Source organism: Shewanella sp. 10N.286.48.B5, from assembly GCF_002874355.2.
GTDB lineage: Bacteria > Pseudomonadota > Gammaproteobacteria > Enterobacterales > Shewanellaceae > Shewanella.
On the sequence record NZ_MCVG02000001.1, the window covers coordinates 634,388 to 865,073 of the forward strand.

Annotated in this window: 181 protein-coding genes, 7 tRNA genes, 1 other RNA gene and 2 pseudogenes (1 of these 191 only partly in view); 112 read left to right on the top strand and 79 right to left on the bottom strand. The window is 41.7% G+C overall.

Annotated features, from left to right (window positions below; translation table 11 throughout):
* Positions 1 to 58: 58 nt before the first annotated feature.
* The gene (locus BCU57_RS02795; RefSeq protein ID WP_102439653.1) at positions 59 to 556 is read left to right on the top strand and encodes a GNAT family N-acetyltransferase; all 498 of its coding nucleotides are present in this window, start codon (positions 59 to 61) and stop codon (positions 554 to 556) included.
* 80 nt (positions 557 to 636) lie between these two features.
* Here the strand turns inward: BCU57_RS02795 and dapD are convergent, their stop codons facing one another.
* From dapD to map, 3 genes are read right to left on the bottom strand one after another with little or no spacing between them, the layout of a single operon-like run.
* A complete protein-coding gene (gene dapD / locus BCU57_RS02800; RefSeq protein WP_076542908.1) occupies positions 637 to 1,461 on the bottom strand; it encodes a 2,3,4,5-tetrahydropyridine-2,6-dicarboxylate N-succinyltransferase in 825 nt (274 codons plus the stop codon).
* 18 nt (positions 1,462 to 1,479) lie between these two features.
* Complete coding sequence (gene glnD / locus BCU57_RS02805) at positions 1,480 to 4,059, bottom strand: bifunctional uridylyltransferase/uridylyl-removing protein GlnD (RefSeq protein WP_102439652.1); 2,580 nt, start codon at positions 4,057 to 4,059, stop codon at positions 1,480 to 1,482.
* Positions 4,060 to 4,081: 22 nt separating this feature from the next.
* A complete protein-coding gene (map, locus tag BCU57_RS02810; RefSeq protein WP_076542906.1) occupies positions 4,082 to 4,873 on the bottom strand; it encodes a type I methionyl aminopeptidase in 792 nt (263 codons plus the stop codon).
* A gap of 329 nt (positions 4,874 to 5,202) precedes the next feature.
* On the opposite strand from map, the gene rpsB reads away from it, so the two are divergent.
* From rpsB to tilS, 17 genes are all read left to right on the top strand, one after another.
* A complete protein-coding gene (gene rpsB / locus BCU57_RS02815; RefSeq protein WP_076542905.1) occupies positions 5,203 to 5,931 on the top strand; it encodes a 30S ribosomal protein S2 in 729 nt (242 codons plus the stop codon).
* Between the two features lie 115 nt (positions 5,932 to 6,046).
* A complete protein-coding gene (gene tsf, locus BCU57_RS02820) occupies positions 6,047 to 6,898 on the top strand; it encodes a translation elongation factor Ts (protein ID WP_076542904.1) in 852 nt (283 codons plus the stop codon).
* Positions 6,899 to 6,965: 67 nt separating this feature from the next.
* Positions 6,966 to 7,703 (top strand): UMP kinase, encoded by a 738-nt coding sequence (gene pyrH, locus BCU57_RS02825; RefSeq protein WP_076542903.1) that lies wholly within the window; start codon positions 6,966 to 6,968, stop codon positions 7,701 to 7,703.
* Between the two features lie 109 nt (positions 7,704 to 7,812).
* Positions 7,813 to 8,370, top strand: coding sequence for a ribosome recycling factor (gene frr / locus BCU57_RS02830; RefSeq protein ID WP_076542902.1), 558 nt, complete (start codon positions 7,813 to 7,815; stop codon positions 8,368 to 8,370).
* A gap of 83 nt (positions 8,371 to 8,453) precedes the next feature.
* Positions 8,454 to 9,278 carry an isoprenyl transferase gene (locus BCU57_RS02835; protein ID WP_102439651.1) on the top strand — a complete coding sequence of 275 codons (825 nt, stop codon included), beginning with the start codon at positions 8,454 to 8,456 and terminating at the stop codon, positions 9,276 to 9,278.
* 20 nt (positions 9,279 to 9,298) lie between these two features.
* Entirely contained in the window at positions 9,299 to 10,156 is an 858-nt protein-coding gene (locus tag BCU57_RS02840; RefSeq protein WP_102439650.1) for a phosphatidate cytidylyltransferase, read from the top strand.
* Positions 10,157 to 10,160: 4 nt separating this feature from the next.
* Positions 10,161 to 11,351, top strand: a complete 1,191-nt coding sequence (ispC, locus tag BCU57_RS02845) for a 1-deoxy-D-xylulose-5-phosphate reductoisomerase (protein WP_102439649.1) — start codon at positions 10,161 to 10,163, stop codon at positions 11,349 to 11,351.
* Positions 11,352 to 11,365: 14 nt separating this feature from the next.
* On the top strand, positions 11,366 to 12,736 hold the full coding sequence (gene rseP, locus BCU57_RS02850) for a sigma E protease regulator RseP (protein ID WP_102439648.1): 1,371 nt from the start codon (positions 11,366 to 11,368) through the stop codon (positions 12,734 to 12,736).
* A 30-nt stretch (positions 12,737 to 12,766) separates the two neighbouring features.
* Positions 12,767 to 15,250 carry an outer membrane protein assembly factor BamA gene (gene bamA / locus BCU57_RS02855; protein WP_102439647.1) on the top strand — a complete coding sequence of 828 codons (2,484 nt, stop codon included), beginning with the start codon at positions 12,767 to 12,769 and terminating at the stop codon, positions 15,248 to 15,250.
* Positions 15,251 to 15,306: 56 nt separating this feature from the next.
* On the top strand, positions 15,307 to 15,804 hold the full coding sequence (locus tag BCU57_RS02860; protein WP_102439646.1) for an OmpH family outer membrane protein: 498 nt from the start codon (positions 15,307 to 15,309) through the stop codon (positions 15,802 to 15,804).
* The gene (gene lpxD, locus BCU57_RS02865; RefSeq protein ID WP_102439645.1) at positions 15,804 to 16,823 is read left to right on the top strand and encodes a UDP-3-O-(3-hydroxymyristoyl)glucosamine N-acyltransferase; all 1,020 of its coding nucleotides are present in this window, start codon (positions 15,804 to 15,806) and stop codon (positions 16,821 to 16,823) included. The genes BCU57_RS02860 and lpxD overlap by 1 nt, the downstream gene beginning before the upstream one ends.
* 35 nt (positions 16,824 to 16,858) lie before the next feature.
* On the top strand, positions 16,859 to 17,320 hold the full coding sequence (gene fabZ / locus BCU57_RS02870; protein ID WP_076542894.1) for a 3-hydroxyacyl-ACP dehydratase FabZ: 462 nt from the start codon (positions 16,859 to 16,861) through the stop codon (positions 17,318 to 17,320).
* Positions 17,317 to 18,087, top strand: coding sequence for an acyl-ACP--UDP-N-acetylglucosamine O-acyltransferase (gene lpxA / locus BCU57_RS02875; protein ID WP_102439644.1), 771 nt, complete (start codon positions 17,317 to 17,319; stop codon positions 18,085 to 18,087). The genes fabZ and lpxA overlap by 4 nt, the downstream gene beginning before the upstream one ends.
* Before the next feature lie 8 nt (positions 18,088 to 18,095).
* Entirely contained in the window at positions 18,096 to 19,238 is a 1,143-nt protein-coding gene (lpxB, locus tag BCU57_RS02880) for a lipid-A-disaccharide synthase (protein ID WP_102439643.1), read from the top strand.
* Positions 19,239 to 19,326: 88 nt separating this feature from the next.
* Complete coding sequence (gene rnhB, locus BCU57_RS02885; RefSeq protein ID WP_241903560.1) at positions 19,327 to 19,953, top strand: ribonuclease HII; 627 nt, start codon at positions 19,327 to 19,329, stop codon at positions 19,951 to 19,953.
* Between the two features lie 186 nt (positions 19,954 to 20,139).
* A complete protein-coding gene (dnaE, locus tag BCU57_RS02890; protein ID WP_102439641.1) occupies positions 20,140 to 23,616 on the top strand; it encodes a DNA polymerase III subunit alpha in 3,477 nt (1,158 codons plus the stop codon).
* A 64-nt stretch (positions 23,617 to 23,680) separates the two neighbouring features.
* Positions 23,681 to 25,054: a tRNA lysidine(34) synthetase TilS gene (tilS, locus tag BCU57_RS02895; protein ID WP_102439640.1), complete on the top strand. Its 1,374-nt coding sequence runs from the start codon at positions 23,681 to 23,683 to the stop codon at positions 25,052 to 25,054.
* Here tilS and BCU57_RS02900 read toward each other — a convergent pair.
* A complete protein-coding gene (locus BCU57_RS02900) occupies positions 25,031 to 25,423 on the bottom strand; it encodes a GGDEF domain-containing protein (protein ID WP_347232001.1) in 393 nt (130 codons plus the stop codon). The two genes, tilS and BCU57_RS02900, sit on opposite strands and share 24 nt — an antisense overlap.
* Before the next feature lie 12 nt (positions 25,424 to 25,435).
* A complete protein-coding gene (locus BCU57_RS02905) occupies positions 25,436 to 25,927 on the bottom strand; it encodes a hypothetical protein (RefSeq protein ID WP_241903558.1) in 492 nt (163 codons plus the stop codon).
* 180 nt (positions 25,928 to 26,107) lie between these two features.
* Between BCU57_RS02905 and BCU57_RS02910 the strand changes: the two genes are divergently transcribed.
* Together BCU57_RS02910 and BCU57_RS02915 are read left to right on the top strand one after the other, a co-directional pair.
* On the top strand, positions 26,108 to 28,060 hold the full coding sequence (locus tag BCU57_RS02910) for a monovalent cation:proton antiporter-2 (CPA2) family protein (protein WP_102439639.1): 1,953 nt from the start codon (positions 26,108 to 26,110) through the stop codon (positions 28,058 to 28,060).
* A 165-nt stretch (positions 28,061 to 28,225) separates the two neighbouring features.
* A complete protein-coding gene (locus BCU57_RS02915) occupies positions 28,226 to 31,456 on the top strand; it encodes a DEAD/DEAH box helicase (protein WP_102439638.1) in 3,231 nt (1,076 codons plus the stop codon).
* Positions 31,457 to 31,492: 36 nt separating this feature from the next.
* Here BCU57_RS02915 and BCU57_RS02920 read toward each other — a convergent pair whose 3' ends face one another.
* The 6 genes from BCU57_RS02920 to BCU57_RS02945 all read right to left on the bottom strand — a co-directional run bounded on the left by BCU57_RS02920 (position 31,493) and on the right by BCU57_RS02945 (position 39,177).
* A complete protein-coding gene (locus tag BCU57_RS02920) occupies positions 31,493 to 32,710 on the bottom strand; it encodes a CDP-glycerol glycerophosphotransferase family protein (protein ID WP_241903557.1) in 1,218 nt (405 codons plus the stop codon).
* A gap of 63 nt (positions 32,711 to 32,773) precedes the next feature.
* Positions 32,774 to 33,178, bottom strand: coding sequence for a glycerol-3-phosphate cytidylyltransferase (tagD, locus tag BCU57_RS02925; RefSeq protein WP_102439637.1), 405 nt, complete (start codon positions 33,176 to 33,178; stop codon positions 32,774 to 32,776).
* Positions 33,179 to 33,232: 54 nt separating this feature from the next.
* The gene (locus tag BCU57_RS02930; protein ID WP_102439636.1) at positions 33,233 to 34,627 is read right to left on the bottom strand and encodes a sugar phosphate nucleotidyltransferase; all 1,395 of its coding nucleotides are present in this window, start codon (positions 34,625 to 34,627) and stop codon (positions 33,233 to 33,235) included.
* Between the two features lie 8 nt (positions 34,628 to 34,635).
* Positions 34,636 to 36,564 carry a WecB/TagA/CpsF family glycosyltransferase gene (locus BCU57_RS02935; protein ID WP_102439635.1) on the bottom strand — a complete coding sequence of 643 codons (1,929 nt, stop codon included), beginning with the start codon at positions 36,562 to 36,564 and terminating at the stop codon, positions 34,636 to 34,638.
* A gap of 218 nt (positions 36,565 to 36,782) precedes the next feature.
* Positions 36,783 to 37,841 carry a glycosyltransferase family 2 protein gene (locus BCU57_RS02940; protein WP_102439634.1) on the bottom strand — a complete coding sequence of 353 codons (1,059 nt, stop codon included), beginning with the start codon at positions 37,839 to 37,841 and terminating at the stop codon, positions 36,783 to 36,785.
* Between the two features lie 10 nt (positions 37,842 to 37,851).
* Complete coding sequence (locus tag BCU57_RS02945) at positions 37,852 to 39,177, bottom strand: oligosaccharide flippase family protein (RefSeq protein ID WP_102439633.1); 1,326 nt, start codon at positions 39,175 to 39,177, stop codon at positions 37,852 to 37,854.
* Positions 39,178 to 39,554: 377 nt separating this feature from the next.
* Between BCU57_RS02945 and BCU57_RS02950 the strand changes: the two genes are divergently transcribed.
* Both BCU57_RS02950 and BCU57_RS02955 read left to right on the top strand, forming a co-directional pair.
* The gene (locus BCU57_RS02950) at positions 39,555 to 39,932 is read left to right on the top strand and encodes a hypothetical protein (RefSeq protein ID WP_102439632.1); all 378 of its coding nucleotides are present in this window, start codon (positions 39,555 to 39,557) and stop codon (positions 39,930 to 39,932) included.
* A 471-nt stretch (positions 39,933 to 40,403) separates the two neighbouring features.
* A complete protein-coding gene (locus tag BCU57_RS02955) occupies positions 40,404 to 41,060 on the top strand; it encodes an NAD(P)H-dependent oxidoreductase (RefSeq protein ID WP_102439631.1) in 657 nt (218 codons plus the stop codon).
* A gap of 65 nt (positions 41,061 to 41,125) precedes the next feature.
* On the opposite strand, the gene BCU57_RS02960 is transcribed toward BCU57_RS02955, so the two are convergent.
* The 4 genes from BCU57_RS02960 to BCU57_RS02975 are packed head-to-tail and all read right to left on the bottom strand — an operon-like array spanning position 41,126 to position 45,586.
* Positions 41,126 to 42,406 (bottom strand): capsular biosynthesis protein, encoded by a 1,281-nt coding sequence (locus BCU57_RS02960; protein WP_102439630.1) that lies wholly within the window; start codon positions 42,404 to 42,406, stop codon positions 41,126 to 41,128.
* Positions 42,361 to 43,932 (bottom strand): GumC family protein, encoded by a 1,572-nt coding sequence (locus BCU57_RS02965; protein WP_241903556.1) that lies wholly within the window; start codon positions 43,930 to 43,932, stop codon positions 42,361 to 42,363. Before BCU57_RS02965 ends, BCU57_RS02960 begins: the two co-directional genes overlap by 46 nt.
* 10 nt (positions 43,933 to 43,942) lie before the next feature.
* Positions 43,943 to 45,151: a polysaccharide biosynthesis/export family protein gene (locus BCU57_RS02970; protein WP_102439629.1), complete on the bottom strand. Its 1,209-nt coding sequence runs from the start codon at positions 45,149 to 45,151 to the stop codon at positions 43,943 to 43,945.
* A gap of 39 nt (positions 45,152 to 45,190) precedes the next feature.
* Positions 45,191 to 45,586 carry an STAS domain-containing protein gene (locus BCU57_RS02975; RefSeq protein ID WP_076542877.1) on the bottom strand — a complete coding sequence of 132 codons (396 nt, stop codon included), beginning with the start codon at positions 45,584 to 45,586 and terminating at the stop codon, positions 45,191 to 45,193.
* Positions 45,587 to 46,137: 551 nt separating this feature from the next.
* Between BCU57_RS02975 and BCU57_RS02980 the strand changes: the two genes are divergently transcribed.
* Positions 46,138 to 46,476 (top strand): cytosolic protein, encoded by a 339-nt coding sequence (locus BCU57_RS02980; protein WP_102439628.1) that lies wholly within the window; start codon positions 46,138 to 46,140, stop codon positions 46,474 to 46,476.
* A gap of 126 nt (positions 46,477 to 46,602) precedes the next feature.
* On the opposite strand, the gene BCU57_RS02985 is transcribed toward BCU57_RS02980, so the two are convergent.
* Together BCU57_RS02985 and BCU57_RS02990 are read right to left on the bottom strand one after the other, a co-directional pair.
* Positions 46,603 to 46,995, bottom strand: coding sequence for an ATP-binding protein (locus BCU57_RS02985; protein ID WP_102439627.1), 393 nt, complete (start codon positions 46,993 to 46,995; stop codon positions 46,603 to 46,605).
* Between the two features lie 143 nt (positions 46,996 to 47,138).
* Complete coding sequence (locus BCU57_RS02990; RefSeq protein WP_102439626.1) at positions 47,139 to 48,323, bottom strand: SpoIIE family protein phosphatase; 1,185 nt, start codon at positions 48,321 to 48,323, stop codon at positions 47,139 to 47,141.
* 253 nt (positions 48,324 to 48,576) lie between these two features.
* On the opposite strand from BCU57_RS02990, the gene BCU57_RS02995 reads away from it, so the two are divergent.
* A complete protein-coding gene (locus tag BCU57_RS02995) occupies positions 48,577 to 52,101 on the top strand; it encodes a PAS domain S-box protein (protein ID WP_102439625.1) in 3,525 nt (1,174 codons plus the stop codon).
* Positions 52,102 to 52,120: 19 nt separating this feature from the next.
* A complete protein-coding gene (locus BCU57_RS03000; protein WP_102439624.1) occupies positions 52,121 to 53,623 on the top strand; it encodes a sigma-54-dependent transcriptional regulator in 1,503 nt (500 codons plus the stop codon).
* A gap of 107 nt (positions 53,624 to 53,730) precedes the next feature.
* On the opposite strand, the gene BCU57_RS03005 is transcribed toward BCU57_RS03000, so the two are convergent.
* Entirely contained in the window at positions 53,731 to 55,200 is a 1,470-nt protein-coding gene (locus tag BCU57_RS03005; RefSeq protein WP_102439623.1) for a capsule assembly Wzi family protein, read from the bottom strand.
* A 305-nt stretch (positions 55,201 to 55,505) separates the two neighbouring features.
* Between BCU57_RS03005 and BCU57_RS03010 the strand changes: the two genes are divergently transcribed.
* Complete coding sequence (locus BCU57_RS03010) at positions 55,506 to 56,093, top strand: tRNA-uridine aminocarboxypropyltransferase (protein WP_157936446.1); 588 nt, start codon at positions 55,506 to 55,508, stop codon at positions 56,091 to 56,093.
* 625 nt (positions 56,094 to 56,718) lie between these two features.
* Here BCU57_RS03010 and BCU57_RS03015 read toward each other — a convergent pair.
* From BCU57_RS03015 to BCU57_RS03100, 18 genes are all read right to left on the bottom strand, one after another.
* Positions 56,719 to 57,084 carry a hypothetical protein gene (locus BCU57_RS03015; RefSeq protein ID WP_102439621.1) on the bottom strand — a complete coding sequence of 122 codons (366 nt, stop codon included), beginning with the start codon at positions 57,082 to 57,084 and terminating at the stop codon, positions 56,719 to 56,721.
* 140 nt (positions 57,085 to 57,224) lie between these two features.
* Entirely contained in the window at positions 57,225 to 57,860 is a 636-nt protein-coding gene (locus tag BCU57_RS03020; RefSeq protein ID WP_241903555.1) for a DUF5677 domain-containing protein, read from the bottom strand.
* A 51-nt stretch (positions 57,861 to 57,911) separates the two neighbouring features.
* Positions 57,912 to 58,376 carry a hypothetical protein gene (locus BCU57_RS03025; protein WP_102439620.1) on the bottom strand — a complete coding sequence of 155 codons (465 nt, stop codon included), beginning with the start codon at positions 58,374 to 58,376 and terminating at the stop codon, positions 57,912 to 57,914.
* A gap of 500 nt (positions 58,377 to 58,876) precedes the next feature.
* The gene (locus BCU57_RS03030; protein ID WP_102439773.1) at positions 58,877 to 61,042 is read right to left on the bottom strand and encodes an AAA family ATPase; all 2,166 of its coding nucleotides are present in this window, start codon (positions 61,040 to 61,042) and stop codon (positions 58,877 to 58,879) included.
* Positions 61,039 to 61,476 carry a VPA1267 family protein gene (locus tag BCU57_RS03035; protein ID WP_102439774.1) on the bottom strand — a complete coding sequence of 146 codons (438 nt, stop codon included), beginning with the start codon at positions 61,474 to 61,476 and terminating at the stop codon, positions 61,039 to 61,041. The genes BCU57_RS03030 and BCU57_RS03035 overlap by 4 nt, the downstream gene beginning before the upstream one ends.
* Positions 61,476 to 62,153 carry a gamma-mobile-trio protein GmtX gene (gene gmtX / locus BCU57_RS03040; RefSeq protein WP_102439775.1) on the bottom strand — a complete coding sequence of 226 codons (678 nt, stop codon included), beginning with the start codon at positions 62,151 to 62,153 and terminating at the stop codon, positions 61,476 to 61,478. Before gmtX ends, BCU57_RS03035 begins: the two co-directional genes overlap by 1 nt.
* Complete coding sequence (locus BCU57_RS03045; protein ID WP_102439776.1) at positions 62,153 to 64,828, bottom strand: integrase family protein; 2,676 nt, start codon at positions 64,826 to 64,828, stop codon at positions 62,153 to 62,155. Before BCU57_RS03045 ends, gmtX begins: the two co-directional genes overlap by 1 nt.
* Positions 64,828 to 66,285: a gamma-mobile-trio recombinase GmtY gene (gene gmtY, locus BCU57_RS03050; protein WP_102439777.1), complete on the bottom strand. Its 1,458-nt coding sequence runs from the start codon at positions 66,283 to 66,285 to the stop codon at positions 64,828 to 64,830. The genes BCU57_RS03045 and gmtY overlap by 1 nt, the downstream gene beginning before the upstream one ends.
* A gap of 175 nt (positions 66,286 to 66,460) precedes the next feature.
* Positions 66,461 to 69,112: a glycoside hydrolase family 3 C-terminal domain-containing protein gene (locus BCU57_RS03055; RefSeq protein ID WP_241903566.1), complete on the bottom strand. Its 2,652-nt coding sequence runs from the start codon at positions 69,110 to 69,112 to the stop codon at positions 66,461 to 66,463.
* A gap of 133 nt (positions 69,113 to 69,245) precedes the next feature.
* Positions 69,246 to 70,031: a DUF6445 family protein gene (locus tag BCU57_RS03060; RefSeq protein ID WP_241900944.1), complete on the bottom strand. Its 786-nt coding sequence runs from the start codon at positions 70,029 to 70,031 to the stop codon at positions 69,246 to 69,248.
* A 45-nt stretch (positions 70,032 to 70,076) separates the two neighbouring features.
* A complete protein-coding gene (locus BCU57_RS03065) occupies positions 70,077 to 71,573 on the bottom strand; it encodes a tryptophan halogenase family protein (protein WP_102439778.1) in 1,497 nt (498 codons plus the stop codon).
* Positions 71,574 to 71,655: 82 nt separating this feature from the next.
* Entirely contained in the window at positions 71,656 to 72,612 is a 957-nt protein-coding gene (locus tag BCU57_RS03070) for a cupin-like domain-containing protein (RefSeq protein WP_413211445.1), read from the bottom strand.
* Positions 72,613 to 72,757: 145 nt separating this feature from the next.
* A complete protein-coding gene (locus BCU57_RS03075) occupies positions 72,758 to 73,483 on the bottom strand; it encodes a SapC family protein (protein ID WP_102439780.1) in 726 nt (241 codons plus the stop codon).
* Between the two features lie 69 nt (positions 73,484 to 73,552).
* Entirely contained in the window at positions 73,553 to 75,178 is a 1,626-nt protein-coding gene (locus tag BCU57_RS03080) for a tryptophan halogenase family protein (RefSeq protein WP_102439781.1), read from the bottom strand.
* Positions 75,179 to 75,400: 222 nt separating this feature from the next.
* Positions 75,401 to 78,424, bottom strand: coding sequence for a TonB-dependent receptor (locus tag BCU57_RS03085; protein WP_102439782.1), 3,024 nt, complete (start codon positions 78,422 to 78,424; stop codon positions 75,401 to 75,403).
* Between the two features lie 716 nt (positions 78,425 to 79,140).
* A complete protein-coding gene (locus tag BCU57_RS03090) occupies positions 79,141 to 80,145 on the bottom strand; it encodes a LacI family DNA-binding transcriptional regulator (RefSeq protein ID WP_102439783.1) in 1,005 nt (334 codons plus the stop codon).
* A 247-nt stretch (positions 80,146 to 80,392) separates the two neighbouring features.
* Complete coding sequence (locus tag BCU57_RS03095; protein ID WP_102439784.1) at positions 80,393 to 81,712, bottom strand: glycoside-pentoside-hexuronide (GPH):cation symporter; 1,320 nt, start codon at positions 81,710 to 81,712, stop codon at positions 80,393 to 80,395.
* A 104-nt stretch (positions 81,713 to 81,816) separates the two neighbouring features.
* Entirely contained in the window at positions 81,817 to 83,148 is a 1,332-nt protein-coding gene (locus tag BCU57_RS03100; RefSeq protein ID WP_102439785.1) for a GH1 family beta-glucosidase, read from the bottom strand.
* Positions 83,149 to 83,431: 283 nt separating this feature from the next.
* Between BCU57_RS03100 and BCU57_RS03105 the strand changes: the two genes are divergently transcribed.
* The 5 genes from BCU57_RS03105 (at position 83,432) to mak (ending at position 91,934) form a co-directional block, all read left to right on the top strand.
* Positions 83,432 to 84,718 (top strand): sugar MFS transporter, encoded by a 1,287-nt coding sequence (locus BCU57_RS03105; RefSeq protein WP_102439786.1) that lies wholly within the window; start codon positions 83,432 to 83,434, stop codon positions 84,716 to 84,718.
* Positions 84,719 to 84,794: 76 nt separating this feature from the next.
* The gene (locus BCU57_RS03110; RefSeq protein ID WP_102439787.1) at positions 84,795 to 87,455 is read left to right on the top strand and encodes a glycoside hydrolase family 3 protein; all 2,661 of its coding nucleotides are present in this window, start codon (positions 84,795 to 84,797) and stop codon (positions 87,453 to 87,455) included.
* Positions 87,456 to 87,626: 171 nt separating this feature from the next.
* The gene (locus BCU57_RS03115; RefSeq protein WP_102439788.1) at positions 87,627 to 89,777 is read left to right on the top strand and encodes a glycoside hydrolase family 16 protein; all 2,151 of its coding nucleotides are present in this window, start codon (positions 87,627 to 87,629) and stop codon (positions 89,775 to 89,777) included.
* A gap of 338 nt (positions 89,778 to 90,115) precedes the next feature.
* Positions 90,116 to 90,901, top strand: a complete 786-nt coding sequence (gene cysQ / locus BCU57_RS03120; protein WP_102439796.1) for a 3'(2'),5'-bisphosphate nucleotidase CysQ — start codon at positions 90,116 to 90,118, stop codon at positions 90,899 to 90,901.
* Between the two features lie 127 nt (positions 90,902 to 91,028).
* A complete protein-coding gene (gene mak, locus BCU57_RS03125) occupies positions 91,029 to 91,934 on the top strand; it encodes a fructokinase (protein ID WP_102439789.1) in 906 nt (301 codons plus the stop codon).
* Between the two features lie 80 nt (positions 91,935 to 92,014).
* On the opposite strand, the gene BCU57_RS03130 is transcribed toward mak, so the two are convergent.
* Entirely contained in the window at positions 92,015 to 92,869 is an 855-nt protein-coding gene (locus BCU57_RS03130; RefSeq protein WP_102439790.1) for a PA4780 family RIO1-like protein kinase, read from the bottom strand.
* A gap of 257 nt (positions 92,870 to 93,126) precedes the next feature.
* Between BCU57_RS03130 and BCU57_RS03135 the strand changes: the two genes are divergently transcribed.
* On the top strand, positions 93,127 to 93,606 hold the full coding sequence (locus tag BCU57_RS03135; protein WP_157936449.1) for a GNAT family N-acetyltransferase: 480 nt from the start codon (positions 93,127 to 93,129) through the stop codon (positions 93,604 to 93,606).
* A gap of 16 nt (positions 93,607 to 93,622) precedes the next feature.
* Here the strand turns inward: BCU57_RS03135 and BCU57_RS03140 are convergent, their stop codons facing one another.
* Positions 93,623 to 94,282: a class I SAM-dependent methyltransferase gene (locus tag BCU57_RS03140; RefSeq protein ID WP_102439792.1), complete on the bottom strand. Its 660-nt coding sequence runs from the start codon at positions 94,280 to 94,282 to the stop codon at positions 93,623 to 93,625.
* A gap of 192 nt (positions 94,283 to 94,474) precedes the next feature.
* Here BCU57_RS03140 and BCU57_RS03145 point away from each other — a divergent pair, with 192 nt between their 5' ends.
* The 4 genes from BCU57_RS03145 to BCU57_RS03160 all read left to right on the top strand — a co-directional run bounded on the left by BCU57_RS03145 (position 94,475) and on the right by BCU57_RS03160 (position 99,568).
* Complete coding sequence (locus tag BCU57_RS03145; protein WP_102439793.1) at positions 94,475 to 94,753, top strand: hypothetical protein; 279 nt, start codon at positions 94,475 to 94,477, stop codon at positions 94,751 to 94,753.
* Positions 94,754 to 96,486: 1,733 nt separating this feature from the next.
* Positions 96,487 to 97,722, top strand: coding sequence for a hypothetical protein (locus tag BCU57_RS03150; RefSeq protein WP_102437752.1), 1,236 nt, complete (start codon positions 96,487 to 96,489; stop codon positions 97,720 to 97,722).
* Between the two features lie 360 nt (positions 97,723 to 98,082).
* Positions 98,083 to 98,883: an ElyC/SanA/YdcF family protein gene (locus BCU57_RS03155; RefSeq protein WP_102437750.1), complete on the top strand. Its 801-nt coding sequence runs from the start codon at positions 98,083 to 98,085 to the stop codon at positions 98,881 to 98,883.
* On the top strand, positions 98,876 to 99,568 hold the full coding sequence (locus tag BCU57_RS03160; protein WP_102437749.1) for a DUF2982 domain-containing protein: 693 nt from the start codon (positions 98,876 to 98,878) through the stop codon (positions 99,566 to 99,568). The genes BCU57_RS03155 and BCU57_RS03160 overlap by 8 nt, the downstream gene beginning before the upstream one ends.
* A gap of 170 nt (positions 99,569 to 99,738) precedes the next feature.
* Here the strand turns inward: BCU57_RS03160 and BCU57_RS03165 are convergent, their stop codons facing one another.
* From BCU57_RS03165 to galE, 3 genes are all read right to left on the bottom strand, one after another.
* Entirely contained in the window at positions 99,739 to 100,167 is a 429-nt protein-coding gene (locus BCU57_RS03165) for a bactofilin family protein (protein ID WP_102437747.1), read from the bottom strand.
* 196 nt (positions 100,168 to 100,363) lie between these two features.
* Positions 100,364 to 100,858 (bottom strand): ferredoxin-type protein NapF, encoded by a 495-nt coding sequence (gene napF / locus BCU57_RS03170; RefSeq protein WP_102437745.1) that lies wholly within the window; start codon positions 100,856 to 100,858, stop codon positions 100,364 to 100,366.
* 119 nt (positions 100,859 to 100,977) lie between these two features.
* A complete protein-coding gene (gene galE / locus BCU57_RS03175; RefSeq protein WP_102437743.1) occupies positions 100,978 to 101,991 on the bottom strand; it encodes a UDP-glucose 4-epimerase GalE in 1,014 nt (337 codons plus the stop codon).
* A 407-nt stretch (positions 101,992 to 102,398) separates the two neighbouring features.
* Here galE and phhA point away from each other — a divergent pair, with 407 nt between their 5' ends.
* The 6 genes from phhA (at position 102,399) to BCU57_RS03205 (ending at position 108,044) form a co-directional block, all read left to right on the top strand.
* Positions 102,399 to 103,202, top strand: coding sequence for a phenylalanine 4-monooxygenase (gene phhA / locus BCU57_RS03180; RefSeq protein ID WP_102437741.1), 804 nt, complete (start codon positions 102,399 to 102,401; stop codon positions 103,200 to 103,202).
* A gap of 82 nt (positions 103,203 to 103,284) precedes the next feature.
* Positions 103,285 to 103,623, top strand: coding sequence for a 4a-hydroxytetrahydrobiopterin dehydratase (locus tag BCU57_RS03185; RefSeq protein WP_102437739.1), 339 nt, complete (start codon positions 103,285 to 103,287; stop codon positions 103,621 to 103,623).
* A 203-nt stretch (positions 103,624 to 103,826) separates the two neighbouring features.
* Positions 103,827 to 105,365 carry a transcriptional regulator TyrR gene (gene tyrR, locus BCU57_RS03190; RefSeq protein WP_102437737.1) on the top strand — a complete coding sequence of 513 codons (1,539 nt, stop codon included), beginning with the start codon at positions 103,827 to 103,829 and terminating at the stop codon, positions 105,363 to 105,365.
* A 362-nt stretch (positions 105,366 to 105,727) separates the two neighbouring features.
* Positions 105,728 to 106,714, top strand: coding sequence for a fumarylacetoacetate hydrolase family protein (locus BCU57_RS03195; RefSeq protein ID WP_102437735.1), 987 nt, complete (start codon positions 105,728 to 105,730; stop codon positions 106,712 to 106,714).
* A 95-nt stretch (positions 106,715 to 106,809) separates the two neighbouring features.
* Positions 106,810 to 107,460 carry a maleylacetoacetate isomerase gene (maiA, locus tag BCU57_RS03200; RefSeq protein WP_102437733.1) on the top strand — a complete coding sequence of 217 codons (651 nt, stop codon included), beginning with the start codon at positions 106,810 to 106,812 and terminating at the stop codon, positions 107,458 to 107,460.
* 32 nt (positions 107,461 to 107,492) lie between these two features.
* Positions 107,493 to 108,044, top strand: coding sequence for a nucleotidyltransferase family protein (locus tag BCU57_RS03205; RefSeq protein WP_102437731.1), 552 nt, complete (start codon positions 107,493 to 107,495; stop codon positions 108,042 to 108,044).
* Between the two features lie 100 nt (positions 108,045 to 108,144).
* Here BCU57_RS03205 and BCU57_RS03210 read toward each other — a convergent pair whose 3' ends face one another.
* A complete protein-coding gene (locus tag BCU57_RS03210; protein ID WP_241903501.1) occupies positions 108,145 to 108,390 on the bottom strand; it encodes a hypothetical protein in 246 nt (81 codons plus the stop codon).
* A 39-nt stretch (positions 108,391 to 108,429) separates the two neighbouring features.
* Positions 108,430 to 109,512 carry a hypothetical protein gene (locus BCU57_RS03215; protein WP_241903500.1) on the bottom strand — a complete coding sequence of 361 codons (1,083 nt, stop codon included), beginning with the start codon at positions 109,510 to 109,512 and terminating at the stop codon, positions 108,430 to 108,432.
* Positions 109,513 to 109,953: 441 nt separating this feature from the next.
* On the opposite strand from BCU57_RS03215, the gene ompW reads away from it, so the two are divergent.
* Positions 109,954 to 110,598, top strand: a complete 645-nt coding sequence (gene ompW, locus BCU57_RS03220) for an outer membrane protein OmpW (protein WP_102437727.1) — start codon at positions 109,954 to 109,956, stop codon at positions 110,596 to 110,598.
* 75 nt (positions 110,599 to 110,673) lie between these two features.
* Here ompW and BCU57_RS03225 read toward each other — a convergent pair whose 3' ends face one another.
* Positions 110,674 to 111,414 (bottom strand): SDR family NAD(P)-dependent oxidoreductase, encoded by a 741-nt coding sequence (locus tag BCU57_RS03225; RefSeq protein WP_102437725.1) that lies wholly within the window; start codon positions 111,412 to 111,414, stop codon positions 110,674 to 110,676.
* A 126-nt stretch (positions 111,415 to 111,540) separates the two neighbouring features.
* On the opposite strand from BCU57_RS03225, the gene BCU57_RS03230 reads away from it, so the two are divergent.
* The 19 genes from BCU57_RS03230 (at position 111,541) to BCU57_RS03320 (ending at position 133,097) form a co-directional block, all read left to right on the top strand.
* Positions 111,541 to 111,951 carry a YbaY family lipoprotein gene (locus tag BCU57_RS03230; RefSeq protein WP_102437723.1) on the top strand — a complete coding sequence of 137 codons (411 nt, stop codon included), beginning with the start codon at positions 111,541 to 111,543 and terminating at the stop codon, positions 111,949 to 111,951.
* A 49-nt stretch (positions 111,952 to 112,000) separates the two neighbouring features.
* A complete protein-coding gene (gene metA, locus BCU57_RS03235; protein ID WP_102437721.1) occupies positions 112,001 to 112,945 on the top strand; it encodes a homoserine O-acetyltransferase MetA in 945 nt (314 codons plus the stop codon).
* A 385-nt stretch (positions 112,946 to 113,330) separates the two neighbouring features.
* Positions 113,331 to 114,533, top strand: a complete 1,203-nt coding sequence (locus tag BCU57_RS03240) for a thiolase family protein (protein WP_102437719.1) — start codon at positions 113,331 to 113,333, stop codon at positions 114,531 to 114,533.
* Positions 114,534 to 114,743: 210 nt separating this feature from the next.
* Positions 114,744 to 116,237 (top strand): CoA-acylating methylmalonate-semialdehyde dehydrogenase, encoded by a 1,494-nt coding sequence (locus tag BCU57_RS03245; protein ID WP_102437717.1) that lies wholly within the window; start codon positions 114,744 to 114,746, stop codon positions 116,235 to 116,237.
* Positions 116,238 to 116,479: 242 nt separating this feature from the next.
* A complete protein-coding gene (locus BCU57_RS03250) occupies positions 116,480 to 117,637 on the top strand; it encodes an acyl-CoA dehydrogenase family protein (RefSeq protein WP_102437715.1) in 1,158 nt (385 codons plus the stop codon).
* A gap of 141 nt (positions 117,638 to 117,778) precedes the next feature.
* Complete coding sequence (locus BCU57_RS03255) at positions 117,779 to 118,894, top strand: enoyl-CoA hydratase/isomerase family protein (protein ID WP_102437713.1); 1,116 nt, start codon at positions 117,779 to 117,781, stop codon at positions 118,892 to 118,894.
* A gap of 72 nt (positions 118,895 to 118,966) precedes the next feature.
* Positions 118,967 to 119,875 (top strand): 3-hydroxyisobutyrate dehydrogenase, encoded by a 909-nt coding sequence (gene mmsB, locus BCU57_RS03260; protein WP_102437711.1) that lies wholly within the window; start codon positions 118,967 to 118,969, stop codon positions 119,873 to 119,875.
* Positions 119,876 to 119,962: 87 nt separating this feature from the next.
* Positions 119,963 to 120,721 carry an SDR family oxidoreductase gene (locus tag BCU57_RS03265; protein WP_076539852.1) on the top strand — a complete coding sequence of 253 codons (759 nt, stop codon included), beginning with the start codon at positions 119,963 to 119,965 and terminating at the stop codon, positions 120,719 to 120,721.
* Between the two features lie 352 nt (positions 120,722 to 121,073).
* A complete protein-coding gene (locus BCU57_RS03270; RefSeq protein WP_102437762.1) occupies positions 121,074 to 121,274 on the top strand; it encodes a hypothetical protein in 201 nt (66 codons plus the stop codon).
* Positions 121,275 to 121,464: 190 nt separating this feature from the next.
* A complete protein-coding gene (locus BCU57_RS03275; RefSeq protein ID WP_241903499.1) occupies positions 121,465 to 122,415 on the top strand; it encodes a M14 family metallocarboxypeptidase in 951 nt (316 codons plus the stop codon).
* Between the two features lie 121 nt (positions 122,416 to 122,536).
* Positions 122,537 to 122,881, top strand: coding sequence for a hypothetical protein (locus tag BCU57_RS03280; protein WP_102437760.1), 345 nt, complete (start codon positions 122,537 to 122,539; stop codon positions 122,879 to 122,881).
* A gap of 166 nt (positions 122,882 to 123,047) precedes the next feature.
* Positions 123,048 to 124,640: an ABC-F family ATPase gene (locus BCU57_RS03285; RefSeq protein WP_102437707.1), complete on the top strand. Its 1,593-nt coding sequence runs from the start codon at positions 123,048 to 123,050 to the stop codon at positions 124,638 to 124,640.
* Positions 124,641 to 124,830: 190 nt separating this feature from the next.
* A complete protein-coding gene (locus tag BCU57_RS03290; protein ID WP_102437705.1) occupies positions 124,831 to 126,819 on the top strand; it encodes a methyl-accepting chemotaxis protein in 1,989 nt (662 codons plus the stop codon).
* Positions 126,820 to 127,018: 199 nt separating this feature from the next.
* Positions 127,019 to 127,849: a class I SAM-dependent methyltransferase gene (locus BCU57_RS03295; RefSeq protein ID WP_102437703.1), complete on the top strand. Its 831-nt coding sequence runs from the start codon at positions 127,019 to 127,021 to the stop codon at positions 127,847 to 127,849.
* Entirely contained in the window at positions 127,850 to 128,251 is a 402-nt protein-coding gene (locus tag BCU57_RS03300) for a hypothetical protein (protein ID WP_102437701.1), read from the top strand.
* A 311-nt stretch (positions 128,252 to 128,562) separates the two neighbouring features.
* Positions 128,563 to 129,471 (top strand): virulence protein, encoded by a 909-nt coding sequence (locus BCU57_RS03305; RefSeq protein WP_198589917.1) that lies wholly within the window; start codon positions 128,563 to 128,565, stop codon positions 129,469 to 129,471.
* Between the two features lie 5 nt (positions 129,472 to 129,476).
* A complete protein-coding gene (locus BCU57_RS03310) occupies positions 129,477 to 130,391 on the top strand; it encodes an alpha/beta fold hydrolase (protein WP_102437699.1) in 915 nt (304 codons plus the stop codon).
* Positions 130,388 to 131,803, top strand: a complete 1,416-nt coding sequence (locus BCU57_RS03315) for a DUF4056 domain-containing protein (RefSeq protein ID WP_198589253.1) — start codon at positions 130,388 to 130,390, stop codon at positions 131,801 to 131,803. The genes BCU57_RS03310 and BCU57_RS03315 overlap by 4 nt, the downstream gene beginning before the upstream one ends.
* Positions 131,790 to 133,097 (top strand): BamA/TamA family outer membrane protein, encoded by a 1,308-nt coding sequence (locus BCU57_RS03320; protein ID WP_102437697.1) that lies wholly within the window; start codon positions 131,790 to 131,792, stop codon positions 133,095 to 133,097. The genes BCU57_RS03315 and BCU57_RS03320 overlap by 14 nt, the downstream gene beginning before the upstream one ends.
* A 15-nt stretch (positions 133,098 to 133,112) precedes the next feature.
* Here BCU57_RS03320 and BCU57_RS03325 read toward each other — a convergent pair whose 3' ends face one another.
* On the bottom strand, positions 133,113 to 133,661 hold the full coding sequence (locus tag BCU57_RS03325) for a DUF1415 domain-containing protein (RefSeq protein ID WP_102437695.1): 549 nt from the start codon (positions 133,659 to 133,661) through the stop codon (positions 133,113 to 133,115).
* Positions 133,662 to 133,685: 24 nt separating this feature from the next.
* Positions 133,686 to 134,285: a LysE family translocator gene (locus BCU57_RS03330; protein WP_102437693.1), complete on the bottom strand. Its 600-nt coding sequence runs from the start codon at positions 134,283 to 134,285 to the stop codon at positions 133,686 to 133,688.
* A gap of 345 nt (positions 134,286 to 134,630) precedes the next feature.
* Between BCU57_RS03330 and BCU57_RS03335 the strand changes: the two genes are divergently transcribed.
* On the top strand, positions 134,631 to 135,212 hold the full coding sequence (locus BCU57_RS03335; protein WP_102437691.1) for a DUF4136 domain-containing protein: 582 nt from the start codon (positions 134,631 to 134,633) through the stop codon (positions 135,210 to 135,212).
* 153 nt (positions 135,213 to 135,365) lie between these two features.
* Here BCU57_RS03335 and BCU57_RS03340 read toward each other — a convergent pair whose 3' ends face one another.
* Positions 135,366 to 136,184 (bottom strand): DUF2797 domain-containing protein, encoded by an 819-nt coding sequence (locus tag BCU57_RS03340; RefSeq protein ID WP_102437689.1) that lies wholly within the window; start codon positions 136,182 to 136,184, stop codon positions 135,366 to 135,368.
* Between the two features lie 229 nt (positions 136,185 to 136,413).
* On the bottom strand, positions 136,414 to 136,920 hold the full coding sequence (locus BCU57_RS03345; protein ID WP_102437687.1) for a glycine cleavage system protein R: 507 nt from the start codon (positions 136,918 to 136,920) through the stop codon (positions 136,414 to 136,416).
* Between the two features lie 253 nt (positions 136,921 to 137,173).
* Between BCU57_RS03345 and BCU57_RS03350 the strand changes: the two genes are divergently transcribed.
* The 7 genes and pseudogenes from BCU57_RS03350 (at position 137,174) to BCU57_RS03380 (ending at position 146,571) form a co-directional block, all read left to right on the top strand.
* Positions 137,174 to 139,429: an ABC transporter permease subunit gene (locus BCU57_RS03350; RefSeq protein WP_102437685.1), complete on the top strand. Its 2,256-nt coding sequence runs from the start codon at positions 137,174 to 137,176 to the stop codon at positions 139,427 to 139,429.
* A gap of 58 nt (positions 139,430 to 139,487) precedes the next feature.
* Positions 139,488 to 141,146: a phosphate ABC transporter permease PstA gene (gene pstA, locus BCU57_RS03355; RefSeq protein ID WP_102437683.1), complete on the top strand. Its 1,659-nt coding sequence runs from the start codon at positions 139,488 to 139,490 to the stop codon at positions 141,144 to 141,146.
* 28 nt (positions 141,147 to 141,174) lie between these two features.
* The gene (gene pstB / locus BCU57_RS03360; RefSeq protein WP_102437681.1) at positions 141,175 to 141,993 is read left to right on the top strand and encodes a phosphate ABC transporter ATP-binding protein PstB; all 819 of its coding nucleotides are present in this window, start codon (positions 141,175 to 141,177) and stop codon (positions 141,991 to 141,993) included.
* A 77-nt stretch (positions 141,994 to 142,070) separates the two neighbouring features.
* Positions 142,071 to 142,781: a phosphate signaling complex protein PhoU gene (gene phoU / locus BCU57_RS03365; RefSeq protein WP_102437679.1), complete on the top strand. Its 711-nt coding sequence runs from the start codon at positions 142,071 to 142,073 to the stop codon at positions 142,779 to 142,781.
* 208 nt (positions 142,782 to 142,989) lie between these two features.
* Positions 142,990 to 143,553: pseudogene (locus tag BCU57_RS03370) on the top strand (DUF502 domain-containing protein); the annotation flags it as partial.
* 532 nt (positions 143,554 to 144,085) lie between these two features.
* Positions 144,086 to 146,056 (top strand): BCCT family transporter, encoded by a 1,971-nt coding sequence (locus BCU57_RS03375; RefSeq protein WP_102437675.1) that lies wholly within the window; start codon positions 144,086 to 144,088, stop codon positions 146,054 to 146,056.
* 158 nt (positions 146,057 to 146,214) lie between these two features.
* On the top strand, positions 146,215 to 146,571 hold the full coding sequence (locus BCU57_RS03380; protein ID WP_076539886.1) for a YajD family HNH nuclease: 357 nt from the start codon (positions 146,215 to 146,217) through the stop codon (positions 146,569 to 146,571).
* Positions 146,572 to 146,657: 86 nt separating this feature from the next.
* Here the strand turns inward: BCU57_RS03380 and BCU57_RS03385 are convergent, their stop codons facing one another.
* A complete protein-coding gene (locus BCU57_RS03385; RefSeq protein ID WP_102437673.1) occupies positions 146,658 to 146,888 on the bottom strand; it encodes a DUF1289 domain-containing protein in 231 nt (76 codons plus the stop codon).
* A gap of 229 nt (positions 146,889 to 147,117) precedes the next feature.
* Here BCU57_RS03385 and BCU57_RS03390 point away from each other — a divergent pair, with 229 nt between their 5' ends.
* From BCU57_RS03390 to megL, 7 genes are all read left to right on the top strand, one after another.
* Positions 147,118 to 148,410, top strand: a complete 1,293-nt coding sequence (locus BCU57_RS03390) for a chemotaxis protein (protein ID WP_347231995.1) — start codon at positions 147,118 to 147,120, stop codon at positions 148,408 to 148,410.
* Between the two features lie 45 nt (positions 148,411 to 148,455).
* A complete protein-coding gene (locus BCU57_RS03395; RefSeq protein ID WP_413211393.1) occupies positions 148,456 to 149,784 on the top strand; it encodes a methyltransferase in 1,329 nt (442 codons plus the stop codon).
* Positions 149,785 to 150,037: 253 nt separating this feature from the next.
* The gene (locus BCU57_RS03400; RefSeq protein ID WP_076539890.1) at positions 150,038 to 151,087 is read left to right on the top strand and encodes a 3-oxoacyl-ACP synthase III; all 1,050 of its coding nucleotides are present in this window, start codon (positions 150,038 to 150,040) and stop codon (positions 151,085 to 151,087) included.
* A 48-nt stretch (positions 151,088 to 151,135) separates the two neighbouring features.
* The gene (locus BCU57_RS03405) at positions 151,136 to 152,020 is read left to right on the top strand and encodes an alpha/beta fold hydrolase (protein ID WP_102437671.1); all 885 of its coding nucleotides are present in this window, start codon (positions 151,136 to 151,138) and stop codon (positions 152,018 to 152,020) included.
* A gap of 69 nt (positions 152,021 to 152,089) precedes the next feature.
* Entirely contained in the window at positions 152,090 to 153,805 is a 1,716-nt protein-coding gene (oleC, locus tag BCU57_RS03410; protein ID WP_102437669.1) for an olefin beta-lactone synthetase, read from the top strand.
* Positions 153,806 to 153,871: 66 nt separating this feature from the next.
* The gene (oleD, locus tag BCU57_RS03415) at positions 153,872 to 154,921 is read left to right on the top strand and encodes a 2-alkyl-3-oxoalkanoate reductase (RefSeq protein ID WP_102437667.1); all 1,050 of its coding nucleotides are present in this window, start codon (positions 153,872 to 153,874) and stop codon (positions 154,919 to 154,921) included.
* Between the two features lie 400 nt (positions 154,922 to 155,321).
* The gene (gene megL, locus BCU57_RS03420; protein ID WP_102437665.1) at positions 155,322 to 156,491 is read left to right on the top strand and encodes a methionine gamma-lyase; all 1,170 of its coding nucleotides are present in this window, start codon (positions 155,322 to 155,324) and stop codon (positions 156,489 to 156,491) included.
* Between the two features lie 488 nt (positions 156,492 to 156,979).
* Here the strand turns inward: megL and BCU57_RS03425 are convergent.
* The 6 genes from BCU57_RS03425 to BCU57_RS03450 form a co-directional block, all read right to left on the bottom strand.
* Positions 156,980 to 157,056: transfer RNA gene (locus BCU57_RS03425), tRNA-Met, on the bottom strand.
* Positions 157,057 to 157,097: 41 nt separating this feature from the next.
* Positions 157,098 to 157,174: transfer RNA gene (locus tag BCU57_RS03430), tRNA-Met, on the bottom strand.
* A 76-nt stretch (positions 157,175 to 157,250) separates the two neighbouring features.
* Positions 157,251 to 157,327 (bottom strand) — tRNA-Met (locus BCU57_RS03435).
* Positions 157,328 to 157,441: 114 nt separating this feature from the next.
* Positions 157,442 to 157,518, bottom strand: a tRNA-Met gene (locus tag BCU57_RS03440).
* Between the two features lie 110 nt (positions 157,519 to 157,628).
* Positions 157,629 to 157,705: transfer RNA gene (locus BCU57_RS03445), tRNA-Met, on the bottom strand.
* A gap of 152 nt (positions 157,706 to 157,857) precedes the next feature.
* A tRNA-Met gene (locus tag BCU57_RS03450) sits at positions 157,858 to 157,934 on the bottom strand.
* A 300-nt stretch (positions 157,935 to 158,234) separates the two neighbouring features.
* Between BCU57_RS03450 and rlmKL the strand changes: the two genes are divergently transcribed.
* From rlmKL to rmf, 5 genes are all read left to right on the top strand, one after another.
* Complete coding sequence (rlmKL, locus tag BCU57_RS03455; RefSeq protein WP_102437663.1) at positions 158,235 to 160,382, top strand: bifunctional 23S rRNA (guanine(2069)-N(7))-methyltransferase RlmK/23S rRNA (guanine(2445)-N(2))-methyltransferase RlmL; 2,148 nt, start codon at positions 158,235 to 158,237, stop codon at positions 160,380 to 160,382.
* A 17-nt stretch (positions 160,383 to 160,399) separates the two neighbouring features.
* Positions 160,400 to 160,651 carry a glutaredoxin family protein gene (locus BCU57_RS03460; protein WP_102437661.1) on the top strand — a complete coding sequence of 84 codons (252 nt, stop codon included), beginning with the start codon at positions 160,400 to 160,402 and terminating at the stop codon, positions 160,649 to 160,651.
* A complete protein-coding gene (locus tag BCU57_RS03465; protein WP_102437659.1) occupies positions 160,648 to 162,573 on the top strand; it encodes an ABC transporter ATP-binding protein in 1,926 nt (641 codons plus the stop codon). The genes BCU57_RS03460 and BCU57_RS03465 overlap by 4 nt, the downstream gene beginning before the upstream one ends.
* 25 nt (positions 162,574 to 162,598) lie before the next feature.
* Complete coding sequence (locus BCU57_RS03470) at positions 162,599 to 164,500, top strand: DUF3466 family protein (RefSeq protein ID WP_102437657.1); 1,902 nt, start codon at positions 162,599 to 162,601, stop codon at positions 164,498 to 164,500.
* Between the two features lie 179 nt (positions 164,501 to 164,679).
* Positions 164,680 to 164,856: a ribosome modulation factor gene (rmf, locus tag BCU57_RS03475; protein WP_076539913.1), complete on the top strand. Its 177-nt coding sequence runs from the start codon at positions 164,680 to 164,682 to the stop codon at positions 164,854 to 164,856.
* Between the two features lie 128 nt (positions 164,857 to 164,984).
* Here the strand turns inward: rmf and fabA are convergent, their stop codons facing one another.
* Together fabA and BCU57_RS03485 are read right to left on the bottom strand one after the other, a co-directional pair.
* A complete protein-coding gene (fabA, locus tag BCU57_RS03480) occupies positions 164,985 to 165,500 on the bottom strand; it encodes a bifunctional 3-hydroxydecanoyl-ACP dehydratase/trans-2-decenoyl-ACP isomerase (RefSeq protein ID WP_102437655.1) in 516 nt (171 codons plus the stop codon).
* Positions 165,501 to 165,573: 73 nt separating this feature from the next.
* Positions 165,574 to 167,313 carry a S16 family serine protease gene (locus BCU57_RS03485; RefSeq protein WP_102437653.1) on the bottom strand — a complete coding sequence of 580 codons (1,740 nt, stop codon included), beginning with the start codon at positions 167,311 to 167,313 and terminating at the stop codon, positions 165,574 to 165,576.
* Between the two features lie 379 nt (positions 167,314 to 167,692).
* Here BCU57_RS03485 and BCU57_RS03490 point away from each other — a divergent pair.
* From BCU57_RS03490 to BCU57_RS03515, 6 genes are all read left to right on the top strand, one after another.
* Positions 167,693 to 167,783, top strand: a tRNA-Ser gene (locus BCU57_RS03490).
* Positions 167,784 to 167,870: 87 nt separating this feature from the next.
* Positions 167,871 to 169,190, top strand: coding sequence for a tyrosine-type recombinase/integrase (locus BCU57_RS03495; RefSeq protein WP_413211394.1), 1,320 nt, complete (start codon positions 167,871 to 167,873; stop codon positions 169,188 to 169,190).
* 488 nt (positions 169,191 to 169,678) lie between these two features.
* Positions 169,679 to 170,263 carry a hypothetical protein gene (locus BCU57_RS03500; RefSeq protein ID WP_102437060.1) on the top strand — a complete coding sequence of 195 codons (585 nt, stop codon included), beginning with the start codon at positions 169,679 to 169,681 and terminating at the stop codon, positions 170,261 to 170,263.
* Positions 170,264 to 171,101: 838 nt separating this feature from the next.
* The gene (locus BCU57_RS03505; RefSeq protein WP_198589972.1) at positions 171,102 to 171,545 is read left to right on the top strand and encodes a hypothetical protein; all 444 of its coding nucleotides are present in this window, start codon (positions 171,102 to 171,104) and stop codon (positions 171,543 to 171,545) included.
* A 146-nt stretch (positions 171,546 to 171,691) separates the two neighbouring features.
* On the top strand, positions 171,692 to 172,225 hold the full coding sequence (locus BCU57_RS03510) for a hypothetical protein (RefSeq protein WP_102440057.1): 534 nt from the start codon (positions 171,692 to 171,694) through the stop codon (positions 172,223 to 172,225).
* A gap of 154 nt (positions 172,226 to 172,379) precedes the next feature.
* Positions 172,380 to 172,736 carry a hypothetical protein gene (locus BCU57_RS03515; protein ID WP_102440056.1) on the top strand — a complete coding sequence of 119 codons (357 nt, stop codon included), beginning with the start codon at positions 172,380 to 172,382 and terminating at the stop codon, positions 172,734 to 172,736.
* A 628-nt stretch (positions 172,737 to 173,364) separates the two neighbouring features.
* On the opposite strand, the gene BCU57_RS03520 is transcribed toward BCU57_RS03515, so the two are convergent.
* Complete coding sequence (locus BCU57_RS03520; RefSeq protein WP_102519582.1) at positions 173,365 to 173,877, bottom strand: hypothetical protein; 513 nt, start codon at positions 173,875 to 173,877, stop codon at positions 173,365 to 173,367.
* A gap of 158 nt (positions 173,878 to 174,035) precedes the next feature.
* On the opposite strand from BCU57_RS03520, the gene BCU57_RS03525 reads away from it, so the two are divergent.
* The 7 genes from BCU57_RS03525 (at position 174,036) to BCU57_RS03555 (ending at position 182,604) form a co-directional block, all read left to right on the top strand.
* Positions 174,036 to 174,275, top strand: a complete 240-nt coding sequence (locus tag BCU57_RS03525; protein ID WP_102440054.1) for a helix-turn-helix domain-containing protein — start codon at positions 174,036 to 174,038, stop codon at positions 174,273 to 174,275.
* A gap of 229 nt (positions 174,276 to 174,504) precedes the next feature.
* Positions 174,505 to 175,632 (top strand): tyrosine-type recombinase/integrase, encoded by a 1,128-nt coding sequence (locus BCU57_RS03530; RefSeq protein ID WP_102440053.1) that lies wholly within the window; start codon positions 174,505 to 174,507, stop codon positions 175,630 to 175,632.
* The gene (locus BCU57_RS03535; RefSeq protein WP_102440052.1) at positions 175,632 to 177,371 is read left to right on the top strand and encodes a hypothetical protein; all 1,740 of its coding nucleotides are present in this window, start codon (positions 175,632 to 175,634) and stop codon (positions 177,369 to 177,371) included. Before BCU57_RS03530 ends, BCU57_RS03535 begins: the two co-directional genes overlap by 1 nt.
* Positions 177,372 to 179,832: 2,461 nt before the next feature.
* A complete protein-coding gene (locus tag BCU57_RS03540) occupies positions 179,833 to 180,432 on the top strand; it encodes a CPBP family intramembrane glutamic endopeptidase (RefSeq protein WP_157936275.1) in 600 nt (199 codons plus the stop codon).
* A 106-nt stretch (positions 180,433 to 180,538) separates the two neighbouring features.
* Positions 180,539 to 181,036 (top strand): hypothetical protein, encoded by a 498-nt coding sequence (locus BCU57_RS03545; protein WP_157936425.1) that lies wholly within the window; start codon positions 180,539 to 180,541, stop codon positions 181,034 to 181,036.
* A 97-nt stretch (positions 181,037 to 181,133) separates the two neighbouring features.
* Complete coding sequence (locus BCU57_RS03550) at positions 181,134 to 181,871, top strand: hypothetical protein (RefSeq protein WP_102436781.1); 738 nt, start codon at positions 181,134 to 181,136, stop codon at positions 181,869 to 181,871.
* A gap of 124 nt (positions 181,872 to 181,995) precedes the next feature.
* Entirely contained in the window at positions 181,996 to 182,604 is a 609-nt protein-coding gene (locus tag BCU57_RS03555) for a hypothetical protein (RefSeq protein WP_102436783.1), read from the top strand.
* A 630-nt stretch (positions 182,605 to 183,234) separates the two neighbouring features.
* Here BCU57_RS03555 and BCU57_RS03560 read toward each other — a convergent pair.
* The 5 genes and pseudogenes from BCU57_RS03560 to BCU57_RS03580 form a co-directional block, all read right to left on the bottom strand.
* Positions 183,235 to 184,275: pseudogene (locus BCU57_RS03560) on the bottom strand (IS481 family transposase).
* 114 nt (positions 184,276 to 184,389) lie between these two features.
* Complete coding sequence (locus BCU57_RS03565; protein ID WP_102436126.1) at positions 184,390 to 185,331, bottom strand: zinc-binding dehydrogenase; 942 nt, start codon at positions 185,329 to 185,331, stop codon at positions 184,390 to 184,392.
* 68 nt (positions 185,332 to 185,399) lie between these two features.
* Complete coding sequence (locus BCU57_RS03570; RefSeq protein WP_102436124.1) at positions 185,400 to 186,488, bottom strand: alkene reductase; 1,089 nt, start codon at positions 186,486 to 186,488, stop codon at positions 185,400 to 185,402.
* 10 nt (positions 186,489 to 186,498) lie between these two features.
* Entirely contained in the window at positions 186,499 to 187,596 is a 1,098-nt protein-coding gene (locus BCU57_RS03575; RefSeq protein WP_102436128.1) for an alkene reductase, read from the bottom strand.
* 115 nt (positions 187,597 to 187,711) lie between these two features.
* Positions 187,712 to 188,593, bottom strand: coding sequence for a LysR substrate-binding domain-containing protein (locus BCU57_RS03580; protein WP_017062691.1), 882 nt, complete (start codon positions 188,591 to 188,593; stop codon positions 187,712 to 187,714).
* 192 nt (positions 188,594 to 188,785) lie between these two features.
* Here BCU57_RS03580 and BCU57_RS03585 point away from each other — a divergent pair, with 192 nt between their 5' ends.
* Both BCU57_RS03585 and BCU57_RS03590 read left to right on the top strand, forming a co-directional pair.
* Positions 188,786 to 189,952, top strand: a complete 1,167-nt coding sequence (locus tag BCU57_RS03585; protein WP_029235440.1) for an MFS transporter — start codon at positions 188,786 to 188,788, stop codon at positions 189,950 to 189,952.
* Between the two features lie 131 nt (positions 189,953 to 190,083).
* Positions 190,084 to 190,776 (top strand): SDR family oxidoreductase, encoded by a 693-nt coding sequence (locus tag BCU57_RS03590; protein WP_102436122.1) that lies wholly within the window; start codon positions 190,084 to 190,086, stop codon positions 190,774 to 190,776.
* A gap of 954 nt (positions 190,777 to 191,730) precedes the next feature.
* Here the strand turns inward: BCU57_RS03590 and BCU57_RS03595 are convergent.
* The 3 genes from BCU57_RS03595 to BCU57_RS03605 all read right to left on the bottom strand — a co-directional run bounded on the left by BCU57_RS03595 (position 191,731) and on the right by BCU57_RS03605 (position 194,450).
* The gene (locus BCU57_RS03595; protein ID WP_102436120.1) at positions 191,731 to 192,855 is read right to left on the bottom strand and encodes a dipeptidase; all 1,125 of its coding nucleotides are present in this window, start codon (positions 192,853 to 192,855) and stop codon (positions 191,731 to 191,733) included.
* A gap of 425 nt (positions 192,856 to 193,280) precedes the next feature.
* On the bottom strand, positions 193,281 to 193,766 hold the full coding sequence (locus BCU57_RS03600) for a VOC family protein (protein ID WP_102436118.1): 486 nt from the start codon (positions 193,764 to 193,766) through the stop codon (positions 193,281 to 193,283).
* 243 nt (positions 193,767 to 194,009) lie between these two features.
* Positions 194,010 to 194,450, bottom strand: coding sequence for a SirB2 family protein (locus tag BCU57_RS03605; RefSeq protein WP_102436116.1), 441 nt, complete (start codon positions 194,448 to 194,450; stop codon positions 194,010 to 194,012).
* A 670-nt stretch (positions 194,451 to 195,120) separates the two neighbouring features.
* Between BCU57_RS03605 and BCU57_RS03610 the strand changes: the two genes are divergently transcribed.
* From BCU57_RS03610 to secF, 3 genes are all read left to right on the top strand, one after another.
* Positions 195,121 to 195,606 (top strand): hypothetical protein, encoded by a 486-nt coding sequence (locus BCU57_RS03610; RefSeq protein WP_133126421.1) that lies wholly within the window; start codon positions 195,121 to 195,123, stop codon positions 195,604 to 195,606.
* 144 nt (positions 195,607 to 195,750) lie between these two features.
* Positions 195,751 to 197,544, top strand: coding sequence for a protein translocase subunit SecD (gene secD / locus BCU57_RS03615; RefSeq protein WP_102436112.1), 1,794 nt, complete (start codon positions 195,751 to 195,753; stop codon positions 197,542 to 197,544).
* Positions 197,544 to 198,449 carry a protein translocase subunit SecF gene (gene secF, locus BCU57_RS03620; RefSeq protein WP_102436110.1) on the top strand — a complete coding sequence of 302 codons (906 nt, stop codon included), beginning with the start codon at positions 197,544 to 197,546 and terminating at the stop codon, positions 198,447 to 198,449. The genes secD and secF overlap by 1 nt, the downstream gene beginning before the upstream one ends.
* A gap of 117 nt (positions 198,450 to 198,566) precedes the next feature.
* Here the strand turns inward: secF and panP are convergent, their stop codons facing one another.
* From panP to BCU57_RS03655, 7 genes are all read right to left on the bottom strand, one after another.
* Positions 198,567 to 200,216: a pyridoxal-dependent aspartate 1-decarboxylase PanP gene (gene panP / locus BCU57_RS03625; RefSeq protein WP_102436108.1), complete on the bottom strand. Its 1,650-nt coding sequence runs from the start codon at positions 200,214 to 200,216 to the stop codon at positions 198,567 to 198,569.
* Positions 200,217 to 200,348: 132 nt separating this feature from the next.
* Positions 200,349 to 201,509 carry a glycerate kinase gene (locus tag BCU57_RS03630; protein ID WP_102436106.1) on the bottom strand — a complete coding sequence of 387 codons (1,161 nt, stop codon included), beginning with the start codon at positions 201,507 to 201,509 and terminating at the stop codon, positions 200,349 to 200,351.
* A 284-nt stretch (positions 201,510 to 201,793) separates the two neighbouring features.
* Positions 201,794 to 202,369, bottom strand: a complete 576-nt coding sequence (locus BCU57_RS03635; protein ID WP_102436104.1) for a hypothetical protein — start codon at positions 202,367 to 202,369, stop codon at positions 201,794 to 201,796.
* 205 nt (positions 202,370 to 202,574) lie between these two features.
* Positions 202,575 to 204,662 carry an MtrB/PioB family decaheme-associated outer membrane protein gene (locus BCU57_RS03640; protein WP_102436102.1) on the bottom strand — a complete coding sequence of 696 codons (2,088 nt, stop codon included), beginning with the start codon at positions 204,660 to 204,662 and terminating at the stop codon, positions 202,575 to 202,577.
* A gap of 12 nt (positions 204,663 to 204,674) precedes the next feature.
* Positions 204,675 to 205,622, bottom strand: coding sequence for a DmsE family decaheme c-type cytochrome (locus BCU57_RS03645; protein WP_413211446.1), 948 nt, complete (start codon positions 205,620 to 205,622; stop codon positions 204,675 to 204,677).
* 124 nt (positions 205,623 to 205,746) lie between these two features.
* The gene (locus tag BCU57_RS03650) at positions 205,747 to 207,744 is read right to left on the bottom strand and encodes an OmcA/MtrC family decaheme c-type cytochrome (protein WP_102436098.1); all 1,998 of its coding nucleotides are present in this window, start codon (positions 207,742 to 207,744) and stop codon (positions 205,747 to 205,749) included.
* Positions 207,745 to 208,016: 272 nt separating this feature from the next.
* Complete coding sequence (locus tag BCU57_RS03655; RefSeq protein WP_157936420.1) at positions 208,017 to 210,149, bottom strand: OmcA/MtrC family decaheme c-type cytochrome; 2,133 nt, start codon at positions 210,147 to 210,149, stop codon at positions 208,017 to 208,019.
* 811 nt (positions 210,150 to 210,960) lie between these two features.
* On the opposite strand from BCU57_RS03655, the gene ffs reads away from it, so the two are divergent.
* Positions 210,961 to 211,057, top strand: an RNA gene (gene ffs / locus BCU57_RS03660) — signal recognition particle sRNA small type.
* A gap of 143 nt (positions 211,058 to 211,200) precedes the next feature.
* Here ffs and BCU57_RS03665 read toward each other — a convergent pair.
* The 6 genes from BCU57_RS03665 to dinG are packed head-to-tail and all read right to left on the bottom strand — an operon-like array spanning position 211,201 to position 216,742.
* Positions 211,201 to 211,524, bottom strand: coding sequence for a late competence development ComFB family protein (locus tag BCU57_RS03665; protein ID WP_102436094.1), 324 nt, complete (start codon positions 211,522 to 211,524; stop codon positions 211,201 to 211,203).
* 55 nt (positions 211,525 to 211,579) lie between these two features.
* On the bottom strand, positions 211,580 to 212,485 hold the full coding sequence (locus BCU57_RS03670; RefSeq protein WP_102436092.1) for a histone deacetylase: 906 nt from the start codon (positions 212,483 to 212,485) through the stop codon (positions 211,580 to 211,582).
* Entirely contained in the window at positions 212,485 to 213,213 is a 729-nt protein-coding gene (locus BCU57_RS03675) for a DUF2057 domain-containing protein (protein ID WP_102436090.1), read from the bottom strand. Before BCU57_RS03675 ends, BCU57_RS03670 begins: the two co-directional genes overlap by 1 nt.
* Before the next feature lie 9 nt (positions 213,214 to 213,222).
* On the bottom strand, positions 213,223 to 213,888 hold the full coding sequence (locus tag BCU57_RS03680) for a primosomal replication protein (protein WP_102436088.1): 666 nt from the start codon (positions 213,886 to 213,888) through the stop codon (positions 213,223 to 213,225).
* Complete coding sequence (locus tag BCU57_RS03685; RefSeq protein WP_102436086.1) at positions 213,885 to 214,658, bottom strand: TSUP family transporter; 774 nt, start codon at positions 214,656 to 214,658, stop codon at positions 213,885 to 213,887. The genes BCU57_RS03680 and BCU57_RS03685 overlap by 4 nt, the downstream gene beginning before the upstream one ends.
* Before the next feature lie 8 nt (positions 214,659 to 214,666).
* Positions 214,667 to 216,742: an ATP-dependent DNA helicase DinG gene (gene dinG, locus BCU57_RS03690; protein ID WP_102436084.1), complete on the bottom strand. Its 2,076-nt coding sequence runs from the start codon at positions 216,740 to 216,742 to the stop codon at positions 214,667 to 214,669.
* Between the two features lie 108 nt (positions 216,743 to 216,850).
* On the opposite strand from dinG, the gene BCU57_RS03695 reads away from it, so the two are divergent.
* The 11 genes from BCU57_RS03695 to BCU57_RS03745 form a co-directional block, all read left to right on the top strand.
* Positions 216,851 to 219,241, top strand: coding sequence for a DNA polymerase II (locus tag BCU57_RS03695; protein WP_102436082.1), 2,391 nt, complete (start codon positions 216,851 to 216,853; stop codon positions 219,239 to 219,241).
* A gap of 225 nt (positions 219,242 to 219,466) precedes the next feature.
* Complete coding sequence (locus BCU57_RS03700; RefSeq protein ID WP_102436080.1) at positions 219,467 to 220,651, top strand: porin; 1,185 nt, start codon at positions 219,467 to 219,469, stop codon at positions 220,649 to 220,651.
* A gap of 449 nt (positions 220,652 to 221,100) precedes the next feature.
* Positions 221,101 to 223,992 carry a TonB-dependent receptor domain-containing protein gene (locus BCU57_RS03705; RefSeq protein ID WP_102436078.1) on the top strand — a complete coding sequence of 964 codons (2,892 nt, stop codon included), beginning with the start codon at positions 221,101 to 221,103 and terminating at the stop codon, positions 223,990 to 223,992.
* Positions 223,993 to 224,043: 51 nt separating this feature from the next.
* The gene (locus tag BCU57_RS03710) at positions 224,044 to 224,298 is read left to right on the top strand and encodes a hypothetical protein (protein ID WP_102436076.1); all 255 of its coding nucleotides are present in this window, start codon (positions 224,044 to 224,046) and stop codon (positions 224,296 to 224,298) included.
* A gap of 399 nt (positions 224,299 to 224,697) precedes the next feature.
* Positions 224,698 to 225,480, top strand: a complete 783-nt coding sequence (locus tag BCU57_RS03715) for a DUF3450 domain-containing protein (RefSeq protein ID WP_102436074.1) — start codon at positions 224,698 to 224,700, stop codon at positions 225,478 to 225,480.
* Positions 225,480 to 226,835, top strand: a complete 1,356-nt coding sequence (locus BCU57_RS03720) for a MotA/TolQ/ExbB proton channel family protein (protein ID WP_102436071.1) — start codon at positions 225,480 to 225,482, stop codon at positions 226,833 to 226,835. The genes BCU57_RS03715 and BCU57_RS03720 overlap by 1 nt, the downstream gene beginning before the upstream one ends.
* The gene (locus tag BCU57_RS03725; protein WP_076537019.1) at positions 226,835 to 227,362 is read left to right on the top strand and encodes a MotA/TolQ/ExbB proton channel family protein; all 528 of its coding nucleotides are present in this window, start codon (positions 226,835 to 226,837) and stop codon (positions 227,360 to 227,362) included. Before BCU57_RS03720 ends, BCU57_RS03725 begins: the two co-directional genes overlap by 1 nt.
* Before the next feature lie 14 nt (positions 227,363 to 227,376).
* Complete coding sequence (locus tag BCU57_RS03730; RefSeq protein ID WP_076537018.1) at positions 227,377 to 227,781, top strand: ExbD/TolR family protein; 405 nt, start codon at positions 227,377 to 227,379, stop codon at positions 227,779 to 227,781.
* 1 nt (position 227,782) lies between these two features.
* Complete coding sequence (locus tag BCU57_RS03735; RefSeq protein WP_076537016.1) at positions 227,783 to 228,403, top strand: energy transducer TonB; 621 nt, start codon at positions 227,783 to 227,785, stop codon at positions 228,401 to 228,403.
* A complete protein-coding gene (locus tag BCU57_RS03740; RefSeq protein ID WP_102436069.1) occupies positions 228,403 to 229,653 on the top strand; it encodes a tetratricopeptide repeat protein in 1,251 nt (416 codons plus the stop codon). Before BCU57_RS03735 ends, BCU57_RS03740 begins: the two co-directional genes overlap by 1 nt.
* A 202-nt stretch (positions 229,654 to 229,855) precedes the next feature.
* Positions 229,856 to 230,686, top strand: the beginning of a protein-coding gene (locus tag BCU57_RS03745; RefSeq protein ID WP_102440507.1) for a DUF885 domain-containing protein. The gene runs 996 nt beyond the window's last position; the window shows 831 of its 1,827 coding nt (coding positions 1-831); the start codon lies at positions 229,856 to 229,858; the stop codon falls past the right edge of the window.

The following is a 230,686-nucleotide window of genomic DNA, read 5'->3' on the forward strand; positions in this document are numbered from 1 at the left end:
TTATATCAGTAAAACAATAATGTGTAATGATTAAGCATGATATTTACACGGAGCAAGGATGCAGATCAGAAAAGCACAGCGGCATGATGCCACAGTGGCATTTGATATTCGAAACCAAGCAATACTAAGCCAATGCAAAGGGCATTATGATGACGCAATGCTGGTAGCTTGGACGGATGGTGAGCTGCCAATAACATTTGTCGATGCATTTTCGGAGCATGGCTATGTTGCTGTGGTCAATGATGCAGTGGTAGGTGTTGGCATGATTGACGTTAACCATGATGCCGGCAAAAGTTTCGCTGTTGCTACTGGCATGGTCGATGGGATGTTTGTGCACCCCAGTGCTTTTGGTCAAGGTGTTGGCAGGGCGATGTTACAACAACTCGAAACCGTCGCAATTGAAGCAGGCTGTAAAAAATTAATATTGGATGCTTCTTTAAATGCAGCTGATTTTTATCGCGCTTGTGGTTTTAAAGGTGACAAGCATTCAATTTACCATTCCCCAAGAGGCCTTGAACTTGCTTGTATACCAATGGAAAAGTTAATCATTAAATGAGCTAATTAATCATCAGTTGGCAGATTTTACCCATTAAAAAAGGGCTTCAATAGAAGCCCTTTTAATTGGGTGACTAACGATTAATCTACGATACGCAGTAATTCGTTAATACCCACTTTTCCGCGCGTTTTCGCATCAACCTTTTTAACGATAATAGCAGCATATAAGCTGTAAGTGCCGCACTTAGAAGGTAAGTTACCAGAAACAACAACAGAGCCTGCAGGTACACGCCCGTAATGTACTTCACCTGTTTCACGGTCAAAAATACGTGTGCTTTGGCCTATGTATACGCCCATTGAAATAACACTGCCTTCTTCAACAACTACGCCTTCAACGATTTCGCTGCGCGCGCCAATGAAACAGTTATCTTCAATGATAGTAGGACCTGCTTGTAGTGGCTCTAGAACGCCACCAATGCCCACTCCGCCAGATAAATGTACGTTCTTACCAATTTGTGCACAAGAACCCACAGTCGCCCATGTATCGACCATAGTACCTTCGTCAACGAATGCACCTAGGTTGACATAAGAAGGCATTAATACGGTATTTTTACCGATAAATGAGCCTTTACGAACCGTTGCAGGTGGTACAACACGAATTGCTTCTTCTTTGAAACGTTCAGCTGTGTAGTCAGCAAACTTCTGCGGCACTTTATCAAAGTACTTGGTATCACCACCGTCGATAACTTGATTATCAAAGATACGGAAAGAAAGCAGTACCGCTTTCTTTAACCACTGGTGTACATGCCATTCGCCATCAATCTTTTCTGCTACGCGAGCCTGACCTTTGTCTAGCATGCTAATAACAGTTTCGATATCTGCACGAACACTTGGCTCTACCGTGCTAGGTGTGATGTCCTGACGAGCCTCAAATGCAGCTTCTATGCGTTGGCGTAATGCCTCCATTACTTTCTCCCGATTAGTTTATTGTGGTAAAGGTGTTGAAAGCGCTCCTAAGAGGGCTTCAGATAGTTGCGCTTGTTGCGTTTCATTGAGCTCGCTGCCGGCATTATTTTGTAAGATAAAGAAATCTTCGGCGCGCTCTCCAATGGTGGTAATTTTAGCTGATAATAAGGTGATATCGCAGCGATGCAGCACTTCTCCGACGCTGGCTAATAAGCCCGGGAAGTCTAATGCGATTAGTTCCATCATACTTGTATCATGGTTAGTCCCAGGTAGGAAACTTACTTGGGTACGAACATTAAAAGGTTTCATGATCCGTGACAGCTTTCTAAATTTTGACGGTTTAGGTTTTTGTGCTGCTAACGCCTTCTCAAGTGACTTTTTAATCGACTGAATGCGAGAAAGTTGGCTGATTGGTTCGCCATCTTGCTCTAGGATAACGAATGTATCTAAGGCGTAATCATCATTTGATGTCATAACGTTAGCATCATGAACATTAATGTTTTTATTGTCTAACACCGCCATAACAGTGGCAAATAACTTGGGTTTATCTTTGGCGTAAACAAACAGCTCGCTGCCACCACGGGTCGTATGCTTTGAAATAAGCACCAATGGTTTTTGCTTGTCGTGTTTCAACAAGGCTTCTGTATGCCATGAAACCTGATTAGGTTGATGACGTAAAAAGTAATCGTCTTTAAACCTTAGCCATAACGCATCAATATTTTTTTGTTTTACGCCACGTCGTAGCAGCTCTTTTTGCGCTTTTTGTTTGGTTTCTTGGACTCGCTCAGCCACATCAATAGGCTTTTCTTTGCCTCTGGCTAACACGCGCTGAGTTGAAAAATATAAATCCCGCAGTAACGAGCCTTTCCAATTATTCCATGCTTTGTGGTTTGTCGCGCAAATATCGGCCACAGTTAAGCAATATAAATAACTTAAATGCACCGCATCTTGGACTCTATCTGCAAAAAAGGCCACCACATCAGGATCTGAAATATCACGGCGCTGTGCGGTGACTGACATCACTAAATGGTTTTCAACCAACCAAGCCACTAAACGGCCGTCATGATCGTTTAATCCATGAAGCTTACAAAAATCCAGCGCGTCTTTAGAGCCTAACTTACTATGATCGCCGCCTCGTCCTTTAGCAATGTCATGGAATATAGCGCCTAAAACTAATAAGCCTTTTTTAGGCAACTGATTAATTAAAATCGCGCCTAAGGGGAATTCATCTATCTGCTCAGTTTGCGAAAAGCGGTCAATGTTGAGCAGTAAGCGGTGAGTGTGCTCATCAACCGTGTACGCATGAAATAAATCAAACTGCATTTGACCTTCGATGTTACGCCATGCGGGTAAGTATGAAGATAATATGCCGTGTTTATGCATCAAGGATAAAGCTGTTATGCCACGAGGGTGCTTTAAAATACTCATTAAGCATTTTCTGCACTCTGGGTTATCTTGTAGTGGCCCCTTAAGGCCACGTCGTGCTTTACGTAAAAGCCGCAGCGTTGGGGCATAAATGCGTTGGATATTAGAATTTTTGGCCACTAACAAAAATAAATTAATAATTTGTTCAGGTTGTTGCTCAAACAGTTGATTATCGAGCACTTCAATGAAGTGACCACGGCGCTGATAGTTTTCATTGATTGGCTGAATGGTTAACGGTGCAGTTTGATGCAAGGTTGCACGCTTAAATAACTGAAGCAACATCTCATTTAATTCCATTACCCGTCTTACTGTGCGGTAATAGCGTTTCATCATTTGCTCGACCGCGAGCTGAGTCCCATCCTCATAACCCATTGCTGCGGCAACTTGTCTTTGTAAGTCAAACAGCAGCCTATTTTCATCTCTGCCAGCAATCATGTGCAGTGAAAAACGCAGTTGCCAGAGAAAATCCTGACATTCCAGTAACTCGGTTAATTCAATGGGCTCAAGAAAGTCGTAGCCGACTAATTCTTGTAATGACGCGGCGTCAAAGTGGCGCATAGCCACCCATGCTATAGTTTGAATATCGCGTAAGCCACCGGGACATGACTTGATATTGGGTTCTAAATCAAAGGCATTGGCTTTAGCATGTCGATATTGCTGTTCTTGTTTTTTTGCAAGAAAGAATGTGTCAGAAGGCCAAAAATCATGTTCACGAATCGCGTCATATAATTGATCAAATAAGCTTTCGTCACCTGATAACAATCTAGCTTCAAGCAGGTTAGTAGCAGTGCTGATATCGCTAAGGCCAAGCTCAAGGGTTTGCTCAATGGTGCGCACACTGTGACCGATCTCTAAGCCAGAATCCCAAAGGTAAGTGATAAATTGGCTGATAAGCTCTTGGGCTTGCAGGTTCTTGGCTTCGGTTTGGGTCAGGATCAGTAAATCAATATCAGAGTGGGGGTGTAATTCACCGCGGCCGTATCCACCCACCGCAATGAGCGCAATCGTCTGATCATTAGTATAAAACGATTGCCAAGCTTGTTTTAATAGCTCATCAACAAATACACATCGCTCTTTGACGAGTTCAGTTATTGGCTGCTTTTGAGCAAATTGCGCCAATAAGCGCTGGTTTAGATCGACTAGGGTGTTTTTAGCTACCAGCGCAGTGTTCATTGACGTCCTTTTTACCTAAAAATTAAAGCGTTCTTGGGAATTCTTCTTCATTACGTAGTGTGAGTACTTCGACTCCGGTTTTAGTCACTAGCAATGTGTGTTCCCATTGTGCTGATTTTTTACCATCTGAAGTGGTCACTGTCCAGTTATCTTCTTTATCTAAAACCGTTGTGTAGCGTCCAGCATTAATCATTGGCTCGATTGTGAAACACATGCCTTCTTTTAAAACCGTTTTGTCGTTGTTTTTATAATGGACCACTTGTGGCTCTTCGTGAAAGCCTTCACCGATGCCGTGACCACAATAATCTTGCACGATTGAGTATTTGTCTAAACCAGATTTACTGGCTTTAATGAACTTTTCGATAGCAGTGCCAATTTCACCTAACTTAGCACCCGGCTTGACTTTCTTAATGGCTAAATAAAGGCTTTCTTGAGCAATACGAACTAGACGTTTGTCTTTAGGGCTAACATCACCAATTAAAAACATTTTAGAGGTGTCGCCATGAAAGCCATCTTTGATCACTGTGATATCGATATTGAGCACGTCACCGTCTTTTAATATGTAAGGGCCAGGAATACCATGACACACGACTTCATTTACCGAAGTACAGATTGATTTTGGAAAGCCGTGATAGTTCAGCGGTGCAGAGATAGCTCCATGTTCTTCAGTGTATTTAGCACAGATTTCATTCAACTCATCTGTCGTTACTCCCACTTTTACATGTGGGGCTATCATTTCTAACACGTCAGCGGCTAATTTACCTGCTACACGCATTTTTTCGATTTGTTCTGCTGTCTTGATAACTATGCTCATGAATTTTCTCTTACCGTTGTCGCTGTCAAAAAAGCGCATTTAAAATGTGGCAAAATTTGTACTTTTTACCCAGTTATGATATAAAGCGCGCCGTTATGTATAAGTCTTAACGAAACATAAAAGTGAACTAAGCATCAAAGCTTTCTTCACTTATTGCTTCACTAAGAGTAAAATATGGCGGCCATTATACATGTTATAGATGGCAATTTAACTAAATACTAAATCACACACGTATCGACACATTCTTCGGGGTGCTCTTAGTCTATTTTAGGCAAGGGTCGAAGGTATGGGATCCGTGGAGGTCTAACCCCCAAATTAAGGTATATAAAATGACTACTGTTTCAATGCGCGACATGCTTCAAGCTGGTGTTCACTTCGGTCACCAAACTCGTTACTGGAATCCTAAGATGAAGCCTTTCATCTTCGGTGCACGTAATGGTGTTCATATCATCAACCTTGAGCACACTGTACCAATGTTCAACGAAGCTTTAGCTTTCATTAGCAATGTTGCTTCTAAGAAAGGTAAAGTTCTTTTTGTTGGTACTAAGCGCGCTGCTGGCGAAGCTATCAAAGAAGCTGCAATCTCTTGTGACCAGTACTACGTTGATCACCGCTGGTTAGGCGGTATGTTGACTAACTGGAAAACTGTTCGTCAGTCAATCAAACGTCTTAAAGAGCTAGAAAGCCAGTCTGTTGACGGTACTTTCGACAAGCTTACTAAGAAAGAAGCGTTAATGCGTACTCGCGAGCTAGAGAAGTTAGAAAAATCTCTTGGTGGTATCAAAAACATGGGCGGCTTACCTGACGTATTATTCGTTATCGGTGCTGACCACGAGCATATCGCTATTAAAGAAGCTAACAACTTAGGTATCCCAGTTGTTGCTGTTGTTGATACTAACTCTGCTCCAGATGGCGTTAACTACATCGTTCCTGGTAACGATGATGCTATGCGTTCTATCCGTTTGTACACTTCTTCTGTTGCTGCAGCTGCTAACTCAGGCCGTGGTCAAGATTTAGCTGTTCAAGCTGAGCAAGACGGTTTCGTAGAAACTGTTTAATAAGGTTGATGGTTACCATCTCCCTTATTTGCCAATAATTAATTGGTGAACAGGGGCCTTTAGGCCCCTGTTTTATAGATGAAATATTAAACGAATCAAATTTGAGGACTTAACAATGGCAATTACTGCTGCCCAAGTTAAAGAACTTCGTGACCGCACTGGCGCTGGCATGATGGACTGTAAAAAAGCATTGACTGAAACTAACGGTGATATCGAGCTAGCGATTGATAACATGCGTAAGAGCGGTGCTGCAAAAGCTGCTAAAAAAGCAGGTAACATTGCTGCTGAAGGTACAATTCTAATCAAGCAAGCTGAAGGCTACACAGCATTATTAGAAGTTAACTGCCAAACAGATTTCGTTGCTAAAGACGGTAACTTCTTAGCATTTGCTAACGAAGTACTTGAAGTTGCTGCTGCATCTAAAGTAACAATCGAAGAGCTAAAAGCACAGTTTGAAGAAACTCGTGTTGCTTTAGTAGCTAAAATCGGTGAAAACATCAACGTTCGTCGTATCGAGTACATCGATGGCGCTACTCAAGCGACTTACCGTCACGGCGACCGTATCGGTGTTGTTGTAACGGGTGAAGCTGACGCTGAAACACTTAAGCACATCGCAATGCATGTTGCTGCTTCTAAGCCTGAATTCGTTAATCCAACTGACGTACCTGCTGATGTTGTTGCTCGTGAGCAAGCGCTTCAAGTAGAAATCGCGATGAACGAAGGTAAGCCTCAAGAAATCGCTGAGAAGATGGTTATTGGCCGTATGAAGAAGTTTACTGGTGAGATCTCTCTTACTGGTCAAGCTTACATCATGGAGCCTAAGAAAACTGTTGGCGATATTCTTAAAGAGAAAGGCGCAACAGTATCTAACTTCATTCGTTTAGAAGTGGGTGAAGGTATCGAGAAGAAAGAAGAAGATTTCGCTGCAGAAGTTGCTGCACAAATCGCCGCTACTAAAAAAGCGTAATTCAACATCTCTTCATACCCTAAAGCCGCAGCAACCGCTGCGGTTTTGTTATAATTAGGAAAAAGTTATGAGCACCAATCCAAAACCTGCATTTAGACGCGTTCTTTTAAAATTAAGTGGTGAAGCCTTGATGGGCGAAGAAGGCTTCGGTATTGACCCTAAAGTACTTGATCGTATGGCTCAAGAAGTCAAAGAACTGGTTGAGTTAGGTATTCAAGTTGGGGTTGTAATTGGTGGTGGTAATCTATTCCGTGGTGAAGGCTTAGCGCAAGCTGGTATGAATCGTGTTGTTGGCGATCATATGGGCATGTTAGCAACCGTAATGAACGGCCTTGCAATGCGTGATGCACTGCACCGTGCCTATGTAAATGCACGTTTGATGTCAGCCATTCCTTTAAAAGGTGTGTGTGATGACTACAACTGGGCTGAAGCAATCAGTTTATTAAAATCGGGTCGTGTTGTGATTTTTGCAGCGGGTACCGGTAATCCATTCTGTACAACCGATTCAGCAGCCTGCTTACGCGGCATTGAAATTGAAGCTGAAGTTGTACTTAAAGGCACTAAAGTTGATGGTGTTTATTCAGCTGATCCAATGAAGGATCCAGAAGCGGTTAAATACGACACCCTGTGCTTCAACGAAGTGTTAGAAAACGAATTTAAGGTAATGGACTTAGCAGCATTTACGCTAGCCCGTGACCACAACATGCCAATATTAGTATTCAACATGAATAAGCCAGGTGCATTGCGCCGTGTTATCATGGGTGAAGAAGAAGGCACGTATATTAGCGCTAAAAAATCAAGCTAAATCAGGCTTAGAAATTTAACTTGAACGGGTATCGACATAGGGCAACCCGTGTACCATTATCAAGGTGCCGTTCAGGTATTAAGTGTTTGTGACCAAAAGGATATTTAACGTGATTAATACAATTAAAGAAGATGCTCAAGAACGTATGAGCAAATGTGTTGAAGCAACTAAAAACCAAATGGCCAAAGTGCGTACCGGCCGTGCTCACCCAAGTTTACTTGATTCAATTCAGGTTTCTTACTACGGTTCTATGACACCACTTAAGCAAGTTGCTAATATTGGTATCGAAGACTCACGTACGCTAAATGTAACTGTATTTGATGCTACTATGGTGCAAGCTGTAGAAAAAGCGATTATGAGCTCTGATTTAGGCTTAAATCCAATGACTGCCGGCAACTCAATGCGTATTCCATTACCAGCATTGACTGAAGAGCGTCGTAAAGATTTCATCAAAGTGGTTCGTGGTGAAGCTGAAAATGGCCGTGTTGCAGTCCGTAACGTTCGCCGTGATGCTATCAGCGAAATTAAAAAGCTTGAGAAAGCAAAAGAGTGTACTGAAGATGATGTTCGCCGTAGCGAAGATGAAATTCAGAAGTTCACCGATGCTAGCATCAAGAATATTGATGGAATTTTAGCTGTTAAAGAAAAAGAATTGATGGAAGTCTAATTCTCCTCATAGCAAAGCTAGAGTTGAAGCGCCGTGTAAGGTTATACTACACGGCGTTTGTCTATTTGAAAGGGTTGTAATAGATGTCATCCACTGTTGGATTTGAGCCAGAAACACAATTAGATACCGATATTGATTCATCAGAGCAATTGCCTGGGCAATTATCTGATGTGGTTAAACAGTCGTTGCCTAAACATGTTGCCATCATTATGGATGGCAATGGCCGCTGGGCTCAGCAACAAGGTAAACCAAGAGTGTTCGGCCACAAGGCCGGTGTAAAGGCCGTGCGTCGGGCTGTCAGTGTGGCGAGCCAGTTACAAATCGAGTCGTTAACCTTGTTTGCTTTTTCCAGTGAAAATTGGCGTCGTCCTGATAAAGAAGTCAGTTTGCTGATGGAATTGTTTTTCACTGTATTACAGCGCGAAATCAAACTACTGCATAATAATCAAGTGCGTTTAAATATTATCGGTGATATCAGCCGCTTTTCTGCACGTTTACAAAAACAGATACATGAAGCACAACAAAAAACGGCAGGCAATACTGGTTTAGTGCTTAATGTTGCTGCTAACTATGGTGGCCGCTGGGATATTTTACAAGCGACACAAAAGTTAGCGGATAAAGTCGCCCAAGGTGATTTAGCATCCGATGAGTTAACTGAAGATTTATTAAATCAACAACTGTGCATGCACGGACAAAATGAAGTTGATTTGATGATCCGGACAGGCGGTGATTACCGCATCAGTAATTTTATTTTATGGCAGGCTGCATATGCGGAGTTAGTCTTTACTGACACCTTATGGCCAGATTTCAATGAGCAAGCGTTTAAAGATGCCCTTGCTGTATTTGCCAGTAGACAGCGCCGCTTTGGTTTGACAGGCAGTCAAATCGAAGAAATTCGCGCTATATAAAGAATTAAGAGGCTAAACTTTTGTTAAAACAAAGAATTATAACAGTATTATGGTTACTTCCTCTCGTTATAGGGGCCATTTTCTTTCTGCCTGCAGAGTATTTTGCTTGGGTTTTGGTGCCGGTATTCATGATCGGCGCAAAAGAGTGGGGCAGCTTTATTGACCCTGAGTGTAAAGTGACCCAGTGGACATTTACCGTCACAGTCACCGTTATTTTATTAGCGTTAAACTTTATCGTACCTGTGGATGCAATGTGGCTTAAAGGCCAATTACACCCTATTTTTGTCTCTATTATTGCTATTGGTGCTTTTTGGTGGTTTTTAAGCGCACTTTTAGTTATTTCATTTCCTAAAACTGACAGCATATGGAAAAACAGCCCAATGCTGAAGTCGATGTTTGGTCAGCTAACACTTATTCCCTGTTTTGTTGCCCTCATTACGCTCAAATCAATCAGCAGTAATGTTGACCCTTATTTTGGCGGCACCTTAGTCTTTTTAGTCATGTTAGTTGTTTGGGCCGCTGATACAGGTGCTTATTTTGCTGGTCGCGCATTTGGTAAGCATAAATTGATGCCCAATGTTAGCCCTAATAAAACCCTTGAAGGTTTGATTGGTGGCTTATTAGCAACCTTGGTCGTCGCATGTGGGGTGATGTATTACTCACCAGAACAAGAATTAGCTTTAGTGATTACCGTTACGCTGATAACCGCTTTAGCTTCAGCCTTTGGTGATTTATCTGAAAGCATGTTTAAACGTGCTGCTGATATAAAAGATTCAGGTACTATTTTACCAGGCCATGGTGGAGTACTCGATAGAATGGACAGTTTAACGGCTGCACTACCGATCTTCACTCTTATCTACATCGCATTCTGGATTTAATACAATGCAAAATATGGTCATTTTAGGCGCTACTGGCTCCATTGGGTCAAGTACGTTAAGTGTTATTAGCCAAAACCCACAGCAATATGCGGTTTATGGTCTCGTTGCCAATGCCAGCGTCGATAAAATGTTGTCATTATGTATCGAGCATAAACCAGTATATGCACATATGGTCGATGAATCTGCAGCTAAGGCGTTGCAGCAGCGTATACCTGCTAATATTGCCACTAAGGTGACAACAGGTGAGGATGCGTTATTAGGTCTTGTCACGGCTTCTGAAGTTGATACGGTTATGGCCGCGATTGTCGGCGCAGCAGGTCTTGTTTCAACCTTTGCCGCAGTTAAAGCGGGCAAACGGGTATTGCTGGCAAATAAAGAAGCCTTAGTCATGTCTGGCGAATTGTTTATGCAGGCTACAGTGCAAAGTGGCGCGACCCTACTGCCGGTCGATAGTGAGCATAATGCTATTTTTCAGTGCTTACCTGCCGATATTCAAGCCAACCTTGGGCACTGTGATTTAACCGCATCTGGTATTTCGCATATTTTACTGACAGGCTCTGGTGGCCCATTTTTAACCGCCGATTTAGCCGCGCTTCAATCCATGACGCCAGCACAAGCGTGTAATCACCCTAATTGGTCAATGGGACCTAAAATTTCAGTCGATTCAGCCACCATGATGAACAAGGGTCTTGAGTTTATTGAAGCGCGCTGGTTATTCAATACTAAGGCTGAGCAATTGAAAGTGGTTATTCACCCGCAAAGTGTGATTCACTCTATGGTGCAATATCGAGATGGTTCAGTGCTCGCACAAATGGGTAACCCAGATATGCGTACACCTATTGCCCATTGTATGTCTTTTCCTGAAAGAATTAACGCTGGAGTTGAACCTTTGGACTTTTTCAAAGTCCGAGAATTGAGCTTCTGTGAACCTGACTTCAATCGTTTCCCATGTTTAGGCTTAGCAATGCAGGCTTGTGAGCAAGGGCAAGAGGCGACAACAGTACTTAACGCCGCTAACGAAATTGCCGTAGCAGCCTTTTTAGCTGAACAAATCAAGTTCACTGACATCGCTAAAGTTAATGAAGCGTGTTTATTAAAAGTGCCGCAGTCGTCGTTATCGACGATTGAAGATATTGTACAGTTAGATGCACAAGCACGTGCTATTGCTCATGAAGCAATTAAATCAATTAACTAGTTCTTAGGAGAACAATGTTAGATTTTTTATGGAACCTAGGGTCATTTATTGTCGCATTAGGTATTTTGATTACAGTTCATGAATACGGACATTTTTGGGTTGCACGCCGTTGCGGCATAAAAGTCGAACGTTTTTCTATTGGCTTTGGTAAAGCCATTTGGCGCAAGGTTGGTAAAGACGGCACTGAGTACGTTGTGGCGATGATCCCGCTTGGCGGTTATGTCAAAATGCTTGATGAGCGAGTAGAAGAAGTCCCAGAGGAATTACTCGACCAAGCTTTTAATCGAAAAACCGTTTGGCAGCGTATTGCGGTTGTGGCAGCCGGGCCCATGGCCAACTTTTTGTTCGCCATTGTTGCCTTATACCTTATGTACATCATTGGCGTACCTTCTTTAAAGCCTGTTATTGATACCACCAAAGCCAATACTCCTGCGGCGCAGATAAGCATTAAAGAGCCAATGCAAATTTTATCGGTATCTGGTCAAAAAGTCAGAAACTGGGAAGAAGTTAATTTAGCGTTAGTGAGTCATATTGGCGGCGATTCGTTAGAGATCAGTCTTACACCGCTTAATGCGGCCGTCACAGATGCCCAGATTGGTCAATCCCATACGCTTGATATTAGCCAATGGACATTTGACCCCGATAAAGAATCGCCAATTAGTGCAATTGGTTTAGGTATTTATCGCCCAGCCATTGAACCTATAATAGCCTTGATCACCAAAGGTAGCGCGGCAGAATATGCTGGTATGCAGGTTGGCGATGAAATTACTGCCATCAATGGTAAACCATACCGCGATTGGAATGCGTTTGTAGATGTGATACAAAAGTCTGCCGATAAAACGGTGCAGTTAAAAATATTACGTGATAATCAAGCATTAACCCTTAATGTCACCCCGCAAGCACAAACCAATGCTGCAGGCCAAGTGATTGGCATGGTCGGGGTAAGTCCTACTCAAATTGATTGGCCGGAAAGTATGCGCTTCCAGCTTGAGTATGGCATAGTAGATTCCTTCACAGCAGCCGCTGATAAAACATGGCAACTGGTGGTTGTCAGCTTTAAGATGATTGGAAAACTGTTTACCGGCGATGTGTCGGTGAAAAACTTAAGTGGTCCTATTTCTATAGCTCAAGGTGCTGGTACCAGTGCAGACTATGGATTTGTGTACTTTCTTGGGTTTATCGCACTCATCAGTGTGAACTTAGGCATCATTAATTTAATGCCTTTGCCAGTGCTCGATGGGGGACACTTGCTGTATTACTTTATCGAAGTGATTACGGGTAAGCCTGTACCGGAGAAGGTACAGGACATAGGATTCAGGTTTGGCGCAGCGATGCTGTTATTGTTGATGAGTGTTGCACTCTTTAATGATTTTTCCAGACTCTGAGCAGGGAACACAAATAATTAGAAGTGCTCTATGAGATTGAATAAACTTTTTGCCTCGATGATTTTAGTCGGCGCGTCATTTTCAGGCAATGGTATGGCGGAAACTTTCCAACCATTTGAAGTGACCGACATCCAGATTGATGGTTTACAGCGAGTCGCACTTGGTGCTGCCTTGCTAAACCTGCCCGTTAAAGTGGGCGATACGGTAGACCAAGTAAAATTACAGCAAGCCATTAAAAGCTTGTATGCCTCAACCAACTTCGAAACCATCAGTGTTAGCCATGAAGATGGCGTATTGCTTGTTTCCGTTAAAGAGCGTGCCACTATCAGTGCTGTTACCTTTGAAGGTAACAAAGATATTAAAGATGAGCAGTTACAAGAAAGCTTAGACGGCTCAGGTATTAAAATCGGTGAGTCACTTGATAGAACCATGTTGTCAGGCATCGAAAAAGGCCTGCAAGATTTCTATTACGGTGTGGGTAAATACGGCGCGAAAGTTGAAGCAGAAGTCATTAACTTACCTCGTAACCGTGTTGAACTTAAATTTAACTTCACTGAAGGCTTAGCGGCTGAAATTCGCCAAATTAACGTAGTGGGTAATACCGTTTTTTCAGATTCTGAATTAATTGGTTTACTTGAGCTTAAAGATTACGTTGCTTGGTGGGACTTATTTGGTGAGCGCCGTTATCAAAAGCAAAAGCTTGAAGCTGATTTAGAAACGGTAAAAACCTACTATCACAACCAAGGTTATATTCGCTTTGCGGTAACATCAACCCAAGTGGCAATGACCCCTGATAGAAAAGGCTTGTACATCACCATCAATGTTGATGAAGGTGATAAGTACGAGGTCTCTGAAGTTAACTTAACCGGTGATTTAATGGGCCGTGAAGAGTTGATGAAGGCTATCTTGCCGATCAAAGAAGGCGATATGTACAACGGTGGTGATGTTACCTTCACCGAAGAAATGTACAGCAAGTATTTAGGCCGTTTTGGTTATGCTTATCCTGAAGTAAAAACCTATCCAGAAATTAATGACGAAACCAAAGAGGTTGCATTAAACATTAATGTTAACCCTGGTAAACGTGTTTACGTGCGCTCAATTAACTTCAGCGGTAACACAGTTACTAAAGATGAAGTAATGCGTCGTGAACTACGTCAAATGGAAGGTGCGTGGTTAAACTCAGCTCAAGTTGAGCAGTCAAAAGTATTGTTAAACCGTTTAGGTTACTTTGAAACAGTTGATACTGAAACCGTACAAGTACCTGGCAGTGATGACTTAGTGGATGTGGCTTTCAATGTGAAAGAACAGCCATCTGGTTCATTTAACGCCGGTGTGGGTTATGGTACTGAATCAGGCTTAAGTCTGCAGTTTGGTGTACAGCAAAGTAACTTCTTAGGTACGGGTAACCAAGCGGGTATTAACTTAAATACCAATAAGTATTCTAAGAACGTTAACTTCTCTTACACTGACCCGTACTTTACTAAAGATGGTGTGAGCTTAGGCGGCAGTATCTTCTGGAACGAGTTTGATGCAAACGAGGCTAACCTTGAGCGTTATAAGAATAAATCTTATGGCATCGCGGTAAACTCAGGCTTCCCGATAAACGAAAATAACCGTTTAAATGGTGGTATCGGCTATCGTCATAACGCGATTTCAGAAATCTCTGCTTACGAACAAGCATTACGTTTCTATAATGTTTACCGTGAGTCTGATGACCCGAATTCTGATTTAGCCTTTGATAACTTTGAGATAAATGGTGGTTGGTATCGCAGTACATTAAACCGCGGCACCTTCCCAACAGATGGTTCATCGCAGCGCCTAAGTGCGAAAGCAACCATTCCAGGGTCGGATCTGCAGTATTTTAAAACTGACTTTGATACCAACTTTTACTTACCATTAACCCGTAACCACAGCTTTGTGTTACTAACGCGAGCGCGCTTAGGTTATGCCAATGGTTATGGTAAGTTTAATGATAATGATCAAATTTTGCCTTTCTGGGAAAACTATTACTCAGGTGGTAGTAGCTCATTACGTGGCTTTAAGTCTAATTCTGTCGGCCCTCGTTCGTTCTATTTATATCGTGGTAGTGAGCCATGTGCGCCAGATCCATCAGGTGACGGCTGTACACTGCCAGGTGATCCTAACCGAATTCAAGTGAGTTCTGGTCGTTCTATTGGTGGTAATGCCATTGCGACTGCCAGTGTGGAAATGATTGTTCCAACGCCTTTCTTGGATGAGGCTTATTCTAATTCAGTACGTACTAGTTTCTTTGTTGATGCTGGTAACGTATGGGATACCGAGTTTGATTATGACTCGTATAGATACCTTCCAGCGGATGAGTTTGACAAACTGGAAGATTATAGCGACCCAGGTCGGATCCGTGCCTCTTGGGGTATGAGCGTCCAATGGTTATCACCAATGGGACCTATGGTGTTTAGCTTGGCTTGGCCGATTAAAGAGTACGAAGATGATGAAACAGAGATATTTTCGTTCAACATTGGCAAAACGTTCTAAAACAAATACACTCAGCAAGTTTTGCTGATAATAACAAGGAGTCTATTTTGAAAAAGATGTTAAATCGCGCGTTAGTAACAATGGCATTTTTAAGTGCACCTATGATGGCACATGCTGAAAAAATTGCTGTGGTTGATATGGGCGAAGTATTTGAGCAACTGCCTCAACGTGAACAAATTTCACAGTCACTAAAAACTGAGTTTGGTGATCGAGTTGCTGACGTACAAAAAATGCAAGAACAAATGCGTACATTAGTTGAAAAGCAACAACGTGATGGCGCGTTAATGAGCGAAAGTCAAAAAACTGAGCTTGGACGTGAAATGGAATCACTAAAGTCTGATTTCCAATTAAAAGGCAAAGCACTTGATGAAGATATGCGTCGTCGTCAAGGTGAAGAGCAAAACAAGCTTTTAGTTAAAGTACAAGAAGCGATTAATACTATTGCTGCAAAAGAGTCTTATGACATCGTATTGCAACGTGGTGCAGTTATCTACGTTAAGCCAGATGCTGATATCAGTGATAAAGTTGTTCAAGCGTTAAGTAAAGGCAACTAATGAAAACCGTGACTTTAAAAGAGCTTGGTCAGCTATTAGGCGCATCTGTTAAAGGCGACGACACTTTGGTGATCACCAGTGTTGCGACCCTAGAAGATGCCGCCTCAGATCAACTTTCTTTTTTAGCCAATAGTAAATATCGTGCCCAGCTTGAGACCTCTCAAGCGGGTGCGGTGTTATTGAGTGAAAAAGATGCCGAAGATTACAGCGGCAATGCTTTAGTGTTAAAAGACCCATACGTGGGCTTTGCACGGGTAGCACAACTTTTAGATACCACCCCAAAAGTTACCAAAGGTATCCACCCCTCGGCACAAATCGATGCCTCAGCGCAACTGGGCGAGAATGTCGCTATAGGGGCTAATGTTGTCATCGATGCCAATGTCATTATTGGTAATGACGTACAAATTGCTGCAGGTAGTGTTATTGGCGAGCAATCTATCATAGGTTCTGGCTGTATTTTAAAAGCCAATGTGACTTTTTATCATGATGTGATTGTTGGTCAGCAATGTATTTTTCATTCTGGTTGCGTGATTGGTTCTGATGGCTTTGGCTATGCGAACGAGCGCGGTAACTGGATCAAAATCCCACAAACTGGTGGTGTAAGAATTGGCGATAATGTAGAAATTGGCGCCAATACCACAGTAGATCGTGGTGCTTTATCTCATACAGAAATTCATGATGGCGTTATCATCGATAACCAAGTTCAAATTGCCCATAATTGTGTTGTCGGCCAAAATACCGCTATTGCAGGAACCTCATTCCTAGCCGGTAGTGCGACTCTTGGTAAGTACTGTATTATTGGTGGCGGTAGCGGTATCGCAGGCCATTTGAAGGTTGCAGACGGCACCCATGTCTCTGGCAGCACCAATGTGACAAGCGAAATTCGTAAACCAGGTTTGTATTCATCTGCTACAATTGCAATGGATAACAAATCATGGCGTCGCAATACTGTTCGTTTCCGTCATTTAGATGAATTATTTAATCGCGTCAAAGTGATTGAAAAGAAAATACAAGATTAGAAGTCATGGCATGATTGCCATTGCGAGGAATTAGCGTGTCAAACCAATTAAATACCATGGATATTGAAGAGATCCTTCAGTATCTTCCTCATAGATACCCTTTTTTGTTAGTTGACCGTGTTCTAGATTACACCGTAGGTGAGTCTTTACATGCGATTAAAAATGTCACCTTTAATGAGCCTTTTTTCCAAGGTCACTTCCCAGTTAAACCAGTAATGCCTGGTGTATTAATCATTGAAGCGATGGCCCAAGCAACAGGTTTGCTTGCATTTAAAACCATGAGTCCAGATCCATCACCAGATGTCTTATATTTACTTGCTGGTATTGATAAAGCACGTTTTAAGCGGGTGGTATCTCCAGGTGATCAGATTCATTTCCACGTTAAAATGATTAAAGAGCGCCGAGGAATTGGTGTATTTGAAGGACAAGCATTCGTCGATGGCGAGCTAGCCTGTTCAGCCGAAATCATGTGTGCACGCAGAGAGATCAACAAGTGATTGATAAGTTAGCATTCGTTCACCCAGACGCAAAAATTGGTAACAATGTCACGATTGGCCCTTGGAGTTATATTGGCGCTGACGTTGAAATTGGCGACGATACTTGGGTTAGTTCACATGTCGTTATCAAAGGCCCAAGTGTCATTGGTAAAGGCAATCGTTTCTTCCAGTTTTCTTCAATTGGCGAAGAATGCCAAGATAAGAAATATGCTGGTGAGCCAACAACTTTAATCATGGGTGATAATAATATCATTCGTGAAAACGTGACTATTCACCGCGGTACCATTCAAGATAATAGTGAAACCCGTATAGGTTCAAATAACCTACTTATGGCTTATGTGCATATCGCTCATGACTGTGTGTTAGGTGACAATATTATCATGGCAAATAATGCTTCTATTGCAGGCCATGTACATGTTGGTGATTGGGCTATTTTAGGTGGCATGACTGGTGTACATCAGTTTGTACATATTGGTGCCCATGCGTTTACTGCAGGCTCTTCAACCATCTTTCAAGATGTGCCGCCATTTGTGATGGCAGCCGGTAGCCCAGCTATCCCAAGAGGTCTGAACGTTGAAGGTTTGAAGCGCCGAGGTTTCACTAAAGAAACCCAACATGCTATTCGTCGTACCTATAAATCGCTATATCGTAAAAATTTAACGATTGAAGAAGCATTAGCTGAAATTACTGAAGACGCTGAAGCCGATGAATACGTTAAAGGCATGGTTGAATTCATTAATGGTTCATCTCGCGGGATCATTCGATAGTATTGATAATGACAAATAATACCCCTCGTATATTTGCTATGGTCGCCGGAGAAATCTCCGGCGATATTTTAGGCGCAGGCTTAATTAAGTCGCTACAAAATCACTACCCAGATGCGCGCTTTATTGGCATTGGTGGTCCTCAAATGGAGGCTCTTGGTTTCGAGAGCTTTTTTTCGTTTGAAGAGCTTGCCGTTATGGGGATTGTTGAAGTGTTAGCAAGGCTGCCGCGTTTACTTAAAGTGCGCGCCAGTTTGATTGAGCAAATTTGTGCAGCAAAACCTGATTGCTTTATTGGTATTGATGCGCCAGATTTTAACCTTGGGGTTGAACTCAAGTTAAAAAATAAAGGCATAAAAACGGTCCATTATGTGAGTCCGTCGGTCTGGGCTTGGCGTCCAAAACGTATTTTCAAAATCGAAAAAGCCACCAATATGGTGTTGTCGTTATTACCTTTTGAAAAAGCGTTTTATGACAAACATCAGGTGCCATGTACCTTTGTCGGTCATACTTTAGCGGATGATATTCCGCTTGAAAGCGATAAGTTAGCTGCCCGTAAACTGCTGGGTTTAGACCCTAATGCAGAATATTTAGCCATTTTGCCTGGATCTCGCGGTGGTGAGCTAAAACAGTTAGCTGAACCTTTTATTAAAGCGGCGCTGATTGTTAAGCAAGCTTATCCAGATATTAAGTTTGTCACGCCACTGGTTAATAAGGCCCGTAAGGAGCAGTTTATTGCCGCCCTTGAGCTGTATGCACCAGATTTGGTTATCGATTTAATTGAAGGGCAATCAAGGGAAGTCATGGCCGCAGCTGACGCTATTTTACTAGCATCAGGCACTGCAGCACTTGAAGCCATGCTGGTTAAAAGGCCTATAGTGATGTCTTATCGGGTTAATGCGCTGACTTACAAAATTGCTAAACGCATGATGTTAGTTGAGCATTACTCTTTGCCAAACTTGCTCGCGGGCAAAAAGCTTATTCCTGAAATTGTTCAAGATGAGTGTAATCCTGAGAATATTTCAGCTGCAGTGATTGAGCAGTTAAATGCAGATTTTACGCCGCTTAAGCAAGAGTTTGAGCAAATTCATCGCAGTTTACGCTGCAATGCCAGCGATAGAGCTGCTGACGCGGTAATTAACTTACTCGATTAATATCAGTAATTTTTAAAGCCTGATTGAGTGATGTTATTCGCTCAAGCAGGTTTTTTTATGGCAATTTTAGAGGTGATTTGTGAGTCGTATTCCTGCAGTAATAAAGGGTATTACCCCCGAACAAGTTGAATACATTAGCCGCGGCGTGGTCGCGGGTGTTGATGAAGTTGGCCGAGGCCCATTAGTGGGTGATGTGGTTACCGCAGCAGTTATTTTAGACCCTAATAATCCGATATCAGGCTTAAATGACTCAAAAAAATTAACTGAAAAACGCCGTGAATTGCTATTTACTGAAATCAGTGAAAAAGCCTTATGCATTAGTGTCGGCCGTGCATCCCCATTAGAGATTGATGAACTTAACATTCTCCATGCCACCATGCTGGCTATGCAGCGGGCAGTGCAAGGCTTAACTATTACCCCAGAGCGAGTGTTGGTGGATGGGAATCGTAGTCCAGAGTTTGGAATCGTTAGTCATGCCATTATCAAAGGTGATGGCTTGGTGGCAGCAATAAGCGCCGCATCGATTATTGCCAAGGTAACCCGCGACAGGGAAATGGCTGAGCTTGATGCCAGATATCCACAATATGGGTTTGGCAATCATAAAGGTTACCCAACTAAAGCCCATTTTGAAGCATTAGCACAACATGGGGTATTAGCTGAACACCGCAAAAGTTTTAAACCAGTCATGGCAGTACTGGCAAAATCTGAATCTTAAACCGCTTTGGTTATAACAATATAGCATTAGACAGCATCGCCAAGTATTGCCTACGGCATTGGCGCTGTTTAATCGGCTTATTTAGCGATGATAGCCCTAATCTGTTCTATTAAATTTGGGGTTAGTTTGTTAATCTGGCTAGCAGTTTTTTCCTTTTAATCACGCATTTCAAAGATACTATAATCTATGTCCGATCCTCGTTTTGTTCATCTTCGCGTTCACAGTGATTTTTCCATGTCAGATGGCGTGGCAAAAGTTAAACCTATTATTGCCAAAGCCGAAGAGCTTGGAATGGGGGCGCTAGCGATAACAGATCAAAATAACTTTTGTGGTCTGGTAAAGTTTTATGGTGGCTGTCATGGGGCAGGGATCAAGCCGATTGTTGGCGCTGATTTTTGGATGAAAGTCCCAGGTTTTGAAAAAGAGTTTTGCGCCTTAACTATCATCGCCTTAGATAACGACGGTTATCAAAATTTAACCCAGCTCATCAGTGAGGCCTATTTACGTGGCCAAATAGATGGGCGAGTGGTTATCGATCAAGAGTGGCTGATTAAGTTTAATAAAGGCATTTTGATTATTTCTGGGGCGAAAGAAGGCGATGTTGGTAAGGCATTATTAAAAGGTAACCAAACCCAAGTTGATCAGCTGATAAATTTCTATCAAACCCATTTTGAAGATCGTTACTTTTTAGAGCTTTTGCGAACTGGCAGAGCTGATGAAGAACGCTATCTGCACATGGCGGTAAAATTAGCTTCTGATCGCAATCTACCTGTTGTGGCGACCAATCAGGTGGTCTTTTTAAAGGCCGATGATTTTGAATCCCATGAAATACGGGTGGCGATCCATGACGGTTTTACTTTAGCTGATCCTCGCAGACCGAAAAAATACAGTAAAGAACAATACTTACGCACAGAAGAAGAAATGTGTGAGTTATTTGCTGATATTCCATCAGCACTGGCAAACAGTGTGGAAATCGCCAAACGCTGTAATGTGACTATACGTTTACACGAATATTTCTTGCCTAACTTCCCAACGGGCGATTTGACCATTGAAGACTTTCTCGTCGAAGTGTCGGAAAAAGGCCTAGAAGAGCGGCTGGAATTTTTATTCCCTGATGAACAGGTACGTTTAGAAAAGCGTCCCGAGTATGATGAACGCCTAGATATTGAGCTAAAAGTGATTAACCAAATGGGCTTCCCTGGTTACTTCCTTATTGTAATGGAGTTTATTCAATGGGGTAAGGATAACGATATTCCTGTTGGACCGGGTCGTGGATCTGGTGCGGGCTCATTAGTGGCATATGCACTAAAAATTACCGATCTTGACCCACTAGAGTACGACTTACTGTTTGAACGTTTCTTAAACCCAGAACGTGTCTCTATGCCTGATTTCGATGTCGATTTCTGTATGGATAGACGTGATGAAGTTATCGATCACGTTGCTGAATTGTATGGCCGAGATGCGGTATCACAAATTATTACCTTTGGTACCATGGCGGCAAAAGCTGTGGTACGGGACGTTGGCCGTGCACTCGGTCACCCCTATGGTTTTGTTGAACGGTTAACAAAAATGATCCCTGCAGAGCCCGGGATGACTCTGACCAAAGCCTTTGAAGTGGAGCCATCATTACCAGAAGCGTATAACGCTGATGAAGATGTCCGTGAGCTGATTGACATGTGTCGACGACTTGAAGGTGTTACTCGTAATGCCGGTAAGCATGCTGGTGGCGTGGTTATCTCACCGACAGTTATCACTGATTTCTCGCCCCTTTATTGTGATGCTGAAGGCTTAAACCCAGTAACGCAATTCGATAAAAATGATGTAGAAACCGCAGGGCTAGTTAAGTTTGATTTCTTAGGCTTAAGAACCCTGACCATCATTGATTGGGCGCTGCAAATGATTAACCCGCGCCTAGCAAAGCAGGGCAAAGAGCCCGTCAGGATTGAGGCCATTGACTTAACCGATCCTAAGTCGTTTAGATTACTTCAGCGCTATGAAACCACAGCGGTATTCCAGTTAGAATCCCGTGGTATGAAAGATTTGATTAAACGTCTGCAACCCGATTGTTTTGAAGACATGATTGCACTTGTGGCACTGTTTCGCCCAGGCCCATTGCAATCAGGCATGGTAGATAACTTTATTGAGCGTAAGCATGGCCGTGAAGCGGTCTCTTACCCTGATGCAGAATATCAACATGAGTCATTAAAAGAGCTGTTAGAGCCAACCTACGGCATTATTTTGTATCAAGAACAAGTGATGCAGATTGCGCAGGTGCTAGCAGGCTACACCCTAGGTGGCGCGGATATGTTACGCCGTGCAATGGGTAAGAAAAAACCAGAAGAAATGGCAAAGCAGCGCGGCACCTTTAAAGAGGGGGCTATCAATAACGGTGTTGATGGCGACCTGTCGATGAAAATCTTCGATTTGGTTGAAAAATTCGCCGGTTATGGTTTTAACAAATCTCACTCAGCAGCCTATGCACTGGTTTCTTATCAAACCCTATGGCTAAAAACCCATTATCCTGCCGAGTTTATGGCTGCGGTAATGTCAGCGGATATGGATAACACAGACAAAATCGTTATCTTAGTCGATGAGTGCGAACGCATGGGCTTGCCGCTTATTCCACCGGATGTGAATAAAGGGTTATTCAAATTTACCGTTGATGACGATCTTAATATTGTCTACGGTATTGGTGCGATAAAAGGGGTTGGTGACGGCCCGGTTGAATCGATTTTGAATGCCCGCAAAGATGGGCCTTTTATTGATTTATTTGATTTCTGTGCCCGAATCGATCTTAAAAAACTCAATAAACGGGTGATTGAGAAGTTAATTTGTGCAGGGGCATTAGACAGTTTAGGCCCGCACCGCGCGGCGATGATTGCCACATTACCAGAAGCGATTTTAGCTGCGGCGCAGCATAATAAAGCTGAAGCCATTGGCCAAAACGATATGTTTGGCCTACTTAACTCTGAACCAGAAGACAATAAACAAAACTTTGTTGAATGTACTCCTTGGCCTGATAAAGTTTGGCTTGAAGGTGAGCGTGATACTTTAGGTTTATACCTTACAGGTCATCCGATAAATCAATACTTAAAAGAGCTGAAGCAGTACACTTCAGGGCGTTTAAAAGACGTCCATCCGACTGACCGCGGTAAAACCATGAAGGCCGCGGGGCTAGTTATTGCCACTCGAGTGATGGTAACCAAACGTGGCTCAAAAATGGGGCTGGTGACGTTAGATGATAAAAGCTCACGCTTAGAAGTGATGCTATTTACTGAAGCGTTTGAAAAGTTTAATCACTTGCTTGAAAAAGATAAAATTTTGATCTGTGAAGGTGAGGTCAGCTTTGATGATTTTGCTGGTGGCAATCGCATGACTGCCCGCAACATCATTGAAATTGGCGAGGCTCGTAGCCACTTTGCCAATGCAGTGGAAATAAACATTACTGCTGATGACATCAATCAAACTTGGCTTGAGCAATTTGAGCAAGCATTAACGCCATGGAAAAACGGCAGTGTGCCGGTTATCATTAATTATCAGCAGCAACAAGCAGCAGGCCAATTACGCCTTGGTGATGAATGGCGGGTGAATCCAACCGATGAACTGATGCTGGCAATTGAAAGTCTAGTGGGCTCTAAAAACGTCAAAATCGTGTTTAATTAATTTAGCAAACTGGCTTTGGTTTCGGGCTCACATTGCTGAGCCATTTGGGCAATAGAGGCATCCATTGAGCGTAGATATTTGCAAAGCGATACAAGCGCATGCGCTAGTGCTATTAAACGCACAGCCTCAGGTTAAGTTAGTATTAGCTTACAGCGGCGGGGTTGATTCTGAATGCCTTGCCTATGGTTTAAGCCAGTTTGCCCAGCAGCACCCTAATATCCCTTGCTTATTAGTCCATGTTCATCATGGACTTAGTGACAATGCAGAGCATTGGGTCAATCATTGTCTCACTCAGGCTAAGCACTATCAGTTACCCATTCAGATAGAACGTGTAGCGATTAATAAAGCTGCGCGGCAAAGTTTAGAGGCGCTCGCCAGAGATGCCCGCTATAACGTCTTCAAAAAATACCTTAACCAAGGCGATATATTACTCACCGCCCATCATCAAGATGATCAACTGGAAACCTTACTGTTAGCCCTCAAACGTGGTCAAGGGCCCAAGGGCTTAGCGGCCATGGGCGCCATGCAGCCATTTAATCATCAAAGTTGGATTGTTAGGCCGTTACTTGATGTTACTCGCCAGCAAATTGAAGCTTTTGCCAGTGATAACCAACTTAAGCACATTGAAGATGAAAGTAATCAAGATGAGCAATTTGACCGTAACTTTCTGCGCCATGACATCATTCCGAGATTAAAAGCTCGCTGGCCAAGTATTGCCACCACCGCATCACGCAGTGCTAAATTATGCGCTGAGCAGCAGCAAGTGATTGAAGATGAAGTTGATACGCGCTTACCGGCATGGCTTGATACAGCAACACCATTTGAGTTGCCCGCTTTTAAATTACAGCAATTGTCAGACCAAACACCTCAATGGCAAGCCCTGTTGCTGCGGGGCTTTATTCAATCTTTAGGGTTTAATTTGCCGTCTCAATCGCAGCTGGAACAAATTTTACAGCAGCTGATCTATGCCGCTGATGATGCCAAGGTAGATATTTTTTGTGGTGATTACTCAATAAAGCGTTTTGCTGGCAAGGCATTTGTGGTGCCTGTTAGTAATGAAAAGCCAGATGATGTTGAGTTGATTGGCAATATTCAGTCATTGTGTACTGGCAAGCAATTGAGTTTAACCGTGCAGATGAATCAGCTAGCTGACTGCGCTATTGGTTTAACGCAAACGGGAGTAAGACTAAGGTTAGCGACAACGGAGCAAGTGACTATCTCATTTGGCGCCAAAGGCAGTATTCGCTGTCAGCCGCATTTTCGTGATAAAGGCCGTGAGCTTAAAAAAGTTTGGCAGGAGCTAGCCGTGCCACCTTGGCAAAGGCATAAAATACCGCTTATTTTTTACAATGACACCTTAGTTGCCGCCATTGGTTTTTGGGTTGATAAACGCTATCTTGCCAGCCATAACGAGTTAGGCGTTTGTTTGCATACTTAATTTAAAGCCGTTTTTACCCGCGGCTTTTGCTGCATACAACGCCATATCTGCAGTTTCATAAAGTTTGTCTTGGGTTTGTGGTGGTAAAAACTCAGCCACCCCAATACTGCATTGCACCTTAAATGCACTGGTTAATGGGTGGCTATTTATTGCCGCAATAATACGTTCACACAAAGGTGTCATCGTATGTTCTTTTCCTTGGGCTATAATTATAAATTCATCACCACCAATTCGAAATGCTTGGTCAGTATTGCGGATAGCATCATTTAATAAATCAGCAAACTCTTTTAATACCGTATCCCCCAGTTTATGACCATGTTGATCATTGAGGTTTTTAAAGTTATCTAAGTCCAGCACAATCAGAGAAATATCAGCTTGTTTTCAGTTAGCTCTTGCCAGTGCACTCTTAATACTTTGCCGATAATAATAGCGATTACCTAGCCCAGTCAGGGCATCAAACATCGCTTGGTTCGACATCTGCGCATATTGGTAGGCATTATGTAATGGCTGATTGAACAGTTCTTCTAAGGTGTTTAACAATCTTGTTTGACTTGGTGTCAGTGGCGTAGATAAGTAATATTTAATGCTATAGGGCTCACCAAAACCGGTGATCACTCGCTGAATACTGAGTCCCTGGCAACGACCCCAATTCAGTTTTAATTGGTGATTAAGCTGGATGCCGCGGATCGGCAAAACTTGTCCGATGCTTTTGCCATAGCGGGCAAAAACGCTTTCAGGGTCTAAATTTGAGTGTAATTGCTGTAACACTGCCAGTAAATTAAGCCTAGGTTCTTCATCGGTTATTTTATAATAAGCTTCTGATTTACTTATAGTTAACTTCGGGTATGGTTGTGACGTTACTGCGTAGTCCATAGCTATTATCCCAATGATGATTTCAAGTTTCTAATTGTTATTCGTTTGATAAATTTATTAAGCAATAACTATGCCTGTTATTTTTTGTTTACCATTTTCATAAGGTTATTGTTAATTTGCCACTTTGTTAATAGACTGTTTATCTAATCGTTATTTTATTGACTCGGAGAACATGCCTTTATGGAGCACAGTATTTTCATCCATATTCTCTCAATGCTAGTCATTGCGATTGTGGCAATTTCTTTGTTACGCCGAGTTGGGTTACCGCCAATCTTAGCTTATCTGCTAACCGGGGTTTTCAGCGGGCCTAGTGGCTTTCATTGGTTTACTCAAGCGCAAATGCATTCAGTGGCAGAATTGGGTGTGGTGCTGCTGATGTTTAGCCTAGGGTTAGAGTTTTCGGTTCCTAAGCTCTGGTCTATGCGCCGCACAGTATTCGGTTTAGGCAGTGCTCAGGTGACATTCACCGCATTAATTGCCGGTTTAGTCGCCTACTTATTCGGTCAAAATATGGTTGCTGCGGTGGTGATTGGCTCTGCTGTGGCGCTATCATCAACGGCGATTGTGCTAAAACTGGTTAATGATCAAGGCTGGATGCGTCGCCGACATGGCGAGCTCTCTGTCAGTGTGCTGTTATTTCAAGATATTGCCGTGGTACCGCTACTGATTGTATTACCTTTGTTATCTCCTAGCAGTGAAGCCATGGGCGCTGTTGAAATCGCTTGGGGGCTGTTCACTGGTATTTTGGCCTTTTTAGCATTGATGTCATTTGGTAAATGGATTTTACCGCGTATTTTTGATGAAGTAGCCCGCTCTCGCTCTAACGAATTGTTTGTATTATCAACCTTAGTGGTGGTGTTAGTTACTGGGGCGTTTACCCAGTGGCTGGGATTATCCATGGCGTTAGGTGCCTTTATAGCGGGGATGCTGTTAGGGGAAAGTCAGTATCGACGTCAGTTAGAAGCGGATATTAGACCATTTAGAGATTTACTGATGGGACTGTTTTTTATCTCCATCGGTATGCTATTAAATTTTGCTATTGTTGTTGAGTTTTGGTGGCAAATTTTATTAATCCTCATTGCAGTGTTAATGACCAAAATCTTAGTGGTGTTTGGTTTATTAAAGCTTGGGGGCGAGCAATTTAAAGTGGCATTAAGTACGGCTATCAGTTTGGCTCAAGTGGGCGAATTCAGTTTTGTGGTATTAGCCTTGGCGGTTAATTATCAGCTATTAGAAACTCAAATGAGTACCATTTTAGTGATGGTGGCGGTGTTATCCATGTCCATCGCACCTTGGTTAGTCAGGCATTGTGTTGATATTGCGGCAAAAATTGAGGGTAAAACCAATAGTAAAGATCAAATGGATGAAGAATTCATTTTACCCAGCCCTGATGATGGCGACTTGGTATTAATATTAGGTTATGGCCGTGTAGGGCAAACCATTGCGCGTTTTTTAAAAACCGAAGCGGTGCCATTTGTGGTGCTGGACTTAGATCCCAAACGTGTTTCTGAAGCCCGCGCTGCAGGCGAGCCGGTCTATTTTGGTGATGCCTGTAAAATGGGCTTGTTAAAGCAAATTGGTATTCGCCGAGCCAGCATGGTGGTGATCACCTTTGGTGAGTCAAGGCAAGTTGAAGACTGCTTAGCATTATCACGTAAATTAGCCCCTGAAACTAAAATTATTGTTCGCACTACAGATGATGCTGAATTAGAAAATTTAACAGAAGCTGGCGCCACTCAAGTTATTCCAGAAAAGCTCGAAGGCAGTTTAATGCTGGTGTCGCAAGTGCTGTATAAATGTGGCGTGCCGCTACCAAGAATTATTAAACGTTTAGAGTCTGAGCGCCGTAATCACTACCAATATTTACATGGTTTTTTCACTGGCGCCGAAACCGACTTTACCTTGGAACTGCTGCATGCTGTGGCGTTAGATACAGGTGCAGATGCTATCGGCAAGAAACTCACCGATATTGACTGGTCGCAGTTTAGTGTTGAAGCACGAGCTGTTAGACGTAAAGGTGAGGAGATAAGTCCACCGCCGGATGATTGGGTGTTTGAGCGCCGTGACATTGTGATGGTGGTAGGAAAACCCCGTGCAATTGAAGCCATTGAAGAGCACTTATTACAAGGCTAGTTGCAAGGCTAGCATCAATTAGCTTACGCACTCTATGATATTAGCCTTAAAAAAAATAATTAAAGCGCATGTCACGGTAGAATTTTACAGGCATCTTCCATAGAATGGATGGTTACGCTCGTTGTTGTGTAGCCATCTTTTGCTACTGCTCGTATGGAATAATGCATGTCTGCCAAATTGTTTAATCTTCCAATAAAAATTACCTTAGAACTTGTTGCTAAGCTATTTTCATCTACTCAACTGCAAAAGGCGCAGAATTATTTGATTGAAGGGCGGGTACTCGACGTTCACGCCAGTCAAGATAACCACAATGTTGAATCCTATGTGGTAGGAACCGCCACCGAGCCTTATCGTCAAGACATCAGCTTGGTCAATGTCAATCATAAAATCGTGATGAAATCTCATTGTACTTGCCCTGTTGCTAGCAATTGTAAGCACGTTGCCGCAGCGTTACTGGCGTTAGTGGATAAAAAGCCAGTTGAAGAGCAGCGTCTTAGCCAATGGATTTTACAATTAGATAAGCAAGATACCCTCACACAGACCGAAGATGATGAAGATAAAGAACGGATAATCTTTGTGTTATCAAGCGATCATCATGGTATTTTTGTTGAGTTTAAACGCAGTAAATTAAACAAAAAACTGCAGTACAACAAAGGCAGTAAAGTTGCGTTAAATGATGTGAAGTATCATCTGCCATGGTGGATTAACGCTGAAGATAGCCAAATCATCAGCTTATTATTATCGTCTTCAAAAAGTGCCTCAAAAATCTATCTTGAAGGTGAAATTTGCGCACTGGCATTAAATAAGATGATCCAACTTGGCAGTTGCTTTTGGGAAGAAAGCCGCACCCCAATTCAGATGACCCGCGCATTAACCCCAGACTTTATTTGGCAAGAAACTGATACCCGTCATACGCAAATCAGTATGACCATGCCTGAGCTTGAAAACTGGGAGTTTATTGCCACCAATCCACCGATGTTTATGGATTTAGACTATCTAAAGATTGGTCATTTGGATACTGACTTAAGCGTTGAAAAATTAAAGCTATTGCAACAAATGCCGCCAGTGCCATTAGATAAAGTCGACGATATCAGCGATAAAATGTTGCGTCACTTTTCCCCTAAAAGTGTCCCTGTACCCAGTGAAATTGAATTTTATGAAATTGAGCAGCCATTAGTCGCAAAGCTGACTTTTACCATGGTGCAATTAAGCGACAGCGCAGTTATGCAGCCGGTATTACAGCTGCAGTTTGGCTATGGCGATATGCTGTTGTCAGGCAAATTAGCTCGCGAAAAAATCACCTTGATTAAGCAAGGTAAAGTCCAGTATCAAATTCATCGTGATCCTGAGCAAGAAGCGCAAGTGGTGCAGATACTACAAAGCTTGCAATTGCAACTTATTGATAACAGCCTGCTGACTTATAATCATGCCAGTAGCTTTTACAGTTTAGGCTTAATGCCTGATATGGTGAATGAGTGGGCCCAGCTCACCACCTTTGGGGTGATGACCTTAGAAGACTTAGGCTATAACGTAGAGTTTGCCCCAGAGTTTGACCTTAATATTGTTGAAGCCGACATTGAAGTTGACCTTGACGATGATGAAGACAGCGGCTGGTTCTCACTGTCACTTAATGCTGATATTGATGGCCAAAGTGTACCTTTATTAAGTTTAGTTGCCCGTTGGCTGCAGCAAAATGGCGAGCCAGATGACGAGCAGGAGCTCATTCTGCCAGGGCCTAATGGCCGCTTTGTGAAGATTAAAGCCAAAACCATTAAACCGCTTATTTCGGTTATCCAAGAGTTATTCCAGCGTGGTGGTGGCGACCAACTAGAAGTCCCTCGCAATCGGGCTGACTTATTGAATGAGTTATCAGAAAGCGATATTCGGTTACTTAATGGTGAGCGCGTTAGACAGTTAGCCAATAAACTTACCGAGTTTAAAGGCATAGAGTCAGCGCCGCTGCCAGAAGGGCTTAATGCCACCTTACGTGACTATCAAAAGCAAGGTTATGACTGGCTGTGTTTCTTAAAAGAATACCAATTAGGCGGTATTCTTGCAGATGATATGGGGCTAGGTAAAACCCTGCAAACGCTCGCTTTTTTACTTAAAGCGAAACAATCAAAGCAACAAAGCAGCGCAGTTAATCCACGGGCATTTAGGCCCAGTTTAATTGTTTGTCCCACCAGTTTAGTGGGCAACTGGTTTAAAGAAGCACAAAAGTTTACCCCAAGTTTAAAAGTGCTGGTGGTACACGGCAGTAAACGTCAGGCATTACTTGAGCAGATTGCAGATTACGATGTGATTGTGACCACTTATCCTTTGATCTTGCGTGATGAATTGTTCTATAGCGAATACAGCTTTGAGCATATTATTTTAGATGAAGCACAGCAGATTAAAAATGCCCAAGCAAAAGTCACTCAAGCGCTTAAAACCTTCAAAGGCCAATTTAGATTATGCTTATCAGGTACGCCACTTGAAAACCATTTAGGCGAGTTAAAATCACTAATGGATTTTTGTTTACCGGGATTATTAGGTCAGCATAATTACTTTAATAAAGAATTTAGAGGCCCGATTGAAAAGCAAGCTGATACTGAAAAATCGGCGATATTGCTCAATCGTATTGCGCCGTTTTTACTGCGCCGCACCAAAAGCGAAGTAATGTCGGAGCTACCAGAAAAAACCATAATCATTCAAACCTTAGAGTTAGAAAAAGATCAGCGTAATTTATATGAAAGTATCCGTTTAGTGATGGAGAAAAAATTACGTGAATTGTTTGCTAAACAAGGTGTATCAAGCAGTCACATTGAGTTTTTAGATGCATTGCTTAAACTACGCCAAGCCTGTTGTGATCCACGCTTAGTGAAGCTAGAGCAAGCGCAGTACGTCAAAGATAACGCCAAACTCACTTGGTTGACTGAAAATGTACCCGAGATGGTTGAAGAGGGCCGTAAAATCCTTATTTTCAGCCAGTTTACCGGTATGTTGGCGCTAATTGAGCAAGAGTTGATTGATTTAGGCATAAGCTATAGCAAGCTTACAGGGCAAACCCGTAACCGTCAGGTTGAAATTGACGCCTTCCAAGAAGGTGAAATTCCGGTGTTTTTGATTAGCCTAAAAGCGGGCGGCACAGGGCTTAATTTAACCGCCGCCGATACAGTGATCCATTTTGACCCATGGTGGAACCCGGCTGCCGAAAAGCAAGCCACAGATAGGGCGCACCGTATCGGTCAGCTCAACCCTGTATTTGTGTATAAACTGATTGCCCAAGGGACGGTAGAAGAAAAAATTCAAGAGATGCAGCAGCACAAACAAAGCCTAGCTGATAGCATTCTTGCAGGCAGCGCTAAAAGCCAGTGGACAGGTAATGCAGATGATTTACTGTCACTGCTTCGCTAGTCGCTAGTCGCTTGTTAGTAAGTCATTGATGGGGTTTTATTTAGCCTTAACAAATTCATCCAAACAATCAAACACATTGATATGTTGATATTGCCAATAGAGCTGAGATAACTCAGCTCTATTTTTTTTATGCTCAGCTTGCTGACTAGCATCGTTTTTATCCAACGACGTAGCAAGGTAAGCCATAAGTTGGCTAAATTCAGTTATCACCCTACCCGCAGCAGGAATAGACGCTGCATAGTCATAGCATTGGCGGCTGTCAGTACTATATTGCTGCTGATCAAATTGATAAAACACAATATCCGCTTGGCTTTGCAGCATATCGATATACAAAGACGAATAATCGGTAATTAATAGATCAACCTCATTAATAATTTCATAGGTATCTTGCCAATCACTGATATTAATAATGTTAGGGTAATTGGATATATCATTGCCAAGTTGGGCTTCATTAGGGTGAAGCCGTAATAAAAATAGCTGCTTATTAGCAACTAAATAAGCCGATAACAACTCAAAATCAAATGCTTGCAAATAAGGATTCGATTGTTTTTCAGCAAGGGCAGAGGCGTCACGCCATGACGGGGCATAAAGAATAATACTGTCAGCGTGATTAATTTGCTTAAGTTCATCAGCTAAGGAATTTGATTCGGGGTAGTGGCTGTAATAATCAGTGCGCGGATTACCGCAATTGAGCATTTGGTTAAGGTTGATGTTAAAGGCGCTGGCAAAAAGGTTGGCCACTAAATCACTGGGGGCAATCATATGATCAGGCTTTACTTTTTGCTGGTGGTATAAACTTGCAGAGTTAAGCTTTTCGCTCAGGCTTTTAGGGTTATAAATCGTTAATAACGGGCCGTTGTTAATATCATACTCAATACGTTTTAGCGGCGAGCCATGCCATAAATTAACCTTGGTGGCACCTTTAGCAAAATACTGATTAATATCACCAATATAACTAGTATAGAAATAAAACTCAGCGGTTAACGCATGATAAATCCCTTTGGCGCTCCAGCGGTGATACGCCTCATAGCCTTGTTGGTTTAATGCGCTGATAACATCGCCATCGCCACTTATCCAAATCGCGCGGATCGTTTTTGTGCGCTGCCAATGTAAAAACAGGTATTTGCTATTATCGGCAAATTTATTTTTATAACCCCCCATCACTGCTTTGCGCGTTCTTGGCGTTAAGCCAGATAAAAAATATACGCTTTGAGTCATGACATATTTGATGCTATTGGCAATAAATTGGCTCATGCAATGTCTCCTTGACTGTAAATTCCTTTAAATACAAAGTTTAGCACTAAACTGCTAATAAGCTTAGGCCGCATTAACAGATTTAACCGCGAGGTTATTTTTAATCTCAGTGGTTGAAATATCGTCGGTACGGGTGAGGTACATGACTTCGCACTGGCTTTTTAAGAAATCAAATTCACCTTGCCAATCATCGCCGATGGCAAAAATATCAACATCAAAACGGCTAACATCAGCTGATTTTTGCTGCCAGTTATGCTCAGGAATGACCTTTGATACATATTTACAAGCCGCCACAATTTCTACCCGTTGCTGGTAGCTAAAGAAAGCTGCCTTGCCTTTTAGGGCATTAAATTCATCGGTAGAAACCCCAACAATCAGTTGATCGCACATTTTGCTTAGGCGCTGAAATAATCTCACATGGCCAAAGTGGAATAAATCAAATGTACCGTATGTAATGATGGTTTTCATAATGAATATCCTTTTTAATCAGTAATTAGCTGCAATCTCTAATTTAAAATCAATTTAGCTTTTAATGATGATGTCAGCTTGTTTGCTGTGAAACTTTTGCTGCAATATGTTTGCTAGGTAAAGTGGCTTTTGCGCTTGGGCAAATTCCATTTCAACCATTTGTATTTCTTCATCAGGGGTGTGCTGGTCAAAGTTCAATTGCACCGGACCATAGACGCCATAAGTGGTGTTGCTGTCATGCAAATGCTTATGTTTACTGGATGCGCCAAATAGGGCTAAATCGCCTTTGGCTGCTAACCAAAGTTGTGGCAGTAGTGAAAAAAACTTGTTGTTAAAATTAAACTTGTGCGCTTTAACGGCTTTATTGTGGTTGTTAATCACGGTTTCAGTCAGCAGTGGTTTATTGGGCTTGATGATCAATGCGCCCACAAATAAGGTCAGTAATAGTGGTGACAGTAAGATATAAAACATCATCATTAGTCCACGCTGCATTAGCGTGTGGTAATTACTGGCGCTTTGGGTCGATGTGGCGATTAAACTTTGATCTTCAATTTTGCTCCAACTGCTGGTTTGTGGGTCTATCATCAAGTCTTGGGAAATGATTTTATTGTTAACCGATAATTGCGGCCCAACATAGGTATTAGGCAAAATAATACTGTTTTGGATCTGGCTATCTTCAATAAAGCAGTATTTTCCCACCACCACCGCATCAGTTAATTGAGCTTTATGGGACACTTTGGTGTATTCACCAATTGCGCCATACACCTCGGCGCTATCTAATTGCGGCAGCTCGCATTGGGCTTCAACCATAAGGCTTTGGTTGCTTGAGCCTGTTTGGTGTTTGCGACCTTTACTGCTAAATATTTTGCTACAAATCACAAATTCAGTGGCTGCCACATAGCCTGATAAGCTGTCTAAATAAAAGCACTGACCATGAAGCACTTGGGCGATACTATCATCATGATCTACCGCTGTGGTTTGCAGTGGCCAGTTAAGCAATTGATTGTGTTTCCAGCCAGCGGGTAGCATCATCATTCCAGGGTTACGCTGCTCCATTGTTGCGTGAACAAATTTGGTGGGTACCATGCTGGAAAATGCCACAAAACGCTCTAGGCAAGGGCTTCTTAATATATCGCCTCGAACCACTAATGCCTGGGTGGTGTTATCGATATGCATTCTGGCAAGCACGCTATTAACTGCTTCTTGTGGCTTACTTAAAAAATACTCAATATTCAAACCCCATTGCTGGCCATTACCAATTTGGGCTTCCAGTTGTTCTGCATCAGCGCAAATCACCATTTTGACTTGGCTTATGCCTGCATCCGCTAAATCTTCTAGGGTGTACTCCACTAGAGGCTTGTTTGCTAGCGGTAATAGCGCTGGGCAATATTGCTGGTTTAGCGGCGCTAATTCATTTCCATTGCGGTTGGCAAATACGATAGCTTGCATAAGGTCTCCTAGTAGGCGCCACGCGCCAAAAGTACAGCTGGAATAGTTTTTAATAACAGTGTGATATCTTCTTTAAGCGATTGTTTGTAGATGTAATCAATGTCCAGTTCTACTTGCTTATCAAAAGGAATATCTGAGCGTCCGCTAACTTGCCAAATGCAGGTGATGCCAGGTTTTACCCCTAATCTGCGACGGTCGCTTAACTGATATTGGCTTACTTCATTAGGTAGTGCAGGTCTTGGGCCAACTAGTGACATATCACCAATTAACACGTTCCAAAGTTGTGGTAACTCATCGATTGAAGCTTTGCGGATAAGTTTTCCTATGGTGGTAATACGCGGATCTTGCTTCATTTTGAAAATGACGCCACCTTGCATTTCATTGTTTTGTTTGATTTTTTCTAACCTTTGCTCGGCATCAATATACATTGAGCGAAACTTCCACATGGTGAATGCTTGGTTATTTTTGCCACTGCGTGTTTGTGAAAAAAAGATCGCCCCTTTCGACTCAATTCGGATACTTAATGCGGTTAACGCAAATAATGGCGCTAATAAAATTAGCAAAATGCTAGCAGCAACAATATCGAATGTGCGTTTTGCAAATTGGCCACATTTGATTTTAAAGAAGTACCAATGACGGTTGTGATTTGAAATAGCTGATAGCGGCTGAGCCTTAGCTTGGCTGGTGGCTGAGGCCAAATTTAGCTGTTGTTTTTGCTTTAACACTCGCGCTAAAAATAGCGGGTTACCCACCACGTAGCGTTTCCACATGCGTTGTGGCTCTTGTGCTAAGCGCCATATCCATTCCATTCCTACTTGTCTGACAGCAATAGGTGCACGAGAAACATTATTGGCGAAGTAATCAAACAGTCCACCAACCCCAACGGCTGCGCCCACCTTTAATTGATATTTATGTTGCTCAATCCAATGTTCTTGCTTTGACGCCCCCATGCCGACGAGTAGTAGCTGCGCCCCTGATTGATTGATTTGCTCAATCACCTCTTGTTGGTTGCTTTCATTTAAATAACCATGATGACAGCCCACTATCTGTAAATCAGGGTACTGCTGTTTAAGGTTGGTTGCCGCCTCTTCAGTGGTGCCAGCAGTTGCCCCCAGGAAAAACAGTTTTATCCCTTGCTCACTGGCGCGTTGACACAGTAACGGCAGCATATCAGTACCATTCACATTGTCTTTAAGGCCGATACCGTGTAGCTGGCAAGCAATACGAATACCGCTACCATCAGCAAAAACTTGCTGGCATTGATTGAGAATATTTTTATAAGAGCTGTCTGTTGAGGCAATGTTCAAGCAGTCTGCATTTACAAAGGCAAAATGTTGGGTTTCATCGCCCACAGAGTGCTGCGCTACTTTAACCAGTTTTTCAACACTGTCAGCCATTTTATTATTATCAATATTGACCCCAAGTAAGTTGAATTGCTCAGGGTAATTCAGCTCAGTAGAGACAACAATTAAACGGCAAATTAGGCACTTACTTAGGTTAATTAGGTAATGAAATAAGCTGCTAAATTCAGGGGCTGCATTATTGATATGTTCAATCCCCATATTGCGCTGCATTTTTTCAATGGAAAAAACACCAGGGCGGCTATTGGTTGAACTTGGCTCAAACACGCAATACTCAAAGGCACTGCCTAAAAAACCAATATCGCCTTTAATGATCCCCAATAAAAACGGCAGTCTTGAAAAGCGCCCTTGGCTAAATTGATACAGCGCAACTTGGCGATCGTTTACATGAATGTAGATAGCATCAAAAATAGCTTGCTTAGAGCAGGCAAGTATTAAGGTTTTAAACACCATTATTGGTAGCATTAAAACCAGTAATATTATCGCCATAAAGCAATCAAAAGCGCGGACTGACAATAAGGTTGAGCCTGATGCCTGCGACTGGGTTTGAGTGTTTACTGATTGATGAGCGTCCATACCGTACCTCATAAAATGCAATGATTAATCGTTCGATACCTTGTTAAAGCACGAACTATTCCATATTTGTTAAGTATCTAATTAATAGTGTGTTATTGTGTTTTTAACTGTTTTTTTTGGTGGGTTTTTAGCAAGGGGCTTGCAATAAAAAGCTGACTTTGCAGAATGCGAATCGCACTGCAAAGCCAGAACAGGGAAGATGAGATAAGAGCTGCGGGTTACAATTTACTTTGTTGCATAAATTCACTTGAAACGCCGTCACGTGAAATACGTAGTTTTTGTAAAATGCCGATAAATTTTTGCCCAACAGCTTCGATAGCGATATAACCCCAAGCAGGTATTATCCACTGCGCATATGCGGCAATCATGGTGGTGACGGTTTTAAAGGTTTCACTTCTTATAATGCTAGGTGATGCTTTCATCGCGCGGTTAAACAGCTTTACAGCAGCGCTGCCATCACCAATGCGAATAGCTTGTCTTGATAAGTACCGTAATTGGAACCCGCGAGCAGACTCTTCATGTTGCTTTAATAATTTAGGAGCAAAACCACGGGCTTTTTCAATCATTTTCTCCCATGAGGCATATTGCTTCTCAAGGTTTGCTGATAAGCCACCATGATTAAGGCGGTAGTAAGTTAATGGCTCTGGTAGCCCTTCAATTTCCCAAGAGGTGGTTGCAGCAATACGTAACCAACATTCAATATCTTCTGATTGGCGGAAGTTCTCATCAAAGTAGCAGCTGTGGCGATTTTTACTGCTTGCTGGCTGAAAGCGTATGTCGTTTAAGGTGCTGCGGCGAATAACCGGCGCTGAGCCATTTCCTACAGGGTTACGGCATAATAAATGGGCTGCATCAATGTCAAAAAGTTTTGGCATTTGATAAAAATCGATAAACTTACCTTGATAATCAATAAAGCTTGAGCGTGAAAAACTTAATCCAACGTTGGGGTTCTTATCTAAATGCACCACATGGCGCTGTAGTTTTTCAGGGTGCCATAAATCATCAGAATCAATAAAGGCCACAAACTCACCTAATGAATGACGGATGCCGGTATTTCTTGCCGCTGCTAAACCTTTGTTGGTTTGATGACGGATGATATGTACTCTTGGATCGCCGATAAATTGTTTACATATTTGCATGCTATTATCATCACCGCGATCATCAACAATCAATAGCTCGAAGTTGTCATAGGTTTGCTTTAATACTGATTCAATAGCCGATTTAACAAACTGTTCAACGTTATAAACTGGCATTACTACTGAGATTCTAGGAGACATAATGTTTTCCTTAACTGTTTGTAACAGTTGGTTGATTAAATGAGATACGGCTGCTGTACCAGCAAAGCCAAGGCATAATAATTAAGTAAGTCACCATCACACTCAGTGCGACTGTGCTTAAGCTGAACTGACTTGCAACACTGATCACCAGGGTTAACAAAGCGGTGATAGCTAAATTGAGTTTGAAATTTAAACGGCTATGGCCGTGGGCAAGTAATAACTGACTGGCGGCTTCTGCCATTGGGCGAACAAGGCCGCTTAAACATAAGAAGATGAACACTGAAATGGCATCGGTTGTTAACCATTGCTCACCGTATACAAATGGCACGTAAAGGGGCGCAAGTGTTGTTTGTAAGATGATGATAGGGGCGGTAATCGCGCTAATGGCCATCACACTGTGACGAAACTTCTGCTTAGCAACTTGTTGGCTATTTGCTACATTGCTCGCGATTTTATCGTCGCTACAAAGGTGCGAGTAAAACGCGGTACCAAAGCTTTGAACTAGCCCTAAACTGATCCCCAAGCTGACGTTGTAAGCAAAGAAGTAAACCCCCAGTGCCTCAACCCCCATGAAGTAACCAATGACCAGATAATCAATGCTTTGTCTTAGGGTGTTAATCAAATCGCTTGAGCTCACCGGAATGCTAAAGCTAAGGATTGATTTAACATTTTTAACGGATGCTTTTTGGGTAAAAGTCGGTAACGGATTGCCATTTTTATGCAGGTAAATCCAGACCAATACCATCACCACTTTAGGGATAATAATGGCCCACAAGCCAAAGCCGCTCAGTGCAAGTATTGCAGTTAAGATGCCATCGCCCACGGTTTGCCAAAGGTTGGCGCTAGCCACTTTACGCATATTGTTGTTACGTAAGTTCACCGTGGCGTACAACATGCCAAATGGCAGTAATAAATAACTACTGGCAACAAACAAGATAGGCAGAACAAGTTGGCTGTCTTGGTAGTAATAAGCCAGTGGTAAGCTGATTAAACTCATTAGTGCAAAGGCAATAAGGCAGGCGCCGAAGTTAATCACATTGGCGCTGGCTAAGTTGTCTTTAAACTCGGTATCATTCATGCGAATAAGTGCTGCTGAAGTAATGCGGCGAGTAGGAGTACAAATTAATTCAAATAGGGTTAAGGTAATGGCCACTTGACCGAAGATTTCTGGTGTCAGTAATCTCGCTGTTATCACGCTAGCTGCTAATCTCACAATACGGCCACTAAACTGAGCACTCGCCAACCACATTAGGTTTTTACCCAATGTACGAATGCCTTGATTCAGCATTTGATTGACGGTCGTTTTAGGACCTAGTGAGTTAGTGGTTGTTTGCATTATTTGTACCCTTGATCTTGTTAGCTAATTTGATCTTGTTTGCAAATTCAAATTAGGACTAGCTGACTGCATACAAGGGGAGTTACACTTATCGTGCCAACTTTTATATGTATGTTTTAATTGGGTTTTATTATTTTACGGGGTAAGTGCTGCTGAGGTGTTTTAGCAAATTGAGATAGGGCCGTTGCAGTTTGCAATACTTTAACTGAGAGCATCAAAGCGCTTTTCATTGGTTTGCTTTGATGTATGGCGTTAACCCGTTTAGGATTGATTTAGCTATTCACTTTAGCTATTTACTTTAGCTATTCACTCTAGCTAATAGTGGTGCCAGCGTGTATTGGCAAGTGAGTGAAAGGCAAAACTAACAGGATGGACAAATGAACAAATCGACCTCTTTATTGATGAGCATGGGTTTGCTGCCAGCGAGCTTAACCTTGTTAGCTGGATTAACTTTATCAGGCTGTAGCCAAGATGTGCCAAAGCAGCAAACTGAGCAATCGACTATGCAATCAAGTGCGCAATCAAGTGCACAATCAACTGCAGCAGTTGAAAGTAGCTTGTGTACTCAAGCTTGGTTTAAGCAAGTAGATCAACAACTGATTTCAGGCGATGGTCAAGGTCATGGGCCTGACTTAGGCTCAGATGAATGGCAGTCGGTGATTGAATTTAAGTTAGGTGTAAGGGGCGACACTGATGTGCCAAATCGACACTCTAAGGCTTGGTGCGCGTATGTGCAGCAGAAGTTATCTCAGTAACCAGCTGCCATTATCTATGTGAGTGTTATCCATTTTTATCAGCTCTTATCAAGGGCTGACTTCTGCGTCACTTTAGCGGTTAGCGCTTAAAGAGGGGTGATAGCTGTGCATGCTATGGGGTTTAATCATCTATTACCAAAAAATTGTTGATAATGTAACAACTATTAGCCCCTTTAAGCATAGGGACCTAGCGACTATTATCAACGTTCTTATGTCGTTAGGAAGTTATTTTAATTCTGTTTGCTATGGCGGGGTTAAATAAGCTTATAACCATATAAAGTGCTTAATTAATAATAGTTTTTTACATAAAAAGTTAAAAGTAACTTATTAAATAAGCATTTGTTTTGAGTTTATTTAGCTTAGCTAAGCAAAGTAATGATTTTATTGAATACTTTATAACTTATGGCATTCGGCAGTTGCATTTCCCGTGGATGAAAGCCGGGAATATTAATGAAAGTGGAGACAGTAAATATGACACATCCAATTATTGAAGACTTAAACAATCGCTATACAGCAAAGCGTTATGATCCTTCAAAGCGTGTTTCAAAAGAAGATTTAGCGGTGATCTGTGAGGCGATGCGACTTTCAGCATCTTCAATTAATTCACAGCCTTGGAAGTTTATTGTGCTTGAAAGTGATGCAGCAAAACAAAGAATGCACGACACTTTCGCCAATAAATATCAGTTCAATCAGCCCCATGCTAAAGCCTGTTCTCATATTATTTTATTTGCCCATAACCCTCACTATACCCGTGACGATTATGCCAAAGTGGTTGATAAGGGCATTGAAGATGGTCGCACAAAACCTGAAAATCGCGAGCAAGCTTTTGGTGGTTACTCTTTTGCTGAATTAAATACCGATGCACAGGGCAATAACGAGGCGTGGACACGCTCTCAAGCTTATCTTGCACTGGGTAACACCTTGCATACTTTAGCCCGTTTAGGTATCGACTCGACCACAATGGAAGGGGTTGATAGTAAACTTATCGGTGATATTTTTGCCGAAGAATTAGATGGTTATGAATGCTATGTTGGTTTAGCTATCGGTTACCATCATAGTGATGAAGATTACAATGCCAGCTTACCTAAGTCGCGTCTTGCATTTGATCAAGTGATAAAAATTATTTAATGGCGTAAGCCATAGCCGCTGTGATGACAGTGTTTTGTTACCACTTAGGTAACAAAACACAATGATTAGTCCTTCAAGGCAGCGGCTTTTTTGAGTACGGCTTCTGGCTCTTCAGCTCGCAGCGTCATACCTAATACAATTAATCCCGGCCAAAATAAATAGGCTAGAATTTCTAAATTCTCGCCGAAGGTATATAAACTTAACATCAGTAAAATTGCCATGCCGACTCTGGCCATAGGCTGACTAAATAATCGGATCAATAATATCAAGAAGGTGACTAACATCGGAATTGCTAACGCTACAGCGCCGACAACGCCTTTAACAAACAATAATCCATACCAAGTATGATGCGAGCCTATGGGCATGTATTCCACCATGTGCGGCCCTCGCTCAACGATACCATGGCCAAAGATCACCGCTTCATTCATCCACCTTTCAACGGCAATATCAGCCAAAGCTTGACGAACGCGAGTTGAATCGGCGCGGGCAGCTTTTATGGCGGCAATACTGATTTGTATTTTGTTGATAGTGGCTTCACCGACAACCCCAATAAGTAACATTAACGGGCTAAGTAAAAAGTACAGTAAAGGTGAGCGCACAAGTTTAAATAGGGTGAAAAAGCCGATTAAGGCGAAATAACACACCAAGCCAAGACGGGATTGCGACATTAATACCATCAGTAAGCTGCCTGCAATGCCCCACTTTTTCCAACGTGAATCCTTTTCTTGTACGGCAAAAATAAAATATAAGTTACCTAGCATGCCTAATGCCGGTGCCCATGGGGTAAACAGACGCCAGCGGGGAACGCCGCTGCCAGGGTCGATTTCATATAAACTGACGCTGAAAAACTCAGGCCCTGGGCCACCAATAATGCTCAGTGGCGACACATATAAGGTGCTGGGCAAGCCAACTTTCCAAGCAATTAAAAACAGCGGGAACAGCAAAATAGTATGTTTGCAGACTCTGCAGCAGGCGCGATAAATAATTTCAGGCCGAATAGATAAGCAGCCAATAAGCGGAAATATTGCCAGTAAGGCCCAGCCTTTGGCCCAGCCAATAGATGATTTAATTAATTTGCCAATACCTAAGCCAAAATCGAGGTGGCCGACCACTAAGGCAATAAGCATGAACAACATGCCAAACACCCATACATAATGGCTGATGCTAATTCTACATGTTTGCTGACCTGAAATTTTTTTATAAAGTAAGCGTGCAAATAGCACCCATGCAATCACAGGTGCAATGACATATAAAGCACCAAACAGCCAAAATAAATAACTATAAACAATGCTGTTGTATATTATTTTTTCGTCAACATTTTGCGCAACAATGGTTTGCGGATCCATAAAATGCTCAACCCTAGCAGTAACATGAAAGAAGCGCTTAACCCACCAAAGATAATTAGTATGCTGGCTAATTTATTGGGAGAATGAGCTAAACTCGGCGGCGAAAATAATTGCAACATGGGGTAAGCCGAGTAGATATCTGATTTACCCACATCCAATTTTGCCATCGCAGAGGTTAATACCGTAGTGGCTAACTGGTGTTCACGTTGTAAATCTGCAAGCTTGGCGGCATCATCGTTACTGTGCTGCAAGCGTAGCTCCCACTGATCAATTTGCGCGATCAGTGAATCTACTTCTGATTGCGTCGCTTGTCGTTTTGAGGCTATGGTAATGAACTCTTGCATCATCACTGCGCGGCCATCAACATCATCCACCGTTAGCATCATTAAAATTTTCTCATCTTGAAATCCAATAATGGTATTAAAGCGCTGCTTCATACTATCGAAGATACTGTCTAACTCTGCTTTTAGGGTGACTAATGTCGGGTGACGACGACCCAAGCGCCCAGCATTTTCTATGTAAGTGGTATTGGCGGTGTTGTGTTTTTCAAGTAACTGCTGAAACAGCTTATCATTGTTGAGTTTGAGTAAAATCGCAGCTTGTGAGTCATTAATGCCAAGGTGTTTTTCATAGAGTTCATAGCTGGCATTTAAACCTTGCAGTGACGCTGAAAGGGTCACTTTACTATGGCGTAAGCGCTCAATGGTGATGGCTAACTCTTTAAACTGATCAAGGGTTATTAGGCCTCGCTCAGATTGAAAATCCAGTAATTGCTTTTGTGTTTGCTTTACTCGGGCGTTATAGCTTTTCAGGCTACGTTGAATACCTCGCTCGCGCAGGCTATTTTCATCAAAACGCAGATCATCAAGAATGTCTTGTAAAGAACGATACATAGCCCAGCCACGTTTTTGAGCTTGCTCTGGCGATGCGCCATTAATACTAAACTCCATTAAGCCCGTTTGACTGGGGAGTTTAAGTTTGGGTTTTGGTATTTCATTGCTAGGCACTTTTAAATAAAACGCAGCGGTTTGCATCAGCAAGCTGCTCATGGAAATCGCTTTAAAATTCTCTCTTGGATCAATGGCCGAGCTCATATAAGGCGAGCTATTGGAGCTACTTGCTTGACCAAGGCTGTCAAGGCTTAGGGAAGACCCCGCTGCGACCCCAGGTAATATGACCACCCATTTACTTTCGTATTTGGTGGGGGTTAGCGCGATAAAAACAGCCACCAACAGCCAGACAATGAGCAGTGATATCAAGGCTGTTTTGATGTACAGGCGTTTACGGGCTTTAGGGGTTAAGTGGCTGCCTTCTAATGTGGCGCGTTTAATCCAATATAAATAGGCAAGTTCTGAAAAGCTGGCGTAATCTTGCTCTGTTTCGATGTCAGTGTTTTGTGCGCTTTGGGTTTCATTTTCAAGCTTAACGTCAGTATCAGCACTGAAGCTTGTGTGCGCCCCTGCCCCAGAGTCTGCTTGTTTCTGGCTCTGTTCGCCTTTGCCGCTTTTGCAGTTTCCTTGGCTCATTATTGTCTCCTTACAACCATCCGATAAGGGTTGTTGGCACGACCAATTCAGTTACTGTTCTGGCTATTTCACGGATATTAGTTACGCGAGAGTCATAACAGGCAAGTCCATCACCGGGGAGTAATACTGGGTTTGATTCATTATTCCAGGCCGTTTGAATTAAGCCATCAATTGAGCGTTCGACAATATCTATTTGATTAGATAATGGATTTTTAGTCACTAGGATAACGTAACGACTGGCATTGGTGGTTTGGGCACCACCGACACAGTTGGCCGCAATGGCGCCATTTAGCAAGCGGGTGCCGTAAGGAAAGCGTGTTGCTTCACGGTCTACTGCTGACTGACTATTTGAACTTGCAGGTTGCGTTAAGTTTGACATAAATACCCTGATCCCTGGTGTTGTCAACTGAGAAGGTCTGGCTAATTGATCATTAAATGAATGCGTCGAAGGAACATGTACATGATCGCCAGCCATTAAAGTCATGTTTGGTACTTTCTCTCCCGTTAGCATACCACGTAAATCCATATTGAAAACCTGACCATTACGGATGACCTTAATTGCTGAAATATCAGCATCTGGGCGCACCCCACCAGAAGACTTCACCGCGGCGGCTACATTACGCTGAATGGCTTGGTCACCAGCAAAGTTACTGCCATCATCTTTAAGTTCAATGGGGAGTTTTTTGTTGATCATGTGCTGACCTGGCTCAAATACTGCGCCAGAGGTGGTGATTTCAATAGGTGCCCAGCTAATAGGTAATATACTGATACGCACCGCATGGGCCAACATCAGATTTTCATCGATTAATATGTTTCTGATTTGATTGTTTAATTGATTAAGAGTCAGTCCTGTAACTGAAATTGGCGGTAAATAAGGCAGATAGATATTGCCGTCGGCATCTACTTCCACATCTTTACTAAATTCATCACCATTGAGTATTTTTACCGAAATTTTATCCCCTACAGATAATGACAACGCTTGTTGGGTATCAACCACCATCGACTTATTACCGAAAATTGGCGCAGTAGGGAAAGTCGTATGGTTTGAGGTCACAGCGCTGACCTTTCTGTTATAAGGCGTTTTTTGGCCAAAGTAATGGCAGCTAGTGAGTTGCTGCTCTAAATCACAAACATCTTGCTCAGCTGGTTGCATAGGGGTCACGCAAGCGGTTAAGCCTGCGATAATAGCGATAGAAAGTAGTGATTTGAATATGTTCATTTCTGTTCCCCTTTACGTCCGTGATTTAGTGGTTCCTGCTTAGCTTGCTAACTCTGAGATGATTTGTTCATCAAAGTCAGAGGGTTCAACAATGCTGCTATGACGCAAAAAATCTAACGCTAACGCCTCAGTTTCAAAAATCTCAAAAATATGGTGTAGGCGCGTTAATTCAATTAATGAACGTACCGCAGGACTAGGTGACAGTAATACGATGTTGCCTTGATAATTAAGCGCTTGATTACGGGCGGAGATAAGCACAGATAAGCCACTTGAATCGATGTACTCTAAATGCTGCATGTCGATAACTAAGCGGGTATGGCCTCTATCAATATAATCAACCAGTGCCGCTCGGTAAGTTGGGGTATGAGCCATAAACATTCTGATAGGTAATGTTACTACACTTGCATGTTGGGCTACTTTGATTTCAAATTTCATAACCTGCTCCTAAACATCTATTGATGCGCTAACTTTGATTAACTAAATCGTGATGAGATAAATGACGTCTAAAATTGAATGGGTGGATTAATCATTTATCCTCTGCTTAATCTATAGTTAGCAGGATGCGTGCCAATTATTTAGTTGTTGTTAATCAGTGGTTTGAGTTTTTATTTTGCTGTCGTCTGGCTGTGTGTTGCTTATTGCTAAGCTTTAATTGCGGTTTAAAACTATGTCGTTGCAGAATGCAAAAGCACTGATTACAACTTCACGACCTAGTATTTGCAATTCGCAGTATTGATTTAGTTTATATTGCAGGGAAGGGGCAGCCTAAGTACAGATAATATGAATTTTCGATAAAATGGCTTTGGTTTGATATAGATTGTTTGATATGGATTGTTTGATATAGAGTGTTTGCTAACTTGTATTTGGGCAAAGACGTATTTCAAGTTGGTTTATGAATGTCTGGACATAACTTTAGCAACTAAATATCTACTAGGTTCTTTCCTAGTAGTGATAAAATATCCGCATTAGAATAACCGAGAAAATCTATGTTTATCCATCATGTTAACGGCATCGACTGGCTGGTGATTACAGCTTTTGAAGAACTTAAAACTTTATTTATTGAAGAAGCTGGTGCGATCCCCTTTTGCTTCTCAACCGCCAGCGAATTGAACCTGATTGATCAAGCCAAGCGCACTTATGGATATTTGCCTGCACTCAGCGGCGTAATCACAGATACTGGCACTTTTCAACGTCAGGATAACGAAGAAGATTTGAACCCACAACTTGCCTGCATAGTTGAGGGGCGTGGTCGGGTATTTATCTATCACGGCGGCTTTGTGGCTTTTGTGGATGACGAGCAAACCTTTATTACCCGAATGGACTGAACATTATTCAGTAAGTTGAAATCGGCGAATTGGCATCCTTAGCCATGCAAAGCTGGATTAACTATGTTGTTATCGCTAATGCTTATCAAAGGTGTGTCGCTATTGGTTTACATTCCGCCCAAAGCATTAGCCCAAGTTTATACTTAATCTCAAGTGAGTGCCTAATACCGTTGCCTGTTGCTGCACCTGATCCATCCATTGATGCATTATCCATAAGCCGCGGCCGTTGGCTTTGTGTTTGTTAGGACAAGTGCTAGGGGGGGCTAGTGGGGTAAAGTTTGAGTTATCTAATATATCAATAATCAACTTGTTATCGTTTTTCTGTAATAACAGCTTAATATCTTCAGCGTCATCAGCGCTGTGCTGTTGCACATTATTGGTGGCTTCGAGTGCACAACTGATGAGTTTGAAGCGTTGTAATGGCTCAACCTTATTGCTGATCAAAAACTGTTCTAGTTCGTCATAAACTTGATCTGCTGTCATTGAATTGATGCTTATGTTCAATTGAGTGTTATTCATATTAACTCCTTAAGCTGTGGGTCACTGTGGGTTAATTCAAAAATATAAGCTGTTAATTTAAGTGCTTATCTTCGTTCTAAATCTAACTCTATAATCAGCAATAATTGGCATACAGTTATCATCACAATGATTGCTATAACTTTTTAATCGGGTGCGGTAAATAGTAGCAGTGACATATCATCTTGGGGTTGCGACTGCTGCCAAAGGTTGAGTAAGTAACTTAAGTGACTCAATAAATTCGCCGCTGGCATGGCTTTAGCTGATAAGCAGCGCTGTTTTAAGCGCTCTAAGCCAAACATGCCAAACTTTGGATGATTAACTTCATACACGCCATCTGAAAACAGCAGTAGTTGCTCACCCGGGTAAAGTTGGTATTGACCACTTTGGTATTGGCAGTGTTTATCAATACCAATTGGCATACCTGTGGGCACATCGATGCTTTGCACATCGAGTTTAGAAATGATTAATGGTAATGGGTGACCTGCATTACACAGTTGTAATTCATGGGTGTTTATATTGATTTTACCTATCATTACAGTGGCAAACTGGCCCAAATTACCAGGATCATCAAAGAGATTGTTTAAGGCATTCATGACCTTTTCTGGCGATTGCTGCCAGTTCATCCTTTGGGGTGATAAGCCTTGGGCGAGGGTAAAACTGAGCATAGCAGCACTGGCACCGTGACCCGATACATCGATAACATAGAAGCCTATCCACTGTTCATCAATTTCAAAGCATTGCAAAATATCGCCTGCAAGTTCCTCTGCGGGTTCAAAATAATGTCGGATAGTCCAATTATTGAAGGCTAAATTATTTTTTGGCAGTAAGGATTGCTGCAAAATCGCAGCTTGGGTCAGTTCAGACTGTTTTTGAGAAAGTAAACTTTGCAGCTGTTGCTTACTTTCAAGTACCGACTTTTTTGCTTGAATGAGCCTTACTGCAGCTTGAATTTTGACTTTTAATACTGAGGCCAAAAAAGGTTTGGTAATGTAATCATCAGCACCTGAGTCCATAGCATAAATCATGTCTTGAGTTTGATCGTTACCGGTTAAAAGCAAGAAGTAACCGGGATCTGTTTTGGTCTTTAGTCTTTTACACAGCTCAACACCGTTCATCCTAGGCATGCGCCAGTCGCTGACAATTAAGTCAAACTGCTGGGTACGGCACTTCTCCAGTGCCGTTAAGCCATCTTCACATTGCACCATCTCAAACTGTACATTTTCCGGCTGAAAACTTTGAATTAAACTGGCAATGTAATAGCGTTCACTGAATGTGTCTTCCACTAACAGGATGGAGATAGTCGACGTTGACGCATTAGCATTTTGCATGGCGATTCTCTATTAAGTTTGTTTAATAACTTATTAAAGCAAAAGCTGTTCCATAATTTTTAAATAATAAAATCAGGTGGTTAAGCAGCTTTCTAGTAAGATTTACTATTTGCATTTTCAGATTGGGAATAATTTTTTGCAAAATGCGAACAGGTAATTCATAGTGAGTAATAATGTAGTAAACATTTGCTTTGGAATAGATTTTTGACAGGGTTAAACAGCGCTGTTTGCAAAATGCATCAGGAGAAGGAATTTGTCATTTAGATTAAAAGCGATAATTGCCATTGGATTAATGCAAGTCGTACTATTACTGATGCTAATTGTTAATAGTTTAGCTGTTATCAAAGAGACCAATCAGCAAGAAGCAAGGCAGCAAGCTCAACTTGCAGCGCAGCTGGTGGCTAATAGTATTAACCCTGATAAGGCCCGCGAGTCCATCTTACTGCTTAAACAATCTTTAGAAGCCCACCACATTAGCCATATTGATTCAATCGAAGTATCCAAAGCAGATAAGCTATTGTATTCGGCTCAGCGTAATGGGCAAGGCATGTTTGAGATCATTAAAGCTGTGACCCCAAAAGAGCATACGGTTGAGGTGGTGGCAGTATCTAATAATGGCACTGGCATTCAAATAAGCGTACTTGTTAATACCGATGAATTTGATAATAGCGTTGAAGCAGTGGCGTTGAAATATAGCGCATTAATGATTTTAGTGATCATTTTGATTTCATTTTTATCTTGGTATCAGGGCCTTAAGCTCATCAGACATATTTTTAATATTCAGCATGCCTCAAAGCGGGTGCTTGAAGGGGAATCAGGGGTGCAAGTGGTTGAGCCCGGCACCCAAGATATCACCGATACGACTAACGCCTTTAATGCCATGCTTAAAAACTTGGATGAAAAACGCAGTGATTTACAAGGTGCCAATGTTCGCTTAAATACCATATTAGATTCAGCGGCTGATGGCTTTGTCATTATTGATGTTAACGGCGTGATTAATGAAGTGAATAATGCCGTCAGTAAGTTATTTGGCTATGAAAAAGCACAGCTTATTGATGAAAATGTGTCTATTTTAATGCCGATGGCAGATCGCTTTATGCATGATGGCTATATCAAGCATTATCTTACAACGGGTGATGCAAAAATTATTGGTAACAGTCGTGAGTTAAAAGCGCAGCATAAAGATGGCAGCTTATTTCCTATCGAGCTAACCATTTCAAAAATGCAAATTGATGGTGAGATTCTATTTTTAGGCTTTATCAAAGATTTAACCGAACTTAAAAAAGAGCAACAAACCGCTGCCAGAACTCAATCTATTTTGGTGGCAACCATTGAAGCCACCCATGATGCGTTAATCTCTATTGATATTAGCGGCAGAGTGGTTGAGTTTAATGCTGCAGCGGTCAAACTGTTTGGCTATGAGCGCGAAGAGGCATTAGGTGAAAGGCTGGAAGATTTAATTATTCCCGCAGGTTTCCATAGTGCCCATAAAAATGGCATGGAGCATCACCGCCGCACTGGTGAAGGGCCTGTGCTGAATAATCGCATCGAAGTTCCTGCCCATAATAAAGCTGGCGAGGAGTTTCCGGTTGAATTGCGGGTGATCCCCATTCAATTAGGTGATGAAATGTTCTTCACCGCTTTTTTACGCAATATTTCAGAGCAAAAATCCAGAGAAGAAGAATTAAGATTAGCCAAAGAGCAAGCAGAGGCGGGCAGTGAAGCTAAGTCACGATTTTTAGCCACTATGAGCCATGAAATTCGCTCACCACTGAATGCCGTACTTGGCAGTGTTGATTTGCTTTTAGACTCTCAACTTGAAAAGGGCCAGCGCATGTATGCTCGCGCGGCTAAAGAAGCGGGCTCAGTCTTGTTAAGTACCATTAATGATATTTTGGACTTCTCGAAGATTGAAGCTGGGCAAATGCAACTGGAAGCTAAAGAGTTTCAACCTGATAAGTTAGTCGCGCAAGTGTTACAGATTTTGTCCCATAAAGCCCATGATAAAGGAGTGCATCTTGGCAGTGTTATTGACCGAGATGTACCGCAAATTTTAATCGGAGATGCGCAGCGTATTAGGCAAGTGCTGCAAAACCTGGTGGATAATGCGATTAAGTTTTCAACCGATGGGTGTATTGCTGTTGAGATTGAGATTATCAACCGCGATAACGGCAAGGTGCAACTGAGCTGTAAGGTAAAAGATCAAGGCATTGGGATCAGTGAAATATCACAACAGAAGTTATTTAGAGAGTTTTCTCAGGTTCATGACACGCATACCACCAGTTATGCAGGTACAGGCTTAGGCTTAGCCATATGTTCTGAACTGGCTAAAATGATGGGGGGCAACCTCAGCGTTCAAAGCCAACTAGGCCAAGGAAGTGAGTTTACATTAACTGTGGTACTTGATGAACCTGCTGAAATAACAACTGTTGATATTGCTTTATCAACAGCGCCTCGGGTGTTAGTGATTCACCCCGATATGACCCTTTGTGAGTTAATTGAAAAGCAATACCGCCAATATGGCGTCGAGACATGCTTTGCGCATCAGCTCAGCGAGCTTGATAGTCAATCAAGCAACAACGGCCAATTTGATGTCATCATGCTCGATGAAAGCTGTATTTTAGACTGTGAACATCAAAGCGTAGAGGGCTTATCAAATCGCTATTTGACTAAGATAGGCTATATCACGGCTTTGTTATCTGGGGTGAATACACAAGTGCAGGCGCGCAGTACTGACTTAGGCATAGTCGAGTCTGTCAGCAAGCCATTAAGCCGAGAGATATTACTAAGCTTAATCAGTAATGCCAGTAATGCCAGTAATGTAGAAAAGAGTGATAAGCAGATCATTGAAAGTAAATTAACCCTGCCTGATGGCTGTAAATTATTACTCGCAGAAGATAGCCCTGTAAACCAAATGGTCGCAGGTACGATATTGACCAATAGCGGCGCAGTCATGACCTATGCTAATAACGGTGTCGAAGCGGTAGAGATAGGGTTAAAGCAAGAGTTTGATTTAATTTTGATGGATATTCGTATGCCTGAAATGGATGGCCTTGAAGCGTGCCGTAAAATTTTAGCCAGTAAGCCTGATCAAATTATCTTGGCCATGTCAGCCAACGTATTCAGTGAAGAGGTTGCAGCATGTAAAGACGCCGGCATGCTTGGGTTTATTGGTAAGCCGGTTAAAAAGCAGGATTTGATCTCTGGGATAAATTACTGGTTAACTCAGGTGAAGGGCAATGCTAATGACGCGATGGAAATAACTCATGAGGTTAGTGACGAGGTTAGTGATATTGCTGCAGAGAAAGAAACTCACATTAAGCCAACAGCTGAGGTAAATGAAATCCTATTAGCTGACACCTCAAATGGCTTAATAGCTGAAACCACACATGAAACTATAACTGAAACCATAAATGAAACAATAGCTGATGATGTGTTGTTGGATCAGCAGGTGTTTGATGAGTTACTAAAAGCGGTAGGTGAAGCAAGCTTAGTTAAAATGATGAAGGTATTTCATAATGAAACTAAGATGCGTATCGATATTTTAAAAACCATCACTGCCAATGGAAGCCGAGCAGAGATTGAAGATCAAGTTCATACCATTAAAAGTAGTGCAGGCAGTTTTGGGGCGCAAAAGTTATCTGAAGTAGCCATTTTACTTGAGGCCGCAGCCAGAACCGAAGATGAACCTTTAGCCGCATTATTTGAGCAGATATTTGTGGTTGCTGAGCAAAGCTTGACGTTAATTGAGCAACGATTTGATATCGGTCATAAATAATTAAATAAGGAAGTTACCCATGGGATTTAGTGCCGTTCTTGTAGAAGATAGTATGTCATTAGGCGCATTGTACAGCGAATACCTTTGTGCCGAAGGCGCCGAAGTCACCTTGGTTAATTTTGGTGAAGATGCATTAAAAGAACTTGCCCGTAAACAACCAGACTTATTAGTGTTAGATATTAAATTGCCGGATATGTCGGGAATGGATATTTTGACCAAAGTGCAGCAAGACTACCCGCAGATCACCGTCATTATGATCACTGCTTATGGCACCATTGATTTAGCCGTAGATGCCATGCGCGCCGGTGCGTTTGATTTTCTAGTTAAGCCTTTTGATAGTAAAAGGTTGGCGATTACTGTGCGTAATGCTCTGAAGCAAAAAGACTTATTGGCACTTGTGACCAATTATGAAAATAGCCTCCCAAAAACCAATTTTCATGGCTTTATTGGTGACTCCTTAGCCATGCAAACCGTATATAACACCATTGATTGCGTGGCCAACAGTAAAGCGTCAGTGTTTGTGATGGGCGAAAGTGGCACAGGTAAAGAGGTTTGCGCCCAAGCGATCCATCAAGCAGGAACACGAGCACAAGAAGCTTTTATTGCTTTAAACTGCGCCTCAATTCCGAAAGATTTAATTGAAAGCGAAATTTTTGGTCACACCAAAGGTGCGTTTACTGGCGCTGTGAGTAATCGTGATGGCGCAGCAACTCGTGCTGATGGTGGCACTTTGTTTCTTGATGAACTGTGTGAAATGGATTTAGAGTTGCAAAGTAAATTGCTACGCTTTATTCAAACTGGGGTATTTCAGCGTGTAGGCGGCACTAAAGAAGAAAAAGTTGATGTGCGTTTTATTAGTGCCACCAACCGAGACCCATGGAAAGAAGTGCAAGTAGGACGCTTTCGGGAAGATTTATATTATCGCTTACATGTTATCCCTATAGAACTGCCGCCTTTAAGACAAAGGGGCAAAGACGTGATGTCTATTGCTAAAAAGCTGTTGAAGCAATACAGCAAAGAAGAGGGCAAATCTTTTAAACGTTTCTCTACCAAAGTTGAACGTTGCTTTGTCAATTACCCATGGCCAGGTAACGTGCGTCAACTGCAGAATGTGATCAGGCAAATTGTAGTGCTTAACACAGCCGAAGAAGTGTCTTTGGCCATGTTACCTGCGCAAATGACTGCGCAAATGACTGCGCAAATGAGCACCGCAGTGTCATTGTCGATGACAGATTTAAACACCTCAGCCGCACCAGTAGAGGCAAAGGCGCATTATGCAAGCGAGTCAGGCTTTGAAAATGCGGCTCAACAGGCCCTACAAAAAACAACAGAAACAGCTCCTAATCAACAAACTCAGGTCGTTGATGATGATATACAGCCATTGTGGTTAATCGAAAAAATGACCATTGAAACCGCTATTGAGCAATGTGACGGTAATATTCCAAAAGCCGCGGGTTTATTAGATGTAAGCCCTTCGACTATCTATCGTAAAAAGCAGCAATGGGAAGATAAAGGTTTGTAGTTTAAAGAGTCTGGTTTAGCTTTAGTTACATAGGAAATACAGAAAAGCCCATCAAATGATGGGCTTTATTATATTTCAGTGTGTTAATTTGCTATTGTGGTTAGCAATTAAAAATCACGTTCCCAGCCAGCGTAAACGGTGGTTTCCCAATCGCTGCTGGTATCAACTTCAGGATACTCACTGTAGCCAACAGTGCCGCCAAGTTTTAACTTACCTTCATAAAATGGTCGGTGGTAACTGGCATCAAGCTGCAACAAACGCTCATAACGGCCAGGGGATACCGGATTTCCACCAGTTGGGTTACCAGTGTCTACCCCATCAAAGTTAAGTTTGGCATAACGAAACTTAGTCGATAAGCTTTGGCCATGTTGTAGTTGAGTAATACCACCTAACACCACAACGCGAGAATCATTATCATAGGTGCTGCCTAAGCTGCGGCCATAGTAACGATAACCACTTTTATAAAAGCCGTGTTCATACATGCAGTTGTAGACGTTAGAGTCTTCGCCACAGGCAGCTGCAGTATCTGAGTATTCAGCAAAAAAACGGGTGTTAAGTGAGGCAATAAAAACATCAACCCCACCCATGTTTGAGGCGTTAATCAGCTTATGTTTGCCATTGTGATAGTCTTCGTGGATGCGCTCGTAGTAAATACCATAAGGTACGCCCCAAGCGGTATCAGACCATCTAAAATCGTAACCTGCGAGCATGTTTTCTTGACCGTTTTCAAGCTCACCTTCAGACATCCCGCCATTAAATAAGCCATCCCACCAATCAGACAAGCTGTTGCCGTAGCCTTCACCGCCCCATTGCATGGTCCAAGAAAAGCCAATTTCTAATTTTGAAATGGGTCTTAGGGTACCACGAGCACCCCAATGCTGGGTGTCAGGCACATAGCGATCACTTTCCATTTGGCTAAAGCTGGTGGTAAAGGTCCACGGACCAACCCAGTTTAACCAAGGGGTTTCAAAGGCATTACTGTCATTACGAGAAAAGGTAATGCCTGGCATAGGTCTGGCATTGGTGGTTTGGATTAAACCTGAGTCCCAACTTGGGCCCCAATATTTTTGCACTGCGCCGCCAGTGACAATCCAGTTACCCAGTTTGACTGCTGCAAAGCTATTATCTAGGCGAGTTTCATTGCCATCGATAGCATCATAATGATAACTGGCAGCTAAGCGGCCACTAAACCAGTCTTGGGTGACTTCTGCTGTAAATTCAACTTCAGCTTTGTCGCGATAGTCATTACCGTAACCAATAAAGCGAGCTTTTTCATTGGCGCCACTTAAGCTTGCACCTAAAGTCACAGCTTGGTGATCTTTATTGTAAGCGCGCATCACACGATGATAAGCATCTTTTTGATGCACCGACATTGGGCTGTCAGCAGCATTATCTAAATCTTTTTTTATCCCAGACCACATCAAAGGAAAGGTAGTCACAGGCTGAATAATAACGCCAGTATCAGAAAGTAATTGTATATCTGCTCTAAGCGGCAAGTCTGTAGGTTCCACCCACCAAGCGGCTTGGGTAGAAAAGCTAGTAAATAGTGCTATCCCTGCTAGTATTTTTAACTTCATTGAATGCTCTTTGGGGTGAAATGACTCACCAAATGATAAAAATTAGTTGTTAGCGCTATGATAACAGCCAATTGTGTAATTAACGTATTGAGAAAAGCAATTTTTACTGAATGTTACAAAACACTCAAGCCTCGCGGCACAAAGGTAGCCAGTTAGTTACAAAAATTATTGATGCAGCCTGAGGATTAATTTTTTGTATTAATTGATAATTAGTCAATGATTAGCGCAAGCAGCGAATGGCTGCAGAGCAGTAGGCCTGCAATATGCAATCCTGTAAGCTAGTAAAATTAAGCTGCCAGAACTGTTTGGCAGATATTCGATATTTTGAAAACTGTGAAACCTTATATATGAAAATAGTGTTATTAACCCATGAGCGAGAGCTAACCAGAGCAACCAATACTGGCCAGTGGGTTACGCAAGTCTTGGCTGATGCTGCGCCGGTGATCACTTGGCAACGTAAATCCCCAAGTGATGAGTTATTGCAAATGATCGCCTCAGGAAATGTGGCTTTAGTGTTCCCATCTGAAGAGGAGACAAACCCGTTAAAGGTTGATGATGAGGCTTTTTCAGAAAAGTCGTCTAAGGCTGCAGTTATCCCTTCATCTACTACTTCTAAACCGTCAGCTTTAGCTCAGTTTGATGCGCTAGTGATCATCGATGCCACCTGGCAAGAAGCGCGCAAAATGTATAACCGCAGCCCTTATTTACAGGCGCTTGAAAAAGTCAGCTTAACGCCGAAACATGCATCTTTATATCAATTAAGGCGCAATCAAGTAGAAGGGGGGTTATGCACTGCAGAGTGCGCGATTGAAATACTCAATGAGATTGGAGAAAACGAGCTGGCCGCTGAAATTACCGCGCTATTATTGCAGCAGTTGAATCTCAAGGCGTAAACTCAACAATATAATAAAAGGGTGAGCTAAGCAGGAGTATACAGTAAAAACCATGTTCATTTGCGCGTGAGTGAGTGACAAGCCTTTACTGGCAATGCTTCTTGTGACATTTAAAGCGTACACACTATGTATATTGGTGTGTACGCTTTTTATCCCTGAAGGCTTAGCAAGGCGATGGCATCACTGCGTGAAAACCATCACCCTGCCAAAAGGGTATTTAAGGGACATGATGGTAAAGTAAAATAATAAAGCCACTCCTTACGCTCGCACAGCTCACTACTCGCTAGGCATTTATGATTTTTCTTGACCACCCGCTGAAACACGTTTCTGGACAATTCCGAGTTACGATGAACAAATGAAACTAAACGTTCTGATAACTTATTCTATGCCAAACACACCTTTTGACTACAAAGTAGTGGCCAGTTTTACTGAACCACTACGAAATTAGCTGGCGATGCTAAGGGAACGATGCGGCTAGTAAAAAATGTAACTGCTCAGCACACACCTAAAAAGCGTAAGATCTTACGCTGATATTTACACTATAAAGGTATCACTCGGGCTTGTTCAACACTTGGGATAAGGACGCGGCTACGCGCGGCCTATCCTTATCTGTTATGGTGCTTTTTCAAAAAGTATCATTGATAAACTTTCCAATAGTCCCCTTAAAGGAATCCATGTTTTTTTGGCTATATTTTTGAAATGCGATCCAACGCTGAAGTTTTTCTTTATGTTTTAGGCGACACGATGAGTTAACGTCGTTCCATTCATCAATGTTATCTTTCGTTATTGTACTTGATACTTTTAGGTTAGCTTCGCTATTACAATCACTATTTATTGCTCTGACTTCTTCATAGCCAGACAACTTTTGCTCTAAGTTAGATTTATAATATGATTTGGCCTCAATGGAATAGGTTTTACTTAAATCATATATAGCAAGTGTAATAAGCACAGAGATAATAATAGTAATGTATTTAAAGGCGATTGATTTCATTTATGATCCAATTAAACTCCGGTGTAGTTGGTGATTTCTGTAGCACCATAACGCCGCGTTAAGCGGACAAAAATTGTGGGTTATAATGTGTAGCGAAGCGAAACGTAACCCACTGTTTTTTGTTCCGTTTAAACGCCTTATTATGCGTATTTCCCGTTACCTGCGCATTCCTGAATAATCTCAAGCTTTCCAATTTGGCTTTCAAATTCACCAAGGAATTTTAGCCCCTCAATTAAAGCTGTAGCAGCCAATGCAACAGCTTGATTTTCTAGGTTATTAACCTCTTGAACATTTGGCTTATGCCCAATTGAAATATTCTCGCCAACCGAGTGGAAGTTGATAAGCATTTCCAAGTTGCCATGAGAGCTACGGCATAAATAAGCGTAAAAGCCATTGTAAGTTTCAGCCTCACCAGCCAATTTAAATTTCTTTGAAATAGGCATCAACTCTCTAAAGTTTACTTTATCGCCCTTCACCTTTGCTTTATGAAAATCAAATGACTTATTCATTTCATCGACATAATTAATGTCATTAATTATGCACATAAGATCCACGTATGATTCTAAAGAACTTCTAAGAACAATGGGAGCAGAAGCAATTCGCCCTTCTTTAAGTAGTAAAAGGGTGTCATGGCATAGCTCTGAGACTCTAGTCATTAACAATGCAACATACTTTTCTTGCTTATTTCCATGAAAAATATTAGAAAAAGCATCAAGTCTAATTGTGTTTAAATCATCCCAAACTCGATTATTCAAATGAACCTCTGAGGTACGCATAACGCCGTGCTTTTGGGCCGGAGCGAAGCGTAGGTCCAAAACAGCACCTTGTTAAGCTATTTGCGCCCATAATGCCTCCGCAAGATGTTTTGTTTGGGTAATGAGTTGGGGTAGCTCTTTGTTGAAATAAGCTAACCCTTTTACATGATTATCGGTGCAAAAGAAGTCCTCATCAATGTAATAGCCAAAGATTACCTCTGGCTTTTCTAAATCTTCTCCTAGGCTTGCGCTAGCTACCCACCTACGAAAGTTCTCACATTCCGCTTTTGAGGTCATATCTAATGCGCTTGCCCTAAGTGCGAATCTTTCCGAATAGGTTAGTGATTTTGGTAGCGGGAATTCATGAGAAGGCTTAGCCAAACAATATTTAGGGCCTTTTAGAGATAACATATAATAGAAATCAAAAGGCTCCGCTTCAGCCATAATCTTTTTGTCAGCCCAAGAAACAACTTCTTCGTCTTTCAAGAAGCCTTCTTGATATATTGCCATAATGGCTGGGATTAATTCGTTTTCCATGAGCTTAACAGCTTATTCATTAGCAGCTCAATAATGTTCCAGGCTGCTCAATTCAAACCTCAAAGATACCATCGCTAAGTCATTGTTGTAAATCGAATGTTTTTCATAAATACGTAAGTAATGCTCAAAATATTGCCGGAAAAAGAATGCGTCTTTGTTTACGAGGTCTATACAACACTTTAAAAAATTTCGCAGTAGATTGATATGTATGGGTTTTCTCGAATGTTACAAAATTATCGATGCGTAAAAAGCTCATTTTACGCATCCTTTGGCGCCAGAATTACCTCAATTTGGAGAAAATCAGTTATACCTGTATAGGCAACCAGTCATTTGGACGACAAGTAAGGCGGTCATAATCGATTAGAAAAAGTGTAGTGGTATAGCGAATTTGGCCACTCTATTGAAGGTGATATTAGATTATTGAGGGTAAATACAAATGACTAAACCTCGAGAGATATCCATTTCAAACACGTTTTGGGGCATAAACGAGTTTGAAATTGCTAACTCAATAGTTCTTTTAGGTAACTATTCCGCTTATGAGAGTGACTAGGTGCCTCGGTGATCTGCTTCATGTCATCACTACTACCAACGATATGGATTTCACTTTCAGCTCTCGTGATTGCCGTATAGAGCCATGCTCTATCTACTATTCTTCCGTTTTGCAGAGCGATGATGATGCGTGGAAACTGTGACCCTTGAGCTTTATGTAGGGTGATTGCGTAACCCAACTCCATGCAGTCGAGAACGGATTGTGTTATCTCAACCTTTTCACCTGTATCTAGCGTCACTTCACCGTAACTATCCCCAGAAGGTTTGGCGTTAGTTAGTGTGCCAAGTGAGCCGTTCTGAATGCCTTTGCCATAATGGTTCTGAGTGAATAACACCGCATCATTCATGCGAATTGGCAAAAAGAACTTATCACCATTGATTTCGAACTCAAGGCTAGTGCTATCTGGGTTAACGGCTTGTTGAGTGAGCTTATTGATTTCTGATACGAGTGCCTTGGTTGGAGCCATGACGCGACTGTTTTCAGGACACTGTTGGTAAAGCTCACAACAGACTTTGGCAATGTCTGTTTTACTGGTTTCGTGAAAGTGTATTGCACCTGTACTTAATTGCTCAGGCGTCACACCTTGATTAATGAGCTTTGAGTATTCGGGGATACCCGTTGAACCTTCCTGTCTCTTAACGATATCTAGCATCGTATTCGCCACCGTTTTTGCTTCAACGATGTCTGCCAACACCTTGCCGCAGCCGATGGGTGGAAGTTGATCGGGGTCGCCAGTGAATATCAATCGTACAGAGGGGTGAATGTGATTCACAAGACGATACATGGTTGGCAAGTCAATCATACTTGCCTCATCAATCACCAGTAGGTGATTTGTTTTCTCGACACTGGGTTCTATGGGGTCTTCACGCAGCAATTTGGCAATAGTTGAGGTAACAAAACCGATGGACTCATGAAGTCTCATTGCAGCACGACCGCTGAGCGCAACGGCGTGTATTTCAAATCCAAGTTGATGGTAAGCCCTGAGAGCCGTTCTGAGTACCGTTGTCTTGCCTGTTCCTGCACCGCCCGTAATACAGCTTACCGAATTATCCAGACACGTTGTTACGGCTTCGATTTGTTTAGGGGTTAATTCGTAGGGAAGCTCCGCAACCGCAGAGCAATACGCAGCATTGGCGTTTTCATCAAACAAGTCATTCCGCTTAATCAGTATATTTAGCCGTTTGGCAACGACACTTTCCATCAGAAGTTGCGCCGTTGGATGGTAGGTTCCTGTGTCGGGGTTTAAAATGTACTGAGCTTTATCATGACCTGATTGGAACGCCTGAGTGACCAGTGCTTTGTCTTTCAATAGTTTGTTGAGGTAAGGGCGCACATTGGCATGAGTGGTATAGGTGTGACCTTTTTCAATCTCCTTGCGAATCGCCATTTCCAGAGCAGCGCTGAGCCTTCTTGGGTCATCCTTCGCAACATCGCTCTTAAAATCCGTTAACTTGATAATGTCTTCAATGGCACTGAACGAAAGACCAAAGCCCATTAAAGCATAAGGATTATCCTTGATAACATCGATGGAGGCTTCACCGTGATGCTTGAGTAGTCGTTGCTGCACACTGGCAGGGATGTTGTACTCGCTCATCCAGTTGCAATGAGCCAGATTTTTATATTTGGCGTACCCCTTAAAGAGTGCTTCCACTGAATCTTCACTCAAAATCGATGTCAGACGCTTTCTGGACTCTGGGGTGTCATTTCTCAGTGTGGCATGGAAATCTTTACCCAAGAGCTGCCAGAGCGCTCTAGCTTTGCTTTCGCCAATACCCTTGAAGTCACTTTCTCTGGCGATAAATCGTATCAGTTGCTCACCTGTTTCGGGTAAAGTGCATTCAATATGCTTGGGTGATTCATACGTGTGCTGCTGCATTACATAATCACCCATCTCCATATTTTCTATCTGTCGAGCACCTCTGACTGACCAATGCTGACCCAGCGTTGGAAGTACAGGGATGCTATCGGGGTCGGCTTTGATGGTGACGTAATACTTCCCACTATTGGTTTTGTAAGAGTCTTTCGCCAGCGGCACACCGCTGAATATCACCATCTTGGTCGAGTGATAAGGGATACTGGTGACACGCATTTGGTCTTCATGCAAAGCGGTATTCATCGTGGCATCAACCCCATTTCGGATAAGGTTTCAGATAGCTCACCAAAGCGTTCAAGTTGCTTTTCAAGCTCCTTGACCTTGGCTTTCAATTCAATATTCTCAGCTTCTAATGATGACACCCGCTTTGAATCGAGAAGCTTTCGATTTGCTGTGTTGTCGTAGGCTTGAGGTTTGCCCTCATTCTTCTTGGCAGCGTCGGTCAACGGTGGCAGGACACCTTTACCGCGCAGCTCATCTTCTAAGGCTTTGAGTGCTTTCTTGAGGGCTGGATTTTGGTTTAACGCCGATTTGCCACAACCAATACCCTTTGCCACTTCAATGCGATTAAGCTGACCTCTGAACACGATTTGTTTAAAGTCATCGTCCATCTGTGTGGCTTTCCAGACCTCAAATGCCTCAAGGTTTTGTTGCGCTTTCTGCTGCCCACTTGCCATTAGTCATCTACCTCACCCAATAGCTTACGAAGCCCTGTGACAAAGCCTCTAGGGAATACTTCGCTATTGTATTCCATGTCTTTTACCTGACCCGCCTGAGTAGTTTGCCAGTCGTTCTTTTCCATACATTCATCAGAAATTGCATACGCTAAGGCTTTTTTCTCTGATTCGGTGAGTACGCCTGATAGGGATGGCAGCACTTCAACACTTGGCTCTGCGGTGGTGTCAAACTGGCGCACAGGGCGTTTGTCGATGGTAATATTGGCGTGTTGCTTGAGCAAATTAACCTCTTTGCGGTAACGGTTACGCTCCGCAATAATTTGACCAAACAAGGCGCGTACCGCAGGGTCTGGGATGCGCTCTAACAGTTTATTATCCGCAGGGATGGATTTAGACCGTGAGGTGTTGGATAACGGTTTTTTGGTATTGGTATTGTACTTTGCCGCCCATGCTTCGATGAGTGTTCGGTAGTGCTTGTTACGGGTAGCACGCAACGCCTCATACGCCACCCCGCCATTTTCGACAGACACCCGCCCAATTTGCGTAATGGAGAAGTCACGCTGACCTGATTCTGCATAGGCTTTCAGCGTGTCGTTGAGCTTATCGAGGTTTTGCTGGGTGCGAGGTACTTTGCCTTCTTTTAAGTCAGCCAGAATGACATCAATATCGAGTTCCATTAGTCCTCCAATAAGTTCGGTAGTGCAATGCCATTTAGATTAATGGCTTTATCAGTCAGTGCATGAATACCCTGAGAGAACAGTTTGTTATCAGTCAGGTATTCACCTGCTTCAATATAGTTAGCCACTTTGCGGTAACCTTCGAGCTTGTCGTCAGGGTCAGCAATTTTCGCCATTTGGCGCAGCATAGCATTGGCGGCGATGAGCTGTTGTTTGTCGTCCATTTCCATAAAAATCGGCTCAAAGCCTTTTTTCATCAGCACACGACTGAGTTGCATCGAGCGCTTTTGAATAACAGGGGTTTTACGCAGTTCGTCCTGTAAATCAGGGTAAAACTCCGCGTCATCACAAAGCAGCGATAAGTGCAGTAATTCAGAGTCGGTTTCGATAAATTTCAAGGCATGGCTGACATCTTGTTCAGAGCCAACCGCAATCAGCTTATCTTTGGCGTCATCCTCATTCCTGGCTTCTTCGACGCGAATGATTTTCTGAATCAGCTCAAAACACGCTACCCAGTCTTCGGCATATTCACTTGCCTCGACTTGTTGCTTTTCCCAGCGGCGCTGTAGAGTTTGCAGCTCATCGTGCTTGATAAACGGCTTGCCTTGCTCTTCACAGAAGAATTGTTCGTCTTTTAGGGCTTCCAGCTCACCTTCAATTTCCACCGATAGGTTAGCGGCCTGATGTGCTTTGTAGCTCAGTTGATTGAAGTGGGCATTAAGCGCAGGCAGGTAACGAGCCTCGGTAATAAACCAACGGCAGCGGATACAGTTTTCAGAGCCGTGCGGCACACTGGCGTAGACGCGACGTTGAGCGACTTTTGCATCTCTAATCACCTCACCACCGTTCCAGCAGCCACCAAGGGTACTGACTTCATCCGATTTCACGGTGTTGCCACCAACCAGACACATCCCACACGAGCGTTCTTCCCAGCCTATCGGATTACGGTTAACCAATGCCGCCTGAACGCTATCTTCGTTGTTATACACCATCTTGCATTGAATTTGCTCCATCGAGGCATCTTTGAGGAAGTTCCGTACAGATTGTTTGGATTTTGCATCCAGCGCATCATGTGCTTCATCCATTTTTTCTGCCATGACGGATGGAGTGATTTTGTTGTAATAGATGGTCATCAACAGGCGCGTATGACCCGCCAATAGCTTAGAAATGACAGGCAATGGTAGTTGCGTATCCATTGTATACGCCGTGATGAGTGAGACTCGTAAGCTGTGTAGGGGAAAAAGTGTGGCAAATTTAGAACCTTCTAGAGTACCTTCAGGGTAATCCACAACCAGTTTCAAACGCTCACCGTTATCCAAGGTATTGCCTTGCTCTGCGAGTTGGTTTTCCAGCGCCAATAAGAGTTGATACCAAAAAGAATCTGTTGCGGTGTAATTAATTGGCTTGTGTTTATCTTCACCCTTTGCTGAAGCATCACGAAACAGAAAGGCAATCTCGGCCATGCTTTCTAGCTGTTTGTTCGACTTTTTATTACCCGTGTGTTTTCTCAGCAGTGTGGTGCAATCGGTAGGTTTTGTAATCGGGTTGTATTTTTCTTGCCAGTTACGCAGTTTCTCAAGCCAGTACAGCACTTCCTCGTTTTGCCAAGGGATGATATAACCACGCTCTAGCTCATCTTTGTTTTGATCCGCAGTCTTATTGGTGTTGATATACAAGCCTGTAGAATACAGCCCAGTCATGGTGTCGTGAATACGGCGGAAGATGCCTTTGCCGAACGGGCGCTTTTCGCTGCCAAGTGCGAAGTCATGTTGGGTGTTCACTACCCATTGACCGTTTTCATAACGCCACGTATCGGCTTCGCCACTATCGAGTATTCGCACCTGATAGGTACGAAGCGGCAGGTGGAGTTTCATGAAAATCACCATCGCTTTGACAGGCGACCAGATTTGATGGACGGTGATTTTCTTCTTCCCCTCTCCTTTAGTATGGCGAGTCACCTCTTTGGTGCGCCACACACAATCAGGGTCGGACCCATCAATCAGCTCTGGCTCGACTTCAAACCAGTCACCGCCAGAAGTTCCTTGTCCTGTTCGCTGCTGCGCCCATGTCCAGTGCTTGAAGTGGCGATAGTGAAAAGCTGGAAGCAAGGATTCATCGTCTTTGAGATTTTGCTCAATGACGGTGAGTTCAGTTTTATCAGGCAACGGACAAAGGATTTGGCGTAAGTCCTGAATGTAACGATACGGCAAAGGATTACGGACGGTTTCACTATGTAAAACTTGTCTTTTAATTTTACTGAGTGGGTTTTGAAACGCAGGTACTAGGTTGCCATTATCATCCTCGACAGAACAATGATGTTCAATAACAAAATCGATGAAGTCAGCAGGAATATTTACACTCGCTTGGATTTTATTTGGGTCATTGAGCGTATTTTTACCCAGTCTCTCCAGCTCTTCACTAGAACATAAATGTCCTTCATAACCATTGAAAAATAAATCTAGATTACTAATTGCATAAGGTGCACATTTAGCAATATAAGACTCAAAAAAGCGTGTCAGCGACCATAGTTTAGGGTCAATCGATGTGGTTTGTGCGGCCATCCACTCGGCTGCCAACTCCTGCCATTGTTGCCACTCAGCACCAAGTGTGGTGAGCATCCAAGAGAAGGATGAATCCGATGAACGTCCGTCATATTTTTTGCCTTTTGTCGCCATTACTTACCTCTCAATTTTGGATGTTTTCCTGTGAAGTACCCCTGCGGGTCGACGTCATCAAACCCATGCTCAACGAGTGCTTTCCAGTCGAGCGCTTTGACTTTGGATTCAGGGTTTGCCAGTTGCAACGTCGCTTGGGTCAGTTCATCAGAGATTTCCTGCTGGCCTTTGCCTGTGTAGGGGATTTGTGAGTCTAGGGACTTATGGTGCATACAGCGTCGAATTACCAACGGGTTCAATCCTGAACGTTCTAATCGTCTGCCGTAATTATGTCGATGCCCATGTGGATCTAAGCCTTCTGCCTTGCTCGGCTCTAAACCAATGCGCTTCAAGCCGTTGGCGTAGTTATCATGGAAGGCGTTGATGGTGTAAGGGTTGCCGATAGCGCTATGATGAAACGAAATAAACGCATAAGGGTGATGACAGTCGATGCTGGCTCGGTACTTTTGGTAGTTTTTCCAAAGTGACATAAACACTTTGCCATAGTCAGTTGGAAACCATTGAACCTGTATGTAGTTGTCTTTGTGGTCAACCACACGGTTCTTCCAACCAAGATGAGCTGTGCCTTTCATGCGCTGGCGAGGGATGCGAGCATATTGCTCCTTTAGATATGCTTCTCTGTTTGGTGTACCAGAACGACTTCGCCAACCATCAGGGGCTTTGCCATCTATTTCGTTGTAAATTCGAACGATAGCACTATCTGGCTCATAGGGATCTTCAAACACGTCTGTCACCCAAAGCGCTAAAACTTCACTTTCGCGTAACCCGCCACCGTGCATGAGAAGGAGTATTAACTTGTCCCTGAGTGCCACTCGTGGGTCGCTCGCGCCACCGATGCCATTTATATAAAAATCTTCCCAATGCTTTTCAGGAAAGGCGATGGCGTCATCTTCGGTTTTGGTGAGCGGCGTGCGTCCTTTAATGGTTCGCGCCTTACGGATGGTTTTGTTCACAGTCTTATCTTCGATATGACCAAGGAAATCGTTTTGGTTTTTGCGATACCATGCAGCGTAATTCAATCGCTGCTCATGCGGGGTAGCATTACGCAAGGGATTCATGGACGCAGTGCCGTGCTTGTTTGCCAACCAATCTGTAAATGCCGTCAATCGATGAATATGCTTATTCACGTTACTGGTTGAACTTGGCACCCAATACAAACCTGATGGGTCAAGTCCATCCTCACCAATCGTTCCTGTATACAACCGCTTAGAAAAGGTCTGAAAGAGCAACTTCGGATCGTCAAACAATCCTCTATTTGCTTCCATATAATCCAGCAACAAGGACACCGCTTGAATAAACCCATTCATGACGGAGTTACTCACACCGTCTGCCTCTAGCTTGAGTAGGTAGTCTGTGACCGTACTTAACTCTCCTTGCTCAGTTAGCAAGATAGGCAGTTGGCTTTTGATGCCCGTATTGTCCTCTACAATCGTTGCTCTAACTTTTACTGATGACAAACTAACCTTCCGTGTACATATTAAACATATAATACACTATAGTCCTATGCTGTGTATCGAGCAAGAAAAAGGCAGATTTTCTGCCTTAATACACAATATACACTCTTTAAGTTACTATATATAACTATTTGCTCACCCTTTATATCTATCAGTTGTCGTTATTTAATTCAGCTTGCTACTGCGTGTAGGTAAACTTTTTACGCAACTTTATATCAGCGACAGACGCGCCAATCATCACTTCAAATTCACCGGTTTCAGCGAGCCAATCATTGGATTTTACATCCCAAAAAGATAAGTCTCGTGTGGTTAAGTTGAAACTCACTTGTTTGCTTTCACCGGCTTTGAGCCACACTTTATTAAAGCCTTTTAACTCTTTGGCAGGTCGCGGGACACTGGCGTTAAGATCATGCAAATATAACTGAGTCACTTCAGCGCCAGCGATGTTACTGCTATTGGTTATTGTTGCAGTAACAGTAATCGTGTCATCAGCTTTGATATTATCAGTTGAAAGTTGAATGTCTGAGTAGGTGAAATCGCTATAGGATAGACCGTGGCCAAAAGGAAATTGTGGGGTGATATTTTGTTGCTCGAACCAGCGATAACCAATAAATACACCTTCGCTATAACGTGATTCCTTTTCGTTATAATCATTTAGGGCAATTGGCGCAGTATCAGCGAGTTTTTTCGGTAATGTTATCGGCATCTTTCCACTTGGGTTTTCATCACCAAATAGGATATCAGCGTAAGCATGTCCAGCTTCCATACCGCCATACCAGCCCCATAACACAGCATTGGCATCATCTGTCCATGGCATTTCTACCGCTGAGCCACCAATTATAAATACCACGGTATTTGGGTTAGCTGTTAATAGCTTAGCGATAATTTCATCCTGTTGACCTGGCAGCTTCATATCAGGGCGATCAATAGATTCACGATCATCTGCATGGCTCAAACCACCAAAATAAACTACTGCATCAGCGTTTTTCGCTGCGGCGAGATATTCTTTTTCTGTGTTATATAAGTTGTTAGGTGTTTCCCAGCCTAAAGTGACGGTTTCATCACCTTGATAAGTTAGGCTAAATGCATAGGTTTCATCTGCGGTTAGCTTGATATCTTGGCTTAACACTTTTGCATCAGTGACCTGAGTACTGCTGACTAAGCGGTTATCATTAATGGTTAACGATACTGTGCCGCTACCTTTAATCTTTAAGGTATGGTTGCCCGTTTCCATTGGCTTAATGTTAGCTTTGATTTCGATGATTTGCGCTTTGCCCTTGGAATCAAACTGTGGGTCTGCAATCCATGATTCACTGCTTAATTGCTCCATCTTGGTATCGGTAAAGTAATTAATCTGCCATGACGGCGTGCCAGTCCAATGTCGTGTGGTGAGGTAATCATTGGGAATGGGCATAAATTGACTACTGGTAGGGCGCATATGTTCAATCTTTACCTTGCTTCCTGCTTGCTCAAACTTAGCTTTAAGACCATCAAGTGGGCTTATTTCATATAGGGCTTTGACTTCTGATGAGCCGCCACCGAAACCATGACGCTTATCGGCATTAGGGCCTAAAACCAGAATGTTTGTTACCTTGTTGCTATCCAGTGGCAATACGCGATTATCATTCTTTAATAGGACAACACCGTTGGTGGCAATGGTTCTTGCATCATCACGATGGGCCTGGGTATTGCGCTCGCCTGATAAACGTTGTTTATCCATCATACCGATACTGAGCTGAACTCTTAGAATACGGCGAACCTTATCGTCTAATTCAGCCTCAGGCACTTTGCCCGCTTTGATCATCTCTAATAGCGGCTTTGCTAAAAAGTATTCATCGTAACTGGCTACGTCAGTACCCATTTCGATATCAAGGCCATTCATGGCGGCGTCATAGGTATTGATATCAACATTCCAATCGGTGAGAAGCACGCCTTCGTAGCCCCATTCACCTTTTAAAATGGTTTTAATGAGATGCTTACTTTGATTAGCATTAGTACCACGAAATTCATTATATGCGCCCATAATCGCGTGCACATTAGCGAGCTTTACTGCGGCTTCAAATGCCGGTAAATACACTTCTCGTAAGGTACGCTCATCGGGTATGGCGTTAACGCCTGTGCGGTTTAACTCTTGGGTGTTTAACGCATAATGCTTAACAGTTGCACCGACATCATTAGCTTGAATGGCTTTAACGGTTGGCACGACTAATGTAGCAGCCAAGTATGGGTCTTCACCCATGTACTCAAAGTTGCGACCATACAATGGCAGGCGTGCAAGGTTAACGCCTGGGCCGAGAATAAGGTCTTTATTACGGTGGCGCGCCTCAGCACCTAGTACATTCCCATGCAAACTGGCCATTTTAAGATCCCAACTTGCGGCTACTGCAGTGAGTGGCGGCAAATAAGTTGAGTAGTCATTGGTCCAGCCGGCAGGCGCCCATGAGTTTCTGTCAATCTCGTAACGAACGCCATGGGGGCCATCTGACATCCACATTTCATGAATATTTAATCGCTCAATAGCAGGGATATGAAATTTACCGCCAGCGTGCACCAGTGAAACTTTTTCTTCTAAAGTAAGCTGCGGTAAAAGGCGCTCAATTTCAGCTTCTACATTGGACAAACGATGTTGTAAGCGACGTTGTTCACTTATTGATAAAACCGATAAGGCATGAGTTTGTGATGAAGCTTGAGACTGTGATGAGGCATTCACCGAAGATGCAACAACATTTGTTGAAACACTGATAAGGCTTGTTGCAGCCGCAGTAAGTGTTAACGCTAGCTGAACCTTTTTTGTAAGCCCTTTCATAGCTGTTGGTGTTTTCGGTGTCATCACAGGCTCCTTGCTGGATTGGCTTTTGCTATTAATGTTTTAGTCATGTACTCGTTTGTACAATGTTAGTTTGTTAGGTATTAAGGCATACGGCTTGTTCAATCACTGACTTGGCGGATAATTACTGTAGATATTATTCAATATTGATAAAAATATTGGCGGTTAGCCGACCAGTATCAGGATTACTGTCAATGTCAGTATCAAGGTTTACCAAGGTCGAGTGTAATAGGTTACCGGGGTAAATCACCAAACGGTGTTGCTTGTATTCAATTTGATGATGTTGCTGATAATAGGCGTTACTTTCAACAAAATACTTGGCAGGTTTAGGGGCTATTTGCTGTAAATAGGGCTCGGCAGCATTAAAATATTGCTGCATGTTTTGCTGAGTAATACGTTCAAAACCACTGGGTTTATGTTTAAAAAACGCTGTGGCGCCGTGGGGCTGGTCGTTCAAATATTGTAAAATGGCAAAATAGTAGGGCGCAGGGGTATCAAAGTGGGGGATCCGCTGCAAGGTGGTTAAGCTTTCTGGCTGACGGTTAATTAACGAAAAATAGGTCGCTTGAGGCTTAATTCGTAAATTGGTTGGCACCTTGTACACATCATAAATTAGCTGGAATATATGATTAAGCACTTCAATAACATAGTCTTTAGGTAATTTTGCCCGCACACCAGGGTAGTAAGACCCCATATCGAGATTGAAATCGATTTGACTGGCACAGGCCTGAAGCTCAGATACATCAGCAGTAAAGTCATCAATCACAATCACCGGTGTTTTTAACTCACCGATATAAACCACTTGCGGCTTGATGGGCTTTTTGACCAGCACCATAGCATTTAAGTTATTGCTGCCAGCCGGCTTATGTTTATCTGGCATATGTTTATCTGACTTAGGTGCTGCTGATGTTACATCGACCATAATATGCGGATCCGTTATCTATACCTATCAAGCGATTAGAATGAGTTAAAGCATTTTTGATTTGCAGTAATGCTGCACAAACTCATAATGATCAGGCAAATTAGCCACTTTGTGTTTCACTTTTGCTTTGATATTGCCTAAGAAGCTTTCAAGTTCTGCATCTTCCATCATATCCACAATCGGGTGATATTGTTTCGGCGCTAGACCTTGGCCCATCATTACTTGTATCCAAGAGCTTTCACCAAATAACTCATTACCGTGTTTGTAGACTTTACCTGAAGCATCAAACATATCGATACGATGTTGCAATGAGGCAGGTACGTCCATGCTCTTACAATGACGCCAAAAACGTGTATCGACTCTGTCAGTGACTTTATAATGCAAGATAATGAAGTCACGAATATTCTCGGTTTCTGTGCGAGTCTGTTGGTTAAACTCATTGATATCTTCTTCAACAATGCCTTGTGAGGGGAACATTTGCAGTAAACGTACAATACCGCGCTGAATTAAATGAATGCTGGTGGACTCTAGAGGCTCTAAAAAGCCAGAAGAAAGACCAATAGCGACACAGTTTTTATCCCAGGTTTTACGGCGACTACCGGTGCGGAACTTTATCACTCGTGGTTCAGTTAATGGTTCACCTTCAATGTTTTCCATTAAGGTGGCTTTAGCTTCATCATCACTGATGTATTTACTGCAAAACACAATACCGTTGCCAGTGCGGCTTTGTAGCGGGATGCGCCACTGCCAGCCGGATTCTCGGGCAATTGAACGAGTATAGGGAATGGGCTTGCTGGTGGTTTTTGTTTGCACCGCAATGGCGCTATCACAAGGTAACCAATGGCTCCAGTCATCAAAACCTGCATTAAGGGTTTGCTCGATTAATAAGGCCTTAAAGCCGGTACAATCAATAAATAAGTCACCTTCAATCACTTCACCTGACATCAGTGTTAACGCGCTGATATGGCCATTATCATGGTGCTGCTGTACCGCTGATATTTTGCCTTCAATACGCTTAATACCGTGCTGCTCTGCAATAACCCGCAAGAACTTGGCGTATAAGCTGGCATCCATATGATAGGCATGGTTGTAATCTTGATTAGGTAACACGGCAAATCGACCTTCGCGGGCGGCCAAATGTTCGGTGCAATAATCACCAATTTCACTGACTAGCCCACGTTGCTGACCCTTAAGCCAAAAATGTTGAAAGCCACAAGCCCAGCAATCTTTGCCTAAAAAACCAAATGAGTGAATATAATCTTTGCCGACGTCATGCCAGTTTTCAAAAGAAATGCCCAGTTTAAAGGTAGCATTGGTGGCCGCCATGACATCTTGTTCTTTAATGCCTAATAAGCGATGAAAAATATGCAGTGTTGGGATGGTTGCTTCACCGACACCCACAGTACCGATTTCATCAGACTCAACTAATACTACTTCAAGGTTTTTACCTAATAACTTAGTTAATGCCGCAGCTGTCATCCAACCTGCGGTGCCGCCACCGGCGATGACGACCTTTTTAATGGGTTTATTTGGTATGTTCATTGGCATTCCTTAAACTGTATTTGCTTGTAATATAATGATATTAAAGACGTATTTGCTAAAATAAGTTGCTTGGCAAAAGCGGTTAGCGTTTTAATTTATTGATTAAATCAGCTCTTAATTTACGTGCATTGAGCTCATCTAGCGGTTTGGTTTGCATCCCTTGAGCCTCTTTAGGGATGTGCGCTACATCGTCGTCATCATGGTCAAAAACATAATGCTCAAACATGGCTTTCCATGCTTGGCGCTGCGCTTTTGGTAATGAGCGTAAACTCAGCATCGCCAAGGCTAGGGCATTATTGGGTCTACCTAAATAACCTGGACTGTCACGCCACCAGTGGGTAATAAGCACATTAAAGGCTTCATTACCTGCCACATGGTGCCACCACATACTTGGGACATAGAGTACGTCACCAGCTTCTAATTCAGCTGTTTGGGAGGCCGCTAATGCGTGGGTAAATTTAGGGAAACGCTCAAAGTCAGGATTATCGAAGTCCACCATGCTAATTTCTTGTCCGCCGGGGGCAAACTCCATCGGGCCAATATATAAATTGGCCACTTGTTCTGGCGGGAAAAGAGTAAAGGTGCGTTTTCCGACAACATTACAAGCGAGGTTTTGTGGAAAATCAAAGTGGGCAGCGATGCGAGATTGATTACCGAGCCAGACACTGGTGAGTGGTTTTATGGGGTCGATATTAACGCTATTTTCAGCCGCAAGTCCGGGCAAAAAATGGTTTATCTCGGTGGAGCCCATATAAATACTTGGCGGCAATTGATCATCTTGGTGGGCAAATAACTTATCAATCACTTGTCTTAAGTTGAGTTGGCTGGCTTGGTAATTAAAGCCATTAACCTGCTCATTATAAAAAACTCTGCCTTTATGTTCAGGCACAACATAATAGGCAGTAACCGGCGTTTCTTGATAAAAAGACAACAGGTAGTCAGCGGCTGATTTAGCAGAATCTAAACCTGCCTGAACCAGCGGCCAATGGCGGCAAGCACCTTTAAAGATAACGGGCTGAACGGTGTTTTCAATATTCATTGCCTCAATCACAGCTTGAATATCTTCTAATGGACAATCATCTATGACTTTTACCGTCTGCTTTGCTGTCTGATTTAGTGCCATGCTCATTACCTTACATCCTATCAAGAACTTAATTTTTGTTGTAAATCCAATTTAATGAGATTTAGCTGTTTTGGGCATTTTTGAAATTAAGTAATTGTCTGATATTAGATTGTGATGCCAGCGCCATATAGATGGCATTGAGATAGCCATGTTGATGCAACTCGCCAAGCACTTCTGCTGATAACCCCGCTAAGGTGTCTTCATTAATGGTATAAAAACCAATCATTTGATGTTTTTCACCATTATCTAATTGCACATCTAGGGTGAAAGACTCCAGTAATTCTAATTTGATTAAGGTATCGATGAACTGTTTACTGTCACTTAAACCATGGTGAATCGCCTCAAGCATATCGCCTACTTCATCTAAATAGGGGGTATTACCACCATAAGGGAAAAATAAGGCTTCGCCTTCAGTTTCATTGATCCGAGGGTGGTTAGGGTCGAGGTGGATCACTCGTTGCACCTGCTCAACGCCATCTTCAGTCACTTTTTGTTGACCAATTAGAAATGGCTGACGACGCACGGTTAGTGGGATATATGATGCATTCCATTTACCATCTTGTAAGAACAGGTTTTCTTTGTGTTGGAAGCCAAATAACGCCACCGAATAGAATTGACCCGTTTGGCTGTCTTTTTGAAAAAAGATCGGATAATTAGCCTGCACACTGCGAAATTCTAACGGGAAAGTCACCGTGTACCATAAATTATCACCGTACTTTGCTGAGCGCTCAGTGATGATTTTCAAATCTTTGTGGTCGACGCTATTGAGTAATACTGGTTTGTTCATGCTGACATCCTAATCAAGTACAGTCATTGCTGTTTATGTTGTCGTTATAATTTATCAATGGGTTGGGTGCTAAATACGAGATAACCCATATTGTTGGATTTTATTAAGTAATTCTCGATTACTCGGTAATACTTGCTTTAAACCTTGGGTACGTTTGATATTGTCGGCAAATAATTGCTGAGCTCTATTTTGTAAAGAAGGTTTTAATTGGTTTGGCATTTGTGTTTCAAAGCCCATTCCGTAAAGCACAAATTGAAAGCTCGCAGCCGGAAACAGCACATCAGTATGTTGAATGTCATGACGGCTTGGAGGCTGGGTCTGCCATAGTTGTAACTGCTCTTGCAAGCTATCAGGAATGGTGGATGATTCACGATGATCATGCCAATAGTCACTGTCACTGCGTTTACTCAGCACATAATGCAATTTCAAAAACTCGATAATTTGTTGCCAATGTTGCTGAAAACGCTTATTCACTCTAGCCGATACAATATCCATCACATGACGGTTAGCAGGGAGTTGCTGCGCAAGGGTATTAGCGCTCCATTCAACTAAGGCTAATGCCGATGCCTCTAAGGGCTCAATAAAGCCTGAAGCCATACCAATAGCCATACAGTTGTTTTTCCAGCACACCTGCCTATGACCTGGGGCGATGGAAAGCGCTCTAATGTTTAGATTATCAACATCTAACCCCGCGGTCGGTTTTAGATAATCGATCAGTTGTTGCTCCGCCTCAGCTTGCGTTGTATGACTCGACGAGTACACATGTCCAACACCGCGGCGTGTGGGTAAGCCGATATCCCAAATCCAGCCATTAGTTTGCGCGGTTGAATGGGTACATGAAGCGATATCTGTTTCAGGCTCAGGGTAGGGGACTTGTACCGCTAGGGCTGAGTCATTAAATAACACTGCCTTTTGGCAAATGAATGGCACTTCAAGTTGCTCGCCCAAAAGTAATGATTTCACCCCAGTGCAATCAACAAATAAGTCAGCTGCAATTTCACCTGAGTGTTTAGTGGCTAAATAGCCAATGTCGCCGTTGTCTTTTTTATGAATAGCCGTGACGTGATCGCGTAAATGGCTGACGCCGAGTTTTTCAGTGCAATGCTTTTGTAGCAGTTGACTAAATTTACCGGCGTTTAAATGGTAACCGTAATTATTTTGAAATTGATACTCAGCAGTGGTGATTTGCTTAGGCGCTAAAAATAGCTGACTCAGTTGGTTTTGCTGACCGATAGCATCAGCAAAGCTGACTTGGTCACGGTGGGGTAACCAATAGGGGCATAAATCAATTTCGTTAGTGCCCATCGGCAGGCTAAACGGGTGTAGGTAATGATCGCTGCTTTTATTGCTTGGACTATTGCTTGGACTATTGCTTGGGTTATTGCTGTGGTTTTCAGTCAGCGAATGGGTCCAATTAATAAACCGTGAACCTTGCTTGAAGCTGGCATCGCAACTGATTAAAAATTCTGTTTCACTGATACCGATTTTTTTTAAGGTGGTGCGCATTGAAGGCCAAGTGCCTTCGCCAACGCCAATCGTGGCAACATCAGGGGATTCTACAAGGGTAATGTTGAGCTTGGGAGAGGGCGATAGTTTGCCATTATCAGCATTATGTTCAGCAGCCAGAATACCTGCTGTAATCCAACCTGCAGTGCCGCCACCGACAATGACTATATGATTTATCGCTTGTTCCATAAAAGGGCCTATTGTTTTTATTAATATCTTTAAGGCTTAGTTGTTAACTTAAACAGCATCGAATAATTTTCAGTCACTTACAAGGGATAGTTAGTGAAATCTGTATTCAGTAGTTTGATAAAAAAGTGCAACGTCCTTGTTGCTAATGGATGTAGCTTAAAAAAAGAGGTGACCATGGGGTCACCTCAAACGACCTTACTTTTTGATAGATTTACATACACATTAGAATGTGTAACGCGCACCTAAGCTATAACGTGCCCCAGTTTGGGTGTAGTTAAGTACTTCTGTGTACGAACGACCATGGGTACGGGTGTTTTCGTTGGTAATATTAAGACCTTCGAAGAACACGGTTAAGCCTTCTACTGCCGCAATGTCATAACCGATATTAAAATCAAGTTGTGAGTATTCTTCAGTATAAGTGGGGTTAGCACCAGTATCATTGCCGATAGAGTTTAAGAACTCATCACGCCAGTTCCACGCTAAACGCGCTGAGAAACCATAGTCTTCATACATAGCAACAATGTTGGCAGTATCACTGATATTAGTTAATACCTTTTGTGGCGCATCAGCTGCACGAGAGACACTGTCAGGGCGACCTAAGTTAGTATTATCATAATCATCACCGGCATTAACTAAGGTGTAGTTAGCTTGTAAACCAAAGCCTGACTCACCAAAGAAGTGCTGTACTGCAAATTCCCAACCATCAATCACAGAGCTTTCATTGGTGTTTGTTGGCGCGGTGATAATGAAGTTTATACTTGGGTCACCAGGATTACCGGTAATTTCAATATTGCCATTATCAGGATTTATCGTAACGTTTGGATCTGTTGCACCGTAAGTGTCATAAATCCACTGACGTTGTTCATTCGCTGTTGTTGCCCCTGCAGCAATGGCTTCTTGAACGTATACCCCATTTGATGGATCTGGAATCTCATAAATGTCAGAGTTATAAGCGTTATTATCAATAAAGTTAGTCACATCTTTTCTGAAATAACCTACTGAAACATAACTGGCATTGTCATAGTACCACTCAGCTGAAAAGTCAATATTTTCAGACTCTAGCGGCAACAAGCTTGGATTACCTGCTGAGCCACTACCACCGCCACGGTTTGCAAGTGTGCCAACTGTGGTACCACCTTGTATCGAGATATAATCAGGGCGACCAATTGTTTCACTGTACGCAGCACGTAACATGACATCTTCTACCACTTCAATATTGAAGTTAAAGCTGGGTAAGAAGTAATCATATTCACCCGTTTGGTTTTGAGTCACTCGATTGTCATTCCCAGAACCACTGCTTCCAAGGGCAATCTCAGTTTCCGCAATCCAAGTTGCTTCATCATATGATGAAACAGCAGAGTTTGATTCAACATCTGTTTGCTCATAACGGACACCAAAGTGAACGTCAAACGGCATGTCACCTATGTCGCCTTCGTAGTTATATTGGATATAAGCTGATTGAGACTCTTCTTGTGTAAAGCGGCTAGTATCGCTGGCGTAATCTGTTGATGGGCAGAAACCATTACCACAATCACCAATTGCAGTTGAACCATATAATTCAGCAGCGCGGGCACGAACTGCTTCAAAGTCCCATAAGAAAATCACATCTTGTGGGTCAATAGATGCTGAACCTTGATAATCTGAGAAGTCACCTTGTGAACCATCAAATTTATCTTGCACGCTGCCTGCTGGGAACCAAGCTGGGTCAAAGTCCCCTTCAGCGCCAACGCCGCCCCAGTCATTACGTTGTACGTTTACGGATTGCGAAAGGTTGTTTACGTCAGTTGCTGCAATACCAAAGTCAATGCTACCGGCTTCTTCAAAGATGTAAGTACCATTAATTTGTAATTGGTCAATTTCTGATTTATTACGAGCATTACCAAATACCGAACCGGTTACGCGCATATCTTCTGGGCGAACTTGATTACCGCCGCCGACAGCAAGTACAGGTACATCACCAGTAAAGTCAGTTGCCGCACTAGTACGAATAAACGCTGCAGTACTTAAGTTACTACTACTACCGTTTTTATTGTTCGGTGAGCGTTCTGCCACAGAGCTATGGTAATCCAATGATAAGAATAAGTTATCAGTTGCATCCCACTCTAAGTTAAAGCCAATTGAACCACTTTCATCACGAGTACCATAATCGCCTGCCGCCATAGATAAATCGGCGCCGCCATCAGGATAGATTTCAGAGTAAACTAATGGCGAAGATACTGGCCCATCAGACCAAGTACTTTCTTGCGTTGGAACAAAGTTAAACCATGCCGATACATCATGTGATTGAGTATCGATGTCGTTTTGCATGTAAGTGTAATCTAACGTAGCACGAAGAGAATCGATTGGTTCGTACTGCAATACTAACTGACCGTTGGTACGGGCACGTTGTTGCTCTTCAAAACGGTAGACTGTGGTTTGCGGTACCGAGTAAACATCGCCTTCACCTGGACGGTTAATTTGATTGTCATCTTTTGGTACGCCGCCCCACTCAGCATTGCTGCCACCCCAATCTTGGTCAACAATACCAGGGAAACTGCGCCAGCCGGTACCCACTTGGGCTTGCTGATTACCGCTTTCACGTTCTTGATAACTGGCTGAAATTGAGATACCGAATTTACCATCGGCGAAAGTATTTGAGTAAATACCTGAAAGTTCTGGCGTGATAGAACCTTCATCAGTAGAAGTATCATCAACAGCTTTCACGCCGAAACTGGCTTTTAAACCAGGAGAGCTTAACGGGCGATGAGTTAGAACATTGATTGTTGCGCCCATACCACCAGTTGAGTTTTTAGCTTGGCTAGTTTTTTCAACTTCAACAGCGCTAATGGCTTCTGAGGCAATGTTGGCAAAATCAAATGAACGAGAACCGGTTGTCACAGGCATTTGACGGCCATTGAGCATCACTAAGTTTTGGTCTGGACCAAAACCACGCACAGAAACGCGGCTACCTTCACCGTTTTGTCTGTCAATTGATACACCAGTAATACGTTGTAAAGACTCTGCTAAGTTACTGTCCGGGAACTTACCAATATCTTCTGCGTTAATTGCATCAACAACACCGTTAGAGCTGCGTTTTAAATCCATTGATTTAATTAAGCTTCCGCGAATACCCGTGACTTGAAGTACTTCGATGTTTTCATCGGCAACAACTTCATCTGCTGCAAATGCTGGCATCATGGTACTTGCGCTCAGTACTACCGACAAGCTAGTGGCAATTCTGGTTTTTCTAAATGTTCTAGGTTTCATCTAAGTCTCCCCTCGACTTCGAATTCAGGCTACTACTCTCTGATTTTTTATTCGGGTTACGATTAATTCGTAACGTTCTTTATTCATCATTTTGTTAGCGCTTGGTTAAGGCTTTGTGTAAAACACTATGTAAGCGCTTACATAAAACTAGATTAATTTGTTAACAGCGTCAACATTATTTAGCATAAAGATTACATCTCATTAACCGTGTTTTTTGTGAAAATGTTAGGGGTTTCCAGTAAGTTATTGTTATTAATCTGGTAAATTGTGTTTCTATTGCTTTTTTAAAATAGTTAGATAAAAATATTTTTTGTGATAGCGCTTACATAAATTTGTAAAAATATGTGCTTGGGGAGCTGTTTATTGCCATAAATGGAAGCTGATTCTTAAAAACGTACAATTGCAGCTTTAGCGAACAGTGTTTAGCTTGGCTTTAGGGGGGGGGTTATCAGTTAATTAGGCTGTTAGAGAGTAAAAAGAGTAATCTAGATTGATAATTAAAAAGCTCAAAAAATGCCGCAATTGCAGCGATAAAAACGGTATTTGGCAGGCAGCATTAGCGATAGGGCTGACGATTAATGAGCTTACTATTGAGGATTGCTGACTTATAGGTTTAAAAGATTAGCGTGTGCGGGTACTAGGAGGGTTATAACCCAGTTGTATCAGTGGCTATATCACCACTGATAACAATTAATATGCTGTGCTTTAGTTATCATCTATTTGATTGGCGCTGTCGCAGAGTTTCTAACCACCAGCTGAGGAGTAAAGGTATTTTCTACATTGGCGCTGGTATTATTATAAACATGTTTTAATACCCAAAATGCCGCCATTTTACCCATTTCGTGGATTGGGTTATTAACCGTGGTGAGCTTCGGGGAGATATATTGCGGGAAAGGAATATTATCGTAACCCACAAAAGATAAGTCTTGGGGGATCTTCATGCCGCGTTCAAGACAAACAGCAATAGCACCAGAGGCCATTTGGTCATTGGCACATACCACAGCAGTAAAGGGTTTATTGACGCTAAGTAAGTGTTCCATCGCCAAACTGCCACTGTGCTCTTTAAAGTCACCCTCAAAGCACAATTGCTCATCAAACTTGAGATCAAATTCTGTTAATGCCCGTTGATGGCCACGCAAGCGGTCCTTGGCATCGAGTTTAAATTTAGGGCCTGAGATATAAGCAATAGCTTTATGTCCATGGCTGAGAATGTGTTTAGTGGCTAAATAGCCACCCAGTTCATTATCTAAGTAAACGCAGGCATCACTGATTTCTTCAATGTAGCGGTTAATTAATACAATGGGCGTTGGGCCTTGGCAAAGCTTTATAAGGTAGTCATCGTCTACAGCTTCAACATCAAGAATTAACGCATCACAACCGCGACTCATTAAAAACTCAACGCCTTCTTTTTCTTGGGATTCGACACTATGACCAGCGGCAATAATAACGTGTTTATTGGCCGTTCTGAGGGCTGTTTCAATTTCGGTCATCATAGGGCCGTAATAGGGGCCATCTAATTGAGACACTAACACCCCAATACTGTTTGAGCGGTTAGATGCTAATGACTGCGCGATAGAGTTAGGTCGATAACCCAATTGCTCCATTGCGCTTAATACTTTTTGTTTGGTCTTGTCGCTGACTTTGGTGTTGTTATTCATCACTCGCGACACAGTCGCAAGTGAAACACCCGCCAAGACAGATACATCATATATTGTTGCCATATATCCCTATTTAAGCTTTCCGTATTAGATAATCATTTAAGCGGCGATTAGCCTACCATGAACTATTTAGCATAATCACTAAAAAAACCTTCACTTAGTGCTTAATTCTTTATTTTATGTGGCAATAAAGCCTTAAACCTTCAGCAATACGGATTTTATATTGATATTTGTATTCATCATTATCGAGAAGCAGTTAACGATATTCAATATCTCGAAGTAGCTAATTAGTTAACTACTTCTTATTTAGCTATTTAGTGATGGCTAAATGCACTCTTTCAACTTCCTGATTATCAAGAGTGTACCAGCGCATAACCACAGCCACGATAATTGAGCCAATAGCAGGGTATAAGGTAAATGAAATTAAAATGCCCTGTTTAGTGGTTTCAGTTAACTCAGTATCAGCTTGATAGCCATACATTGCCAGTAACCAACCCGCAGCAGCACCGCCAATTGCCACCCCTAATTTGATGAAGAAAATAACCGATGAATAAATCATCCCGGTAATTCTTACCCCAGTTTTGAATTGGCCATAATCAACCGCATCAGCCATTTTGGCCCATAGTAGCGGGGTACCCATATTAAAGGTAAAGCCCCATAGAATATAAAGCGCAAAGGCGAGTTCCACTTGCTCACTTGAGACAAAATACGCGGCGACGCATAAAATGGCGGCAATGAGTTGAATGGTGATATAGGCTTTTACTTTACACACTCTTTTAGCGAGTGGTTGCGCCAATATACAGCCGAAAATATTTCCAATCATGCCTAAAGTAATAAACCAGGTGATCATGTCTGGTAAGTTGAGGTAATACTTGACGTAATAAATCGCTAAACTGGTTTTTAAAACCATGCCAGATAATAAGCAAATTGCTGCCACAGAAAGCACGCGCCATTGGTCATTTTTTAATAGGTTTTTGAAATCTGCTTTAAACGTCGAATTTTGATCTTGCGGAGGATGTAAGCGCTCTTTGGTGCCGACAAAACACAGTAAGAACATGATCACGCCAAGAAAACTCATGGCGGCAATGGTCAGCTGATAACCTTTGGCTTGATCGCCTTGGCCGAAAAACTCAACTAATGGTAGCGTCAATCCTGACACCATTAATCCGCCTAGCATGGCAAAAACAAAACGATAAGATTGTACTGACACACGCTCTTTAGGATCGGCAGTTAACACTCCGCCCAAAGCGCAATAGGGAATGTTAATGGCGGTGTAGACCATCATTAACGCAGTGTAAGTGACGAAGGCATAGATCATTTTGCCTTCTTCAGCTAAATCAGGTGTCGTAAAAGCCAGCACACTGATTAATCCAAAGGGTAGCGCAAACCACAGTAAGTAAGGCCTAAACTTACCCCAGCGGGTATTGGTTCTGTCGGTTAAGGCGCCCATCAAAGGATCGGTAATCGCATCAATTACCCTAACTGCTAGGAACATGGTGCCGACAAAGGCCGGTGAAATGCCAAAAATATCAGTATAGAAAAAAGTTAAAAATAGCATTACGGTCTGAAACACAATATTGCTGGCGGTATCACCTAATCCATAGGCTATTTTTTCTTTAACGCTAATCATGCGAACCTCTTTCGGGTCATTATTATGGTTGTGCTGTTTTTAGTTATCGGCTTTAAATATTGTTCTAGTTAACTTAGATGTGGTGCAAAGTTAACCCACAGTCTTTATTGACGTTGACTGATAAAGTCGCGATAAGCTAAGCCACTTCTTTTAATGGTGCGCTGCTGAGTTTGATAATCTACATACACGATTCCAAAACGTTTTAAATAGCCTTCAGCCCATTCAAAGTTATCCATTAAACTCCAAGCGAAATAACCGACGACATTAACGCCTTGGTTAATGGCATCATTTACAGCGTTTAAGTGAGCTTGGTAATACTCAAGACGATCTAAATCATCAACTTGGTTATTAACAATTTTATCGTCCATGGCGGCACCATTTTCAGTGATATAAACAGGCGGTAATGTATATGTACTATTTAAACTAGTCAGTAAGTCAGTAAATGCACTTGGGTAGATTTCCCAACCTATATCGGTTTTAGGGGCATCTTTCATATCAACTTGAACAAATTCATTTTTATCACAAGTGCTATAAACTGCGCGGGTATAAAAGTTAATCCCTAAGAAGTCCAGTGGCTGCTTAATAATCTCCATGTCACCTGCTTGAATGTCAGGTTTATCTGCATCATCAAAATCATGAATAATTGCAGGGTATTCACCGTCCATTATTGGCTTCATATACCACTGGTTAAAATAATCATCGGCGGTTTGAGCGGCTTTTATATCGGCATCAGTGTCAGTTAATGGATAGCAAGGGGTGAAATTAAGCACGATACCGTTTAATGCATTAGGACAATTTTGTTGAATGACCTTTAAAGCCAAGCCATGGGCCAGTAATAAGTGATGGGCTGATTGACGGCCAAATGCTTTGCTGGCAAGCCCTGGGGCATGAACACCCACTTCATAACCTAAGTATGAACTGCAAAAAGGTTCATTTAAGGTGGCGTAAGAATAGACTTTGTCACCTAAAGCTTGGGTGATTTTATCTGCGTAGTCTGCAAATAAGTATGCGGTTTGACGATTGAGCCAGCCACCTTGATCTTCAATATGCTGCGGTAAGTCCCAATGATACAAGGTGGCGTAAACCTTTATACCGCGGCTATTTAACTCATCAATTAAGTTGATATAAAAGTCGACACCTTGTTGATTGAGGCTACCATCTTGCTTAATGACTCGTGGCCAAGAAATTGATAATCGGTAGGCATCAACGCCTAAAGATTCGATTAATTGCACATCATCTTTGAATAATGCCACATGCTCACAAGCGTGTTTCCCGTCTGAACCATCACGAATTTTACCGGCAGTTGCACAGAAGGTATCCCATATGCAAGGGAGGCGGGTATCGGCGGCGCCTTCAATTTGAAAAGAAGCAGTTGCCACCCCAAAAGTGAACTCTTTTGTGTGCATTTTTGAATTTGATGGTAAAGATATTTTCATATTTTTCATTCGCTTAATAAGTTTTTCGCGTGTTTAGGTCAGAGTGACTTAAAAGTGCGAGTCTCAGTGTGCTTAGCAGTTTAAAATCCGATTTTTACTGCGAAAAATCGTTGACATTCGTTATCGGTATGTTAAAAATGAAAGCGCTTACATCGAGGTTAGTGATTAATTAACAAAAGGTCAATAATTGATTTACACAATCTTTGGTGTGCCTATCAATGAAAATGTTAATTTAATTGATAGTCATTTACCCAAAATAAATAACAATAAATGAGGAAATGTTATGGCTAGTGCACCTTCAAATGGGGTTGCTGAACCAATCAATAGTGATATTGGCAATGTTCATCAAACAGGAAGTTTTCGTTTTGCGCTGGTGGCATTAACGTCATTATTTTTTATGTGGGGCTTTTTAACTTGCCTCAATGATATTCTTATTCCTTACCTGAAAGATATGTTCGAACTTAACTACACCCAAGCAATGTTGGTGCAGTTTTGTTTCTTCGGCGCCTATTTTATTGTCTCAATTCCCGCAGGGCATTTGGTGGGAAAAATTGGTTATCAAAAAGGGATTGTTACCGGCTTAGCTATTGCTTGTGTTGGTTGTTTAATGTTCTACCCTTCAGCAAGTTATGCATCTTACTGGATGTTTTTAAGCGCATTTTTTGTGTTAGCGTCAGGCATTACCATTTTACAGGTTGCAGCCAATCCTTATGTCAGTGCTTTAGGTCCTGCTGAAACCGCATCATCACGTTTAACCATGACTCAAGCTTTTAATTCTCTTGGTACCACAGTGGCGCCATTTTTTGGCAGTTGGTTAATTTTAAGTAGCTTAACTCACAATAGCGATCCTGCCATTGAAGCAGTACATCATGCCAGCACCGTTCAGGTGCCTTACTTGATGTTAGCGGGCGCCTTATGTGTGTTAGCGGTTGTCTTTATGATTTTAAAATTACCAGTGTTAGGGATTAAACCAACAAATACCCCAGGGACAAGTAGCGGCAGTGCTTGGAAGTATCCTCATTTAGTCTTAGGGGCTGTGGGTATTTTTGTTTATGTCGGCGCAGAAGTGGGTATTGGCAGCTTTTTAATTAATTTTTTAACTCAGCCAGATATTGGCGGCTTTACTGAAGCTGAAGCGGCTAACTACATTGCCTATTATTTTGGCGGCGCAATGGTGGGGCGCTTTATTGGCGCACTGGTAATGCAAAAAATCTCAGCCGGCAAAGTGCTGGCCTTTAATGCCACTTGTGCCGTGATATTAGTCGCTGTTGCCATGTTTGCAGAAGGCACCACGGCGATGTGGGCCTTATTATTAGTGGGCTTATGTAACTCGATTATGTTCCCAACCATCTTTAGTTTAGCGCTACAAGATTTAAAGCAATATACCAGCCAAGGTTCAGGGGTGTTGTGCCTGGCTATTGTCGGCGGCGCGATAGTGCCATTACTGCAGGGCATTATGGCTGACAGCTTAGGCATTCAATTAGCATTTGCATTGCCGTTAATTTGTTATGCATTTATTGCTTATTACGGCTTAGTGGGTAGCAAGGCTACACGACCACAAAGCGTTTGATTTTAGAACTGTATGATTTGTATCAAAAAACTTACATAAACAAATTACATAAAAAACGATTTTAAAAGGCGTGATTATGAGAACAGTAAACTCAATGAATACATTTAAGCGATTAACGCTGCCCGCGCAGGTTTTGACGGTGTTGGTTGGCTTAAGTGCGTGTGGTCAAGATGAAGTCAAACCCGTAACGACAGAGTCTAGTAGCGAAGTTACTAGCGCAGCGGAAACTGTGGCACAAGCTTCTATCATAAAAGCAACAGCGGCAACCAATATTGATATTTGGCCAACACTTGCTATTCCATTTGCTAAAGATGTTGTCCTTGAAACGCGTATCGATAAGCTGATGGCGACCATGACCTTAGAGCAAAAAGTCGCGCAAATGATCCAGCCTGAAATTCGCGACATTACTGTGGAAGATATGCGTAAATACGGTTTCGGCTCTTATTTAAATGGCGGCGGTGCTTATCCAAATGATGATAAACATGCCACGCCATCAGACTGGATTGAACTTGCTGAAAAAATGTATCAAGCCTCGATGGATGACAGTGTAGATGGTATTGCGATACCTACTATGTGGGGCACAGATGCAGTCCATGGCCATAACAATGTGATTGGCGCGACTTTATTCCCGCACAATATCGGTTTAGGCGCAGCCAATAATCCTCAGTTAATTAAGCAAATTGCTGCTATTACCGCTAAAGAAGTCATGGTAACGGGCATTGATTGGGTATTTGCGCCGACAGTCGCGGTTGTCAGGGATGACCGCTGGGGCCGAACTTATGAAGGTTATTCTGAAGACCCACAAATCGTGAAGTCATACTCTCATTCAATTGTTGAAGGCCTGCAGGGCGCCGTTGGCGAAGACTTTTTATCAGACCAGCATGTTATTTCAACCGTAAAGCATTTCCTTGGCGATGGCGGCACTGAAAAAGGTATCGATCAAGGCGATAACCTAGCGACTGAGCAGGAATTATTTGATATTCATGCCCAAGGTTATGTGGGCGGCTTAACTGCAGGTGCACAAACGGTTATGGCATCTTTTAATAGCTGGCATGGCAGTAAAATTCATGGCGATAAATATCTATTAAACGATGTATTAAAAGACAAAATGGGCTTTGATGGTTTTGTGGTTGGTGACTGGAATGGTCACGGACAAGTGGCAGGTTGCACCAATGAGTCTTGCGCACAGGCCGTCAATGCTGGTTTAGATGTGTACATGGTGCCAACCAGTGCTTGGAAGCCTTTGTATGAAAATACCATTGCCCAAGTCAAAAACGGTGTGATTGCGCAATCTCGTATCGATGATGCGGTGCGCCGTATTTTACGGGTAAAAATCCGCGCTGGGTTATTTGAAAAACCAAGCCCTGCTAATCGTGCCATTTCAGGTAAAACTGAGTTAATTGGTGCCAAAGAGCATCGCGACGTTGCCAGACAAGCTGTACGAGAATCGTTAGTGTTGCTGAAAAACAATAATAACATTTTACCTATTTCGCCTAGTGCCAAAATCTTAGTGGCAGGTGATGCTGCAGATAACATCGGTAAGCAATCGGGTGGCTGGAGTATTACTTGGCAGGGTACTGATAACTTAAATGAAGACTTTCCTGGTGCAACTTCAATTTATGCTGGTATTGAGCAAACGGTTAAAGCTGCAGGTGGTCAAACTTGGTTAAGCGTTGATGGTGCATTTGAGGCTGCGAATAAGCCCGATGTAGCGATTGTGGTATTTGGTGAAGAGCCTTATGCCGAAGGCAATGGTGATATTGATAACCTTGAATATCAGCGTGGTGATAAACGTGATTTAGCTTTACTAAAGTCGCTTAAAGCCCAAGGTATTCCTGTGGTAGCAGTGTTTATCAGTGGCCGTCCTATGTGGGTCAATGCTGAGTTAAATGCATCTGATGCATTTGTGGCTGCTTGGCTTCCTGGTACTGAAGGTGACGGGGTGGCTCAAGTGTTATTGAGCCAAGCTAATGGCGAGGTTAATGAAAACTTTGCAGGTAAATTGTCTTTCTCTTGGCCGACTCGCCCGCAACAAACCAAAGTGAATGTGTTTGATAAAGACTACGCGCCTTTATTTGGCTATGGCTATGGCTTGCATTATGGCGCTGACATCAACACTGAGGTTCCGAGTAATGTGGTCGCTAACACCTTATCTGAAGATAACTTTGCTACCGATGATAAGCTTGAAGCATTACCATTATTTGAACGTGCTGTAAAAGCACCTTGGCGCTTGATGATAGGCACAGAAACGTCAATGGATACAGTCAGTAGTAGTATTCAGTCTAATGATGTGGTTACGCTGCGCACCTTTGATAAGCAAGTTCAAGAAGATGCCCGCTTAATTAGCTTTAACGGCTCAGGATTAGGCTTTGTGGGGTTAATTAGTAACTTCCCGCGGGACTTACGAGCTTACTCGAATAGCAATGCCGCCCTGAGCGTAATGATTAAAACTGCTAAAAAACTTGAGCAGCCATTATTACTGGGTATGGCATGCGATAGAGATTGCCGCGCTGATGTTGATATTACCGAGCAGCTTAATAGCGTCGCCATTGATACATGGCAAACCATCAGTGTTGATTTGCAATGTTTTAAAGAGCAGCAACTGGACTTTGGCAAAATCAATACGCCGTTTTACCTTTCAACGGTAGGCGCAGCAGAAGTGAGTTTTAGTGATTTAGTTATAGTGCCAAATGGCGCTGAACAAGCCACTATTTCATGTGCCACTAACGAGCAGTAATCGTTAGCGGCACTAGGCATTCTGGTTTAAGTATTTATCAAACCTGAATGAGTTGCCCGCTAAGATCCTCTTAGCGGGCATGTTAATCCACCAATGACGTTGAGCTTACAATTGAGTTTGTAGGGCATTTTGCTGGAATTTTTTAGATATTTTGCGATTGGGGAATCAAGAATGTTCAATAGAAAATTACCGTTAAATTTGGCTCTAAGCCAGGCTTTTTCATCCGCTAAAGTCATTAGCGCGGTGAGTTTAACTGCGCTGCTGCTAATAGGATGTGGCTCAGATAATGAGACTGAAACTGAGCCTGAAGTTGAATCAGAGCAAGCGCCAGTAGACTCTGGCTCAGACTCTGATTCAGACACGGGTTCAGGGCAAGAAAACGCAAGCTGGTCATTGGTGTGGAGTGACGAATTTGACGGCGCTGAGATTGATGCCACTAAATGGAATTTAGCCCATAACTGTTATGGCGGCGGCAACGAAGAATTACAATGTTATACCCAGCGCGCTGATAACAGCCAAGTGGTTGATGGTAAGTTAGTGATTACCGCTCTGCGGGAAGATTTTAATGGCCCTGCAGTAGCATTGGGCGATCCTAATTACGATGCCAATGACACTTCAAAACAGCAGCCTTACACTTCGGCGCGTTTAGATTCGACCCATAAAGGCGATTGGAAATATGGCCGCTTTGAAATTAAAGCCAAAATGCCACAAGGTCAGGGCACTTGGCCGGCCATTTGGATGTTGCCCACTGACTGGGTTTATGGTCCTTGGGCAGGCTCTGGCGAAATCGATATTATGGAAGCGGTTAATCTGAAAGTGATCACCAATGGCGATGAGTCCCAGACACCTGAAAGCCGGGTTCATGGCACTTTGCATTATGGTAAAGCTTGGCCTGGCAATGTCTATTCTGGCGCAGAGTACAGTTTGCCACACGGCGCAAATCCTGCCGATGATTTTCATGTTTATGCCCTTGAATGGGAGCAAGATGAAATTCGCTGGTATGTAGATGATGTGCATTTTGCCACTCAGCGCTCAACGGGTTGGTACAGTCAATACACTGATGCTGAGGGGATTTTACAACAAGCCCCTGAAGATGCACCTTACAATCAAGCGTTTCACATGATCCTCAATTTTGCCGTTGGCGGTACTTGGGCGGGTAATGTCAACAACACTGGGGTGGATGAGTCGGTATTTCCACAAACCATGGAGGTGGATTATGTGCGCGTGTATGAATGCAGTGTCGCGCCAACAACAGGCAGTGGTTGTGCCACTATTGATGAGGCCGCAGCAGTGGTAGAAGGCCATCAGCCGCCAGCGATCACGACCCCCAGCACTGACATTGGCGCAGGACCAGAATTTATCATGTTTGACGATGCACTAGCCCAAGGGTTAGCGCTTGATGGCTATAACCCCGATGGCAGTATTACCTTGCAGACGCTGACAGTAGAAGGTCGCGGTGAGGTGCTGCAAATGGATAAAGTGGGCGCGACGGGTAATGCTTATTTCTCTTACCCTCCCACAGCCGATTTGTCTCACTGGGCCAATAATGGCTATTTAGTCTTTGATATTAACCTGTTATCTATCGACGATAATGTCGAGCTGCTGGTTAAAATTGACAGTGGTTGGCCTAATGTCAGTGATATTAACGTCACTCTGCCCGAGCTTAATACTTGGACTGAAGTAAAAATATCTATCGCAGAATTAGTCGCCAATGGCAATCGGTTTTCGCCAGGTAGCGTGGCTGACTTAGCTGCGGTAGTGAATCCGTTTGTGATTGAAGCATTAGGTAACATCAGCCTGCAAATTGATAATGTGCGCTATGAATACCAACTTACTGAAGTTGATGAACTGGTTGTTTATGATGATGAAGTAAAACCGCCATATAGCATAGGACATTACGCCGCTAATGGTTTAGTCGATATCGCTCAAGTTGATGCTGGTGGTGATTATGGCGCTGTAACTCAATTTAGTTTTAATACCGATGAAGCCGTGGTTTATTACCAAAGCACCGGATTAGGTCAAGATGTTAGCCAATTTAGTTTTGTTGAGTTTGATGTCAATGTGCTGACAGATCCTCGAAGCCAGCGCGACTTTAATATCAAGGTCGATTGTGGCCATCCCTGTAGCTCTGGTGACTTTGCCATTACTACGCCCGATATTGCCACTTGGACCCATTATAAGTTAGCGCTTGCAGACCTTGTTAGCCATGCTGGCTCAAGTTTAGATTTAACCCAAGTTGATACCCCATTAGTGATTTTTCCGGCTTGGGGCAATCAAAATGGGGTGGTTATGCAAGTAGATAATGTGCAGCTAACTAAATAACATTGTTTTAAATCAGTTTGAATACGAATGCAGCTAAGCCATTGTGCCTTTTATGCAAGGGGCACTTGGCTTACTATCTGTAAACGATGTTGCATATTAGTAGCAAAAATTAACTCAGAGGCGTGGCAGAGCTACCTTGATATTTATGCTAGTGAAAAGTTAACTAACATTGTTATTTCTAAGACAAACTAAATAGTTATAAATCATCTTGCGAGCAACTGGCATAATAGCGCTAAGTGATTTGAGTTAACCACAGGTTAACGTATTCATAAGGATGAACCTTGAAGGTATTTAGTTTTTCAGAGCAAGATGATGCGCAGCAGCCATTTACGAAACCGCTGTTTACCCAGCAGCATCTCACTAAAGTGGTTGAGATTGCCAAATTGGCTGGTGATGCAATTATGCAAGTGTATTCAGACACCGACTTGCAAGTAACGCAAAAACAAGATGATAGCCCAGTGACCGCTGCGGATATTGCCAGTCATAATGTGATTGTTAACGCATTAGCTCAGCAATTTGCTGACATTAAGATCATGAGCGAAGAAGCCGCTGATATCCCTTGGTCAGAACGTAAAGAATGGCAAACTTATTGGTTAATTGACCCACTAGATGGCACCAAAGAGTTTATTAAGCGCAACGGTGAGTTTACCGTCAATATTGCCTTAGTTCATCAAGGCCGCGCTATGGTAGGAGTGGTATACGCGCCGGTATTACACAAATGTTATTCTGCCATTGTGGGTCAAGGCGCATGGCTTGAGTATCAAGGGCAGCAGCAACAGTTAGATATTAGCCAACAAACAGTCAGCCCTGTACCTGTGGTGGTGGGCAGTCGCTCCCATATCAGCCCTGGGCTTGAAGAGTTCCTTAAGGATGTGGGCGAGCACCAAATGCAAAGTGTTGGTAGCTCATTAAAGTTTTGTATGGTGGCAGAAGGCATTGCTGATGTGTATCCAAGACTGGGGCTAACCAGTGAGTGGGATACCGCTGCAGCGCAAGCTGTCGTTGAAGGCGCTGGTGGTCAGGTAGTGCGTTATCCTGAATTAACGTCCCTTGATTACAACCAAAAAGAAAATATTTTAAATCCGTATTTTATTGCGGCGTCACCAGCATGGTTTGCAAGGTAGCTATATAAACGAGTCATTGCAAAAGTGTCTAACTTGAAACCGTTAGCCTTTTATCAGCTCAATAATAGCTATTGCGGCACACTCATTTTGGTGAATAACAGATTCTAACGATATGGAGAGAGTTACTATGATGCGCATGGGTATTGACCTTGGCGGGACAAAGATTGAAGTGGTGGCGCTAGCCGAAGATAGTTCAGAGCTATTTCGTAAACGTATTCCAACACCTAAAAACTACCCTGAAACCCTTGATGCCATAGTAGGCTTAGTTAATGATGCTGAAGCCGAAACTCAGCAAACTGGCAGTGTGGGTGTGGGGATCCCAGGGGTGGTATCACCGTTAACGGGTTTGGTTAAAAATTCGAATTCAACTTGGATTAATGGTCACCCACTTGATAAAGATTTAAGCGCTCGTCTTGATAGAGAAGTGCGGGTAGCAAACGATGCTAACTGTTTTGCGGTATCTGAAGCTGTTGATGGCGCAGCCGCAGGCAAAGATGTGGTCTTTGGGGTGATTATTGGTACAGGCTGCGGTGGCGGTTTAGCGATAAATGGTAAAGTTCATGGCGGCGGTAATGGCATTGGTGGTGAATGGGGTCATAATCCTTTGCCGTGGATGACTTCGGACGAATTTAATTCTACATCGTGTTTTTGTGGCAACAAAGATTGCATCGAGACCTTTATTTCAGGCACTGGCTTTGTTCGTGATTTCCGCCGTGCTGGTGGTGAAGCTGACAGTGGCATTCAAATTTCGCAAATGATGGCTGATGGTCATCCGTTAGCGACCCAAGCATTTGTGCGCTTTATCGATCGTTTAGCACGCTCATTGGCACACCTGATTAATATGCTCGACCCTGATGTGATTGTATTAGGTGGCGGCGTATCTAATATTGATGCGATATACACTGAATTGCCAAAAGTATTACCTAAGTATGTGGTTGGCCGCGAGTGCGACACCTTAGTGGTTAAAAACGAATATGGCGCATCATCTGGGGTGCGTGGTGCAGCATGGCTGTGGGGTAAAAACGACCACTAGGTCGATGAGTTAACTCTTGAGTATTAAAACGGCGCTATCAGCGCCGTTTTTATTTACAGTCGAAATTAAGTGTGAGGGCGTTAAAGCTCTTCAGGCTCACTAATGCGTTCGCGGCGCTCTAGTTCTTCTTCAAAGGCTGCTTGAATTTCTTCTAGCACTGAATTGACATCAGCAGCGCTGGTATCCTCTTCAAATTCACCGCTAAGCTTGGTATCAGGCAGTAAGTCGCCTTTCTCATATAAGCTCCACATTTCCTTGGCATACTTTGTTAAAGCAAGCTCAGGTGCAAACTGCGAGTAATAGCGGGTCATATTGTTAACGTCACGTTCTAGCATGACCTTGGCATTATTATTGGCTGAAGCATCGACGGCTTGGGGCAGATCGATAATCACAGGTCCATGGTCATCTTGCAGTACGTTAAATTCCGATAAGTCACCATGGACGATGCCGGCACACAACATACGAGTGACATACCCCATCATGGTGGCGTGATCTTGTAACGCTTGTTCTGCGCTTAACACAATATCATTTAAACGCGGGGCCACATCACCTTGACCATCAGTGATCAGTTCCATTATCAGCACACCTTCAAAGCAGCCATAGGGGACAGGCACTCGAATATTGGCGTCAGCACATTTATACAAGGCATCTACTTCGGCATTTTGCCAGGCATTTTCTTGCTGCTCACGGCCGTAGCTGGAACCTTTTTCCATTGCACGGCTGCGACGGCTATTGCGACTTTTTCTACCTTCTTGATATTGCGCTGCTTTTTTGAAGCTCCGTTTAATGGCTTCTTTATACACTTTGGCGCAGCGGATTTCATTTCCACAGCGAACCATATAAACGGTGGCTTCTTTACCGCTCATTAATTGGCTTACGACTTCGTCAATAAGGCCATCATCAACCAGTGGTTGTATACGTTTAGGAGTTTTCATGGCGCCGTTATACCTTACTTAGGCTGAGGATGGTAGTGATTGGCTGAGTTAATGCCATATTATTGCAGCTTAATGATGGCTAGATGTCACTTTGGTACTAACCAAAGCAAATTTTAATAGCGCTAAATGATAAGATAGCCTGCAGTTACTCCGTATTATTAATGGGGTTTGCTTTGTTAATGGCCATAAATAGGAGCCATCAGGTGAAGATAAATTTGCAAACAGCGAGGCTGCTAATAAGGGAAATATCTTCTGATATGACATCGTCAGAGTCTGCATCAGAGTTAACATCGCAGTTATCCGCACTCTTGATACAGCTTATGGCGTTGTTGACACCTGCAGTGGTTAATCATCTTCCTGCTAATTTTCAGCAGCTAAACTCACTACCAGCCGCCGAGTACTGGCTTGATGAAATGCTAGCACAAAGCCGTTTATGTCGGGTTGATGCGACTGATACAGGCTTAATGATGGGATTAGTCTTTATGTATCTTGCTGATGAAGAAACAGCCCATATCGGTTATTTACTGGGTGAGCATTATTGGAAAAAAGGCTATGGAAGCGAGTTACTCACAGGAGTGATTGAATTTTCCCGGGATCAACTTCAATGGCGTAAATTAATCGCTGGGGTAGACAAAAGTAACCAAGCATCAGCTAAATTACTTTTAAAGCTGGGCTTTACCCAGCAAGCCATTACAGAGCAGAGCGTGATTTTTTATGAGTATATACTAGACTGCTAAGCGAAATTTAACTGCACTAGCTCTCTCTTGAAAAGCGCAAAATATGGCCTTTGAATTGTTGTGTTAAATAATCAGTGTGAATGGGTTTGATATGATTATGGCTAAAGCCGTATTCATCCATCTTGGTGGTGAGTTTGTTTTTTCGGCCACGACCGGGATCGACAATAACAATTTCACATTGGCGTTTGGCATGGGCTTGAATGAAGTAAGCCAGCAAGGCAATATGCTCATCTTCGTACAATAAATCACTGCCGATGATTAAATCGAACTGACCTAAATCACTGTTGTCATCAGCCCAATCGACTCGTTCAAAGTTTATCGATTTGTCGTTATTGAGTTGGGTATTTCTTAATAGAAAACCTTCAACCTCAGGGTGATAATCGGTGGCGGTAATATCATCGGCTCTTTGGTTTAACAGTAAGCTTGAAAGGCCGATACCACAACCAATCTCTAAAATGCGTTTACCTTGAGTTTGATAATCAAGCATGTGATTTGCCAGTACCATACTGGAAGGCCAGACTACCCCAAAAATGGGCCATAGCGCCGAAGAAATACCTAAGTCTTTAGCTGTGTTGTTATCGTCACTAAATTGCTGTTTATCTCGAAGGGTACATAAGTGAATATCGTTGTCACCAATTTCAATGGTGTGATAGCGAACGCGTACAGGGGTCGTCATTATTTGTCCTAGTTGGGTAGCTAAAGCTAAGCCAAATATCTAGAAAAATATAAATGACGAAACAATTGAATAACCACACTATAGTAATTTTCGATTAGCGCAAAGGATATAATCAACTAATTCGAATAAAACCTTGCTGTGCAGTGGCTACAATGGCTATCGTATAATTGATTTAATTATATTGGAGTTAATATGAAAGGACTCATCACTGCCGCGTTACTCTTTTTAGCGTCGTCTGATTGCGTTATTGCGCCGCAGGATTCATTAGCTATTCCCCTTGTGCAGCGGCAACAACTTAACAATATGGTATTAAGTAACGAGTACTTATCTGGCTGTGTTACTGAGCAATTAGCTGATATCACTGAAAAGGTGTGCCCAAAGGGTGACGCTTACTGTTGTGACAGTGAAGCGAGTATTGAGCTCACTTACCTGCAATGGGAGAACATTTACCAACATTGTATGGTGAAGTAGAGACACAGCGGATAAACCCTTACTAAGGCACTTATTTGCTTAAGCGCGCTTGGTGTTATTCATTTTCCTGTCGATGTACATTAAAGTCTGAAACTAGACAATAAAGATTGAAACTAAGACAACAAAGTTCGAAACGTCATGAGTTGTTTAAGTTGGCAGAACTCACCACGGCAAACTTCTCTAACGATTTAGTGACCCAAATCTAGTTTGCCAGTTTGAACAAAAAAGTCGTGGTGCTTCACTTATACGAGTTATAAATCGCAAGTTTTCTTTAAGTCTTTCCAAACTTTGTTTGGATTAACGTCGTGGCGCTTCGCCCCTTCTTTTGCAAAGAGCAGAGTCAAGGGGGAAAGCGCTCACATTTTACAAAATAAGCCCTTAACAAACCCTCAGGCCCCAACGAAAAATGCTGAAAATCGCATGTTTTCAACGGGGATTGATCCAGCTTTTGACTTCGCTTGTAGTGTTCTTCGGTCATATTTGAAAATGCTAACGCCTCAGATGCGCCATCCATGGCTTAACTGAGGCTATATTGGCATCCATGCCAATCTCACGCTATTTTCTTCAAAGTCCTCAATTCAAATTGAGTCGGAGGCAAATAGATTTTCTGCTTTTTAGCCTTTTTATTCCCACTAATAAAGTCAAATCGAAGAGATAATAATCCCGGTGTAGATGCAGCAGCGAGCTTCCAAAACATGGATGTTTTGGCAGAGCTTACATGGACCTTTTGATTTATATAAAGAGTGCAGCGTCTCGCAGTTGTATCTGCACAAAAGGTCGCTCTTTCACATCTGACCCATAGGGATTTGGGAAATGTCATGATGATGTCGGGAACATCATTGACCATGTGATCGCGACATTTGTATATCCTATACATCACCTGCGGCAGGCAATGGATTAGATTGAAGTGATGATCTAGCATAACTGAGCCAATTAAAATGAAGTATAAATTTGGTGCCCGTAACACGTTCATGCCTCAAAACGAGTTGGTGCTAGCAATGGGATAATCAGCATAACCTTACTTTTTCTAATCGATTATGACCGCCTTACTTGTCGTCCAAATGACTGGTTGCCTATACAGGTATAACTGATTTTCTCCAAATTGAGATAATTTTGGCGCCAAAGGATGCGTAAAATGAGCTTTTTACGCATCGATAATTTTGTAACATTCGAGAAAACCCATACATATCAATCTACTGCGAAATTTTTTAAAGTGTTGTATAGACCTCGTAAACAAAGACGCATTCTTTTTCCGGCAGCATTTTGAGCATTACTTACCTATTCGCGAAAATATTCGATTTACAACAAGGACTTAGCGATGGTATCTTTGAAGTTTGAATTGAGCAGCCTGGAACATTATTGAGCTGCTATTGAATAAGCTGTTCTTGACCTGCGGTAGACGATTTTTAGCAAAAAAGAAGTGATATTTAAGTCTAACCGAAGGAATAGATAGAGCCAAACGTGATGGAAGAAACGCCTAATTTATGTATGATAGCTTGAAGGCACTTGCTAAGGCTCGTAAAGCAAAGCTTTTAAAGAGACCTGCAATTGACTTCAAGTAAAGCAGCGATGCTTCCCTCACGCCGCAGGGGGCATCAATTAAGCCCCAAGGGCATGGAATATGAACTCACGGATTGAGTAGCGATAACCCTCTCTCTCCGAAAGTAAAGAACAAGCCGTTACACGAGACCTTCGGCTCGTGAACTAAATCGTTAGGCTCAAAGGAGTAATCAGTGAGCAATCAATCATATTTTTTTAGAGCCGTTAAGGACTCTAGGTTTACACTTCTTGCGGGGTGGTTGTTGGGTGCTTTAACAAATATATTCCCGTTATATGCGGTTATCTCATTTGCTGTGCTTGCTGCAGGAATCTTCATCTTTGTTTATATGGACAACAGGAAAGAGCTAAGAAGTATTAGTATTACTGATGAAGAGGCAAAAAGCCTGGCAATGCCGGTTAATGGTGCTATCAATGCGGCATCTAAGACAAATATGAATTTATTGGTTTCTGACAAGGCAATTGAAATAGTGTGCCACCCAAATTTAAATGCTGCTGTAAGGCCTGATAAGGTTGGTTGGGACCCGATAGATATTGAGATAGAGCAAACGGACCTGGAGTTTGACGCTGAAGACTTAATCAATCGAGCCGGTGGATTAATTGATGCGGAACCACCAAATGGTAGAAAGTTTTGCCTTGTTAATACACCTTTTATAACTTCAGAATCGAGTCACCTAAAACTCACATTAAAAGAGACAGATTTTTTTACTATTGAAACAGTTAAAAGTTGGTTGGAAAGAAATAAAAATCTTTCAGATAGATACGGGCACGTATCTCCAGAGAAAAGCCTTATACCGTCAAGTCTTTGCCTGCATTTTACGATTAGGTTGAGTGATGGAGAAATCCTCTTGATGAAGCGGACAAAAGGAATGAGCTATTATGAAAATAAATGGAGCGCTTCAGGTGAAGAGCAAATTTCTGAAAGCGACCTTAATACTGAGTATCCTATTGATACCTTGTTTAAAAGAGCTCTCGGGGAAGAAATACTCCATTTAGGTGATATCGAGAATTTCCCTGAACATATTCAGTTCATTGATAATCATATTAAGTACATGAGGCTTTATTCTATTGGCACTGAATGGCCACTATATAATCCGGCCTTGTTCGGTGTAATTCAATTAAAAAACGATAGAAATAGTCTTCGAGAAGCATTAATCGCTAGAAAGTTCGGCTCTGAGTATTCAGGTCAAGAGGATAAGGAAGGAATCTTCTATACAATCAACAATGATCAAGCATATGAACTACTATCGACAGGAAGAGCCATTGCAAAAGCGCTCTTCAACAATACTGAAGAAGTTGTTGAGTCGCACTCTCTCCACCCGACAACTAGATATAGGTTATTTAGGTTGTTAAGGACGCTTAAGCGAAATAAGTTGGTCAAGCATAACAAGAAAATCCAGCGGACAGCATAAAGCTGCCGCTGATTTATGCGTTACCGCATCGTAGATTTGCATACTTCGCTAATCCAATAATCATTTTCAGAGCTTAAGCTCTAACGCATTTTTGTCCAAAAGTGAGTTTCGGTCTTTATTGTCTTTATTGTTCGCTGTGGCGTCATGCGGTAAAGCAAAAATTTCAATCTTTATTGTGTTTTGCGGCCTTACTGATTACAAGTTAATGCAGTTTTAAGTCGATAAACGTTTCAAACTTTAATGTAAGGCGACATTCCCTTAAGCCAACACGCAGGCTTAATTGCAGTTTGCTAACTCTTCAAATAGTAATCTTGGCTGTGACAAGTTAAAATATCGTTTCATTAAAAACTGGGTATCTCGATGTTTTGGCTTAAAAAAATCTTATCTCAATTGGTTATGCCTATTCCGCTGACATTATTACTGCTGTTATTGGCGATATTTGTGTTCCGCAGCCAATCCCAGCGATTGAAAACCATAGGGCAAAGCGCCTTAATTGCGGCTTTTGCTATTTTACTGTTACTGAGTAATTCGCAATTTAGTGCAGGACTGGCAGCCAGTTTAGAGTCCCAATATCCAGTGAATAACTCCCCGTTAACCCTCGTTTATCAATCGGGTACTGTCGCTAATGCGCAGCAAGCCTGTTATGTGATGGTGCTGGGTTCAGGTCACACTGAAAATGCTAATCGAGCTGCGGTGCAGCAGTTATCATCGACAGCATTAGCAAGATTATCAGAAGGCGTAAGGCAGCTAAAACTTGCAGATAATCGTTGCCAGTTGGTGGTCAGTGGTTGGAGTGGCGGCTTAACGCCAACCCCCCATGCTGAAATTATGCAGCAAGCGGCGATTGAGCTGGGCGTGCAAGCAAGCCAAATAGTGACGTTTGCTGATGCGCTAGATACCATTGAAGAAGCAAAATCTATGGCTGAGTTAATTGCCAATAAGCCTTTTATATTGGTTACCTCTGCGACCCATATGCCGCGCTCAATGAAGATTTTTACCACACTTGATTTAAATCCCATCGCCGCGCCGACTAATTTTATCAGCTCACCGGGTTATTGGTGGCGCTTTAGTGCTGAAAATCTGTATATATCCCAGCGTGCAATTCACGAGTATGTGGGCATGTTATGGCTAACCATAAAAGGATTATTAACTGATGTCTGATCCCAGCCAACATGAGCGCTCAGAGCCATTGTTTATCGCGCCGCATAATAAGCGCAACGGCATTAGTTTAACCATTGCTGGTGGCATTGCGGTATTTATCAGCTTGATATTATTTATCAACAACAAAAGCCTATTTGGTGTCGGTATGGTGTTTTTTGCCGTTGGCAGTGTAGGGCTGGTACTAGGTGTTGCCAAAATAAATCAGCCGAAAGCCAGTTTTAAATTATCTGCAGCAGGATTTGATTATTATCATGGCCGCGGCACAGTGCACGTAGCTTGGGATAATGTGCAGCGTATTGACGTGTCACGGGTGACCCAAAATCTTGAGTTAATTGAACTGCCGTATATTGGCATTAAACTCAAACACATCAATCCGATTTTAGATTGTATCTCCCCAAGGTTAGCCACCGGGTTATTGACTGAGCAGCGGCCGTTACTCATGACAGCAGCGACTCAAGATGAAGACTTACAAAGCCTTGAAACCTATGTCGGCGCTGAATTTACCCCATTAGTGGTTAATGGTGAGCGTTATCGTGGCGTATTAGCCATGTTTGGCCATCGCTGCCAAACCTTAGATGCTCAACTCGGGTTTCACCTTTATTTATCTATTGATAGCCTAGATAGAGCGCCAGCGGAGTTTGTCAGCTTACTGCGGCAATGGCAGCAGCAATCTATTAAGCCCTAAAGCGATTATTTGTAGATATTGCTAACTTATAGCCAAAGCGCTAATTAAAAGTGCTTACAAAAAGAGATGTGTTTAATTATTAAATAATAACTTATTGAACGAATGCCAAACGTCGATGTTTGGCATTCGTTTTAAATATTCATGAAGGATAAGCCAAACGCTGAAATTGACTATGCCGATACAGCTGCAGTGAGTTGAGGCTTTTCTTTTTCAGTTTCAACAGTGGAAACCAATTTTTCATTATTTTCTAATGCTTTGCTTTGTTTATCGTAAGCTTTTCGATAACCAAGGAACTGACCGTTATCTAAAATTTCCATACGCTTACTGTACACTTCACCATCAAAAGTTCCGGTATTGGTAATGGTGAGTTTTTCGCAATTAATATTACCTGTCATTAAGCCAGAAACCGTCGCTTCCACACAAACAACACCACCGGTGACAACCCCAGTAGCTTCAACCGTTATGTTACCAGAAGCGCGAATTTCGCCATCAACTTTCCCTGCAATAAGTACGTCGCCGTTAACTTTGATATTACCGCTTAATTCACAATCATTGGCAATAAAACTCAGGTTACTTGTGGGACTTTTTTTACTAAACATATTCGCTCTCTTTATGCATTTTTGACCGCAATGACCAGGATAATTATGCGGTTAAATTTATTTTGTTGTTAGTATTTAACATTTAATATAGCGACAATTAATCGCAAAAAAAACAATTAAATTTTGACTATTAAGACTTTTTTGACTACCAAGACTTATTGACACAGTTTATTGATACAGCTTAGCTAAAACAGCATTAACTCGTAACGTTAAGCTCAATGACACTGATAGAAGCTGATGGGCAGGGGGCAACACAAGCGCCGCAGCCTGTACAAGCCTCAAGATCAATCATAGGTTTGGGTACTTGGCCAATGGCCATCTTAAAGCTTATTGCTGCGGGATCGCAGGCATCTTTACAGCTTTGACACCATACGCCTTGATAGGTTAAACAGCTGTCATTGACGCCGGCTTTTATGTTCCAAGGCGTGAGTTGAGAAAGATCAAAAATGGGCTCTTTGCATACTGTGGCGCATTGCTGACAGAATGTGCACTCGTCGTTTGTGAATGATATTTCAGGAAAACCACCATCACCTTTAATGATTACCTTAGTTTCGCAGGCATCGATGCAGGCATTACAGCGAGTACATTCGTCAGTGAACTCAATATCAGACTTAACCCAAGGCGGTCTTTGGGCATCAATTTTACGTCTGCGAAATAGGTTTCTGCGGCTGTGATTGACTGACTGACTCATACTTCTTCCACTATTTTTGGCTAACAATAACAAGGCTAACATTAATGAGACTAAAGTTAGCTAGTAAATATCTACAGGGCTTAAATAAATAGGCTCAAAAAACTATGTCAACTAACCCCTTAACTTCGGTAGCCGTCAGGATTTTTAGATTGCCAATGCCAGCTAGATTCAACCATGGTTTCAAGGGACAGCTCAGCGTGCCAATCTAATGCCGTTTTCGCCTGAGACACGTCAGCAAAGTATGCCGCAAGATCGCCCTCTCTACGAGCACTAAAGCAATAGGGTATCGCTTTACCGGTTATTTGCTCAAAGGTATTAATAATTTCGATAACGCTGTACCCACGGCCTGTGCCTAAATTGTAGGTGGCAATGCCTGAATTACTGTTGAGCTTAGCTAATGCTTTTAGGTGGCCTTGGGCTAAATCAACCACATGGATGTAATCTCGTACACCTGTGCCGTCAGGGGTAAGATAATCATTACCAAACACCTGTAATTCTTTTAGCTTGCCCACAGCCACTTGGCATATATAAGGCATAAGATTATTCGGAATATCGCTAGGATCTTCACCGATCAGTCCGCTTGGGTGAGCACCAACTGGGTTGAAGTAGCGTAAAATAGTGATATCCCATTGATTATCAGCAGTATGTAAGTCAGCCAGTAGTTGTTCCACCATCAGCTTTGACTGACCATAAGGGTTCGTGGCTCCGGTTGAATCGGTTTCTTTAATAGGCAAGCCATCAGGGATGCCGTATACCGTAGCTGAAGAGCTAAAAACTAACTTTTTCACCTGATGTTCCGCCATGACTTGGCACAAAATTATTGTGCCGGTGACATTAGTTTCATAATACTGCAATGGCTTACACACTGAATCAGCCTCCGCTTTTAAACCAGCAAAATGAATTACTGATTCAATGACATGATCAGTAAATATTTTATGTAATAGCGCTTTATTTAGCACACTGCCTTGATAAAAAATGCAGCTTTTACCGGTAATTTGTTCAATGCGAGATAAGGCGATGACATTGGCGTTGGATAAATTATCGACAATGATAACCTGTTGATTAGCATTTAACAGTTCAACTACAGTGTGGCTTCCTATATATCCGGCTCCGCCAGTGACTAAAATTGCCATGAAATGTCCTTAACTGTGGATGACATAAAATTGAATGCAAAAATGACAGTCTACTTAAAAGTTTAACTATAGCGCCAAAGTAAAGCGAGTTAATTGCTTGGATTTTATTCTACTTAAGTTATCAAGCTCACTAAAAAAGGTATCAAGCTTTAACCTGTTTAAAGCTTAAAAGTTTTATCCATTGACTTAAGACAGAATCGGGAGATGAGTTGTTGGCCACTTTGTAATTTAAAGGTGGCAGTTTATATGACTAATTTTATTAAGTTAAGTTTAGTAGAAATTGCTAATGTAGCGTTTTGTTTACGAATTGTACTGTCAAATCACTGAAGAATAAAACCCCAAGCAGTTAACAAAATGTGATCCTTAGCACACTATGAAGGGAGTGAAGTTTACGTAAAGTGGCACTTATGAGCAAAGTAACAAATTACACCGCGAAGATCCCTGATAGTCAGGGTTACATCCAATATACTGATGAAGAACATGACATTTGGCATCAGTTATATCAGCGCCAAGTGAACAATATGCCAGGCAGAGCTTGCGAGGCATATATGCATGGCCTTGATGCTTTAGCTATGCCCACGAATCGGGTACCGCAATTAAAAGAAATCGATAAGGTGTTACTTGCATCTACAGGCTGGCAAACTTCAGGAGTGCCGGCACTTATTTCATTCGGTAAATTTTTTGAATTGTTGGCCAATAAGCAGTTTCCTGTGGCGACCTTTATTCGCTCAAAAGAAGAGTTCGACTACCTACAAGAACCTGATATTTTTCATGAAATATTTGGTCATTGCCCGTTATTAACCAATCCGTCATTTGCACATTTTTCGCATATTTATGGCCAATTAGGTTTGGCGGCATCTAAAGAAGAACGGGTGTTTTTAGCGAGATTATATTGGTTTACGGTCGAGTTTGGTTTAATGAAAGCCAAAGATGATCAACTTAATATCTATGGTGGCGGTATATTAAGCTCGCCAGGTGAAACCTTATACGCATTAAGTGATAAACCGGAGCGTAAGCCTTTTGAGCTACTGGATGTGCTGAGAACCCCATATCGAATAGATATTATGCAGCCGATTTATTACGTTATCGACAATATCGACTTTTTAGATGAAATCACTCGAATGGATATTATGGCTGAAGTCGCTAAAGCACGGCAGCTAGGTTTGTTTGCGGCTAAATTTGCCCCAAAACCCAACCCAATAGCCGTTTAGGGACTCGTTAAAACTAGTCATTCATTTATACATTAATAATATAAACACTAGATTAAACTAGTGTGATAATACAGGAGCTGTTATGTCAGATTTATCCGAACTAAAATGTGAGGCTTGCCAAATAGATGCCCCAAAAGTAACCGAGCAAGAGCTGGTTGAATTTAGTCAAATGGTACCCCAGTGGACCGTTGAAAACCGTGATGGTATTAATCAATTAGAGCGAGTTTTTAAGTTTAAAAACTTCAAACTGGCGATGGAATTCACCAATAAACTCGCTGATGTTGCTGAAGCTGATTTTCACCATCCGGGGATCTTAACTGAATGGGGCAAAGTGACAGTGACTTGGTGGTCACATTCCATTAAAGGTCTTCATAAGAATGATTTCATTATGGCGGCGAAAACCGACCAGTTAATTAACTAAAATCTTAGTTAATTATATCAGCAGGTTACGTTAACGTAACCTGTTTTAGCACGTCCTCTGTTACAATTATGCTGTAAACAACACTTGCCACGCGCCCGATAACCTTTTAACGTATCGCTCACAAATTAAGAAGGGCACCCTGACATGGTCAGAATCGAGTCCTCGGATATTCCAGAAAACAATATAATAGGGAATAGTTGTTTATGCGTTTGGAAGTCAGTTGTTTAGATCGTATCGGCCTTGCGAAAGATATTCTAGAAGTGCTAGAAAACTATGGCATTAACTTAATTGCAATTGATGCCAGCAATAGAGGCTTTTTGTACCTACAGTTTGCCGAAATTGGCTTTGAAACCTTAAGTGAATTAATGCCTTTAATTCGCAAAGTAGAAAGCGTCCATGATGTTCGTACCGTATCGTTTATGCCCTCCGAGCAAGAACATTACGCGCTCAAAACCTTATTACAAACCCTGCCAGACTCCGTTTTTTCAATTAATGCTAAAGGCCGTATTCGTATTGTTAATGAATCCGCATTATTAACCCTTAATATGCAAGAGCATGAAGTGATTGATGAATCGCTTAATCATTGGGTGCAAGGATTTAACTTTTCTCGCTGGTTAACTGAAGCCCCTGTATTAGCGCAAGCCACTCGGGTGCAAATTGGTAATAATGAATATTTAGCCGAAATGCTGCCTATCTATTTACCTGATGAAAACAATGCCAGTATTTTAGCGGGCGCGGTGGTGTCGCTAAAATCACCAGCCCGTGTCGGTAAGCAATTTAATGCGCTGCAAAATCAAACCACAGGCTTTGATAATGTGTTGGCCGTTAGCGATAAAATGAAAGATGTGCTTAAACAAGCCAAACGTATGGCCCAACTGGATGCACCGTTATTAATAACTGGTGAAACGGGTACTGGTAAAGAGTTGATGGCCAAAGCGAGCCATGATGCCAGTATGCGCCGAGAGCACGCCTTTATTGCTATTAACTGCGCTGCATTACCAGATAGCGTGGCAGAAGAAGAATTGTTTGGCTTTGTGTCAAATGGCCAAGTGGTAAAACGTGGCTTATTTGAAGAGGCGAAAGGTGGCACTGTTTTCTTAGATGAAATTGCCGAAATGTCAAAAGCTGCTCAAGTAAAACTATTGCGTTTACTACAAGATGGCACTTTTAGACGCATTGGCGGCGATGAAGAAGTGCGCGCTGATGTACGTATAATTTGTTCTACCCAAAAGAACTTGGCAGAACTGTGCCAATCAGGTGAATTCAGAGAAGATCTTTATTATCGCATTCATGTACTTAGTTATCACATGCCGTCGCTCCGTGAACGTAAAGTGGATGTTATTCCGCTCACTGAAATGTTTTTAGAGCATTACAGCCAGCAGTTATCGAGTCCATTACGACGTATTTCAGCATCATGTCGGGACTACTTGTTCACCTATGCCTGGCCAGGTAATGTGCGTCAGCTTAAAAACGCTATTTTTAGAGCGGTATCGATGTGGGATGGCTCGGCAGAACTAACCGTTGAGCAACTTAAGTTACCTTCTTATGCTGAAGGCTTTGGCTACTTTGATGAAGAGTTTGAAGGCAGCTTAGATCAAGCCATGAAAGAATATGAGGCAAGCTTATTAAGGCGCTTATATCCAGCTTATCCAAGTACCCGTCAATTAGCTAAAAAGCTGGGGGTTTCTCATACCGCTATTGCTAACAAGCTGCGCGACTACAAAATATCTAAAAAACGTTAATTAATCGTAGCGGTTATTTTTAGTGTAACGATTTCATGCCATCAAAATGTCAGTAAGCCACTGGCATTTTGAGGTTTACCAGCCTGAGATCCGCATTCTGATACTGGGATCTCATTCTGTATTGAAACCTTTACAATTTAACTCTCAAGCAAACAAAGTGTGATTTATCTCACGCTATATTAATTCGGTTAAGCTTAGGGTATTTGTATCGTTAACAACGCTATTTTAGTTGTTATTACTCAGCATAGGCGCTTTACAGGTAGCATATTTGATTTAATCGAATTGCCAAGCCAGTTAGCACGTCTTGTAATCACATTGTCTTGAGTAGTAGCAACATTATTTGTACCCATCTAGGAGTCAAAATGAAACTTGCAAGTTATAACAACGGTCGCCGTGATGGCCAACTGATGTTGGTCAGTAAAGATTTAACCAAAGCCGTTGCCGTACCTGCTATTGCGCATACTATGCAGCAATTATTAGATGCTTGGGATTTATTAAACCCGCAATTACAAGAATTATATGAAGCATTAAATGCCGGTATGATGGACAACGTCGTTGATTTTGATGAAGCTAAATGTTTATCGCCATTGCCTCGTGCATATCAATGGGCTGATGGCAGTGCATACGTCAACCACGTTGAATTGGTTCGTAAAGCGCGCGGCGCAGAAATGCCAGCAACGTTTTGGACTGATCCATTAGTATATCAAGGTGGCTCAGATTGCTTTATCGCGCCAAAAGCCGATATTGAAATGGCCAGTGAAGAGTACGGTATTGATTTCGAGTCAGAAATCGCAGTGGTCACTGACGACGTTAAAATGGGCGTAGATGCAGATAACGCTGCCCAGCACATCAAATTATTGATGCTAGTGAATGACGTATCGTTACGTAATCTTATACCTGGGGAGTTAGCGAAAGGGTTTGGCTTTTTCCAATCAAAGCCTTCAAGTGCGTTTTCGCCAGTGGCGATTACCCCTGATGAATTAGGTGACAGATGGCAAGATAGCAAAGTGCACTTACCATTGGTAACTCATTTAAATGGTGATTTATTTGGTCGTCCTAATGCGGGCGTAGATATGACGTTTAACTTTAGTCAATTGGTCGCTCATGTTGCTAAGACCCGTCCATTGGCAGCGGGAGCTGTGATTGGTTCTGGTACTATTTCAAATTATGATCGCAGTGCCGGTTCTAGCTGTTTAGCTGAAAAACGCATGCTAGAAATCATTGCAGACGGTAAAGCTTCAACGCCATTTATGCGTTTTGGCGATACAGTAAGAATTGAAATGTTTGATGATCAAGATAACTCAATCTTTGGTTCTATCGATCAAAAAGTGGTTGAATACAAAGCTTAAATAAGTGTTTGCTGTGATAAAAAGCAATAGCGTCTAACGTTATTGCTTTTTTTATATCATCAATGCTAACTCAGTTAATTTGATAAGGATATACTATGAAATTATATGGTTATTGGCGCTCCAGTGCGGCATATCGGGTGCGTATCGCGCTTAATCTTAAGCAGCTGGATGCAGAGCAAATTTCAGTGCATTTAGTCAAAAATGGCGGTGAGCAGCATAGTGATATGTTTGCCCAATTGAACCCACAGCATTTGGTTCCGGCATTGGTTGATGAAGATGACCATGGAGAGTTTAATTTAACCCAGTCATTGGCAATTATTGAGTATTTAGAAGAGCAATATCCGCAATATAGTTTATTGCCACAAGGCGCTAAAAATAGAGCCGTAGTGCGTGCCATGGCGCAATTGATCGCTTGTGAAGTTCACCCACTGGACAACTTACGGGTATTACAGTATCTCGTTAAAGACATGGGCGTATCTGAAGAAGACAAAATGAACTGGTATCATCATTGGATCCATTTAGGTTTTGCGGCGCTAGAAAAGCAATTAGCTGTTCACTCTGGTAAATTTAGTTTTGGCGACAGTCCAAGCTTGGCAGATATTTGTCTTATCCCTCAGGTTTACAATGCCTATCGCTTCAACGTAGATTTATCTGCATACCCTAATATTGTGCGGATTTGGCACACATGTCAGGCTCACCCAGCCTTTGCTGCAGCTGCGCCTGAGCAGCAAGATGATGCCAGTTAACCCAGCATTTTATAGATAAGCTCGAGTAAAATATGGACTATGAAGCTCAGTTAAAAAATTGGATTGTAGCAGACAAGATGCGCATTAGTGCCTTGCAGCAAGTTGCAGCGCTTTTTACTGAGCTTAATATTACAGATTGGTACATTGCTGCAGGGTTTGTGCGTAATTTAGTGTGGGATAAACAGCATCAAATAGCGCCCAGTGCGTTAACTGATATTGATGTGATTTATTATTGCAGCAAACAAACCTGTGCCTATCGTGATAAGTTAATCGAAAAAGCATTATCTGAGCGGATAAAACTGCCTTGGTCGGTGAAAAACCAAGCCAGAATGCATAAAAGGAATCATCACCCAGCCTATACATCAACCCTTGATGCGATGTGTTATTGGCCTGAGCAACAAACAGCGGTAGCGGTAAAACTGGATAATGATGGCAAGTTAGTGCTAAAGGCATTATTTGGTTATGAAAACCTATTTAGCCTATCGGTGAGCTATAACCCCAATGCCGATAAACATGTGTTTATGGAGCGTGTTGCCAGTAAACCTTGGTTTAAGCAATATCCTAAGCTTTCACTTGAGCTCTAACCCCCCCGTAACCCCTTGTCATTTATCACTAGTCAATTAGCTCTTGCGTTTAAGTTATAGCCTTTAGCTGCACCTTTTATGTCATTTTTATGTCATTTTTTTATGTCAGCTTTAACACTTGTGAATGTTTTGCAGTGGCATTTTCATGGAAAATATCATCAAGATAACCTGCAAGCTCTGTTTCTTTAAGCTCAGGTGGAATGATGACCTCATGGATGCGCGATCTAAGCCCGGTGCCTGAATCACGAAACAGTAGCCATTGGGGCTGATCACTTTGTCTATCTTGGCGCTTAATTGACAAGGACTTACCAAACACATCAAATTTTATAAATTTTTCATTCATCATCTTGTCCTCTTGGCGGTGGTTTAGCTAATCGGCATAGAGTTAAATATTTTGAAATAAAAACTCTATGGTAAAGGTTAGCACCACTTGATTGATGCGCACTTCATCATCTTCTTTAGTCCAAGTATATTCAGGCGTGATGGCAAAAAACAACCAATCTCGGACAAAGTTTTGTCGGTAAGTTAAGCCAATTTTTGCACTATCAATATATTTATAGGGCTGGTCGACGCCGTGTATGTGGGCTTGATAACTAATGGCTTGTTTATCACTGATATATTGATATAACTGCAGACCTGAGCCTAGCTCCCAACCATTATCGTTAGTTTCATATTGGAACGCAGCACTCCAGCGCAATAAAAAATCATCGTTAAAAGAGTGTTCAATATCGAATTCAGTAGACTCACCAGTGAGATTTTTCTCTTGATACAGCTTTTGGGTGATGCGGCTGATGGTATTTTCTGAAATAGAATAGGTATAGCGATAACGAGCTTCGATTTTAGGCTTAAAACTGAGCTTTATATTAAAACTACTTCTATTTCGAGCTAGCCAGTCATAGCGTAAGCTAAATTCCCTGTCGTTGTTATCGTCAGGGCTGCGTATAAATGAAAATGGATCATCTTCTCCAGTTGAATCAAAAATGAGTTTTAGCTTTTTAGTGACTCCAGGTAAATTTACCCGCGCATTGACGTTAGCATGATATTTAAAACCTTCTTTTTCATAATAGGAAAAATCATTATACCAACGGACAATCGTGCCAGCTCTGGCATCATCTTCAATGCGATCATCGACAAAGAAGCTGTCAAACCAAATGGCCGGTTGGCAGAATTTGGTGTTGAGATAATCAAAAGCCTTATCAATTTTCTCATCAGTTTGTGAACGGCTATAACAAGCTGATGGCTCGACTTCATCATCTGACTGGGTTTCATTCAAAGGTGATTTTTTGTCGGTGATGGTCTTTTCAGAGGTAGGCTCATTATCAAAGATAGCATTAGCGATGTCCTTGGGCTGTGATGCAGCTAAATCAGCTGCAATAAACAGCGTGAGGCTAAACAGTGATGTTATCCATATTTGTGTCATTGAAAGATAATTACAGCCTATAAACAAAGGTAAAGGTATTTTGTTCAAGGGTAGCACCTTTGTAACAACAATTGAGGGGGTTTATCTTTTAATCATTGGCAGCGGCGTTTATTTTATGAGTCTTTTTATAGACAGGCTTTAATAGGCAGAATTTTTATAGGATTGATTAACAAGCAATACCGCTATTAAATGTTACAAAAAGGTAAATAGTTATTGCTTAGTTAATATCAGGCTCATGCTTTGCTCATGAAAGTGCCTGGTTAAAAAATCAACGTTTTCATCAGTTAAACTGGCATTTTAAAAGCTTCTTAGTAGGCAAAGTTCAAGCTAAATGTGATCTAAGTCAATAAAGCGTTATACCTAGTTTGATGTAAATAGCTTTGTTGATCTGGATCAAGATTGTTAAAGGTTTTATCTGGCAGTGTAGCGGCAATTGTTAAAGGTGTTTATCGAAAGCGCTAATTATGTTGTACACATGGAGTTGTCATAATGAATAAAAAAATAGCCCTTAGTCTAGTTGCTGCCAGTTTATTATCTGCAGGTGTTTCTTCAGCTGCGGTTGCTCATCAAGCTGGTGATTTTATCTTTCGTGTTGGTGCGGTAGCGGTTGTGCCAAATGAGTCTAGTCCAGTTGTTGCTAATGTTGCAGAGTTTACAGTCGATGATAATACCCAAGTCGGCTTAAACTTTGGTTACATGCTAACTGATAATTGGGGTTTAGAATTATTGGCAGCAACTCCTTTTAGTCATGATGTTTCTCTTGGTGAGTTAGGTAAAATTGCTGAAACTAAGCATTTACCACCAACCTTAGTGGCGCAGTATTACTTTGGTAATGGCCAATCTAAATTACGTCCTTACATTGGTGTTGGTGTTAACTTTACTAACTTTTTTGATAACGAGTTTACCAATGACTTAGACGGCGCATTAACTGATTTAAGCATGAGTAACTCTTGGGGCTTAGCGGCACAAGTTGGGCTTGATTATCAATTTAATGATAACTGGTTAGTAAATGCATCGGTTTGGTACGCTGATATCTCAACGGATGTTAAATTCAATTTAGGTGAAGATGCTATTTCAGTTGAAACTGATATTGACCCATGGGTATACATGGTCAGCATTGGTTACACCTTCTAATATTTGAAAAATATTTAGAGCATAAAAAACAGGAGCTAGGCTCCTGTTTTTTATGTGGGTAAATAACTGAATAAGCTATTTTTTCTTTTTAGCCTTCCAATGGCGAGTATTATAAATAAACTCAGGTAAAAGTAAGGTTAACCAAGCCACTAAGCGCCAGCGTTTAGTGACATAGACTTTGCGCTTGCCTTTTTGCATCGCGCTGACAATTTGTTTAGCCACTTTTGGCAATGGCGGCAACCACAGTTTACTTTTCTGCATTGCAGCTTTATCCAATAGGCCTAGCTGAATATCGGTAATAGTGATTGGTAACTTTAATCGCTGCGCATGCATGCTTAAGCCTTCAAGGTAATTTTCTGCAAAGGCTTTTGATGCATGATAAGCCACACTTGGGCCACCACGTAAACCGGCAATAGAGTTGATTGCAGCAATTTGACCATAGCCTTGCTCGCGCATTAATCGAAAGGTGGTATTACAAATTGCGGCAAAACCACGCACATTGACGTCAATGATATCTTGTTCGATTTCCCAAGGCAGTGCTTCACTGTAGGCATTAAGTCCAGTATTCACTAACACTAAATGCGCGCCTTCAAGGCTTAACCATACTTTTTCAAGCTGGCTGATAATGGCTGTTGGATTTTCAATATCTAACGGTAGCACATCAACTTTTGTCGGTAAGCTTGCGGCAAACTCGGCCATGGCATCGGGATCTTGTACAAATAGCACTAGAGAAACTTTCTGCTCGGCTAATTGACGGGCGATTTCTTTACTAAGGTGTGAGCTAGCGCCCACTATTATTGCGTTTGCTGTAGTCATGTGCTTTTAGACGACGAAATGATGGCCTATGATAAAAACAACTGCGAGGGATAACAAGCAAGAATATTATTCAATATGAGACGTATAGACTTCTAGAAGTCTTAATGTATTATAAGGACAGGATATATGAACATCATTAAAGCATTTATCAGCAAAGCATGTATTTCTTTAATGCTGCTAGGCGGATTATTCGGCTGCAGCTCTGTAGATCATTTAGTGTCTATAAGTGGTGATGTGAGTTATCGCGAGCGCATGGCATTGCCAGACAACGCAATACTCACCGTGCAAGTGAAGGATGTGTCTTTGCAAGATACCAAAGCGATTGTTATCGCTGAAAAAGTGTACCAACAAGTGAGCGCGCCGCAAGCATTTGAGTTTCAAATAGCTGCAGACCAATTTATTGTTGGTCATAGTTACTCAATTGGGGCGCGAATAGAAGTAAATGGCAAGCTGTGGTTTATCAATACGCAAGCGTATAGCATTGATGTCAATGAGACACAGCCCATAAATGTGATTGTTAATAAAGTTGGTGGTTAGGCTTATCATGCCTATGCACCGATTTATTTTGTATTAAAAAGGTGCTCCTATGCCGGTTAGAATTCCAGATGATTTACCTGCAGCTGAAATCTTAGAGTCTGAAAATATCTTTGTGATGTCGGAAACTCGCGCTGCAAATCAAGATATTCGACCTATGCGGGTATTAATTCTAAATTTAATGCCCAATAAAATTGAAACCGAAACCCAGCTATTGCGCTTATTAGGTAATACCCCGCTGCAAGTGGATGTTGACCTATTGCGTATTCATGACAAAGCATCTAAGCATACTTCTGTCGATCATATGAATGCTTTTTATCGGGATTTTGAAGCGGTTAAAACGAACAATTATGATGGGTTAATTATTACCGGTGCGCCACTTGGGCAGCTGGATTTTGAAGATGTGGTGTATTGGGATCACATTAAACAAATTATTGATTGGTCTCAAGAACATGTCACTTCAGTATTGTTTCTATGCTGGGCGGCGCATGCAGGTTTGTTTCATTTATATGGTATTAATCGCAGTTTACTTGAGCAAAAGCGTTCGGGGGTGTTTAACCATAGTCGTACCAACGAGCCGCATCCATTACTACGCGGTTTTGATGATGAGTTTTTTGCGCCGCATTCACGTTATGCTGAAGTGAATATTAACGATTTACACCAACATTCTGATGTTGAAGTGCTAGCTGAATCTGCTGAAGCTGGGGCCTATATTGTGCTTAGCCGCAATAATCGTAACCTGTTTGTGATGGGGCATCCTGAGTATCAAAAACCTACTTTAAATGATGAATATCAGCGAGATGTTGGCTTAGGTATCAACCCTAATATACCGAGCAACTACTATCGTGATAATGATCCAAGCCAAGAGCCCATTGCTCGCTGGCACAGTCATGGCAGTTTGTTAGTGAGCAACTGGCTTAACTACTATGTTTACCAGCTTACGCCTTATGATTTATCAGATATGAGCGCAAGAACGCCGTGGGAATTGAAAAGCTAATCACAGATTGATTAAGGTGTTTAAACAAAATATGGCGTAAATTCGGCCAAACATCATGCTACAAGTATTAATAAAAAGGGCGATATCGTTTTCGATATCGCCCTTTTTTATGGCAAATCCCCTCAAAAACACCTTGATAATTTAACGCTGGCTATGACTTTTTTAGTGGGATTTATTACATTTTAGCTATTTTAAATCAGGGCTTTACGCTTGATGTAAATCTTCAGTGACACTCATAAAATATTCACTATTGATAATCACATTCAAACCACTTGCTTTACGTTAGCGTAAACGTCAGAGTGTAACTATTATTTTATAGTTGAACTAGATCACATTTTTGCTGATTTTGTCCGCTTACTTACCAGCAGTTTAGACCGGAGAAGTTATGAGTACAGACCAATCACCCCAAGATATTGTCATTGTTGCAGCTAAACGCACCCCAATGGGGGGCTTTCAAGGCGCACTATCAGCCGTACCAGCGCCAACCTTAGCGGCCAATGCAATTAAAGGCTTAGTCAATCAAACTCAAATCAATACTGATTTAATTGATGAAGTGTTTATGGGTTGTGTATTACCGGCAGGCTTAGGTCAAGCGCCAGCAAGACAAGCGACATTGGGCGCTGACCTACCTTTGAGTGTTGGCGCAACAACCGTGAATAAGGTTTGTGGTTCTGGCATGAAAACCGTGATGTTAGCTCATGATGCAATTAAGTCTGGCAGCAGCGAAGTGGTTATTGCTGGTGGTATGGAAAGTATGAGTCAAGCGCCATATTTACTTGATAAAGCGCGCGGCGGTATGCGTATGGGGCATGGCAAAGTGTTAGACCATATGTTTCTTGATGGATTAGAAGATGCCTACACTGGCGGCGCTATGGGCACATTCGCGCAAAAAACTGCAGATGATTTCGGCCTCACCCGAGAGCAAATGGATAACTTTGCCTTAAGCTCACTTGAAAAAGCCAATAAAGCGATTGATTCAGGTGCATTTAAAGCTGAAATTGTGCCAATTACCATTGCTAATCGCCGTGGTGATGTGACCGTTGATACCGATGAACAACCGGGCAATGCCCGCCCTGAAAAAATCCCGACATTACGTCCAGCATTTACTAAAGACGGCACCATTACCGCGGCCAACTCAAGCTCGATTTCTGATGGCGCCGCAGCAGTAATGCTAATGACCCGAGAAAAGGCAGCGTCATTAGGCTTGGAAGTGATGGCCACGATTAAAGGCCATAGCACTCACTCACAAGAGCCATCAATGTTTACCACAGCGCCAGTGGGCGCGATGAACAAATTATTCGACAAGGTTAACTGGGCAAAAACAGATGTTGATTTATTTGAAATCAACGAAGCCTTTGCCATGGTGACCATGTTAGCAATCCAAGAGCTACAACTTGATGCCAATAAAGTGAACATCTATGGCGGAGCGTGTGCATTAGGTCATCCAATTGGTTGTTCTGGCGCCCGTGTATTAGTGACCCTCATCCATGCGCTACAAGCTAAAGGTTTGGCTAAAGGCACCGCTAAAGGTGTGGCGTCATTATGTATTGGCGGCGGCGAAGCAACTGCTATGGCGATTGAAGTTTAACCTCGTTGTAATTGATTAAGATTTAACAAGACTCGTTGTTAATTGCGTCACTTTTGATGTTGGCGTTATTAACAACAAATAAGCACCAGTAAAGGCTATGGCAAATAATCATCATAGAGTGATGCTAACAATAACAGCTTGGTTGGTGCTTATTATTACTCAAGAGCTTTGGGGCTCAACAATAATCTGTAACAGGATTTAGGAAGCAAGATGACCATACAAGTTAAACATTATATTGCCGGTGAATTCACCGAAGGTACAGGTAGTCAAAACATTGATGTTACTAACCCAGCTAACAACAGCGTTATTGCCAATATTAACGCTGCTACGGTTGCAGAAGTTAATCAAGCCATAGACAGTGCAAAACAAGCATTCACTACGTGGAAAGAAGTACCTGTGTCAGAGCGTGCTCGCGTAATGCTCCGTTATCAACACCTTTTAAAAGAGCATCACGATGAAATCGCCACTATTCTGGCCCAAGAAACCGGTAAAACCTTTGAAGATGCAAAAGGTGATGTTTGGCGTGGTATTGAAGTGGCAGAGCATGCTTGTAATATCGCCTCAATGTTAATGGGCGAAACCGTTGAGAATGTGGCGCGTAATATTGATACTTATAGCTACACCCAGCCATTAGGGGTGTGTGCGGGTATTACCCCGTTTAACTTCCCGGCGATGATCCCGTTATGGATGTTCCCGTTAGCGATTGCTTGCGGTAATACCTTTATTTTAAAGCCTTCAGAACAAGATCCAATGACGCCGCAGCGTTTAGTTGAATTGTTTGTTGAAGCGGGCGCGCCCAAAGGCGTGCTGCAGCTTATTCATGGTGATAAAACCGCGGTGGATATTTTGTTGGCAGATCCTGACATTAAAGCGATTTCATTTGTTGGTTCTGTGGCTGTAGGGCAATACATTTACAAAACGGGTACTGATAACTTAAAGCGTGTTCAAGCCTTTGCTGGCGCGAAAAACCACTGCGTGATCATGCCTGATGCTAATAAGCAGCAAGTGATCAATAACATGGTTGGCGCATCAGTTGGCGCTGCTGGTCAACGTTGTATGGCGATTTCAGTGGCAGTATTTGTTGGCGCTGCTAAAGAGTGGATCCCAGAGCTTAAAGAAGCACTAGCAAAAGTACGCCCAGGTTTATGGAATGATGACAATGCCGCCTATGGCCCAGTTATTAGCCCCGCTGCCAAAGAGCGTGTACTTAAGCTTATTGCCCAAGGTAAAGCTGAAGGCGCGGACTGTTTACTCGATGGTAGCGACTTTACGGTTGAGGGCTATGAGTCAGGTAACTGGATTGGTCCAACCATGTTCGACAAAGTCACTACCGATATGAGCATTTATAAAGAAGAGATCTTCGGTCCTGTTTTGTGCTGCATGGAAGCTGACAACCTTGATGACGCCATTGAGTTAGTCAATAACAGTCCATATGGTAACGGCACTTCAATTTTTACCGCATCCGGCGGCGCAGCGCGTAAGTATCAACACCACATCGAAGTGGGCCAAGTGGGCATTAACGTGCCAATTCCTGTGCCATTACCATTCTTCTCATTTACCGGTTGGAAAGGCAGTTTCTATGGCGATCAGCACGCTTACGGTAAACAAGCGGTGCGTTTTTACACTGAAACTAAAACCATCACTTCACGATGGTTTGATGACGAAGTGGTGAGTGGCCCGAATATGAGCATCAATCTTAAGTAAATGTACTGGTCTTCTGATGGGAGAAGACCAGTTAATTATTCAGACAAGCAAACCACAAGACTCACTTAATGATCACTGTGCGTGTAACCAAATAGCGTGTAACTAAAATGCGGTTAGCTATAAGCATTTAGTAAAAATCAGTTTGCAAAAGTCACTCAGTTTTTGCAAACACGCTCACATAAAAGCACAGGATTGTTTAGCCATAAAATGACCTAAAGAGTCATAGTAAAAGGATTAACACCATGGACTTTAATTTAACCGAAGACCAACGCCAATTCGCAGAATTAGCCCGTCAATTTGCCGCAGATGAGCTGGCACCCTTTGCCGCAAAATGGGATGAAGAGCATCACTTTCCAAAGGATGTAATTCACAAGGCTGGCGAGCTAGGTTTTTGCTCTTTGTATTCGCCTGAGTCAGAAGGTGGAATGGGGCTAAGCCGATTAGATTCGTCGATTATTTTTGAAGAGTTATCACAAGGCTGCACAGCAACTACCGCCATGTTGACTATTCATAATATGGCCACATGGATGGTCACCACTTGGGGTAGTGAAACATTGCGCCAGCAGTGGTCTGAAGGTCTAACCACAGGTCGATTACTCGCATCATATTGCCTAACAGAGCCGGGTGCAGGCAGTGACGCTGCATCACTTGCGACTAAAGCGGTTCGTGATGGTGATGATTACATCATTAATGGCTCAAAAGTGTTTATTTCTGGTGCGGGTGAAACTGAGCTATTAGTAGTGATGTGCCGTACAGGCGAAGCGGGCGCAAAAGGTATTTCAGCTATAGCTATTCCAGCAGATACTGCTGGTGTAAGCTATGGTAAAGCCGAAGACAAAATGGGCTGGAATGCCCAGCCAACACGTTCAATAACCTTTGAAAATGTCCGCGTGCCAGTGGCTAATTTACTCGGTGAAGAAGGCCAAGGTTTCACTTTTGCCATGAAGGGCCTCGATGGCGGTCGTATTAATATCGCCACTTGTTCTATCGGTACAGCGCAAGCTGCGCTGACCCGTGCCACAGAATACATGAATGAACGTAAGCAGTTTGGTAAGCCCATTGCGGCATTTCAAGGATTACAGTTTAAGTTAGCTGATATGGCGACAGAGTTAGTCGCTGCAAGGCAGTTAGTGCGCTTAGCTGCTTTCAAATTAGATTCAAAAGATCCAGAAGCCACAGCTTACTGCGCAATGGCAAAACGATTTGCTACCGACATTGGTTTTCAAGTGTGTGATAACGCCCTGCAACTTCACGGCGGTTATGGCTATATTCGTGAGTACCCATTAGAGCGTCATTTTAGAGATGTGCGGGTACATCAAATTCTTGAAGGCACTAATGAAATCATGCGCTTAATTATTGCTCGTCGTTTGCTAGATGAAAATGCGCACGCTATTTTGTAACAGTTACTAGCCAAGCGCTTTATGTTGGCTAATGAAATTAGCCAACATGGGTATTTACCCTAGTCGCAATGATAGCTTGGATTACCGGAAAATAAGCCTTAATAAGCTGTAAAACAATATACTGAATTGGAATAATAGCTAATGACTCAAGATGTAATATTTCAAACTCTAGGGACCCTGTCTGGTAAATCAATTGGGGTGGTAACCCTTAATATTGAAAAGGCCTTAAATGCCTTGAATTTAGACATGGTCAATGCCATGACCAAGCAGCTGCTTGCTTGGCAGCAAAATGATGATATTGCTTTTGTTGTGCTTGATGGCGCAGGGGATAAAGCCTTTTGCGCTGGCGGTGATGTCAGGGCGATTTACCATGCATCGATTGCTAATCCTAATACCATGACTGCAGAAGCATGCGATTTTTTCACCCAAGAGTATCAATTAGATTATTTACTACATCAGTTTGGTAAACCAGTGCTGGTGTGGGGCGATGGCATTGTTATGGGCGGCGGTTTAGGGCTAATGGCGGGTGGCAGTCACCGAGTGGTGACAGAGCGAAGCCGCATTGCCATGCCTGAAATATCCATAGGTTTGTACCCTGATGTAGGCGGCAGTTATTTCTTAAATCGTATGCCGGGTAAATTAGGCTTATTTTTAGGCTTAACCGCTTATAACATGAACGCCGCCGATGCTTTGCATGTTGGACTGGGCAATCACTTTTTAGCAAGCGATGATAAACAGCCGTTATTTGATGCCCTTGCTGATGTCAGTTGGAGCGATGATGCTGAGTTAAATCATCAGCAGCTAAGTATGGTGTTAAATACCCAGCAACAAAATACCACAGCTAAAATAGGCCAAAGCCCACTTGAGCAATTTCAAACTGAGATTGATCAATTAATGTTGGGTGAAATTGAAGAGGTGCATCATCAACTCACCAGTTTAGACACTGAATTAGATTGGCTTAAACGGGCTCAAAAAACGGCTTTAAAAGGTAGCCCATTAAGTTGGTTTTTAATTTTTGCTCAAGCCAACTTAGGTACGAATAAAACATTAGCAGAGTGCTTTAAGTGGGAGCTAGGTATTAGCGTCAATTGCTGCTCCTATGGCGATTTTTGTGAAGGGGTAAGGGCATTACTCATTGATAAAGATCGCAATCCACAATGGCGATTTAGTCATGCAAGTGAAGTGACCGCAGAAGCAGTGACCCAATTGCTGACATCACCTTGGCAAGCCGATGACCATCCGTTAAAAGGCATCTAAGTAAAAGGCATCTAAGTAAAAGGCATCTAAGTAAAAGGCATCTAGCTAAAAGACATCTAAAAGGAACTTATCATGGCAACAGTAGCATTTATTGGTTTAGGTAATATGGGCGGCCCAATGGCAGCCAATTTAATTAAAGCAGGCATGACAGTCACGGTATTTGATTTAGTACCAGCGGCGGTTGAGGCATTAACTAAACAGGGCGCGTTAAGCGCAAAAACCGCTTGCGGCGCAGCGGCAGCAGCAGATTATATCATTACCATGTTGCCTGCAGGTAAGCATGTACACAGTTTATATATTGGCGATGATGACAACAAAGGCTTACTGGATGTGGTCGCTAAAGATGCCATATTAATTGATTGCTCCACCATAGATGCAGGCACGGCGCAAACGGTTGGGGCACAAGCTGCAGCCAAAGGCATTGAGTTTATGGATGCGCCAGTGTCAGGCGGCACAGCGGGCGCAGCCGCTGGCACACTAACATTCATTTGTGGTGGCAGTGATAACGCCTATGATAAAGCGCAAACAGTATTAACGGTTATGGGGGCTAATATTTTTCATGCAGGCGCGGCAGGCGCAGGCCAAATTGCCAAAATCTGTAATAATATGCTGTTATCAGTATTAATGGTCGGCACCAGTGAATCTTTGCAGCTAGGTATTGATAATGGTTTAGACCCTAAAGTGTTATCTGATATCATGAAAGTCAGTAGCGGCGGCAACTGGACCCTCGAAAAATACAACCCGTGCCCTGATGTAATGGACAATGTGCCTTCTTCAAATGATTATCAGGGCGGCTTTATGGTTGATTTGATGGTGAAAGATTTAGGCTTGTCACAGCAAGCATCGCTGGCATCGAATTCCAGCACTCCTATGGGGGCATTGGCGCGCAGTTTATATGTTAACCATGCCCGTCAAGGCAATGGTCGCCGTGATTTTTCAAGTATTTTTGAACAGTTTGCTAAAGCAGATGAAGATAAATAACAGCTGCTTGAAGGCTGGTTGAGCCATTCAACCGCGCCGGAATGTGAGTATGCAAAACACTAAATAAATAGAGAAAGGATCCAGTTAATGGAAATTAAAGATAAAGTTGTTGTCATTACTGGCGGTGCAGGTGGGTTAGGTCTGGCTATGGCGCAAGAGTTTGCCGCCCAAGGCGCAAGATTAGCACTTATCGATGTTGATCAAGAAAAGCTAGAACGTGCTTGTGCTGATTTAGGTGCAAGTACTGAAGTGCAAGGCTATGCGTTAGATATCACCGATGAAGAAGATGTGGTGGCGGGGTTTAATTTCATCCGTGAAGATTTTGGTCAGGTTAATATTCTTATCAACAACGCTGGGATCTTGCGTGATGGCTTAATGGTTAAGGCAAAAGATGGCAAGGTTACTGACCGTATGTCATATGAGCAATTCCAGTCAGTTATCAATGTCAACTTAACCGGTACTTTCCTGTGTGGCCGTGAAGCTGCGGCTGTGATGATTGAAACCGCGCAGCCTGGGGTGATTATTAATATCTCAAGTGTCGCTAAAGCAGGCAACATGGGTCAGTCTAACTACTCAGCTTCTAAAGCGGGTGTGGCTGCCATGAGCGTAGGTTGGGCGAAAGAACTAGCCCGTTATAATATCCGTAGCGCAGCGGTAGCACCTGGTGTGATTGCCACTGAAATGACCGCAGCAATGAAACCAGAAGCCCTAGAGCGAATGGAGAAAATGGTGCCAGTTGGGCGTTTAGGTCAAGCTGAAGAAATCGCATCAACGGTTAAATTTATCGTTGAGAATGATTACGTTAATGGCCGTGTGTTTGAAATTGATGGCGGTATTCGCCTTTAAGTCGCATTAGCGATAACAATATTAGTCGCAGTAGCGATAATAATATTGGCTCATTAATAGTATTAATCCCTGCCGGTTTTCTGGTAGGGATTTTTTGTTTTTGAACCGCAAGTATGCGCACACAAGATTATAAGCGTTTATTTATATTGGTTAATTTAGGTGGCGGGTTACAGCTTAGGCGAGCACAAAAGCAAAGAGATAAGTTTTTCTGGGTTTCTAAAAATGTTACCCTGTGGTTATATTTTTTGCCTTAGTTTATTTCAATCGAAATAAAGCTGCATCTCGGCAGTGCTCAATGACAGTAAGGATAGTTGTGAATATTGTACGCTTAGAAAGTTTGATGAAAAAAGTCATGTTAGTGGTGGGCATTATTGGGGTTATCGTCATGTATGGCGGCTTTTTGTATTTCTTTTTTAGTGGCGTACCAACAGCAGCATTACCTTGGTTTTTATTAATTTGCCCATGGGTTTGTATTTACTTTGGCCTAACGAAAACACAGCAAATTGCCAGTCTTAGTTGGCTTAAAAACAAATTTACCTTTACCAATAAATAACTCCTCGCGTTATAACCGCAACAGGTAGATAGCTTATTTTATTGGCGGCAATGGGTATTTAGCCCTAATGGCAGTTTTTTGTTACTGGCGTTTGTGGTTATCATTTACCTAGCTGCGAACACCCTGTTATCCGAAAATGAACCACCACTTAAATAGAAATTGTGCTGACATTGCGATAGGATTCAAAGCAATGAATAAGAGAAAGACAGCAAATAAGGTATTTTTTATGTCAAGTTTCCCCATTGGCACCCCAGGCAAACCTTGGAATGCACAAGAAAAGGCCCAGTGGCTTGCCCAAGTAACCATTAAACGTAGCTATCAACAAGAAGTGCTAACAAAATTAGCGCCTTTAGCCTCACGCTTTGAACAAGTGCAGTATGGTGCTCTAGCTTATGATGCCGACAAATATCCGCTATTTGCATTTAAATCTAAACATTGGGATAGCAGCAAAAAAACTATCTTAGTAACTGGCGGTGTTCATGGTTATGAAACCAGTGGCGTACATGGCGCGATTCAGTTTTTAGCGACTCAGGCTGAGCATTACAGCCAATACTTTAATATTGCGGTAGCGCCGTGTGTGAGCCCATGGGGTTATGAAACAATTAATCGCTGGAACCCATACGCAGTGGACCCAAACCGTTCTTTTTATGCTGACAGCCCAGCCAATGAATCGGCAGATTTAATGGCATTTGTAGCTAGCCTTGGTGACGTTTATGCCCATATTGATTTGCATGAAACCACAGATACTGACGAGCTAGAATTTCGCCCCGCATTATCAGATCGTGATGGCAAAGACTATGAAAAAGGCGTTATTCCAGATGGTTTTTATTTGGTTGGTGACTCAGAAAATCCAACTCCTGACTTTCAACAGGCGATTATTGAGTCGGTAGCCAAAGTAACCCATATTGCCCCAGATGATAATGGTCAGTTAATTGGTGTTGATATTGAGCAGTTTGGGGTCATTAACTACCCAACTAAAAAGCTTGGCTTATGTGCGGGGATGACAAACAATCACTATAATACCACCACTGAAGTGTATCCTGATAGCCCATTGGTCAATAACCAAGAATGTAATGATGCCCAAGTGGCAGCAATTACTGGTGGTTTGGATTATATTTTAACCCAGTTAAACTTAATCTAAGTCAGTGATTTATATCTAAGCCTCGAACGAAACTTCGAGGCTTTTTGTTGATTTGGCATTACAGTTAGCGTCATTGCCCTTACTACTCAAGCGAAAAGAAATGATTATTAGCCAAGAAGATATGCGCACAGCATTAAATGAATTAGATTGCCGTACCAATTTCACCATTAGTAATGTTACCGAATACATGCTGCCTAAGCTTAAAGAGCCGGTGTATTTACATATTGACAGCAACACTCCGGTACTCATTATTCGCCCGGCTTTTGAAGTGTTCTCTGGTGAGTTAGCCACATTAGACGGGGTACATGCACAATATGACTATCACCATAATGCGCAGATGACCCGTTTCCCGACTCGTCGCCATAAAAGCTTAAAAGAAAGCCACTATGGTTTAGCTTTTAAGTTTGAAACGGCTGAATCAGTTAAGTTGTTTATTACAAGATTAATCGAAATTGTGAAAGGCTAACGTTAGCTCAGTTTAGATTACATCTTGAGTTAATCATGAGTATAGCTACTGCAACAATCTGACAAATAGGCAAAAATAAATCAATCAATATTCTGGCTGTAAAGCTTGAGTCGAATAATGTATAATCGCGACAATTTTTCGTCCAAAAACTAATGGAATCTCCTACGTGATATACAGCAACAACATCACCATGCAGTTCGGCAGCAAGCCGTTATTTGAAAATATCTCTGTCAAATTCGGTGGCGGTAATCGCTACGGTCTAATTGGTGCAAACGGTTGTGGTAAGTCAACCTTCATGAAGATCCTTACTGGCGATCTTGAGCCAACAAGCGGTAATGTATCAATCGATCCTGGTGAACGTTTTGGTAAATTGAATCAAGATCAATTTGCTTATGAAGAGTTCTCAGTGGTTGATACCGTTATCATGGGCCACAAAGAGTTGTGGGAAGTGAAGCAAGAGCGTGACCGCATTTATTCACTCGCAGAAATGAGTGAAGAAGACGGCATTAAAGTCGCTGAGCTTGAAATGGAATTTGCTGAGATGGACGGTTATACCGCTGAATCTCGTGCTGGTGATTTATTAATGGGCGTAGGTATTGGTGTAGACCAGCACTTTGGCCTAATGAGTGAAATCGCACCAGGTTTTAAACTGCGTGTACTTTTGGCTCAAGCCTTGTTCTCTGATCCAGATATTTTGCTACTTGACGAACCAACCAACAACTTGGACATCGACACCATTCGCTGGTTACAAGAAATGCTTAACCAACGTAACAGTACCATGGTGATTATTTCCCATGACCGTTACTTCTTGAACTCAGTTTGTACCCATATGGCTGACATCGATTACGGTGAACTACGTGTTTACCCAGGTAACTACGATGAATACATGATGGCAGCCCAGCAAGCTCGTGAGCGTTTACAATCTGACAATGCTAAGAAAAAAGCCCAAATTGCTGAGCTACAAGGTTTCGTAGCACGATTCTCTGCTAACGCTTCAAAAGCTAAGCAAGCAACATCTCGTGCTAAGCAAATTGACAAGATTAAGCTTGAGGATATCAAGGCTTCAAGCCGTGTGAATCCGTTCATTCGTTTTGAGCAAGAAAAGAAATTATTCCGTAATGCTTTAGTGGTTGAGCAATTAGCGAAAGGCTTTGATAAGCCATTATTCAGCAAACTTGACCTGATGGTTGAAGTTGGCGAGCGTGTTGCTATCTTAGGTGATAACGGTGTGGGTAAAACCACCTTATTACGTACTTTAGTGCATGACATCCCGCAAGATGCAGGTACGGTTCAATGGTCTGAAAACAGTAACATTGGTTATTACGCGCAGGATCATGAAGCTGATTTTGCTAATGATATGACCTTATTTGACTGGATGAGCCAATGGCGTAAACCTGAAGATGACGACCAATCAGTACGTGGCATCTTAGGCCGCATGTTATTTGGCTCAGACGACATTAAAAAATCAGTTAAAGTGTTATCTGGTGGTGAAAAGGGTCGTATGTACTTTGGTAAGCTCATCATGCAAAAGCCAAATATCTTATTACTTGATGAACCAACTAACCACATGGACATGGAATCAATCGAGTCATTAAACAATGCATTAGAATTGTATGAAGGTACATTAATGTTTGTGTCTCATGACCGTGCATTTGTATCGTCACTAGCAACACGCATCATTGAAATTACTGCTGATGGCATCAATGACTTTAAAGGTACTTATGATGAGTTCCTTGCCAGTAAAGGCGTTGAAGGATAATTAATTAAAGTTTTTTACATTAAGCCGAAAACCTGTAAAGCAATTTACAGGTTTTTTTTTGCCTAAAAAAGATAATTATAAATTTTAGAATTTTAGAATACATATTTTAGAAAATCCTGTCGCTGTAGTTACATTAATGAATGTAATTTCAATTAGAAACATAACACACTTCTTAAGGGTCACAGCTGTCATGAAATGGATTATCGATCTCAATACTCGACTCAAACTTTCACTATTAATTATTCCTCCACTGTTAATCTGTTTAATTTATGGTGGCATGTTTGTGCACAATAAATATGAAATACAAACAGAGCTTAATACGGTACTTTCGTTAAGTGAACTGGCCGTTATCAACAGCGCCCTAGTACATGAATTACAAAAGGAGCGTGGCATGAGTGCAGGTTTTCTGGGCTCTAAAGGTCAATCATTTGCTCAGGATTTACCTCAGCAACGCTCAATGACAGACCAACAAGTGTCTAACTTTTCGAGTATTCCAGCTGCAGATCACTTTCCTGCAAAAATCAGTTCAACATTAAGACAAATAGACTCGCAATTACAACAACTTCAAAGTATCCGCCGCTCAGTAGATAATCTAAGCATCTCAGTGGCTGAAGAAGTGAAATATTATTCAGATTTAAATAAAACCCTATTATCCGTGGTTGATGAAACCGCTATGCAAAGTACCATCAGTGAGTTGTCTTTGAAACTCGCTTCATTCGGGGCGTTTTTACAACTAAAAGAACGTGCGGGTATTGAGCGAGCGGTATTAAGTTCGACCTTTGGACAGCAAGGTTTTAAAGCGGGTGGTTATGTAAAGTTTGTGACCTTAGTGGCTGAGCAAAATACCTATGCTGAACGCTTTAGCACTATGGCGACAGATTTGGCATTAAAGCAGTTTGAACAAGATAACCGTTCAAAAGAAGTTAATGCTGTTAATGCCATACGACAAATTGCATTTTCACAAAATGCTGAAGAGATTAAAAATCAACATCCTGAAGTTTGGTTTAAAACATCCACTAACCGAATTAATCTATTGGCTAAATTTGAACAATACCTCGCCACCGAACTCGTAACACTTACCCAGCACAAATTGAGCACGGCTAGTCAACAAATGTGGAGCTCGCTCATTGCATTAACGGTATCGGTATTATTACTAGTTTGGCTAAGTTTATCGGTCTCTAGATATTTAAGTCGCAGTTTAAATCAATTATTTAATAAGGTTAGCCATGCTGGTAATAACTTTGATTTGAGCACGAGAATTGATCACGACTCAACCGATGAGTTTGGTGAGCTAGCGAAAGCCTTCAATGGGATGATGGCAGATTTTGAAACTGTGATTACTCAAGTGAGACACAATGCCAGCCAGCTGGTTAATGTGGTTGAGCAAGTTAATAGCTATGCAAGCAGCATGAGACAATATATTGAACAAGGCCACTTAGAAGCTGAACAGGTGGCGTCAGCGATGACTGAAATGAGCGCAACCGTTACCCAAATTGCCGCTAATGCTGTACAAGCATCCGATGCATCAAGCTCCGCCAATAAAGAAGCCAATATCGGTAATATTGGCGTATCAAAAACGGCGGTGTCTATTAAGCATCTTGCTGGTGAAATTAATGACGCTTCAACGGCGATAAAGACTTTAGATCAAGATGTGCAATCCATTGTTAGCATTTTAGAAGTGATTAGTGCGATTTCAGAGCAAACTAATTTGCTAGCGTTAAATGCCGCTATTGAAGCGGCAAGGGCGGGTGAGCAAGGCCGAGGTTTTGCGGTGGTAGCCGATGAAGTGAGAACCCTCGCCCAAAGAACACAGTCTTCAACAGACGATATTAAACGCATGACTGAACGTTTAAAATCTGGCGCTCAATTAGCGGTGCAAACCATGGAACGTGGTATGGTTAGTGCTGATGAGAGTGTTATTGAAGTTGAACAAGCGGGTAATGAATTACAGCAAATAGTGGCAGAGATAGATACCATTGACAGTATGAATCAGCAAATTGCATCAGCAACACATGAACAAGCGGCAGTGGCCGAAGAGGTAAATCGCAATGCCATGCAAATTAGTGAAATATACAGTCAAACTCAAAACGTTGCGACTGCTTTAAGTCAGCTCAATGAAACCTTATTAGAAGACGCAGCGGCAATGTCTGAGCAAGTACAAAAGTTTACCTTAAGCTAGAAATACGCAGATATTCCCTCGAGCCGACAATTTTTATTGTCGGCTTTTTTTTATATCCGTAAGATACATTTTTCGGCATAATGTTTATCATTTGTTTGCTAACTGTGTCCTATTTGGTCGCAGGTTAAGCAGGCGCTAATTATAAAATTGTATATTTATAAAATACACAATATTAATAATGACTTACAAGGCTTTGATGATGGATTATGTTTCAGTTAATAAGCATGCTTGGAATGAAAGAGCAAAAGTGCATTTTGATTCATCATTTTATGATGTGGCTGGTTTTTTGAAGGGAAAATCTTCATTAACCGAAATTGAAACAGCTGAACTTACTGATGTTAATGGAAAATCTTTATTACACCTGCAATGCCATTTTGGTCTTGATAGCTTATCTTGGGTTCGTAAAGGTGCAATTGTCACTGCAGTTGATTTATCGGATGTTGCCATTGCTAAAGCTAATGAGCTGGCATTGCAATGTGAGCTAAAAGCCGAGTTTATTTGCGCCGATGTGTATCAATTTGGCGATCAAAGTTTGCCCCAATTTACCGATAAGCAAGTCACTGATTTTGACATTGTATTTACCTCATACGGCACCATTTGTTGGCTGCCTTGTCTTGATCGTTGGGCAAATATCATTGCCAAGAGTTTAAAGCAGGGTGGCTGTTTTTATATGGCTGAGTTTCATCCACTACAGGATGTTTTAGAAGGTTATAGTTATTTTCATAAAACTGAGGCTGATGTGGTGGTTGAGGGTAGTTATACCGAATCACATGGTAATTTCGAGTCTGCATCTTCACCGCAATCAACAGCTTCGACACCACAAACTATGCTGACTTGGCCGCATTCATTAAGTGATGTTATTAATGCGCTAATCAAAGCAGGGATCAGAATTGATAGTCTTAACGAGTATCCATTTAGCCCCTATAACTGCTTTGAAAATTTGATAGAGCAAGCGCCTAATCAGTTTCATTCTATTGTTAAAGGTAACTCAGTGCCTTTAGTGTTTACAGTGAAAGGAACCAAAGTCTAAATGGTTTTTGCAAAGGGTAATAAACTTAAGGTCGTGACTGGCTGGAGGGCACTATTTGCCAAAGTGTCGATATTATTATGCGGGCTTATTTTATTAATATATTGGTCGTACTTATATCTCAGTCCCAGTTTGACCATCAGTAATCAATCAGCTCAAGGTGTTGAATCCGCGGTGGTAAAACTTCCCCATAGCCGCTTAGACTTTGGTGACATCGCCGCGATGCATACTAACACCCTGTATTATGATTTAGCGCAGTTAGATGGCGCATATCGTTATCACATAGAGCTTGATAGTGGCGAGATCATCGCAGGTGAGTGCGGTTATATTACTAATTTTGAAATTCATAAAAGAGTGGTAATTACGATTTCAGAGGCTGCGACAATGAGTTGCAGCGTTAATTAATAACCATTTCTAACAATCGCGTCTCAACAAGGTTATTAGGTTTGTTATAGATTTGTTTGTTTTTATATTCAAAAACATTATGACTGTAAACCTGATGGAGAAATTGCGTATTAAGTGCTTATCTTTAAATGAATTTATTTTTATATTGAGGGCTTTTAATATAAATTCAGCTTCCGTCTCTACTATGCGCAGCTTGGTATTTTTTGTACGAAATATCAACGCTTTATTGTCAGTACGCTATAATAGCTAAAGTTGAATTTATTCAGTTTATAGCCTATTACTGAATCATGGTTATTCAAGGATATCCCTACATGATGTTAAGAGTTTTATCAGGTATTTTTTTAGGTTTTACTGCTTTTGCCACTCAAGCAAACGTGAATGCAAACGTGAATGCGTCCGTTAACGAGTCGGTTACAGAAGCTGCGGATGAAGCTATCGAAGTTCAGCCTAAATATGACCGAGTTTTTCCTATTTGGGCACAAGATGCCATTGATTTAGGCTATGAGTTACCTAAGCCGTATGGCATAGGGGTGACCTATATGAATATGGATCAGCCATTGGTGGTAGAAAATGTCAGTTTCTCGGGATTAGGTCTGCTTGATGAAATTGTCTCAATTAAAGGCAGTGAAGCGATTCAAGAGTCAGAAACAATTACCTTTCGTGCTGATATGTGGGTGCTGCCTTTTTTAAATTTATACGGCATTATTGGTAAAACCTCAGGTAGTAGTATTGCAAATGTCACGGTCAACTTAGATCTTCCTCCTCCATTTAAGCCGGTAGAAACCGCTCCTTTTGACTTTGCCTTAAATTTTGAAGGCTTAACCTATGGCGCCGGTGGCACCATTGTTGGCGGTATTGGTAACTGGTTTGCCTTGCTCGATGTTAATTATACCAATACAGATTTAGATATTTTAGAAGGTGAAATCAGTTCAATTGTTGTTTCACCAAGAGTTGGCTACCGTTTTGATATCCGTGGTCACGATACCCAAATTTGGATTGGCGGAATGTACCAAAATGTTGAGCAAACCTTCAGTGGTTTTTTACAGGATATTGGCGTGCCTATTCCTGGTGCTAAATTCGAAGTTAACCAACATTTAGCCGATAAATGGAATGGTTTAATTGGTGGCCAAATTGAGTTGGGTAAAGGGTTTGATTTACTGCTTGAGGGCGGTATTGGTACTCGTACTAGTTTTATGGCAGGTATTGGATATAGGTTTTAATATTGATGAGACTCATAATCCTTAGTTTTTTTGCGCTATTGCTTAGTGGCTGCAGCATTGTTGCCATGGTTGATGATCACCAACAAAACAATTTACTCAAAAACGGTTTTGAGCGTCATCAAATGTCATTGACTGAGGGAGGCGAGTTACATTACTGGCAAGGGGGCGATAGCGCTAAACCCACTTTATTATTACTACACGGTTTTGGTGGTAATGGCATGACCAGCTGGTATGAAATGATGCTCGACTTGAGTGAGGATTATCAAGTGATAGTGCCGGATTTACTGTGGTTTGGTGAGTCCTATAGCGCTGCACCTGCCACTATCAGTAGTGAAACCCAAGCTATGCAACAGTTGATAAGCCAATTAGCGTTAAGCAGCGTTAACCTGGTGGGTATTTCTTTTGGTGGTTTTGTCACTTTTGATTTAATGATCCACGAGCCCAAAGTGGATAAGGTGGTGATGCTAGCAAGTCCTGGACTGATATTTTCAGATGAGGATATGCTAGCAATGACTAAGCGTTTTGGTGCCGATGTGCCTGAAGCGGTGTTTGTGCCTAAAAATGGCCCTGAAGTAAGACGTTTACTTGAAAAAACTTTCGTTGATTATCCATGGATGCCAGCGTTCATCGACCAGCAGGTTTATGAATATTACTTTGCCGACTCTCTGCCACAAAAAGAATCTCTTATTACCACCTTGCCGGCTTATCGGGATCAATTAAACCCCGACGAATTTGCCGACTCTTTACCGTCAACCATCTTAATCTGGGGGGAAAAGGATGTGGTGTTCCCATTAGATAACGGTCGTCGTTTTGCTGAGTTTTTAAATGCACCTATCATAGTTATACCTGACGGTGTTCACGGATTGAGTAATGACTTTCCTAAACAAATTAATAAAGAAATCAGGGCTTTTATTCAATGAAAATCATAAAAATTCCCGTAGCGATATCATTTTTAGGCTTAGTTATGACCTTAGGCGCTTGCTCTAGTAATGAGTGGCAAGTGCGCGCATTACCCACAGATATTGCGGTCAGTGCCGCTTTAGATGATATACCTGATAATGCCTTAGTCAGAGATATTACCCTTCCTGAAAATGCAGCTCTTTCAATGCCCGCCAGTGTCAGACCTTGTTGTGCTTTTGGTTTTGACCAAAAAGTCGCTATGGGGTTATTACCGATCCCTTTTTATCGTCACGCTAACACAGTAGCGCTTGAGGATATTGGCGCACATGCATTTGATGCCGGTACATTTAGTTATGAAAAAGGCTCACCTGATAGCGGTAAGAGCATGGAAAACAATGGCATGCTTTATACCCGTAAAGGCGGCTTTATTGATTTAGCCCATGTGCGTGATACCGCTGATAATGCTATTGCCCTGTTTTATCTTATTCAGCCTAAACTGGGTCAGGCACAGTCAATTGAATTACCATTAGAAATTGGCCATAGAACCTTTGAACTTGCCGCTTTTGATGTGAGTTATTTATCGGCAGATGACCGTTGGGAGTTAGCGGCGGCCATGGCGGTACGCTTAGCCTTTACTATGGCTGAAGCCCATGAAATATCCCAGTGGCATGGTTATCGCAGTTTTGCCTTATGGACAGAAGCGGTATCGGCTTATTCGTTAGAAGATTTATATTCAAACATGCTGGGAGCCAAAATTGCGTTAGCAATCCTGACCAACAATTTAGCCATGACCAAGCAGCAATATGATTATCATATGACGGGTTGGTTAGCGGCCACATTGGCTTGGTTGGAGCCTTTATCTAAAGAGCAAACCAATGCGCTCTTTAGGGCAATCGATGGTGACTGGTGGGACTCAAACGAGCCACTACCAAATAAATTCGTATTACTTAAACGTCATTACCTACTCGGCGACAAACAATCACCTTATTTGGTCAGTAAAGAGCAAGCTCAGGCGAGTGATCAATGGGACAAGGTAGCAGCAGTTTACGACGCGCCTGCATCACCACAACACTTATCATTAGCCGTTGAGCTTTTTGGGATTAACTTTGATGAAGTGGCTGTGCAGCACATTAGTGTAGATAAAAAGTTTGCAGGTTCATTTAGCCACGTACCAGAAGAATTATGGCTTGATGGCTTTACCCATTTGCAGTTTGTAGAGATTGCTAAATATGATGAACGTGAGGATTATAAGTTGTTAAAGCAGCATTTAGCTGAAAACCCTCATTTGACCCATCAACAAACGCCGCTAGATGACTTGCCAGACACTCGCGAACAAACAGAGCCTCAAAATGCTGCAGACACTGGTGCAGCTATTAATGACGCTGCCACAATTGAACCAGCAATAGGTGCGCTGTTAAATGAAAATAATTAGTCCGTTTGTTACTCGCCTACTGATTGTAAATTGTGCCAGCTTTTTTGCCATCAATGCCGCTATTGCTGCCCCATTAACGGAGGCGAATGCGGCTATTTCTGCCAACGCAGAAATAAATTCACAAGTAAATTCAACAATAAAGCCAGAAACGTCAGCGCCAATAACAACAAGCGAAGGAGAGGCGGTATTGGTTGGCGCTGATCAGCTTGAAACCATAACCGATGAAGCTGAAGATCAAGGCTGGTTTGAAAACCTACTGACTAACCTCGGTGCCGATGGTGAGTTTGATCCAGATAAGGGCATTGATTTTAGCTATTTACCTGGGCCATTTTATAACCCTGAAATGAGTTTAGGTGTTGGGATATCTGTGGTTGGGCTATATCAAGTCGACCCAGAGGATACTGTAAGTGATTTATCTTCTTTGGTTATTAATGGTTTAGCCTCAATCAATGGCGCGCTAGGGGTCGGGATTGAAAATAAAACCTTTTTTAATGGTGATAACCAACGTCTTTATTTAAATGCCAATGTGTATGACATACCGGATGTGTACTACGGCGTAGGTTATGAATTTAACCAGCAAGACTTAAATCGGGTTGAATTTAATAGTCAAACATTTCAAGTTAACCCTATGTTCCTGCAGCGCATATCCGCCCATAGTTTTGTGGGAGCAGGTTTTGATTTTACCTATGCAAAGGCCACGGATGTTGATGTGGTCTCAATTGATGTGGATGTTGACCCTTTACAAGAAGTTTCTCGTAATGTTGGGGTCAATTTATTAATTAACTATGATACCCGCGATCATGTGCTTAACCCGCAGCAGGGGAGCATTAGCCAGTTTGAGATTGGCGTGTATCGCGAAGATTTTGGCGGCAAGCACGACTTTGAAGTCTATAACGCTTTATACAGTGCCTATTATCCAATCCTTGATGATGACACCATAGCATGGCAAGTACGCGGACGCTTCACCCACGGCGATGTACCTTGGGATCAGCTATCTAAAATCGGTGGAGGTAATTCATTACGGGGCTACACCACGGGTCGCTATCGTGACAAACAAATGCTGCTGGCTCAGGTGGAGTATCGACAACATTTAACAGGCAGGCACGGCATGGTTTATTGGGTTGGTGCAGGCAGTATTGCAGACAAAGTGGGCGAACTGTCCTTTGATGAGTTACTGCCTAATATTGGTATCGGTTATCGTTTAGAGGTTAAGCCTAAAGTCAATTTGCGCCTAGATTTAGCGTTTGGTGATGGTGACAGCGGCTTTTACTTTAACGTCAATGAAGCCTTCTAGCGGCCCTTAGCAGTGCTAACTCTGTTTGCACTGCTTTAATAACGCTTCAAAAAAGTCGCTGCCTTTTCTTTCTGCAAAAGCAATATTACGCTCTGGTATGGTTTCAGGTTCGTTATATTCGGCTAAGGCGGCTTCCATACTGGCTTCGCGAATAATATGGATGGTTGGATAAGGCGCACGATTGGTATAGTTTGCTGCGCTGTCTTGGGGCTCTCCCTCAAAACAATAGTCAGGGTGAAAACTTGCTAACTGATATACCCCTTCATAGTCATGCTCAAGTAACTTGTCATTGGCCAAGTCAACAATATCAAGATAGCTGTAAAACCCTTCAAAGCCACGAGGCAAGATAAACAGTGTGGTTTCTGCTTGTGGATTTTCATCCAAATACTGACATTCAGTTAAAAAATCCTTCATTACCTGCTTTACTTTGGTTTGTTCACAAGTGAAATAGCGAATGCTATTGCGTTCGATTTCACGGCGGGCAAAAGGACAAATATTGTATTTCATAATCACTTTAGAAACCCAGTTGGCAGTTTCTAATTCGACTTGACTAATTTCAGACATATAAACCTATTGTTACTACTTGGGTTAACTATTGGGTAGGATCATCGGAATGATCGACAGCACTAATAACACTGCCATCGAAACATTGAAAATGCGTTGCTGTCGTTGATTTTTTAATAACTTTTTCAGCCCAACCCCAAAACTTAGCCACACAGAGCCACAGGGCAGTGCGATACATAAAAAGACCATGGCAATAGTGAGCACTTGAGGTGTTAACGGTTGCTCAATGTTCGTGAAAGTCGCAATGGTACCAATTGCAATTATCCAGCCTTTAGGATTGACCCATTGAAAGGCTGCAGCTTGTATAAAGCTAAAGGGTTTACTGGTTTGTTTACCTTCTAAATTACTGTTGTTGTTAGCAATTAGCCAAGAAAGGTAAAGTAAGTAAGTGATCCCAACGACTTTTATAATTTGATGCATGATGGGGTAGGTTTGAAATAAGCTACTTAACCCCAGACCAATGGCCAGTATCATGGTCGGAAAGCCCAAAGAAATACCCATCAAGTGGGGAATACTACGTTTAACACCAAAGTTCACTCCTGAGGTCATCAACATAATATTGTTTGGCCCAGGGGTTATACCGGCTGAAAAGGCGAATAATGCAATAGTAAAAATTAATTCCATATAAGGTTTTGTTTTGGGGGTTAGGATAAAAGATTTTTGAACTGCATATTAGCCTTAATTTAAACAGTAACCTAGTGAAAATTAATCCCTGAATGATGCGAATGACACTGCCAGCATTTTTTGTGAGTTACATTGGTTTGCTAAATGATGGGTTTGAGTGGCGCTGGTGTTACGCCTGTGTTTTGTTTTATAAGTGCTTGGATGGTGAATACTGGCTATTAAGTTTGTGATCTCGTTGAATTTCAGTCAGGTTAGGTTATGGTTTATATGGTAGATTTATATTAATAAGAGGTTTTGTAACCTTCTAAACTACCAATCTGGTTGAAATAGATAGTTGAGGCGTAAATGATAAAGAAACAACATTTTTTATGGGTGAGTTTATTATTGATTTTCTTAACTGGCTGCACCAGTAAAGAGGCCACAGAAGTCCATGTGCCAACAAGTGTTACTATGGTTACCACTGGTGATTTAGGCGCAATATCGCCTTATGGCAAAACCTTTGCTTGGCATCCAACGATGTTTAGTGTTCATACTGCTAATAAGCTTGATGATGAAGAGCTTATTAAACATATGCGCCAATCTATTACTAAAATTATGGATAAAAAAGACTATTCATTGGTGAGTGAAGCGCAGTCGCCAAGTATGGTCATAGGTTTTGGCATGGCGTTAGAGTCTGAAATGAGCGATAAAGAAATTATGGACAAGGCTGGCTTAGTCGCTGGACTATCAACAGCAGGGATAGATGACGAGTTTGAAAAGGGTTCTGTACTTGTAGCGATATTTATTCCTAATAGTCAACAACCTATTTGGCGTGTACTTGCTCAAGGTTTCACTGAAACAGATAAACCGGTTCAAAATCGAGAACAACGCTTTGATAAATTAACCACCATGATGCTAAGAGCTATCCCACATAATGACAGCTACTGAATTATTTAATAATTAACAAGGCTTTAATTAAGCAATTGCGTCCAAAAACTAAAAACCGCCGACAGTGATGTCGGCGGCTTTTTTGTTAAAGCAAGCTGTTAGTATTAATCTAAACAATCACATTTATATGAAGAATTAACGCAAGGTGACTGGCTATTGCGCGATTTCTACTTCGTAAGATGAAAACTTTCTGATGTTAATCACCCCAGTGTCAAAGATTAAGTACTGGCCTTTGATACCTTGTAAAACCCCGGTGACCTCAGGTGTTTTATCAAAGTTATGCGACTTAACTTTTTTAGGAAATTCAGTGATAGGGAAATGAATGCTTTGTATCGAATTATCGAGCCTTTCGATAACAAAATCAGGGTTTTCTTGCTGCAGTTCAACGAGTCTCTGCTCTACTTCAGGCATTAATTGCTGAGCCATTTCTACTAAATCAACATCATCAGCATTGCCCTTTAACATGGCTTGCCAATTAGTTTTATCATTGATGAGTTTAGCAAACTCAACTTCCACTAAACCTGACAATTGGCGAGTTGAGACCTTGAAAATAGGTAGCCCTTGGGTGGCACCTTGGTCAATCCAACGCGTGGGGATTTGGGTGTAACGGGTAATGCCGACTTTGATGCCTGAAGTATTTGATAGGTAAACAAAGTGAGGCACAAAACAATGAGTTTGCGCCCATTCTGGCTCACGGCAAGTACCTTGATCAAAATGGCAGGTTTCAGGTTTCATGATGCATAAATCACAGCTTGCCAGCTTTTGCATGCACACATAGCAGTGGCCCTGAGAGTAGCTCTTCTTGGTTTTTTTACCGCAATTACAACAGAAAATATTGCCTGTATGGCTAAGGGTTAGGGTTTTACCAATTAATGGGTTTAGCGCAACGCTATTATCGCCAACCGGCAGTTCGTACTGCACTTCATCTTGTTCATTAAGGTGAGTGCGCATTTTTGATAAGGTGCCTAACATCGGTATTCTCTTATATTGTGGTGTTATTGTTGATTATGTCATGCAGTCTACCAGATGAATGCCCGTTAGATTAACCGCTTTTTTAGATTGGCTTTAGGGAGAAATACTCCTTAAATACGCTCAAGTAGGGGATAAAAAGTCATGGACTTGGCCATGACTGATTATTTTGCATCTCAAGCTTTCAATACTTCTGAATATGCTGTTCAAGTGCCTTGAAAAATATTGACTATTAAGCACTTTTACTGAGCTTATCTAATACCACATCATCACCTAACTCATACAAAGAGTCAGTAAGTTGCTCTTCTTGGCATGGATCTGATAACCCCAAGCCCATTGTAGCCCTGAACAAGGCGATGCCTGTGTGGCCAGCAGTTTCTTGTTTGCTACTAAATTGCTCGATGTTGATCCCAAGGGCATTGATCTTATTTGAGATTTCCAGCACTAAGCCTTCACGGTCATAAGCGACTAAATTGAAGCTGAGACGTTTTATTGGTACAGGGGTTTGGCTGGTTTTATTAAAGCTGCAGGTTAGGCCGTCAATGCACTCTAAAGCATCTAATAATGCGTCCCATTTAAGGGCTGATACTTCTAACTGTAATATTGCCGCAAAAATGCCATCAATATGACGCATTTCTGAGTCCAGCCAGTTACCGTTATGACGACTTATTACATTGGCGATTTGTTCAACTAATCCTTTTCTATCAGGTGCTTGAAGGGTTATCAGGTAATGAAGCATAAAATAAACTCCCAAAATTTTAACAAATAAATCTGCTGTAACACTACTGTCATAAAGACGTCATATAATTCAGCTCAATAAAATATGGCATTTATAGTCTGCCATAAACACAAGCTAAATAGCTGTTTTAAAACTGGCAATTTGCTTAAAGAAAAAACAGTTCGCTTAAGTAAAAAGCACCGTTTAGTTAGTAACACAGCGAATCAAACAATCATAGCGAAATATCGTTAACGATTAATTATAGAGGTTCTTAATGGAAAGTCAGGTAAGTCAGCCTGGTTCTGCGGCGAAGAGTTTGTTAGTAAACAGACAAACCAGCCGTAGAGCGTTTATGGATAAGGCAGCTGAAGTGGGTGTCACTGTGGGTGGCACCATGGTATTTGTCGCTTTGTTGCTGATTTTCTTTTATTTATTGTATGTGATTAAACCTATATTTGATGGCGCCGATGTTGAGCCTATTTCAACCATCAGCTATCAACAAACTGAGGTCGCGACCTTAATGGTCGGCAGTGATGAGCAAAATGAAATTGCTTATCGGGTATTAGTCGATGGCCAAGTTGATTTTTATTCAGTTGCAGGGCGTCAGTTAATCACCAGCTTCAAACCTAAGCTTCCTAAGGGCGCAACGGTTGTTAGTAGCGCTAAAGCTAAACCTAACGAGCAACGTTTTGCCTTAGGCTTAAGCACTGGTGAAGCATTAATCGTCGGGGTGGATTTTGGAGTAACTTACCCAGATAACAAGCGCACCATTATCCCAAGATTACGTTATCCACTGGGTGAAACACCGATTATGGTGGATGAAGGCCAAGCCCTTAACAATCTGGTTTTTGATTATATCGATAATCGTGTTGGTTTTGCTTATCAAGATGACAATGGCTCGTGGAAGCTAAGTCGCCTTGAAGGCGAAGAAAACATGATGACTGAAGAAATCGAATGGTATTCAGATTTAACCTATATCAAAGATGCACCCAATAATGCCTTTACGGCCTTAATGACACCGGATCATCGTCAATTGATCCTGCCAACATCGAATAAACTGTTTATTTATGATATTCGCAATAGTGACGAACCTAGCTTGTTGCAAGTTATCGATGTGAAAAATGGTAAGTCAGTGGTGTCGAAAGTGATGCTGCTAGCAGGTGCTAGTTCAATTTTAGTCAGTTATGATAATGGCTTAATTGACCAGTATTTCCAAGTCAGTGGTCGCAGTGGTCGTTTGTATCAAAAAATAAGACACTTTGACAATGACGCTAAAGTCGGAGCCATGACGACAGAGTTTTACCGTAAAAGTTTTGCGGTAGTCAGCCCTGAAGGTGAGCTATCACTGCTTTATACCACCAGTCAGCGCAACTTATTCACTGAAACATTTGATATCGCCAACCCGGGCGCGATGGCATTTAGCCCTCGTTCAAACGCCTTAGTGGTTGAAGCTAATAATAAGCTCAACATTTTCGCGGTTGATAATGCTCACCCTGAAGTGTCTTGGAGTGCTTTGTGGGAAAAGGTCTGGTACGAAGGTTACCCAGAGCCACAATATGTATGGCAGTCAACCTCGGGCTCAGATGATTTTGAAGCAAAATTAAGCTTAATGCCGTTAGCTTTTGGCACCATGAAAGCGGCATTTTATGCAATGTTATTTGCCGTGCCACTGGCCATTGCAGGGGCGATTTATACCGCCTACTTTATGTCGCCAAAAGTGCGCGGCGTGGTTAAGCCGACCATTGAAATCATGGAAGCACTGCCGACAGTAATTTTAGGCTTCTTAGCTGGCCTTTGGTTAGCGCCATTGATTGAAGATCACTTACCGGGCATTTTAGTGTTACTCACATTACTGCCCACCAGTATTTTAGTCAGTGCATTTACCTGGAGTAAATTGCCAGCGAAATGGAAGCAACGCCTACCTGAAACCTATCAAGAGATCATGTTAATTCCAGTGATTTTGTTTGTGGGGTGGTTCTCATTTGAGATTAGCCCTGTAATCGAAATCGCCTTCTTTGATGGTAATACCCGTCAGTTCATTACCAATGATTTAGGCATTACATTCGATCAACGCAACGCCTTTGTTGTGGGTATTGCGATGGGTTTTGCGGTTATTCCAACAATTTTCTCCATTGCTGAAGATGCGATTTTCTCAGTGCCACGTCATTTATCAAATGGTTCACTGGCACTGGGCGCGACTAACTGGCAGACCTTAACCCGCGTGGTGCTGCTTACGGCAAGCCCAGGTATTTTCTCTGCCATCATGATGGGTTTAGGCCGCGCAGTGGGGGAGACCATGATTGTATTAATGGCAACAGGTAACACCGCAATCCTTGAGTGGAGTGTGTTTGAAGGGATGCGTACTCTAGCGGCAAATATCGCCGTCGAGATGCCAGAGTCTGCCATTGGTAGTTCCCATTACCGTGTGCTATTCCTTGCGGCATTTGTGTTGTTTGTATTCACCTTTGTCTTTAACACCATTGCTGAAGTGGTACGCCAACGTCTACGTGAACGTTATAGCTCACTTTAAGGAATGAAGATGAACAGAGTTTTTAATATTTCGCCAATCGCCTTGAGAGGTTTGTGCAATGGGTAAGTGGTTTAAATCAGGTTCTCCATGGATTTGGATGACTGGCGGTGCGGTGAGCATTTGTTTGATTGCAGTACTGGGTTTGTTGTTATTGATTGCGTGGCGCGGCTTAAGTTACTTCTGGCCTGCCGATATTTATCAGTGGCAGCTAGAAGACAATAATGGCGTTAAAACAACCCTAATTGGTGAAATCTACGACCGTGAAGAAGTGCCCACTGAACGTTTAATTGCAGCGGGTCATCAGTTTGATGAACATCCTGGCGAGTTTGTGACTCGTTACTTAGTTAAAACCGGTAACCGTGAATTCGTTGGCTTAGATTTTCGCTGGATCCTCGGCACCGATATCGTCAGCCGTGAAAAGCCAGCTGATGTGGCCATGCTCGAAAGGGCTAAAAATGGTAACTTTTACGGTTATCCAATTGCGGTCATTGAAGACGGTAAGCGCTTAAATATTACCGGCGAGGCCATTGAAACTTCGTTAGTAGCACATATCAAGCGTGCAGTTGATATTGCTGATGAGGCGCTGGCACTGCAAAAGTCTGAAATTGGTTCAGTGAACTATGCCTTAGAGCGTTTGCGCCTAAAAGAGCGTAAATATGAACTGGATGGCAAACTCACTCCAGCGATTAAAGCTGAGATGGACGCCCAAGCAGAGCAGTTAAACCAAGACTACTTAGTCATGGAAAAAGACTTATTTGCCCTGCGCGACAAAGCGGCGCGAGATTCAGTGGTTGTGCGTGATATGCGTGGTGAAGAGGTCACCTTAAAACTTGATAGCGTGCTTGATGTTAGCTATGTCAATCACATGAACATCGTCGATAAACTCGGTCATTGGTTTGTGGGCATGGGGCGTTTTATTAGCCAAGACCCACGTGAAGCTAACACCGAAGGCGGCGTGTTTCCTGCTATTTTTGGTACGGTATTTATGGTGATGCTCATGGCGGTTATCGTGACCCCATTTGGCGTAATCGCGGCAATTTATTTACATGAGTACGCCAAAAAAGGGCCAATTACTAAGATGATCCGTATTGCGGTGATTAACTTAGCCGGTGTGCCATCAATCGTTTATGGTGTATTTGGTTTGGGCTTCTTTGTGTATATGCTTGGTGGTTCGTTAGATCAGCTGTTTTACCCTGAAGCATTGCCTGCGCCAACGTTTGGTTCTCCAGGGGTGATTTGGTCAGCCTTAACCTTGGCTATCTTAACTTTACCTGTGGTGATTGTATCTACGGAAGAGGGCTTAAGCCGTATTCCAAGTGCCGTGCGTCAAGGCAGCTTAGCCTTAGGGGCAACCAAATTTGAAACCTTATGGCGCATTGTTATTCCAATGGCAAGCCCTGCGATTATGACCGGACTTATTCTTGCGGTCGCCCGAGCAGCAGGTGAGGTAGCACCACTGATGTTAGTGGGCGTGGTAAAACTGGCGCCGACATTACCGATTGATATGAACTTCCCGTTTGTGCATTTAGAACGTAAGTTTATGCATCTTGGGTTCCATATTTATGACGTTGGCTTTCAAAGCCCTAACGTTGAAGCGGCGAGACCATTGGTTTACGCGACTTCATTCTTATTAGTATCTGTGATTGTGACACTTAACTTAACAGCAATTAGTGTACGTAATCACTTACGTGAAAAATTCCGTTCGCTAGAACATTAATTAGCGATATCCTGAGGAAAATACAAAAATGATTTCAATTGATCAACGCGCAACTAAATCTAACATTATTGATTTAGCAAACTTACCCGCACAGGATACTGCCCTAGAAATTCGTAACCTTGATTTACGTTATGGTGATAAGCAGGCGTTATATAACGTTGGAATGAAAATTCCTAAAAAACAAGTCACCGCCTTTATTGGCCCAAGTGGTTGTGGTAAATCAACCTTACTGCGTTGTATTAACCGCATGAATGACTTGGTTGAAACCTGTAAAATCAGTGGTGAAATCTTACTGAACGGGCAAAATATTTATGACAAAAATGTTGATGTCGCTCAGTTGCGTCGAAATGTCGGTATGGTTTTCCAGCGCCCAAACCCATTTCCTAAATCAATTTATGAGAATGTGGTTTATGGCTTACGCCTACAAGGGGTGAGTAATCGCCGCGAACTAGACGAAGCTGCTGAAATGTCATTACGTGGCGCTGCGATTTGGGATGAAGTGAAAGATCGCTTACACGATAATGCTTTTGGCCTATCGGGTGGTCAGCAACAACGTTTGGTTATTGCTCGCGCTATTGCTATTGAGCCTGAAGTGTTATTGCTTGATGAGCCCACATCAGCACTGGATCCTATTTCAACCTTAACCATCGAAGAGCTGATCACTGAGCTTAAATCGAAATACACAGTAGTGATAGTGACCCATAACATGCAACAAGCGGCGCGGGTTTCTGATCAAACCGCCTTTATGTACATGGGCGAGTTGATTGAATATGCGGATACCAATACCATTTTCACCACGCCGCAAAAGCGTAAAACCGAAGATTACATCACAGGTCGTTACGGTTAATAATAACGAAGTGAGTAAGCTGGCGCTTATGGCAAGTCATTGGTGAGAAAGTCAGAGATAATTAAGGTAATAAAGTAATGGAAAACAAAAGTTTAAATAAGCATATTTCTGGACAGTTTAATGCTGAATTAGAAGATATTCGTAACCGTGTTTTGGCCATGGGCGGTTTAGTTGAGCGCCAACTTGAACAAGCCCTTGATGCTCTTGGTAGCTTAGATGCCGAGCTTGCCCAAAAAGTGATTAATGGCGATCACCGCGTAAATGGCATGGAAGTGTCAATTGATGAAGAATGCACCCGCATTATTGCTAAGCGCCAACCAGCGGCAAGTGACTTACGTTTAATTATCACCATAACTAAAACTATTACTGATTTAGAGCGTATTGGTGATGCTTGTGTACGTATCGCAAAAGCAGCATTAGATAAACGTTTAAACAATCAACAGCCATTATTGGTGAGTATTGAAAACATGGGTCGCCATGCAACCCGTACCTTGCATTCGACACTGGACGCGCTTGCACGTATGGATGCTGATAATGCCTTAGAGTTACACAAAGAAGATGCCAAACTAGACAAAGAATATGAAGGGATTATTCGTCAGTTAATGACCTATATGATGGAAGATCCTCGCTCAATTCCTGGTGTGTTAGATGTACTTTGGGCTGCGCGGGCGGTTGAGCGTGTGGGGGACCGCTGTAAAAACATTTGTGAGTACATTATCTATTTCGTTAAAGGTAAAGATGTTCGCCATACTTCCTATGAAGAGATGGAAAAAGATCTAAATATGTAAGCTATGTTTGCCTGCAAGCAAAAAATAACAGTCTCATTATGGTTAATGGGACTTTTTTATTGCTGTCACTTTTATGCTGGTAGTGCTAATGCTGTGAGCCAACTCACAAAAGTTAATTAGCCTTTGCTCTACAAGGGGGCTAAATAGGCTGGAGCATTAGCAAACTGTGTTAAAATTTCTGTAATTCCTCGTTCGTTTTGTAGGCTCAATGAAAAACACCCTTTCTCGTGGTTTAACTAACTTACTGCCAATGGCACTGAGTCTGTGGTTATTCTGGTCATTATTTATTTCTTTAGATGGTTTAGGCCATTTACTGCTAGATATTGTTAATTTAGAAAACAGCTTTGTCGGCGCCGGGTTTATTTTGGTGGCAGTGTTAGTGTTTATTTCAGGGCTGTTATTTTCATTTAGCCCATTTGCTTGGTTATACGCTTGGCTTGAGCGTCAATTAATGAAGTTCCCGCTGTTTAAATCTGTCTATGGCAGTATTCGTGATATTGCGAACTTAATGAAACGAGACGGTAAGCCAAAGAATCAAAAAACCGTATTGATCAAGCAAGCCAATGGCGGTTATGTGGTTGGCTTTATCATGAATCAACAGGCGCCTAAACCGCTTACTGAAGCCCTACCTGAAGGTGATTGGGTGCCAGTATTGTTTCAGCTTAGCTACCAAATGGCTGGGGTGACGAGTTTAGTCAAGCGTGAAGATTTAATTGAAGTCGATTGGTCATTTGAAGATGCCATGCGCTTTAACTTAACTGCGGGGATCTCGATTGCTAATGCCAATACTAATACAAACGCTAATGCCAATAGTGATATAAACGCTAATGCCAATAGTGATATAAACGCTAATGCCAATAGTGATATAAACGCTAATGCCAATAGTGATATAAACGCTAATGCCAATAGTGATATAAACGCTAATGCCAATAGTGATACAAACGCTAATGCCAATAGTGATATAAACGCTAATGCCAATAGTGATATAAACGCTAATGCCAATACTAATACAAACGCTAATGCCAATAGTGATATAAACGCTAATGCCAATAGTGATATAAACGCAAATGCTAGCGGCAATGCAACTAGCGATGAAGCGTCAGCTAATGAAACTTTGGCGTCAGATAATAGCACTTCAGCAACTAAGAAATAGTGCTTTTTAATCCCAATGCGCGCGAGTACAAATTTACCCCTCAATGATTACGTTAAACGCAATCCAATAGAACCAGCCTATACTTATGCAATTGTCAGCGCAATTGTTACCTATGTAGCTGTGTTCATTATCCTATTTACAGGTCTCAATCATGTTTAAGAAAGCGAGTGTTAACCCTCCGGTTTTCTTCCCTTCAGTATTGCTTATTTTTGTCATGGTATTTATTTGTGCCGTTTGGCCAAATGAAGCTAGCCAATTTTTTAAAGCCATTCAAAGTTGGTTAGAAGTTAAAGCGGGCTGGTTGTATATTGTTGGGGTGGCTATTTTTCTCATCTTTATTATTTTTGTCATGATGAGCCGTTTTGGTGACATCAAACTAGGCCCAGATCATTCCGTGCCTGACTACAGCTTTAAAAGCTGGGTATCTATGCTGTTTTCTGCAGGGATGGGTATTGGATTAATGTTCTTTGGCGTGGCAGAGCCAGTGATGCATTATTTAGCCCCACCTGATGCAACGCCTGAGTCACTGGAGGCTGCAAAAGATGCCATGAAGATTACTTTTTACCATTATGGCATCCATATTTGGTCAATCTATGCCGTAGTGGCTTTAAGCTTAGCGTATTTCTCATATCGTCATAAACTGCCTTTACTGCCACGTTCTGCCTTATATCCACTCATTGGCGAGCGTATCTATGGCCCTATAGGGCACGCGGTTGATACGTTTGCGGTGATCGGCACCATGTTTGGCGTAGCAACCTCATTGGGCTTTGGGGTGCTACAGGTCAATTCAGGCTTAAGTTATTTAATTGATGGTTTGCCAAATAACATCACTGTGCAAATTATTATCATTATGGCGATTACCGCGATAGCAACGGTTTCTGTTTTTGCAGGCTTAGATAGAGGCGTTAAACGTTTAAGTGAGCTTAACCTTGCGTTAGCACTGCTATTGCTTGTGGCAGTTTTAGTTCTTGGACCAACAGTGCTGTTACTGCAAGCATTTGTTCAAAATACCGGTGGTTATTTAAGTGATATTGTGGGTAAAACCTTTAACTTATACGCCTACGAGCAAAAAGATGATTGGCTTGGTGGCTGGACATTATTGTATTGGGGCTGGTGGATCTCATGGTCGCCATTTGTAGGTACTTTTATTGCTCGTGTCAGTCGTGGGCGCACTATTCGAGAATTCTTAGTCGGGGTGTTATTTTTCCCAACTGGCATCACTTTCCTATGGATGACAGTATTTGGTAATAGCGCCATTGATATGATTAGAAACCATGGGGCGAGTTATCTATCGGATGCGGTTTCTAATGATGTATCGGTGGCCTTGTTTCGATTTTTTGAGCATCTACCATTTTCATCAGTATTGTCCATCATTGCCATATTCTTAGTGGTAACATTTTTTGTTACTTCATCAGATTCCGGCTCGTTAGTGATTGATAACTTGACCTCAGGCGGTAATGAACAAGCGCCAGTAGGCCAGCGAGTTTTTTGGGCGATACTGCAAGGTGTTGTCGCGAGCGTATTATTACTCGCTGGTGGCTTACAAGCGTTACAAACAGCAGCGATTGCCAGTGCAATGCCAATCATGATTGTGATGCTATTGATGTGCCTTGGCTTGTATAAAGCCTTACAAGATGATCGCTTGAAATTAGAAAGTGTGCAGCAACACAATACCAGTGTGCAATTTGCTAAAGCCAACATGAGCTGGGAAGATCGTATTGATGTACTGGTCTCTCACCCCAGTCAAGAAGATGCGCAGCGATTTTTAGATAACATCGCCAAACCGGGACTTGAACAAGTCAGACAAATATTTTTAGCTAAAAATATGCCTGCTGTCATCACCCAAGATGATGAAAGGGTACGTTTATTGATCGGTAACAACGAAACCCTGCAGTTTGCTTATGGGCTGCGTATTCGAGCATTTACCATGAATGGTGCCGATGTCGAAGGCTTTGCTAGTGAGCAAGACTATTATCGGGTGGAAGTGTTCTTAGAGCACGGCGGTCAGCATTACGATGTGATGGGTTATACTCAAGAGCAAATTATTGCAGATATCGTTAATCAATATGAACGCTATTTACACTACCAGCATTTGTCTAATTCAGAGTTAGTGACTTACTAGCGGCTGCTTGTTTTAAGCGGTGCTTGTTTTAAGTGGTGCTTGTTTTAAGTGATGTTAGTATTACTCGAGCAGTGCAATTGTGATAGAAAACATTGCCCCAACCGATAACAGCGCTTATCCTTGGGGTAATTTTGTAATGAAAGTAAATTGGAAAGTCGATGTCAGCTACTCAAAGTAAATTAGATAAAGTATTAGCAGAAGCCAGAGATTACAAAGCCACTCGTGAAAAAGGCTACCGTGAACAAGCCTTAAAACTCTATCCTTGGATATGTGGCCGTTGTACACGTGAGTTTACTCATAAGAATTTATCTGAGCTGACGGTACACCATGTTGATCATAACCATGATAACAACCCGTCAGATGGCTCGAACTGGGAATTGTTATGCTTGTATTGCCACGATAATGAACATTCTCGATTTGAAGAGTTGATCCGTTATGGCAATACCACTGAAACCAAGCAAGAAGCCGCTACCTATAATCCATTTGCAGATTTAAAAGCAATGATGAAAAAGTAGCTTTGTTTACTGATACTCAGATGAAAAGCCCATATTTATGGGCTTTTTTGTGCTTGGCTGAAAGCTTTATTGCTCAGCTTTACAATTCAAGGCTGTTCAATTTCCGCTTGGGCTTTTAACCACTTCTCACGGCTGATTATCTGGCTATTATTACCGCCTTTCATTCGTTCTTTTCGTTGTGGCAGTTGTTGCCATACCGCTTGTTTTTTCTCTTCACTGGCTTGTCCCCAGCCAACAATTTCATTGATGTGGCGAAAACAGCCCATGCAGTAATCTGCTTCATTTAAGCCGCATTTGGCGACGCAAGGTGAGTGCATTGTTAATCCTTTACCGTTCTAAAGTCTTGGCATTTATTGATTAAACCATATGGACAAATTAAATAAATAAAACTAGGCTGCGACTAGCTATAGTTTATTGAATTAATTAAGTTATTTGCAAGTTTAATTGGTTGTAACTATGGCTTTGTTGTCAGTGTTTCGTTGGTTTTTTGCTATAATAAATAGCCAACTTGCTGCTTTATTGTGTCGCTATTGCGTGGAGAGTACCATGAAATCATGGTTTAATTTAGCTGTAAAAAATCTTGCTAGCCTGAGTAGTCGTTGCTGGTTTGCTCAGTTTCACCCCCTTATTATCACCTGTAAAAAACTGCTTAGCCTTATGAGTATCGGCTTGTTATCTTTAAGTTTAACGGCTTGTTCACTGCTAGAAGTTAAGCTTGAAAGTGGCGTTGAACCCTTACCTAAAGAGCAGATAAACATGCGTATGTTTAGCCGTGAATTTAGTTATAGCTTTTATGCTGAAATTGAAGCCACCGCAGACCGCATTGCAGCTAATAGCGATGATGACAACGTTAGAGCTAACACCTTAATGTGGAAAATTTACGCTGAGCAAAGCCTGCAGCGGGCTATATTCCAAGCCTCTCCAGTAGCGGCAATGCTCGATACTTGGGTGTTGACCGAGCAAATGAAGCAGTTTTATGAAACTGGTGCTGGCAGTGAGTTATTCGGTGAACAACAGCAGCTCGCGATAGATAGCAGTGAAAAATTAGCGGATCAATTCGTCTCGACAGTAAAAGGCTTTATTAGCAACCAAAAGTTCAAAAATAATCAAGCGTTTGTGAGCCAATATGTGGCTGAAAATCCGCTTGAGGATATTACCTTTACCCGCACTACTGCCTTTAATGCTTGGTTGGCTTTTAGCAATATTTCAGAGTTTGAAGCCATTACCACTTTTGGTTCAATGCCTGAGGTGATGAGTGATATGTCTGATCGTATGGCGATGACCACTGAGCAGATGCCAAAAATTCTTGGCTGGAAAGCCGAGTTATATGCACTTCATGCTGATGTTAGCGCCGCTGATATAGAATTAGCCCTTAAAAATATCAGTGAAACCACCAAAAAATTTCAGCAGTTAATGCAGCAAACCCCTGAAATGATGACCATGCTTGCCGGTGATATGCGAGTGGAGCTGGCGCCATTATTAGATCAACTGAGTGATGTCACAGATGATAAACTGCAGCAGTTATCAAAAGAGCGTGAATCACTAGCCTTAATTATTGTTCACGAGCGAGAAGCGTTAGCGCAAATGATTGCTGATGAACGCAGCGCTGCTATTCAAGATTTAGATGCACTAACCCAAAAAACCGTTGAATTAGTGTTTGCCCAAGTGATTGAGTTAATTAAAAGTGTGATTGTGTATTTCATTTTATTCTTAATTGCGATATTTTTTGCGCCTCTAGCTATGGGGGTTTGGTTAGGTAAACGCATGGCGGTTCGAAAGTCTGAACCCAAATCTAACCCTAAATCAGCTATCAAAGTCGCAGGTAGTGAGAGTGCTTAATGATGGTGTAAACCATCAATCACACCAATAAACCATAGGATGCCAATGAGCACACAGATTGCCATGAACTGCGCGACAGACGCTAACAATTGTAGCGACAATAGCGCCAAGCTAGGCCAGCTTAGCGAGTGCTTACTAAAGCTAAATAGTTTGTGGCAAGTGAAAGCCTTTGATTGTCAGCAATTACCTTGGTCTGAGCAGTTTCCTTGCTTAGCCGCAAAGGTTTGGGCCATTGCTGATACTGACATAGAGGCACTAGATGTAGCTCAAGGGGCATTGGTATCGGCGTTACTGCCGTCATTGATGCAAGATATGCAGCAGTTGGGGATGAAAATTGATGGCTTAGCCGCGATGTTAAGCACATCGACAAATGGTGATGTATCGTTAACGAGACCAGAACCCAAACCGTTCGAACCACACGCTGTAGAAATAGGCCTGTCTGACACTGAGCTTAGCCATTTCGGCGCCCATATCAAAGGCCGAAAGTGGCAGCAAATTACTGCTTTTTCAGCGCATATTCCTAAAGGAAACCCGATTGTTGAATGGTGTGCAGGTAAAGGCCATTTAGGGCGTTATATTGCTAAAACCCATCAAGTTAAGGTTAGCAGTTTAGAGTGGCAACAAAGCTTGTGTGAGCAAGGCCAGCAGTTTGCAGACAAGTGGCAATTGCCGCAGCAGTTTCATTGTGTTGATGTGTTTAACTTAGCCAATAGTACATTAGGGGCCAACCCGCTAAGTTCAGAGCAACATGCCATTGCGTTACATGCCTGTGGTGATTTACATGTTAGGCTGCTGGAGTTAGCCGCTCAAGCAAACACCAAACAAATCTCGTTTTCACCTTGTTGTTATCATCTTATTCAAGCTAATTACTATCAGCCGCTATCCCATGCTGCAAAAAACAGTGGCCTTAAGCTATCGCGACATGATTTACAGTTGCCGCTGCAGCAAAGTGTGATTGCCAATGACAAGCAGCAAGCATTACGACATCAAGAAATTGCTTGGCGCTTAGGCTTTGATAGCTTGCAGCGAGATATTAGCGGTAATGATCGCTATCTGCCGATCCCCAGTGTTAAACGAAGCCAGTTATCGGCATCATTTAGTGATTTTTGTTATTGGGCTGGGGCGCAAAAACAAGTCAATATCGGCGCTGTAACCGACTTTGATGCCTATCTTGCTCAAGGGGTAGCTAGGCAAAGGCTAACTCAGCGTATCGATCTAGTCGCGCACCTGTTTAGGCACGCTTTAGAGCAGTGGTTATTACTGGATAGAATGTGCTTTTTACAACAGCAGGGTTATCAAGTTACCATGGTTGAATTTTGTGCAAACGAAATCACACCAAGGAATTGGTTAATTCAAGCTGAAAAATTAACCTAATTAAATAATTCTGTTCGAATAGTTTTCTAAGGTACTGTTTAATAGTTTTTATTTTAAATCCTCTTGATTAACCCCTTTAGTGATACAGTTAATACCCCAGCGATAAACTGCGGCTTTGGTAGATTTATATATTACTAATTGTGGTTTTGTATTGAATATTGAAGCTTTTCTTGTTCAAATGGCGGGTTAGTAGCAAATACCAATAAATTCGGTTGCCTAAGGCGGCCTTAAAGTGAGCGATTGATACGGTTTCATGAAATATTCCCGCGTTTTTATTAATAGTATGGCCTATGAGTTAGCACCCCAAGTGGTGTCTAGTCTAGACCTAGAATCTCGTCTTGCGCCGCTTTATCAAAAGTTTCGTATTCCAATGGGGCAATTAGCCGCTTTAACCGGTATTAAGGAACGTCGCTGGTGGCCAAAAGGTTATCGTTTATCTGACGGCGCTATCAGTGCTGCCCGTAAAGCGGTTGCTGAAACAGGTATCAATGTCAGTGATTTAGGGGCAGTTGTTTACACAGGCGTGTGCCGTGACCAACATGAGCCCGCAACCGCGTGCCGCGTGGCTGCAGAGCTTGGTGTGTCTAAAGATACCGCGATTTACGATATCAGTAACGCTTGTTTAGGTGTGCTTTCTGGCATTTTAGATATCGCTAACCGTATTGAGCTTGGACAAATTAAAGCCGGTATGGTGGTATCTTGTGAATCGGCGCGCGATATTGTTGAAGTCACTATCGACAATATGCTCAATGAGCCGACAATGCAGAATTTTGCCCAATCGCTAGCGACCTTAACCGGTGGCTCTGGTGCGATTGCGGTTATCTTAACTGACGGTAGCTTACCGCTTAAAAATACTCGTAATCATCAGCTATTAGGTGCCAGCCACTTATCGGCGCCTGAGCATCACGAGTTATGTCAGTGGGGCCTACAAGAAACCAGTCAAAAGTTATATCGTGAGTTTATGCGTACCGATGCCGTCACCTTACTTAAAGAAGGGGTTGATCTGGCTAAGCATACTTGGGAACACTTCTTAACTCAGCGTGAGTGGTTAGTGGATCAAGTTGATAAAGTGATTTGTCATCAAGTGGGCGCATCAAACCGCAAACAAGTGTTAAATGCTCTCAATATTCCTCATGAAAAAGAATTTCCAACTTATGAAACCTTGGGCAATATGGGCACGGTTTCGCTGCCAGTAACAGCGGCGATGGCCCACGACCAAGGCTTTTTAAAATTAGGCGATCAAGTGAGCTTTCTAGGCATAGGCAGCGGGTTGAACTGTATGATGCTAGGCATCAAGTGGTAATCATTTCGCTGGTTATAGAATAAGTATTATAAAATTGTAGGAAGCATCATGTTAGAAAATCTGTTGCCTTTTGATAGCCATTATTTAGACCGCAGTGGTAACAAACTGCATTATGTTAATGAAGGCCAGGGTGAGCCAGTGGTTATGGTTCATGGAAATCCAAGCTGGAGTTATTACTACCGTAACTTAGTCAGTGCATTAAGCACCAATTATCAGTGTATTGTGCCTGATCATATTGGTTGTGGTTTATCGGATAAACCTGATGACCCACAATACGATTACACATTAGAAAATCGTATTGATGATTTAGAAGCGCTGTTAGATCATTTAGATGTCAAAGAAAACATCACCTTAGTGGTTCATGACTGGGGCGGAATGATTGGTATGGGCTATGCTGCCCGTTATCCTGAGCGCATTAAGCGCTTAGTATTTTTAAACACAGCAGCATTTCACTTACCTGAATCTAAGCCTTTTCCTTGGGCATTATGGGTTTGCCGCGAAACTATTTTAGGGACGTTTTTGGTCAGAGGCTTTAATGCCTTTTCATCCATTGCATCCTATGTGGGTGTTAAACGTCAGCCAATGGCCAAAGCAGTGCGCGAAGCCTACGTTGCGCCATTTAATAGCTGGAAAAACCGTATTTCAACCTTACGTTTTGTGCAGGATATTCCGTTAAAGCCTGAAGATCGTAACTATGAGTTAGTTTCAAATATTGCTGATAGTTTATCTAAATTCTCTGAAGTGCCAACACTGATTTGTTGGGGACTACAGGATTTTGTATTTGATAAGCACTTTTTAGCAAAGTGGCGTCAATATATGCCCCATGCGCAAGTAAGAGAGTTTGATGACTGTGGTCATTATATTCTTGAAGATGCTAGCGAAGATGTCATCGGGCTTATTCAGAACTTTATGGCTAACAACCAGCAAAGCTAAACAGCGACCTTGGGCGTGATGAAATACTCATTATTCACGCCCAAGTTATAAACCAATGACATCAGGCTTATGACATTAAAAACGGCTAACATCTGTCGGCATTTACAAGATGCGGCAAATAACTTTCCTTCTCAATTAGCTGTCGCGGTGCAAACAGCGACATCTGCCAATCAAGCCTCTCACGCTTTAACTTATCAAGACGTCGATTTTGGCTCCCTAAACCAACAATCTGATTATATTGCCTATCGTTTAAATGCCTTTGGCCTTCAAGCTGGCATGAAAGCTGTGTTGATGGTGACCCCAAGCATTGATTTTTTCGTGCTAACGTTTGCGTTATTTAAAGCGGGCGTAATTCCTATTCTGGTCGATCCCGGTATGGGGGTTAAAAACTTAAAACAATGTTTTGAAGAGTCACAACCCGATGTGTTTATTGGTATCCCTAAAGCCCATATTGCCAGAAGAATATTAGGTTGGGGTAAATCTTCGGTTAAGCTTTGCTTAAATGTGGGCGGCAGTAGTATTCAGCGTTGGTTATCAGGCGCAGTGAGTATTGACGCCTTGCCACAGGTTAGTGGATCATTTGCCAAAGCTTACCCCATGGTCACACTGTGTGATGATCAAATGGCGGCAATTTTATTTACCAGTGGCAGTACAGGCACCCCAAAAGGTGTGGTGTATTCCCATGGCATGTTTGAAGCGCAAATTAGCGCCCTTAAACATGATTACGGCATTAAGCCCGGTGAGCGCGACTTAGCGACTTTTCCATTATTTTCATTATTTGGCCCTGCACTGGGTATGGCATCTATTGTGCCAGCGATGGACGCCAGTAAACCCATAACCGCTAATCCTGAGTATTTATTCGCAGCGATTGAGAAATATCAATGTACTAATATGTTTGTTAATCCGGCATTGCTGGAGCGCTTAGGCGCCGCTGCTGAAACTAAAACCGCAGCCCAAAACCAAGCATTTACATTACCAAGCGTGCAAAGAGTTATTTCAGCAGGGGCGCCAGCAACCATCTCATCAATAAAGCGTTTTAGCAAAATGTTAGCAACAGGAGTTGAGGTGCTCAACTCTTATGGGGCGACAGAGTCTTTGCCGATTAGCATGATGCCAAGCAGCGAGCTGTTTGATACCACCGCCGCAACTGATGCTGGTAAAGGTATTTGTGTGGGTAAAGCCATTGATGGTGTTGAGATTAGCATTATCGATATTACTGAGTCAGTTATCAGCCATTGGGATGAAGCCGATATTTTACCTGTAGGAAAGATTGGTGAAATCGTCGTAAAAGGGCCGATGGTAAGTCGTGAGTATTATCATCGCGATAGTGCAACTAAGCTGGCCAAAATTACTGATGCTGACGGTATTCGACACCGCATGGGTGATGTCGGTTACTTGGATGAATTAGGGCAATTATGGATGTGTGGCCGCAAGGCCCATCGAGTTGATCAAACTCTAAAAGGTAGCCTTAGTAAACGTTATTTTTCAATTCCCTGTGAGCGGGTATTTAACACCCATAAACAAGTAAAACGTTCAGCACTGGTGAATATTGTCATTAATGGCAATATTGAACCACTGTTATGTGTCGAACTTGATAAAGCCATGACTTGCTCAAACAGTAAAGCGCTATACCAAGAGTTAGTTGATATCGCTGAAAAACATACACATACAATGGGTATTTCACGTTTTTTAATTCATCCAGATTTTCCTGTGGATGTCAGACACAACGCGAAAATATTCAGAGAAAAATTAGCTGTTTGGGCTCAAAAACAGTGGAAAGAATAGTGCAAATCGTTGCTGAAATGTTTGCCAACAATCAATTTTTATTAGCGTTCTCAATTAGGTAAATACATGCTTGAACTCGAAATGTTATTAAAGCCAGAACAGGCAGCCTTAGCTGCGCTTAAAAGTCGGGTTAACAAAGTATTTGTCACCGGGGCAGGTGGTTTTTTAGGTAAAGCGATTTGTACTCGTCTGCGAGCAGCAGGCATTGAAGTTAATGGTTTTGCTCGTGGTGAATATCCTGCATTAACGGCGATGGGCGTTAACATGTATCAAGGTGATATTAGCGATTCAGATGCGCTAGCAGCGGCGATGCAAGATTGTGATTTAGTGTTTCATGTGGCGTCAAAAGCGGGTGTTTGGGGCGATAGAGATAGCTATTTTGCCCCTAACGTTAATGGAACCGCTAATATCCTGCGTGCGTGTAAAGCATTAAAGATCAATCATGTGGTTTACACCAGTACTCCAAGTGTCACCTTTGCGGGTGAAGATGAAGCCGGTATTGATGAATCTTCCCCTTATGCCGCTAGCTTTTTAAACTTTTATGGTCACTCTAAAGCCATTGCCGAAAAAATGGTGCTAGAAGCCAATGGGCCGCAGTTGAAAACCACCGCATTAAGACCGCATTTAATTTGGGGACCTGAAGATCCACACTTGGTGCCTAGAGTGATAGCGCGGGCGAAAATCGGCAAGCTAAAGTTGGTGGGTAAACAAGATAAACTGGTTGATACCATTTATGTTGATAATGCCGCTTATGCGCATATTCTTGCGGCAGTAGACTTAACGCAACAAGCTAAGAGTGCAGGTAAGGCATATTTTTTAAGTAACGATGAACCTATCACTATGGCGGCCATGCTCAATAACATTTTAGCCTGTGTTGATATTGCTCCAGTGACGAAACGAGTTCCTGCTGGTGTGGCGTATAGCGCGGGTGTGGTATTAGAAACCATCTATAAAATACTTGGTAAACAGCAAGAGCCGATTATGACAAGGTTTGTCGCAAGACAATTATCCACCTGTCATTATTTTGATATTAGCGCCGCTAAAAACGATTTAGGTTATGAAGCGCTGATCAGTATTGACGAAGGTATGTTGCGCTTAAAAGCATCACTAAATTAAGCCGATAATTTAAATCGCTAATTTAAGTTGAAATTTAAATTATCAGCAAGGGATTACCAGTATACATGTTGTTGCTGGTGATCTTGTTTCATCACATCAGTTGTATGTTATCTGTCATTATTATTAAAGCGCTGTGCAAATCACTAATCACTAATCACTATAACCACTAGAATCCTCGTTGACTCATTGTTTATAACCGCAGTCACAATCTAAAACTTTAAATATGTAAAAACAACATCTTGCGCGCCATTCTTGGTTGTGATGTAACATTGTGTTTACAATGTGTTCAATATGAATAATCGCTAAACTATTGGTTAAAATTTTCAGCGCGCTATCTTAAATTCCTGTCCACACACATAGTAAAATAATTTAAATTCATATGTGGGCCTGGGAGAGCGAGATGCCAGATCAATGGAAACCAGCCACAGTAGCGATTCATGGTGGTCATATAAAGGAAGCGTTTGGCGCATTAGTCACGCCACTTTATCAAAGTGCCACCTTCGTGTTTGACAATGCCCAGCAGGGCGGAGCCAGGTTTGCCGGTGACGAACAAGGCTACATTTATACGCGTCTTGGTAACCCTACTACCGCAGAGTTAGAACGTAAAATGGCCTTACTTGAAGGGGCAGAATCTGCCGCTGCATGTGCCTCAGGCATGGCTGCTGTTTCAGCGGCGTTAATGACTCATCTGGAGGCTGGCGATCATTTAATTTCATCAAATGCGGTGTATGGTTGCACTTTTGCTTTGTTGAGTAGCCAACTAAAACGGTATGGCGTGGATACAACATTTGTAGACTTTTCTGATCCCTTAGCAATTGAAGCGGCAATTCAGCCTAATACTAAATTGGTATTTTGTGAGAGCCCTGTCAATCCGCATTTACAAGTATTTGATTTAACCGCAATAGCAGCTATTGCAAAGCGCAATAATTTGATAAGTATTGTTGATAACACCTTTATGACGCCTTTATTGCAACAGCCGCTGACTTTGGGTATTGATATGGTGATCCACAGTGCAACCAAATACTTAAATGGTCATGGGGATGTCATTGCAGGCATTGTTTGTGGAAGTGAAGCGCATATTCATCAATTAAAATACCAAATTCTTAAAGACTTTGGCGGTGTTATTTCGCCCCATGATGCATGGCTAATTTTAAGAGGATTAAAAACCTTAGATGTCAGGTTAAGCCGTCATTGTGACAATGCTGAAAAGTTGGCTGTTTACCTTAATCAACATACAAAAGTAAGCAGTGTTTTTTATCCCGGGCTTGAAAATCATCAAGGCTTTAAATATGTCGGCAAACAAATGCGTCGAGCGGGTGGGGTAATCGCCTTTGAATTAATAGGGTCCGAACAAGATGCGATTAACTTTGTAAATAAATTAAAACTGTTCACGATAGCCGTGAGTTTGGGCGATGCGGAGTCACTTATTCAGCATCCTGCATCAATGACTCATTCACCCTACACCCCCGAAGCGAGAGCAGAAGCGGGGATAACCGATAATTTATTACGGATTTCAGTTGGGTTAGAAAACGTAGAAGATTTGATTATCGATATTGAACAAGCACTTTAGGTAATAAAACTTTTGAAAGCGATTTAAATACGGCTTTAGCAAGTAAAATTATTAGAAGTTTTTTGAAATTTAATGAGGATATTTGGAAGTTTAAGAAGAGTATTAATAATTTATAATGATTTAAATTGGTTGCGGGAGCTGGATTTGAACCGACGACCTTTGCAGATTTATTAGGGTTGAGCCCGAACTGAGGATCTAAAAATCGACGCAATACACTTGAGCTTGAAAAGTGATGAAGAATATTTTGAAATTAAGAAGGGTATTTTTAAATTTAAGAAGAGTATTACTATTTGAAAGTGATTTAAATTGGTTGCGGGAGCTGGATTTGAACCAACGACCTTTGCAGATTTATAAGAGTTGAGCCCGAACTGAGGATCTAAAAATCGGTGCAATACACTTGAGCTTGAAAAGTGATGAAGAATATTTTGAAATTAAGAAGGGTATTTTTAAATTTAAGAAGAGTATTAATAATTTAAAATGATTTAAATTGGTTGCGGGAGCTGGATTTGAACCAACGACCTTCGGGTTATGAGCCCGACGAGCTACCAAACTGCTCCATCCCGCGTCCGATTAAAAACTTACCTGTTACACTGCATTAAAAAGAATTGGTTGCGGGAGCTGGATTTGAACCAACGACCTTCGGGTTATGAGCCCGACGAGCTACCAAACTGCTCCATCCCGCGTCCGATTTTAATGACTTTTTACAATAATACTTTAACTATAATACTTTAACTATAATACTTTAACTATAATACTAATTGGTTGCGGGAGCTGGATTTGAACCAACGACCTTCGGGTTATGAGCCCGACGAGCTACCAAACTGCTCCATCCCGCGTCCGATTATATAGTTCTATTAAGTTAAGAGGTTGCATTAGTTATATTATAACCAATGAACTTTGCCGATTTATATAAGTTAAGCTCGACGAATTGTCTGCTCAATTAAATAAATTGGTTGCGGGAGCTGGATTTGAACCAACGACCTTCGGGTTATGAGCCCGACGAGCTACCAAACTGCTCCATCCCGCGTCCGTACTTAATAGTTTGTTGTTTTTATTGGTTGTGATTAATGATTTGAATCAATAATACACATTAATAAAATTAACCAATTGAATTAATATTCAACTTGAAAATTTTATTGGTTGCGGGAGCTGGATTTGAACCAACGACCTTCGGGTTATGAGCCCGACGAGCTACCAAACTGCTCCATCCCGCGTCCGAATAAAAACTAACTTGCTTAAACTTCTCTTTAGCAACCATGATTAAATGATTGTAGGAGCTGGGTTTGAACCAACGACCTTTGCCAGTTTATATTAGCTGAGCCCGACTATTTATATGCTAACTAATTGTCTGCTTACTAAGGTTAAATGGTTGCGGGAGCTGGATTTGAACCAACGACCTTCGGGTTATGAGCCCGACGAGCTACCAAACTGCTCCATCCCGCGTCCGTTTAAGCGGGGCAGACTATAACGGCCAATCTTGTTCTTGGCAAGTCATAATGACAACTTTATTACTGCTTGCTGACTTACTGAGCACCAATAGCAAAAAATAGCGGCTTTATAAGGCAGATAGCCCTGTTATAGCCGTAGTTTTGAAACAGAAATGAAAGTTTACTCACCAATACAGGGCTATATCGGTAATGTATTGTATAAAATGTGGCAATTAACAGACATTTTCACACCTAATATCGGTTTAGGTATATAATGCATGCTTAATTATATCTGTGAGTTGATGACTGTCTATCCATGTTGAATTTTTTTGCTGCTGCCCCAAAGGGGTTTGAATATAGCTTATCCAATGAGCTTAAAGAGTTTGGTGCTACTGATGTTAAGGAAAGCGTCGCTGGTGTGTATTTTTCTGCGCCGTTAGAACTTGCCTATCGAATTACATTGTGGACTCGACTTGCTAGCCGAATTGTTGTGGTTATCTATAAAGGTGCTTGTGAATCTGCTGAGCAACTTTATAACGCAGCTTACAGTATTGATTGGCCGTCTCACTTCTCAAACGATAGTACCTTCAGTATCGATTTTCACGGTACTGGCGGCTTTATTAATAATACCCAGTTTGGCGCTTTAAAAACCAAAGATGCGGTTGTGGATCGTTTTCGCGATGATGGTTTAGATAGACCTGATGTTGGACGCGTCAATGCTGAATTTAGAATTGATGCCCATTATCGTAATAATCAATTAACGCTTTCAGTTAATTTCTCTGGCGCTTCTTTACACCAACGTGGCTACCGATCAATAACCGGTGAAGCACCTCTGAAAGAAAACTTAGCCGCTAACATGCTTATAAGAAGTGGTTGGCAAGCAAATCCAATTACATTATTAGATCCCTTTTGTGGCAGTGGTACCGTTGTTATCGAAGCGGCATTAATGGCTGCAGATATTGCTCCAGCGCTTAAACGCGCCCGTTTTGGTTTTGAGCATTGGCATCAACATGACGATACCCTATGGCAAGGGATTTTAAATGAAGCAAAAGCCCGAGCCAGTCTTGGTAAAACTCGCTGCGCATTAAAGTTTTTTGCCTCTGATATTGACGGTCACCTTGTAGCGCTTGCAAAACAAAACGCAGAAAACGCCGGTGTTGCTGATTTAATTGAATTTAGTGTTTCAGATGCACTTGATGTTACTCCACCAGTAGAAGCGGGTTTCTTAATCTCAAACCCACCATATGGTGAGCGTTTAGGTAGCATTACGGAATTATTGAAGCTGTATTACAAGCTTGGCGATAAGTTTAAGAAAGACTTTGGCGGTTGGAAAATTGCCATGTTGTGTAGTGATATTGAATTACTCTCAGCATTAAAGCTAAAAGCCGATAAGCAAATGAAGATGTTTAACGGTGCACTAGAGTGTGGCTTTAACTTATTTACTTTGCATGCTAAAAGCACTCGCCGTGAAATGCCGGTGTTGCCTGAAGGTGTTGATATTGCAGATATCTCGCCTGCTTTTGCTAATCGTATTAAAAAGAATATGAAGCAACTAACCAAGTGGGCTAAAAAAGAAGGTATTGATAGTTACCGCATTTATGATGCTGACTTACCTGAATACAATGTGGCAGTTGATAAATATGTCGATTATGTGGTTATTCAAGAATACTCTGCGCCTGCGACTATTCCTGAAGCGGTGACAAAGCGTCGTTTAACCGATGTATTACTTTCATTGCCTGCAGCATTAAATATGGACCCTGATCGCGTTACCTTAAAGACCCGTGAAAAGCAAAAGGGCACCAACCAGTATCAAAAGCTTGATCAACAAAAGCTGGAGATCATTACCCAAGAGTATGGCGCTAAGTTTAAGTTAAATTTAACTGGCTACCTTGATACCGGTTTATTCTTAGATCATCGTTTGACCCGTAAATTAGTTGGTGAAAAATCAGCGGGTAAAAATGTGCTGAATTTATTTTCTTACACAGGCTCTGCATCGGTACATGCGGCATTAGGTGGGGCTAAATCTGTCACTACAGTCGATATGTCAAATACTTACCTTGCTTGGGCAAAAGAGAATTTTGATTTAAATAATTTATCAGGTAAGCAATATCAATTCATCCAAGCTAACTGTATTCAGTGGGTGAAAGATTGTGAAGAGAAATTCGATCTGATATTTATCGATCCGCCAACTTTTTCTAATTCAAAAAGAATGGAAGATAGCTGGGACGTTCAACGAGACCATGCGGCAATGCTGGTTGATTTGATTAAAGTATTAAGCCCTAATGGCGAAATTATTTTTTCGAATAATAAGCGTAAATTTAAAATGGATATCGAGCTTTTAAGCCAATATAAAATGGACATTAAAAATATCGATAGTCAAACATTACCATTGGATTATAAGCGTAATCCGCACATCCATAATACTTGGTTAATTACCCATGCTAAGTCTCCTTACGCTAAATAAGCTTTAAGGTTAAAAGTATGAGTTCTAACCCAACAACAGACAGTGCAGGCCTAATTTTATATCACACAGATGGCTGTCATCTGTGTGAAATTGCTCAAGCGTTAGTTGAGCAATTAGGCATTGACTATCAACATATTGATATTTGCGATAATGACACACTGGCAAGCCGTTATGGCATCTCTATACCAGTGTTAGTTATGGATGAAAAAGAATTGTTTTGGCCCTTTGATGCCCAGCAGTTAACAGAATTTATTAGGAGCGTCGCTTGAGTTTAGTTCGTATTAATAATGGCTCTTTAGCCTATGGCTATACCCCGTTATTGAAAAATGCTGATTTCACTATTTTACCTGGTGAGCGAGTGTGTATCGTAGGCCGAAATGGGGCGGGTAAATCAAGTTTAATGAAAGTGCTGTCAGGTGATGTATTACTTGATGACGGTGAATTTAATATTGCCTCTGATGTGAATGTCAGTCGACTACAGCAAGATCCGCCTAAAGCTGAAACCGGCACGGTTTATAAATATATCTCTTTAGCATTAAAAGAAATTGGTGAAATGCTAGAGCGTTATCATAAGCTTTCACATGACGTTGCTACCGCTGAACCTGATGAAATGAACAAGATGCTCAATCAAATGCAGCGCTTGCAAGAGTCATTAGATCATAATAACGGCTGGCATTTAGATTCTCGTATTATTCAAAATTGTGAATTGTTAGGCTTAGATCCCGATAAACCCCTTAGTGAGTTATCAGGTGGCTGGCAGCGTAAAGTGGCATTAGCAAGAGCCCTAGTTAGCGAACCGGACTTATTATTGCTTGATGAACCGACCAACCACCTTGATATTGATACCATTGAATGGCTTGAAGAGTTTTTATTAAACTTTAAAGGCGCTATCGTGTTTGTCAGTCATGACCGTGGCTTTATTCATCGTATGGCAACACGCATTGTTGATTTAGATCGCGGCGTAGTGACATCGTGGCCGGGTAATTACCATGCTTATTTAGAAGGTAAGCAAGAGTGGTTGCGTGTTGAAGCGGAACAAAATGCCCATTTTGACAAAAAATTAGCAGAAGAAGAAACTTGGATCCGTCAAGGGGTAAAAGCCAGACGTACCCGTAATGAAGGCCGAGTGCGCGCCCTTAAAGCATTAAGAAATGAACGCAGTGAGCGCCTGAATCGTCAAGGCAATGCCAAGATGAACGTCAGTGATACTGAGCGTTCTGGTAAGTTAGTATTTGATATTAATAATCTTAATTACAATTTACCTGATAAAGATTTAGTTAAAAACTTCAGTTCAACGGTTATACGTGGTGACAGAATTGCCTTAATCGGGCCAAACGGTTGTGGTAAATCAACATTAATTAAGCTATTAATTGAGCAGCTTTCGCCGCAATCAGGTGAAGTTAAAGTCGGTACCAAACTCGAAGTTGCCTATTTTGACCAATATCGCGAAGCGTTAGATCCTGAAAAAACCGTTGAAGAAAACGTCGGTGATGGTAAAAAGACTGTCACAATTAACGGTCAAGATCGTCATATATTAAGTTACTTACAAGATTTCTTATTTTCACCTATGCGTGCTCGTACGCCAGTTAAGGCATTATCAGGTGGTGAAAAGAACCGATTATTATTAGCTCGTTTGCTATTAAGACCTGCAAACTTAATTATTCTCGATGAACCTACCAATGACCTTGATATTGAGACCTTAGAATTGTTAGAGTCTTTACTGACTGATTTTACTGGTACATTATTGATCGTCAGTCATGATAGAGAGTTTATTGATAATACTGTAACCAGTAGTTGGTGGTTTGCCGGTAATGGTAACTGGCATGAGTATGTTGGCGGATACAATGATGCCGTCTCTCAGGGCGCTAAATTTTATTCTGAGGAACAAGCAGCAACATCTGTTGTCCAAACTCCTGCGCCAGTAGAAACTAAGCCTGTAAAGCAGACTAAAGCTGCCAGTACAGCACCTAAAAAATTATCGTTCAAACTTCAACGTGAACTCGAACAACTACCGAGTAAAATGGAAAAGTTAGAACAAGAAGTAGAAGAAATACAAAATACTGTGGCTTCAGCTGATTTTTATAGCCAACCACAAGATACCGTCAACTCAGTGCTTAAAGCATTGGCGACAAAAGAACAGGAATTGGACACTTGCTTCGAGCGTTGGGAAGAACTCGAATCACTGAAGTAAGCGTATAATAATAATAGGAATTATAATGAAGTCGAAGTTTGATAAGGCATTATCTGTCGTTGCCTTGAGTGTGCTTGGCGCTATCGGAAGTGTACATGCCGCTCCAGTATATGAAATTGTAAACATTGAAGATTTTGATCTTAAAGGCACAGTAGACGGTACCCGAAGTGGTTACGCCATGGCTGTTAATGCCAACAATGAACTTGTAGGTGTTTCTAAAGGTAAGAAAAAACTATCTGTCGATGATGACGAAGATGACAATGACGTTATTGATGTAGAAGATGGTATCGCACCTGAAGAAACCATTATTTATTCAGTATTTTTGCCTCTGGTGGCAAATAACTTTACTTTCACAGCGGAAGAAAACGATGCTGAGTCAGCTTGGTATCCAAACTTCTATAGCGTTAATGGCACTACAGCACCAACCGATGTTGATGATGAAGGCGAGTTAATTATCAACTCGGTTGATACCTTTTTCTATGGCATGAATGACAACAATTACAAAGTTGGTTCATATACTGCGCCTGAAAAAACTATCGACTATGTTGGTAGTGATGAAGACCAAGAGTTTTGGTACTATCGCGATTTTGAGCTTCGTGGTGTCGCTGTCACGCCTGACGGAGAAGAACTTGAATTAGTACCATCTTACGAAACTTATATTCGTGAAGATGATGGTTTTGAAGTTGAGTTAGGTGGCTGGTCAGCGGCTGCGGCAATTAACGATAATAATTTGGTGGCAGGTTATGCCAGTACTGACATTATTGAATTCAGCTCAGATCGTATCGATAGTTGTATTGACGCAGATTTAGACGCAGATGAAGACTCTCCTGCGCCAGTTGAAATTTGCGTACAGGCCGATCAGTTCCCTGCAAATGGTCGTCGTAACATTCAGTATCAAACCCGTGCCCATGTATGGCAAATTGCTGATGATAATACGATTCCTGCAGAAAACGTCATTGAGTTGGAGTTAGGTTTAACCCCTGATGAAGATTCAACCTTGGTGTATACCGCTCAAGCTTTAGGTGTTAACAACAATGATGTCGTCGTAGGGCGCTCACACGTTTACCGTAATGGTAAAACGGATGATCTTTATCAAGATGCCGCCTACTGGGTGAAAAATGCCGCAGGTGAATATGAGTATCAGTGGATTGATACTGATATTTTCAGTGACGATGTTTATAACTCAATAGCACGTGATATTAATGATAATGGTATTGTCATTGGTACTTTTTATAAATATGTCAGTGGAATTTTACGAGATAAGTTCTTCTATTACGATATTAACAACCCATCTGCTGAAATCGTAGTACCTAGTGACTTTCAAGATTCAGGTATTTCAGAGCTAAGTAGTTACCCAAAAGCCATTAATAATGCAGGTCAAGTGGTTGGTAATATTGAGGTCACTTATGATAAAGATAAGCCGCGACCAAAAGCAGGTTTTCTTTATAACATCGGTGATGATGAATTTGTGAACCTTAATGCGACTTTAACGTGTGAGTCAAAAGGCTATGAGCAAGATGCTGATGGCAAATGGACTCGTTATCCGGTTGAGGTTATTGATGGTGACGGCTCAATTTTAAGCTATGACAGTGAAATATATGTGGTTGAGGCCAATGACATCAATGAAGACGGCACCATTGTAGGTACAGCATTTATTCGTAAACCTTTATACCAATTTGATACCGATGGTAATTTGATTCTTGATGAAGACACTAACCTACCGTTATTTGAAATAAATGGTAATGGCGACCCTGTAACGTCTTATTTACCGCGTATGGTGGTAATGAAACCGGTATCAGGTAACGAACAAGCCTGTACTGAAAGTGATGACGTAGAAGATGAGCCCTATGTAAGAAAAGGGGCGGCTAGCTTTGCTTGGTTATTCGCTCTGCCGTTACTTTGGTTACGTCGTCGCAAGCTTAAGTAGAGAGCATTTTTTGAACTAAAAGTCGAGGATTATTCCTCGATTTTTTTTTGCTTTTTATCTCAATACTTTAATTAAAAACACATAATTTTGTCATATTTTTGCATTGATCTTGTGTGAAATTTCACCTATTTCTAATGCTGAAGCGAACGCTTCTTGATTAACAAAATGAGGATGTGTTAATGAAAAGACAAAAAAGAGATAAGTTAGATAGAGCTTTTTCTAAGGGATTCCAAGCAGGTATTGCAGGGCGCTCTAAGGAGCTTTGCCCTTACGGAACTTTAGATTCTAAATCTCAATGGTTAGGTGGTTGGAGAGAAGGCGTAGATGGACGTATGAGTGGTTTGTTTAATAAATAAATGAAAAGGCATCATATTAATATCTTTGCCCTCTGGGGGTTGATTGAGGGCAAAATAATGCCGTTTAGCTAAGTTAACCTAAAGCAACATTAGCTAACAGTGATTACTATTCATATTCAGTGAAATGCTTAAAAGGTCGAGGTATCCTTAAAAATACCGACTTTCAAATCAGTAGCCGAGTAAATCTCACGGCCATCCACTTCCATAGTGGCATCAGCAATCCCCATAACCAGCTTACGGTGAATCTTTCGTTTTAAAGTGAGCTTATAGGTGACTTTTTTCGCTTCAGGTAATACTTGCCCGGTGAACTTTACTTCGCCAACCCCAAGTGCGCGCCCTTTACCTTCTGCGCCTTCCCAGCCTAAATAAAAGCCAACCAATTGCCACATGGCATCTAAACCTAAGCAACCTGGCATCACAGGATCGCCATTAAAGTGGCAGTCAAAAAACCATAAATCAGGGGTGATATCGAGTTCAGCGACTATTTCGCCTTTACCATATTCACCACCGTCAGCATTAATGGTTGTGATCCTATCTATCATCAACATATTATCGACAGGCAGACGTGGTGAGTTAGGCTCAAAAAGGTTGCCATTACCACATGCGATCAGCTCTTCTTTAGTGAAACTGTTAGCTCTTTTCATTTAAATATTTACCACTTTATTACGAATAGGCTGACAAGATAGCGAACACGTGTAAGCTAAACAACTCCGATCACTATAATATCTTTAATTTCATTAATATTTTTTGTAAAAAGCTTAATTCGAGCTCTTCATCATCGTGGCCAGCCATTTTTTCTAAACGTGTTTGGACCTGGCCATAAATTGATTCAGCAGGAAAATCATTGTCTTCGTTTCTTACCCCTGCTGGAGCTTTCATTAATAAATCGATAGCTTGATCCATATGCTCAATTGCATGAATATGAAACAAGCCTTTTTCAACGGCCTCAATAACTTCGGTTTCAAGGTTTAGTTGTAGCACATTCGATTTAGGAATAATAACGCTGTGCTCACCTGTTAAGCCACGTCGCTTACATAAATGATAGAAGCCTTCGATCTTTTCATTCACACCACCAATGGCTTGCACCGCGCCGAATTGATCTAGTGCGCCCGTAATGGCAAATGCTTGGTTAATCGGCTGCTCGGCAATGGCAGACATTAAGCAACAGTACTCAGCTAAAGAGGCACTATCGCCATCAATCTCTTGATAAGACTGCTCAAACACTATATTGGCATTTAAATGCAAAGGTACATCGCGACCAAAAATACGGTACAAGGAAGCTGAAAGGATCATCATACCTTTAGTATGAATATTACCGCCCAACTCTGATTTCCTCTCAATATCAATCACTTCACCGTCACCATAATGGACAGAGGTAGTGATCCTTGCCGGCTCGCCATAACTTGAATCATCAGTGTCAATCACAGTTAAGCCATTAATCTGGCCGATTATTTCACCGCTCGTTTGCAGATTAATGAAATTATCATCAAAGTTTTGTGCTGAATAAACCTCAGAACTGTCATGGCGTGACTTTGACTGTCTAAGAGCTTTTGCTATGGCAGTTGAATTGAGCGAAGCACTATTAGAGTATGCTTTAGCTTGAGTCAGTACCTGAACTATTTGCAGCATTGATAAACTTAAGCGTTGCTGATGCTCAGTAAGTTTGGCGCTGTAATTAAATAGCGGTATCAAGCTTGATGGCTCTAATTGAATGTTATAGGCATCAGCTAAACTATTTAGCCATTGCAGGTACTGAGTTTCATTATATTTAGTTAAATCAATTTCTGAGTTAACCTCGCCAAGCAGTGGAAAGTTTTTATAAAAAACTCTGTCTTCAGTTCTTAAATGAGTAAACAAGTTAGCTGAGCCCATTAGCACAATTTTACAATTGAGTGGGATTGGCGCGATATCGTTGCTAATTTTATATTGTTTATGCTCGAGGATCTGCATGACAAAATCCCACAGGCCTTCACGTTTCCATAAAGAGTTAGCATCAATAAAAACGAAATGGTTGGAGGCTAAAATGCCAGCTTTATACTGGCTAGACTTATCAGTCTTATGCATTTTACCGACTAGATCAGCGCGGCGAATAGAGCCACTAACATAGCTGTAAAGGGTATTTTGATGCGCAACAGTGCCAACATTCTCTGCCGGTAACTCAGCCTGCCAGCGGAAATTAAAATTGTGATTTTCATCTTGGCTTTTAGTCGCAACCAAAAAGGAATCTGATGGCGTATTAGCCTGACTCACAAGGGCTTTAATAAACAGTTCACGCTCAATACCCGCAAAATCAGCGACAAATAAATGTTGGTGTGCAAGTTTAGTCATTAAATTAAATGCATCTAAACAACGCTCTTGTCCCAACAATAAATGGCTTAGATAAGCAGTAGAAGGTAAAGATTGAGGTAACGTAAACTGAGGAGCAAGTTTGGGTATAGAAATTAAAGTTGTGGTCATAGCTTTAAGTATCAGAAATAGTTAAAGCGATTTTAGCATATATTATCGTCATATCATTGAAATGTTCGATGCTTTGCGGATTATCTATGGGCTTGCTGGAAAAATATGACACTGGATTGCTATATTCAAGGCCATTGCTGCTTCTTATTTGGGGGTTAGCGTAATTCTTTAAACAAAATGTAATCGCTAAAAGCGTGTTTGTTGATAGAAAAGGTGAGGGAATCCAGTGGTGTAGAAGGTGATTTTTACTCACCTGATTAGCAAATGAGCCAACAAAGGTGGAAAAATGTCTTAAAAGCTTATTTGATGAGCATTTGAATGTTTTTTTATAAATTCCGGTTTACAACGAGGTCTGATACTTATATTATTCTCGGCGTTCGGAGAGATGGCAGAGTGGTCGAATGCACCGGTCTTGAAAACCGGCATGGGTTTGTAGCCCATCTAGGGTTCAAATCCCTATCTCTCCGCCATATTAAATACGAGAAAAGCCGTTGATTATCAACGGCTTTTTTTGTTTCTGGCATTTGAGGGGCTTTCTGAGAGGATTGACTCAGACAATGTACCTTTATAGAGCTCCCAATAGTGTGTACTTCACACGTATCTGTTTAGCCAAATCGTTACGCGATAAAGGCTTTCCTTTTGATATTAAAGTTTCTTTGTTGACTCGTGACAGAGCACAAGCGGTTATTCGTAATATCGATGTCGCAGGCACACTGAAAAAAATCATCAATACCATAGACCATCAAACCTGTATTAATGACTTTATTCGTTATGTTGATGAAGTGATTAACAGTCTTCGCAGTGAATTTGAGAAAAACAAGTCAACCATCAGTACAAAGCCAGCAAGTTATAGCATCCCCATCAGAGACACTAAGCTGTCACAACACCGTGAAACCACGGCTGTCGCTCAAGCAATGTCCGTGGTGACGTTACATGATGCTCTAGCAGGTTTTGTTACTTCAAAAGAGAAGTCAGGCATTAGACCACTCTCTATTAAACAACTTGAACAGCGAACCTGTCACTTAATTAAGTTACTGCCAACAATCGGTAACCGGTCACCAAAAAGCACTCAAGCTATTTGCGTTAACGATATCACCTCGGCTGATGCGATGAAGTACCGTGATGAGCTACTCACACAGGGCAGAAGCTATAAAAGTAATAAAGAATACTTAGCGGCCGTATTTCAGTTTTTTAAGTGGTGCAAGTTAATGAACTACTGCAGCCATAACCCTTTTGAAAACGTGACAGTAGGGCAAAAGCCCAAAGTTAAAGCCAACCAAGAAAGAGACCGTTGGGATACGAGTGAACTAAAAAGGCTGATACATTCCGCCGAATTTAAAGCTTCAACAGCGGACTTTAAGTGGGTCACCCGATTGATGCTTTATGGCGGCCTAAGGCCATCAGAGGCGTGTCAGTTAAAGCCCAGTGACATCGTCGTAATCGAAGGTATTCATTGCATTAACGTTGATGACAGCGGCAAAGGGCAACGTATTAAGAATGCCAATGCAAGACGCAGTATTCCAATCCACCAAAGCTTGATAAAGCAGGGCTTTATTGAATTTGTAAAAACACGTAAAAAACATCCCCAGTTGTTTAATTATAAACCAGTGGGGTTAGTGGAAGATTGGTCAAAAACCTATTGTAAGCACCTATCGATATTACAAACCTGCATTGGCATGAAAGCGAGTCAACGACCAACGGCTTATAGTCTACGACACACTTTTATCGATGAGTTTAAGCGTTTGGATATCAGCGAGCATATTGTGGCGCAGATAGTTGGCCACGCAAACCCAAACATCACCTACGGCCGCTATGGGAAGGATATGCAGGCTAGGGCATTACTCAAATACATTGAGCGACTTGAATATAATATTTGATGATCGGGTGTTTTTATTCGAAAGTGATAGAGGAGTGTGTAGCTCATTTCTGCCTCAAAACGAGTTGGTGCTAGCAATGGGATAATCAGCATAACCTTACTTTTTCTAATCGATTATGACCGCCTTACTTGTCGTCCAAATGACTGGTTGCCTATACAGGTATAACTGATTTTCTCCAAATTGAGATAATTCTGGCGCCAAAGGATGCGTAAAATGAGCTTTTTACGCATCGATAATTTTGTAACATTCGAGAAAACCCATACATATCAATCTCCTGCGAAATTTTTTAAAGTGTTGTATAGACCGCGTAAACAAAGATGCATTCTTTTTTCGGCAGTATTTTGAGCATTATTTACGTATTCGCGAAAATATTCGTTTTACAACAATAACTTAGCGATGGTATCTTTGAAGTTTGAATTGAGCAGCCTGGAACATTATTGTGCTGCTATTGAATAAGCTGTTAGGTTTTTCTTAACTTGAGTCGAAGTATGAGTTACAAATGGATTATTGTATTAATAGCTCTTTTATTAACCTCTTGTGGGTATAAAGGTGATGGTGAATATATAAAAGATGGAACATGGCCATTCGTTAATTATAAATTAGATTTTCCTTCTTTCAGCTTTACTTCAAATTATGAAAATACCTTTAAAGTAAACGGTTATGGCTCGCATGGTTCATCCTATTTAATAGTAAAACTTATAAGTGAAGCACCTTTAAGTTTCGAAGAATTAAATACAATTCTAGAGGTACGTGTAAGTAATGGAGATGAGGTTTACTTTTATAGAAATACTCCATTAAACAGCCACTACTTGCGTATGGTAAGTTTAGCCGACGGTTCATGGGCAACAGAATTAGAATGGAATGGACGTTATAATTACTCGGCACAAGAAATTAAAAATAGAGCAGTTCCTTTTTCTCCAACAATGAAGCCTGAGCAATCAACTGAAATGGTTTATATGCAATCATTACCGACAGAGGCTTCTGAGTTTAAAGTATTTGTTAAAGTAGGTAGTGTTCCAAGTAAATTTAATAATATAAAAGTGCGTATAAGTTTAGTGTCTGGCTGGAAGTAACTTCTAGCACCAAAACCTAATCGGGTAGCCGGAGGTATCTAGCCTCCAGCCCCCACACCACCCTGCATGCGGCTCCGCACAGGGCGGTTCCCAAAGACTTTCAGAACAGGTTGGCCGATTAGCTCCGACATATCCCAATGCTGGCTTCTGTATTATCAACGCCAACACTCCTAAACCCGGTCGGGCATGAAATATTGAGTTGCACAGGCTCCTCACTGATCTTTAGGTTCAGGCCTTCACCATGTCCCAACCATTACGATGGGCGTTCGGCTACTATGCCGTCTGCTGACTTCTGCTTAATCACATCCCGAGTTACCCCGTTATGCGCTATCGGTTTTCATCTGGTTCGCTCTTTTCAGTCGATGACGCTGAAAAGCCAAGGCACTTATAAACCAGAGCCTCACTGGTTAATGACCGATCGCGTGTTAAGTAGATCTCCCCAGATAAGAACATGAACTTTCTTTGCACTGCTGCATCATTTACGGTGGCCATTAGATCACGTGGTTTCGTCGTCTTGTGCCAACTCACCTCTAGCCTACGCCTCATATGATGTTCTTGTTCATCAGCTCGCAAATTTGCTAGCGGCTTCCTCCAGACCAATCCTCGCGGATAAGCCCTTGCCATTCGCTAGTAGTTAACGTTTAATAACAGCATGTTAATAAACGGTGACCTTCCTACAGAGGACTTTCACCTCATTAGTTCATGCCCATGCTGGGCGTACACAAGGCGTTCAAACGGACAAATAACAGCTGGCTGTTGTTCGTGCCTCACACATTTTAGCCAGCTATTATTTGCCGCTTAACGTGGCGTTATGTGCCACTGAAAGATGGAGTACGCATTGAATTTTAGTTTTAAATCTAAGTTGCTAATCAGCGCAGGAGTCATTGCTTCAGCTTCTGCAGTTTGGCATCTACTTTGTATTTTTGGTGGGCCTAGCTGGTTTGCTTTTGCTCGTGCCCCTCAACAGATCATAGATTCCTCAGTTCAAGGAACTTTACTGGCTCCAATTGGAACTATAATCGTGGCAAGTTTAATGTTTGCTTGTACTGTCTTTGCTTTTTCAGCGGCTGGATTAATACGTAAAGTTCCTCTGCTCAAATCAGCTTTAATTACCATTGCAGTGCTATGTACTCTACGTGGTCTAATTGCTATTCCTACATTTGTAACTTCTTCAGGTCTAGATATTTGGCAAATTGTAGCAAGCACCGTTTGGTTTTATGTTGGCATTTGTTTTATCACTGGTAGCATAGAACAATTTAGGTTGGGTAAATCAGGCACATAACAAGCCACTCAAGCAGGACAAATAACAGTTGGCTTTGTTCGCTTCGCTCTCTATTATAACCAACTATTATTTGCCTCTTAGTGGGGCGTTATGTTTTTTCTTAGCAAATGTAGTTATCGCAAGTTTTAGAAAAGGAAGTCAAAGTTATGAAGCAACTTAAATTGCTATTGCTAGCAGTAGTCGTTGTAATGGTAGTTTTAGTACTCTCATATGAAAAAATAATTTCCAATATACTATTGCCTCAGTATATCTCCTGGGCTCATGAAACCGATGCAAAAGGCTTAGAGATCGGAACTCCGCTAGAAGAGCAGCAGTTGTTATTGGCAACAGAAATTGGAATTCAGAATCCAGAAAAAGTAAGAATTGTCTATGTTGATGCAGTTCCTTTCCCTTATGAAAACTTTGCATTAAGAGTTCTTGGAGAAGCACTTGGCTTTGTCGGTGAGGGAATAGTTAACAATGCTCAAGTGTTTGGTTATTCCATTTATACCAGAACAGGTTACGAATTAGATAAACCCAAACTGGCTCACGAGTTGGTGCATGTGTTACAAATTGAAAGGTCTAGTTTGGAAGCAGTAATTACTCAACACTTCTCTGATCTTGCAAAGTACGGTTATGAGAATGCACCTTTGGAAGTTGAGGCATTTAAAGCTAACCAGAAGTATAGCGGCGAATATTAAATAGGCATTAGCAATAGGATGTTCAAAACATAACAAACTGTTAAATATGGACAAATTTTGCTGTATCGCTTTTTGCTTTTCCGCTTCGCGGGCAAAAATCAACCCAGCAAAATTCGCCCATTAACAGAGCGTTATAAGCCTCAAAGGGGTTCCGATGAAATTTACTATTTTAATAACTTTAAGTCTCTTATTGTTAGGGTGTGCAACACCGGTAAGTCACACAAATATATCTTTATCTACATACGATAAAGATACTGAGTATGGTGTAGAAAAACGAGACGATGGCTTTGGAATTACAGTTTATTATTCTAGATATCAATTTATTCCAGAAAGCGATGCGGTGGCTACAGCTTGTAAAAGTCAGCTAACTGCTATTGCTTGGGAGCACTCAGATAAAACAGGTAAAGAAATTCAACCTGTGAATGAGCAACGTATACGAATTTCTATGGGACGTAATGGTTTTTCTGGTATCACATCATGCCAAGCAAATGCTGTTGTAAAGTGGAAATAGGCTTATAACAAGTCACTCAAAAGGACAAATAACAGTTGGCTATTTGCTCCTTCGTCGCCCATTTTAGCCAATTATTATTTGCCTCTTAGTGAGGCGTTACCACATATCAGGACGCTATACTTTACCTAATGGAAGACGTTGCTTTCAGAGTTTTAGCTCTAAATGATTTCTGTCCAGGTACGTGTCAGAGGGGGACTACTGACACGTTTATGTCCAGGGCAGTTAAGCCGTTTTTCCTTGCTTGTGTTAACTGTTGATATTATTAACTCAAAAAATCTCATAAACGCGAACAAGTTGCTCGCTTGATGACACCCTAGTGTTAGGTTTTCTATTAAATACTCAGTTCTGACAAGTTTGTTAGGCTAATCGTTTGATGATAAATAATACAATATGGAAAACAAAACACACAATAATCCAATACTTGCCAAAATCAAACCCAAGTCTATATGCTCCATGCTGCCTCTTAACACTCCTTGTTAATTGTTCTAAAACTATAGTGCCTGATTAATGTTTATGACAATTCTCACAAAATTATTTTTGAACTCTCTGTCCAAAAGTCGCTAGACAAGTCAATGCTGTGGCCTGTGTTCATTGGTCACTAAAATAGAATTCAACGACATAATGACTTCTAAATCAGTTGCCTTTTTTTGACTTCATTAATCAACTCATTCACCGCATTGAGTTCAATGCTTTTTTTATACAGTTCGGCATCTAACTTCTTGAGCTTGGGATTAATGATTGCGCGACATGACTCAAACTTATCACTAAGCGATTTAAATGCATCGAATTGATGCTTTAACTGCTTGATATGTTTCTGTAGTGCATTATAGTGACTTGTGAGCGTACTCGTGTTGTTTATGTGCTTATTTGAAGTACCTTCAGGTCTTTTGGTGAGCACTTTAGTTGTGCTTTCTTGACTGAAAAGCTTTTCAAATTGGCCATTAGGGCTGCCTTTTGGAGAAAGCCGCTTTATAAGCTGTTTTTGTTCTAATCGGTATAAGTGGTTATGCATGCATTTTCGCAGAACGGCGACACTCTCAGATGAGTTAGAGTCCCACTTAAGTGCTTTTAATAACTGTTCTGTTTGAAAGATATCGGAACAATATCTGTTAAGTATTCTAATAAATTCAGCTTGTTTCATCGGTGATAGATTCGAGTTGTGATTAAGTTAACCCACTGATGCAAGCACCAGTGGGCGGGAGTTTAGCTAATAAGGCAGCGGCAAACTGATATTAGCTAAGTGAATAATTATCACAAAACACACTATAGTGTGTTTTTGTTCTGGTCTTCAAGATAAGAATGAAAAAAAAGATTGCGACTGAGTTTGGAAAAAAACTAGCAGAAAAAAGAAAAGAAAAGGGACTACTTCAAAAAGACCTGTCTCAACAGTGTGGCTTTAGCCTTAATTACATCGGTATCGTAGAGCGCGGAGAGAAGAGCATTAGCCTTGAAAAAGTATTTATTATTGCCAGCGTTCTATCGTGCTCGGTGCATGATTTAATGCCTGATGAGAAAGCATTAGCTATCGATACTGAATAAGCTTAAAGCATAAGGTGACTTATGAGGCAGCGATATATTTTGCATTAGGCTTAACTCACTTTAACGATACAGATATGATTCCTATAAACTTGTCAAAATCAAAAGTCAGCAATATACTTATTTAAAATCAGATGCTTACATTTAAATAAGAGTTGATTGTATAACTGTAAAGTGTATTATTGTTCCCAAGAATAAAGCTGGCTAAATAAAAGCAGCAGAATTGGGGATAATGACTCAAACAGTTAATCAATTTATAGAAAAATACCTCTCATTTAGAAAAATCAAAGCAGCGCCTTCTACATTGCGCTCTGAACGCAGTAAAGCCACTAAACTATCTAGGTTGATTGGTCATCGTTCAATTTGCTCCGTCAGTCACAGTGACGTTCTGCAGCTCATCCAGACGCTTGATACACATTACGCGAACAAAACCATCAATGAGTTCTTAATCATTTTGCGTGCTGTATTTAATTGTGCAGAACGTGATGGTGCGATTGCTCATAACCCTATGGCAGGGATTGCCAATTTAAAGGTCATTCACAGCGAGCCTGAGCCTTTTACGCTCAATGAGTTAAGCTTGATGAACCAGGTGGCCGTTGAGTGTGAAAGCGGTAAAAACCTCTTTCAGCTTGGGGTGTTAACTGGGCTGCGCATTTGTGAGTTGCTGGCGTTAACCTGGGAGGTCGTGGATGTAGACAAAGCGCAGCTGCATGTAAAAATCGCGCTGGTTGATAACATTTATAAGACCCCAAAGACCGCTGGTTCAGTCCGAATAGTTGAATTATGCGATTCAGCGGTTGAGATATTACAACAGCAACACTTGATAACCGGTCATAAAAAAACCGTTAACTTAACGGTCTTGCAAGCAGATAATAAAACCAAAAAAATTGAACGGCTTTCACCTGTTTTTTACAATAGCAAAACCCACAAGCCGTTTATTCACGCCAAACAATTCAACAAAACCTATTTTTCACCATTACTGAAAGCTGCAGGTATCAGCCATCGTGGAGCGGGGCAGTTACGCCACACGTTTGCGAGCCAAGCATTAACCGCAGGCATATCAAAAGAGTGGATTGCAAGGCAAATGGGGCATACCTCGACGGCGATGATTGACATTCACTATGGTCGCTGGATGTCACAAGATGCACCGAACAATGTCGCTCAGGTATCAAAGCAGTTTTCTAGCGTATTTGGTCGGTTTAACCCTCAAAACAAACAGATTCAATCGCCACCTTCCGCACCAGACAATGATATTTCGCTAACTTCTGAGCAGTTAAAAAGCCTGCTACACCAGCATCCTGAATTGCTAATGCAGTGCATTGGTCAGCTATTCGGACAGACTGATGTGGAGGGGGCGTAATGCGTATTATTAGAGCCTTTTATTCATGTATAAATTTTGCTTATAACAAAAAAGGTCGGCGCACAGGCATGGCATCGCTGATACATTCACTGCGTCTTACTTGCCCCAGTGTCGCCGGGTTAACCCATTTAGGAAAAATGCAAAAATACCTGCGTACGAAAGAGGAAATTCAAGTCGAATGGGATGAGTCACTATCGGATTCAAATCTGATAGATACACCAGATGGTATTATTCCTCTTAATTCTATTTCGCCAGAACAGCGTGAAGCTATTTTATTTGATGTCATGGGTGAAACCACTCAGAGTGCGGCTTCTTATGCGCAAAAAGGCAAAGCCAAATCGAAAGCAAAATCCAAATTGAAGTCGTGGATTGCAGATGACAAACTTCCTCAGCAAGTTGCTAAATTAGTGACGAGCTGCATCGAGTCCACCGTCTTTATCAACGTCAATGAGATTAGCGCTGAATTTAATCAGTTTGAACTGCCGAGAAAAAATCAAAAACTCAAACAACTTATCAAATATATCAATTCACATAATGCGCTCATTGATAAACCCAAAACCCTAAACTCGACTAATTTCCAAGAGATACTCTTTAAAATCCCTATCAAACATGGCGTTGGCGCGGATGTGATTAGTCATAGAAGCATGATGGAATCGATGAAGTTATACCTGCAAACCTACTTCCCTGAATACCCCATTAAACTCATGACATTGCACCATGATGAGCGTCTACCCACGGAAAACACTGGCGGTCATGTTCACGTGTTTATTTCTGGTCAAAACAGTTTAACAGGCGAGCATGATTTACGTCTGTCTCAAATTAAACGTGTCAATGAGTTTTTGATAAAACGCGGTGATGGCGCAGATTGCCTCGCAGAGTCTGGACGACTGTATTATATCGAGAGCAGTGAGGTTTATAGTTATCTGCAGCAGATGTTTTATGAATTTATCAATGAAAACCTGTTTAACGAAAAAGACCTCAATGCTGAATTCTCACCAGAATCTGAGCGTCAGTCTGCAAAGCGAAAAGCGATGAATAAAGAGGCTAAATTACCAAAACATCAGCGCCCATTTAATTTCTACACGCGCAAAATAGAATGGCTACAGCAACAGATAAGCGTGCTGAATAAGCAGTACCAGTCGATAACTTATAACATCTCACATGGCGAGCAAACCCTCGCGAAATTGCAGACTGAAAACAGTGAGATACAAAAACAAAATCTTGATTGGCAACAAAAAACATCTGGATTACACAAGGAGTACAAACAATTGCTCGTTAAACGCGACGATATCTGTACTGACATTGAGAAAGGGCAGGAGTTTATTCACGAGCAGGCGTCTATAAGTGAGCAATTAGGTGTTGAAGTCGAAAACAAACATGCTGAAGTGAATAAGCTAAATCAAGCGGCTACAGCCAAGCATAAGCAGGTCATTAAGCTCGATGATGATATTAGCAAAAAACAGGCGTTATTAGCGCGTCTAAAAGAGATAACCGCGCAGGCTCTTCAGCCGTTAGAGCAAATGATATCGAAAATCTATATGCGCTTCCAGACTGCGGACAGCAGCAAAGGTAAATATTATTTCAACATGGTTTTGGAAGCATTTAACGACAAGCTTTCACCTTTAATTCGAGACATCTCGATAGATATTGCCAAACAGACTCAAGACAACGCTCTCGAATCGGCATTAAAACGAAAAAACCAAAAACTGGCTGAAAACAAGTCTGATAGTGGCTTGTAGGCAAAGCATAGCTCATAAGCTAAATGGACCTATGCGACTAAAACGCAGTGTGACGTTAATGATTACCTATATGGCCTTAATCAAGCCTGTAGCAGCCTTTAAGGCAGGCTGGAGGCTTAAGTAAAAACATAATAGATCAACCATTTCTCAAAAGAGGCTTATAGCGCACATGGGTGCCTATAAGCCTTTTGCATTCAACCCACTCATTATTTCCCCAAACTTGGTAAAACCACATGTCTCGATGTTGAGCATTAACCTTGCAGCCATTACGAGGGTGCTGATAGCTTGACGCGCTCGAGCATGAAGATTTACCTCCCTTTGATGAATGGCGGCATTACGGGCCCTCAAGTGCTTGTGACTACTTTTGGCATATACACAGCTCATTAAACCTTTCAAGCGGTCACAACCTGTTGCAATCAATTCTCGAATTATATGGTGTCACCATAGTTAGGTGAGGGTGTGTTACTGCCAGTGATGGCAATGCTACTGTCACAACTGGCAGTGATAGTGTCAAATGTGGCAGTACGGATGCCATGAAGACTGCAATGGTCGCGAAACATAGGTAATCAATATCAGACAATGAGGTTAAGAAGAAATATCGCTGAATTTGGGACTTATTTCCAGTCGTATTAACGCGATATCATTCCTATAAAACGCTCTGAGAGATGGCGCTGCAGTGTCAAATCTCGACTTTCTCACAAGCCTTTTATCGATCCCTTTGAGCCAAAAAAGACAAAAATATCGCAATGAGAAAGACCGATTTCTTGGGGCATTTCACCTGCAAGACTGGATTTGGTTAAAAAAACTATTTCTACATGTCATTTCAACAAAAAGCGGTAAATACAACGAGTGAGGTACGAACAACTGTCAATATTTCGCTACAGCAGAGAGCAACCCGTTTTGAAACTCGTTTGCTCTTGCTCTCAGCGAGAGCAAAAGTTTTTTAAATGTATTTGCACTCGCTCTCAGTGAGAGCAATATTTTTAATTTATTGGCAACTAGATAAGCTCAAGAGCGGTATGTGGTCGTTTTGACGTGTTTATAGGGCTGTATTTGAGATTGTTAATACCATAGCGCAGAATTCGAAACTTTAGGCGCTAGAGGCATGGCTCAATTGCTTGTAAAACAGCACTCAGCGAGTGCGAAAAACGCAGGCCATCGCAGTCTAGACTGCGAAAAAGATTAGCCCACTTAAAAAGTGGGACAACATAGTAACCCGGTACGTACCTATCCCACTTTTTGTTCCAAAAAGGTCGGATAGGTACTCGGGCAAGGGGAGTACCCCTTAACCCCAAAAGCCACAAGCAAAAGCAAAAGCAAAAGCATGTGAAGAACTAGTCGGCCACGCAAACCCAAACATCACCTACGGCCGCTATGGCAAGAATGTTCAGGCTAGGGCATGACTCAAATACATTGAGCGACTTGAATATAATATTTGATGATCGGGTGTGTTTATTCGAAAGTGATAGGGGCGTGTGTAGATCATTTCTGCCCCAAAACGTGTTTGAAATGGATATCTCTCGAGGTTTAGTCATTTGTATTTACCCTCAATAATCTAATATCACCTTCAATAGAGTGGCCAAATTCGCTATACCACTACACTTTTTATAATCGATTATGACCGCCTTACTTGTCGTCCAAATGACTGGTTGCCTATACAGGTATAACTGATTTTCTCCAAATTGAGATAATTCTGGCGCCAAAGGATGCGTAAAATGAGCTTTTTACGCATCGATAATTTTGTAACATTCGAGAAAACCCATACATATCAATCTACTGCGAATTTTTTTAAAGTGTTGTATAGACCGCGTAAACAAAGACGCATTCTTTCTCCGGCAATATTTTGAGCATTACTTACGTATTCGCGAAAATATTCGATTTACAACAGGGACTTAGCGGTGGTACCTTTGAAGTTTGAATTGAGCAGCCTGGAACATTATTGTGCTGCTATTGAATAAGCTGTTAACTTACTTAATCATGGAGGATTAATGGATATCAAAAAGTGGGCTTGGAAAATAGCGACAATCTTAGTCATGGGGGGCTATTGCTTAACCCTGAGCTAATGTCTTTAGTTTTGTTTATTGACGCTATTGGAATTGATTTATTTCTCTTACTTGTCGAAGTACAGATAGTAGCCATAAGTGGATATTACTTTCATACATGGATTAAGCCGATACTTATGCCCCTATATAAGGCTTTGCTTAGAGCGGACCCTTACTTTTTCATCCCGACTAGGGACTCTGTAGCAAAACACCCATTGATCTTATGTCATGCAGTTCCTTTTTTGATGCTGTTTATTATTGGTGGCATCGTGGTTAAGCCGGTGATTGAGTCAGTGTGACGTAAGTTAACAAGCAGCTAAATTCAGATTCACCAAGGCTGTCATGCCATTTGCTGAGCAAATCGCCCGCCAGCACTCGGTTCACTTATTAGCAGGGCGTTAGGTGCACAAGGAGGTTCCATGCAATCTGCTGACAATCAAACTTTAAAGGTAATATCTTCAATTATTCTAGTTCAAGGAGGAATTTTACTTTACTGGATTATTACGTCTGATAATTTCTTCGGCTCCATTGGTTTCGCGACATTATCAAATGTAGGCATAGTGTCATGGGGCATAGCCGCTTTGGTTGTTATCTCATATGTTTGGGGGGCGGCAAGTATCTCTAATGTACGCGAACACATGTTTAAGTTTAATAAACTAAAATATTTAGCTCTACTAGGTGCTTTAGTTTCTGGATTTTTTGAAGAAATATTATTTCGAAAAATATTGATGGATTACCTTCAAGAAGAAGGTTTCAGTGATTTCATTCAAATAATTATTTCTGGTATAGCATTTGGAACCGCACACTTAGTATGGGGTGGTAAGGCTTTATCAGCGGCTATAAATGCTACTTTTTATACTTTTTTCCTAGGTTCTGGTCTTGCGCTTATCTACATAATGAGCGATAGAAATTTAGCTCTTTGCATTATCGCACACACAATAGTTACTGGTTTAATCGAACCAGGCTTAATAAAGTCAGCAGTATTAAATAAGTTGGGCTATTTGAAAGAGCGCACCTAACAAGGGTTTTCAAGTCGGACAAATTACAGTTGGCTTTTTGTTCGTGCCTCACTTATTTTAGCCAACTGCAATTTGCCGCTTAAAACGGCGTTAGGAGATTTCGAAGTTGGCAGTAATTTTTGACACAGTAGAACTTCTAGCAGTCTTTCTATTGGCCGTAGAGGCAATCAAGGTAGAAAATCTTAGCGTTCTGGTAGGTGGCTATTTAAGGCCATTGATATCTCGGCTAAATCCAAGAATTACATTTGTAGATGATGATTCTCACTTAAGCTTCTTTGAAAGAAATATGGTAAATTTTTTCTTACTTGGCTTCTATGTTCTTGGTTTCGCTATTATTTTCTCCGCTTTTAACGTCTACAATATTGATGTTATTGGATTTTTGAGAGAAAGCGCTCCTGTTTATTGGGTACTTTCGATTCTGGGCTTATTGATAGTGCCGTTTATTGCCGGATTTTTTCCATACCAACTAATCGTCTGGTTTTTAGAGTATTCGGTTAAATTTTTAACATGGGTGCAGCTAAGAACCCATACTGGCGCTGTCGGTATTCTAGGGTTTGCACTTTTTGCGTTGCAGTTTTTGGGGCGCCGGATATGGATCTCCTAACAAGTTGCTGCACGCGGATAAATTACTCGCTTCACTCGCAATTTACCGGCGAGCAAGGCGTTAGCATTCAAAAATAATTTCGGAGAAGTTTGTAATCATGGAAGTTAAGACAGAGCCAGCAGGTCGCCTTTTTGACATTTTAAGTGAAGCAAAGAAAAAGCCACCTAATACAAAAGTTAGAAAGGTGTGGGCTGATATATTTGGTATCGAAGTGACAGATACAGGTACTATCCTTCGAATGCTAGCAGACCTAATACAGCTTACGTATAAAACTAAGTCTCAAATTCAAAATATAGAAAACATTGATCATGAGATCTATTTAAAGCCTTTTATCAAAATTGAAGCAATGCTGTCTCAAATCAACCTAGATGCTAATTGGCAAAGCTGGCAACAACAAATTGATGAACCCACTATCTATGGACTTCAATTCTGTTCCGATAGACTAAATCGTGAAGCTAATTTTACTTCTCTAAAAGCCACAGAAATAGATCAAATTAAAAAAGCTCTTGAAGAGCTAACTGATAGTGTAAGTAACTCACATCTAGAAACATCTTTAAAACTTCTCTTAATTAGAAATTTAGAAAGTTTAAGACAAGCTTTAATTGCTTATAAAATAAAAGGCATTGATGGAATTGAAACAGAGCTTGAATTAAACCTTGGTTCTCTTTTTCTAAATAAAGAAAAAATCAAAGGTTCTGCTGATAAAGAAGAATCAAAGACATTCATTCAGAAGTACTTTAAGTTTCTAGATGGCATCAACAAAACTGTATCTACGGCAAAGCAAGTTGATCAACTAACAGGTAATAGTTTATCTAAACTGATTGGCGTCGAATGAATGCTAACAAGCTAATTAATAAGGACAAAAAACAGTTGGCGGTTTTCGTTCCTCAACATTTTAGCCAACAATTTTTTGCCCATTATTAGGGCGTTAGCTTTCTTATCACGTTAAGGAGAACTCATTGAGCAGTGTTGTTAAGCTTCTAGAAAGGGCTGTTATAAAGTGCCATGAAATCCATGAACACAGAATGTCTGAGTATTTTCCAGGGAAAGGCAATGGCGGCATTCATGAATTTAATCATGTTTTGACTTTTATTGAAGCTCTGCAAAATTTATCTGGTTATGACAATGTTGTTGCTTGGACTGAGGTACAATGCCTTCATAAAAAGCGAAAGCGGTCAGCTAGGCTCGATGCTGCAATCAAGTTAAAAAATGAAAATATAATTATTCTTTTAGAAGCAAAGCGGATAAGACAAGGAAAGACACGAGGGTCTTTTAACTCAAGTATTGCAATTAAATCGATACGAAATGACACAAAAAGACTGATAGAGATAGATGAGTCAGAACCAGTTGTCTCAGCAAGCAAAACCAACGCTATTTATAGGGTGATGCTGGCATCAATGTGGCTAAGTGATGATAGAAATATGCAAGATGCGTATGAAAAATGGAAGAGCCATGACGCTTTTGATATAAACTGGAAAGGGTGTGTGGTGAGCGAATCTGTCAGCAAGAGCACCGAAAAGCATTTAAAATTACTTCTGGCAGTAAAAATCCCACACATCAAAAGCTAACAAACAAAGGCAATCTGACGCACTAACGTGCGGCCGTTGCTTTGGTCGTTACCACATATCAGGTCACCATACTTTACCTAATGGAAGTCGTTGCTTTCAGAGTTTTAGCTCTAAATGATTTCTGTCCATAAATGAGTTAGTAGTTTAACTATTTTTAAGAATTCTATGCATGGAATTACCATGTTTAATCATTAAGAATGTTGACTTTTTTGCCATTCAGAAATATAGTCAATCATAGTTAGCAATTGCAGCTTCTATTTACACTATTTAATTGCAAGTAATTGAAACTAAGCGACTAATTTTGAATTTAATACGGAAGCCTTGGGTTCAAATCCCTATCTCTCCGCCATATTCAAGACGAAAGGCTCATCAGAAATGATGAGCCTTTTTTCGTTTAACTTACTAAAAATATTGAAGATTAATACTATCAATTCAAAACTACTTTATTGTCTAGTGTTTGAAGTGCCTGTTTTATAGTCACTTATCTTCCTTGAGAGGATTGACTCAGTCAATATCCCTGCTTTTCGCATCAGCAGAGCTCCTATTAACGTGTACTTCACTCGTATCTGTTTAGCTGTAGTAGCTCAGACTTGATCTGACAGTTACCCATTTTTTATGGTGTCTGTCAGCTTAGATTTGAGCTAGATTTTTATCTGCCCAAATCTGTTTCCCATCCAATAATGTTTCAAGTGGCGTTCGACCACAGCACATTTTGCCTTGATGAGTTCGATCATTGTTGTAGTAATTTATCCATGCGTCTAGATCTTTTTGCAACATTTCTAAATTATCGTATAGCTTTTTTCGGAAAGTAACCTGATAAAAATCATTCAAAATTGTCTTATGGAACCGTTCTCAAATACCATTCGTTTGCGGTGACATTGCCTTAGTTTTTGTATGATCGATATCATTTATTGCTAGGTATAACTGGTAGTCATGCTGCTCAACTCGCCCGCAGTATTCTGTTCCCCTATCAGTCAATATTCGTAGCATAGGAAGCTCGTGTTGTTCGAAATAAGGCAGAACTTTATCGTTGAGCATATCTGCTGCGGTGATTGGTGTTTTTGTCGTATAGAGCTTGGCAAACGCTACCTTGCTATAAGTATCGACGAAAGTCTGTTGGTAGATCCTACCCACACCTTTTAGGTTACCGACATAGAACGTATCTTGTGAGCCGAGGTAGCCTGGATGATGAGTTTCTATCTCGCCACATGCTTCATCATCATGTTTTTTCTTTTCAAGAGCAGCAACTTGGGCATCGGTTAGTATAATTCCGTCATTGGCGACCTTGTCCTCTAATGCTTTAAGCCGTTTCTTAAAGTTTTCTAGGTTATGGCGAAGCCAAATAGAGCGAACACCACTACCTGACACAAATATCCCCAGCTTACGCAGTTCATTACTGGTTCTATGTTGGCCATGAGCCGGAAAGTCGATAGCATATTTAATTACTGACTGTTCAGTCGCTTCGTCAACTCGATTCTTCAGATTAGGTGTTCTGCGTGTCTTTTCAATTAAGGCTTCAATACCACCATCTTCAACAAGTTCTTGATAGCGATAAAATTTATCTCTAGAGACACCCATTACTTTACATGCTCGAGATACGTTACCCAGCTCTTCAGCTAAATTGAGTAAACCTGCTTTGTGTTTAATGATTGGATTGTTAGTATGCAACATGAGAGTTACCTTTGGTTTTGATTAAAAGATTCGACACCTTTATCAAAACGGGTAACTCTCACTTTTTCAAGTTGAATGTCAGATCAAGTCGAAACTAATACAAATTAGTGCGGTTTAACTTAATGTAATTACCGTTTTTAGTTTTGTAAATTCACTATGTGTCAATGACTCAGGCATGTGTCCAAAATTAAATGTGATTGGCTCACTAATTTCAACATCACTTTTAGTAATTCGTTCAAGTAACGCTTCACCATTTTGCATTAATGCATGCCAATCTTGTTTATCACCAAAATCATGTAACGCGCCAAGGGCTATTTCGTGGTAAGAAATAGTGCGAGTAAATGGCGGGTCAATGGGTTTAGCAATACGATCTTGAATGCAGACAATATGTCCATTCGCTCTTAACAGTGGCACTAAATGGGCGGCATTTTCGCCACTCACGGCATCAAAAATGGCGAAGTATTTCATGTCGATTTGAGATTGCTCTCGATAAACTTGGCGAATACCTAGCTTTTGGGCTCGATCTTCGCTCAGACTCGCTGAGACAACATCAACGATATAACCCGCATCGAGAAGGAACTGGGATAACAAATTATTCACCGCGCCAAAACCAACGACAAGCACTTCTCTTTGTCGGGTTAATGGAATTTTTTCAAATGCTTGCCATGCGGTAAGCATCGGGCAAGGTAGCGCTGCTGCAAGTTCAAATGATAGGCTCTCAGGCAGCGTCATCACTCGCTCAGCATTCAAAACGGTATATTCAGCATAGCTACCATGGCGATTTAGTGAGCCATGATACGCCACTCGACGCCCAATGAGACTGGTGTCAACTTTAGAGCCTACGTGTACGATGACGCCTGCACCATCAACACCAGGAACATGACCATTCGGCCAATTTAGAGGATTGGCTTTAATAAATTTCCAATCGACAGGGTTTATACCAATCGCTTTGTTTTGTACTAAGATTTCATTGTCATCTAAAGCTGGTATTTTAGCGTTACCTAAAATGATACTGTGTGTCTCTGTTTGATATTGCCAAATTTGATAGGGTTCCATCGCATTCTCGTTTGCTTAAAGAAAGGAGAAGGCACCAAGGAGTGGTTAGTCCTTGATGCCTAGTTTTGCTATGCCTGATAAGTAGGGTAATCGATGTAGCCTTCGGCTCCGCCATCATACAAGGTGAGTCTTGCGTCAGCATCAAACTCGGCCAGTGGGTTATCATTGGCCAAACGGGCGACTAAATCAGGGTTCGTTACAAAAGGGGTACCAAAGGCAACGAAATCAGCATACTGCTTGTCGAGTAACTGTTGCGCTGACTCCTTAGTCAACTTACCCGCTATCATAATTGGGTTTGAGTATATTCGACGAACTTGTTGGCGAAACTCTTCAGGTACCTCTACATAGCGTGATATGTTTTCTGAAAAATGCACATACGCAAGGTTCATCGGTTGTAGTTTTTCCAGCAATGCTAACGTTAGCGGAACAATTTCAACATCATCCCCAGCAAAACCCTCTCCGATATGAGGAGACAGACGAACCGCAACTCTTTCCCCACCAATTTCGTCAGTAAGTGCTTGTAAGGTATCAACCAGAAAGCGCATACGATTCTCTTGGCAGCCACCATATTGATCACTTCTTTGGTTGCTTTCCAAGCGTAAAAAGGTATCAAACAAGTAACCATGCGCAGCATGAATTTCCACGCCATCAAAACCAGCTTCAATGGCGTTTTTGCCCGCTTGTACAAAATCCGCAATCGTGCTCTTAATGTCTTGCAGCGTCATCTCCCGTGGCGTTTCAGTTTCAATCATCCCAAAGCCACCTTCAGCTAGTGGGCCAAATACTTGATCTGGGATTTTAATCGCTGATGGGGCTAACGGCTTAGTACCTGAAATATCAGAATGACTGCGTCGCCCCACATGCCAAAGTTGAGTAAATATTTTCCCGCCTTCTTGATGCACAGCTTGGGTGGTTTTTTTCCAGCCTTCGATGTGCTCTGGGGTATAAATGCCCGGAGTCATCGAATAACCTCGTGCAGCCGCTGAGATCGGGGTGCCCTCTGATACAATGAGTCCAGCACTGGCACGCTGACGGTAGTAGGTTGCCATCATCTCGTTTGGTACATCACCAGGTTGAGACGTGCGTGAACGAGTCATCGGCGCCATCGCGATACGGTTTCTAGTCTCAAGTCCGTGACCTTTAAATACCTTAAACATACTTACCCCCTTAAGCTTTATACGTTGGATAATCAATCAGACCTTTCTCACCACCACCAAACAAGGTGTTTGGATCATGCTCTGCCAATGGGTAGCCGTGAAGTAGACGTTCAGGAAGATCGGGATTCGCCACAAAAGGTCGACCAAAGCCGATCATATCAGCCAGTCCGTCATCAATAGCTTGCTTTGCTTTTTCCGCATTATAACGACCTGCGTAGATCAGCACGCCTTGAAAAGCATTGCGCATTGCACGTTTGAATGAGACGGGTGTATCTGGTGCATCATCCCAATCGACTTCAGCAATATGTAGGTACACGATATGATGTTTATTGAGTAACGCTGCGGCAGCGGTATAAGTCTCAATAGGGGTAGCATCAACAGTACCATTGAGGGTTGTTAAAGGTGCCAAGCGCACACCAACGCGATCAGCGCCAATGGCATCGACCATTGCAGTTACAACTTCATCAAGAAAACGAAGACGGTTTTCAAGACATCCACCGTACTCATCAGTGCGATCATTCGCCTCTGAATCAATAAATTGGTTAATTAAATAACCATTAGCGGCATGCAGTTCAATGCCATCAAAGCCTGCCTCAATGGCATTCAATGCGGCTTGACGGTAATCTTCGATCACTTGCTGAATATCGGCTTTTGTCATCGCTCTAGGCTGAACGACGTCAACAAAACCAGGTTCATCACTGCCATTATCAACGAATACTTTGACGTTTTCCGCTTTTAATGCGGAGGAAGAAATCGGTTGCTTACCACCGATGTTATCTGGGTGAGTGACTCTTCCCACATGCCAAAGCTGCGCGAAAATAGCGCCTTGTTTGGCATGCACAGCGTCTGTCACTTTACGCCAACCAGCAATCTGCTCAGGTGTGTAAATACCTGGGGTCCATGCATAGCCTTTTGCCGTCGCTGAAATTTGCGTACCTTCAGACACAATCAATCCTGCACTGGCACGCTGAGCGTAATAGGTTGCCATCATGTCATTTGCGACATCACCAGGCTGACTGGCTCTTGAACGCGTCATCGGTGGCATGACAATGCGGTTTTTGAGTGTGAGTCCACCCAATGTGAATGGTTTAAATAGTGATAGTGACATAGTTGAGCCCTCTTCATTTGATAGGGGCATACTAGCAAATGAGTCACCAATCATTTATAGCAATAAAGGCAAATAATATTTGTATAAATTGCAACAATCAGCTTGTTTAAGCGGGTTACAGGGTTAGCTTTGGCTTAATAAAATCAATAAAAGCGGAGATCCGCTTGGCCACAGAAGAAGTCTTATAATACACAGCGTTGACTTGTTCTCTTCGTGGATGACTGATTTTTTCGCTCTCCAACAGCGAGATTAAACGTCCTTCGGCAATATCTTTATTCACCATAAACCCTGATAGACATGCAATGCCATTTCCTGCCAACACAATTTGTCGAATGGTTTCGCCATTACTTGATGACATCAAAGCGTCTAGTTGGGTAAAACCTTTTAAAGGCCAGTCATTCAAAATTTTGGGGGCGACAAATCCAATGAGATTATGCTGAGCAAGATCGCTGCTTTTAGTGGGGAGCCCGCGTTTTGAGATATATTCTGGTGAAGCCACAATATACAAGGGGCTTCGACCCAGCGACCGAGCATGTAGCGTTGAATCGCTCAAGGTACCAATACGGATTGCTAAATCGGTTTTCTTTTCTAGTAAATCCACAATGCCTTCATTGGAAGTTATTTCTAGCTCAATATCGGGATAGGCTTGATTAAATGACTGCACCAATGGCACCAGTTGATGAAACACAAACGGACTAGCCGCGTCGACACGTAAACGGCCTTTGGGCAATTCCCCACGGGAAATAATATCTTCTTCCGCCTGCTGTAATTGCATTAATCCCACCCGCACAGAGTCAATGAACTGGCGTCCTTCATCGGTTAATTCAATACGTCTAGTGGTTCGGTTTAGAATAGTGACCCCAAGTTGACTCTCCACTTTACTGACCGCTCTGGATACTCGCGCGACTTGGATATCTAGGCTCTCTGCTGCCGCTGAAAAACCTCCGGTATCGACTACAGCTAGTAAAATGGCTAAATCATCAGATTTTGTTCGCATGCTATTTCCCTCAACTTTATCCAATCGCTCATCAGCTTTATTGCATTTATAACAAATATCATTTGTAAAAACCTCTGTTTTTCACAAAACATCTTTAATGCAAAATGCCCCCCATCAATTAACAACGCGACGGCATAGCGACCAATACATCGGCTATTGCTGGTCATTTTCAAACAACAGAGAGTAAATATTATGCCTTTAGCACTTCTTGCATTGACGCTCAGCGCCTTTGCTATTGGAACAACGGAGTTTGTGATCGTGGGGCTACTCCCGACCATGGCTTCCGACCTAAATATATCACTGCCTTCAGCAGGCTTGCTGGTTAGCCTTTATGCACTTGGTGTTGCCATTGGCGCCCCGGTTTTAACGGCTTTAACAGGAAAGTGGAATCGTAAACACGTATTGATTACCGTCATGTCACTGTTTGTTGTCGGTAACTTAGTTGCATGGCAAGCACCTGGATATAACACCCTGATTATCGCTCGTATTTTGACAGGTTTAGCCCATGGTGTATTTTTCTCCATTGGTTCAACCATTGCTACCGGTCTGGTACCAAAAGAAAAAGCCGCCAGCGCCATTGCGATTATGTTCACTGGTTTAACCGTGGCGTTAGTCACAGGCGTGCCGCTTGGGACATACATAGGTCAAACCTTTGGCTGGCAATCAACCTTCTTAGTTGTTGCGCTATTAGGTTTAATCGCATTAATTGGTAGTGCTTTCTTAGTACCAAATAACTTAAAACAACCTGCTGCAGCTAAGCTTTCATCGCAGCTTAAGGTATTAACTCAACCTAGATTATTACTGGTTTATGCGATTACTGCACTGGGTTATGGCGGCACTTTTACTGCATTCACTTTCCTTGCTCCTATTTTGCAGCAAGAAACTGGCTTTAGTGCGAATGCAATTAGTTTAATTATGTTGGTTTATGGAGTCTCAGTTGCGATTGGTAATATTTGGGGCGGAAAAATGGCCGATAAAATGGGCCCAATAAAAGCCCTTAGCATTATTTTTACTGGTCTTGCAGCTGTGCTTATCGTGTTCAATTTTACCGCCGTTAACCCTATTGCCGCGGTAGCCACGATTTTAGTTTGGGGGGCATTTGCATTCGGTAATGTTCCAGGTTTACAAGTATATGTAGTGAAACTTGCTGAAAAATATACACCAGATGCAGTGGATGTTGCTTCCGGTTTAAACATTGCCGCCTTTAACGTTGGTATTGCACTTGGTTCATGGGGCGGCGGGATGGTTGTCGCTGAAGCAGGCTTAATGCATACACCTTGGGTAGGTGCAGTAGTTGTACTGATAGCGCTTGCTTTGACCCGCTTTAGTGGTCGTCTTGATAAGCGTGCAGAAAGTTAATGGTAAAAATGTATTAATGAAATAAACACGACTCTTACCCTTAGAGCTGGTCAATGCAGCAGCATTGGCCAGCTTTTCGCAACTTATATTGATTGGTATTAGACAAGATTGAAACTGATAAGAGGCACTCAATGAAAACCGTTTTTATTACTGGAGCTAATCGTGGCTTAGGATTAGAGCTTGCAAAGCAATATGCACAGCGACATTACAAGGTCATCGCTTGCTGTCGCGATATTGATTCAGCGCATGAGTTAACCCTGTTAGCACAACAGTATTCAAGCATTCGCCCTTATGCTCTAGATGTTAGTCATGAAACAGATATTCTCGCTTTAACTGAGGTGTTTAAAGAGCAACCTATTGATGTACTTATTCATAATGCTGGGGTGAGTGGTGAAGGATGTGACAACTTAGGCAATATGGATCAGCAAAGATGGCTAGAGGTGTTAAAGGTCAATACCATCGCACCCATGTTAATCACGCAGGCCTTGCTCAATAATATTCTAGCCGGCCAAGATAAAACCATAATCGGGATGACCTCAATACTGGCCAGTATTGATGATAACCGCTCAGGGGGACGATACAGCTATCGAGCATCAAAAGCGGCCCTCAACCAAATAATTAAATCTCTAGCCTGTGAATTATCCGAAGCGGGAGTGAAGACCATGGCAATTCATCCAGGTTGGGTAAAAACCGATATGGGTGGCAAGGAAGGCAAGGTAACAGTAGAAGAGAGTGTTAAAGGCATGCTTAATGTCATCGACAATTTAAAACTTAAACATTCAGGTTCATTTTTTGTCTACGATGGCACTCAATTGCCATGGTAAGCCCTGTAGTTACGTCACATGAAAGCTCTAAGGGGATGATATGCTTTTTACCTTTATAATCCTTTGTATTATCGCTTTGCTCGGATGGTATTTATACAAAGTCTCCCGTGATATTTCCCAAATTGACTGGGATTGGAATGGCGATGAGATCCTATAAATTGATATCGCCTGCATCTATGGCTGGTCACATTATATTCTAATGAAAAACTGTGAGCTTGCTCTGGTGCTGAGTAAATACTTTAACGCGAAATGGGGCGTGCGACGTGAAGTCGTATGAAGCGCTGTTCACCGCTTAATGTGTGAACCATCTGTATCACCAGATGAACCTATGAGCCTGAATAAAGTAGCGGCTCTGACAATGTAACGAAGAATGGTCATGGACTATTCGGGATCTAAATCGCGAGAGGACGATCCTCCTGATAACCACAAATCGGGTGAGTGCTAGGTAGTCAGTAAGATGAACATAAGTGAATCCGCGTAAGGTGCGTTATACGTTGAAGCAGCGGAAGTTGTAACCCTCCCTTATATCGATCATATTTTAAGAGAGTTTTCTTTATTTAACCGCTCATATAGCTTGGGCGGTAGCAAAGAATGTCGTAGCAAGAAAGGGGATTAGGTTGGATGTATTCCACAAAGGGTTCACCGTTAAACACTTATAGGCCTTGAAAGGATTGACTCAGACAATGTACCTGCTTTGTACATGAGCAGAACCGCCCAAACGTGAAGTTCACACCTATTTGTTTAGCAAACTCCTTATGCAATAAAGGTTTTCATTTCTTATCTGTGGCTGAACAAATACCCGTGGATCAGTCTAAAATAATCGACAACAGCGTGATTTTGTACCTCAGAAATGTCTAAATTCAAATTAGCACCGCCAGTCTTTAGACTGGGCTGGCAGTGCTTTTTACGACTCAATATTTAATCAACTAACATTAATCAACTAACATTAATCAACTAACGCCACACCTGATCAAATACTCGGTACATATTACCACCCAAGAATTTGCCACAATCCTCTTGGCTATATCCATTTTGTAGCATTTTATCAATCAGTGCCGCTACAATTTGGTAAGGTGCTGGAGTAGGGAAGCCCTTTGCACCTGCTGCTGCACTATAGCCGCCATCAGGGAAAACAGCAGCGCCCATTGGGGTTTGCATGATTGAGGCAGTAAAATTAATATTGGGAATATAGTCTGAACCAAAACCCACGTGATCAATACCAACTAGGTTCACCATGTAATCGACATGACGGAATAGCGCGTCTGTGGTAACAATATCTGGGTTAGACGTGTCCATAAATGCGCCAACCATATTGATTGAGCATACACCACCACTCTCTGCGATGGCTTTGATTACTTCGTCAGATAAACTACGTTGATAATTGGCCATGGCTTTTGCACCTGAGTGCGAAGAAATAACAGGTTGACTACTGCGCTCTATAGCATCAAGCGAGGTACGTTCGCCTGTATGGCTAACATCTACCACCATGCCGTAACGGTTATAGCTATCAATCAGCTTTTTACCAAAGGCGGTCAAACCGCGATTTTCAGGTTCAAAGCAACCATCTCCTACTTCATTGCGATTGTTGTAAGCTAAAAGACAGTAGCCATAACCTAACTCACGCCACAAAGCGACACGGTCCACATCGCCACCAAATATCTGGGTGCCTTGGTGAGTAAAAAATAGCCCAAGCTTGTCCTCTTTTACCGCATCATCAATGTCTTTTGTTGTACGGATAATTTTGTAGCTGTCTGGGCGTTCTCTCATTTTATTAAGATAAAAATCTGTGCCTTTCATGATGCCATCGACAGAGGCGTCTAACGAGTCCGCAGATGGACATGCTGCAAGTACTTTAAAACCAGCAGCCTTACAACGGTCCATTTCATCGTGAAATTCTGGCGCTTCAGGTGAAGACCACTGACTGGGATATAGTGCAGAAAATAGGGTATCAATGGTCATAGAATCACGGACAATATTGACAGCTTTTTCTGATGCGGGATAAAACTGTTTACGCTGTGGGATATTGGAATAATCTTTGATTTCAAATTCAGGTAGCTCAAGGGTTTTGTTATTAGTCATAATTCGATTCCTATAGTGTTTGCGCCTTTCAACATGTTCAATAAACGCTGAACTTGTTTAAGATCTAACTATAGTAGTCTCATTATCGTTGGAGTATTAATCGTTTATGTATGATCAAATCCTCAACTACTAGGATCCTGTTAACATCACCTTAAGGACTGACATGGTTTAGTCATACCACCAGACGCCGCATGGCTAGATGATATTCACTTTCAATATCTCGATAATAGGTTGTTAGGTTTTTTTCATTAGGTGAGTCCCGCAGGTTCATCGTTAGCTGCAACAATACCTAAAGCTAGCTAAGGAGGTTTTCTTAGCAATGTGGTCATTGCTCAAAGATGATTTGTGCCAAAACGAGGTTGTTTATTACAAAAAAAATCAGCAACAAACCTTGGTTAGTTGCTGATTTTTTGGCTATTTAATTTCTATTCATATTCAGAAGAATAAGTTTCTGAATAAGAATGAGAATATAGCTCAAATAAGTTTCCAAATGGGTCTTCTAAATACACCATTTTGTAAGGCTTATTATCATCTTCTGGATGGTAGCGCATGATGTCCATTCTGACTTTGCCACCGAATTTTTCAACTCGCTCGATAACGCCTTCAAAATCATCTGTTTCTAACGAGTAATGGAAGATACCGATTTTAGTGAAGTCGACAGTATGTTTTTGTTCACGGTCTTTCATTTCAAATAATTCAAAACCGATGCCATCTGACGTGACGAGGTGAGCAATGTTGAAGCCTTTAAAACCTTCACCAAATACCGCAATACACATTCTACCAATGGCAGTTTGTTTTTCTTCTATGACCTCAGACTTACCCATAACCGTTTCAAGACCTAATGCCTGGGTATAAAACTCGACGGCTTTATCCATGTCACCAACCATAATACCTACATGACTCATTTTCATAATATTTTCGCCTTATACGTTAATTGCTAAGCTGTTGCTTGTTCGTTTTGATAGCAGAAGTATATGGCGAGCCGATGATCTAATAAAATTATCAAAATTTATAAAGTTAATAAAATTATGTTATGAAGTTGACTGGACTGCAATGTAGTTAGCATTAGGAATGTTTGGGCTGGCATAAAAGCAAAAAAGCTAAGCAGACGCTTTTATGCCGAGCCTGCTTAGCTTAGTTATTTAAACAATGAGCTAGCAGGTTGCTGTTAACATTGCGTAACCTAGTTCAATGTATGCATTAGCATCTTCAACCCCTTTGGTTTTTAGATGATGAGCAAAACCCAGTCTGGCACTCATTACTATCCAAAACGTGGCACTGATAAAGCCTATAATGCGCCATATATTTGATTTTGCCCATTTAAGCGCAAACGTAATTGAGAGTACATACAGCACAAACCCCGCTAGTTTTGATGATGCCCAACCATTAACGAAGGGGTATAAATTCAGTGGATTTACAATAACAAGGTAAAGGAATGTCGCGATAAACAACGTATATAAGATGTGTGGCCCTGTCTTAAGTAGCTTTATATTGACCTTGTCAGAGCCTTTCATAGTTAATAGTAAGTTAATGATAAAAAAGATAAAGGTGAGCGCGATTATTGTTAGGTGGGTATGCTTAACTATCATGTACATACTGGTGTTCCTTTTAGTATTTTTGATTTTACTAATATAGCTTGCTTGTTATTTGAATTGATATATTTATTGTTAATTATAATTGCCCATTGGTATTTCTAATTAGTAACTTGATTTAAGGTAAAGTTTACCATCGGAGAATACGTAAAAAGAGATAATTAAGATCAGTCAGTGATAGGAATTCAAATCGAGATGTGTAGAGAATCGAATAGATGACCAAAAATAAATTAAGCGCATCATTTGTTTTTTTCTATATAAACAATAGCTTGCCTAGCATTGTAAAGCTCTAATTTGGCAGTTAAGGCTTTATCAATATCCGTCGCCCCCCGTGAACAGAGCAAAGCGAAAGTCGCGGGGTCGTTCGTTGGCTAAGCCCCCCCGATCTCTACGCCGTATTCAATACGAAAGGCTCATCAGTAATGATGAGCCTTTTTCTTAAGTTCGCTTTGTTAAATAACCTGGCTCAATTCTAATAGAAGTTTATCAAGTTAAATTAAGATTAATGTTAGCCTATCCTTATGATTTTAAATTGGTTTAATTGTATTTTTTATTGTAATTAGTATGCAGGGGTAAAGACTTGGATATTAGCTGATGTGGCATTGTCCTTTTGTATTTATAATGCTGCTCCATATAACTATTTGTCACGCTTTTATCATTAAGGATGAGAATCTTGTTGGTTCGTAGCTTAAAAATAATGATGCTATTGATTTTGTCGTTGAGTGCATACTCAGTAACGGCAGATGAGCAGTCGGTTATTTTTAATCACAAGATGGAAGTCCAAAAAGTTCAGCTCGACGTTAATATTGATATAGCAATGACAGATTTAGCTTTAGAGCTAGATGACGGTGTCAGTGCAACAATGGCTTCACCTGCTACAGAGCAGCCTTTAGTTGATAATATAGATAATTTTAACTTCCTAAATGAGCTAAGAAGGGTTGTTAGCAGTGATAATCGTGCAGGCTTAGGCAAGATCCCTAACTATTACTTACTGGTTGCTTTTATGGAGCCAGTGTTATTAGATTCTGCCTCCACAGCCATTGCTACTCCAAAATTTGTTGAGCACTGGACAAGTAAAATTACCCGCTCCACTTCTCGAGTTTCAGGCTGGAAAGACGGCAATAGCCTTTACAGCCATTACCATATCCGTTTCGCATAAATTTCTGATTTTCGCTTAGTCCAACATTTGTTGGATATTTTTAGTGTCTACAATTTGCTCCTTTAATCTAACTGATAATTAAATCTCGTTAGTGATAGCTGGGTAATTGTAGCTACTGTAATTTGTGATTACAGAGATATTTATATGAAAAAATCACCCAATAAAACACCGATAAACCGTTATGCTACATGGAAATATGTGGTGTTAATTATCACCCTAATGATCATGAGCCTCAGCGCAATACCGTCTTTGTATGGCGAGAATGCAGCGCTACATATTAATCATAGTGACACTCAAACAATTGATGCAACCGACGTTGCTCGTTTATTACATACTGCAGATATTTCGACCTTAGCTATTTCACAAGAGGACACTAATCTTGTGGTTGTACTTGATGATGACAGCCAACAATCAGCAGCGAAATCAATCGTTGAACAATCACTTGCAAGCGATTCAACCGTTGCATTAGCCATGGAGCCTGCAGCACCTGATTGGTTAACCAGTATGGGATTTAAGCCTATTAAACTCGGTTTGGACTTACGCGGCGGGGTGCAGTTTCTGTTAGATGTCGACATGGCGCCAGTTTATGCTGCTCACCGTCAAATGATTATTGATGATGTTGGTCAGGAAGTCAGAGGTGCCCGTGGTAGACAGGTTGATCAACGGGTTGAAATTAGTTTTCGAGACAGCCAAGATTTACCCAAAGCCGAGGCGTTCATTAAAGCCAGTTTCCCCGACTGGCAGATGAGCAAAAAGGCCAACATACTAGTGCTTAATCAGCGTGCTGATGCGCTCGAATTACTTCGAAGCACCACGGTTCAGCAAAATTTACAAATCATGCGCAGCCGAATAGAGCACTTGGGTATCACCGAGGCGTCAGTGCAAAGGCAAGGCGAAAACCGTATTCGAATCGAACTTCCCGGTGTACAAGATCCTGCTGCGGCCAAGCATGTTATTGGGGCGACGGCTTCTTTATCTTTCCACGCGCTAGTTGAGCCGCGTTCTGCAGTATCACTTTCTATTGCTGATGATAATGGCATGCCAATATCCATCGATAGAAAAGCGATTCTGGGTGGTGAACATATCATTGATGCCAGAGCCAGCTTAGGTGAAATGGGGATAGCTGAAGTGAATTTGTCATTAGATTCAGTTGGTGGCCAAAAGATGTCGCAATTTTCTAGGGCAAATATTGGTCAGCCGATGGCGACAGTTTATAACGAATTTATTCAAAATCATGATGGGGCTAGCATTCAAGAAAGTAAGGTCATTAGTGTAGCGACCATACAAGCGCAATTAGGTAGCCGTTTTCGTATTACTGGGGCTGGGAATTTGGCTGAAGCTCAGCAACTTGCGCTGTTGTTAAGTGCAGGCTCATTGACGGCGCCAGTAACGATTGTAGAGGAACGTACTATTGGGCCATCACTTGGGGCTGAAAATGTTAAAAATGGATTTGCAGCTCTGGCATTAGGCCTTGCATTAACCTTAAGTTTTATTGCGTTATGGTATCGGCGCTTAGGTTGGGTGGCTAATGCGGCATTATGTTTTAACTTGGTGATGTTGCTCGGGTTAATCGCGTTGATCCCTAGGGCGGTATTAACGATGCCGGGTATTGCAGGTTTAGTACTAACAGTCGGCATGGCGGTGGATACCAATGTACTTATTTTTGAGCGAGTTAAAGATAAGATGAAACAGGGATACAGTTTTGCACAGTCAATCAATAGTGGTTTTGACAGTGCTTTTGCATCTATTTGGGATGCAAACCTCACCACTATGATTGTCGCCATTGCGCTTTATTCCATTGGTAATGGCCCGATACAAGGCTTTGCTTTGACCTTAGGTTTAGGGTTACTCACCAGTATGTTTACCGGCATTTTTCTTTCAAGAGCCATCATTAATCTAATTTGGGGACGTGATAAGCGTCGTATGGTGAAAATATAATGAAGTATTTATTAAATGAGAAGTTTACTCAATTTCGCTTAGCGCTATCCGGATTATCAATTTTACTCTTGCTGGTGTCAGCATTGTTTATTGGATTTAAAGGTTTTAATTGGGGTTTAGATTTCACTGGTGGCGTGGTTGCTGAGGTGCAATTAGATCAACAGTTGCAAGCAAATGATATTAAGGCGTATTTAGATCAAACCTTAGGGCAAGATGTGCAATTGATTAAATCAATGGAAAGCGGTCAATGGACAATTCGATATAACCATGAAGGCGTGAGTGACACCAGTATTGCTGAGTATTTATCACCAATCAGTGAAACCATAAATATTTTGAGTAGCAGTATTGTTGGTCCACAGGTAGGGCAAGAAATGGTCGAGCAGGGTGGTTTAGCTGTGCTTGTATGTATGCTGTTGATTATGTGCTACTTGAGTATTCGCTTTGATTGGCGTTTAGCCTCAGGAGCTTTATTGGCATTGATTACTGACATCATTATTGTGTTGGGTGTGTTTGCGGTATTTCAGTTGGAGTTCAATTTAACTGTTTTAGCTGCTTTATTAGCAATTTTAGGTTACTCGCTTAATGACTCAATCATTATCGCTGATAGAGTGCGAGAGGTGATGCGGTTAAAACCAAACGGGGAAACCGATACCATCATCAATGATGCTGTTAAAGCAACTTTTTCTCGCACCATGGTGACCTCGGGCACAACACTGGTTACCGTGTCGAGTTTATGGCTTGTTGGCGGTGCGAGTTTACAAGGATTTTCTATCGCATTATTTGTCGGAATTATCTGTGGAACTTGTTCATCAGTCGCTTTGGCGGTGACGTTACCCCAGCTATTTGGTTTATCTCCTAAAGATTATATTGTTATCCCTATTGATATCGAGGACAGCTACTCATGATCAAATAATCAAGCATGAGTGGTTGTTCGCAACTGGACCTTAATTAAATTGCCCATATAAATAAGCCCACTTTATTGTGGGCTTATTTTTGAGTGTCGAAGAGTTAAACTAGATTAATCAATAAGCTTTAGCTATTGATAACAACTGCGGTAAAAATTCATTATCCAGTTTGGCAATTTTGGCTTGTTCGGTTAATACATCATGTAAAATTTCATGGGTAGTAAGCGGATTCGCTAATACGACCCTAAATACGGTGACGATTTCACGGTGGTATTTAGCCGGTTTTATTCTCGTACGTGAGACAAATGATTTACCTTGTTCACGTTGGTGCTTTTGAATAAAGCGGGTTAAGCGGTCAAGCAGGTAATTACAGCGCTCTACAGTATTTATATCATCATTAGCTAATGCTTTATCAATTGTTAGTTGAACAGTCTTAGGCACGTAACGGTAGGTTAAAATACATAATTCAGGCTCTGTGATGAGCTCAAAATTTTCATCTGCAGCAATGTGCGATGCGAAATAACGGGCCATTTCTAGACCGTTGTTGATTAAAATCTCATAACCGTCACCACCGATGATCTGTAAACAAGCATGCACTAGCATTGCCATGCCAGGTCGTGAGCCTTCGAGGGTTTGACTACCTAAATCTTTAGAGCCTACTCGCAAAATATACTCGGCATGATGAGCAATGGCATGTGCAAGCTCTGGGTCTTTAAATAACACCATGCCCGCACCCATAGGCACGTACATTTGTTTATGGGCATCAATAGTGACCGAGTCGGCTAATTCAATGCCATCGAGTAAATAGCGGTATTTGTTCGACAGTAAACTGGCCCCGCCCCAAGCTGCATCAACATGAAAGTGGCATTGGAGTTCAGTGGCGAGTTTTGACAGTTCAACTAGTGGGTCGATATTACCGGTTTCGGTGGTGCCAGCAACACCGACAATGGCCATTACCTTAATATTGTCATCGGCGAGCTTTAATGCGGTTTGACGCATGGCCGCTACATCGACTTTATTGTCCGCAGTGGTGGGGATACTGATGATGTTGTCTCGACCAATACCCAGTAAGTCAGCGGTTTTACCAATTGAGTAATGGCCGCGCTCAGACACTAAGATGGCTAAATCGTCATATCCATAGTGTTTCAGTGCTTTAGGTAATCCTTCACGGTTAATGCCTTTAAAATTACCATCAGCTTTTAGTAACTGGTTTCGTGCTATCCATAATGCGGTGATATTGGCCACCGTGCCACCAGAGCAAAATGCGCCAAGGGAGTAGTTAGCGCTGTGCATCCATTGCTCATAAAAGTCAGTGTCTTGGCTGTAAATTAAGTGGTGCATCATCCCCAGCACTTGGCGCTCTAATGGAGTGAATGCTTTGGATGTTTCTATTTTGACTAAGTTCTGATTCAAGCCCACCATCATTTTAGATAAGGGTAAAACAAAGTAGGGCAGCGCTGATGTCATATGACCGATGAAGCTCGGCGCCGAGGTATGCACCGAGTGTGCTACCAGATTTTGCATTATTTCGTCAGTATAATCAGATACAAAACGAGGCGAATCAGGAATTTGAAACGCTTTAAAGTCAGTTTCAATAAGTGATAATGGCTTTTCTAATGCAGCAATACTCTTACCTAAAAAGCCCGCTAAGTCTTCAGAAAGTTTCTGCTCGATAATGCTTAAGGTTGAGTCGGCGTCTTCAGGTACGGTAAAAATACGCAGAAGACTTGCCTCTGATGCTTGTGCTATGCGGTCGTGTTTGGTCATTAACTGGTGCCATCATTTTTATTCTTGGGCCAATAATGTGCTAAATATATTGATATAAGCGCTTTCATGGCCATTATGAGGGCTAACTTTACTGCAAGGATTATTTCGCAGCAAGTTTTTAACTCAAACTGACTATTTACTCAGCGACAACTGATAAATTGCGGCGATATTCTGCGCAGTATTCGCCAGGTTGTCATGGGCGTTAGCCAGAATATCATCCAGTGGTGCTAATGACGGAATAATAGGAAATATCGCTGTCATGCCTTGAGCTAAAATTAGCTCGGCGCCATCACCAAAGCAGCCAGCAATGCCAATGACAGGTACGTCTTGATGTATACCTTGTTGCAGCACACCCATTGGGGTTTTACCGCCTAATGTCTGGCTGTCCATGCGTCCTTCACCTGTGATGACGAGATCGGCGTCAGCGATAGCATCTGCAAGCTTCACAGTGTCAATGACGATATCGACCCCCGGCTTTAGCTTGGCATTGAGTAGTGTCATCACCCCATAGCCCATACCGCCGGCCGCGCCTGCGCCAGGAAACTCTGCGAGCTCAGTTGTCGTTGTAAGTGAATGAGTTGCACAAACCACCTTGGCAAAGTGAGCTAATGCAGCATCAAGTTCTGTAACCATCTGCTCATCTGCGCCTTTTTGAGGACCAAAAACAGCGGATGCGCCATTAGGGCCGCATAGCGGATTATCTACATCACAGGCCACCTCAATTTTACATCGCGCCAGTAACGGGTGAGCTGATGTGTTATCAATTTTTGCAAGCTCGGTTAACCCCAAGGCGCCATAACAAATAGGCTTATTTTGTGCTGTAAGTAAGGTAAAACCTAACGCCTGGGCCATGCCTGCACCGGCATCGTTTGTCGCACTGCCACCTAAACCTAAAATAATATGTTTTATACCTCGGTCTAAAGCGTCTTTTATTAGTTCACCCGTGCCATAACTTGTCATTAGCATAGGGTTACGGTTAGCACGTTCCACGTAATCTAGGCCAGATGCTGCGGCCATCTCAATCACAGCGGTCGCAGTTTGAGCATCTTGATTAATGATGCCGTAATGAGCGTTTACAGGAGTGCCTTCGGGGCCTGTGACTTGCAAGCTGATAATTTCCCCTTGGGTTGCATCAACCATAGCCTGCACCGTACCTTCGCCACCATCGGCCATCGGCACTTTACAATACTGAGCATCAGGAAATACTCGCTTAAAACCTGCTTCAATGGCATTAGCAACACCTAAGGCGCTGAGGCTTTCTTTGAAGGAGTCTGGCGCAATGACAATTTTCATAGGTGTCCTACCTGTAGTAACTTAGTGATTGGCGTTTAAACCTGAGCTTATGAATAAATTAGCAGTAAATGCATGTTTGATAAATGCTTAAAACGAAGCAGCTATTGAAAAATTTTATTATTGCTATTGGATAAGTGGATATTAGCCATAAAGCTGGCTTTGATAGGGGCAGGACTTGGGGATAGGACTTAGGCCAGGAGTAAAAATGAAAATGGGCACTCATTTCATGATAAATGCCCACAAATATATAATTCAGCTGAAAACCACCAAAGTGTAAGTGATGGTTAGGCGACGGAAATTTGGTTAAACAACTGGAATAGCCAATAGCCAAATAAACCGTAGCTGGTTAACAGTGTCAATATGGTCGAAAACTTTGCCACTGGCGCAATAGGCGTTTGTTTTAAGGCTAAGTGGCACAATACAATAGAAAACAGGCTGATTGGGGCAACAATAATGCTTAAAGGCAAAATAATAATCGCCCCTGTTAGTAGTATTAACGCTGATTGCATGCATGGTACTTTTTTATTGGTTAACAACAGTGGCACTAACGCCGCACCAAAGCCCAATAACACAGCGCCCAAATATAAAATAAACTGTGCTAAAGACTGATACTCGGCAATAAAGCCAATGAGTGCAATTAACGGAAACACTAAGCTCAGTGTGACATGCTTTTGGCTAACGCTTTTTTGCACGTATAAACCTGCAAAATAGCAGCTAGCTTGCGCGATAGCATTAACGCAAGTAAAGGCCATTAAAGCAATGAAGATAAGAATGCTGTTATTGGTCATAACGGTCGAACTGGCGGCAAATGCCGGAAATGCAACCATTGAGCTAAGCAGAACAATTGATGTTTTTTGCATAATAATTTGGCTATTTCTACTGTATGAAATCAAAGATAGTGGCACTAGCAGTAAATTTTAATCGACTATTAGTGTAATAGCTTTTGTTAATTTAGTAATTGCAGGTTATTTGTAGTTTATTGATAGCTACTGCACAAAACGTTAAATTTCTGGCAAAAAAAAGCCTGCTATATTGCGATAGCAGGCTGGTATTTTTTACTTAGTTTTATAATTTGTAATTTACACTTAACATAATCATATGTGCTGTGTAGTCATGGCTATTACTGCCAAAACTCATTACATTCCAAATGGTATCTGGTTGGATATCATTGGCTGCATCATTATCTAAGTACTTTTCAATTTTGTAGTCTAAACGGACAGCCATTTTGTCAGTGGCTTGGTATTGACCATATAAATTGACGTTGTGCACTTTAGCAAAGTAGTCGCCGTAGTTGCCAGTAACATTTTGGCGAACTTGAGTCGTACTGTCAGATTCTGAATAGGTGTAATCTAAACCTAAACGTAAACGGCTATCCATTAAGTTGTTGTAACTTAAATTTGCACCGACAACATCGATAGTATCTTCGATATCCGCTTCCCAAGTTGGACCTGAGAATGTGCTACTACCCGCTTGTTGTGACTCAATGATTTGATAATTATAAAATGCATTTAGCATCACATCTTTATTAAACATGTAGTTGAAATTGATATCGTAACTGGTGTCTTTCGACTCAGTTAGGCCAATTTCAGTGTCTGTATAATCATCAAGTGCGTAACGCGCGCCAAAATCGATGGCTAATGCTTCGAGAGGGCTATAGCTCACTCGCGCTTCAACCATACTACGGTCACGATCAGCAATGTAGTACTTACGTAATAAGTCGTTATTTTCTGAAGAGGTCCACTCAGACGCTTGGTAATCAGAACCATCACGGCTGCCAAAGCTACCTTTAATCCACATGTCCCATTTATCAAAACTGTTTAAACGGTAACGGGCCCAAACTGTGCTTTCTTCAGTGACTTCACGCTCTGAATAACTACGCTCATCACGGTTATAATCAACTCCTGCATCAAGCTTCATTCCGCGAGTAATGCGGTAATCTGCAGCAATCTTAGCGCGATGAGTCGTTTGATCGTATGGCGTGTTATAAGCCACTTGACCGTTGACATCATTGATGCTGATTTGAGTCCACTCTTCGATGTTGGTGTTGTTGTCGCGATCTGAGTAGTCGTAGCTACCAGTAACACGAACTTCACGGTTGATACGCTTAGCTGCTTTTAACGTTAAGCCGGTGATATCAACTTTGGCATCAATTGATTCCGTTGGTACGCTGTAACCATAGCCTGAGGTGACTAAATCTTGATCTTGAGTCATTTGACCAAACATCAAACGGCCACTGATAGCTGCGCCATTTTCATTGTATTGACCTAATAACGACACAATATGTGATTCGTTGTCAGGGTCTAATGACATATAACCACGGGTTTGGCCACCAAACGTTGGGTTAAAGGCATTGTCATAGCTTAACTGGGCATTATCATTTTTAAAGATAGAACCGTCATAGTTAAGGCTAGTGAACCAGTTAGCGCCTCTAAATTTAATACCCGCATTGATGGTATCAGTGGTGTAATCAACAGGCTCTGCAATCATCATAGATTGATTGAAAAAGCTACCCGATGCCGTTTTGGTGCCGGTTTTTTCTTCACGTTGATAATTCACATAAGTAGTGAATAGTGACTCAGTTTGATATTCAAACCCTAAACCTGCACGTTCACGTTTAAGTGATAATTCAAACGGGTTTAAGCTGTTACCAAGCTCAGTCATACCGTCAGTCGTACCTGCTGTCACCCAGCCGTCAGGCAAGGTTAAATCGTTACCACCAATACCACTGTATGGAGACATCACGGTATTAGAGCTATAAGTAGCAATTGAGCGATAATTAAGGTTGAAGTTATATTGGCCTAATTTGCCAACATTCACATCTAAACGGCCATTGTCTAACCCTAAATCGGTGGCTTCAACTTTAGCGCGGTAGCCCGATTTACCAATATAGTTAATATCAGCATCAACTTTGGGAGCAAACTCGTTGCTGCTGCCAAATGCATTGGCAGAGTGAATATCATCTTCGCTGTTATACGCAACGCCTACACCCACACTACCGGTTACGCCAGTTTCTACAGCACAACCTTTACAAACCCATTTATCATATTTGACTTTGTCTGTGTTGGCATTACCGACACCGTAGCCATCAGCGGCCATTGCAAAACCTGCATTGGCTACTAGCGCTAAGGTGATTAAGTTCAGTTTAAATTTCATAGTCGTACATCCTTAACGCTGAAGTAATTTGCCAGAAGGGTGGTTTGAACCATGTACTTGGCTATGACAATTTAAACAACTGCGGCCACCAGTAAAGGCATTATCACCAACATTAGAACCCATTCCTGTGTTGCCTAAGTAAGCATTGCTAGCATGACCATCGCTGGCATGACATTGCTGACATAGCTGAGGAGCACGAGTTTTTAGCATTCCTTCGTTAACTGAACCATGTGGGTTATGACAACTTACACAGTTTTCTGTCACTGGTGCGTGTTCCCAAAGTTTTGGACCACGTTTTTCAGCATGACATGAGTAACATGTTTCATTGACACTTGGTTTAACAAGATCTGAATCAGCCATGCTGCCATGTGGGTTGTGACAATCACTACAGGTCATTTGGTCAAACTTCATTGGATGACTTGAGCGTTTGTTCATGTCGGTTTTAACTTTAACATGACAACTAGTACAGACTTCCATTTCAGTCTTTTTAGACAAAATAGGGTCATTTGCAGTATGAACATTATGACAAGATGCACAAGCAACATCAGCATTATCATGATGGCTAGTGTTCCAAGACATACGCTTGTCGTCTAAGTGACAGCCCATACAGACACTGTTTTGTTTTTCTGGTGCCAAAGTTGAATCTGGTCCAAAAGCGATTACAGGTTCATTACCACCACGGTTATGTTTACCCATAGGGCCATGACACGCTTCACATTGAAGGCCAGCCATTGGGCTTTTTGATGAGTCAATTGCGCCATGAACACCTTTAAAGATATCCATTACTTTTTCTGAACGCTTATGACACATTAAGCATGAGTCAGCGCCTTTAGGTGAATAACTACCTTCTTCGAACTTTTTATCAAGTACGGCTTCAACTTCGTCAGGTGTCATTTTTGCATCCCACTTCGACGCATAAGCCGAGTGAGACATCCCAAGAGATAGCAAAACAACTGCCATCAATGTCGGGATTAAAGTGTTTAATTTCATTTTGATTTTCATAGTGAGGCTTCCCAATCTATCCATGATGTTGATGTGATTTATGTAATCTAAGGGAGAAGCAAGCTTCTCCCTTAAGGGTAAATTACATCTTCACCGCGGTGTGATCGAAAATAGTAGGTTTATGACAACCCATACAGAACTCAAGAGGAGCTGAGTCAGTTGCTTCTTCGTAAGACCCATTAACTACACCACCTTGACCTTCAGCATGTGCCTTGATTTCATCAAAACCATGACAAGAAGCACAAGTTGCTGTGATTGGAGTAGAATATAAGCTACCTGAGTAATTAGGATTATCAGTTGCTAATGCACCTTTCAGCTTGAATGCATCTAGATTGAAGTCGTTATGACACTGAGTACAATCACTGATGATACCTTCAGCGCCATGAACGCTGTGAAGTTTCATTTCAAGTGCGCCTTGGTTTTGGCCAGAAGCATAAGTACCGTCAGGAGTGTGACAAGTTACACAACCATCTACACCAATAACCACTTCACCGTCAGCGTTCTCACGACCTAATTGCTCAGTCATAACAAAACCTGCATGGTGTCCTTTATGAATCTCAAAAGTTTCACCGTGACAGTTTTGACAAGTTGAGAATTCTACAGAATCAGTATGACGCATGCTTGGTGCTTCACCTGAGAAGGTACCAAATGTCATATCTGCTTTCATACTGGTTGTCATGACATCGTCGCCACAATCAACAGTAGCAACACCATCGTTACACATTTCAAGGCCAATAAAGCTGAACGCTGTATCAGTGTCTTGTATGCCTGCAGGTGAATCAACACCAAATGGTAGAGAAGGGATAGTGTATTCTAAGTTTCCAGCAACAACCGATACCATATCTTGCAACTCGCCACCGCTTACTAAATCAACAGCAACTTTTGCTAAACCCGTTCCAGGACTTGCGTTGTACCCCATTACAGGGAAGTTTGGTCCAACGTTTGTGATTGTTTCTAAACGTTGAATTTGGCTAACAAAATCAGATGCATTAAGTGCATTACCTGTTGCATCAGTAATCGTTACTGAAAGCGTAGCTGATTTATCTTCATTAACAGTCAGCGTTGAATTCATGCCATACATATCGATAAAGGCTTTCTTCTCTACAAAATCGCCAGTATGAATTTCTTCAGTCCAAGATGCATTATGACAAGCGATACAGTTTGAGTTATCTAACTGCTGAGAGTGACCTTGACCGGCTTTAAAGTCGATGTTGGTATGACAACTTGTACAGGTTTCCATTGTTGGAATACGTGTCCAGTTACCCCATTCAGTTAACTCTTCTGATTCAACGTGACAAGTTTGACAGTTGTCTTGCACGATAGCGTGAGCTGTTTCAGCTGGGTTATCACTTCTGCCCCAAGCTTTGTTGGAGTTATGCACGTTATGCACTAAGTGTGCAAAAGCAACTTCAGGTTTACCACGACCGTCAGCCCACTCTTGGGTATGACAAGTAATACAGGTTTCTGCTGTCGTTGCTTGATGGTAAATAGTTTCACCTTCAGCATGACAAGCTGTACAGACTTCATGTGAAACAATATTTTTAGTATATTTAGCTTCATAGCCTTCGCCATCAAAATCAGCAACGATTTCACTTACCGGAACGGGCGTTACGCCGTCAAGTAGGGTAGAGGCTTTTGATACAACGTTGAAACGTTGGGTTAAATCAGCATTAAATGTGTCAGTGTCAAAGCTGTCGAAGGTAAATTCGTAACTACCATTTTTGTTATCCACAAAAGTCGATGTAGAACCTAGCTTCTGCCAATTAGCACTATTACCGGCGCCAGTGGCTCCGGCTGGGATTAACTGTGCAGAATTTTTAATTGAAATATCTTTTAAACCAACAACAACTAAATCTTCTTCGTTGGTTGCGAATACTTCAACGATAGGCATACCATCTTCATAAGTCACCTTAGTGACATCAAGATTAAGTTGTGCAATCGTTTCAGCTGGTTCACCGCCAGGAAGGCCAGGGATACCAGGCTTGCCATCATCTCCGTCACTGCCACAGCCGCTTAAGGCCACGCTTACTGCACTTGCTACGAGCATTAGTGCTAATTTGGAATTTTTCTTGTTCATCATTTGTCCCTGCATCAATAAGACATTGCTAATTTTGACTTAGCTTTTGCGCTACATAGATACTTAGTCTATTGAGTCAATTTAGCTTTTTTGGATTTTAAATTCATCAATATAAGATTAATCCACAATTAGAGAAAAATCTTTATATGTCGACTGAGACTGTGAAGCGGATCAGTCTATTTATAAATAGGTACATATTTTGTGAAAAATCAATTTTAATATTTTTTAAATAAAAAGAGCCGCACAGGTGCGACTCTTTTTTATTTTAGCAAATATTAATTACCACCCCAGTTAGAGTGAGCTTCTAAGATTGCGTTATCGGTATGACATGTGGAACAAGCTTCTGACACATTAAGTGCATCATAATCTGCTTCTGGAACACCTAAACTATCGATTGTGCCGACAACACCACCGTTAGTTTCAATGTGCTGGATAGTTGACTCGTTCAAACCATAAGGTGGAACGTGGCAACTTAAACAAGCTGCTGATTGTGGTGACACAACTAGATTACCAACGTCGTCTTTACCAAACGCTACAGGAGCAGCATCAGTAGCGATACCTTGGATAGAGAAACCATCATCGCCGTGACAAGCTTGACACTCAGTTTTCTTAAAGAATAAAGAACCACTAGAGTCATAGACATAATGCTTATCATGAACTTTAGTTGCTAGGTTCGATGCTTCACCACCAGATGTTGCACGTGTGCCGTTATGACAAGATGCACAACCATCAAGGTCATTCGAATAACGATGTGTTATCTCAGTAGTATGACATTGCTGACAATCAGTCATTTCAGCGTGTTGAATACGTGGAGACTCTTCAACAACAGAACCATCTTGATTGAAGTAGAAAGTATCAGATGTCACGTAAGGAGCATCTTGGTCGCCTGCATCGAGTTCTTCTGCGTCACAATATTCAATAACACCTTTACCTGAGCAAACGTGTAATTGACTGCTTAATGCGATAGTAGAACCAGCATCAATTAAGGTAGTGATTTCAAAGTCGGCAGCACTGATGATCGAAGTGATTGAACCATCAGCTTCTTCAGTGAAGGTGTCGTAACCGACTTTTTGATAATTGACTAAGAAGTCATCAGCAACCACACCGTTAACGACGATAGCACTATTAAAACCGCCATATTTATATGGACGTGGGTCAATTTGATTAATTGCGACTAACTCATCACCATTTTTAACAGTGAAATTAACTTTGATTTCAGTTGCGTCATCAGCGACTACCATAGAGTTAAACTCTACTTTTAGGGTTGTTGCTAAGAAATTGCTGTTTAGACCATAATGAGCCTCTTCAGCACCGCGACCTCGACCTTCACCACCGTGACAACCGAAACAATTAGCACCTTGTTGATGAGATACTGGCACACCTGCGGCTTCAGCTGCTGGGCCAGGGCTGTGACAGCTCCAACATGCAGTCGTATCAATGTCAGCTTTCCAGCTATCAGTTAAGTTGAAATCTTCATTTGGATTATGACAAGTCAAACAGTTTGACGTCATTTGAGGGTACACACCATCATCCGAGAAGTTAGCTGTAGTATGAATGCTATGAGCCATACCTTTTATAGAGCCATCAAACTCGTACGCTTCACCAATTACATTGCCGTCAGCATCTTTGTCTTCTTTAATGTAACTGTTGTAATCGGTATGACAGAAAGAACAAGCTTCTTCCGTTACGTGCTTACTGCCATGCATAGAAAGCTCACCATCTTGGCCGGCTCTATGACATGTTTGACAATCAGAGTTTGCCAAAATTTGTAACGGTTTTTCAGCAGCAACATCAGTTGCTGGAACCCAATAAAAGAAGCTGTTATTGACGAGAGTCATTGACTGGTTGTTACTTGTCTTAATAGACATGTAAACACCATTAGTTGTATCAGCAACATAATCATATTTATCTAGGGTATCGATGGCTTTATCGAGAGTGACAGAATAGCTACCATCTTTGTTATCGATAAAACAGTCAGTACAATCAACGTTTCCAGAATAAGAACTAGAACCTGTGAAATAACCGTCACCTTTGTCTTTATTGAAGTAGCTTAACCAAATTTGTCTATCTGGGCTTGGATTAACAATTTCATCCTCACCAATTTCATCAGCTGTTCCCACACGACCAAAAGTGATGGTTGCTACGTCAGCTATTGTCAAACCAGTTACGGCTACACCATTCGGATCTGATAATTTGAAGTCTACAGATAAGAAGTTGTTTTCATCAACGCTAGCTGAAGTAATAGTGCTTGTTAGCGATGAAACAGAACCAATCGGTTTGCCGACTACTCCATCTTCACCATCTTCACCGTCTTTGCCATCACTGCCACAGCCAGTCAATGCAAAAGCTAATAGCCCTGCACTGAATACCGCTTTAGCAGTCGTATTTAAATTAAATTTATTCATCATTTTTCCCTGCAAGAGATTTATTTTCACTCGACTTTTCATCATAAAATCGTGCGTATGGATAATATCCAAACTTATTCGAAATAAGCTGTACTATTTTAACCACTTGTAAACTCTACCGCCGTGATTAAGATCTTACTATTCCGAAAGGAGTACTTCTAAATTCTGCAATTTACAACTCGTTGTTTTTAAGTTGTTAAACTGTCGATAATCAGTAGTTGCTCTCTGTGGGTGTTTTTTGTTGATTGACGCTAAAAACCCAGTTTGGTATCCAATTTCAGTAAGCCCTAATGTCTGCAATGATTTTGGTAATGTTCTACTCACTACTAAATAGATTGCTAAAATTGCCATTACTAATAATAAGTGATTTATGTGAAAGATGGGTTAAAACCTGAGCAAATTGTGTGTTTTTTGATGATTAAAGACTGATTTTGGTTAAAAGTGTGATCGTGATCTTATTGTGGTTGATGTGCATTATCACTTGGTCAAATAATTTTGCTGAGTGCGAGGTTTTGGCAGTTAATTTTAGCTGACAAGTTGCTGTATATTGTGTTTTGTATTGGTAAGCTCGAATTGAATTGGCACTTTGCAGGTGCTGTATACTTAAATCAGTTAAATAATGAGCTAATTTAACCGGGATCGAGTAAAGCTTGTGCAGTCGAGCGCTTTGTTGATAAAAGTGAGCGAATTTAACTTGAACATGGTCAGTGCTTAGTGGATAATCCTGTTGTTCTCGTTAAGCAGGACTAATTTTAGATGTTTAAGATAATTAGATATTTAACCTTATTTGCTTAATTAGAAATCAATGGTGACCTTAGGGTCCCCCCGCAATGATAACTTGTGAACTCGGCCAGGCCTGGAAGGGAGCAACCGCAGCAAGTGACTCGTGTGCCGGGGTGTGGCTCTAGGGGAACCTCCAATACTCCTAGTATTTCATTCAAAAACTCTCTAAACTCTCTAAACTCCTTACTTTACTTAAAATAACGTTTTTTATCAGCGTTTATGTTGAGTGTTTCTTTAGTAAACCAACCTAGCCATTTAAAATTTTTGCGCATTAGATGTTTGGCATTTTCTTGATAGCAGGCTCTTTAGCTGCGCTTTCTGCATCTTCCACTAACTTTTTATGAAGGTTGGCTTTTAAAAACTGTCGTGACTTTTCAAGTGCGCTATGGATCTCGTTTTTCATCTGTTGCAGTTCTGCATAATCTTCAAAAAAATAAGTATCAACGAGGTGTCTTATGTAGCGAACTGGAAGTTGATTTAAGGTAACGCAGCATAAATCAGCTAAATACTCCTCTGGTAGCTCTTCGAGTAAGCCTTCGTCTCTTAATATTTCCATTAAAAGCACTTCATAGTAATTACGAATATCAACTTGCATCCTTGACTCCCTATAGAATGAAATTTAACTTGTTTATCTGATTATCATTAGTGTGCTACCAGATTGCCTTGGCTGCAATAAAAAGTTGGCTATGTCTTTGAGTTAGTGCTTGCTCGTTGCGGCTGTAACCGCCTCCGATCACCGCTGCAATCGGGATTTCTGCCTGCTTAGCTTGCTGTAAAATAAATGTATCTCGGGCCAATATGCCTTTGGTTGATATGTCTAAATAGCCTAAATCATCATCTTGGTGAATATCAACGCCGGCATCGTAAAGGATAAGATCTGGCTGATGGATGCTTATAAGGTATGGGATCACTTGTTTGATAACCGATAAGTATTCATCGTCGAGAGTGTGTTTATCAAATTCTATATCGTGATGGGAGCGTTGCTTTCTAAATGGGAAGTTTTTTTGGCAATGAAGCGAGCAAGTTATTATGTTGTCTTGGGTTTGAGACAATGCCGCAGTGCCATCGCCTTGATGTACGTCACAATCGATAATAAGCACTTTCGTGGCTTTTTGCTTAATAAGCATTTGCTTGGCTGCAATCATTAAATCGTTAAAGACACAGAAACCACTGCCAAAGTCATAATGAGCATGATGATAGCCACCACTTAAATGTAGGGCAATACCATGGTCAATTGCCAAATTAGCGCTTAGCACTGTGCCATTGACCGCGTGAAGGGTGCGGTTAACCAGTGATTCGCTCCAAGGAAAACCGATACGGCGCAGCACTTTATTAGTAAGGGTGTTATTGATAAAGCCATCAACATAGTCACTTTGATGGGTTTGTTTTAACACTTTAATATCGATGGGGCTTGGCTGATGAAAATCTTGCGGGATAGCGAGACCTTGTTCAAGTAAATATTGCTGTAAACGTTGATATTTACTGGTAGGAAACCGATGCTTTTTAGGTAACGCCAGCTTGGAGTAGCTGGCGTGATAAACGAGTGGAATAGTCATTAAAGCTGTTTAATAGCCCAACTCATGAACTCTTTGCGTGTTTGCTCATCAGCTTGTAACCACCAATATTGCAGCATTTGCTCAGGATGAGTTGCCGCTTTATCTGTTACAGCCGATGTCGTTGCGGAAGCTGTCGCAGTTTGAGTCACAGGTGTGCTAGCAACTACTGCGGTCGAGGTCACGGCCGCTGTTGTGGCAGTTGCAGTGTTTACTGCGGCTGGAGCGACATTGCTACTGGTTGCAGAAGCTGCTAATGCGTCAATATCATCACCTTTATTACTGCCAAATAACCCGCCTAAAAATGAACCTTCTTCAAAATCGGTTTGGGTAATTGTGTAATCGACTTTGCCATTATCTTGGCGTGAGATAATCACTTGGGGATCTTTAGCAAAGCTTTTAGGGCGTTTTACAAATTCTCCGTCTGCGGGCTTAAGAAAATACTCATGATCGCCATCGACTATAATAGTGACAATAAAAGGCGCTGATTTTATAAAGCTTTGGCTATCGCTGAACTCATCTTCAATCATATCGTGGTAACGGATGGCTATTTTATGGGAGCCATTACTAAGGTCTAGATCTGATTTATGGGTAAACTTATTGGTATCAATTTCTTTGCCATCCAATGCTAAATACTCAAACGACATTGGAATGGTTAAATTTGCCGCTAAAGCTGATGTTGATGTAGCTAAAGCAAGTAAAGTGGCACTTAGCGTTCGGGTAAAATTCATTGTTGCTCCTTAACGATTTAAATTTCTATTAGGTCGTTCAAACATCTGGATTCTTTCCTCTATATAACTAATTGCTTGACGACATTTTCCTAAGCGTCGATGTAGAGAGAGAATTTCATTTTGTAATCTGATTTTGTCAGTACTATGACAGTTTGCAAGTGCAGATTCCATTTCTGCTATTTTTTGTTCAAAGGTTGTAGCCCAATTCAAATGTTTGTTCAGCTCTTGATAAATTTGGTGGCTGTTTTTCATTACATTACTGGCTATCCAGCCAAAGCCACTGTCTGAATGTTGTTGCTGTTGTTTTTTTGCATAGCGTGCACGGCTATTGTCACGTTTTTGCTTTTCAGTATTCACATTCAGGTTGGTGGTCACTAAGGCTCGTCTTAATGCGGTAAAGCGATCTTGAATGCGCTGGCAGCTAAGCTCAATGATTCTGACATCAAGTTTGAAAGAAAGTTGCTTTTCTAATTGCTGAATGTCTTTTTTTAATTGGGCAATACAAGGGCTTAATTGGGCACCTTGTTGAATAAATAATTGTGAATTAAATCGTTCAATATCTTGCAGCATTTTCTTTTGTTGCGCAGGTAATTGCTGATCGTGATGTAAGGCATCTTGTTCTAATGAACTGAGCTGCTGTTTTAATTGGTAAATGAGTTGGTTGGTGTTTCTCATAGCCAAGCCGTCCAAGCTAAATGTGCTGCAATGGATAATACAGTAATGATAAATAGCGGTTTAATAAAGGGAATACCAAATCTTATAGCAGATTTAGCCCCAATAAATGATCCCGCCATCATACAAACACCGATCCACAAACCTAATATCCAATCCACTTCGCCTAATAAGGCAAAAATGACTAATGCGGTAACATTACTCACTGAGGTCATTAGCCTTGCTAAGGCGCAGCTGTTTAATAATGGCAGCTTATGCAGCCTGATGCTGGATACTGTCCAAAATGCGCCAATACCGGGGCCTGCAAAACCATCATAAGCACCTAAGGTCATTCCTTGCACTATTTGTTTGTTTTGAGATGGCAACCCGGTGGGTTGATTGATGATAGTTTCGCCCATCGCTTTGGGACTTATAAGGGTGTAGATTGCAATCCCGATAATGATCAGCGGTAAGATTTTTTCGAGCCAAGCAGCATCAATAAAATAAACTAAAAAACTGCCGATGATGGCACCTATAAAGGTCGTCAAAAATGCAGCCCGCCAGAAGGAAGGTTTAATGAGTTGTTGTTTGTAGTAGGTATAACCTGCAGTAATAGAGCCGAAACAGGCTGCGAGCTTATTGGTACCCAATGCTAAATGGGGTGGAACTCCCATTGTTAGCAGTGCAGGGATAGAAAGCAAACCGCCACCGCCAACAACGGCATCTATAAAACCTGCAACAACACCAATTATCGCCAGAATGACCCAATGACTAGGGTCTAACAAAAATTCCAAAAAAATACCTATTCAATAACTTTACGAAATGGCGGTAGGGCATCGAGTAACGATTTACCGTAACGCTTGGTAATTAGGCGGCGGTCTAAAATAGTCACTCGGCCATAATCGTCTTCTTTGCGCAGTAATCTACCACAACTTTGGATTAATTTACGTGACGCATCTGGAATGGTTAATTGTAGGAAAGGGTTGCCACCTTTGCTTTTTATATATTCCGCATGTGCTTGTTCAACTGGTGATGTCGGCACTGCAAAGGGCAGTTTGGTGACAATCAGGTTGGTAAGGTAATCCCCAGGTAAATCTAATCCTTCTGAAAAACTGCCTGTGCCAAAGATAATACTGGCTTTTCCGGCATCACAACGGGCTTTATGTTGAGTTAGCACCTGTTGTCTTGGCATAGTTCCTTGAACAAATAACTGCTCTTTAGGCATTTTACCAATAATTTGATCTGTCACCTTTTCCATTTGCCAATAAGAGGCAAACAGCACCAATGTTGCCATTTCATCTTCAACTAATGCCAATATCTGCTCTGCAAGCTCATCGGTAAAGGCTTCATCTGTAGGCTCATTCTTCATTTGAGGAATAAATAATGTGGCATTATTTTGATAATCAAATGGCGATAGTAACGCCAAAAAGCGGCTGCCATCATTTAATGATAACCCGACTTGATGGGCAAAATGATTAAAATTATTCAGCGCCCGCAGTGTTGCGCTGCACAATACAACACCTGCGGCTTTTTGCCACAGCATAGATTCGAGCATGAAACCCACTTCAATAGGAGACGCACAAAATAAATAATCCTGTTGTTTACCTGTGATCAGTTCAGCCCAGCGCGCCATGGGCGCACCTTTTTTTGAGTCTTCTTTAGCGAGCATTTTCCATAATTTATGCAAGTTTTCTAAACGCTGGGAAATAAAGCCTGCTTCTGAAAGCACTGTTTCTGATTGATGTTTAGGTAACTCACCATCTTTTATCGCTTCACTTAAAACGGTTTGAATTTTATTAAATTGCTTTAATGCAGAATTCGATGCTGAAGCTAAGTTTTCGGCCTGTATGAGTAATGACTCTGGTAATTTGCCATTTTCAAATCTTAAACGGGTTTCTGGGTTGGCAAAGAGCTGCGGCTGGGTATCACAAAAATGTGCCACTTGATTAAGCTGGCTAACCAGCTCATTAATGTGATCTAGCATCGCTTGCACTGGTGCAATAATATGAGTGGTTTTTAATTGGTTTTGTAATTTAGAGCAGGTTTTACCTGCCTTTTCTAGCCAATCAGCTGTGCCGCGAAGACTTGCTTGGGCGCTGGAGAAATCTCTGGCAACTGTTGGCAGATGATGCGCCTCATCGATGACATAAAACATCTCTTCAGGCTCTGGTAAAATAACGCCGCCGCCCAGTTCTAAGTCGGCAAATAACAAACTGTGGTTAACAATGAGTACGTCCCAGGTTTCGACATCTTCACGGGCTTTATGAAAAGGGCAGTTATGATGATTGGATAACTGACGATGGCAGCTGTGTTTATCACAGCATATTTGCTGCCATAAAAAGTCAGGAACAGGTTGCTCTAAAGTGTCGATTTCACCGTTCCACTTTTTATCTTGGTAATCTTTATGGATTTTTTTGAGTTGGTCAATCTGGCTTTGATCAGGCTTTGTCTGCCACATCGCCATTTGTGAGGTGTCTTCGGGGCCAATCATGGCTTCAAGCTTTGCTAAGCAAACATAGCGCTGACGGCCTTTGACTAAACCAAATTTAAAGTCTACCCCAGACTGTTGCAAAAAGAAGGGTAAATCTTTATGCAGTAATTGCTCTTGTAATGCTACGGTTGCCGTTGCTATACAGACTTTTTTCTTGCTGGCAATGGCTAACGGAATCGTGCCAAGAATATAGGATAAGGATTTACCAATACCGGTGCCGGCTTCACAAACCATAATGCGACGGTGTTTGTCATATTCACCGGCCAGTGTTTTAGATATTTCAGCCACCATATAGTTTTGCTCACGGCGAGAGCGAAAATTTGGCATTGCCGCCGCGATATCTTTATAGATAGTGCGGATCTGACTTTTGACTTTATCCGTTAACATGAGTGACCTATTCGCATTCTTTGCTTACTGTTTATGTGTTCGCTGTTATATGCTGTACATAATAACAGTGAATTGAACTGCACGAAATATTTAATCGAGCCAAAAACTATGACAGTAAGCGTAAATAAGGTGACTTCTATCAAAGGGCGAGTGTTGACGCGGCATTCAGCTTTTCGTGATGGTCGACTTATATTGCAATATTATTTAAAAACGAGATCTGGCCCTGTGCTGATAGAAGTGGACGGGGCTGAAGTAGTGTGTTTTTGCCGTCAAATAGATATACCAAAACTCGCAGGACATATTCATCAAGGTTGCAGAATCGAAACTATCGCGCTTAAAAACTTTAATCACCAAGCTATCGCCTGTATTTATTTAAAGTCAGCCAGTGTACAAAGGCTGTTATTGCGGATTGCCAATGATATGGGGATTGAGATTTATGAGGCAGATATTAGGGCAGAGCAGCGATATTTGATAGAACGCTTTATTGCCTTTGATGTTGAGTTTATCGGGCAATCTAGTTTAGAGGCTGATTTATGTAACAGTCAGAATACCAGCTTAAGTCAATTGCCGGTGTACCAAGCTGTAAAAGCAAGAAAAAGCGATAATGACATCTCGCTTTCTATGATTTCGTTGGATTTCGAATGTAGCCCTAGCGGCGAGTTATATTCAGTTGGCTTATATGGGCAAGATTATCAATTAGTCATTATGGTGGGACAGCCTCAAGAGTCAGAGCACTATATTCAGTGGGTGGTTACCGAAGTTGAGCTTATTAAGCGATTAATTGTTTGGTTTGCCGAATATGATCCTGATGTCATTATTGGCTGGGCGGTCGTCACTTTTGATTTGTCACTATTGTATAAACGTTGTCAGTTACATTCGATACCGTTAACCATTGGTCGTGGGGCGACGGTATTAAGCTGGAAGGTTGAAGATAAGCATCGCCCTGAAACCTTATCTTTACCGGGGCGAGTGGTGCTAGATGGCATCGATTGGATTAAAGCGGCATTCTATCATTTTGAACGCTATTCATTAGAGCACGTATCGCAACAATTACTAAATGAAGGCAAGGCTATTGACCATGTTGATAATCGCAGCCAAGAAATCTGTCATTTGTTTGCCCATGATAAAGTCGCATTGGCGTTTTATAATATTACCGATTGCCGCCTAGTATGGGATATTTTTGATAAAACCCAGTTGCTGGCTTTTGCCATTGAACGGGCCAAACTAACCGGCTTAGAATTTGGCCGCGTTGGCGCATCTGTTGCTGCTTTTAATAATTTATACCTACCGCACTTACATCGAAGCGGTTTTGTTGCCCCTGCTCACCCAGCTAGTGATGGACTTGAATCTCCTGGTGGCTATGTGATGGATTCTATCCCGGGTTTTTACAAAGATGTTTTAGTGTTGGACTTTAAAAGCCTTTATCCATCAATTATTAGAACGTTTTTGATTGATCCCAAAGGCTTGGTGGTGGGCGAACAGCAGCCTGACGAAGTGACTGTGCCGGGTTTTCTCAATGCAAGATTTAGCAGAGACAACCCCATATTGCCAGAGCTAATAGCAACACTCGCGCAGCAGCGTGAGCAAGCCAAACAACTTAACAACCAACCTCTGTCCCAAGCCATTAAAATAATCATGAACTCTTTATATGGCGTATTGGGCTCTAGAGGCTGTGTGTTCCATGATGCCAAGCTTGCAAGCTCGATTACCATGCGTGGCCATCAAATCATGAAGCAAACCAAAGCTTGGATTGAAGAGTTGGGTTATAAGGTGATTTATGGTGATACCGACTCTACCTTTGTGTGGTTAGGAGAAAAGCATCAAATAGACGATATTAGTCAGTTAGGTCATATGCTGGCACAGGAAATTACCCAAAAATGGGCCGATTTTTGTGCTACCAAGTTTCAGTTAAAAAGTTATTTGGAACTTGAATTTGAAAGTCACTTTAATCAATTTGTCATGCCGACATTAAGAGGCTCAGATGCTGGCAGTAAAAAACGCTATGTAGGGGCAACCACTGACAAGGAGGGACAATTAGCACTGACCTTTAAAGGCATGGAGCAAGTCAGAAGTGATTGGAGCCCTTTAGCCAGAAGAATGCAATATCATTTATACTTGTTATTATTTACCCAAGGGGACGTTAGAGGCTATTTGTTAAAGCAAATTAAGGAGCTTCAAAATGGCTCATTTGATGATGAACTAATTTTTAGAAAACGCCTAAAGCGTAACATTGAAGATTATACGGCTAAATCTTCACCACATGTGAAAGCCGCAACGCGTCTATGTCAAATAACAGGTAATTCGGAGCTTGGTAAAAGAGGCACCATGATCGCTTACAGGATGACTCTGAATGGTGCGCAACCTATAGAAGCAACCAATGAATCAATTGATTACCAATATTACCTTGATAAACAAATCGAGCCCATTGCAGAACCAGTATTAGGGCTCAAAGGTGACAGTTTTGATAGTCTTGTGAGTAATCAGATGTTGTTACTTTAATGTTGCTGACTGTGTAATTTATGGTGATACGTTATCATTTTTATGTCTTTTGGTAGTGGTTTGTGCTTTGCAATGTGCTTATTTAGTTTATTATGATATTTAATCGATTTATCTCTTTGTTTCATGCTAATTCATCATGCTAGCCTTCAGTTAATGGAAAAATTCTATGCAAATAGATTATTTAAAATAATTAATGATGAAAATGAAATGGGAAGGTTTAGCTCGATGAAAAAGACTTTAATCGCATCAACACTTGCAGCAGTTATGTTTGTACCAACAGCTTCTGCTATCGAAATCTATAAAGATGAGAAAAACTCTGTTGCTATTGGTGGTTTCATCGATGCACGTATTTATAGTGGCCAAGGTGAAACTGAAATCGTCAATGGCGCATCACGTATTAACTTCGCCTTTGATCGTCAAATGAATGATGGTTGGGCAACCTTTGCTAAATTCGAGTGGGGTGTTAACCCATTCGGTAACAGTGAAATCGTTTATAGTGCTGGTAGTCAATTTGAATCACAAAGCGATGACTTTCTAAATAACCGTTTAGGTTACGTTGGCGTATCAAATGATACTTACGGCTCAATCAGCCTAGGTAAGCAATGGGGTGTTTGGTACGACGTTGTTGCCGGAACAAACTACCCTATCGTATGGGATGGTAATGCTGCAGGTGTATACACATACAATAAAGCTGATGGCGCTATTAACGGTGTAGGCCGTGGTGATAAAACCATTCAATACCGTAACTCGTTTGATAAATTCAGTTTTGGTGCGCAAGTACAGTTAAAGCAAAATGAATTCGTTATTTACGAAGATGAGAACGTAGATGGTTTTTCTGATGCACCAAGTATTAATGATGAAGAGTCACTAGGTACTGTAGAATACGGTAATACCTTCGGTTTATCGGCTATGTATCAATTCACTGATGAATTATCTGTTGGTATTGGTTACAACACGGGTAAATTTGAAGGTGAATTAGAGAACGGCACCCGCATTGAAGAGCGTGATGAAATTTACGGCTTAAGCGTAACTTATGGTAACTGGGATGCAGAAGGTATTTATTTCTCTGCGAACTACAATGAAAATAAATTTCATGACACAGATAACATTGGCCGTATGATTGAAAGTGCGAAAGGTGTAGAGTCATTAGTATCATATCGTTTTGACAACAACATCCGTGTTTTCTTAGCATATAACATGTTAGATGCTGATAGCGTATTAGGCGCTGATGAAGGTGAAGTATTTAAGCGTCAGTTCACTACAGCAGGTATTCATTATATCTGGGATACAAACACTATCCTTTATTTTGAAGGTCGTATCGACAGCAGTGATTTCCGCGGAACAAACGAAGACAAAATGAAGATCAGTGAAGATGATGGCATTGGCTTCGGTATTCGTTACATTTTATAAAATTAAAATTTAACAACTACCCATTAAAACACTCCGAAAGGGGTGTTTTTTTTGCTTTAAAATTCATAGCGACCGTCTGCTTGTTAATTAATTGTAAGTCTCGAAGGTCATTTGACCACATATCTATTTATTGTTATGGGTATAAAATAGCCGACTGGAACAATTCTGCAACATTTTAAATTGTTATTTGTTATTTTTAAATGCTATTAAATACAGAGGCTTAAGGTGGTTGTGTAGTTTAATTCTCTATTTTTGTATGTTTTTGTGGACGAAATAACCATTCTAAACATGTTAACTTACCCGATATTAATGAAACATATGTTGAATTAATGTTTTATTTGTGATTTTATTGCATACGAAATGTGGTTGAACGATGTTCAACTTCGTTAACCAACCTAAATTAATAAGGTTGGAACAATAAGAAAGACACAAGTCCAGGGAGATTGACAATGCATAAGAATTTATTAGCTAAATCAGTGCGTCTAGCAATGATTAGCGGTGCAGCTGCGGCAGCATTCAGTTCACCAGTAGCATTCGCTGCTGAAGAAGGCGAAAAAGTAGAACGTATCGAAGTAACTGGTTCGCGTATTAAGCGTACTGATATGGAAGGTGTAAACCCAGTAACTGTTATTGATGCTGCTGCAATTGAAAAAATGAGCGTTAATAATGTGGGTGACTTGCTACAAAATTTGACGTCTTCTGCAGGTGCAGCAACTAACACTCAAACGAATAACGGCGGTGACTCAAGTACTCGTTTTTCACTTAGGGGTATTGGTTCTGATAGAACCTTAGTTTTGATTAATGGACGTCGAGTTGTAGCTGGTGGTGGCGGTGCAAACTCATCTGTTGATTTAAATACTATTCCAACTGCTATCGTTAAGCGTGTAGAAGTATTAAAAGATGGTGCTTCTGCTACATATGGTTCCGATGCTATTGCAGGTGTTGTAAATATTATTACCAAAAATGATTTCGAAGGTTTTGAAATTAAGGCTAATTACTCTTCTAGTGACAAAGGTGACGCAGAAACAACTGGCGTCGACGTAACTTTTGGTGCACAAAGTGAAAGAGGTAACGTTGTTGTTTCTTTAGGTTATAGTGATCAGGAAGACGCCTTTATGGGCGATCGCTCTTTCTCTGAGTTTGAGTTACGTGCTTACGAAGATGGTACAACACAAGAAGGGGGCTCTTCAGCACCACCTTGGGTAAATGCAAACACTGCCGATGGTCGGGTTACTCGAGGTCCTGAATATGGAGATTGGAGAGCTTATGATGGCTCAACTGATTCATATAACTACAACCCAGTGAATTACCTTCAAACACCTAGTAAACGTCGTCACGCATCAGTTTTTGCTAATTACTCATTAGGTGATTTTGGTTTCCTTGGTGAAGTTAACTCATTCGCAGAAGCAAACTACGTGCAGACAGTTGGTAATCGATTGATCGCACCTGAACCGCTTGCACCATTAGTGTTCTTTGGTTCACCAGCACCTTATTCAGCAAATAACTATTACAATCAGAAAATGGGGCCCAAAGATAGCAATGGCAACTCTTATGTCATTGATGATTGGCGTCGAAGAATGCTGGAAACTGGAGGTCGTGCTAACGAGCGTGATTACAAGACATTTAGAACTGTTGTTGGGTTTAATGGTTACTTTTCAAATGGCTGGGATTGGGAAGTCTCACATACATGGGGGCAAAGTGACTCTGTGGAGAAAGCTGCTGGCTACTTTAACCTAGATCGTGTAGCGGAAGCTGTTGGGCCTACTGGCTGGCTAGATGCTAATGGAGATTTAATGGTTGATAACAATGGTAATGCTATTGTTGATGCTGCAGGTTCAGAATTAGTTTGTCTTGATGCCGATGGTGGTGTTATTGGTGGATGTACTCCATTGAATATCTTTGGCACTCCAGGCTCTGCTGATGAAATATCACCAGAAATGCTTCAATATATTTCAGGTGACTACAACACTACAGAAACAGGTCAAAATAAACAGGAAGTATTGCAAGCTATCGTCTCAGGTGACTTATTCGATTTGCCAGCGGGTTCTGTAGGTTTTGCTTTAGGTTGGGAAGATCGTAAAGAATCTGGTTCTTACACTCCAGATTCACTGATTCTTCAAGGAACTACTACTGCGGGTTCAGCTGTTGGAACTCAAGGCGGTTATGATGTTCAAGAGTTCTTTGGTGAACTAATTGTTCCAGTCCTTTCCGATCTACCGTTCGCTCATAAGCTAGATATTGAAGCGGCAGTTCGTTATTCTGATTACAGTACATTTGGCGATAACACTAGTGCAAAAGTTGGTGTTAAATGGATGCCAATTGATACCTTGATGGTTCGTGCGACGTTATCTGATGCTTTCCGTGCACCAACAACATCAGACCTATATGGCGGCGCTGCTACAGGCTTCCCAGAAGCAATTGATCCATGTGACGGAAACTTTTACACAGACGCAGAATATGCAGCTATTAAAGCGAGTCCAAATTGGGCTAACTGTGTGGCAACTGGCGTGCCGCAGAATGGTTATGATTCAGGTGGCGTAGAGCAGATACCAACTAAAGGTGGTGGAGCAGACAACTGGAATGGTGCTGTTACTGTAACTCCTGAAACTGCAGATGTATTTACTGTAGGTTTCGTTTATAACCCTGAGTTTATTGATAATTTATCAATGACAGTGGATTATTGGAAAATTGAACTTGAAAATGCTATCTCTACAGTTGGTACTCAAACTCGTTTAGATGGTTGTTTTAATAATGCTGAATACTGTGAAACCATTAATCGATTCACATCAGGTGCCGCTGAAGGTGGTATTATTGATGTTCAAAATTACACAGTGAATGTTGGTGGCATTAACACGGCTGGTATTGATTATGATTTTCGTTATACGTTCGAAACTGGGTTTGGTGATTGGGGACTTGGTTTAGATGGTACGTATTTACTTGAATATGACAAATTCCTTGCAGATGGCAGTGTAGTTGATCATGTAGGTCGCTTTGAAGGTAATCATGATGGTATGTTTGCTGAATTAAAGACTAACTTTACTGTTTCATGGGCAGTTGCTGATTTCAATTCTTCATTAATTACTCGTTATATTAGTGGAGTTAAAGAAGTTGAAGCTGGTTGGTGGACTGCTCCTTTTGAAAGGGATGTAGATTCTAATATAGTAGTAGATTTCCAAACCAACTATATGCTTAATGACCATGTAACATTAACAGCTGGTGTTGATAATGTATTTGATGAAGAGCCTCCATTTGTTTATTCGGCATTTGGTGCTAACACAGACGTGTCAACTTATGATGTTATTGGCCGCAGTATATATGTACGTGCAGGTATAAAGTTCTAAGTTTTATATTAAGGAAAGGGCGCTATTAGCGCCCTTTTTTATAGGGAAATTATGAAAAAAGTTCTGTTTATAGGAATATTACTGTCTCTAATAAGTGCTTGTGAATCATCTCAAGATATTTATAAAAATAGGGAATCAAAAAGTGATATGGCCGAGAATAGCGTCAGTTGTGAAATGCTTTCTAGAACGGGTTCGAATAGGAAAACTAAAGTGTGTAGAACAGCTAAACAAAAACTTGAAGATGAAAAAAATGCAGAAGACTCTCTAACTAGGTTACAAAAAAATGGTGCAACTGTTGGAAATTAGGTTAACAAAGCATAATTAAAGGGCTGATTTTTATCAGCCCTTTAATTTTTATAAGATTAAGTGGATTATTTAAGTTCTGACTATTTGAATACGAACTTGTTATTCAATTAAATTTTTGTTTGGTGTATGTATAGTATGAAAAAAGAGCATTTGAGTTCAGTATGGTAAAGGAAGCTAGATTTATACTAGTTTTTGATGTCCTCAATTGTTGACACAGGTCAACATTTTGTGAAATGATGCGAGCGGGTCTATGCCTTAGCGGGTATAGAATAGGGAAGAAAAAACTAACAATCACAAGAGAAAGATACACTTAGTGAGTGCAACATCGGTTAACAATAAAATCGCAGTTGTTACTTTCGAGTTAAAGCTTTCTAATTCACTATAAATTGGTTGGGAACTATGTCCAAGGTAAGCAATAGAACAAAAATCGCTACTGCACTTGTTGGCGCGCTTGCATTAGCTAGCAGCAACTTCGTGATTGCAGATCCTCTAAGTGACGTACAAAAAGCAGACGGCAAAATTCATGCTGATGCTGCTGCGTCGCAAAACAAAGTTGATAAGTATTTTGATCAAGCACAAGACATGCTTTTTGAGTATGGCTCAGTTGCTGACGAACGCGAATCTTTAAAATCATACAATGACTATGTTGCCGGATTGGTTGCAGACCAACAGGCGACAATGAAACTTATCCAAGACGATATCGACGGTGTTGATGCTCTTAGACAAGGTGTTGTTCCTTTAATGTTTAAAATGGTAGACGCTTTAGAGCAATTTATCGCTTTAGACTTACCATTTAACAAAGACGCTCGTGAAGCTCGTGTTCAACGCTTAAAAGATACATTAAATAGCGCTGAAGTAACACTTGCTGAAAAGTACCGCTTGATCTTAGATGCGTATAACATTGAACGTGAATATGGTTCTAAGTTAATTGCAGAAACTGGTCAATTACAAATTGATGGTAAAGAAATTCTAGTTGATTTCTTAAACTTCGGTCGTGTAAGCCTATACGCTCAAAGCCAAGACCAAAAGTCAGCTTGGATGTATAACGCAGAAACTAAAGGTTGGGATGTGTTAGAAGATAGCTATCTTCGTAACTTAAGCAAAGCTATTAAACAGGCTCGTGGTCAAGGTGCTCCTGATCTATTCGCCTTACCAATCCCTGCTGCGGAGGCTGCACAATAATGAAAAAGTTTATTACTACAACAATCGTTGCTGCAACTCTGTCACTAACATCAGGTATGGTTAGCGCTGCAGATGCACCAAAAACGATTGAACAACTATTAAAGCAAGTTCAAACAGACCGTGCTAATGCGACTAAAACCAATAAGAAGCGTGAAGCAGAGTTCTTAAATGAGCGTGGCGATAAAGCTGCTCTTCTTAAACGTGAAAAATCAGCGCTTGCAGCTGAAAGACAACGTGGTAAAGATCTAGCGCAAGCATTTACTGATAACGAACGTAAAATCGCACAATTAGAAGAAGATCGTAAGATTGCTTCTGGTGACTTAGGCGAAATGTTCGGTGTTGTTAAAGGTGAAGCAGGTGACTTTGCTGGTAAGTTAGTTGGTTCTAACATTACTGCACAGTTCCCTGGCCGTGATGCATTTATTGCAGAACTTGGTGCTCGTAAAGAACTTCCAAAAATTAATGAGCTAGAACAATTCTGGGAAGCTCAACTTTTTGAAATGGTCGAATCTGGTAAAGTTGTTACTTTCGATGCTGATGTAACAGGTTTAGATGGCGGTGTTACTAATACTACAGTTACTCGTGTTGGTGCATATAACTTACTTGCTGATGGCAAATACGTTGTTTACAACGCTGACCTTGGTCTAATCCAAGAGCTTTCACAGCAACCAGGTAGTGCACAAGTATCAAGTGTTAAGTCATTTACAAGTGCGACTTCTGGCTATGAAAAGCTGTTTGTTGACCCTGCACGTGGTGTGTTACTAAGTGTATTCACTCAAAAAGCGACAATCGAAGAGCGTATTGAAGCGGGTGGACCAATTGGTTACATCATCATCGGTTTACTTGTTCTTGGTGCGCTAATTTCAATTGAGCGTTTAGTTACTCTTTATATTGTTGGTGCTAAAGTTAAAGCTCAACGTAAAGATACTGCAAACCCAGGTAATAACGCATTAGGTCGTGTACTTAAAGTTTATCAAGAAAACAAAGACGTTGATGTTGAAACGCTTGAACTTAAACTTGATGAAGCTATTTTGAAAGAAACGCCAGCTCTAGAAGCACGTATTTCAATCATTAAAGTTCTAGCAGCTATCGCGCCTATGATGGGTCTACTTGGTACAGTAACCGGTATGATTGCAACCTTCCAAACAATTCAATTGTTCGGTACTGGTGATCCACGTCTAATGGCAGGTGGTATCTCTATGGCATTGATGACAACGGTACAAGGTCTTGTTGCTGCACTTCCTCTAATGCTTATGCACGCAGTTGTTATCGCTCGTAGCAAGTCAGTAGTTCAAGTTCTTGAAGAACAAAGCGCTGGTATCATTGCAGAGCACGCTGAGAAGAGGGCTGACTAATGATGCTAATCCTGATGGATGTTTGGGACTCTGTCAGGGGCTTCATGGCCACCGGAGGAGATATCCTCTGGTTGGTAGCGGCAGTGCTATTTCTAATGTGGGTGTTAATGCTTGAGCGTTTTTGGTATATCAATTTAACTGCACCAAAAGAGCATAAAGCGATTATCAACGCATGGAATAATAGAGAGGATTCAACCTCTTGGTATGCACACCGTATCCGTGAAGCTTGGGTGTCCCAAGCTAAGCAAGATATGAATGCTCGTATGCTGCTTATCAAAACATTAGTAGCCATTTGTCCAATGATTGGTCTACTAGGTACCGTAACCGGAATGATAGCAGTGTTCGATGTGATGGCAGTTCATGGTACGAGTAACGCTCGTATGATGGCGGCTGGTATTTCAATGGCAACCATGCCGACAATGGCAGGAATGGTAGCAGCACTATCAGGTGTATTTTTTAGCACTCGATTAGATGCAAAATTGAAAATTAGTCTCGAAAAGCTAAAAGATAGCTTGCCACACCACTAGAGAGAGTATTGAAAATGGCACGTAAAAAGCATTTTAGTGTAGAAGAAGAAGCACAAGTAGATATGACTCCGATGCTCGACATCGTGTTTATCATGTTGATCTTCTTTATTGTGACGACTTCGTTCATTAAGCCATCAGGTCTTGATTATAAGAAACCTGAAGCTTCTACAGCGACACAACAAAAATCTGCAAACATCTTTATTGGTGTGAGTAAGACAGGCGTAATTAAGATGGAAAACCGTCAGGTTGACATCGAGCGTGTAACAGCGAACGTAGAGCGTATGTTAGCTGAAGCACCAGAAGCGGCTGTATTAATCGAAGCAGACCAAGAAGCAGAACATGGCCTTGTAGTTAAGGTTATGGACAACGTAAAGAAAGCGGGTATCGACAAAATCTCGATTTCAGCGGGGAAAGACTAATATGCTGAGAGCAATAGTATCACTCATAGTTGGTGCTGCTGTTACTTTCGCCCTGTTTGTCTTCATGGCCTTCTTGGTCGGTGGCGGCGCTAAACGCGCCGACACTTCAACTGATTCTCCTATTATTGAGATCAGTATGGATAAGCAGGATACGAAAGTGCAGGATAAGCCTAGGGTTAAACCTAAGCCACCAGCACCACCTGAGCAACCACCGAAACCGGATACTACTCCGCCAGATACGTCATCAGATATTGATACGAATATGGCATTTAACATGAGTGGTGTTGTCGCTGGCGGTGCTAGCACAGGTTTTAAACTTGGTAACATGATGACACGTGACGGTGATGCAACACCAATTGTACGTATTGACCCTCAATACCCAATTGCTGCAGCACGTGATGGTAAAGAAGGTTATGTACAACTTTCATTTACCATCAACGAATTAGGTGGCATCGAAGACGTTAAAGTTATTAAAGCAGAACCTAAACGTATTTTTGACCGCGAAGCAGTTCGTGCGTTAAAGAAATGGAAATACAAGCCTAAAATCATTGATGGTAAGGCTATGAAGGTTCCTGGTATGACTGTACAACTTGATTTCACATTGGATAAAGGAGGTAGATAATGCGTAAAGTAAATAAAATCGCTAGTGCGTTGCTACTAACTTTGTGTGGTAGTTCGCTACTCACAGTTTCAACTGCTCAAGCAGCTGAAAAATGTCCAATTGATGAGCGTCAATCTCGTGCAGTTGGTGCTAGTGCTGGTAAGAAAGTTCAAAAAGCTTTCGAAGAATACACAGAAGGACGTTTGGACCAAGCAATTGAAATTTTGCTTGAAGTGAATACCAAAAATGATTTTGATGCAGCGTATATAGGACGAATGATCGGTTCTTTCTATGCTGAAAAAGGTCAAATGGCAACGTCAATCAAGTATTTAAAAACAGCTGTAGATGCTGACATTCTTGGTGGTACAGATCACGCAGCAACATTACGTTTGTATGCTGACTTATTACTACAAGAAAAGAAGTTTAAAGACGCTATTCCTTACTACTACAAGTGGATGGACTTTACTTGTAAAGTCGACCCTGTTGTATACCGTCGTATCGGTATTGCATACAGCGAACTTAAGCAGTGGGATAAAGTACTTGAAGTTGCCGATAAAGGACTTTCTCTAGTAGAGAAGCCTGATAAAGGCCTTTATCAAATGAAATTAACTGCATACTTCAATCAAAAGAAGTATAAAGAAGCGGTAAAGGTACTCGAAATTATGGTACCGCTGTTCCAAGATGATAAACGTCTTTGGGTACAGTTAGCGCAATTTTATTTGATGACTGAAGATTATACCAAGTCATTAGCCACTTATGATTTAGCTTATAAAAATGGTTTTCTAGAGTCTGATGGTAACATTACTCGTCTAGCACAACTTATGTCGCAAAATGGTGCGCCGTATAACGCTGCTAAGCTTTATGAAAAACACATGAAATCGGGAATGATTAAAGAGACTGAAAAGTCGATTAAAATCTTAGCGGGTTTCTACCATAATGCTAAAAACTTCAAGCAAGCAGCCAAATTATATGGTCAAGCTGCTGAGTTATCTGGTGATGCTGAGTTATACCTTAAACAAGGTAAAATTCTTGCTATCGCTGAAGAGCCTAAAGCTGCAATTCCTGTGTTTGAAAAAGCACTTGCAGCAGGTTTGGATGAGCCAGGTGAAGCTGAACTTGAGTTAACTTTAGCCCATTTAAGTTTGAAGCAATATAAGTCTGCTTATAAGCGCGCAAATCGTGCTGCTAAACACAGCAAAACGAAGCGCAGCGCTAACAGCTATATTTCTTATATCAAAGAAAAAGCGCGAATTAACAATATTACTTTGTAATCTGGTTAATTTGAAAAAAGCCCCTTTCAAGGGGCTTTTTTTTTGAGTCGCATTTTTAGGTATAAAGAGAATAGATTGTTATTCTCAGTTACAATTATTTGCTAACTAATAACAACTAATTGCGATACATTGTAAATAATAACTAAAAAGATAAATCATATTTTAAGGCCGCTAAATTTGTGGCTCTGACAGGGATCTGATGATGAAAAAAACATTACTGACCGTTGCTATTGCTTCTTTATTATCGCTTCAAGCATGCAGCGAGCAAACAAGTCCAAACAACTCAAGCACCGCAAGTCTACAAAGCGCGCAACAAAGTAGCCAGACAGCAGCACAAGCATATAATGCTTTAGCGGATGATTACTTTAAAGCACTGTTAGCATTAGAACCTATCTATGCAACCTATGTAGGGGTTAATGATTACAACGCTGAGTTTGGTGGTTCATTAACTGAGGCTTACCTAAAACAACGACATGAACTAAATAGTCAGTTTCTAAAACGAGCAAAATCAATTAATGCAAATGAACTTCCTGCAGATTTACAATTAAGCTTTGATATGTTCATGTATGACCGTCATATGGATCTTGTTGCCGAGTCGTATCCTGAGCATTTTATGCCAATGAATCAGTTTTACAGTACGGTTATCAGCATGATCCAATTGGGCAGTGGTGAAAGTGCCCAGCCTTTTAACACCGTTGAAGATTATAACAACTGGTTAGGTCGTCTTGCAGGTTTTATCAATTGGATAGGCCTGGCTCAAGCAAGAATGGATGAGGGGATCGCCAGTAAAGTTGTGTTACCTAAAGTCTTGGTTGAACGTATTATCCCGCAGTTAGATGCTCAATTGGTTAAAGAGGCTAAGCAAAGCTTATTTTATGCACCAATTAATATCATGCCTGAAGACTTTAGTGAGCAAGATAAGACTCAATTAACAGCAGAGTACAGTAAGCTTATTCAATCTCAGTTAATTCCAGCTTTAACAGATTTAAGAAATTATTTTAAAGATAGTTATCTTTCCTACGCAAGAGCTTCT

What these genes read in the sequence shown, in the direction of transcription:
- BCU57_RS02795 (WP_102439653.1), top strand. Translation starts at nt 59, where the DNA reads ATGCAGATCAGAAAAGCACAGCGGCATGATGCCACAGTGGCATTTGAT.
- dapD (WP_076542908.1), bottom strand. Translation starts at nt 1,461, where the DNA reads ATGGAGGCATTACGCCAACGCATAGAAGCTGCATTTGAGGCTCGTCAG.
- glnD (WP_102439652.1), bottom strand. Translation starts at nt 4,059, where the DNA reads ATGAACACTGCGCTGGTAGCTAAAAACACCCTAGTCGATCTAAACCAG.
- map (WP_076542906.1), bottom strand. Translation starts at nt 4,873, where the DNA reads ATGAGCATAGTTATCAAGACAGCAGAACAAATCGAAAAAATGCGTGTA.
- rpsB (WP_076542905.1), top strand. Translation starts at nt 5,203, where the DNA reads ATGACTACTGTTTCAATGCGCGACATGCTTCAAGCTGGTGTTCACTTC.
- tsf (WP_076542904.1), top strand. Translation starts at nt 6,047, where the DNA reads ATGGCAATTACTGCTGCCCAAGTTAAAGAACTTCGTGACCGCACTGGC.
- pyrH (WP_076542903.1), top strand. Translation starts at nt 6,966, where the DNA reads ATGAGCACCAATCCAAAACCTGCATTTAGACGCGTTCTTTTAAAATTA.
- BCU57_RS02835 (WP_102439651.1), top strand. Translation starts at nt 8,454, where the DNA reads ATGTCATCCACTGTTGGATTTGAGCCAGAAACACAATTAGATACCGAT.
- ispC (WP_102439649.1), top strand. Translation starts at nt 10,161, where the DNA reads ATGCAAAATATGGTCATTTTAGGCGCTACTGGCTCCATTGGGTCAAGT.
- rseP (WP_102439648.1), top strand. Translation starts at nt 11,366, where the DNA reads ATGTTAGATTTTTTATGGAACCTAGGGTCATTTATTGTCGCATTAGGT.
- bamA (WP_102439647.1), top strand. Translation starts at nt 12,767, where the DNA reads ATGAGATTGAATAAACTTTTTGCCTCGATGATTTTAGTCGGCGCGTCA.
- BCU57_RS02860 (WP_102439646.1), top strand. Translation starts at nt 15,307, where the DNA reads ATGTTAAATCGCGCGTTAGTAACAATGGCATTTTTAAGTGCACCTATG.
- lpxD (WP_102439645.1), top strand. Translation starts at nt 15,804, where the DNA reads ATGAAAACCGTGACTTTAAAAGAGCTTGGTCAGCTATTAGGCGCATCT.
- lpxB (WP_102439643.1), top strand. Translation starts at nt 18,096, where the DNA reads ATGACAAATAATACCCCTCGTATATTTGCTATGGTCGCCGGAGAAATC.
- dnaE (WP_102439641.1), top strand. Translation starts at nt 20,140, where the DNA reads ATGTCCGATCCTCGTTTTGTTCATCTTCGCGTTCACAGTGATTTTTCC.
- BCU57_RS02905 (WP_241903558.1), bottom strand. Translation starts at nt 25,927, where the DNA reads ATGGACTACGCAGTAACGTCACAACCATACCCGAAGTTAACTATAAGT.
- BCU57_RS02910 (WP_102439639.1), top strand. Translation starts at nt 26,108, where the DNA reads ATGGAGCACAGTATTTTCATCCATATTCTCTCAATGCTAGTCATTGCG.
- BCU57_RS02915 (WP_102439638.1), top strand. Translation starts at nt 28,226, where the DNA reads ATGTCTGCCAAATTGTTTAATCTTCCAATAAAAATTACCTTAGAACTT.
- BCU57_RS02920 (WP_241903557.1), bottom strand. Translation starts at nt 32,710, where the DNA reads ATGAGCCAATTTATTGCCAATAGCATCAAATATGTCATGACTCAAAGC.
- tagD (WP_102439637.1), bottom strand. Translation starts at nt 33,178, where the DNA reads ATGAAAACCATCATTACATACGGTACATTTGATTTATTCCACTTTGGC.
- BCU57_RS02930 (WP_102439636.1), bottom strand. Translation starts at nt 34,627, where the DNA reads ATGCAAGCTATCGTATTTGCCAACCGCAATGGAAATGAATTAGCGCCG.
- BCU57_RS02935 (WP_102439635.1), bottom strand. Translation starts at nt 36,564, where the DNA reads ATGGACGCTCATCAATCAGTAAACACTCAAACCCAGTCGCAGGCATCA.
- BCU57_RS02940 (WP_102439634.1), bottom strand. Translation starts at nt 37,841, where the DNA reads ATGTCTCCTAGAATCTCAGTAGTAATGCCAGTTTATAACGTTGAACAG.
- BCU57_RS02945 (WP_102439633.1), bottom strand. Translation starts at nt 39,177, where the DNA reads ATGCAAACAACCACTAACTCACTAGGTCCTAAAACGACCGTCAATCAA.
- BCU57_RS02950 (WP_102439632.1), top strand. Translation starts at nt 39,555, where the DNA reads ATGAACAAATCGACCTCTTTATTGATGAGCATGGGTTTGCTGCCAGCG.
- BCU57_RS02955 (WP_102439631.1), top strand. Translation starts at nt 40,404, where the DNA reads ATGACACATCCAATTATTGAAGACTTAAACAATCGCTATACAGCAAAG.
- BCU57_RS02960 (WP_102439630.1), bottom strand. Translation starts at nt 42,406, where the DNA reads ATGGATCCGCAAACCATTGTTGCGCAAAATGTTGACGAAAAAATAATA.
- BCU57_RS02965 (WP_241903556.1), bottom strand. Translation starts at nt 43,932, where the DNA reads ATGAGCCAAGGAAACTGCAAAAGCGGCAAAGGCGAACAGAGCCAGAAA.
- BCU57_RS02970 (WP_102439629.1), bottom strand. Translation starts at nt 45,151, where the DNA reads ATGAACATATTCAAATCACTACTTTCTATCGCTATTATCGCAGGCTTA.
- BCU57_RS02975 (WP_076542877.1), bottom strand. Translation starts at nt 45,586, where the DNA reads ATGAAATTTGAAATCAAAGTAGCCCAACATGCAAGTGTAGTAACATTA.
- BCU57_RS02980 (WP_102439628.1), top strand. Translation starts at nt 46,138, where the DNA reads ATGTTTATCCATCATGTTAACGGCATCGACTGGCTGGTGATTACAGCT.
- BCU57_RS02985 (WP_102439627.1), bottom strand. Translation starts at nt 46,995, where the DNA reads ATGAATAACACTCAATTGAACATAAGCATCAATTCAATGACAGCAGAT.
- BCU57_RS02990 (WP_102439626.1), bottom strand. Translation starts at nt 48,323, where the DNA reads ATGCAAAATGCTAATGCGTCAACGTCGACTATCTCCATCCTGTTAGTG.
- BCU57_RS03000 (WP_102439624.1), top strand. Translation starts at nt 52,121, where the DNA reads ATGGGATTTAGTGCCGTTCTTGTAGAAGATAGTATGTCATTAGGCGCA.
- BCU57_RS03005 (WP_102439623.1), bottom strand. Translation starts at nt 55,200, where the DNA reads ATGAAGTTAAAAATACTAGCAGGGATAGCACTATTTACTAGCTTTTCT.
- BCU57_RS03015 (WP_102439621.1), bottom strand. Translation starts at nt 57,084, where the DNA reads ATGAAATCAATCGCCTTTAAATACATTACTATTATTATCTCTGTGCTT.
- BCU57_RS03020 (WP_241903555.1), bottom strand. Translation starts at nt 57,860, where the DNA reads ATGCGTACCTCAGAGGTTCATTTGAATAATCGAGTTTGGGATGATTTA.
- BCU57_RS03025 (WP_102439620.1), bottom strand. Translation starts at nt 58,376, where the DNA reads ATGGAAAACGAATTAATCCCAGCCATTATGGCAATATATCAAGAAGGC.
- BCU57_RS03030 (WP_102439773.1), bottom strand. Translation starts at nt 61,042, where the DNA reads ATGAATACCGCTTTGCATGAAGACCAAATGCGTGTCACCAGTATCCCT.
- BCU57_RS03035 (WP_102439774.1), bottom strand. Translation starts at nt 61,476, where the DNA reads ATGGCAAGTGGGCAGCAGAAAGCGCAACAAAACCTTGAGGCATTTGAG.
- gmtX (WP_102439775.1), bottom strand. Translation starts at nt 62,153, where the DNA reads ATGGAACTCGATATTGATGTCATTCTGGCTGACTTAAAAGAAGGCAAA.
- BCU57_RS03045 (WP_102439776.1), bottom strand. Translation starts at nt 64,828, where the DNA reads ATGGCGACAAAAGGCAAAAAATATGACGGACGTTCATCGGATTCATCC.
- BCU57_RS03055 (WP_241903566.1), bottom strand. Translation starts at nt 69,112, where the DNA reads ATGACACCGAAAACACCAACAGCTATGAAAGGGCTTACAAAAAAGGTT.
- BCU57_RS03060 (WP_241900944.1), bottom strand. Translation starts at nt 70,031, where the DNA reads ATGGTCGATGTAACATCAGCAGCACCTAAGTCAGATAAACATATGCCA.
- BCU57_RS03065 (WP_102439778.1), bottom strand. Translation starts at nt 71,573, where the DNA reads ATGAACATACCAAATAAACCCATTAAAAAGGTCGTCATCGCCGGTGGC.
- BCU57_RS03070 (WP_413211445.1), bottom strand. Translation starts at nt 72,612, where the DNA reads ATGAATATTGAAAACACCGTTCAGCCCGTTATCTTTAAAGGTGCTTGC.
- BCU57_RS03075 (WP_102439780.1), bottom strand. Translation starts at nt 73,483, where the DNA reads ATGAACAAACCAGTATTACTCAATAGCGTCGACCACAAAGATTTGAAA.
- BCU57_RS03080 (WP_102439781.1), bottom strand. Translation starts at nt 75,178, where the DNA reads ATGGAACAAGCGATAAATCATATAGTCATTGTCGGTGGCGGCACTGCA.
- BCU57_RS03085 (WP_102439782.1), bottom strand. Translation starts at nt 78,424, where the DNA reads ATGAAACCTAGAACATTTAGAAAAACCAGAATTGCCACTAGCTTGTCG.
- BCU57_RS03090 (WP_102439783.1), bottom strand. Translation starts at nt 80,145, where the DNA reads ATGGCAACAATATATGATGTATCTGTCTTGGCGGGTGTTTCACTTGCG.
- BCU57_RS03095 (WP_102439784.1), bottom strand. Translation starts at nt 81,712, where the DNA reads ATGATTAGCGTTAAAGAAAAAATAGCCTATGGATTAGGTGATACCGCC.
- BCU57_RS03100 (WP_102439785.1), bottom strand. Translation starts at nt 83,148, where the DNA reads ATGAAAATATCTTTACCATCAAATTCAAAAATGCACACAAAAGAGTTC.
- BCU57_RS03105 (WP_102439786.1), top strand. Translation starts at nt 83,432, where the DNA reads ATGGCTAGTGCACCTTCAAATGGGGTTGCTGAACCAATCAATAGTGAT.
- BCU57_RS03110 (WP_102439787.1), top strand. Translation starts at nt 84,795, where the DNA reads ATGAGAACAGTAAACTCAATGAATACATTTAAGCGATTAACGCTGCCC.
- BCU57_RS03115 (WP_102439788.1), top strand. Translation starts at nt 87,627, where the DNA reads ATGTTCAATAGAAAATTACCGTTAAATTTGGCTCTAAGCCAGGCTTTT.
- mak (WP_102439789.1), top strand. Translation starts at nt 91,029, where the DNA reads ATGATGCGCATGGGTATTGACCTTGGCGGGACAAAGATTGAAGTGGTG.
- BCU57_RS03130 (WP_102439790.1), bottom strand. Translation starts at nt 92,869, where the DNA reads ATGAAAACTCCTAAACGTATACAACCACTGGTTGATGATGGCCTTATT.
- BCU57_RS03135 (WP_157936449.1), top strand. Translation starts at nt 93,127, where the DNA reads ATGACATCGTCAGAGTCTGCATCAGAGTTAACATCGCAGTTATCCGCA.
- BCU57_RS03140 (WP_102439792.1), bottom strand. Translation starts at nt 94,282, where the DNA reads ATGACGACCCCTGTACGCGTTCGCTATCACACCATTGAAATTGGTGAC.
- BCU57_RS03145 (WP_102439793.1), top strand. Translation starts at nt 94,475, where the DNA reads ATGAAAGGACTCATCACTGCCGCGTTACTCTTTTTAGCGTCGTCTGAT.
- BCU57_RS03155 (WP_102437750.1), top strand. Translation starts at nt 98,083, where the DNA reads ATGTTTTGGCTTAAAAAAATCTTATCTCAATTGGTTATGCCTATTCCG.
- BCU57_RS03160 (WP_102437749.1), top strand. Translation starts at nt 98,876, where the DNA reads ATGTCTGATCCCAGCCAACATGAGCGCTCAGAGCCATTGTTTATCGCG.
- BCU57_RS03165 (WP_102437747.1), bottom strand. Translation starts at nt 100,167, where the DNA reads ATGTTTAGTAAAAAAAGTCCCACAAGTAACCTGAGTTTTATTGCCAAT.
- napF (WP_102437745.1), bottom strand. Translation starts at nt 100,858, where the DNA reads ATGAGTCAGTCAGTCAATCACAGCCGCAGAAACCTATTTCGCAGACGT.
- galE (WP_102437743.1), bottom strand. Translation starts at nt 101,991, where the DNA reads ATGGCAATTTTAGTCACTGGCGGAGCCGGATATATAGGAAGCCACACT.
- phhA (WP_102437741.1), top strand. Translation starts at nt 102,399, where the DNA reads ATGAGCAAAGTAACAAATTACACCGCGAAGATCCCTGATAGTCAGGGT.
- BCU57_RS03185 (WP_102437739.1), top strand. Translation starts at nt 103,285, where the DNA reads ATGTCAGATTTATCCGAACTAAAATGTGAGGCTTGCCAAATAGATGCC.
- tyrR (WP_102437737.1), top strand. Translation starts at nt 103,827, where the DNA reads ATGCGTTTGGAAGTCAGTTGTTTAGATCGTATCGGCCTTGCGAAAGAT.
- BCU57_RS03195 (WP_102437735.1), top strand. Translation starts at nt 105,728, where the DNA reads ATGAAACTTGCAAGTTATAACAACGGTCGCCGTGATGGCCAACTGATG.
- maiA (WP_102437733.1), top strand. Translation starts at nt 106,810, where the DNA reads ATGAAATTATATGGTTATTGGCGCTCCAGTGCGGCATATCGGGTGCGT.
- BCU57_RS03205 (WP_102437731.1), top strand. Translation starts at nt 107,493, where the DNA reads ATGGACTATGAAGCTCAGTTAAAAAATTGGATTGTAGCAGACAAGATG.
- BCU57_RS03210 (WP_241903501.1), bottom strand. Translation starts at nt 108,390, where the DNA reads ATGATGAATGAAAAATTTATAAAATTTGATGTGTTTGGTAAGTCCTTG.
- ompW (WP_102437727.1), top strand. Translation starts at nt 109,954, where the DNA reads ATGAATAAAAAAATAGCCCTTAGTCTAGTTGCTGCCAGTTTATTATCT.
- BCU57_RS03225 (WP_102437725.1), bottom strand. Translation starts at nt 111,414, where the DNA reads ATGACTACAGCAAACGCAATAATAGTGGGCGCTAGCTCACACCTTAGT.
- BCU57_RS03230 (WP_102437723.1), top strand. Translation starts at nt 111,541, where the DNA reads ATGAACATCATTAAAGCATTTATCAGCAAAGCATGTATTTCTTTAATG.
- metA (WP_102437721.1), top strand. Translation starts at nt 112,001, where the DNA reads ATGCCGGTTAGAATTCCAGATGATTTACCTGCAGCTGAAATCTTAGAG.
- BCU57_RS03240 (WP_102437719.1), top strand. Translation starts at nt 113,331, where the DNA reads ATGAGTACAGACCAATCACCCCAAGATATTGTCATTGTTGCAGCTAAA.
- BCU57_RS03245 (WP_102437717.1), top strand. Translation starts at nt 114,744, where the DNA reads ATGACCATACAAGTTAAACATTATATTGCCGGTGAATTCACCGAAGGT.
- BCU57_RS03250 (WP_102437715.1), top strand. Translation starts at nt 116,480, where the DNA reads ATGGACTTTAATTTAACCGAAGACCAACGCCAATTCGCAGAATTAGCC.
- BCU57_RS03255 (WP_102437713.1), top strand. Translation starts at nt 117,779, where the DNA reads ATGACTCAAGATGTAATATTTCAAACTCTAGGGACCCTGTCTGGTAAA.
- mmsB (WP_102437711.1), top strand. Translation starts at nt 118,967, where the DNA reads ATGGCAACAGTAGCATTTATTGGTTTAGGTAATATGGGCGGCCCAATG.
- BCU57_RS03265 (WP_076539852.1), top strand. Translation starts at nt 119,963, where the DNA reads ATGGAAATTAAAGATAAAGTTGTTGTCATTACTGGCGGTGCAGGTGGG.
- BCU57_RS03270 (WP_102437762.1), top strand. Translation starts at nt 121,074, where the DNA reads ATGTTAGTGGTGGGCATTATTGGGGTTATCGTCATGTATGGCGGCTTT.
- BCU57_RS03275 (WP_241903499.1), top strand. Translation starts at nt 121,465, where the DNA reads ATGAATAAGAGAAAGACAGCAAATAAGGTATTTTTTATGTCAAGTTTC.
- BCU57_RS03280 (WP_102437760.1), top strand. Translation starts at nt 122,537, where the DNA reads ATGCGCACAGCATTAAATGAATTAGATTGCCGTACCAATTTCACCATT.
- BCU57_RS03290 (WP_102437705.1), top strand. Translation starts at nt 124,831, where the DNA reads ATGAAATGGATTATCGATCTCAATACTCGACTCAAACTTTCACTATTA.
- BCU57_RS03295 (WP_102437703.1), top strand. Translation starts at nt 127,019, where the DNA reads ATGGATTATGTTTCAGTTAATAAGCATGCTTGGAATGAAAGAGCAAAA.
- BCU57_RS03300 (WP_102437701.1), top strand. Translation starts at nt 127,850, where the DNA reads ATGGTTTTTGCAAAGGGTAATAAACTTAAGGTCGTGACTGGCTGGAGG.
- BCU57_RS03305 (WP_198589917.1), top strand. Translation starts at nt 128,563, where the DNA reads ATGATGTTAAGAGTTTTATCAGGTATTTTTTTAGGTTTTACTGCTTTT.
- BCU57_RS03310 (WP_102437699.1), top strand. Translation starts at nt 129,477, where the DNA reads ATGAGACTCATAATCCTTAGTTTTTTTGCGCTATTGCTTAGTGGCTGC.
- BCU57_RS03315 (WP_198589253.1), top strand. Translation starts at nt 130,388, where the DNA reads ATGAAAATCATAAAAATTCCCGTAGCGATATCATTTTTAGGCTTAGTT.
- BCU57_RS03320 (WP_102437697.1), top strand. Translation starts at nt 131,790, where the DNA reads ATGAAAATAATTAGTCCGTTTGTTACTCGCCTACTGATTGTAAATTGT.
- BCU57_RS03325 (WP_102437695.1), bottom strand. Translation starts at nt 133,661, where the DNA reads ATGTCTGAAATTAGTCAAGTCGAATTAGAAACTGCCAACTGGGTTTCT.
- BCU57_RS03330 (WP_102437693.1), bottom strand. Translation starts at nt 134,285, where the DNA reads ATGGAATTAATTTTTACTATTGCATTATTCGCCTTTTCAGCCGGTATA.
- BCU57_RS03335 (WP_102437691.1), top strand. Translation starts at nt 134,631, where the DNA reads ATGATAAAGAAACAACATTTTTTATGGGTGAGTTTATTATTGATTTTC.
- BCU57_RS03340 (WP_102437689.1), bottom strand. Translation starts at nt 136,184, where the DNA reads ATGTTAGGCACCTTATCAAAAATGCGCACTCACCTTAATGAACAAGAT.
- BCU57_RS03345 (WP_102437687.1), bottom strand. Translation starts at nt 136,920, where the DNA reads ATGCTTCATTACCTGATAACCCTTCAAGCACCTGATAGAAAAGGATTA.
- BCU57_RS03350 (WP_102437685.1), top strand. Translation starts at nt 137,174, where the DNA reads ATGGAAAGTCAGGTAAGTCAGCCTGGTTCTGCGGCGAAGAGTTTGTTA.
- pstA (WP_102437683.1), top strand. Translation starts at nt 139,488, where the DNA reads ATGGGTAAGTGGTTTAAATCAGGTTCTCCATGGATTTGGATGACTGGC.
- pstB (WP_102437681.1), top strand. Translation starts at nt 141,175, where the DNA reads ATGATTTCAATTGATCAACGCGCAACTAAATCTAACATTATTGATTTA.
- phoU (WP_102437679.1), top strand. Translation starts at nt 142,071, where the DNA reads ATGGAAAACAAAAGTTTAAATAAGCATATTTCTGGACAGTTTAATGCT.
- BCU57_RS03375 (WP_102437675.1), top strand. Translation starts at nt 144,086, where the DNA reads ATGTTTAAGAAAGCGAGTGTTAACCCTCCGGTTTTCTTCCCTTCAGTA.
- BCU57_RS03380 (WP_076539886.1), top strand. Translation starts at nt 146,215, where the DNA reads ATGTCAGCTACTCAAAGTAAATTAGATAAAGTATTAGCAGAAGCCAGA.
- BCU57_RS03385 (WP_102437673.1), bottom strand. Translation starts at nt 146,888, where the DNA reads ATGCACTCACCTTGCGTCGCCAAATGCGGCTTAAATGAAGCAGATTAC.
- BCU57_RS03390 (WP_347231995.1), top strand. Translation starts at nt 147,118, where the DNA reads ATGAAATCATGGTTTAATTTAGCTGTAAAAAATCTTGCTAGCCTGAGT.
- BCU57_RS03395 (WP_413211393.1), top strand. Translation starts at nt 148,456, where the DNA reads ATGAGCACACAGATTGCCATGAACTGCGCGACAGACGCTAACAATTGT.
- BCU57_RS03400 (WP_076539890.1), top strand. Translation starts at nt 150,038, where the DNA reads ATGAAATATTCCCGCGTTTTTATTAATAGTATGGCCTATGAGTTAGCA.
- BCU57_RS03405 (WP_102437671.1), top strand. Translation starts at nt 151,136, where the DNA reads ATGTTAGAAAATCTGTTGCCTTTTGATAGCCATTATTTAGACCGCAGT.
- oleC (WP_102437669.1), top strand. Translation starts at nt 152,090, where the DNA reads ATGACATTAAAAACGGCTAACATCTGTCGGCATTTACAAGATGCGGCA.
- oleD (WP_102437667.1), top strand. Translation starts at nt 153,872, where the DNA reads ATGCTTGAACTCGAAATGTTATTAAAGCCAGAACAGGCAGCCTTAGCT.
- megL (WP_102437665.1), top strand. Translation starts at nt 155,322, where the DNA reads ATGCCAGATCAATGGAAACCAGCCACAGTAGCGATTCATGGTGGTCAT.
- rlmKL (WP_102437663.1), top strand. Translation starts at nt 158,235, where the DNA reads ATGTTGAATTTTTTTGCTGCTGCCCCAAAGGGGTTTGAATATAGCTTA.
- BCU57_RS03460 (WP_102437661.1), top strand. Translation starts at nt 160,400, where the DNA reads ATGAGTTCTAACCCAACAACAGACAGTGCAGGCCTAATTTTATATCAC.
- BCU57_RS03470 (WP_102437657.1), top strand. Translation starts at nt 162,599, where the DNA reads ATGAAGTCGAAGTTTGATAAGGCATTATCTGTCGTTGCCTTGAGTGTG.
- rmf (WP_076539913.1), top strand. Translation starts at nt 164,680, where the DNA reads ATGAAAAGACAAAAAAGAGATAAGTTAGATAGAGCTTTTTCTAAGGGA.
- fabA (WP_102437655.1), bottom strand. Translation starts at nt 165,500, where the DNA reads ATGAAAAGAGCTAACAGTTTCACTAAAGAAGAGCTGATCGCATGTGGT.
- BCU57_RS03485 (WP_102437653.1), bottom strand. Translation starts at nt 167,313, where the DNA reads ATGACCACAACTTTAATTTCTATACCCAAACTTGCTCCTCAGTTTACG.
- BCU57_RS03495 (WP_413211394.1), top strand. Translation starts at nt 167,871, where the DNA reads ATGTACCTTTATAGAGCTCCCAATAGTGTGTACTTCACACGTATCTGT.
- BCU57_RS03500 (WP_102437060.1), top strand. Translation starts at nt 169,679, where the DNA reads ATGAGTTACAAATGGATTATTGTATTAATAGCTCTTTTATTAACCTCT.
- BCU57_RS03510 (WP_102440057.1), top strand. Translation starts at nt 171,692, where the DNA reads ATGAAGCAACTTAAATTGCTATTGCTAGCAGTAGTCGTTGTAATGGTA.
- BCU57_RS03515 (WP_102440056.1), top strand. Translation starts at nt 172,380, where the DNA reads ATGAAATTTACTATTTTAATAACTTTAAGTCTCTTATTGTTAGGGTGT.
- BCU57_RS03520 (WP_102519582.1), bottom strand. Translation starts at nt 173,877, where the DNA reads ATGAAACAAGCTGAATTTATTAGAATACTTAACAGATATTGTTCCGAT.
- BCU57_RS03525 (WP_102440054.1), top strand. Translation starts at nt 174,036, where the DNA reads ATGAAAAAAAAGATTGCGACTGAGTTTGGAAAAAAACTAGCAGAAAAA.
- BCU57_RS03530 (WP_102440053.1), top strand. Translation starts at nt 174,505, where the DNA reads ATGACTCAAACAGTTAATCAATTTATAGAAAAATACCTCTCATTTAGA.
- BCU57_RS03535 (WP_102440052.1), top strand. Translation starts at nt 175,632, where the DNA reads ATGCGTATTATTAGAGCCTTTTATTCATGTATAAATTTTGCTTATAAC.
- BCU57_RS03540 (WP_157936275.1), top strand. Translation starts at nt 179,833, where the DNA reads ATGCAATCTGCTGACAATCAAACTTTAAAGGTAATATCTTCAATTATT.
- BCU57_RS03550 (WP_102436781.1), top strand. Translation starts at nt 181,134, where the DNA reads ATGGAAGTTAAGACAGAGCCAGCAGGTCGCCTTTTTGACATTTTAAGT.
- BCU57_RS03565 (WP_102436126.1), bottom strand. Translation starts at nt 185,331, where the DNA reads ATGGAACCCTATCAAATTTGGCAATATCAAACAGAGACACACAGTATC.
- BCU57_RS03570 (WP_102436124.1), bottom strand. Translation starts at nt 186,488, where the DNA reads ATGTTTAAGGTATTTAAAGGTCACGGACTTGAGACTAGAAACCGTATC.
- BCU57_RS03575 (WP_102436128.1), bottom strand. Translation starts at nt 187,596, where the DNA reads ATGTCACTATCACTATTTAAACCATTCACATTGGGTGGACTCACACTC.
- BCU57_RS03580 (WP_017062691.1), bottom strand. Translation starts at nt 188,593, where the DNA reads ATGCGAACAAAATCTGATGATTTAGCCATTTTACTAGCTGTAGTCGAT.
- BCU57_RS03585 (WP_029235440.1), top strand. Translation starts at nt 188,786, where the DNA reads ATGCCTTTAGCACTTCTTGCATTGACGCTCAGCGCCTTTGCTATTGGA.
- BCU57_RS03590 (WP_102436122.1), top strand. Translation starts at nt 190,084, where the DNA reads ATGAAAACCGTTTTTATTACTGGAGCTAATCGTGGCTTAGGATTAGAG.
- BCU57_RS03595 (WP_102436120.1), bottom strand. Translation starts at nt 192,855, where the DNA reads ATGACTAATAACAAAACCCTTGAGCTACCTGAATTTGAAATCAAAGAT.
- BCU57_RS03600 (WP_102436118.1), bottom strand. Translation starts at nt 193,766, where the DNA reads ATGAAAATGAGTCATGTAGGTATTATGGTTGGTGACATGGATAAAGCC.
- BCU57_RS03605 (WP_102436116.1), bottom strand. Translation starts at nt 194,450, where the DNA reads ATGTACATGATAGTTAAGCATACCCACCTAACAATAATCGCGCTCACC.
- secD (WP_102436112.1), top strand. Translation starts at nt 195,751, where the DNA reads ATGAAAAAATCACCCAATAAAACACCGATAAACCGTTATGCTACATGG.
- secF (WP_102436110.1), top strand. Translation starts at nt 197,544, where the DNA reads ATGAAGTATTTATTAAATGAGAAGTTTACTCAATTTCGCTTAGCGCTA.
- panP (WP_102436108.1), bottom strand. Translation starts at nt 200,216, where the DNA reads ATGACCAAACACGACCGCATAGCACAAGCATCAGAGGCAAGTCTTCTG.
- BCU57_RS03630 (WP_102436106.1), bottom strand. Translation starts at nt 201,509, where the DNA reads ATGAAAATTGTCATTGCGCCAGACTCCTTCAAAGAAAGCCTCAGCGCC.
- BCU57_RS03635 (WP_102436104.1), bottom strand. Translation starts at nt 202,369, where the DNA reads ATGCAAAAAACATCAATTGTTCTGCTTAGCTCAATGGTTGCATTTCCG.
- BCU57_RS03640 (WP_102436102.1), bottom strand. Translation starts at nt 204,662, where the DNA reads ATGAAATTTAAACTGAACTTAATCACCTTAGCGCTAGTAGCCAATGCA.
- BCU57_RS03645 (WP_413211446.1), bottom strand. Translation starts at nt 205,622, where the DNA reads ATGGCAGTTGTTTTGCTATCTCTTGGGATGTCTCACTCGGCTTATGCG.
- BCU57_RS03650 (WP_102436098.1), bottom strand. Translation starts at nt 207,744, where the DNA reads ATGATGAACAAGAAAAATTCCAAATTAGCACTAATGCTCGTAGCAAGT.
- BCU57_RS03655 (WP_157936420.1), bottom strand. Translation starts at nt 210,149, where the DNA reads ATGATGAATAAATTTAATTTAAATACGACTGCTAAAGCGGTATTCAGT.
- BCU57_RS03665 (WP_102436094.1), bottom strand. Translation starts at nt 211,524, where the DNA reads ATGCAAGTTGATATTCGTAATTACTATGAAGTGCTTTTAATGGAAATA.
- BCU57_RS03670 (WP_102436092.1), bottom strand. Translation starts at nt 212,485, where the DNA reads ATGACTATTCCACTCGTTTATCACGCCAGCTACTCCAAGCTGGCGTTA.
- BCU57_RS03675 (WP_102436090.1), bottom strand. Translation starts at nt 213,213, where the DNA reads ATGAATTTTACCCGAACGCTAAGTGCCACTTTACTTGCTTTAGCTACA.
- BCU57_RS03680 (WP_102436088.1), bottom strand. Translation starts at nt 213,888, where the DNA reads ATGAGAAACACCAACCAACTCATTTACCAATTAAAACAGCAGCTCAGT.
- dinG (WP_102436084.1), bottom strand. Translation starts at nt 216,742, where the DNA reads ATGTTAACGGATAAAGTCAAAAGTCAGATCCGCACTATCTATAAAGAT.
- BCU57_RS03695 (WP_102436082.1), top strand. Translation starts at nt 216,851, where the DNA reads ATGACAGTAAGCGTAAATAAGGTGACTTCTATCAAAGGGCGAGTGTTG.
- BCU57_RS03700 (WP_102436080.1), top strand. Translation starts at nt 219,467, where the DNA reads ATGAAAAAGACTTTAATCGCATCAACACTTGCAGCAGTTATGTTTGTA.
- BCU57_RS03705 (WP_102436078.1), top strand. Translation starts at nt 221,101, where the DNA reads ATGCATAAGAATTTATTAGCTAAATCAGTGCGTCTAGCAATGATTAGC.
- BCU57_RS03710 (WP_102436076.1), top strand. Translation starts at nt 224,044, where the DNA reads ATGAAAAAAGTTCTGTTTATAGGAATATTACTGTCTCTAATAAGTGCT.
- BCU57_RS03715 (WP_102436074.1), top strand. Translation starts at nt 224,698, where the DNA reads ATGTCCAAGGTAAGCAATAGAACAAAAATCGCTACTGCACTTGTTGGC.
- BCU57_RS03720 (WP_102436071.1), top strand. Translation starts at nt 225,480, where the DNA reads ATGAAAAAGTTTATTACTACAACAATCGTTGCTGCAACTCTGTCACTA.
- BCU57_RS03725 (WP_076537019.1), top strand. Translation starts at nt 226,835, where the DNA reads ATGATGCTAATCCTGATGGATGTTTGGGACTCTGTCAGGGGCTTCATG.
- BCU57_RS03730 (WP_076537018.1), top strand. Translation starts at nt 227,377, where the DNA reads ATGGCACGTAAAAAGCATTTTAGTGTAGAAGAAGAAGCACAAGTAGAT.
- BCU57_RS03735 (WP_076537016.1), top strand. Translation starts at nt 227,783, where the DNA reads ATGCTGAGAGCAATAGTATCACTCATAGTTGGTGCTGCTGTTACTTTC.
- BCU57_RS03740 (WP_102436069.1), top strand. Translation starts at nt 228,403, where the DNA reads ATGCGTAAAGTAAATAAAATCGCTAGTGCGTTGCTACTAACTTTGTGT.